Below are 222,154 nucleotides of genomic sequence, written 5' to 3'. Positions count from 1 at the left end.
CCCGAGTACTTCCAGGCCGCCAAGAACTTCTTCGGCATGCTCGTGCCGCACCGCAGGTACGCACACGGTGGTTTGGGCGGCAACTACCCCGGCTCCAACAACAACACCGAGTTGTTCCAGAACCGGGACAACATCGCGAACTCGATCGCCCAGGGCGGTGCGGAAACCTGCAGCGCGTACAACCTGCTCAAGCTGGCCCGCAATCTGTTCCTGCACGAGCACGACCCGGCGTACATGGACCACTACGAGCGGGGGCTGTTCAACCAGATCGCCGGCTCGCGGGCCGACACGACCAGCGTCAACAACCCACAGGTCACCTACTTCCAGCCGTTGACCCCGGGCATCAGCCGTAGCTACGGCAACACCGGGACCTGCTGCGGCGGGACGGGCCTGGAGAACCACACCAAGTACCAGGAAACGATCTACTTCAAGTCCGCCGACGGCACGACGCTGTGGGTCAACCTGTACGTACCGTCGACCCTCACCTGGGCCGAGAAGGGCTTCGCCGTCACTCAGGAGACCAACTACCCGCGCGAGGACCACACCAGGCTGACCGTCAACGGCAGCGGGCCGCTCGACATCAAGCTGCGGGTGCCTGGCTGGGTGGAGAAGGGCTTCCACGTCACCATCAACGGCGTCAGCCAGGACGTCGACGCGAAACCCGCAAGCTACCTGACGTTGAGCCGTACCTGGGCGCCGGGCGACACCATCGAGATCCGGATGCCGTTCAGCATCCGGATCGAACGGGCGATCGACCGTCCCGACACACAGTCGATCTTCTGGGGGCCCCTCCTCATGCAGATCCTCGGCAACCCCGGCAGCGGCAACTACCGCGAACTCTCCCTCTACCGGCACCTCAAGCGCGACGGCGACTACGCCCGCGCGGCGATCACCCAGGCCAGCACCACGGCGGGGGGTGACCTGCTCTTCACCACCCACGGCTTCAACCTGCGGCCGTACCACATCGGCGACGCCCAGGCCGCCTCGACGTACTTCCGACGGGTCGAGCCGACGATCGTGTTCGGCTCGGTCGACAGCGGGGTGCCCAACCGAAAGCGGAACGACGGGCTGCCGAACTACGACGTACCCGTGGCGGGCGTTCCGTCGCCCGGCAGTGACGGCCCGACCTTCCTCGACCTGGTCTGGGATCAGGCGCCCTTCAAGAACCACGGCCAGTTCGTGTCGACCGTCAACCACGTCGCGCAGGCGTTCGTCGAGGCGGGACTGCTCAGCCAGGAGGAGAGGTCGACCGTCGTGACGACCGCCGCCCGATCGAACAAGGAGCTCGCTCCGTAGGCGTCGCCTGCTGCCGTCCTCCGCGTGCTGGACGGCCGTGGCCCGGTCGAGTCGACCGGGCCACGGCCGTTCGGTGGCTTTCCCTGCCGCCGTCGAGCGAGGGCATTCGGTCGAGGTTTCGAGAGGTTTTCGGGACGGGTGTCCCTGCCTGTGACAGGGCGGCGAGCTCCCCGTGTAGTGTTCCGCCCAGGTAGGGGTTCCGCGCGTGCTGCGGGGGCCGCACCCGCGCCGCAACATCTCCGAAAAGGTTTTAGGATGTGCTTCCGCTGGCTGATCGACAAGACACCCGGCGACGGCCTCACCGACGCGCAGCGCACCTGTGTCGGTCGCTGAGAGGGAGCATCGCATGACCACCGAGCCCGAGATCCCCGCCTACCGCCCGCCCACGCTCACCGATGTGGCCAAGCTCGCCGGGGTGTCGGTCGCCACCGCGTCCAAGGCCATCAACGGTCGCGGCGAGGTGCGGTCGTCCACGAGAGTCCGGGTGCTCGAGGCGGCGGAGCTGCTGTCCTTCGCGCCGAACGCCCTGGCCCGCGGGTTGCTCAGTGGCCGGACCGGCACCGTCGGCCTGCTGACGAGCGACCTGGAGGGGCGCTTCTCGATCCCCATCCTGATGGGCGCCGAGGACGCGTCGGGGGCCGGCCAGGTCTCGGTCTTCCTGTGCGACGCGCGCGGCGACGCGATCCGGGAGAAGCATCACGTGCAGGCGCTGCTGTCCCGGCGGGTGGACGGCCTGATCGTCGTGGGCTCCCGCACCGACCCCCGCCCGCCGCTGGCCGGCACCATCCCCGTGCCGGTCGTCTACGTCTACGCACCCTCCGCCGATCCGGCGGACATCTCGATCACGGTCGACAACGTGGGTGGTGGGCGGCTCGCCATCGAGCATCTGCTGGCGTGCGGCCGGCGCTCCATCGCCCACATCACCGGGGAGGCCGGGTTCCAGGCGGCGAGGGACCGTGCCGAGGGCGCGGCCGCCGCCCTCGCCGACGCCGGCCTGGGAATGGTCGGCGACCGGCCCTACTTCGGGTCGTGGGACGAGTCCTGGGGCAGAGCCGCCGCACACATGGTCGTCGAGCAACACCCCGAGGTCGACGCGATCTTCTGCGGCAGCGACCAGATCGCACGTGGTGTCCTGGAGACGCTGCGTGACTTCGGACGTGACGTGCCGCGCAGCATCTCGGTCATCGGGTTCGACAACTGGGAGGCTGTCGCCGCCGACTCCCGTCCGCGGCTGACCAGCATCGACATGAACCTGAAGCACCTCGGCGAGGTGGCCGGCCAGCGGCTCTTCGCGGCGATCGACGGTGCCGCGCCCAGTTCGGAGGAGTTCCCCGGCCGCGTGGTGATGCGCGAGTCGACCCTGCCCGTCGGCTGAGTCCGGCGGCCGTGCTGTACGCCCGCGCGGCCGTGGGGTTCAGTGGTGCAGCACCGGGCCGGTCGACTCGCGGACCACGAGGCGGCCGGGCTGCCGGATGACCCCGGAGCCGGCGTTGCCGTCCATCGCGGCGAAGAGATGGTTGACCGCGGCGGCCCCGAGCTGTTCGAGGTTGAGGTCCACGGTGGTCAGGGGCGGTCGGCAGTCGGCCGCGAAGAACTCCCAGTTGTCGTATCCGACGATCGCCACGTCGTCGGGGATCCGCCGACCGAGGTCGCGCAGGGTGTCGGCGGCGCCGGCGGCGACCTGGTCGTTGCCGCAGAAGATCGCGTCCACGTCCGGCCGGGCGGCCAGCAGCAACCGGGCGGCGTGCCGGCCCCATCGTTGCGACCACTCGCCGTAGAGCGGGTCGCCGGCCGGGGTGAGCCCGGCCTCGGCGAGCACCGTTCGTAGTCCGGTGGCGCGATCACGGGCCGCTCGGTAGGTGTCCGGCCCGGTGATGTGTCCGATCCTGCGGCGGCCGTGCGACACCAGGTGTTCGGCGGCGAGCCGGGCGCCACCCTCGTCGTCGGCGACGATCGACAGGTCGTTCGGATCGGTCGACTCGGCGTAGGCGTAGACCACCGGGACCGGGATGTCCTGTGTCAACGACGAGCGCAGGTCGTTGCTGTCGCCGACCACGATGAACCCGTCGACCTGGCGGGCGAGCAGGGTGCGGATGTAGTGCTGCCGTCGGATCGCGTCGCCACGGGCGTCGCAGAGCAGCACGGACATCTGTCCGTTGCCGAGGGCGTTCTCGGCGCCGAGCAGGATGGGTATGGCGAACCGGCCACCGAGTTCGTCGGTGAGCAGCCCGACGGTGCGGGTGCGCCCGGAGATCAGACCGCGGGCCAGCACGTTCGGCTGGAACGACAGCTCGGCGGCGGCCCGCAGGACCCGTTCCCGGGTTTCCGGCGCGACCTCGGCGCGGCTGTTGAGTGCCTTGGACGCGGTGGCCACGGAGGTGCCGGCGCGGTTCGCCACGTCGCTCAACGTCACTGACTGGGATCGTCGTCGGCCCACCGAAAGCCTTTCGCAAACATTTCAGGGGTGAATGGCGGGTGCCTGCTGCCCGTGCTCCCCGCAAGCGTAGTGCGCACGCTGGCTCCGGGGAAGGTGGCGAAGCTGTCGAGGGCGGTAGATCGTCACGCCCGCGACGACGAGCCGAAACGGTTTTCGGAGCGGATGCGACCACAGGTTGTTTCGCTCTGGTGAACCCATTGACACGGCCGTGATCCACCCGGAACCATCAGCGACAGTCCACTGCTCCTGCGTCGTCGTCGTGAGTTCTCATGACAACGATGTCAGGCGGCTCCGAGGAATCCACCACGATGGACCGCAGCCACGGTCCACTCTGCCCAGACGTTCGACGTACTCGACCCGGTTCGAGGCGAAAGGCCCTGCCCCTATGTCGCAACCCCCCATCGCGCGCCTCCTGTCCCCCCGACTGATCGCCGCGACAACCGCGGTCCTGCTGCCGGTGGGCCTGCTCGTCGGCGCGCCCCTGGCCAGCGCCGCGCCGACCACCGCGCCGCCCGGCACCTTCAGCTCCTCGTTCGAGTCGGCCGACCCGCAACCCTCCGCGAGCACCGTCGAGGTCGACCAGAGTGGAAAGCCGGTCCAGGCGAACCTGAGCGGATCGAGCCGCAGGGTACTGCCCGGCAGCCTGCTCGGTCAGGTCCAGGCGGTGACCGCGAGCGCCGAGAACCCGCCGAACGAGACCGCCGCGAAGCTCACCGACGGCGATCCGTCGACCAAGTGGCTGGCGCGCAACCGGACCGGCTGGGTGACCTACCAGCTGACCAAGCCGACGGCCGTGGTGCGGTACGCGCTGACCTCCGGGGACGACGCTCCGACCCGTGACCCCAGGGACTTCACCGTGCAGGGGTCCACCGACGGCAGCACCTGGGTCGACCTGAACAGGCAGACCGAGCAGAGCTTCCCTCGGCGGTTCGCCACGAAGACCTACAGCCTCACCAACACGACCGCCTACGGCTACTACCGGCTGAACATCACCGCGAACTCCGGTGACCCCCTCGTGCAGCTCGCCGGCTGGGACATCAGCGACGGCTCCAACGTCCGACCGCCGGCCGCTCCCATGGTCAGCGTCGTCGGCACCGGTCCGTCCGGCGGCTACACCACGAAGCCGGGGGCCGGCTTCACCGGACTGACTTCGCTCCGGTACGCGGGCGGCGCCGAGGACGATGGCCGTTCGTACGCGACCAACCGGCTGTTCGACGTCAACATCCCGGTCGGGCCGAAGACCCGGCTCTCCTACAAGATCTTCCCGGAGTACACCGGCGAGGACCCGCAGTATCCGTCCACCTTCGCGGCAGTCGACCTGCACTTCACCGACGGCAGCTACCTGAGCGGCCTCTCGCCCGTCGACCAGCACGGCTACGCGCTCACCCCGGACGGGCAGGGTGCGTCGAAGGTGCTCTACGCCGACCAGTGGAACGCGGTGCAGGCCGACATCGGCGCGGTCGCACGCGGCAGGACGATCGACCGCATCCTGCTCGCCTACGACAACCCGCAGGCGACGGCGGACACCCGGTTCCAGGGCTGGCTCGACGACGTCGCGGTGACCGCCTCGCCGGCGTCCATCGACGGTTCGCGGCTCACCAACTACGTCGACACCCGGCGCGGGACCAACTCGACCGGTGGGTTCTCGCGCGGCAACAACCTGCCGATCACCTCGGTGCCGAACGGCTTCAACTTCTTCACCCCGGTGACCGACGCGACGTCCGACTCGTGGGAGTACCAGTACCACCGGGTCAACAACGCCGCCAACCTGCCCACCCTGCAGGGCCTCGCGATCTCGCACGAGCCGAGCCCGTGGATGGGTGACCGCAACCAGATGTCGGTCATGCCGGTGGCGGGCGACGGCCCCCTCACCGGGCCGCCCAGCAGCCGGGCGCTCGCCTTCAACCACGACGACGAGACGGCCCAGCCGGACCTCTACCGGGTCGCGCTGCAGAACGGCCTCACCGCCGAGATGTCGCCCACCGACCATGCCGGGATCATGCGGTTCACCTTCCCGTCCGGGCCGGCGACCGGAAGCCTGGTCTTCTACAACGGCACGTTCACCATCGGCGCCGACGGCACGTTCACCGGCTGGGTCGATAACGGAAGTGGCCTGTCGGCCGGTCGTAGCCGGATGTTCGTGTCCGGCACGTTCGACCGGGCGCCCACGGCGTCCTCCGCGACGGCCGCCACCTTCGACATCTCCGCGAACCGCCAGGTGACGATGCGCATCGCGACCTCGTTCCTATCGGTCGACCAGGCGCACCGGAACCTCGACCTGGAGGTCACCGGGAAGAGCTTCGACCAGGTCCGCGCCGCCGCCACCGCCGCGTGGAAAGACCGGCTCGGCCGGGTCGAGGTGCGGGGGGCGGCCGAGACGCAGCTGGTGACGATGTACTCGAACCTGTACCGGCTGAACCTGTACCCGAACTCGCAGTCGGAGAACACCGGCAGCGCCGCCGCGCCGCGCTGGCAGTACGCGAGCCCGGTGTCGGCGCCGACCGGCACGTCGTCCGCCACCCACACCGGCGCGAAGATCGTGGACGGCCAGATCTACGTCAACAACGGCTTCTGGGACACCTACCGCACCGTGTGGCCCGCCTACGCGCTGCTGTACCCGGACGTCGCGGCCAGGATCTCCGACGGGTTCGTCCAGCACTACCGCGACGGCGGCTGGATCGCCCGCTGGTCGTCTCCGGGTTACGCCGACCTGATGACCGGCACCAGCGCGAACGTGGCACTGGCCCAGGCGTACCTCACCGGCGTCAAGCTGCCCGACCCGCTCGCGGCGTACGACGCGGCGGTCAAGGACGCGACCGTCGCCTCCGGGCGCAGCGCGGTGGGCCGCAAGGGCATCGAGACCTCGCTGTTCCTCGGCTACACGCCGACGTCCACCGGAGAGTCGGTGTCGTGGGCGCTGGAAGGCTTCATCAACGACTACGGCATCGGCAACATGGGCGCGGCCCTGGCCAAGGACCCGGCCACGCCGAAGTCGGAGCGCCAGCGGCTCAAGGACGAGTCACGGTACTTCCTGGAGCGCGCCCGCAACTACGTCCACCTCTTCGACCCGAAGACGAAGCTCTTCCAGGGCCGGGACGCGTCCGGCAACTTCCTCGCCGGTGACCCGCTGGACTGGGGCGGCGTCTACACCGAGACCAACGGGTGGAACTTCGCGTTCACCGCCCAGCAGGACGGCCAGGGACTGGCCAACCTGCACGGCGGGCAGAAGGCGCTGCGCGACAAGCTCGACCAGTTCTTCGCCACCCCGGAGAACGCCGACCGACCCGGCGGGTACGGCGGCACGATCCACGAGATGCTCGAGGCGCGCGCGGTGCGGATGGGACAGCTCGGCATGAGCAACCAGCCGTCGCACCACATCCCGTACATGTACAACTTCGCCGGCGCGCCGGCGAAGACGCAGGCGGCGGTACGGGAGATCCTGCAGCGCCTCTACGTCGGCAGCGAGATCGGCCAGGGCTACCTGGGCGACGAGGACAACGGCGAGATGTCGTCCTGGTACATCCTCAGCTCGCTGGGCATCTACCCGCTGCAGGCCGGATCGTCCCACTGGGCCATCGGCTCGCCGCAGTTCACAAAGATGACCGTCCACCGCACGAGCGGCGACATCGTCGTCAACGCGCCGGACAACAGCACCAAGAACGTCTACGTGCAGGGCGTCACGGTCAACGGGAAGAAGCAGCGCGAGCTGTCCGTCGACGTGAGCGCGTTCGCCAAGGGCGGCACGATCGACTTCCAGATGGGCCCCAAGCCGTCGTCCTGGGGCAGCGGCAAGAACGACGCGCCGCCGTCGCTGACCAGGGGCGACAAGGCGCCCAAGCCGCTGCAGGACGTCACCGGCCCCGGTCTCGGCACCGCCAACGCGACGGGCGGCCAGGACGCGTCGAAGCTGTTCGACGACTCGTCGACCACGCAGCTGACGTTCACCACCGCGACGCCGCAGGTCAGCTGGGCCTCCCGTGGCGCCAGGCAGAAGCCGAGCCACTACACCCTCACCTCCGGTGCCAGTGCGGGCGATCCGGCGGACTGGCGGTTGCAGGGCTCCAATGACGGCATCACCTGGAGCACCGTCGACTCCCGCAAGGGCGAGGCGTTCCGGTGGCGCAACCAGACCCGTCCGTTCACCATCGACAGGCCGGGACGGTACGCCCAGTTCCGTCTCGTCGTCAGCAGGACCGCCGGCGCCGCGCAGGCCAACCTCGCCGAGATCGAGTTGCTCGCCGGAGGCGACTTCGAGATTGGTGGCGGCGACATCACGGTGACCGCCGCGGGCAGCGTGCACGCGACGTCCGGCGCACCCGTCTCGGTGCCACTGGCCTCCGTCACCGGGGGTACCGCCAGCGGCTACCGGGCCACGATCGACTGGGGTGACGGCTCACCGACCACCGAGGGCACCCTGACGTTGAGCTCGCGGGCCGTCTACAGCGTCAGCGGCTCGCACACGTACGCCACGCCGGGTCACCACCAGGCGAGCGTCACGGTGACCGACGGCACCGGCCAGGGCTCGGTCACGGTCGGCGTCGACGTGGCCTACGCGCCGAGCTCCGGCCTCACCGCGGCGTTCGACACCGTCTGCATCGGTGACGAGGGCGCCCTCGCGGCGAACTGCGACGCCAAGTCGTGGGCGTACTCGCGGGCCGCCCTGACGGCGGCCGGCGTGACCCAGGGCCAGCGGCACCAGGTGCCCGGAACGGACCTGCAGTTCACCTTGCCGGTGGTCCCGGCGGGGCAGCCGGACAACACCACCGGCAACGGCAGGACGGTCGTTCTCGACCTGCCGACCGACGCCCGGAGCATCTCGTTCATCGGCGCCGGCACGCAGGGCAATCAGAACAGCACCGGCACGGCGACGTTCAGCGACGGCAGCACGGCCAGCATCCCGATCCAGATGAGTGACTGGACGCTGGGCGGCAACGCCAACGGCACTCCGTCGTACGGCAACATCGTCGTCGCCAAGGCCGCGTACCGGTTGAGCGGCACGAGCCGGGACGGCGCGCAGCCGTTCCTGTTCGCCACCGCGCCGTACCAGATCCCGGCGGGCAAGACGCTCGTCTCGGTGACCCTGCCGACGCAGACCGGCGACCCCGGCTCGGCGGGCCGGATCCACGTGTTCGCCGTCGCGAACGACGGCACTCCGGCCGCCGCGCTGGTGACCACCGCCCCGAGCGACCAGACGGCCGACGCCGGGCAGGTCCTCGCGGCCACGCTCGGCTCGGTGAGCGGCGGCGTTCCCGGCACGACGGGCTTCCACGCCCGGGTGCAGTGGGGCGACGGCACGGTTCCGGACGACGTCACGGTCGGCCCGGACGGCGCGCTGAGCGGACGGCACACCTATGCGCAGGAGGGCACCTACACGGTGCACGTCACCGCGTGGGACACGTCGTCGAGCAGCACCGCGACCTTCACGGTGACCGTGGCGCGGGGCGGACTCCAGCCGGCGATCGCGGTGTCGACGTCGGCCACCGTGACAACCGGTGACGCGGTCACCGTCAACGGCAGCGGGTTCGCGGCCGGTGAGCAGGTGACCGTGACTCTCGGCACCAGTCCGGCGCGGACCGTCAAGGTCGCGGCGTCCGCGGCGGGAGCGGTACGCGCCTCCGTCGCGACGTCCGGTGACGCCGAGCCCGGCCGGTACTCCGTCACCGCCACCGGCGCGTCCTCCCGGACGCCGGCGACGGCCACCGTCCAGGTGACCGGTCAGCAGGAGAAGCCGACCTACGATCCGCAGGCGGCGCTGACGACCACCGCGGGACCGCACGGTACGTCGATCACGGTCGACGGCGCCGGGTTCGCTCCGAACGAGGCGGTCACGGTCAGCTTCGGTGACGGCCTCGCGGTCAGCACCGTGCGCGCGAATGGTGACGGTGTCATCGCCGGTGCGACGGTCAGCGTCCCCGGGGCGGCGAAGGCCGGCTCGACCGTGATCACGCTGGCGGGGGCCGAGTCGGTGACGCGGGTCGCGCTGCCCTTCACCGTCACGAACTGAGTCGGCGGTAGCGGTAGCGCGCGGGGCGGGCCGGATCACGGCCCGCCCCGCGCGCTGCTAGCGTCGACCATGACCCCGCCCGGCGGGGGCGTCCGGGCCGGTGACCGTCGTCACTGACTCGACCGCCGACACGCCGATACCCGAGATGTGGGGTGTGACAACGGCGTCGTCCCTATATATGGTGTCGACGCAGCTGGTTCGGCCGCTCGTCTGCAGTGGTCGAGGCAAGAGGGAACCCGGTGGAATTCCGGGACTGCCCCGCAGCGGTGAGTGGGAACGACCGCCGTCATCAGCACTGGGCCGCCAAGCGGCCTGGGAAGCGACGGCCAGTAGGAGACCGGCGAGCCCGGTCGTGCCCACGAGTCCGAAGACCTGCCAGCGCGCCGTGCACCCGCACCCGGGTGGGCGGCGGCCCGACGCCGCGTGGGACGGCCGACGCCCCCTGACCCACGCCCGGCGTGGCGTCCGCCGGTGTCTGTCTCCTCGCGTCCGAGGGCCATCAGGTCTCGAACTCGCGAGGAGTGAGTGGTGACAGTCACCCAGGTGGTCCCGACCGGCGGCGACACCGACCTGCCGGGCCGGCGGCGGACGCAGATGCACGTCCGCAAGCGCGACGGCGCCAGCGAACCGGTGGACGTCAACAAGATCGTCCGCGCGGTCGAGCGGTGGACCGACGACCTGACCGACGTCGACCCGCTGCGGGTGGCGACCCGGACGATCAGCGGCCTCTACGACGGCGCGACCACCGCGGAGCTGGACCGGCTGTCCATCCAGACCGCGGCCGAGATGATCGGCGAGGAGCCGCAGTACTCGCGGCTGGCCGCCCGGCTTCTGGCCGGCTACGTCGACAAGGAGGTGCACCGGCAGGGCATCACCTCGTTCAGCACGGCGATCCGGATGGGCCATGCCGAGGGACTGATCGGAGACGAGACCGCCGCCTTCGTCGCCGCGCACGGCCGGACGCTCGACGACGCCGTCGACCCGGACGGCGACCTGCGGTTCGAGTACTTCGGCCTGCGCACGGTGTACGACCGGTACCTGCTGCGCCACCCGACCAGCCGGCTGGTGCTGGAGACGCCGCAGTACTGGCTGCTGCGGGTGGCCTGCGGGCTGTCCCGTACGCCGGACGAGGCGGTCGACTTCTACCGGCTGATGTCCAGCCTGGCCTACCTGCCCAGTTCGCCGACGCTGTTCAACTCCGGCACCCGGCACACCCAGATGTCCTCCTGCTACCTGGTCGACTCCCCGCGCGACGAGCTGGACTCGATCTACCAGCGGTACGCGCAGGTCGCCAACCTGTCCAAGTTCGCCGGCGGCATCGGCATCGCGTACTCCCGGGTCCGGTCCCGGGGCGCGCTGATCCGCGGCACGAACGGGCAGTCCAATGGGATCGTGCCGTGGCTGCGCACGCTGGACGCGAGCGTCGCCGCGGTCAACCAGGGCGGCCGGCGCAAGGGCGCGGCGTGTGTCTACCTGGAGCCGTGGCACCCGGACATCGAGGAGTTCCTGCAACTGCGGGACAACACCGGCGAGGACGCCCGGCGCACCCACAACCTCAACCTGGCCAACTGGATCCCCGACGAGTTCATGCGCCGGGTCGAGGCCGACGAGGTGTGGTCGCTGTTCGACCCGAACGAGGTGCCGGAACTGCCCGACCTGTGGGGCGAGCGGTTCGACGTCGCGTACCGGGAGGCCGAGGCGCAGGGCCGCTACGTGCGGCAGGTCCCGGCGCGGGAGCTGTACGGGAAGATGATGCGCACCCTGGCGCAGACCGGCAACGGGTGGATGACCTTCAAGGACGCCGCCAACCGGCTGTGCAACCAGACCGCCGAACCGGGCAACGTGGTGCACCTGTCCAACCTCTGCACCGAGATCATCGAGGTGTCCAGCGACGCCGAGACCGCGGTGTGCAACCTCGGCTCGGTGAACCTCGCCGCCCACGTCACCGACGGCGTCATCGACTGGCAGCGACTGCGCGCCACGGTCCGTACCGCGGTCACGTTCCTCGACCGGGTCATCGACATCAACTACTACCCGACCGCGCAGGCGGCGGCGAGCAACCCCCGCTGGCGGCCGGTCGGGCTCGGGCTGATGGGCCTGCAGGACGTGTTCTTCGCGCTGCGGTTGCCGTTCGACTCGCCGGCCGCGCGGGAGTTGTCCACCCGGGTCAGCGAGGAGTTGTACCTGACCGCCCTGGAGACCTCCGCCGATCTGGCGCGGCGCTTCGGCGCGCACCCGGCGTACGGGCAGACGCGGGCGGCGCGGGGGCAGTTGCAGCCCGACCTGTGGGGCGTCCAGGGGACGCAGACCGACCGGTGGACCGCGTTGCGGGAGCGGGTCGAGGCGTACGGGCTGCGCAACTCACTGCTGGTGGCGGTCGCCCCGACCGCGACCATCGCCTCGATCGCCGGTTGTTACGAGTGCGTCGAGCCGCAGGTGTCCAACCTGTTCAAGCGCGAGACCCTGTCGGGGGAGTTTCTCCAGGTCAACACCGCTCTGGTACGCGAGCTGAAGTCCCGTGGCCTGTGGACCGAGCCCGTCCGGTCGGCGATCAAGCGCGCCGAGGGGTCGGTGCAGGACATCGCGGAGCTACCGGCCGCCGTGCGGGAGTTGTTCCGCACCGCGTGGGAGCTGCCGCAGCGGGCGCTGATCGACCTGGCCGCGGCTCGCGCGCCGTTCATCGACCAGTCGCAGTCGCTGAACCTGTTCCTGGCCTCGCCGACCATCGGCAAGCTCTCCTCGATGTACCTGTACGCCTGGAAGGCCGGGCTGAAGACGACCTACTACCTGCGGTCCCGCCCGGCCACCCGGATCCAGCAGGCCACCGTCGCACCCGCCACCGTCGCCCTCGCCGTACCCGTGGCGACCGACCCGGAGGCGCTGGCCTGCTCCCTGGAGAACCCCGAGTCGTGCGAGGCCTGCCAGTGACCGCCGCCGACACCACCACCGACACGAGGACCACGCACATGCTGCTCGACCCCGGGATGGACCTCACCCTCCGCCCGATGCGCTACCCGCACTTCTTCGACCGGTTCCGCGACGCCATCCGCAACACCTGGACGGTCGAGGAGGTCGACCTGCACGCCGACCTCGCCGACCTCGACAAGCTCTCCCCCGCGGAGCGGCACCTGGTCAGCCGGCTGGTCGCGTTCTTCGCCACCGGCGACACCATCGTCGCCAACAACCTCGTGCTCAACCTCTACCAGCACGTCAACAGCCCGGAGGGTCGCCTCTACCTGTCCCGGCAGCTGTTCGAGGAGGCGGTGCACGTCCAGTTCTATCTGAACCTGCTCGACACGTACGTGCCCGACGAGAGCGAGCGGTTCGCCGCCTTCGCCGCCATCGAGAACATCCCCTCGATCCGCCGTAAGGCCGACTTCTGCTTCCGCTGGATCGACTCGCTGAGCGAACTCCGCGAGCTGCGTTCGCGCGAGGACCGGCGGAGGTTCCTGCTCAACCTGATCTGCTTCGCCGCCTGCATCGAAGGACTGTTCTTCTACGGCGCGTTCGCGTACGTCTATTTCCTGCGCTCTCGCGGCCTGCTCCACGGTCTCGCCTCCGGCACCAACTGGGTGTTCCGGGACGAGTCCATGCACATGGCCTTCGCGTTCGACGTCGTCGACACCGTGCGCGGCGAGGAACCCGACCTGTTCGACGGCGACCTCGCCGGGCAGGTCCGCCAGATGCTCACCGAGGCCGTCGAGTGCGAGGTCCAGTTCGCCGAGGACCTGCTCGGCCACGGGGTGCCCGGCCTGACGCTGGCCGACATGCGGGAGTACCTCCAGCACGTCGCCGACCGGCGTCTGGCCCAGCTCGGGATCGCGCCGCACTACGGGTCGGCCAACCCCTTCGCCTTCATGGAGTTGCAGGACGTGCAGGAGCTGTCCAACTTCTTCGAGCGGCGGGTGTCGGCGTACCAGGTCGGGGTCAGCGGCACCGTCGCGTTCGACGACGACTTCTAGAACACCGCCGGGGGCGACGGGGGCCGGTCGTCGCCCCCCGGCGGTGCGTCAGGTCCGGCTGGCGCAGCCGACACACCTGCTCGCTGAGGGGCGGGCGGCGAGTCGTTCGGCGGGAATCGGGCGGGAGCATCGTTCACACACGCCGTAGGTGCCGGCCTCGACCCGTCGCAGAGCGACGTCGAGTTCGGAGAGGCGTCGGCGCGTCGCGTCCAGGACGGCGGTGAGCTGGGCCCGTTCGAACGCAATGGTGCTGCCCTCGGGGTCGTGCTCATCGTCGGCGTTGGACGACCGGGAGGCCTCGAAGAGGCTCCGCAGATCGCTGTCCAACGCTTCGGCCTGGGCCCGGCTCTGGTCTCGTAGGTGGAGCAGTTCCGCGCGGATCGAGCTGAAATCCCTGTTCATGGCCGCTCAACCGTACTGCGGGTGGCCCAGGTCGGCCGGGCGGACGCCTGGGCGGTGGCTGTCCCGCTACATGAAGTTGCGGGTGTGCAGGGCGGAGAGCGCCGCCGCCTCGTCGGGCCGGAAGCCCAGCCGTACCAGCCGGCGCTGCCGGCCCTGATCCATCACGTGCTGCAGCTTCTGCACCCGCTCGAAGCCGGCGGACACGTCGTCTGGGTGCCAGCCACCGGCCGCGAGGACCACCAGCGCGTCGAACACGTCCGCGTTGAGCCCCGCGGTGTCGACGAGCGCGTCGTGGCGGCGGTGGATGGCCGCGCGGAGCCGGTCCCGCAGCAGGGGGTCCACGGTCGCCTGGTGCTCGAGGTGTGCCATGCCGAACACCACGTGCCGTCGCTCGTCCTGCATCGCCAGCCAGCAGACGCGACGGGTCACCGGGTCCGGTGCGTTCTGCTCCAGGAACGAGAGCAGGTCGACGAAGCTGCCCTCCCCGAGTACGGAGAGCAGGAACGAGGCCAACGCGAAGTCGGACTCGGCGACGAGTGTGAAGAGCGACTGCCGACCGCCGGCCGACGACGTGCCCAGCTCGGCGCCCCGGAGCAACGCTCGCCGGCCGAACACCTCCATGTGCCGGGCCTCGTCGGCCATCTGCACCGCGAGGAGCTGCATCACCTCACGGAAGTGCGGATGTATCCGCCCGACGAACCGTGCCGGCACGACGAGCGCGGCCTGCTCGTTCTCGACAAGGTAGGTCATCACCTGCACCACCGCCGCCTCGACGTCGGCCGGCAGCGCGAACGCGTCGTCCCACGGCACCGCGGTCTCCGGGTCCCACTGCCGCGCCGCCGCCTGCGCGTACAGCTTGGGGGCGACGTCGGCCCACACCAGATCGCGGTCGTCCAGGTCGAACCGGGCCTCGGGGCCGCCGGATTCCAGCAGCGCACCGCGGGCGCCGAGCCCCCACCGTGGCGGCGGGTGCCTGCTGAGCGCCGAGGGCAGGGCGGGCCCGGCCCGCTCCGCGCCGAACCAGCGGGCGTCGTCCGCCGTGCCGCGGACGACCACCGCGACCAGTTCGCTCCGGTCGGCCGGATCCGGCCATTCGAGCCGGTGACCCCGGCTCCGGCACCAGGCGGGCAGGTGCACCGGCAGGGCGGGGTCGAGGCCGGAGACCGCCAGCCGGCCGCCGGGCGGTAGCGAGGCGAGTGCGCGTTGCACCAGCAGGTGCGCGCCCCGGTCGAAGCCCAGACCCCCGAGGTGGATCTCGGCGTCGGCCGCCGGCGCGCCGCTCACGGCCGGTAGTCCGCGGCGGTCACCCGCCCGTCGGCCGCGTAGAACCCGCTGGCGTCGACCGCCCGGGCGAGGGCGTCGTACCCCGTGGTGCGGCCGTCCTCCCAGGCGGTCAGCCCTTCGAGGTCGAGCAACGGGCGTACCTCCGGGTCGGCGTAGGACATGCCACGCAGCAGCGTGCCGAAGAGCCGGACCCCGGCGGACTCCGGATCGCGCACCGTCATGTTGCAGTGGTCGTATCGTGCGGTCTGCGCGACGATCCGGGTGCCATCGGGCGGGAGCGTGCCCTCCCGGACGAACGCCAGATGGTTGGCGTCGATCATGCAGGCGGCGTCCACCTCCTTGGCCACGAGGGCCCGGGCGGCGTCGCGCTCACCGCCGATGTGATCGCCGTGCAACCCGACGCCGACGTCGAACCGGCGCACGTCGACCTCGACCCCGGCGGCCGCGAGGTGCCCGAGCGGGATCAGCGTCGCCTGTGGACTGTCCATCGCGCCGACGGCGACGAGCGAGCCGGACAGGTCCTCGACCTGTCGGACGGGTGAGTCGGCGCGCACCACCACGACCGAGGTGAGGTCCCGGTCGGTGTCGCGCATGGTGAGGGCGCTCACCGTGCCGCCGCTGGCCGCCGCCAACCGTTCGGCCCGCAGCCAGGCGAGCGGTGAGTTCCACGCCGCGTCGATCCGCCCGGCTACGAGATCGTCGACCTGCCGCTCGTAGTGCGAGTAGAGGACGAAGTCGAAGTCCAGGCCACGCCCTCGCAACCAGGCGCGGAAGCCCTCCCAGATGGTCACCACCTTGGGGTCGTACGCGACCGCGCCCATCAGGACAGTGGGTGCCGCCATCAGCGGTTGACCTCGTCGAGCAGCGGCAGCCCGGTGGCGACTCGGCCGACGAAGTCGTGCAGGGCGTCGGTGGTGGGTGCCATCGCCCGGGCCGCGCGGGAGTCGCGGAATCGGCGTTCGAGGCCCAACTCCTTGCGGAAGGCGCTGCCGCCGCAGAGCTGCATCGCGCCGTCGGTCACCTCGGCGGCCGTCTCGCCGGCGAGCGCCTTGACCTGCAACACCCGCAGCGTCGCGTCCTCCCGGCCGGTCTCCAGCGCGGTCAGGGTGTCGCCGAGGAAGGCGCGCAGGGCGTCGGTGCGGATCTTCAGCTGGGCGTAGCCGCGCCGGGTGACCGGTGCGTCGCGAAGGGCCGCGCCGGTGTGCGCGAGGGTGGTGCCCGTGAGATGCCGGCCCGCTTCGGCGACGGCGCTGTCCGCGAGGCCGAGGCAGAACGCGGCGTTCAGCACCAGGAACCAGGGGAGGACCGCGCCGAGCGCGGTGTCGAGGCCGGCGCCGTCGGCGGCCAGCATCGCGCTGGCGGGGACGCGGACCCCGTCGGCGGTCATCGGCCGGGAGCCGTTGCCGCGCAGGCCGAGCCCATCGAAGTCGCCGGCGATGCTGAGGCCGGCGCTGCCGGCGGGAACGAGCCACAGCGTCATCGGACCCGCTCCCGCAGCGAGCGGGAGGCTCGACCAGACGTAGCTGTCCGCCTCACCCGCCGAGGTGACCCAGCTCTTGCGGGCGTCGAGCCGGACCGCGCCGTCGTCCGTCGTCGCGGTGCCGGTCGGCGACCAGAAGTGGCTGCGCGAGCCGAACTCGGAGAACGCCAGGGAGGTCAGGTGTTGACCCGCGCCGATGGCCGCACGGACGTCACGCGGGCCGTGCGCTTCGATGACGGCGGTCGCCGCGTAGTGCATGAGGACGACCATCGCCGTGGAGCCGCACTCGGCGGCCAGTCGTTCGATGACCTCCGCGACGGTGCGCAGACCCTGGCCGCCGCCACCGACCTCGGTCGAGGAGGCCAGGCCGAGCAGGCCAGCCGCGGCGAGGGCGTCCACGCTCTGTCGAGGGAAGGTGCCGTCCCGGTCGACGAGCGCGGCCTGAGGGCGGATCACGTCGTCAATGAGCGTGCCGAGCGTCGTCAGGTGGTCGGTGTTGGGGCGGGCTTTGTCGACACTGGCTGTCATGGGAATGTCCCCTTCGGCCGGACCGATGGCACCGCCGTCGAGGCTATCCCAGTCGAGCATCGCGAGGCGAGGGCGTCGGATGGCCGACATGGGCGCGAACCGCTCGCGTGGTCCTGTCGGCGAGGATGACCGGCGTCGGGCGGCCGCTCACCGTCCGGCGCGGGCGTCCTCGCGGTGCGGCCGGCCGTGCCCGTCATCCCGGTCGATCCGCAGCTCCCGTTCCAACTCGGCGATCACCGCGCGCAGATCGTCGAGCCGTTGGCTGATCGCGATGCGGTCCACCTCGTCCGGTACGCCGTCGCCGTCCTCGTCGTACCCCGGGGCCAGGCGTTCGGTCATCTCCAGCCGGCGTGCCTCCTCCATCGAGTTGACGATCACCGCGATGAGGATGTTGAGCAGCAGGTTGACCGTGATGACCACGTAGCTGACGTAGTAGAGCAGCGTCCACGGCGAAATCGTCATGCCCTGCTGGATGAGGTCCGGCAACGTCTCCAGGGAGAGCAGCACGAACAACGTCAGCAGGGACCGGCCGATGTCGCCGTACTGGTCGGGAAATCTGCTTCCGAAGATCAGCCAACCGGCCATGCCGTACACGTAGAGCGTCACCACGGCCAGCGCGAGGAAACCACCGACGCCCGGCAGGCTGCGCCACAGGGCGGAGACGATGGTACGAAGGCCCGGGGAGAAACGCACCAACCTGACCATCCGGGCGACCCGCACCACCCGCAGCAGCGCCGGATCGCCGTGCAGGCCCGGAATGAAGATCGCCGCGATCACGGCGAAGTCGAAGACGTTCCAGCCGTGCCGGAAGAAGTCCTGCGGGCGACGGCCGTAGGCGGCCAGCCGAATGCCGATCTCGACGACGAAGACGGCTCGGAAGAGCAACTCCAGCCAGTGCAGCACGGTGCCCGCCACGGTCAGGCCCCGGTACGTCTCCAGGCCGAGGACGATCCCGTTGGCGAGGATGACGGCGACGATGCCGATCTCGAAGGGGCGCGACCGGGCGAGCCGACCGCAGGCGTCGACCAGTCTGGACCGGCCGGGCGCGGGCGCCGCCGGCTCACCCCGCGGGACGGGTACGCGTGCGCCACTCACCAGTAGCCCGGCCCGATGGTGCGTGCGGAGGCCGCCGGTCGGGCCCACCTCCGGCCGGCGTCGTGGCGGTGCGGGCGGCGTGCGGGCATGTCCATCACCCTAACCAAGCGCCCGACCCGTGACCGACGGTCTCCCGCTCGGCCGCGGGTGGGGTGACCGCGCGGCGCGTCAATGGTGGCCGGTCCGTTCCGGAGTGACCGGGGCTCCGAAGAACGTGGCGAACGGATCCACGAACCTCGGATGGGCCCGGTTCACGGCGTCGTGGCCGCTGCGGGGAATCACCAGGGTCCGGGCTCGGGGCAACACGCTGGCCAGGGCCTCGTTGAGGTCGACGTAGTAGGGCGGGCTGTCGGCGCCGCAGGCGAGCAGCACCTCGGCGGTGACGCCTTCCCATCGGCTGGCCGGGCCGTCGTGCGCCCGGATCAGGGCTGACTCGTCCAGGGTCATCGGCAGCAGGTCGGCCATCGTCCGCCCGATCGGCGTACGCACGAACGCGCGGACGATGGCCAGCCGTACGCCGAACGGGAGTTTCGCCGCCGCCATCTGCGGATTGATGCCGGCGGCCGTGATGGCGAGGCTCCGGGCGATGTCGCCGGACCGCAGCGCCTCCTGTGCGGGGTCGAGCCACGCGGTGGGGAAGCCGCCGTCGATGGAGACCGCGGCGTCGTAGACGGCGAGCCGGTCGATCGGCAGTCGGAGCGCCGCCTGGAGCGCGATGAAGCCGCCGGAGCTGTGGCCGATGACGTTTCCGGACCCGGTGTGCTCCAGCACCACGGCGAGGTCGTCGATGTCCTGCTCGAAGGTGTATGGCGTCGACCTGGGCGGGGCGTCCGCCCGCCCCCGCCGGTTGTAGAGGTGCACGGTGAACCGGTCGGCGAGCGCCGTGGCGAGCCGTCGGTACATGTCGATGGTGATCCCGCCGCCGTGCACCACGATGATCCCGGGCCCGTTGCCCGTCGAGTGCAGCACGATGTTCGCGCCGTCCCGTGCCGTGATCCGCTCCATCGCCAGCCCACCTCCCGTGATTGAACTGCGAACGACGTTTGCAGTTTACAGTAGATCCGTGAGCGACGCACCCACGAGAGCCGGCGACGGCGGTTCCGACCGGCAGCCGATCTGGGCCAGACCCGAACGCGGCAGCCGCGGTCCCGCCCCGGCACACAGTCGCGACGCCATCGTCGCGGCCGCCATCGCATTGGCGGACAAGGAAGGACTCGCGGCGGTGTCGATGCGGGCCGTCGCCACCGCGCTGGGCACCGGGGCCGGGTCGCTCTACCGGTACCTGTCGTCCCGGGACGACTTGCTGGACCTGATGACCGATCGGGTGGTGGGGGAGTTGCGGCCGTACCCGCGGGCGGAGGGCGCCTGGCTGGACGGGATGCTGCTGCTGGCCCGCCGGCAGTTGGCGCTGCACCGCCGCCACCCGTGGCTGACCGACGTGATTCACCGACCGTCCGGCATCGGCCCCGAGAGCCTGGCCTGGTTCGACACCTGCCTCCGGATCCTGGAGCCCGTCGGCTGCGCCGTCACCTCAAAGTTCGAGGCGATCGCGATGGTGACCGGCGTGGTGAGCCTCTTCGCGCGCAGCGAGGCCACGGCCGGGTCCTTCACCTTCGCCGGCACCGACCTCGCGGCGTACCCGCACCTGGTCGCGGCGTTCGGTCAGCCCTCGCCACCAGCGCCCCGGACAGACCTTTTCGAGCGGGCCCTGCGCGGCCTGCTGACCGGTCTGCTCCTCGCCGAGCCCGCTGCGTAATCGACCACGCCCTGCCGTCCGGTGTGGGCGGAGCGCGCCGGCGGGCGGCGGGTACGGACACCCGTCGCCCGCCCGGCTTGCCGGTCGGCTCGGCCGACGGTCAGGCCTGCGCGGCCCGGATCGCGTCGTGCAGCGGGGTGCTCGGCCTTCCGATCAGCCGGCTGAGATCGTCGCTGTCGGTCACCAGCTCACCGATGGCGATCGAGCGGTCGAGCGCGGCGACGAACCCGGCGGTGCCGGCGTCGAGCCCGACGTTCTCCAGGGCCGAGGCCAGCTCGGTGGCCGACAGGTCCTGGTGTCAGCGGCCTTCTCCGGGGTGCGGACGATGGCGGCGATCTCGGCGGCGGATACGCCGGTGTCGAGCAGCTGCTGGATCACCAGGCGGCCCAGGCGGCCGGTGGCGCCGGTGACGGCATAGGTGGGCATGACAACCTCCGGTAGGGTGATGCAAACCTGTAAGCACTTACGAATCTACAGCACATGCTAAGTCGTAACTGTGGGGTAGGCTGGTGAGGTGAGCGACATGCCGGCCCGGGACCCGGCGGGGCCTACCCAGGAACTCGTCAGCGATGTCTTCGCGCGGGGCTGCACCTCCCGCGCGGCCTTCGAGGACGTCACCTCGAAGTGGGCGTCGCTGGCCCTGCTCGCGCTCGGTGAAGGTCGCTACCGGTTCAACGCGCTGCGCCGCCGCATCGACGGGGTCAGCGAGCGGATGCTCTCCCAGACCCTGCAGACCCTGGAACGCGACGGCATGCTCACCCGCGAGGTCCTCACGGCGATCCCGCCGCGTGTCGAATACTCGCTGACGCCCCTCGGCAGCCGGGTCGCGGAGCAGCTTCGCGGCCTCGCCAACCTGCTGGAGGCCTCGGTGCCCGAGCTGCAGACCGCGCGCGACGCCCACGAGCGCGACCGGGGCTAGCGCTTCCGCGGCACACCTGCCGCGTTGATCATCCTGCGGCGGCCGGGTTGTAGCCTCAGCCCTCATGAGCTGGCTGCCTGACGAGTTCGTCCACCCCGTCCACGTGCCCGTGCCCGGCACCGCGCTGCACCTGCGGCCGATCCGCGAGGCGGACACCCCGCTCGACTACCCCGCCGTGATGGGCTCCCAAGAGCGCCTGTGGGAGATCTTCGGCCCGGCCTGGGCCTGGCCCCCGGCGACGATGACCTATGAAGAGGACCGCATCGATCTGCTGCGGCACGAGAAGGAGATAGCCGCGCACGAGTCGTTCAACTACGCGCTGCTGGACGAGGAGGAGACGGCGATCCTGGGCTGCGTCTACATCGACCCGCCCGAGCGCGCCGGCTCCGACGGCGAGGTCTCCTGGTGGGTGGTGGACGATCTTGTCGGCGGCGAGGAGGAGCGCGCGCTCGACGCGCTGGTGCCGCGGTGGATCGCGGCCGACTGGCCCTTCCGTCAGCCCCGCTATTTGGGCCGCGACATCACCTGGCAGGAGTGGCTCGCGCTGCCACGCGCCTCGTGAGCCGTCCGTGACGGTGCCCGCCTGGCCGTCAGGCGTTGAGCGTCTCGCGGGGCGGTACTCCGTAACTGGCGTGGTACCGGGCGGTGAACCTGCTGTGGTTTGCGAACCCCCACCGGCTCGCGATCGCCGACACGGTGTCCCGGCGAGGGTCGGCCAGGAGCAGGTCGTGGTGGGCCCGATCGAGCCGGACCTGCCGCAGGTACGCCATCGGGGTGGTGTCGAGATGACGGCGGAAGGCGAGTTGCACCGCCCGGAGGGAGACCGCCGCGGCGTCCGCGATGTCGGCCGCCGTGATGTCCCGGTCGGCGTGCTCGTCCATGAAGGCGATGGCCCGGCGCAACGTTGCGGTGTTGGCGTCGCGTCGGTCCTGAACGGTCGGATCGGTGACCGCGGTGTTGGGAAAGACGGTGAGCGCCGACGCGGCGAGCATTCGCGCGGCGTTGCCGATCACCAGCGGCTGCGCGCTGGCGATCGGGTTGTTCAGGACGACGTCGCTGACGTAGCTGGTGGTGTTGCGCCACTGTCGGGCGAGGGTCGCCGAGGCCGGGCCGATGTCGGTGAACCGGATCTGACCGGGTCGCCGGCCCGGCGCGGCGGTGGCGACCTGCGAGAGCACCGCGAGGTCCAGCACACAGATCTCCACCTCGCCGGGGTGCCAGCGCACGCTGTATGGCAGGTCGGGCCGGGTGGCGAGAAAGACGTCGCCGGGAGCGAACCGGTGGGCCGTGCCATCACAGGTACGGTCGACCCGGGCGGTGTGGGCGCGGCAGATCACCAATCCGTCGATGGCGCCCACCTCGATGTCGAGGTACGCCGTCTGCCCGGTGGTCGCGACGGCGAACGGCCCGGCGTCGACACGTTTGTGGACGAGCCGGATTCCGTCGTCCCCGCCGCGCATTCGTAGTTCCGTGTTGTACGTCCTGGCCAGGAAGTGGTGGATGGCCGACGGATCTCGGCTGTCGAACCCTCGGGTCTGCACTGGTGACGTCATCCGCTGTCTCCGTCCGGAATGGTGCCGCCGAATGGCGAACCAGGGCCGGCGGCGAGGTCGGGACGTGCCTGCGCGGAGGCGCGTCCCGGCACGCTGCTGCCGGCGGAGCCGTTGCGGTGCCAGTGCCCGCCCGCGCCGTCCAGTTCGGACGGGTGGCGGGACCTGGCGGCGGGGGTGTTCGGGTTGGGAGATCTCGGGGTGAATGGAGCGTTGTGAGCGGGACGGCGGCGGTCGGTCGAGCCAGTGTGGATCGGAGCTGATCTTTTGATTCCCGCTATCGGAATAGCCAATGACGGGAACTCAATCCCTACGATAATCCGCCCGTGTTCCGCTCGCGCTCGTCCGATCCGTTGAGTCGACTTCGCTTTCCGGCTACCGCGTCCGGGGTTCCTGCGTCTACTGGCCTAGCCATGCAGGTTGCACCGGCGGAATTCTTTTCATGATTCCCCGGGGGTCGTAGGGGATGCCGGGCGACTGGCCACGTAGGGGGAGACCATTGGACAGTACCGAATCTGACCGGGTCGTTCGGTTCGCCGTGGCCGAGACGCTCGCGCGGGTGGCGGGCGAGGACAGTCTGGCACTGGGCGAGACGGACGCGTTGCAGAGCCTCGGGAGTGCGCTGCGCGAGGTGCTGCGCCGGGCGCTCGACGACCGGGTGCCGCTCACGACGCCCCAGTTCGTCGACCTGTGCCGCGACCTGCGCCTGAACCGCGACTCCATGGACCTGCTGGGGCACCACCTGCTGACGGCGCTGCTGACCCACCAGGTGGGGCCGGACGCGCTGGTCCGCGTCGGCGCACTCCTCGGCACCGTCCGGCGCTACCTGCCCGCCGGCCGGCAGCCCACGCACCGCAACGGCGGCCCGGTGCCCGGGCGACGCGACGTACGCTCCGACAACAACGTCGTGGGCCGGTACCGGCCGAAGCTGCCGGAACACCTGCCCAGCCCGCCGACCTGGACCTGCACCGGTTGTGGTCGCGACTGGCCCTGTGCCACCAAGCAGAGTCAACTCCTCGCCGAGTTCGGTGGGGCGCGCGCCGCCCTCGCCGTGTACCTCGGCTCCTGCCTCGTCGCCGCCGCGCAGGACCTGCCCACGCTGCCGTTGCCCGGGGCCCGGCTGCGCTTCCTGGGCTGGCTGCCCCGAGCCCGGATTAGAAACGCGCCCTAGGCAAGACCGGTATCGATGCGATGGAATGTCATCCACGCGCCGCATCCCGGGGCTGGCGACCATCGTGCCGATCTCCGCGATCTTCAGCTGGTACGACTACATGCGCTACCAGGGGGTGCTGCGGTCCGCCGACTATCCCGGCTACCTGCACTTTTACGTCAACGGCCGCACCGACGGGGTCTGCGCGGACGTGCTGGCCCGGCTGTGCGCCGACAGCGCCGAGGAAACCGGTGACCACAACCGCTTCTGGGCGCAACGCGACTACCGGCCCGCCGCGGGCCGCGTCCGGACCAGCGTGTTCGTGGCGCACGGCGTCAACGACCTGAACGTCACGACCAACCAGTTCGCCCGCTGGTGGCAGGAATTGGCCGAGCAGGGCGTGCCCCGCAAGCTCTGGCTCTACCAGGCCGGCCACGAGGACCCGTTCGACGTCCGACGCGCCGAGTGGGTCGACTCCCTGCACCGCTGGTTCGACTACTGGTTGCAGGGGCTGCACAACGGGGTCATGGACGAGCCGCGGGTCGACCTGGAGACCGCGCCCGGAACGTGGACGACGCAGCGGGACTGGCCGGCGCCCGGCACCCGGTCGGTCCGGGTCGCCCTCGGCGCCGGGGACGGCGTGACCGGCACCCTCGGCGGGCGCGGCGCCCGGCCGGGCCGCGAGCAGGCGTACGTCGACGAGTCGCTGACCGAGGCCGAGCTGGTCGCCGAGCCGAACACCGCGACGTCCGGGCGGTTGGTCTTCCTCTCCGGAGCGCTCGCGGCGCCGGTACGGATCTCCGGCAGCCCTTCGGTGCGGCTGCGGGTCCGGGTGGACCGGCCGACCACCGAGCTGACCGCCCGGCTGGTCGACTACGGCACCGCCGAGCGGATCCGTTACGACAGCTCGGAGGGCGTGCGGACGCTGAGCACCGAGTCCTGCTGGGGAGCCTCCACGACCGCCGACGACGCCTGCTACCGGGACACCGAGGAGATCACCGGGGTCTCCGACCACGCGGTGCTGACCCGGGGCTGGCTCGACGCCGCCCACCACCGTTCACTGCGGTTCCGCACCCCGCTGCTGCCGGACCGCTGGTACACCGTGACCGTGCCGCTGAACGCGTACGACGCGGTGCTGCCCGCCGGCCACGTGCTCGGGCTGGTGCTCGGCCAGAGCGACCCGGAGTTCACCGAGACCGACGACCGGGACGCCACCGTCCGGGTCGACCTGGGCCGCAGCGAGCTGATCCTCCCGCTCGCCGGTCGGGCCGGGTTGCCCACGGTCGACGTCGCGCCACGGGTGGTCACCGCGCCGGCCGACCCGTCGGCGGCCCGGACCACGCGGGACACCCGGCAGGTGCCCTGACCGGCCGGCCCGTTTCCGGCACCCCACGCTGTCATCGGGTGACCGACCGCAGCGTCGCGCCGCTGACGGCAGCGCCTTCAGTGGGTTTGGGCAGGGTGTTCATCGTGGACCCGTATCCCGTACAACCGCCGTTAACGGCCCTCTCCGAGGCTTCTTGATCAAAGAGTATTCGCTTGATCGAGGAGAGGCTCGCACGTGAGGGACAAGCAACCCGAAGAGGTCGAGCGCGCGCAGCTGTCGCGGCGCAAGCTGGTCAAGTACGCGGGCATCGGCGCGACGCTGGCCGCGGCCAGCCCGTTGGTGGGCGGCGGTGCGGCCTGGGCCGACGAGGAGCGGCGGCCCGGCGACGACAAGAACGACCGGGGTGACTCGAAGGCCCGGGCGTGGCGCGCCGGTGACCACCACGTCCACTCGGAGTACAGCGGTGAGTTCGACACCACGAAGTCGCCGATCGTCTTCCACAAGGGCGCGGACGCGGTCTACCCGATCGTCACCAACGCCATCATGGCCAAGAACTTCGGTCTGACCTGGGCGATGTGCACCGATCACGGTGGACCGACGCACTCGAAGGTGAACATCGAACAGGCGTACCCCGACCTGCTGCGCTCGCGCAAGCTGGTCCCCGAGGTGCTCCAGTTCTGGGGCATGGAGTTCGACGCGCCCTCGCTGGACCATCACACGCTGATGATCCCGCGCCACGACGACGAGGCGAAGCAGCTCTTCGAGCTGGAGAGCCGGTTCGCCAAGTACGACGCGTTCCCCACCGACCCGGCCCGGGACACCGAGGCCAAGATGGTGGAGTTCCTCAAGGTCGCGCGGGGCATGCCGCACAAGCCGCTGGTGATCGCCCACCACGCGTCCCGCTCGGCGCCCGGTCTCGGCGTCTACGGCCAGGACACCCCGCGCGAGTTCCGCAACGGCAACAACGCCGCGCCGGACGTCTACATTGGCTTCGAGGGCGCACCCGGTCACCAGGCCGGTCCGCTCAACGGTGGCGCGCGGGGCGGGTACGGCAACCACCCCACCTACGGCGGCTTCGACCAGATGACCGCGCGGGTCGGCGGGCTGTGGGACTCGCTGCTCGGTGAGGGCCGACGCTGGTGGATCACCGCGACCTCGGACTCGCACGTGCACTGGACGCGCGGCGGCTCGGACTTCTGGCCGGGCGAGTACAGCAAGACCTACGTGCACGCCCGCCAGGACTACGGCGACATCATGGACGGCCTGCGCAACGGCCGGATCTGGGTCACCACCGGCGATCTGATCCGCAGCCTCGACGTCACCGCCAAGTCCCAGGGCAAGACCGCCGAGGTGGGCGAGACCATCACGGTCAGCCGTCGCAACCGCACCGACGTCGACATCGAGATCAAGTTCCGTCCGCTGAACGGCGAGAACGCCAACGGTGACCGGCCCGAGGTCCGCCGGGTCGACCTGATCGTCGGCCAGATCACCGGGCCGAGCGCCAGCCTGGACGCCGACACCAACCCCACCACCAAGGTGGTGGCCCGTTTCGGCCCGCGCGACTGGCGCCGGCAGGGAGCGGACTACGTCATCCGGCACACCCTGCGCAACGTCGAGACCGACACCTACGCGCGGGTCCGCGGCACCAGTACTGACGAGGCCGAGCCGCTCGCCGACGGGCTGGAGAGCCCGTGGGACGACCTGTGGTTCTACTCGAACCCGGTGTTCGTGCACGTGCGCTGACCAGCGCGACAGCGGATCGCGGGTCCGCCGGTACGGCTCGACGCACGACGGTCGGGCGGTGCTGGCGGACCCGCGCCGCTTTCAGCGGCTGGCGGGCGACTCGCCCGGATGTCAGGCGGTGCCGCGGCGGCGGGCCCGGGCGGCGGGTGCCCGACTGCCCGGCTCGGGCGCTGCCCCCGACCGGTTCGGGCCAGGGGCGGCCGGGTCGGGCCGCACCTGCGCGACCACCTCGCATAGGTCGCGCAGCGGGTCGACCGCCTGGGCCGAGCAGGCGACCCGCTGGAGCAGGGCCCGCAGCGTCGCCGACTCGGCCGGCGTGAGCGCCCCCAGAAGGTGCGACTCGACCTGCCGCAGCGCCCGACGCCGCTGCTCCCACGCCGCGCGGCCGGCGGCGGTGACGTCCACCAGCCGGCTGCGCCGGTCGGCCGGGTCCGCCCGACGGGCCACGATCCCGGGGCGTTCCAGGTCGTCGATCAGGTAGGTGAGCACGGTGCGGTCGATGCCGAGTTCCTCAGCGATCGCACCCTGGTTCCGGGCCGGTCCGTTGATCGCGGCGGTGAGCACCTGGTAACCGCGCGGGCCGCCGGGGAAGTCGGCGAGCGCGTGCTCGGCCGCCCGGACGTAGCCACGGAAGACGATCCCGAGCATCCAGCCCAGGTCGTCGTCGAGCGGATCGGGCCGGTCCCGCGTGTCACTGGCACCCGTCATGCGTCGACAATAGCGCAGCACCGCAGACCTTGTTGGCAACAGATGTTCTGTATGGCATAAGGTTGAGGTCATGACGCGTCGTACCGAGGCGTCGCGCGAAACGGAGGCTCCGCAGATGGGCGACTACGGCCACGACCTGGTGTTCGGATCGTTCACCACGCCGGGCAGCGACGATCCGGACCGCACCGTCGGCCTCGCAGTCCTGGCCGAGCAGGTCGGGCTGGACCTGGTCACCTTCCAGGACCACCCGTACCAGCCGAGGTTCCTCGACACCTGGACGCTGCTGAGCTACGTGGCCGCGCGGACCAGTCGGGTGCACCTGTCGGCGAACGTCACCAACCTGCCGCTACGCCCGCCGGCCGTGCTCGCCCGCAGCGTCGCCAGCCTGGACCTGCTCAGCGGCGGCCGGGTCGAGCTCGGCCTCGGCGCGGGCGCGTTCTGGGAGGCCATCGAGGCGATGGGCGGCCGACGGCTGACCCCCGGGCAGGGAGTGCGGGCCCTCGAGGAGGCCATCGACGTCATCCGCCAGCTCTGGGACGCCGAGGCGCGGGGAGGAGTGCGGGTCGACGGCGAGTTCCATCGGGTCGTCGGCGCCAAGCGGGGCCCGGCCCCCGCGCACGCGGTGCCGATCTGGCTGGGCGCGTACAAGCCGCGCATGCTCGAGCTCACCGGCCGCCGGGCCGATGGGTGGCTGCCGTCGCTGGGCTACCTCCAGCCCGGTGATCTGGCCAAGGGCAACGAGATCATCGACGACGCCGCGCGGCAGGCCGGCCGCTCGCCCGGGGACGTCCGCCGGTTGCTCAACATCTCCGGCCAGTTCGCCTCCGCCGGGCGCGGCACGCTGCACGGGCCCACCGAGCAGTGGGCGCGGGAGCTGGCCGAGCTCGCGCTAAGCGACGGCATCAGCGCCTTCATCCTCGGCAGCGACGACCCCGACGACCTGCGCCGGTTCGCCGGTGAGGTGGCGCCCGCCGTCCGCGAGCTGGTCGCCGCCGAGCGCGACCGTGGCTCCGCGCCGGCGCGTTCCCCGGTCACCGAGCCGGCGGCCGTCGTCGAGCCCCCGGCGCGGCCGCGCGTGACAGGCGGCGCGTTCGCCGTCGTGCCGACCCCCGACGACGGGCGGCGGCTCAGCGACCAGCGCGTCTGGGACGAGTCGGCCCGGCCGAGCGGGCCCGCGCCCGACCCGACGCGCACCTACACCGCACAGGAGCAGGCGACCGGCCAGCACCTGGTGCAGGTGCACGACGGCCTGCGTGGCGAGCTGGCCCAGATCCACGATCTGATCGAGCAGGTCGCCGCCGGTGAGATCGACGCCGGCATGGCCCGGTCGCACATCAACACGATGACGATGCGACAGAACCGGTGGACGCTCGGCGCCTACTGCGAGTCCTACTGCCGCATCGTCACCACCCACCACACCATCGAGGACCAGGCGCTCTTTCCGCGGCTGCGGCAGGCCGACGCCCGGCTCCGCCCGGTCATCGACCGGCTGGAGCAGGAACACCACGTCATCCACGACGTCCTGGAGGGCGTGGACCGGGCCCTGGTCGCGTACGTCGGGGCGCCGGACGGGTTGGCCGAGCTGCGTGCGGCGGTCAACCTGCTGACCGACGCCCTGCTGTCCCACCTCAGCTACGAGGAGCGCGAGCTGGTCGAGCCGCTGGCCCGGCTGGGGGTGAGCTGACCGCGGCGATCCGGCTGGGCCGGGGGTTGCCCCGACCAATCTGAGAGACTACTTTCGAAACATGTCTCTCAAGAATCCGTTCGGGGATTTCGAGGTCACCGAGCCGCAGGCGCTGCGCGCGCTGGCCCACCCGGTCCGGCTGGCCATCCTCGACCGCCTCCAGCGGCACGGCCCCGCGACCGCCACCGGGCTCTCGCCGCACGTCGGCGCGACGCCGTCGGTGGTCAGCTGGCACCTCCGGCATCTCGCGACGTTCGGCCTGGTCACCGACTGGGAGGGCGCCACCAGCAAGCGGGAGCGCTGGTGGCAGGCGGCCGCCCGGGGCTTCCGCTTCACGCTGCCCGACGACGCCGAGGGGCAGGCCGCCGGCCGTCAACTGCGCGGCGAGATGTTCGCCCGGGCAGCCGACGCGCCGCAGCAGTGGCTGCTGCACGACGAGCCCCGGTTGGACGCCGAGTGGCGCGGGCTGGCCGGGGTGGCCGACACCCGGTTCGTGGCAACCCCCGACGAGCTGCGGCAGCTGGAGGACGCGATCGAGCAGCTGCTCGCCCCGTACGTACGGCGCAAGGACGAGCAGGAGTCACCGGCCGGCGCGCAGGTCGTCCGGATGCTGCGCTACCTGCTGCCCGAGCCCGGCGACGACCCGGCGACGTCGTGACCACCGTCGACACCGCGCCACCGCCGGCCCTGCACCGCGACCGGCGGTTCCGCACCTTCTGGATCGGCGAGACGATCTCCCAGTTCGGTGACCGGATCAGCGAGCTGGCGCTGCCGCTGATCGCCGTCTCCCTGCTCGCCGCGACCCCTGCGCAGGTCAGTGTCCTCACCGCGCTGATCTGGCTGCCCAACCTGCTGGGCCTGTTCCTGGGCGCGTGGGTGGACCAGCGCACCCGCAAGCGCCGGCTCCTGATCATCGCCGACCTGGTCCGCGCGGCGGTGCTGCTCAGCCTGCCGGTGGCCTACCTCTTCGACGCGGTCACCCTCACCCAGCTCTACCTGGTGGCGCTGCTGACCGGCGCCGGGGCGGTGCTGTTCGCCATGGCGCGCCAGGCGTTCTTCGTCGCGTTGGTGCCGCCGTCGGCCTACGTCGACGCGACCAGCAAACTGAGCATGAGCCGCGCCGTGTCCTTCATGGCCGGCCCTGCCGTCGGCGGTGGACTGGTCCAGGCGCTGAGCGCGCCGGTCGCCGTCATCGTCGACGCGGTGTCGTTCCTCGGGTCCGCGCTGCTGATCGGCCGCATCCCGGTGACCGAGGCGCCTCCGCCGCCACGGCGGTCGTCCACTCTCGGCCTCGTCCGCGAAGGTCTCGTGCTGGTGCTGCGCCACCCGGTGCTGCGCGCCGCGCTCGGCTGCACCAGCACCGTCAATTTCTTCTCCTTCATCGCCACCGCGTTGCTGGTGCTGTACGCGAATCGCGAACTCGACCTGTCCGCCGGCGCCATCGGCATCGCGTTCGGCGCCGGCGCGATCGGCGGGCTCGCGGGCGCGGCACTGGCGCCCCGGGTCTCCCGCGCCATCGGATTGGGCCGTACCGCGATGATCGGCGCGGTGCTCTTTCCCGCGCCGCTGGCGCTGACCGCGCTGGTGACCGGGCCGACCTGGGCGAAGGTGGCCACGCTGGCGGCCATCGAGCTGGTCTCCAGCGTCGGGGTGATGCTCATGGACGTCAACCTGAACGCCCTCATCACCGCGGTCACGCCCGACGACGCACGGGGCCGCCGGGCCGGCGCGTACGGCGCGGTCAACTACGGGATCCGGCCGCTCGGCGCGCTGGTCGGTGGCGCGCTGGGCACGACCATCGGGCTGCGGCCGACGCTCGTCGTCGCCGGCCTGGGCGGCGCGCTCGCCGTTTTCTGGCTGCTCGCGTCGCCGGTGCGCCACATCGCCAGCCTCGATACGGCGACCTGACCCCTCCGGCAGACCACCGGCCGTGCGGCGGGCGCCGCACCGCCGGTGGGGAGCGCCCGACGCCCAGGGGCCGCCATCGCCTGAGCGGCCCCGGGCAGCTCAGCCTGCGGGGGCCAGCAGCAACCGGGCCAACTCCGCGGGCTGGGAGACCATCGGCCAGTGGCCGGTGGCCATCGTGACCAGTCGCCAGTGCTCGCTGGTCAGCAGTTCGGCCACGGTGTCGTTGGGCTCGGGCCCGTCGAGCAGGCACTTGACGTACGTGGTCGGCAGCTCGCCGAGCGGGCGGGTCAGCACGGCCGGCTCGGTCAGCGTGGCGGCGGGGTGCGGGGTGAAGCCCTTGGTCAACCGGGCGACCTGCTCGTCGGTGAGCCCCTGGCCGTCGAGCTCGGCCGCGCTCAGCGGCGGCCAGTAGCCGCCGTTGTCGGCGAGCAACGACTCCAGCGCCGCCGGGCCCTGCCACCAGCCGGACGCGAACGACCCGCCGTCGACCGGCACCTCCGAGTCGACGAAGACCACCCGGCTCAGCCGGTCGCCGATCCGCCCGGCGGCCTGACCCACCGGGATGCCCGAGTAGCTGTGCCCGACCAGCACCACGTCGCGCAGGTCGCGCCGCTCGATCTCACCGACGATGTCCTGCACGTGGGTCTGCTGCCCGGCCGGCACACCCTGCTTCTCGGCGAGGCCGGAGAGGGTCAGCGGATGGGTGCCGTGGCCGGCCGCGCGCAGCGGCGGCAGCACCTCGTCCCACGCCCACGACCCCAACCACGCCCCTGCCACCAGTACGAATTCAGCCATGGACCGGACCCTAGCCGGGCCCTCCGACATCGCCGCCGCACCCGCCGAGCGTTCGTTCGTTCAGCAGTGGTCCAGTGCGGGCGGGCCGGCGTCGACCGGCATCCGGTAGATCCGGACCGGGTAGTCGACGGCGGCGCGCCCGCCGTTGAGCCCGGCGGTCAGGTGCAACTGGGCGGCCGGCAGCCAGAGCTGGGCGTCGGCGTCGATCCACATGGCGTCCACCCAGGCGAGCCGGGAGTCGGCGACGAGTGTGCGCACGGTGCGGTCCGGCGCCAGGGCGAGGATGCGCCGTCGTTCCACATCGCTGAGGTAGATGGTGCCGGCGGCGTCGATCGCCGTACCGCCGGTGCTCGGGGTGTCGAACCACCGTTCGACCCGCCGGCCCAGTTCGTCCGCGGACACCGACGGGTCGTCCAACCACCGGGTGCCGATGCGGGACATCCCGCCGGAGGCCGGTTGGTAGTACAGCCACCGGCCGTCGGGGGACACCTCCACCTGGTCGGCGTGCACGTGGACCTCGCCGCCGTCGGGGTCGCGCAGGGGACGGCCGTCCGCCACCAGGCGCCCGCCCACGGTGCTCGGATGTCCGTCCAGAACCCGCCTGGCCCGCCCCGAGTCGAGGTCGAGCACGATCAGGCCCGGCGAACCGGCGTCGGTCAGGTAACCGACGCCGTCGTGGAACCGGACGTCGTCGACGTAGCTGGTGGGGTGCACCGCCGACTCCAGGTGGTAGATCCGGTCGACCCGGTCGCTGTCCGGGTCGACCACGATCAGCCGGGCCCCGCCCGGGACCTGCCGGGTGCCGATCCCCGGCGCGCCCGCGTCGATGATCCACAGCCGGCCGTCCGGGCCGGCACGCAGCCCGTTGACGGTGACGAACGCGGCGTCCGGTGGCTGATCGGCCTGATTCCACGCGGCATCCGGGTACGGGTCGCGCCGGCCGTCCGGCAGTGCCTCGGCGACCCGCACGCCCGGCCCGTCCGCCGACGGGTAGCTCAGAAAGATGCGCCCCCGCAGGGTCGTCACGCCCGTGCACACCCGGTCCTCGGCGAGCACCGGCGTCAGTCGAGGGTCCTCCTCGGTGGGCAGCGTGGACACGGGACCGCTCCTCACTCGCCCGACGGCGTCGTGGGCTCCAACCGGTGGCCGGGGGAGCCGACCACCCGGCGCGCGGTATCCCCGGGTCGTGCCGCCCGAAAGCGGCGGCCCGTGGGTCGCCGCCGACCGCCACCCGCCCGGCGGGGCGCTCAGCCGGGTGGCGGGGCCGGTCGGTCCACCAGGGCCGCGAGACGCTTCGGGGCGAGCAGGCAGTAGCTCTCGGTCAGCAGCTCGGCGACCTCGTCCCAGCCGGTGTCGTCGTCCACGACCATGCCGAGCACGGTCGGGCCCCACTCCGGCTTGTAGAAGGGATGCCCGCTGGCCACCAGCCCGGCGATCTCGTCGGGCGGTGAGCGGAAGATCAGCAGGCAGGTCGGGCGGTCCACGTCCGCGGCGCCCGCATGGGCGGCCTGGTGGTCGGGATCGACGGTGAGCACGTGGGCGAAGGTCCGCTTGCGGATCCGCCAGCGGGTGCCCACCCACGCCGGCTCCTCGTACGTCTCCGGCAGCCCGAGGCAGATCGGCCGCAGCCGGTCGAGGACCTCGGGTGGGACGTCTCCAGGTTCGGTCACGGTCCGCGACCCTAGCCGGGCGGTACGACAGGTCACCGTCTCGCACGGCGGTACGGGCGTACGGGACGTGTGTCGACGGACTAGCGAGTGAGCAGGGCAGACGTCAATAGACCTACGTGCATGAAATTGAGAGCGATCGGCATCCCGGGTCATCGGTGTCGGCTGATGGCCGTGACACCTACAGCGATGCCAGGATTGCTCGTGGTAACAAGTTCTGCCACACCGTTACGCGCCGTCGCCGTCGCGTCGACCGGGAGCCGATGTCGTGATCCGACCCAGCGGACAACTGTGACCGCCGTTCCGAACGCCGGCCCGGACCGTCCGACCAGTGTTCCCGCCGAGGTGCTGCGCCGGGCCGCCGCGTACCCCGAACGACCTGCGGTCGTCGACCGGCACGGCACCCTGCGGTACCGCGATCTGGTGACCGAGGCGACCGTCCTGGCCGGGGCTCTCGCCCGCGAGCTGCCCCCGCCGGCGACCGGACACCCGGACCCGGTCGTGGCGGTGCTGCAACCACGCACCGCCGCCGCGGTCGTCGGCCCGCTCGCCGCCATGTTCTGCGGCGCCGCCTTCCTGCCGCTGGACCCGTCGTCGCCGCCGGCCCGGATCGCCCAGATCCTGGCCGACGCGCGGTGCCGGGTCGCGGTCGCCGCCGAGGAGCTCGTCGAGCGACTGCCCGCCGGTGTCACCGTCGTCCGGGCCGGTCAGGAGGAGCACCTGCGGCTGTCCGAACCGGACGACCTGGCGTACCTGATCTCCACCTCGGGGTCGACCGGCCGTCCGAAGCAGGTCGAGGTCACCCACCGGAGCCTGTGGACCGTGCTGGACTGGTACGCGCGGTTCTTCCGGCTCGGCCCGGGGGTGCGCACCGCGGCCTTCGCCGGCCTGGCCTTCGACGCCGCCCTGCTGGACATCTGGGCGCCGCTGATCCGTGGCGCGACGGTGGTGCTCGCCGACGAGGAGGTGGCGCGGGACCCGGAGGGGATCGCCGAGGCCCTGCGCGGGGTGGAGCACTGCTTTCTCAGCACCCCGCTGGCCGAGCAGCTGCTGCGCTCCGACGTGGACACCGGCCGGCTGCGCACCCTGGCCACCGGAGGCGACCGGCTGCGGCTCTGGCCACCCACCGGCTTCGGCGCGGCGGTGCACAACCTTTACGGGCCCACCGAGGCGACCATCCTGGTCACCGCCACCGATGACCTGCGCCGCTACGCCGACCGGGGCGGGCCGCCGCCGATCGGCCGAGCGGTCGCGGGCGCCCTGCTGACCCTGGACGGCGAGGTCGAGGGGGAGCTGGTGATCGGCGGGCCGGTGCTGGCCCAGGGTTACCGGGCGGGCACCGAAACCGCCACGGCGTTCGGGACCGGCCCCGACGGCGTCTCGCGGCACTACCGGACCGGGGACGTCTGCCGCCGGGACGCCGCCGGTGAGCTGCACTTCGTCGGCCGCGTCGACGGCCAGGTCAAGATCCGTGGTCAGCGCATCGAGCTGCGCGAGGTGGAGAGCGCCCTGCTGGAGCTGCCCGGGGTCGGTCAGGCGGCCGCCGAGCCCGTGCACCGCGCCGGGGCGGCGCTGCTGGTGGCCTGGGTGACCGGTCCGGTCACACCCGAGGCGGTACGCGCCGGGCTGCGCGACCGGCTGCCCGCGGCGATGGTGCCGCACACGGTGGACGTCCGGGACGCTCTGCCGCTGACCCCGAACGGCAAGCTGGACCGGGCCGCGTTGCGTGCCGACACCGAGCGGTGCTGGTCGGCCGAGGACGCCGCCACACCGCCCTCGGCCGAAACGACGGTGACCGATCCGGCCGGGGCCGCGGTGGCCGAGGCGTGGCGGGCCGTCCTCGGCGCGCCCCCACGTCCGGAGGACGACTTCTTCCTGTCCGGCGGGGACTCGCTGCTCGCGGTGCGGCTCACCGCCCAGCTCCGGCAGGGGCTGCGGATCGAGGTACGGGCGGCGCTGCTCTACCAGCACCGCCGCTACGCCGACTACCTCGCCGCGGTACGGGCACTGGGCGCGGACGAGGCCGGTGCGACGCGGTGACCGGCACCCTGCTCACCCGCCTGCTCACCGCCGGCCGGCGGCGCCCCGAGGCGATCGCCGTGCACGCCGACGACGGCCGGGTCAGCTGGGGACGGCTGCTCGACCTGGCCGGTCGGTACGCCGCCAGCTACCGGGCGTACGGCGTCGGCCCGGGCCACCGGGTCGGAGTACTGCTCGAACCGGGGCCCCACGCGGTGGCCGCCGCGGTCGGCGCGTTCGCGGTGCGGGCGGCGTACGTGCCGCTGGACCCGGCCCAGCCGCCGGCCCGGATCGGCACGCTGGTCGACGTGGCCGACCCCCTGCTGGTGGTGGCCGAGTCCGCCGTGCCGGGGCGGCCGGTGCTCCGCCCGGCCGCCGTCGTCGGCCGACCGGGCTTGCCGCTCGCGGACATCGGGGCACCGTCCGACGTGGCGTACGTCGTGCACACGTCCGGCTCGACCGGCGTCCCGAAGGCGGTGCAGGTCGAGCACGCCAACCTGACCAACCTGCTCGTCGACCTGGACGAGCGGGCCCCGGTGCCGGCCGGGCACACCGGCACCTGGTGGACCCGGCCCTCGTTCGACGTGGCGATCTGGGAGTGCCTCGCGCCGCTGAGCCGCGGCGGGACCGTGCGGGTGGTCCCGGCCGCGGCCCGCCACGACGGTGCCGCGCTCGCCGCGTTCCTGGACGTGTGCGGGGCGCAGAGCGCCTACGTGCCGCCGGCGTTCCTGCCGGAGCTGCACGCGCTGCTGCGCGCCGAGTCGGGCGCGCTGTCCGGCCTGCGCCGGCTGCTGGTCGGGGTGGAGCCCATTCCCCGCTCACTACTGGAGGCGATCGCCCGCAGCCGGCCCAACCTCACCGTGGTCAACGGGTACGGGCCGGCCGAGACCACCGTCTGCTGCACCCTGTACGTGCTGCCCCACCACGGCGCGACGCCCGGCGAACGCACCCCGATCGGCACCCCGGTCCGGGGCACCACGCTGCTGCTGCGCCACGCCGACGGGTCGTACCACCGCACCGGCACCGGGGAGCTGGTCGTCGCGGGCGCGGCGGTTGCCCGAGGCTACCTGCGTGCGCCGGCCGGAGCCCCCGCGTTCATCGCGGACCCGACGCAGCTCGACCGTCGCGCCTACCGCACCGGCGACCTGGTACGCACGCTGCCCGACGGCAACCTGCTCTTCCTCGGCCGCGCCGACCGGCAGGTCAAGATCCGTGGGTTCCGGATCGAGCCGGCGGAGGTGGAGGCGGTGCTGCGCGGCCTGCCCGGGGTGCGGGACGTGGTGGTCGCCGCCCGGCGGCTCTCCGGAGCCGGTGACGTGCTGGTGGCGTACCTGGCGGTGGAGCCGGGCAGCGGGATCACCGAGCGCGCCGCGCGCGGGTACGCGGCCGAGCGGCTGCCGGCGTACGCGGTGCCGGCCGCGGTGCTGCTGCTGTCCCGGCTGCCGCTCACCCCGCACGGCAAGTACGACCATGACCAGCTCGCCGCCCAGCCACTGCCCGCTGGGGTGCCCGGCCCCGGCGCTCCCGCGAATCTGTCGGACGACCCGCTCGACACCGGGCGGCGGTCCGGGTCGCTGGAGCTGGTGCTGGCCACCTGGCGTCGGTTGCTGCCGGTGCGCGACGTCCGCGCCGGGGACAGCTTCGTCGCGCTGGGCGGCACCTCGCTGGCCGCCGCCCGCGCGGCGGCCTGGCTCAGCGAGCGCACCGGTGTCCCGGTGAGCGCCGGCGACGTGCTGCGGGCCGACGACGCCGCCACGCTCGCCCAACGGCTCGCCGGTCCGGCCGGACCCGATCCGGTCCCCGTCGGCGGAGCGGGCCCGGTCACCGCTGGCGGACGCGGCCCGGTCGGGGCGCGGCAGGCGCCACTGACCCCCGAGCAGCTCGGTGTCTGGCTGCACGACGAGCTCCACCCCGGCAGCACCCTCTACAGCGAGCCGGTCCGCTTCGGCACCGACGCGCCGGTGGACCTGCCCCGGTTGGTCGACGCGTTGCGCCGGGCGCTGGCCGGGCATCCCGCGTTCGGCGCCGGACTGCGGCTCGTCGACGGGCTGCCCGAGCTGGTGCTCGACCGGCACCGGCCGGAGGTGCGGGTGCGCCGGTTCGCCGACCCGGCCGAGCTCGACGCCGCCGTGCGGGCCCACGCCGAACGGCCCTTCGACACCACCGCCGAACCGCTGCTGCGCTGCGCGGTGCTCACCACCGGGCGGCGTACCGAGGTGCTGCTGGTCTGGCACCACCTGGTGGTGGACGCCTGGTCGCTGCGGCTGCTCCTGGCCGACGTCACCCGCTGCCACGCCGACCCGGCCTGGTCGCCTCCGGTGTCCGCCACCACGGTGTGCGACCTGGGGCTGCGCCGGTCGGCGTGGGTGGCGGGCGAAGCGGGCCAGGCAGCCGTCGCGGCGGCCGTGGCCCGGGTCCGCGACGTGCCGGAGCCGGCGCCCGCCGCCCACGCCGGGCGGACCGTGCTGACCCGGCCGGTGCGGGCGTCGGCCGCCGCGCTGTCCCGTCCCGGCGGCGGCACCGCCACCGAACTGGTCGCCGCCGCGTACGCCCGCGCCCTGGGCGGGCTGCTGGACCGGGACACCGTGCTGATCGGCTGCGCGAGCGACACCCGCCGGGCCGCCGACGAGTTCGACGTCGCCGGGTACGCGGTGAACACCGTCCTGCTGCGCTGCGACGACGTGCGAGCCGGTGACTGGGCCGACCTCGTCGACCGGGTCGGCGGGCACCTGCGGCGGGTGGCGGCCGAGCAGGCCCCGTTCGCCGGGGTGGCGCGGGAGGTACGGCGCGGCACCGGAGCGCCGCCGGGGACCTACCCGACGTGCTACCTCGACTCGGTGGAGGAACCGGAGCTGGTCACCGGCGCGGTTCGCTGGCAGCGGCGGGAGCTGCACCGCGCCGCGAACCGCTTCCCACTCTGCCTCACCCTGCGCCACGCGGCGTCCGGCGCGCTGTCGATCCTCGTCGAGGCCGATGGCGGGCTGCTCGACCGGCCCGCCGTCACAGCGCTCGCCACCGCCGTCACCGATCAGCTCGAGGCGTACGCACAAGGAGATCCTGATGGCACGGACGATCGCGTTGCAGCAGGTCGCCGACGGACGGGCCGGGTGCCTGCTGACGATTGAGTTCCCCGGCGACTCCACCGGGGCCGGCCTGGCCGCGGCGCTCGCCACGGCCGAGACGGACGCCTCGCGCGGCCACCGGCCAGCCGGTATCGACCGGCACCAGGTGTGGCGGCTGGACCCGGTGACCAGTGTGGAGCTGGACGGCGGGCTGCCCGACCACGCCACCCTGGCCAACGCCGCCTCGGCCGAGTTCCTGCGCCGCCGGCCAACCGGCTCGGGCCCGCTCACCGTGGTCGGCTACTGCAGCGCGGCGATCTTCGCCGGGCACCTGACCCGAGCCCTGGTCGAGGCCGGGTCGCCACCGGACGCGCTGGCCCTGGTGGCGGCAACCGTGCCCGACGAGCGGGCCGCCTGGCGGGAGTACGCCACGCTGCACCGCAAGCTGACCGGCGAGGCCGCGCCGCCGCCCGTCCCGGCCGAGCCGCACGTGGTCGTCGCGCGCTGGCGGGCCGAGCTGGGCGGGCACGCCCGCGCGTTCGTCGCCGCGCAGGGCTTCCCGCCGGCCGAGGCGGAGACCGCCGCGCAGGAGATCACCGGCCGCTACCTGGCCTGGCTGTGGTTCCTGCTGGACGCCGCCCGGGCCGGCGAGGCACGGGTGCCCTGCCCGGTCACCGTGCTGGCCGACGACGCGCAGGCTCTCGACCGGCTGGCGTACCGGCCGGCCGTCGCGGCCTCTCGCCCGGCGACGGGCCACACGACATCACCAGACCACAGCGGCGCCGGCGTGGGAGCCGGCGCGGACGACGGGGGAACAGCATGACGACGAACGGACAACCGGTACGGGCCGACGCACTCGGACGGGTCGTCGCGGACGCCTGGGGAGCGGCGTTGGGCGTGGACGGGCTCACCGGACAGGACCACTTCTTCGAGCGCGGCGGCGACTCGCTCGCCGCCGCCCGGATGGCCGTGCGGCTGCGTACCGCGCTGGACGTGCGGGTGCCCCTCAACGCGGTCTTCGAGCACCCCAGCCTGGGTGGGTTCACCACGGCGCTGCGCGCCGAGCACGGACCGGCGGTGGACGAGGCCGCCGCTCTGTACCTGAGCGTGCTCGCCTGCTCGGACGCGGACGCCGAGGCGCTGATCGGACGCCTCGATGACTGACCTGCTCTCGCCGCGCAAGGCCGCGCTGCTGGCGGCGCTGCGCGCCCGCCGGGCCGCCGAGACCACCGAGGCATCCGCCACCCCGGACGGCACCGGGCACGGGCCGGCGGGTTCCCGGGTGGTCTCCGCCGGTCAGCGGCAGATGTGGTATCTCGACCAGGCGACGCCGGGCGACCCCGCGTACCTGGCGCCGGTGGCGTACCGGCTGCGCGGGCCCCTGAACGTGCCGGCCCTCGCCGTGGCCGTGGACGCCCTGGTGGCCCGGCACGAGCCGTTGCGCACCACGCTGCGCCTCGACGACGGCGACCTGGTGCCGGTGCTGCGGCCGCCCGGCACCGGGTTGCTGCGGCTCGCCGACCTGACCGGCCTGCCCGGGGCGGCCCGGGAGGCCGAGCTGAACGCCCGGCTGGCCGCCGAGGCCGCCACCCCGCTCGACCTGACCGACGGCCCGGTGCTGCGGGCCACCCTGTTCCGGCTCACCGACACCGAGCACGTGCTGGCGCTGACCGTCCACCACGTCGCGGTCGACGAGTGGTCGCTGCGGATCGCGGCAGCCGAGCTCGCCGAGGGGTACGCCGCACACCAGGCCGGACGGCCACCCGAGGTGCCCGACCTGCCGATGTCCTACCAGGACTGGGCCGGGCGTCAGCGGCGCTGGTTGGCCGGCCCGCAGGCCGCCGCGCAGCGGGACTGGTGGCGGGAGCGACTGGCCGGCGCGCCCCCGGTGCCCGAGCTGCCCGGCGGCCTCGCCCGGTCGACCGCGCCCATCAACGCGGGCGCTACCCTGGTCGTGCCGCTGGACGTACCGACGGAGACGCTGCGGGCGGCCTGCCGCCGGCTCACCGTCACCCCGTACCTGCTGCTGTTCGCCGCGTTCCAGGTGCTGCTGGCCCGCTGGACCGGCAGCGACGACGTGCCGGTCGGCACCCCGGTCGGCAACCGCCGCGACCCGGACACCGAGCCGCTGGTCGGCCTGCTCGTCAACACCCTGGTGATCCGCGCCGACCTGACCGGCGACCCCAGCTTCGCGGAGCTGACCACCCGGGTCCGCGCCGCCGTGCTCGCCGCGCAGGAGCGCCAGGAGCTGCCGTTCGAGGAGCTGGTCGCCGTCGCCCGCCCGGCCCGCCGCGCCGGGCACGACCCGCTGTTCCAGGTGATGTTCCTGTACGCGGACGCCACCGCGCCGCCGCCGCTGCCCGGCATCGAGGTGAGCCCGATCGAGGTCCCGACGGCCACCGCCAAGTTCGACCTGACCGTGGCGGTACGGCCCGGCCCCGGCGGGCTGGAGGCCGCGCTGGAGTACCGCACCGACGTGTTCGACGCCGCCACGATGGACCGGTTCGCCGCGGCCTTCCGTACCCTGCTCGCCGACCTGCTCGCCGACCCGGACGCTCCGGTGCGCGCCGCCCGGCTGCTCACCGACGCCGACCGCGAGCTGATCCTGCACACCTGGAACGACACCGCCACCGACGCACCCGAGGTCGGCTCGGTGCACGCCCTGATCGAGCGGCAGGCCCGCCGCCACCCCGACGCGGTGGCGGTCACCGACGGGGCGCGGACGTTGACCTACCGCGAGGTGGACGTCCGGGCCGACGCGCTCGCCGCGACCCTGCGCGAGCGCGGCGTCGGCGTCGGCGACCTGGTGGGCATCCTGCTCGACCGCACCGGCGCGCTGCCGGTGGCGATCCTCGCGGCGCTCAAGGCCGGCGCCGGGTACGTGCCGCTGGATCCGGCGCACCCGCCCGCCCGGCTGCGCTGGGTGCTCGACGACACCGCCGCGCGGGTGGTGCTCACCTCGGCCGCGCTGCGCTCCCGGCTGCCGGCCGGCCCGGCCGAGCCGGTCGAGGTGGACCTGAGCGCGCCGGTCACGCCACCCGACAGCGTGCCCCCGGTGCCGGTCGGCCCCGACGACCTGGCGTACGTCATCCACACCTCCGGGTCCACCGGGCGCCCCAAGGGCGTGCTGGTCACCCACGAAGGCGTGGTCAACTACCTGCGCTGGGCCGCCGCGGCGTACCGGATCGGGCCGGGCGACGAGGTGCCGGTGCACTCCTCGGTCGGCTTCGACCTCACGGTGACCAGCCTGCTGGTGCCGCTGGCCGCCGGCGGCACCGTGCACCTGCTCGACGACGACGCGGGCCGGGCCGGCCTCGGCGCGGCGCTGCTCGACCGGACCAGCCCGTACGGCCTGGTCAAGCTCACCCCGGCCCAGTTGGAGATCGTCAACCGGCAGGTCACGGAGGCCGGGGCGCCCGGCCGGACCCGGCTGTTCGTGATCGGCGGGGAGAACCTGCGCGCCGACCAGGTCGCGCTCTGGCGGGCGCACGCCCCGGGCACCCGGCTGATCAACGAGTACGGCCCGACCGAGACGGTGGTCGGCTGCGCCGTGTACGAGGTCGGCCCGGACACCCCGCAGCACGGCTCGGTGCCGATCGGCCGGCCGATCGCGAACACCCAGCTGTACGTGCTGGACGACCGACTCGACCCGGTCCCGGCCGGCCTGCCCGGCGAGTTGTACGTCGGCGGGGCCGGCGTGGCCCGCGGCTACCTCAACCGGCCCGGCCTGACCGCCGACCGGTTCGTGCCAGACCCGTTCGGGGGCGGCGGACGGCGGCTCTACCGCACCGGTGACCTGGCGCGGTACCGCCCGGACGGCACGCTGGAGTTCCTGGGCCGCGCCGACCGGCAGATCAAGCTGCGCGGCCACCGCATCGAGCCCGGCGAGGTGGAGGCGGCGCTGCGCCGGCTGCACCCCGCTGCTGACGTCGCTGTCGTGCTGCGGCACGACGACCCGGACGACCCTCGGCTGGTCGCCTACCTCACCGGCGACCCGGATCGGGCCGCGCTGCGCGCCGGTCTGCGCGCGGAGCTGCCGGAGCACCTGGTGCCGGCCGCCTTCGTGGGCGTACCCGCCCTGCCGCTGACCGGCAACGGCAAGCTCGACGCGTCCGCCCTCCCCGCACCGGCGGCGGACGGCACCGACAGCGGGCGCCCGCCGACCAGTGCCCCGACCGATGCCAGCGGGACCGTGGGTGCTCCCGACGACGAGCGGCGTCGGCCGGCGGTGGGCGCGGGGGCGTCGGCCGGCGACCGGGCGGAGGCCCGGAGGTTGGTGGCCGAGGTGTGGCGCGAGGTGCTCGGCGTGCCCCGGGTCGGCGAGCGGGACAACTTCTTCGACCTCGGTGGACACTCGCTGCGGCTGCTGGCCGTCCACCGGCTGCTGGTCGACCGGCTCGGGCCGGTGGTGACGGTCACCGACCTGTTCCGGCACACCACCGTCGAGGCGCTGGCCGACGTGCTGGCCAACGCCGCGTCAACCGTCCTGGCTGACCCCGCCGCGGAACGTGCCCGGGTGGCGCCCCGGCCGGTACCGGCGCCCACCCGGACCGCGCCGCCGGCCGACGCGATCGCCGTGGTCGGGATGGCCTGCCGCTTCCCCGGGGCCCGGACGCCCGAGGAGTTCTGGCGGATCATCCGCGACGGCGTCGACACGGTCCGCGAGTTCAGCACCGTGGAACTGCTCGCCGACGGAGCCGACCCCGCACTCGTCGACGACCCGGCGTACGTGCGCCGGGGCAGCGAGCTGGCCGACATCGACCGCTTCGACGCGGCCTTCTTCGGTTTCACGCCCCGGGAGGCGCAACTGCTCGACCCGCAGCACCGGTTGCTGCTGGAGTGCGCCTGGGAGGCGTTGGAACGCGCCGGGCACGACCCGGAGGCGTACCCGGGGCAGGTGGGGCTGTTCGCCGGCTCCGGGCGTAGCACCTACCTGCTGGAACACCTGCTCACCGACCCGGACCTCGTGGACGCGGTGGGCGGCTACCAGCTCGCGCTGAGCAACGACAAGGACTTCCTGACCAGCCGGGCGTCGTACAAGCTGAACCTCACCGGGCCGAGCGTCAGCGTCAGCACCGCCTGCTCCAGTTCGCTGGTCGCCGTGCACCTGGCCCGTCAGAGCCTGCTCACCGGCGAGTCCGACCTGGCGGTCGCCGGCGGTGTGAGCGTCGTCCCGGCGCAGCGGCGGGGCTACCTGCACCACGATGGCGGCCTGTTCTCACCGGACGGGCACTGCCGGCCGTTCGACGCCGATGCCCGGGGCGCCATCGCGGCCAGCGGCATCGGGCTGGTCGTCCTGCGCCGACTCACCGACGCGATCGCCGACGGCGACCTGATCCACGCCGTCATCCGCGGCTCGGCGGTGAACAACGACGGCGCCCGGCGGGCCGGCTACTCCGCCCCCGGTGTCGCCGGGCAGGTCGAGGTGGTCAGCCGGGCGCTGGCCACCGCCGGCGTGAGCCCGCGCGACATCGGCTACCTGGAAGCGCACGGCACCGGCACCCTGTTCGGCGACCCCATCGAGGTCAACGCGCTCACCGAGGCGTTCCGGCGCGGCACCGCCGACCGGCAGTTCTGCGCGCTCGGTTCGGTCAAGGCCAGCATCGGGCACACCGACGCCGCCGCCGGGGTGGCCGGGCTGATCAAGGCCGTGCTGGCGTTGCGACACCGCACGCTGCCGCCGGCGGTGAACGTCCGGCGGCCCAACCCGGCGATCAACCTGGCGGACAGCCCCTTCGATCTGCCGGCGCAGGCCCGGCCCTGGCGGGCCGACGGTCAGCCCCGCCGGGCAGCCGTCAGCTCATTCGGAATGGGCGGCACCAACGCGCACCTCGTGCTGGAGGAGGCGCCCGAACCGGCCACCCCGCCCGCCCCGACACCGGTCGGGCCGGAGCTGCTGGTGCTCTCCGCGCGGACGTCCGCCGCGCTGGAGCGGGCCACCGACGCGCTGCGGGGACATCTCGACGCGTACCCCGGGCTGGGGTTGCCGGAGGTGGCGGCGGCGTTGGGCCGGCGGCAGTCGATGGCGTACCGGCGGGCCGTGGTCTGCGGCGACCGCGCTGACGCGGTCGACGCGCTGGCCACGCCGGAGCGGCTGCTCAGCGCCGCGTCGGACCGGACCGACGCGGGGCTGGCCTTCGCCTTCCCGGGCCACGGCACGCAGCATCCCGGGATGGGGGCCGGGCTGTACCGGGCCGAGCCCGGCTACCGGGCCGTGGTGGACGAGTGCGCGGACCTGCTGCGCGGGCCGCTCGGGCTGGATCTGCGCCGGGTGCTCGTCCCGGAATCGGACGACCTCGACGTCGCGTCGCGACTGCTGGCCGAACCCCGGATCATCCAACCCGCGCTCTTCGTCACCGAGTACGCGCTCGCCCGGCTGCTCCTCGACCGGGGGCTGCGGCCCGAGCTGCTGGTCGGGCACAGCCTCGGCGAGTACGTGGCCGCCTGCCTCGCCGGGGTCTTCGACCTCGCCGACGCGCTGCGGCTGATCTGCGCCCGCAGCCGACTGTCCCAGTCCACCGAGCCGGGGGCGATGCTGGCCGTCGCCCTGCCCGAGGCGGGCATCGCCGCGCTGCTCGGCCCGGAAATCTCACTCGCGGCGGTCAACGCGCCCGAGTTGTGTGTGTTGTCCGGCCGCCCGGCGGCACTGGACGCGTTGGCCGCTCGACTGCGCGCCGAGAAGGTCGAGTACCAGCCGCTGCCGGCCGACCGGGGCTTCCACTCCGCGCTGCTCGACCCGGTGCTCGACGAGTTCCGGGCCGAGGCCCGCCAGGTCACCTACCGGGCGCCCCGGCTGCCGTTCCTGTCCAATGTGACCGGAGCAGAGGCCACCGCCGAGCAGGTCACCGACCCGGAGTACTGGGTGCGGCACCTGCGCGGCACGGTTCGCTTCGCCGACTGCGCCGCGCTGCTGGCCCGAACCGAACTGATGGTCGCCGAGGTCGGCCCGGGGCACACCCTCGGCGGGCTGGTCGGCCAGGCCGGCGTCGCACCACACCGGGTGGTGCCGGTGATGCGCCACCCCCGCGGCGACGGCGACGACCAACGGATCGCGCTGACGGCGGTGGGTCGGCTGTGGCTGGCCGGGGTGCCAGTCGACTGGTCCGCCTTCCACGGCGGACCGCGGCGCCGGGTGGAGCTGCCGACCTACCCGTTCGAGCGGCAACGGCACTGGATCGAGCGCGGCGCACGGACGCAGCTGGCCAGCGGCGTCGCCGCCACGGCCGAGCCGGAGCCGACGGACCTGGCGACCGGCAACCGGCCGGCGCTGCCGAACGCCTTCGTGGCACCCCGCGGCCCGGCCGAGCGGGCCGTGGCGGCGATCTGGACGGAGCTGCTGGGCATCGCACCGGTCGGTGCGCACGACGACTTCTTCGCGCTGGGCGGGCACTCGTTGCTCGCCACTCAGCTCGTCGTACGGGTGCACGCCCGGCTCGGGGTGGCGCTGCCGATCGAGACGGTCTTCGCGACGCCGACCGTCGCCGGCATCGCCGCCGCGTTGCCCACCACCGTCGAGCCGGCGGCGGGCGACGCCGAGGCCCCGCCAGCCCCTGCCGTGGGCGTCGAGCCCCCGCCCCAGCCGTCCGAGCGCATCCCGCGTGGCCCGGCCGGCCCCGCGCCGGTCTCCTCCGGCCAGCGCCGGCTCTGGTTCCTCGAACAGGTCCACGACCAGGTGGCGTACGTGGCGTTCAGTGCCCTGCGCCTGCACGGCGACCTGCGCGTGGACGTGCTGGGCGCCGCGCTCACCGAACTGGTCCGCCGTCACGACGTGCTGCGGACGGTGTTCGAGCCGGGGCCGGACGGCGGCGACCCGGTGCAGGTGGTCCGCCCCGCCGAACCGGTGCCGCTGGCCGTGCGGGAGCTGCCCGCCGGCCCGCCCGAGGCGGACGGCGACCTCGCCGAGCGGGAACGCGTCGCGCTCGTCGCGGTGGCCCGCGAGCCGTACGACCTGGCCACCGGCCCGCTGTTCCGCCCGGTGCTGTTCCGCAGCGCCCCCGACCGGCACGTGCTGGCGCTCGGCATGCACCACATCGTCTCCGACGGCTGGTCGCTCGGGGTGATCCGGGCCGAACTCGGCGCCCTCTACGACGCGTACCTGGCCGGCGCGCCATCGCCGCTGCCCGAGCTGCCGGTGCGCTACGCCGACTACGCCCGCTGGCAGCGGACCCGCGCCGACGCCGATGACGGCCTCGCCTACTGGACGCGGCAGCTCGCCGGCGCGCCCACCGCCGTGGAGCTGCCCACCGACCGGCCCCGACCGCCGGTGCAGTCCTTCGACGGGGCGGTGGCCCGACGTACCCTCCCGGCGGAGCTGATCGAGCAGGTCCGGGAGCTGGGGCGGCGGCACGGGGCCACGCTCTACATGACGGTGCTCGCCGCCGTGCAGACGCTGCTGTACCGCTACACCGGCCAACGCGACGTCTGCGTCGGTTCGCCGGTGGCCGGCCGGGTCCGCGCCGAGCTGGAGCCGCTGGTCGGCTTCTTCCTCAACAGCCTCGTGCTGCGGACCACGCTCGAGGACGGGTGGGGCTTCGGACGGCTGCTCGAGGACGTCCGCCGCACCGCGCTGGCCGCGTACGACCATCAGGAGGTGCCCTTCGAGCGGGTGGTGGACGCCCTCGACGTGCCTCGCGGCCTGAGCCGCAACGCGCTGTTCCAGGTGATGGTGAACCTGCTCAACCTGCCGGACGAGCCGTTGACGATGGGCGGGCTGCGCGCCGAGCCGCTCAGCGTGGAGAACGGCACCGCCCAGGTCGACCTCACCCTCTATGCGTACGACCGGCCGGAGGGGCTGCTCTGCTGCCTGGAGTACACGACCGCGCTCTACGACGAGGCCACCGCCCAGCGGATGCTGGCACACCTGGAGCAGCTGCTGCGCGGGGTGGTCGCCGAGCCGGAACGGCCCCTGACCGAGGTGGAGATCCTCACCCCGGCCGAGCGGGAGCGACAGCTCGTCGCCTGGAACGACACCGACCGGCCGGTGCCACCGGTGACGCTGACCGCGCTGGTGCAGGAGCAGGTGGCCCGCACCCCGGAGCGGCCGGCGGTCACCTTCGGGTCGACGACCCTGACGTACGCCCAGCTCAACGTGCGCGCCAACCGGCTCGCCCGGCGGCTGCGCCGCGTCGGGGTGGGGCGGGACACCACCGTGGCGGTGTCGCTGGAACGCTCCGCCGACCTGCTGGTCGCGCTGCTCGCCGTGCTCAAGGCCGGCGGCGCGTACGTGCCGCTGGACCCGTCGTACCCGCTGGACCGGCAGCGCTGGGTGCTCACCCACAGCCAGGCCGTCGCGCTGGTCACCGAGGCCGGGCCGGCGGAGTCCTTCGCCGACTTCCCCGGCCCGGTGCTGCGGGTCGACGCCCCCGGCGACGCCGTCGAGTCCTGCCATGACCTGGAGCCGGTGACCACACCGGACGACCTGGCGTACGTGCTCTACACCTCGGGGTCGACCGGGCGGCCGAAGGGAGTGCGGGTCAGTCACGCCTCGGTGGTGAACCTGCTGACCGCGATGGCGGACGCCCCCGGGCTGAACGCCGACGACACCCTGGTCGCGCTGACCACGTTCGCCTTCGACATCTCGGTGCTGGAGCTGTTCCTGCCGCTCGTGGTGGGTGCCCGGGTGGTCGTCGCCGGTCGGGACGTCGGCTACGACGCGGGGGCGCTGGCCGAGCTGCTGCGCGCCGAGGAGGCCACCGTGCTCCAGGCCACCCCGGCGACGTGGCGGCTGCTGCTGGCCGCCGGCTGGACCGGGCAGCCGGGCCTGCGGGCGCTCTGCGGCGGGGAGGCGCTGCCCGCCCCACTGGCCCGCGACCTGGCCCCCCGGGTCGCCGAGCTGTGGAACATGTACGGCCCGACCGAGGCGACCATCTGGTCCACCGTGGCCCGGATCGACGCCGACGCCGACGTCACCATCGGCCGTCCCATCGCCAACACCCGGGCGTACGTCCTCGACGGGGCCCTTCGGCCGGTGCCGGTGGGGGTGGTCGGCGAGCTGTACCTCGGCGGCGCCGGGGTGGCGCGGGACTACCTCGACCAGCCGGCGCTGACCGCGGACCGGTTCCTGCCCGACCCGTTCGACGCCCGGCCCGGCGCCCGGCTCTACCGCACCGGCGACCTGGCCCGGTACCGCCCGGACGGCCGGCTGGAGTGTCTGGGCCGCAACGACTCGCAGGTCAAGGTGCGCGGCTTCCGGATCGAGCTGGGTGAGATCGAGGCGGCCCTGCATCGGCACTCCGCCGTGCGGGAGAGCGCCGTCGTGGTCCGCGACCTGGACTCCGAGCCGGCCCTGGTCGGCTACCTGGCGTTGAACGCCGGCGCGGACGACCCGGGTGCCGGCGGCTGGCGGGCGTTCCTGCGCGACTGGCTGCCCGACCACATGGTGCCGGCGGTGTTCGTGCGCCTCGACGCGCTGCCGCTGACCGCGAACGGCAAGCTCGACCGGGCCGCGCTGCCGGCGCCGGAGCGCGGCGGCGCTCGTACCGGAGTCGAGCTGGCCGCGCCGGCCACGCCGGTGCAGGCGGCGCTCGCCGAACGCTGGGCGCTGGTGCTCGGCTACGACCGGGTGGGCATCGACGACGACTTCTTCGACCTGGGTGGGGACTCGTTCACCGCGATCCGGGCGCTGGCCGGCAGCGAGCCGCCGATCAGCGTGCTGGACCTGTTCCGCCACCCCACCATCCGGGGACTCACCGCGCACCTCGACGCGGACGCCGGCGCGCCGGCGCGGCTGTGGCACGAGCTGACCCCGTCGCGGAACGCCGCGCCGGCGGTGACCGTGCTCTGCGTACCGTTCGCCGGCGCCGGCGCGGTCATCTTCCAACCGCTGGCCTCGGCCATGCCGGACCAGGTGGCCCTGCTCGCGCTGCAACGACCGGGGCACGACCTGAACCGGCCGGACGAGCCGGGGCTGGAGATGGACGAGCTGGTCGACGCGTGTGTGGCGGAGGTGACCGCGGGCGTCAGCGGGCCGGTGATCATCTACGGGCACTGCATGGGTGGCGCCACGGCCGTGGAGTTGGGCCGACGGCTGGAACTGGCCGGCGTCGACCTGCGTCGGGTGGTGATCGGCGGGCACTTCCCGGCACCCCGACTGCCGGGCCGGCTCGCCGGTTGGTTCCGGCGGATCTTCCCGCTCGAGCGGTGGACCTCGAAGCGGCACGCGCTGGACTTCCTGCGCGCCATGGGGTTCTTCACCGACGTGCTCGACGAGCGGGAGAAGGACTTCCTGATGACGGTCTTCCTGACCGACAGCCGGATGGGGGAGGAGTACTACACCGGCGCGTACGCCACCGGGCCGGAAAGCCGGCTCGCCACGCCGCTGGTCTGTGTGATCGGCACGAAGGACCGGGCCACCGAGCTGTACGAGGAACGCTATCTGGAGTGGACCTACTTCGCCGACACGGTGTCCCTGCGCACGATCGAGGGCGCCGGCCACTACTTCCAGAAACACCAGGCGCCCGAACTCGCCGACATCATCCTGGCCGAGCCCGCTGAGCCGACCGAGCCCGCTGAGCCGACCGAGCGTGTGTCGGCGGGTGTTCCCGAGCCGGGCGCCCGGCTCGCCGGCCGGGCCGACGCCGGGCTCGGGGTGTTCTTCGCCGTCGCGTTCGGGCAGCTCGTGTCGCTGATCGGCACCGGGCTGACCGGTTTCGCGCTGGCGCTCTGGGTCTACCAGCGCACCGGCTCCATCTCCTGGTTCGCGGTGGCGTCGGTGCTGGCCCTGCTGCCCGCCGTGGTGCTGTCCCCGATCGCCGGCGCGGTGGCCGACCGGTGGAACCGCCGGCTCATCATGATCGCCGCGGACACGTTCGCGGCCTGCGGCACGGTCACCCTGGCGGTGCTGCTCTGGTTCGGCCGGGCGCAGCTCTGGCACGTGTTCGCCGCGCTCACCGTCAGCGCGATCGCCACCGCGTTCCAACAACCCGCGTACCTGGCCGCCGTGACGCAGTTGGTGCCCAAGCGCTACTACGGCCGGGCCAACGGCATCATCTCGCTGGGCGCGGCGACCAGCACGGTGGTCGCCCCGCTCGCCGGTGGTGCGCTGGTGGTCGCGATCGGGCTGCGCGGCATCGTCCTGCTCGACCTGGCCACCTTCGCCGTGGCGGTCGGCATCAACCTGGCCGTGCGCTTCCCCGACCGGCTGTTCAAGCGGCGCGAGGAGTCGTTCGGCCAGGAGGTGCTGGGCGGCTGGCGGTTCATCGCCCGCCGGCACGGGCTGCTCGCGATGATCATGCTCACCGCCGCGCTCAACTTCTTCTTCGCCATGGTCGAGGTGCTGGCAACCCCGCTCACCCTGTCCTTCGGGGACCCCTCGATGCTCGGCGTGGTGCTCGCCTCCGGCGGCGCCGGGCTGCTGCTCGGCAGCATCGCGATGGGCGTCTGGGGCGGCACGACCCGGCGGATGACCGGCATCCTGTCCAGCGTGCTGCTGCTCGCGGTCGCCATGGTCACCGTCGGCCTGCGGCCGGAACCGATCTTCCCGGCGCTCGGCCTGTTCGGTCTGGGGTTGACCTCGGCGCTGGTCAACAGCCACTGGTTGGCGATCGTCCAGGCCAAGGTGGGGCTGGAGTTGCAGGGCCGGGTCCTGGCCACCACGCTGATGCTCTCCTGGCTGATGGTGCCCGCCGGGTTCCTCTGCGCCGCCCCGCTGGCCGAGCGGGTGTTCACCCCGCTGGCGTCCGCCGACGGCGTCACCGGTCAGGTGCTGGGTGTCCTGATCGGCCACGGGCCGGGTCGGGGCATCGCCCTGACCGCCGTGGCGGCCGGCCTGTGCACGCTCGCGCTGGCCGTGGTCGGGTGGGCGTACCGGCCGATCCGGCGCCTGGAGGACGAACTGCCGGACGCTGACCCGGGCACCGTCGTGCTCAGCGACAAGGACCGGATCCAGGAGCTGGCCGACCGCCAGCTCGCCGAGCTGGCCGGGCGCCGTTGACCCCGCCGCCGGTGGTGTACGCCCGGTCGATCGGTCAGGATGGGCCGGGGCGTCGCCGGGCTGGCGCCCCGCACCGAGTGACCGCCGTGCCCGTTGAGGAGTGCCGTGCCGTCCACCCTGCTCTCCCGCCGCGACCTGGACTTCCTGCTGCACGACTGGCTGCGGGTGTCCGAGCTGGTCGAGCGCCCCCGCTACGCCGAGCACTCCCGGGAGACCTTCGACGACGCCCTCGACCTCGCCGAGCGGGTCGCGACCGAGCAGTTCGCACCGCACAACCGGGCCGCCGACCTCGCCGAGCCGACCTTCGACGGGCAGCGGGTACGGCTGATCCCGGAGGTCCGCGCGGCGCTGGACAGCTTCGCCGACACCGGCCTGCTCACCGCCGGGCTGGACGCCTCGGTCGGCGGCCTGCAACTGCCGCACGCCGTCGCGGCGGCCTGCTTCACCTGGTTCCAGGCCGCCAACGTCGCCACCTCGGCGTACCCGTTCCTCACCCTGGGCAACGCGAACCTCCTGCTGGCGCACGGCAGCGCGGAGCAGGTCGACACCTACGTACGACCCATGCTGGAAGGCCGGTTCTTCGGCACCATGTGCCTGTCCGAGCCGCACGCCGGCAGCTCGCTCGCCGACATCACCACCCGCGCCGAGCGGCAGCCGGACGGCACGTACCGGCTCTTCGGCACCAAGATGTGGATCTCCGGCGGAGATCACGAGCTGGCCGAGAACATCGTCCACCTGGTGCTGGCACGGATCCCCGGCGGCCCGCCTGGGGTGAAGGGCATCTCGCTGTTCATCGTGCCGAAGGTGCTGGTCGGGCCGGACGGCTCGCTCGGCGACCGCAACGACGTGGCGCTGGTCGGGCTCAACCACAAGATGGGCTTCCGGGGCACCACCAACACCCTGCTCAGCTTCGGTGACGGCGGCCACGCCCCCGCCGGTCGCCCCGGCGCGGTCGGTCATCTGGTCGGGCCGCCGCACCAGGGGCTGGCCCAGATGTTCCACATGATGAACGAGGCGCGCATCGGGGTGGGCGCCGGTGCCACCGCGCTCGGCTACACCGGCTACCTCAAGAGCCTGGCGTACGCCCGCGAACGGCCGCAGGGCCGGCCGGTCGGCGCCAAGGACCCGGGCACGCCGCAGGTGCCGATCATCGACCACCCCGACGTACGACGGATGCTGCTGGCTCAGAAGAGCTATGTGGAGGGGGCGCTGGCCCTGGTCCTCTATTGCGCGCGGCTGCTCGACGAGGAGAAGACCGCCCCGGCCGAGGCCGACCGCGAGCGGGCGCACCTGCTGTTGGACGTCCTCACCCCGATCACCAAGAGCTGGCCGTCACAGTGGTGCCTGACCGCGAACGACCTGGCGATCCAGGTGCTCGGAGGGGCCGGTTACACCCGCGATCACGATGTGGAGCAGCACTACCGGGACAACCGGCTCAACCCGATCCACGAGGGCACCCACGGCATCCAGGCGCTGGACCTGCTGGGGCGCAAGATGACGATGCACGGCGGCGCTGGGCTGACCCTGCTGATCTCGACGATCCGCGCGACCGTCGACCGGGCCGGACAGGCCGGGGGTGAGGCCGCCGAGCTCGCCGACCGGCTGGCCGACGCGGTGGATCGGGTCGTCTCGGTGACCCGCCGACTGTGGGCCGACGGTGACCCGGTGCTCGCGCTGGCCAACGCCAGCGTCTACCTGGAGGCGGTCGGGCACGTCGTGGTCGCGTGGATGTGGCTGGAGCAGGTGCTGGCCCTGCCGCCGGAGGGGTCCGGTGACGCGTTCCACGCCGGCAAGCGGCAGGCTGCGCGGTACTTCTTCACGGTCGAGCTGCCCCGCACCGGTCCACAGTTCGACCTGCTGGACAGCCGGGACCGCACCACGCTGGACATGCGCGCGGACTGGTTCTGAGCGGCCCCGCCCTCACCGTCGGCGGGTCTGGTGGTGCATCGCCTGCCGCCCCTTGACCATACCCAGGATGATCACGATGACCAGCGCGATCAACCCGATGATGATCAGCCAGCGGACCGCCTCCAGGATCAGCCCGAGCAGGATCAGCACGCCGGCGACCACGCCGACAACCCAGAGCAGCGCGCGCATGTCCACCTCCGGTAACCGGTCGCGCCGGCGGCGGCGACCTCCCGGTCACCTTCCCGATCCGGCCGAGATCATGCCGGAGCGCCGCGCCGGCTCAGCCGGCGGTGCGGGCTGGGCCGGGCTGGGCTGGCTCAGCCCGCGCTGCGCGCGACGTAGACGGTGTTGGCGGACTGGCCGCCGGTCAACGGGTTGGCGAACGGCACGACGTGTGCCCGCGCGGTCGCGAACACCTCGGTGAGTGCCGCCGTGAACTCGGCGTCCGGCGGGTCGTCCGACCAGAGCGCGAAGATCCCGTCCGGGCGTAGCAGGGCGGCCAGGCGCCGCAGCCCGTCCGGTGCGTAGAAAGCGGCGTGGCTGGGGTGCAGGACGTTGCGCGGAGAATGGTCGACGTCGAGCAGTACGGCATCGAACCGTCGCCCCGGCGCCTCCGCGTCGAACCCGGTGTCGCCGGCCACGGCGGCGAAGAAGTCGGCCTGGACGAACCGGGTCCGCGGGTCTTCGGCGAGCCCCGCCGCGAACGGCAGCAGACCGCGACGGTGCCAGTCGATCACGTCCTCGATCGCCTCCACCACCAGCAGCGACCGCACCCGCGGGTCGTCCAGCGCGGCGCGGGCGGTGTAGCCCAGACCGAGGCCGCCGACCACCACGTCGAGCGCGTCACCGGCCAGCTCGGCCAGGCCCAGCCGGGCAAGCTCGATCTCCGCGACCGGGAAGAGGCTGGACATCAGGTACTCGTCGTCGAGCTTGACCTCGTACACCTCGACCTGGAGCGCCGGGTCGCGGCGCCGACGCAGGCTGATCGCGCCGATCGGGGTTTCCCGCCAGGCCAGCTCCTCGAAACGCGTGCCCACGGGTGCCCTCTCGCCGCCGGATTTCGTCCCCGGATGGTACCGGCCCGACCGGCGCCGGCCACGCAGGGTCCACGGGACATCGACGCAGCGCATATCCTGTGCCGGCCGATACAGCGGGAAGGGATCTCATGCCGTCGCGGCAGGACCAGCTGCACTCCTACCAGTTCAGCGTCCAGCGGGCGGTCGCCGCCCTGGTGATGCGCGAGACCGATCCGGCCCAGTCGCCGTTCCGACGGCTGGCCGGCGCCGCGCTGGCCAGCGTCCTGGTCGCGGCGATCGGGCTGGGCGGCTCGGCGCTCTACGGCCTGTTCGCCGGCGGCGGCAGCGGCTGGCGCGACCCGGGCGCGGTGATTGTCGAGAAGGAGTCCGGCGCCCGCTTCGTCTACCGCGAGCAGAAGCTGCACCCGGTGCTCAACTACGCGTCGGCGCTGCTGATCGTCGGCGCGGACCGGTCCAAGACCGTGCTGGTCTCCCGGCGGTCCATCGACGGCGTGCCGCGCGGGCTGCCGCTGGGCATCGCCGACGCGCCGGATTCGCTGCCCGCCCCGGGCCGGTTGGCCACGGCCGCGTGGACGGTCTGCTCGACGATCTCGTCCGGCGCGGCCGGCGAGGCGCCCCGCTCCGCTTTGCTGATCAGCGCCGAGCCTGGCGGTGGCCGGCCACTCGGAGAGGACGCGCTGCTGCTGCGCCACCCGGACGGCGGGCTGCACCTGGTCTGGCACCAGCGGCGCTACCTGATCCGCGACCCCAGCCGGGTGCTGGCGGCGCTGGCCACCACCCGGGCCCGGGCGGTCCCGGTGGCTCCCGCCCTGCTCAACTCGCTGCCCGCCGGCGTCGACCTGGCCCCGCTCGCCCTGCCCGATCTGGGCGGACGCGCCTCCGGGGTGCCGGGCGCCACGATCGGTCAGGTGTACCTGGTGCGCAACTCCGGCGGCGGTCGGCAGTACGCGGTGGCACTCGACGCCGGGCTGGCCGGGATCACCGAGTTGCAGGCCGGGCTGTTGCTGGCCCGCACCGGGCAGGGTGAGCCGGAGCCGATGACGCTGGGCCGGTTCGCCGCGCTGCCCACGGCGCCTGACCTTGCCCCGAACGGTCCGACCGCCCCGCCGCCGGCCCCACCCCGGCTCGCGGCCGGCGACGACGGGGCGCTCTGCGCCCGGGTCGGCGACGACGGCGGTACCGGGGAGGTGCGCTGGGGCGTACCGCTGCCGGACCTCGCCGCCGTGCCGCGGACCGCGCCGACCGGCAGTGCCGTGCTGGCCGACCACGTGGTGGTGGAGCCGGGGCGCGGCGCGGTGGTCGAGGCCGCCGCGGCACCCGGCGCGTCCGGCGGCGCGGTCTCCGTGGTCACTGACCTGGGCCGGCGGTACGTGCTGGCCGACCGGGACGTGCTCGCGATGCTCGGCTACCGCGACGTGCGCCCGCTGCGCCTGCCGGCGGGTCTGGTCAGCCTGGTGCCGGCCGGCGCGACCCTCGACCCGGCCGCCGCGAAGGCGGTCGCCGCCCCCGCCTGACGTGGCCCGGCTGGTCTCGGGTCAGGCCGCCGGGCGGCGCAGGATGCTGACCGCGAAGGGTGCGTCGTCGCGCCACGGGCGCAGATCCCAGGTGGCGAAGCGGTGCTCCAGGCGCAGCCCGGCGGCGACCGCGTCCGCGTCGAACGCGGTCAGCGGGTAACCGCGCTCGGTGCCGAAGCCCACCGCCAGCACGCCGTCCGGGCGCAGGTGCCCGGCGAGCCGGCGCAGCACCTCCGGCTCGGTGCCGGCGGCGACGAAGGCGAGTACGTTGCCGGCCAGCACCGCGGCGTCGAACGGCTCGGCCTCACCGAGCGCGGGCAGGTCCAGCTCGGCCAGGTCGGCGACCAGCCAGTGCGGGCCCGGGTAGTCGGTGCGGGCGGCGGCCACCAGCGCGGGGTCGGCGTCCACCCCCACGACGGTGTGCCCCCGCTGAGCCAGCGCCGCGCCCACCCGGCCGGTGCCACTGCCGGCGTCGAGGATCCGGCAGCCCGGCGGGACCAGGGCGTCCACCAGCCGGGCCTCGCCGGCCAGGTCCGCACCCTCGGACGTGAGCTTCCGGAACCGGTCGATGTACCACTGCGAGTGCTCGGGTCCGGTGTCGGTCGCCCAACGGGTCGGCTTGGCCATGTGGCCACCGTAACCGGGCCGGCGGGGACGCGACGGGCGACCCGGGGGAGCGGGACCCGGGTCACCCGCGTCATCGGCCGGCGTTCCCGCCGGCCAATGACGCCGGGCTTGCTCAGCCCTTCTCCGCGCCGGTGGTCAGCCCCTCGGTGAGGAGCCGTTCGCTGGAGAAGAAGAGGATCACGATGGGCAGGGTGAGGACGACCGACCCGGCCATCAGCACCGTCTTGGGCACCTCCACCCCATCGGCGAGCAGGGACAGGCCGAGCGATACCGTCCACCGGTCCGGCTTGTCGACCAGGAACAGCAGCGCGAAGAGGAACTCGTTCCAGGCGATCATGAAGTCGTAGAGCGCGACCGCCATGATCGACGGCATGGCCAGGGGCAGGCTGACCCGGCGGATGATGCCGAGCCGGCCGGCGCCGTCGATCGCGGCGGACTCCTCCAGGCTGACCGGGATGGTCTCGAAGTAGTTCTTCAGCATGTAGACCGAGACCGGCAACGTCTGCGAGATGTAGACGAGCACCAGGCCGAACAGTGAGCCGCGTAGCCCGGCCCGGGTGAAGACCACGAACAGCGGGATCGCGATGACGATCGACGGGAACAGGTAGACCGCCAGGAACAGGAAGTCGACCTGTCGCCGGCCGAAGAACCGAAGCCGGGCCACGGCGTACGCCCCGGGGATCGCCACCAGCAGCGTGAGCAGGGTCGCCGCGACGGCGACCAGGCCACTGTTGCGGATGAAGGTGAGGAATCCCTGGCCGCCGTCGTCGGTGGCCTTGAGCACCTCGGCGTACGTGGCGACGGTCAGCTCACCGAAGCCGACCACCAGTGAGCCGGGGTCGAGCAGCAGCCGCTCGATGGGGCGTACCGAGAGCATCAGCATGTAGTAGAAGGGGAAGACGGTGATCACCAGGAACGCGGCGATCACCAGGCGGCGCAGCCAGCGCAGGCTGACCGTCTCGACGAGGTCGCGGTCCATCAGCCGACCCTCCGTCCGAAGAAGCGCAGGTAGATCAGCACGAACACGATCAGCACCACGGCCAGTACGACCGCCTGCGCGGCGGCGGCGCCGATGTCGGTGCGCGCGGTGAGGAACTCGTACACCCGCACGCTGACCACCTCGGTGCCGGCCGCCCCACCGGTGAGCAGGTAGACGTCGTCGAACTTGTTGAACGTCATGATGAAGCGCAGCACGCCCAGCAGGGCGATCACCGGCAGCAGCTGCGGCAGGAGGATGTACCGGAACCGCTGGGTGGGGGTGGCGCCGTCGACCCGGGCGGCCTCCTCCAGCTCGCCGGGCACCGCCTGGAGCCGGGCCAGCAGGAACAGGAACGCGAACGGGAAGTACCGCCACGCCTCGAACACGATCACCGTGGCCAGCGCGGTCGACTCCTGGGAAAGAAACGGCACCGGGGCGTCCCAGCCGAGCAGTCGCCGGCCCCAGTCGTTGACGATGCCGAGCTGCGGGTCGAGCATCACCTGCCAGACGAAGGTCACCGCGACCACCGGCGCCACGTACGGCAGCAGCATGGACGCCCGCACCAGGGTGCGACCGCGGAACGGCCGGCGGACCACCAGGGCGGCGACCAGGCCCAGCAGGATCGACCCGACGGTGCCGCCGAGGCTGTAGACCAGCGTGGTCCACAGGGTGCTGGCGAAGCCGGGGGTGTGCAGCACCCGGTCGACGTTGTCCATGGTGAACTCGCCGAACAGGCCGGTCTTGCGCAGCGTGGCGAGCCGAACCCGCTGGAAGGCGAGCACCACGGTCCAGACGATCGGGATGCCGATGACGGTGATGGTGACGAGCAGGGTCGGGGCGACCAGCGCGAGCCCGGCGCGGGACTCCCGACGGCGCAGGGTCAGCGGTCGGCGGCGGGCCGGCGCCGGTCGCTCACGGGTGTGCGAGCGACCGGGGCCGGGTGCGGTGGTGGTCAATTGACGCCCGCCTTGATGGCGTCGACGTCCTTCTTGGCTCGCGCTGCGGCGGCCGCCGCGTCGGACTTGCCGGAGATGACGTCGTTCAACGCCTTGGGCACCGGCAGCTCGCCGAGCATGGCGCCGACCAGCTTGCCCTGCCCCTGGCCGAGCCCCCAGCGTTGGAAGGTGTCCGGGCTGCGGCGCAGGGTGGCAAGCACTTCGTCGCCGTACACGTCCGCGAGGGGCTTCTTCGCGTCCACGCCGGCCTGGCTGGTGTTCCAGGCGGCGAGGTACGCCTCGGGCTCGGCCGGGGTGCCCTTGCGTACCGGGAAGCGGCCTTCGGGCGACATGCCGAACCAGCGCGGGTAGCCGTCGCCGAGCATGTACTCCACGAAGGACTTCGCCGAGTCGGTCGCGGCGCCGTCGAGCACCGCCCACGAGCTGATTTCGCCGTACTGGGCCGGTTCGGTGCCGTTCGGGCCCTTGATCGCGGTGACGAATCCGCTGTTCTTCGCCAGGAACGACGGGTCGGCCTGGCACTGCGGGCAGGTCGGCTTGGCGTCGTTGCGCAGCCCGGCCAGCTCGTCGAGGATGAACGGCGACCAGACCACCATGGCCGCCTTCCCGGCGAAGTAGGTGGCGCGGGTGGTGTCCACGTCCTGCGCGCCCTTGATCGAGCTGGTCCGGATCAGGTCGCCGTAGAAGCGGAACGCCTCGACGCACTGCGGCGAGTCCAGGGCGACCTTGCCGGCGTCGTCGGTGAGCTGGCAGCCGTTGGCCAGCGCCAGGTGCTCGAAGGTCTGTTGGGTGAACACGTCGCTGGGGGCGGTCGCCGCGGTGATCCCGGCGACGCCGCCGGTGTTGAGCCTTGCCGCGGCGGCGGTGATCCGCTCGTACGTGTCGGGGGCGGGCAGGCCGGCGGCGTCGAAGAGATCCTTGCGGTAGACGAGCAGTTGCCCCCAGCCGTCGCTGGGCACGGAGAGCTGTTTGCCGTCGTCGGAGGTGAGCTCCAGCGCGCGGGGGGAGAAGGTCTGCCGGCCGAGCGTGTCGACGATCTCGGTGTTGGCCGAGGCGTGCAGCAGTTGGTTGCCGGCGAGCGTACGGATGCCGGCCAGGGAGACGGAGCCGACCACGTCGGGGAGGTCGCCGGCGGCCGCGTTGGCGGCGATCAGGGAGGGGAACTGGTCCTCGTTGACGGTCACGAGGTCAACCTGGACCCCGGTCTTCGCGGTGAAGTCGGCGATGATCGCCTTGGTGGCGGTGACCCGGTCGGCCACGTCCTCCAGGCTCCACACGGTGATCTTTTTGCTGTCGCTGTCCGGTTCGTCGTCGCCGCAGGCCAGCAAGGTGGATGCGGTAAGTGCCATGATCAGGGTGGTGGCGAGTATCCGCCTCGGAGGTGTTGACATCGGTGGCACTCCTCTCGAAGGGTACATGAAGGATTCAACGCCTTCGATTGATCAATAACAAGACATATAACGATTTTTTGCCTATCCTGGAGCCCAGTGCTACCGGGATGTGACTCATGGTCAACTGGGTTGTCTCTCTCGCGGGGCCTCGACGGATCAGCCTCGAGCCCTGCCCGCCGGATCCGCTCGGCCCCGGCCAGGTCCGGGTGCGCACCTGCTACTCCGGCATCTCGGCCGGCACCGAGCTCACTCTCTACCGGGGCAGCAATCCACGACTCAGCAAGGACTGGGACGACGCCGCGCGGATGTTCGTGCCCCGGCAGACCCCGGTGCCGTACCCGCTGATCGGCTTCGGCTACGAGGAGGTCGGCGAGGTCGTCGAGGTGGCCCCGGACGTCGCCGACCGGCACCCGGGGCAGCTGGTCTGGGGCATCTGGGGGCACCGCGCCGAGGCCGTGCTGGCCGCCGGGGCGGTCCGCCCGTTGCCCGCCGGCCTGGACCCGCTCGCCGCGGTCTTCGCCCGGCCGGGCGCCATCGCGCTGACCGCCGTGCTCGCCGGCGACCTGCACCTCGGCGACTGGGTCGGTGTCTTCGGGCAGGGCGTCATCGGGTTGCTCGCGACCCGGCTCGCGGTGCTCTCCGGCGCGCGGGTGGTGGCGGTCGACCGGATGCCCGGCCGGCTGGAGCACGCCGCCCGCTACGGCGCCCGGTCGACGGTGGTAGCCGGCGCGGAGTCCGCCGCCGCCGTGCTGCGGCAGGCCACCGACGGCCGGGGCGCGGACGTCTGCCTGGAGCTGTCCGGGGCGTACCCCGCGCTGCACGAGGCGATCCGCTCCACCGCGCACGCCGGCCGGGTCGTGGCCGCCGGCTTCTACCAGGGCCAGGCCGACGGACTCGGCCTCGGCGAGGAGTTCCACCACAACCGCATCCAGTTGGTGGCCGCCCAGGTCTCCGGCCCGACCCCCGCGCCGAGCATGGCCGGCCGGTGGACCGGTGACCGGGTGGCACAGACCTTCATGGAGCTGGTGGCTGAGCACAGCGTCGACCCGTTGCCGCTGGTCAGTCACATCGTCGACGCCAGCGCCGTCGCCGACGCCCTCGCGCTGCTCGACCGCGGCGCCGGTGACGTCCTTCAAGTGGTGCTGAGGTTCTGATGACCACCATCGCGCTGGCCTGCCAGGAACAGCTCCTGCCGGGCACCGACCTGATCCAGAAGTACGCCCTCGCCACCGCCCTCGGCTACCAGGGCATCGAGCTGCGCGGGCGCGGCGACCTCGCGTTCGCCCGCCGGCTGCCCGAGCTGCGCCGGGCCCGCGCCGCCGGGGTGGTGATGCCCACCGTCTGCGTCGAGATGGACCACTTCATCGGCGACTTCGACCCGGCACGGTCCGCCGACGCGGTGCGCAACCTGTGCTCCCAGCTCTCGGTGATCGCCGAGTTGGGCGGCGTCGGGGCGATGACGCCGGCGTCGTGGGGGATGTTCTCCCGGCGGCTGCCGCCGTTCGAGCCGCCGCGCCCACCGACCGGCGACCGGCAGGTGCTCCTGGACGCCCTCGGCGAGCTGGGCGAGCACGCCCGGGCCGAGGGGGTCACCCTCTTCCTGGAACCCCTCAACCGGTACGAGGACCACATGGTCAACCGGCTCGACGAGGCGGTCGCGCTCTGCGCGGCGGTCGGGCTGCCGTCGGTGCGGGTGGTCGCCGACACCTTCCACATGAACATCGAGGAGGACGACGTGCACCGGGCGTTGCGTGCCGCCGCGCCGTACCTCGGGCACGTGCAGGTCAGCGACTCCAACCGGTACCAACCCGGCGCCGGGCACCTCAACTGGCCGGCGCTGGTGCGGACCCTGCTGGAGCTGGACTACCGGGGCTGGCTGGCGCTGGAGTGTCGGCTGCGCGGCGACCCGGTCCGCGCCCTCCAGCAGGCCGCCACGGTGCTGCGGCACGCGCTGCCCCGGCGGGCCGCGGCATGACCGCCGACGCCCTGGCCCGCACCGGCGCGCCGTCCGACCTCGCCGGGCTGCGCCGACTCGCGGTCGCCACCCTCGACGCCAACTGGGAGCACGACCACACGGTGCCCTCACGCACCCTCTACCCGCACCAGTGGAGCTGGGACTCCGCGTTCATCGCCATCGGGCTGGCCCAGGTCCGTCCCGAGCGGGCCTGGCGGGAGCTGGCGAGCCTGTTCCGGGCGCAGTGGGCCGACGGGCGGGTTCCGCACATCGTGTTCAACCCGGCGCTGCGGGTCGGCGCGTACTTCCCGGGGCCGGAGCTGTGGCGCTCGGCGACCGCCGAGGGGGCTCCGGCCATCGACACCTCCGGCCTGGTCCAGCCGCCGGTGCATGCGCTCGCCGCGTGGCTGGCGTACCGGCGGGCGCCCGACCCGGCCGGCCTGGCCGCACTGCGCCGTCTCTATCCGGCGTTGGTGGCCCAGCAGCGCTACCTGGCCGAGCGGCGGGACCTGACCGGCGGCGGGTTGGCCTGCATCGTGCACCCGTGGGAGTCCGGCCTGGACAACAGCCCGGCCTGGGACGAGCCGATGGCCGCGGTGCCGGCCGAGGCGACGGTGATGCGCGCGTACCGCCGGCACGACACCGCGCACGCCGACGCCGCGCACCGCCCCACGGACCTGGACTACGCGCGCTACCTGGCGATCGTCGCCTCGTACCGGGATCGCGCCTACTCCGACCAGCATCTGGCCGACGAGCACCCGTTCCTGGTGGAGTGCCCGCTGTTCAACGCGGCGTTCGGTGCGGCCGAGCACGCGCTGGCCGAGATCGCCGCGCTGGTCGGCGCCGACCCGGGGCCGCACCGGGCCCGTGCGGCCCGGATCACCGAGGCCCTGGTGCGCCGGCTGTACGACCCGGCCACCGGAACGTTCGCCCCCCGCGACCTGCGCACCGCCCGGCTGGTCCCGGCACGCACCGTGCTGGGCCTGGCGCCGCTGATCCTGCCCGGTCTGCCGACCCGCCAGGCGGACGCGCTGATCGTGGAGGCCCGGTCGGCGCGCTTCGGGGTGGCTCGGCGGATGGACCGGCCGCTGCCCAGCCACGACCGGACCGCTCCGGACTTCGAACCGTTGCGCTACTGGCGCGGGCCGAGCTGGCTGAACGTCGGCTGGCTGGTGCGGCGCGGGCTGCTCACGCACGGGCACCCGGAGCTGGCGGCCGGGCTGCGCCGGTCCATGATCGGGCTGGTCGCCGGCGCCGGCTGCCACGAGTACTTCCATCCGGACACCGGCGCCGGGCTGGGCTCGCCGGCGTTCAGTTGGACCGCGGCGCTGCTGCTCGACCTGCTGGCCGAGGACGCCGGGACCACGCCGCACTGAGCACGTCGGTGCGTCGGCGTACGGTGTCCTCGTCCCACGACGCGAAGGAGCACGGTGCCCGAGATCGACAAGGTGGCCTGGATCCTCATCGAGGACGGGCGGGTGCTGAGCACACGCTCCCGGGGCAAGGATGTCTGGTACCTGCCGGGCGGCAAGCGTGAGCCGGGGGAGAGCGACCTGGACACGCTGCGCCGGGAGGTCGCCGAGGAGTTGAGCGTCGCGGTGGACGTCGCCGGCGCCGTGCACGTCGGCACGTTCACCGCCCAGGCGCATGGCCACGCCGCCGGCACGACGGTCCGCATGACCTGCTACCGCGCCGCGCACGACGGCGAGCTGAGGCCGGCCAGCGAGATCGCCGAGCTGGCCTGGCTCGGGTACGCCGACCGGCACCGCACCTCCCCGGTCGACCAGGTCATCTTCGATCATCTGCTGGCGGCTGACCTGCTGCGCTGACGGCGCAGTTTGTCGGCACCGGCCGGGGGTAAGCGCCGGGGCGTGACCGACAGGGCGGGCGGCGGGCAGTTCCCACACTTCATCGACGCGGTGTCCCGGCGGTCCGGCCTGCCGGCCGAGCAGGCCGCCGCCATCGCCCGCGCCGTGCTCCAGACGATGGCCGAACGGGTGAGCGGTGGGCCGCCCGACCCCCTCGCCGGGCACCTCCCGGACGACCTCGACGGCTACCTGAGCGACCCGGCCCCGCCGACCGTGACCGCCGGCCCGGACAGCGGCGTGGCCGGGCTGGACACCGGCCTGGACATCGGCGGCACGGCTGCGGCCCCGCCGGCGCCGGACGCCGGGCCGGTGGAGTTCCTCCGCCGGGTGGGTCAGCGCGCCGGGGTCGACCCGGCCACCGCCCGGACCGGCACGGGCGCGGTCTTCGCGACCCTGCGGGAGGCGGTGACCGTGCGGGAGTTCCGGGAGATGGTGGCGCGGTTGCCGCGCGATGGCGACGGCGATGTCACGCCGGTCCCGCCCGATCCGTATGGGGCCTAACCCGCCGCACAGGTGTGTTTTCGGTGAGACCCACTCCAGATCGTAGAAATTGCGGTATGCCTGACATTCGTAGCCCCGCGAACCGGTGTCGATCATCCGACGAATGGGCCGTCGAGCACACGACTCCATTGTGTTGAGCGGGAAATTCCACCACGCAAGAAACAATGTGCCGAAAAATTGGCCGCTGGCAGACGTGTTAGGCGAAAATTCACCGTTGCGCCAGGGGGATGATCGGACGATATTCGTCGTCCCTCGTCCGAGCCCGAGTCGACCCTTTGGCTTGACTCTAATCGATGATCTTTCCCGGCAGCCATCGAACCCTATGCTCGTTCCATTGTGACGTCCTGGGGGGGATCATGATCAAGACTGTTGATTGCCGCGCGCCCGTCTGTTGTGGACCGGTGCACGCGTCCTGAAATGGGAACCTCGACGCTGATCCATCGCTTCGGTGATGCCGCTGCCGCTCGTCCCGACCATCCCGCCGTACTCGGCGACACCGGCCCGCTCGACTACGCCGCCCTCGCCGGCCTGGCCGGGGGGCACGCCGGCCTGCTGGCCGCGGCCGGCGTTCGGCCCGGTGACCGGGTCGGCCTGCTGACCGCGCACGGCGCCGGCACCATCGCCGCCATCCTCGGCACGCTCGCCGCGGGCGCCGCCTACGTGCCGCTCGACCCCGGCTTCCCGGAGCAGCGGCTGCGCCACCTGCTCGACGGCGCCGACGTCACCGTCCTGCTCTGCGGCGGCGAGCACACCGAGCTGGCCCGTCGGCTCGCCGCCGACCGGCCCGGCCTGCGGGTCGTTCCGGCCGTGGACGTGCGGCCCGCGCCGCTGCGGCCGGTGCCGGTGGCCTCGGACGCGCTCGCGTACGTGCTGTTCACCTCCGGCTCCACCGGGCGGCCCAAGGCGGTCGGGCAGAGCCACCGCAACCTGACGCACGTGGTGGACAACCAGATCGCCCTCCTCGCCGTGCGGCCGGACGACCGGCTGAGCCTGCTCGCCTCGTTCAGCTTTGACGCGGCAATCCCCGACCTGTACCCGGCGCTGCTCACCGGCGCCACCGTCGTTCCGGTCGACCTGCGCCGGCACGGGCTGGCGTACGCCGTCGGCCAGCTGGCCCGGCACGGCGTCACCGTTTACCACTCCACCCCGACCGTCTACCGGCACCTGTTGGACACCCCGGGCGTCGAGCGGCTGGACCGGGTCCGGGTGGTGCTGCTCGGCGGCGAGCAGGCCACCTACGCCGACGCGGCCCGCGCCCGTGGTCGCTTCGCCCCGGGCTGCGTCCTGGTCAACGGCTACGGGGCCACCGAGATGACCTTCGTCGCCCGGCACACGCTGCCGCTGGCCGACGTCGATCCGGCGGCAACCGGCCCGCTGCCGATCGGCACCGCCCTGCCCGGGTACGCGCTGCGGCTGGCGCCGGACGGCGAGATCGTCGTGCGCAGCCGGCACCTCGCCCCCGGCTACCTCGGCCTGGCCAGCGACCGGTTCGGCCACGACCCCGACGGCGTGCCGGTGTACCGCACCGGCGACCTGGGCGAGCTGCTGCCCACCGGCGAGCTGCGCTGCCTCGGCCGGCTGGACCGGCAGGTCAAGGTGCGCGGGTTCCGGATCGAGCTGACCGAGATCGAGTCGGTGCTCGCCGCCGAGCCGGGCATCGCCGAGGTGCGCGCCATCGTCCGCGACGGCGAGGTGCTGGCGTACGTCCGGCCGGTCGGGCCGCCGGTGGACCCGGCGGCGCTGCGGGCCGCCCTGGCCCGGCAACTGCCCGAGTACGCGTTGCCCCGCGCGGTCGTACCGGTCGCCGAGTTCCCCCTGACCACCAGCGGGAAGGTCGACGAGCGGGCGCTACCGGACCCGGCCCGGGCGGTGCCGCCCGGGGACCGGCCAGCCACCCCGACCGAGCGGGTCGTGCACGACATCTGGTGCGCCGTGCTCGGCCGGGACGCGGTCGGTCGCACCGACAGCTTCTTCGACGTCGGCGGGCAGTCCCTGCTGCTCGGCCAGGTGCAGCAGCGGCTGGCCGAACGGTTCGGTGTGGCGGTGCCGCTGCTGCGGCTGTTCGACCACCCGACCGTCGCCGCCCAGGCCCGGTTGGTCGACCCGCAGGCACCGACCACGCCGCCGACGCCGACGCCGGTTGCCACGGCGTCGACCCTGCCCGCCGTGCCGCCGATTGCCGCCGGCCCGCCCGCCGCGCCGGTCGGCGCGCGGGAGTACACCGGCGACGAGATCGCCGTGGTCGGTCTCGCCGGCCGGTTCCCCGGGGCGCCGGACGTGGCCACCTTCTGGTGGAACCTGTGCGCCGGGGTGGACGCCATCCACGACCACAGCGACGAGGAGCTGGCCGCGCTCGGCGTCGGCCCGGGGCTGCGCGCCGACCCCCGGCACGTCAAGGCCACCGGCCGGCTCGACGGGGTCGCCGACTTCGACGCGGAGTTCTTCGCCTTCGGCGACCGGGAGGCGGCCCGCACCGACCCACAGCACCGGCTCTTCCTGGAGACGGCCTGGGAGGCGCTGGAGGACGCTGGTCACGATCCGGACCGGTTCCCCGGCCTGATCGGGGTCTACTCGGCCACCTCGGTCAACCGCTACTTCCTGTTCCACCTCATGGACAACCCGGCCGTGGTCGGCGACGTCGACCCGGACGACTGGGAGGCCCGGCTGGTCGGTCGGCAGCTCACCGACCACCTGCCCGGCCAGGTCGCGTACCGGTTGGGGCTGACCGGGCCGGCGGTGGCCGTGCAGAGTGCCTGCTCCAGCTCACTGGTGGCGGTCTGCCTCGCCGCGCAGAGCCTGGCCGACTACCAGTGCGACATCGCGCTTGCCGGCGGGGTGAGCGTCACCTGGCCGCGGCACCGGCACACCCCCGGTGGCCTGGCCTCCCCGGACGGCCGCTGCCGGGCGTTCGACGAGGCCGCCCAGGGGGCCGGCTTCGGCTCCGGTGTGGGGGCGGTGGCGCTGCGCCGGCTCGCCGACGCGCAGGCCGACGGCGACCGGATCTACGCGGTCCTGCCGGGCTGGGCGGTCACCAACGACGGCGGGGACCGCGCCGGCTACGCCGTTCCCGGGCCCGCCGGCCAGGCCGCCGCGGTGGCCGGCGCGCTCGCGGCCGCCGAGGTCGCCCCCGGCGAGGTCCGCTTCATCGAGGCGCACGGCAGCGGCACGCCGCTCGGCGACGCCATCGAGGTGGCCGCGCTGCACGAGGTGTACGAGGGCGCCGCGCCCGCCGAGACCTGCGCGCTCGGCTCGGTGAAGACCACCATCGGCCACCTGGACGCCGCCGCCGGCATCGCCGGGCTGATCAAGGCGGTGCTCGCCGTGCAGCACGGCATCATCCCACCGAACCTGCACTTCACCCGCCCGCACCCGGAGATCGACCTGTCCGCCGGCCCGTTCTACGTGCCGACCAAGGTGCGCGACTGGCCGGACACGCCGCGCCGGGTCGCCGGGGTCAGCTCGTTCGGGCTGGGCGGCACCAACGCGCACGTCGTGGTCGAGCAGGCCCCGCCGGCCGAGCCGGTCGACCCGCCGCCGGCCGGGGCGCACCTGCTGCCGGTGTCGGCGCGTACCCCGGTGGCGCTGCGGGCGGCGTTGACCCGGCTGCGGCGGCACCTCGCCGGCACCACCCCGGCGCTGGCCGAGGCGGCCGCGACGCTGGCGCTGGGCCGGCGCGCGTTCCGCCACCGGGCCGCCGTGGTGGCCACCGACCCGGCCGGCGCGCTCACCGCCCTCGACGAGTTGCTGGCCACCGACGCGCGGGTGGCCGGCGCACCCGGGCCGCTACGCGAGCTGGCCGCCGCCTGGGTGGCCGGGCGCGACGTCGACCTCACCACCCTGCATCCCGCCGGCACCATCCGGCGAACCTCGCTGCCCACCTACCCCTTCCAGCGGCAGCGGTACTGGATCGACCCCCCTCAGAAAGGCGTGCGGTGAACTGGTTCATCTCCGCCGGCAGCCGCGACCCGGCACCGGTGCAGTTGTTCTGCCTGCCCTACGCCGGTGCCGGCGCCAGCGCGTTCCGACACTGGCCCGACCGGCTCGGCCCCGACGTCGAGGTGCTGCCCGTGCAGCTCCCCGGCCGCGAGAACCGGATCAGCGAGGACCCGCGATTCCAGATCGCCGACGTGGCCCGGGCCATCGCCGGGCGGGCCGACCGGCCGTACGCCATCTACGGGCACTCGATGGGCGGCCGGGTCGGCTTCGAGGTGGTCCGCGAGCTGCGCCGCACCGGCCGGCCGCTGCCACTGCGCCTCTACGTCGGCGGCGCCCGCGCACCGCACGTCAGCGAGCCGAGCGTCTTCGACGGACTGTCCCGGGTGGACGACGCCGAGCTGCTGCGCCGCCTGGATGCCGGCGGCGGGCTCCCCGCCGGGCTGCTGGAGCACCCCGAACTCGTCGAGCTGCTGATGCCGCTGCTGCGCGCCGACTTCGACCGGGTGGACGGCTACCGCTACCGGCCCGAGGCGCCGCTGCCGGTGCCGATCGTGGCGTTCAGCGGCCGCACCGACCGTGCGGTGACCCGGGAACAGAGCGCCGCCTGGCGGGAGCACACCGCCGCCGGCTTCACCCTGCACGAGCTGGACGCCGGGCACTTCTTCCTGCACGACGCGCTGCCCGCGCTGGCCGCCACCATCCGCGCCGACCTGCGCGCGGCCGTCGCCGGGAGCGCCCCGGAGGCCGGCGGGCACCGCGTGCCGCTGGGCGACACCGGCTGGTCGGTGTGGCGCGACGCCCTGCTGCGCAGCACCGGGTTCCCGGCCGACGGGCTGACTCTGCTGGCCGCACCGCAGGCCGCCGCGGCCGCCGACGAGCTGCTGGTCACCGGCGCCGGCGTCGAGCAGTTCGACAAGGAATTCGACGAGGCCCTGCTCGCCAGCGCCGGTCGGCTGACCGACCTGGCCGCGGACCCGCTGCTGCGGGAGGCGATCACCTGGCAGAACCGGGGTGCGTTGCCCGCCCTGGACGGGCTGGTCCGCGGTGGCGCCGAGGCCACCCGCAACGTGCGCCGGCGGGAGCGGGAACGCGCGCTGCTGAAGTACTGGCAGCGATACTGCGGCAAGAACGAGACCATCGGCTTCTTCGGGCCGAGCTGCTGGGTCACCATCGACCCTGACCTGCCGACCGCCGCCGAGGTGCGCCCGGGCGCGGCACTGACCCGCCGCCGCTGGGTGTGGTTCGAGTCGTGGGCGCTGGCCTCGTACGCCGAGCGGATCGGCGCGGACCCGGCGGTGCGCCGGTGGTGGGCACCCCGGCTCGCCCCGCACCTGAGCCTCGCCGGCCGCGAGGTGCTTCGTCCGGCCCGGCCGCCGGTGCCGCTGTCCCCGGTCGAGGCGGCGCTGCTGGCCGCCGTCGACGGCCGCCGCCCGGCCCGCGACGTGATCGCCGACGCGTCCATCGGGCTGCGTCGACCCGAGGACGGGTACGAGCTGCTGGACCGACTGGTGCAGCGGGAGCTGGTCACCTGGGACGCCGCGCTGCCGGTGACCCCGCACGCCGAGAAGGTGCTGCGCCAGCGGATCGCGGCGATCGGCGACGCCCCGGCCCGGGCCGCCGCCCAGGTCGGCCTCGACCGGCTGTGCGCCGCCCGGGACGCGGTCGCCGCGGCGGCCGATGACCCGGACCGGCTGCGGGCCGCCCTGGACGCGCTCGACGAGACGTTCACCGAGCTGACCGGGCAGCCGCCGCGACGGCGGGCCGGGCAGATGTACGCCGGCCGCACACTCTGCTATGAGGACACCAGCCGGGACCTGGACGTGGTCTTCGGCGCGCCGCTGCTGGACGAGCTGGCGGCGCCGCTGGCCGTGCTGCTGCGGGCCGCCCGCTGGCTGGCCGGCGCGCTGGAGGAGGCGTACGGCGCGGTCTTCCGCGAGCTGTACGACGAGTTGCGCGCCGAGGCGGGCGACGGTCCGGTCGCCCTGTCCGACCTGTGGTTCCTGGTGCAGGGCCTTTTCTGGGGCACCGGGGAGCGCCCGGTGGACGCCGTCGCCGCGCAGTTCGCCGCCCGCTGGGCCGACCTGTTCGGCCTGGCCGAGCAGCCGTCGGGCGCCACCGAGGTCCGGCTGGACGTGGCAGACCTGGCCGCCCGGGTCGACGAGGCGTTCCCGCCGCCGGCGGCACACTGGTCCAACGCCCGGTTGCACAGCCCCGACCTGCAGATCTGCGCCACCGACGCGGACGCGCTGGCCCGCGGCGAGTACACCGTGGTGCTCGGTGAGCTGCACGCCGCCTGGCCGTCGTTCGACACCTACGCGGTGACCCCGTCGCACCCCGACGTGGAGCGGCTGCGCGCCGGGCTGGCGGCCGACCTCGGCCCACGTCGGATCCGACTGCTCTACCCGACCGACTGGCCGCGGCGCACCAGCCGGGTCGCCGAGTCGCTGGCCGGCCCGACCGACCGGCAGTTGGCCTTCGCGGCGGCGCCCGGCGCCGAGGAGGAGCGGGTGCTGCCCACCGTCACGCTCACCGTGCACGACGAGGCCGGCCGACTGGTCGTCACGGCCGCCGACGGGCAGCGCTGGCCGCTGACCGAGGTCTGCGCGGCCCTGCTCAGCACCCACGCCGTCGACGGGTTCAAGCTGGTCGCCGCCGCGCCGTACACGCCCCGGATCACGCTGGACCGACTGGTGGTGGCCCGGCAGACATGGCGTACCACCGTGGGGGAGAGTGGCCTGGCCACGGTGACCGGCGACCGGGCCCGCTACCTGGCGGTGCGCGACTGGCGGCGAGGGCTCGGCCTGCCCGAGCAGGTGTACGTCAAGCTCGGCACCGAGACCAAGCCGTGCTTCGTCGACCTGAGCAGCCCCGCATTCGCCAGCCTGGTCTGCTCGATGGTCCGGGCGGCCCGCCGCGACGGCGGCGACGACGTCACCCTGGTGGTCAGCGAGATGCTGCCCACCCCCGAGGACGCCTGGGTGCCCGACGCCGCCGGCCGGCGCTACTTCAGTGAGCTGCGGCTGCACATCGTGGACGCCGCCGAGCCGGAGCCGGCCCGATGAGCCACCGGCTGCCGCTCGGTGAGACCGGCTGGTCGGTGTCGCGCGACGTGGTGCTGCGCACCGCCGGGTTCCCGGCGGCCGGGCTGGACGCCTTCGCCGCCCCGGACGCCGCCGACGCCGCCGACGCGCTGCTGGCCGGGGACGTCGCCGCCGAGGTGTTCGACAAGGCGTTCGCCGAGGCGCTCGCCGACGGGTCGGCCGCCGCCGGCCGGATCGCCGCCGACCCGCTGCTACGCGAGGCGGTCACCTGGCAGAACGCGGAGATGCTGATCGCCCTGGACGGGCTGCTGCACACCGACCCCACGGTGCGCAACGTCCGGCGGCGCAAGCGTGAGCTGAGTCTGTTGCGCTACTGGCAGCGCTACTGCGGCAAGGCCGAGACGATCGGCTTCTTCGGCCCGGTGTGCTGGGGCACCTTCGACGGCACCGACCCGTCCACTCGGCTGCGGCCGGGGCCGACGTCACTGTCGAGGCGGGAGGTGCACTTCGAGGCGTGGGCGCTCATCGCGTACGCCGACCGGCTCGCCGACGACCCGGCCGTGCGCCGCTGGTGGGCGCCGGCGTTGCCGCCGCACCTGAGCGTGGTGGGCCGCCTGCTGCACCGGCCGCTGCACCCGCCGGTGGAGATGTCCGTTCTGGAGGCGCGGTTGCTGGCCCGCTGCGACGGGCGCACCCCGGCGGTGCGGCTGGCCGAGCAGGTGCACGCCGACGGCGATGCCGGCCTGCGCACTGTCGACGACGCGTTCCTGCAGCTCGATCGGCTGGTCGAGCGTGGCCTGCTGACCTGGGACGCCGGCCTGCCGATCAGCCCTCGGGCCGAGCAGGTCCTACGCGATCGGCTGGCCGCGATCGGCGACCGGACGCTGCGCGCCGAGGTGAGCGCCGGCTTCGACCGGCTCTGCGCGGCCCGCGACGAGGTCGCCGCGGCGGCCGGCGACGCGGACCGGCTGGGCGCCGCGCTGGCCGCGCTGAACGAGGAATTCACCGCGGTCACCGGCCGGCCCGCCACCCGGCAGGCCGGTCAGATGTACGCCGGCCGCACCGTCGTCTACGAGGAGACCGCCCGCGACCTCCAGGTCACCGTCGGCGCGGCGGTGCTCGACGCCCTCGCCGCGCCGCTGGCCGTGCTGCTCCAGGCCGCCCGGTGGCTGACCGCCGAGATCGGCGCCGCCTGCGAGCGGCTCCTCGCCGAGCTCTACGAGGAGCTGCGCGCCGACGGGCCGGTGCGGCTGGCCGACATCTGGTCACTGGCCCAGGGGCTGCTGGTCGCCCCGGACGGGCCGCTGGCCGCCGCGGGGGCCGGCTTCACCGCCCGCTGGGCCGAGCTGTTCGACCTGGCCGCGCTGCCGACCGGGCAGCCCGAGCTGCGGCTGCGCGGCACGGAGCTGGCCGAGCGGGCCCGGCGGGTGTTCCCGGCGGACGCGCCAGGCTGGCCGTCGGCCCGGATCCACAGCCCGGACGTGCAGATCAGCGCCGTCGACCTGGCCGCGCTGAACCGTGGCGAGTTCCTGCTCGTGCTCGGTGAGCTGCACCCGGCCAACGCCACCTTCGACAGCGCGGTCTTCGTGCCGTTCCACCCGGACGCGGCGGCGCTGCGCGCCGGGCTGGACGCCGACCTGGGCCCGGCCCGGGTGCGGGTGCTCTATCCGGAGGGCTTCCCCCGGGTCACCACCCGCACCACGTACGGGCTGACCGGCCCGGCTGACCGGCAGCTCGGCATCGACACCGCTCGCGGCGGTGAGGTGGACCGGCTGGTCCCGGCGACCGAGGTGCGGGTGGTGCCGGCCGGCGACCGGCTGACGGCGGTGCTGCCCGACGGCAGCCGGTGGCCGCTGGTGGAAGTGTTCGCCAACCTGCTCGGCTCGCTGCTGGTGGACGCCTTCAAGCTGCTCGACCCGGCGCCGCACACGCCCAGGATCACCATCGATCGGCTGGTCGTGGCCCGGCGGACCTGGCGGACCACCGTCGCGGACAGCGGCCTGGTCGGGGTGACCGGAGAGGCCGAGCGGTTCCTCGCGGTGCGCCGGTGGCGGGCCCGGCTCGGCCTGCCCGAGCGGGTGTTCGTGAAGGTCGGCACCGAGGTCAAGCCCTGCTACGTCGATTTCACCGGGCCGCTGCACGCCCAGTCGCTGTGCGCGATGGTCGACGCCGCCGCCCGCACCGGGCTGGACGTCGCGGTCGTCGTCACCGAGCTGTTGCCGGCACCTGACGAGAGCTGGGTGACCGATGTGCACGGCCGCGGAACCGTCAGCGAGCTGCGTCTGCAAGTCATCGATCCGAGCAGCTACCCCGGGGGGAACGGGTGACCGACATCCTGTCCATCAGCGCCGTGACCGGTGAGCCGCTGTCCTGGCCGGACGCGACGCTCGCCGAGCTGGTGATCGCGCAGGCCGCCCGCACCCCGGACGCGGTGGCGGTGCGCCAGTGGGACAGCCGGCTCACCTACGCCGAGCTGGTGGCCCGGGCTGCCGGGGTGGCCGCCGCGCTGCGCGTCCGGGGCGTCGACCGGCAGAGCCGGGTGGGGGTGTGCGGCACCCGCCGTCCGGAACTGGTCGCCACCGTTCTGGGGGTGTTGCTGGCTGGCGGTTGCTACGTGCCGCTGGAGCCGGGCGGCCCGCGTCGGCGGCTGCGCGGGATCGCCGCCGACGCGGGCCTGTCCCTGGTGGTCGGTGACGCCGCCGAGGCGGAGTTCGGCGACGTGCCGGGCGTCGACACGCTCGCACTGCCCGGCCCGGCCCCGCTCGCGCCCTGCCCGGCCCGCCCCGGCGATCCGGCCTACGTGCTGTTCACCTCGGGTTCCACCGGTCGACCCAAGGGCGTGCTCACCAGCCACCGCAACGTGGTCGAGTTCCTCACCGGCGTGGTCGCGCTCACCGGCGCGGACGCCGGCGTCCGTAGCCTCGGCATCGCGTCGCTCGGCTTCGACGCGGCCACCATGGACCTGTTCGTGCCGCTGCTGCTCGGCGGCACGGTGCAACTGCTCGGCGTCGAGGACCGCGCCGACCCGGTTCGGCTGACCCGGTTCATGGCCGCGCACGAGGTCAACTGGGGCTTCATCACGCCCACCCTGCTGGCCATGCTCGACCCGGCCGAGCTGCCCGCCTGGCGCACGGTGCTGTGCGGCGGCGAGGCCGTGCCGGCCCCGCTAGCCACCCGCTGGGCGCCCGGCCGTCGATTCTTCAACGGCTACGGCCCCACCGAGACGACGGTGCTCGCGGTCAGCGGCCCGTTGAGCGCCACCGAGACCGAGCCGGTGCCGATCGGCCGGCCACTGCCCAACCACCGGGCGTACGTGGTGGACGTGACGCTGGACCCGGTGCCGCCGGGGGAGATCGGTGAGCTGCTGATCGGCGGGACGGGGCTGGCCGACGGCTATCTGGGCCGGCCCGCGTTGACCGCCGAGCGCTTCGTTCCGGACCCGTTCTCCGGGCTGCCCGGCGAGCGGTTGTACCGCACCGGCGACCTGGTCCGGCTCGACCCGGACGGGAGGATCGCCTACCTCGGCCGGGCCGACCGGCAGGTCAAGATCCGTGGCCAGCGCATCGAGCTGGGCGAGGTGGAGGCCGTGCTGGCCGAGTTGCCCGGTGTGACCGGGGTCGCGGTCGAGGCGGTGCCCGGCCCCGCCGGCGTCGAGCTGGTCGCGTTCCTCACCCCTGCGGACGCGCTCGACGACGCCCGGCTGCGGGCGTACGCCGGCAGCCGGCTGACCGCGGCGATGCTGCCGGCCCGGGTGCTGCGTCGCGCCGCCCTGCCGATCAGCACGGTCAGCGGAAAGCTGGACCGGCCGGCGCTGCGCGCGCTGGCCGCCGCCGCGCTCCTCCCCTCCGCCCCCGCCGACACCGCCACCACCGCCGCCGGTCCGGCCACGCCGGACGGTTCCGTGGCGGCGGCGGTGGCCGGCATCTGGACCAGGTTGCTCGGCGCGGCACCTGAGCCGGCGACGGACTTCCTCGCCGCCGGTGGCAACTCCATCGCGGCGATGCGCCTGGTCGCCGCGCTCCGCGCCGAGCTGGGCCGGCAGCTCGACACTCGTGCGGTGTTCACCGAGCGCACCTTCGGGCGGCTGGTCGAGCGGGTGGCCGCCGCGCCGAGCGGCGGGGACGGGCTGCGCACCGGCAACCCGCCCACCCTCTCCCCACCGCAGCGCCGGCTCTGGTTCGTCGACCAGCTCGCGCCGTCCAGCGCGCCGTACAACATCGCGGTGGCGCACCGGCTGCGTGGCCCGCTGGACACCGCCGCGCTCGGGGCGGCGCTGCGGGCCGTCGCCGAGCGGCACGACGTGCTGCGCTGGCGGATCCCGCAGACCGCCGGCGTGCCGTACGCCGTCTGCGCCGAGCCGACCGACGTGGCCGTGCCCGTGGTCGACCTGACCGGCGGCGCCGAGCCGGAGGCCGAGCTGACCCGGATGCTCGCGGCCGGCGCCGCGCACCCCTTCGACCTGGCCACCGGGCCGCCCTGGCAGGTGACCGTCTACCGGCTCGGCCCGGCCGAGCACGTGCTGGCCGCCACCTGGCACCACGCCGTCTTCGACGGCTGGTCCGAACGGGTCTGCTACGACGACCTCGCGGCCGGGTACGCCCAGGCGGTGGCCGGCCAACCGCCGGCGCTGCCGGAGCTGCCCGCCCGCTACGCCGACTACGCGGTCTGGCGGGCCGAACGGGACCGGCTGCGCGGCGCGGCGGACCTGGCCTGGTGGACGGCGCACCTGGACGGCGTCCCGACGGTGCTGGACCTGCCCCGGGACCGACCCCGACCCGCCGTGCAGACCTACGCCGGTGCGGAGGCGGCCGTCCGGCTGCCCGCCGACACCGACCGCGCGGTCCGCGAGCTGGCCGACCGGCGCGGCACGACCGTGGCGGCGGTGCTGCTCGCCGCGTTCGGTGAGCTGATCGCGCGGCTCACCGGCGGCGACGACCACGTGCTCGGCGCGATCGTCGCCGACCGGCGGCTGGCCGCCTTCGACGACGTGATCGGCTTCTTCATCGACACCGTGCCGGTGCGGGTCCGCACCGGCGGGGCGAGTTTCGCCGAGCTGGTCGACCGGTGCTCCGGGGAGCTGCACGAGGCCACCGCGCATCCCGGGGCGCCACTGGAACGGATCGTCGAGGCGCTCGGCGTCGGCCGGGACACCGCCCGCGCGCCGCTGGTGCAGGTGCTGTTCAACGTGCTCAACTTCGCGCCACCACGGCTGACGCTGACCGGGCAGACCGCTGAGGCGGTGCCGGTGCCCAAACCGGGCTCGCCGTTCGACATCACCGTCTACGTGGTGCAGCCCGACGGCGGCACCGGCGTCGAGGTGGTCTACAACCCGGACCTGTTCGACGCCACTCGTATCGACGACCTGCTCGCCGACCTGGCCGAGCTGGTGGGTGCGCTGGCCGGCGCACCGGACACGCCGGCCCGCGAGGTGGCCGCCGCGCTGCCCCGGCCGACCGTGCGGGTGCCGCAACTCGGCGCGATGACGGTGGCCGGCGGCGACCCGCCGGCGCTGGTGCCCGCCGGCCCGGACGGACTCACCGAGACCGAGGAGCTGGTCGCGGGGATCTGGCGGGAGGTGCTGGAGCGCGACCGGGTGGGGGTGACCGACAACTTCTTCGACATCGGTGGGCACTCCCTCGCGCTCGCCGCCGTCCACGCCCGACTGACCACCGCAACCGGCCGGTCCATCAAGATGCTCGACCTGTTCCGCCACCCCACCATCCGGGCGTTCGCCGCCAGCCTCGACGGAGCCGCCGACCGCCCGGAGCTGGCGCGGGCCGCTCTGCGCGCCGCCGCCCGCCGCGGCCGTACCCGCCGTATCCCTCCCCGCCGCCCCGGCGGCACCGCGTGACGAAGGACGACCTGATGAGCAACCCGACCGCAGCCGACCTGCCCGACGAGGGCATCGAACCGATCGCGATCGTCGGTCTGGCCGCGCGCCTGCCCGGCGCGGCCGACGTGCGCGAGTTCTGGCGCAACCTCATCGACGGGGTGGAGTCGGTCACCGAGCTGACCCGGGAGGAGCAGCTGGCCCGGGGCGCGAGCGTGGAGGAGGTCGACGACCCGGGCTGGGTCAGTCGCGCTCCGCTGGTCGACGGCTACGACGAGTTCGACGCCACGCTGTTCGGGATGACCGGCCGGGAGGCGGAGCTGACCGACCCGCAGCACCGCCTGTTCCTGGAGTCCTGCCACACGGCGCTGGAGGACGCCGGCTACGACCCGACCCGCTACGACGGCGCGATCGGCGTGTACGCCGGCACCGGCGGCAACATCTACCTGAACCGGCACGTGCTGCGGAACCGGCGGGTCGGCGGCAACCCGCACTCCGCGGTCTCCATCGCCACCGGCAACTCGCCGAACTATGTGGCCACCAACGTGTCGTACCGGCTGGACCTGCGCGGGCCGAGCCTGACCGTGCACACCGCCTGCTCCACGTCGCTGGTCGCGTTCCACCTGGCCTGCGAGGCGCTGCGCAACGGCGAGTGCGACATGGCGCTCGCCGGTGGTGTGAACATCGAGCTGCCGCACGTCGGCTACCTCGGCATGGACGGCTTCACCTCACCCGACGGCCGCTGCCGCCCGTTCGACGCCGCCGCCAACGGCACGGTGTGGGGCAGCGGCGCCGGGGTGACCCTGCTCAAGCGGCTCTCCGACGCGATCGCCGACGGGGACGCCATCCGCGCGGTCGTGCTCGGCAACGCGATCAACAACGACGGCGCCGCCAAGGTCGGCTTCACCGCGCCCAGCATCGACGGGCAGGCGGCGGCCATCGCCCAGGCCGTGGCCATGGCCGACGTCGACCCGCGCACCATCAGCTACGTCGAGGCGCACGGCACCGGCACCGCGATGGGTGATCCGATCGAGGTGGCGGCGCTGTCCGCCGTGTACGCCCGGGACACCGACGAGCGGGGCTGGTGCGGCATCGGCTCGGTGAAGTCGAACATCGGCCACCTCAGCCAACCCTCCGGCATCGTCAGCGTGATCAAGACGGTGCTCGCCATGGAGCACGGGCTGATCCCGCCGACGATCAACTTCGAGACGCCGAATCCGGCCGTCGAGTTCGCCGACACCCCGTTCTACGTGGCGAACACCCTCACCAAGTGGGACACCGACGGCGGGCCCCGCCGGGCCGGGGTCAGCTCGTTCGGCATCGGCGGCACCAACGCCCACGTGGTGCTGGAGGAGGCGCCGGCGGCGTACCGCACGGACCGTCGGGTGCGCCCGGCGTACCTGCTCCAGGTCAGCGCGGCCACCCCGAGCGCCCTGGACGGGGCGGTGCAACGCCTCGCCACGCACCTGGACGGCGCCGCCGACGCCGGGCCCGCGTACCTCGCCGACGTCGCGCACACCCTGTTCGTCGGCCGCCGCGCACACCCGCACCGCCGCGCCGTCGTCGCCACCGACCTCCCCACGGCAGCAGCCGCCCTCCGTGCCCCTCTCCGCGGACCGAAACCATCGACCGACCGTCCAGCCCCGACAGTGGCATTCCTGTTCTCCGGTCAGGGCGCCCAGTACGCGGGGATGGGCGCGCAGCTCTACGCCGAGCAGCCCCGCTTCGCCGCGGTCGTCGACGAGTGCGCCGAGCTGCTCCGCCCCGACCTGGGTCTGGACCTGCGCGACCTGATCCTCGGCCGGGATCCGGCGGCGGGGGAGAAGCTCACCCAGACCCGCTACACCCAGCCCGCGCTGTTCACCGTCGAGTACGCCCTGGCCGCGCTCTGGCAGGCCGCCGGGGTCCGACCGGCCGCGATGATCGGCCACTCCATCGGCGAGTACGTCGCGGCCACCGTGGCCGGCGTGCTGAGCCTGCCGGACGCGCTGCGGGTGGTCGCCGCCCGGGGCCGGCTGATGCAGTCGTTGCCCGCCGGCTCGATGCTCGCCGTCGCGCTGGACGAGTCGGTCGTCGCCGACCTGCTGCCCGACGGCCTCTCGGTGGCCACGGTCAACGGCCCGGGCACCTGTGTGGTGGCCGGCGAGACCGCCGCCGTCGAGGCGTTCGCCGCGACGCTGAAGGGCAAGTCGAAGGCGTTGCGCACGTCGCACGCGTTCCACTCGCCGATGGTGGAGCCGATTCTCGCCGAGTTCACCGCGCTGATGGGCACGGTCCCGCTGCGCCCGCCGACGGTGCCGTTCCTGTCCAACGTCACCGGCACCTGGATCACCGCTGAGCAGGCGATCGACCCGGCGTACTGGGCGACGCACCTGCGTCAGCCGGTCCGCTTCGGCGACTGCGTGGCCACCCTGCTGGCCGCCGGCACGTGGCAGCTGGTCGAGTGCGGTCCCGGCCGGCAGTTGGCCAGCCTGGCCCGGATGCAGGTCGCGAAGGCCGCGCCGGAGCAGCGCTCGCTCACCCCGCTGGCCAGCCTGCCCGCCGCCGGGGAGAGCACCGGTGATCTGGCCGCCCTGCTCGCCACCGCCGGCGCGCTGTGGTGCGCCGGGCTTCCGGTGCGCGTCGACGCCGACCCGACGGCCCGCCGGGTGCCGCTGCCCACGTACCCGTTCGAGCGCCGCCGCTACTGGATCGAGCCGGACCCGGAACAGCCCGTCGCCGCCGCGCCGGTGGAGACCGGGCCGCGACCGCTGGCCGGGTGGTTTGCGGTGCCGGTCTGGCGGCAGGCCGCGCCGCTGCCGCCGTCCGGGTCGTTGGGCCGCTGCCTGGTCCTCACGGCGGGTCCGCGCGGTGACGCGCTGGTCGCCGGCCTGCGGGCCGCCGGTGCCGACCCGGTGCCGGTACGCCCCGGCGACGCCTTCGCCGCCGCCGACGGTGGTTACCGGCTGCGCCCGGGTGTACGCGCCGACCACGACGCGTTGGTCGCCGCGCTCACCGCCGACGCCGCACCGCCGATCCGGCTGGTGCACGCGTTCACCCTGGACGCCGCGCCGACTGGCACCGACATCGCGGCCACCTGGGCCGCCCAGGACCTGGGCTTCTTCAGCGCCCTGCACCTGGTGCAGGCGCTCGCCGGCGCCGGGCTGACCGGCGAGGAGCACGGCCTCGCCCTGGACCTGCTCACCGCCGGCACCGGCGACGTGCGCGGCGACGACCTGCGCCGCCCGGAGCACGCCACCCTCGCCGGGTTGGCCCGGGTGCTCCCGGCCGAGCTGCCCGGGCTGGCGGTCCGGCTCATCGACGCGGACCCGACCGACGACGACGCCGGCCCGCTGGTCGCCGAGCTGCGCCGTCCCCGGGAGCCCGAGGTGGCCCTGCGTGGCGGCCGCCGCTGGGTGGCCGACGTCGAGCAGGTGACGATCGACGCCGAGGGGGAGCCGGGCGCGCTCCGCGACGGCGGCCGGTACGTGATCACCGGCGGCCTCGGCGGCATCGGCATCACCCTGGCCGAGGACTTCGCCACCCGGGCGCGCGCGAAGCTGGTGCTGCTGGCCCGCTCCGGGCTGCCCGAGCGCGAGCGGTGGGACGACCACCTCGCCGTGCGCGGCGATGATCGGGCCGGACGGGCCATCGCGGCGATCCGCCGGATAGAGGCCGCCGGCGCCGAGGTGCTCGTGCTCGCCGCCGACGTCACCGACCCGGCCGACCTGCGCCGGGTCCGCGACGCCGCGACGGCCGCGTACGGCGGCGTCGACGGCATCGTCCACGCGGCCGGTCTGCCCGGCGGTGGGATGGCCGAGGTCAAGGAGCGGGCCGAGGCGGAACGGGTGCTCGCCCCGAAGCTCGCCGGCACCCTCGCCCTCGCCCAGGTCTTCGGCGACCTGCCGCTGGACTTCGTGGTGCTCTGCTCGTCCATCACCGCGGTGGTCGGCGGCTTCGGGCAGGTCGACTACTGCGCCGCGAACGCCTTCCTGGACGCGCACGCCCGCTCCGGCGCGGGCTGGCGGGCCCCGGTGCTGTCGCAGAACTGGGGTGGCTGGGCCGAGGTGGGCATGGCCGTGGAGACCGCCGCGCCGGCCGGGTTCCGGGCGGCCGGCCGCGACACGGTGACGAGCCCGGTCGACCACCCGGTGCTCACCACGAAGGTCACCGGGCCGGCGGAGACGGTGCTGCACGGTCTGGTCTCCGCCAGCACCCACTGGCTGCTCGACGAGCACCGGATCGGCGGGGTTCCGGTGGTGCCGGGCACCGCCCACCTGGAGTCGGTGCGGGCCGCGGTGGCGTCCGCGCTGCCCGCCCCCGGCCCGGGAGCGGCCGTGGAGCTGCGCGACGTGGTCTTCCTGGAGCCGTTCGCGGTGCCCGACGGCACCGTCGCCCAGTACCGGGTGGAGCTGACGCGGGCCGACGACGGCGGCACGGACTTCGCGGTCCGGAGCCTGGCCGGTGGCCGACTGCGCACCCATGTGCGGGGCGCGGCCGGCTGGACCGACGAGCCGGCCCCACCGGCTGTCCCGGCCGTTCCGGCCGGCCGTCGGGTGGACGACGACGCCTCCTTCGGCCGGGGCAGGACCAGCATGCTCACCTTCGGGCCGCGCTGGGCGGCGCTGGGCGAGCATCACCTGGCCGACGGCTCCGAACTGGCGGTGGTCGAGGCACCCGCTCCGGCCGTCGGCGACCTGCCCGACTGGGGCCTGCACCCCGCGCTGCTGGACGTGGCGACCGCGTTCGGCCGGGGTCAGGGCAGCGGCACGTACCTGCCGATGTCGTACGGCCGGATCGTGGTGCGGGGGCCGCTGCCGGCCCGGTTCACCAGCGAGCTGCGGCACCGGGCCGGCGACACCGACGAGGTCGTCGCCGCCGATCTGTCGCTGCGCGACCCGGGCGGCCGGGAGCTGGTCGCGATCAGCGACTTCGTGCTGCGCCGGGTCGACCAGGGCGCGGTCACCGGCGGCCTGACCGGACCGTCCGACGCTGACGGAGGCTCTGCCGCGCCGACCTCGACCGAGGACATCCGGCCGGTGGACGGCGCGGAGGCGTTCCGTCGCAGCCTCACCGCCGGCCTCGGCGCCCAGGTGGTCATCGCCACCCGGACGGTGGACGACATCCGCCGCCGAGCCGGGCGGGTCACCACCGGCAACCTCACCGGCGACGACGTGGTCGCCGATCCGGTCCAGCCCGGCGTCGGGGACGGCAGCGCCGCACCGGGCACCGAGCTGGAGAGCACCATCGCCCGGGTGTGGCAGGACGCGCTCGGGGTGACCCGGGTCGGCCTCGACGACGACTTCTTCGCCCTGGGCGGCAACTCTTTGGTCGCGGTGCAGCTCATCGCGGCGATGCGCAGGGCGACCGGGGTGAAGCTGCCGATGCGCAGCCTCTTCGAGATCCCCACCGTGGCCGGGCTGGCCGCCCGGATCGAGGAGTTGCGCGGCACGACCACCGACGAGCCGGCCAGCCCGGCACCGATCCCCGCCATTCCGCGACTGCCCCGCGCGTGACGAGAAATCAGGACTGGAGAGCCATGAGCGACACGATCGCCACGCTGCCCGTGGTCGTCGAATCCGACGGCCGGGCACTGACCGAGCTGATTACCGAGCGCCGCGCCGAGCTGCGGACCACCCTCGCCGAGCAGGGTGGTCTGCTGTTCCGCGGCTTCGACGTGGACGGGGTGGACGGCTTCGACCAGGTGGTCCGGGCGCTGTCCGGTGAGCCGCTGACCTACACCGAGCGGTCCTCGCCGCGGCACGCCATCAAGGGCCAGGTGTACACCTCGACCGACTACCCGCCGGACGAAGAGATCTTCCTGCACAACGAGAACTCGTACCAGGCGCGCTGGCCGTTGACCCTGTTCTTCTACTGCATCACCGCGCCGGAGACGCTGGGCGCCACACCCCTGGCCGACATCCGCCAGGTCTACCGGGAGATCGACCCCGCGGTACGCGAGGAGTTCGTCCGCCGCCGCTGGATGCTGATGCGCAACTTCCACGAGGACTTCGGCGCCAGCTGGCAGCACGTGTTCGGCACCGACGACCGGGCCGAGGTCGAGGCGTACGCGGCCGCCAACCGGATCAGTCTGGAGTGGACCGGCCGCGACGGGCTGCGTACCCGGGCGGTCCGCGACGCCGTGCACCACCGGCCCGGCTCGGACACCCCCCGCTGGTTCAACCACGCCACCTTCTTCCACGTGAGCAGCCTGGCCAAGGACATCCAGGAAGGCCTGCTGGCCATGTTCGGCGCCGACGGGTTGCCGTCGAACACCTACTACGGCGACGGCGGTGAGATCCCCGCCGACGTCATGGACCACCTGCGCGCCGCGTACCGGGCCGCCAGCGTCCGATTCGACTACCAGCGCGACGACGTGCTGGTGGTCGACAACATGACCGCCGCGCACGGGCGGGAGCCGTTCACCGGCGCCCGGAGGATCGCCGTCGCGATGGCCGAACCGCACACCCCCGACACCGTTGGAGAGCAGTGATGGCCGAAACCCGATTCCTGGTCGTACGCAACGACGAGGAGCAGTACTCCATCTGGTCGGCCGAGCGGGACCTCCCGGCGGGGTGGCACGACGCCGGCTTCGCCGGCACCCGCGAGGAGTGCCTGGCGCACATCGACACCGTCTGGACCGACATGCGCCCCCGCTCGGTACGCGAGGCGAGCCGGTGAGCGCGAGGAGCACAGCGCAGCGGAGCCCCGCAGTCGCGAACGGAAGGCGGCACCGGTGAGCGCGAGGAGTGCAGCGAAGCGGAGCCCCGCAGTCGCGAACGGAAGGTGGCACCGATGACCAGGGAGTGGACCTTCCCGGCCTCCTTCGCCCAGGAGCGGGTGTGGACCGCCAACCAACTCGACCCGGGTTCGCCGGTCTACAACGTCTCGGCGCCGTGGCGGTTCCCGGCCGGCGTCACCGCGGCGCAGGCCGTCGAGGTGCTCGCCCAGGTGGTCGCCCGGCACGAGTCGCTCCGTACCCACCTGCGGATGGTCGACGGCGCGCTGGTGCAGGTGGTCCGTGCCGCCGAGCCGCTGGAGCTGCCCGAGCTGGACCTGACCGGCCTGCCCGCCGACGAGCAGGAGCGCCGGTACGCCGAGACGATGACCGAGCTTGCCCGCACCCCGATCCCGTTGGACGCCCCGCCACCGTGGCGGGCCCGGCTGGCCCGCTTCGACGACCGGCTCCGGTTGCAGTTCGTGGTGCACCACGCGGTCTTCGACAGCCACTCCGCGGTGCTCTTCGACGCCGAGTTGGCCGCGTTCAGCCGGGCCGCGCTGACCGGCGCGCCCGCCGACGTGCCCGAGCTGCCCATCCAGTACGCCGACTTCGCCGTCTGGCAGCGTGACCAGCTCTCCGGTGACGAGCTGACACGCCAGCTCGCCTTCTGGCGCGAGCAGTTGGCCGGCGCGCCGGCGGTGACCGGCCTGCCGTTGGACCGGCCACGCCCCACCCAGCTCGGCTTCGCCGGCGACGAGGTGCGTTTCGACCTTCCCGAAGGGCTGCTGGACCGCGTCGGGCAGCTCGCCGCCGACGCCTCGGCCACCCCGTACATGGTGCTGCTGGCCACCTTCGCGGCGCTGCTGTCCCGGATCTCCGGCGATCCCGAGGTGGTGGTCGGGGTCTCCACCGCCGGGCGGGACACGGCCGAGCTGACCCCGCTGATCGGCATGTTCGTCAACCCGGTCGCGCTGCGGTGCGACCTGGCCGGCGACCCGAGCGTCGCCGAGCTGCTCGGCCGGATCCGTGCCGGCCTGGTGGACGCGATGGAGCACGGGCAGACGCCGTTCCAGCGGATCGTCGAGGTGGTCACACCGCACCGTGACCCGTCGGTGCAGCCGGTGTTCCAGACCGCGCTGAACTTCATCCCGGACTCCGGCCTGGACCCGGTGCCGCTGGGCACCACCAAGGACGACCTGGCCTTCGACATCACCGGCGGCACCAGTCGGCTGGTCTACCGCACCGACCTGTTCGACCGGGCCACCGCCGAGTCGGTCGTCGCCCGCTACCTGCGGCTGCTCGCCGCCGCCGTCGCCGACCCGGCGACGCGGCTGTCCGCGCTGCCCCTGCTCGACGACGCCGAACGCGACGTGCTGCTCACCTGGACCGGCACCGGTGGTGAGGTCGCCCCGGCCACCCTGGTCGCCGAGGTCGAGCGGCAGGCCGCCGCCACCCCGGCCGCGGTCGCGCTGGTCTGCGACGGCATGCACCTGAGCTACGCCGAGCTGGCCGCCCGGGCCAACCGGCTGGCCCGGCTCCTGGTCGAGCGCGGCGCCGGCCCGGAGACCAGGGTCGCGCTGCTGCTGCCCCGCTCGGTGGAGCTGGTGGTGGCCATCCTCGCGGTGCTCAAGTCCGGCGCGGCGTACCTGCCGGTGGACACCGACTACCCGGCGAACCGGATCGGCTACCTGCTGGCCGACGCCGAGCCGGCGCTGGTGCTGGCCACCCCGCGGACGGCCGAGCTGGCCCCGACCGACGCGCTGGTGCTCGGTCCGACGACCGCCGCCGACCTGGACGGCGCCGACCTGACCGACGACGACCGGCGGTCGCCGCTGCACCCGGAGCACCCCGCGTACCTGCTCTACACCTCCGGCTCCACCGGCCGGCCCAAGGGCGTGCTGATCGAGCACCGCGCGGTCACCGCGTACCTGGCCTGGGCCCAGGACACCTACCCCGGGCTGGCCGGCACCGCGCTGCTGCACTCGCCGGTCTCGTTCGACCTGACCGTGACCGGGCTGCTCGGCCCGCTCACCGCCGGCGGCACGGTCCGGTTGGCCGGCATCGACACGCCGGCGGCCCGCGCCGGCGGCCCGCCCACCTTCCTCAAGGTCACCCCCAGCCACCTGCCGCTGCTCGACGACGCGCTGTCGCCCACCACCGACCTGGTGATCGGCGGCGAGGCGCTGGCCGGTGAGCAACTGGCCGGCTGGCGGGGGGCCCACCCCGAGGTGGCCGTGATCAACGAGTACGGCCCCACCGAGGCGACCGTCGGCTGCGTCGCGGCCCGGATCGCCCCCGGGCAGCCGGTGCCCGCCGGTCCGGTGCCGATCGGCCAACCCACCTGGACGACCCGGGTCCACCTGCTCGACGCCGCGCTGACCCCGGTACCGCCGGGCGTGGTCGGCGAGCTGTACGTCGCCGGGTCGCAACTGGCCCGGGGCTACCTGCGCCGGCCGGCGCTCACCGCCGAGCGCTTCCTGCCCTGCCCGTACGGGCCGGCGGGGGAGCGGATGTACCGCACCGGTGACCTGGCCCGCTGGCGGGCCGACGGGACGCTGGAGTACGTGGGCCGCCGGGACAACCAGGTCAAGGTCCGGGGCATGCGGATCGAGCTGGGCGAGATCGAGTCGGTGCTGCGTGCCCGGCCGGACGTGGACGAGGCCGTGGTCGTGGTCCGCGCCGACAGCGGCGAGCCGACACTGGTCGGCTACCTGGTCGGCCGGGTCGACGAGGCGGCGCTCGCCGCCGACCTGGCCCTTGAGCTGCCCGCGCACCTGGTGCCGAGCGCTCTCGTCCGGCTGGACGCGCTGCCGCTGACCCCGAACGGCAAGCTGGACACCGCCGCGCTGCCGGCCCCGGCCGCCGCCACCTCCGGCGGCTTCGTCGCCCCGCGCACCGACGCCGAGGCCCTGGTCGCCGAGATCTACGCCGAGATCCTCCAGTTGGAGAAGGTCGGTGCGCTCGACGACTTCTTCGCCCTGGGTGGCAACTCGTTACGCGGCATGCGGGCGATGGCGCGCATCCGCGCCGAGGTGGACGTGGAGTTGCCGATGCGGGCGCTGTTCAGCAGCCCGGTGGTCGCCGACCTGGCCGCCCAGATCGAGCAGCGGATCGCCGCCGAGCTCGACGAGCTCTCCGACACCGAGGTCGCCGCGCTGCTCGCGGCGGAGAAGGACACCCCGACATGACCGACGTGAAGGACCCGGCCCGCGACGCCGCCCGACAGGCGCTGATCACCCAACGGCTGCGCCGCCGGTCGGGCGGCACCCCCGCCGCGCGGATCACCCCCCGCCCGCCGGACGCCGAGGTGCCGCTGTCGTACGCCCAGGAGCGGGTCTGGTTCATGGATCAGCTCGCCCCCGGCGAGGCGGCGTACCACATCGCGGTGCCGCTGCGGGTGCGTGGCCCGCTCGACGTCGCGGCCCTGCGCCGGGCGCTGGCCGACCTGACCCGGCGGCACGAGTCGCTGCGCACCCGGTTCCCGGCCGACTCCGACGGGCGGCCCACCGCGGTGCTCGACGACGCGGTCGAGGTGCCGCTGACCGTGGTCGACGCCGCCGACGAGGCCGCCGCGCGGGCGCTGGTCGACCAGGCGGCGGCCGAGCCGTTCGACCTGGCCAACGGGCCGCTGCTGCGGGCCCTGCTGATCCGCCTGGCGCCGACCGAGCACGTGTTCTTCCTCGGCCAGCACCACATCGTCGGCGACGGCTGGTCGGTAGACGTGCTGTTGCGCGACCTGATCACCCGCTACCGCGACAGGGAGCTGCTTGCCCTGCCGGTGCAGTACGGCGACTTCGCCGTCTGGGAGGCGCGGGAGCTGACCGGGCCGAGTGCCCGCCGGCACCTGGACTGGTGGAAGGGACGGCTGGCCGGGATCACGCCCCTGGAGCTGCCGCTGGACCTGCCCCGGCCGGCGACCCAGACCTACCGGGGCGACTTCGTCGAGTTCACCCTGGACGCTGCCGCCACCGAGGGGCTGGCCGCGCTGACCCGCTCCTACGGCGGCACGCTGTTCATGACCCTGCTCGCTGCGTACCAGGTGTTCCTGGCCCGGCACGCCGGCCAAGACGACTTCGCGGTGGGCGCCTCGGTGGCCGGCCGGTCCGCGCCGGAGCTGGAGAACGTGGTCGGCATGTTCGTCAACATGCTGCCGCTGCGCGCCGAGCTGGCCGGCGACCCGACCTTCACCGAGCTGCTGGGGCGGACCCGCCGCGCGGTGCTGGACGGGTTGGAGCACGCCGAGGTGCCGTTCGCCCGGGTGGTGCACGAGCTGGGCCTGCCACGCGATGTCAGCCGCTCGCCGGTGTTCCAGGCGATGTTCGTGTTGCAGAACTACGAGATGGGCCGGTTCGACGGTGTCGCCGACGACGGCGGGGTCGGCTTCGAGTGGCATCCGATGGAGCTGCGCGCCACCCGCTTCGACTTCGAGCTGCACGCCGTCGAGACCAGCGACGGGCTCTGGGGCAAGCTGGTCTTCAACACCGACCTGTTCACCCGGGCCACCGTCGAGCGGATGGCGCACCGGCTGACCACCCTGCTGCGCGCCGTGGTCGCCGCACCGGACCTGCCGGTCTCCGCGCTGGACCTGCTCGCCCCGGCCGAGCGGGAGCTGTTGACCGGATGGAACGACACCGCCGGCGACTTCCCCCGGCAGCAGACGCTGCACGCCCCGATCGAGGAGCGGGCCGCCCGTACCCCGGACGCGGTGGCGCTGCGGTTCTCCGGCCGCTCGGTGACGTACGCCGAGCTGAACGCGGCGGCGAACCGGGTGGCGCACCGCCTGCGCGGCGCCGGGGTGGGCCCGGAGACCCTGGTCGGGGTCTGCGCGGAACGTTCGGTGGAGCTGGTCGCCGGCCTGCTCGGCGTGCTCAAGGCCGGCGGCGCCTACCTTCCGCTGGACCCGGAGTACCCGCCGGACCGGCTGGCCTTCATGGTCACCGACGCCGCGGCGCCGGTGGTGCTGGTGCAGGAACACCTACGCGACGTGCTGCCGGCGACCGACGCGAGCGTGCTCGCCCTGGACGACGAGTCGACCTGGGCCGACCAGCCGGTGACCGACCCGACTCCGGCGGCGGACCCGGCCAACCTCGCGTACGTCATCTACACCTCCGGCTCCACCGGCCGGCCCAAGGGCGTGCCGAACACCCACCGGGGCATCGTCAACCGCCTCGACTGGATGCAGCGCACCTATCGGCTCGGCGCCGACGACGCGGTGTTGCAGAAGACCCCGGCCAGCTTCGACGTCTCGGTCTGGGAGTTCTTCTGGCCCCTGCGCGAGGGCGCCCGACTGGTGCTGGCCGAGCCGGGCGGTCACAAGGACGCCGGCTACCTGCGCGACCTGCTGATCTCCGAGCGGGTCACCACCGCCCACTTCGTACCGTCCATGCTCACCGTCTTCCTCGCCGAGGACGGCGTCGAGGCGGCCACCGCGCTGCGTCGGGTGATCTGTAGCGGCGAGGAGCTGCCGCTCGCCGCGGCCCGGGACTTCACCGCCGGGTTGCCCGGCTGCGGCCTGCACAACCTGTACGGCCCCACCGAGGCGGCGATCGACGTCAGCGCCTGGACGTGCGACCCGGCGCTGCTGGCGGAGCTGACCAGCGTGCCGATCGGCGCGCCGATCAGCAACCTGAGGCTGCACGTGCTGGACGCCCGGGGCAACCCGTGCCCGGTCGGCGTCGCCGGTGAGCTGCACATCGGCGGCGTCGGGCTGGCCCGGGGCTACCACCGCCGGCCGGCGCTGACCGCCGAACGGTTCGTGCCGGACCCGTTCGCCGCCGAGCCGGGCGCCCGGCTCTACCGCACCGGCGACCTGGCCCGCTGGCGCGTCGCGCCCGGCGTGGCGGACGGCGGGGTGCTCGAGTTTCTCGGGCGGATCGACCACCAGGTCAAGCTGCGCGGGCTGCGCATCGAGCTGGGCGAGATCGAGAGTGCGCTGCGCGCCCAGCCCGGGGTGACCGAGGCGGTGGTGCTGGTCCGCGAGGACACCCCCAGCGACAAGCGGCTCACCGGGTACCTGGTCGGCGCGGCCGAGCACGACGCGGTCAAGGCGGCGTTGAAGGAGACCCTGCCCGAGTACATGGTGCCCGCCGCGTTCGTCACCCTGGACGCCCTGCCGCTGAGCCCGAACGGCAAGCTGGACCGCAGGGCGCTGCCCGCGCCGGTGGTCACCCGCGCCGCGTCGGTGGCGCTGGTCGAGCCGCGCGACGACACCGAGCGGTTGCTCGCCGGCATCTGGTCGGACGTGCTCGGGGTGGCGACCCTCGGCATCGACGACGACTTCTTCGATCTGGGTGGGCATTCGATGCTCGCCACCCAGGTGGTGGCCCGGATCCGCAAGGCCGAGCACGGGGGACGGCCGGTCGGCGTGATGGACCTGTTCCAGCAGCGGACCATCCGCGACCTGGCCACGTTCATGTCCGGCGACGGTGAGAGCGACGGGCCGCGCCGGCTGCTCTACGAGCTGACCAAGCCGATCCCGGTGGCGCAGCGGGTGATCACCTACGTCTGTGTGCCGTACGGCGGCGGCAGCGCGATCGTCTACCAGCCCCTCGCGGACGCGCTGCCGGCCGGGCACGCGCTCTGGTCGCTGGCCATCCCGGGTCACGACGTGGGGCTCACCGAGGACGCGCTGCCCTTCGACGAGCTGACCTCCCGGGTCGCCGAGGAGATCCTGGAGCGCGTCGAGGGCCCGCTCGCCCTGTACGGGCACTGCGGCGTCGGCAGTGCGATCGTCGCCGAGGTGGCCCGCAAGGTGGAAGCCGCCGGCCGGGAGTTGACCGCCCTCTACATCGGCGCGATGTTCCCGTTCGCCCGTCCGAAGGGACTTTTCGCGGCGGTCCGCACCCGGCTGGAGAAGCTGCGCAGCAACAAGCACTACGCGAGCTGGCTCAAGTCGATGGGGGTGGACACCGACGAGCTGGACCCGGAGCAGGCCGACCGGATCATCAGCAACATGCGCGCCGACTCCCGGGCCTCGGAGGAGTACTTCACGGACCTGCTCGACCGGCGCGCGGAGAAGCTGCGCGCCCCGATCATCTCGGTGGTCGGCTCGGAGGACCCGGTCACCGACTACCACACCGAGCGGTACGCCGAGTGGCAGTTCCTCAGCGACCGGCTGGGGCTGGTCGTCCTCGACCAGGCCGGGCACTTCTTCCTCAAGTACCGGGCCGAGGAGCTGGCCGAGATCGTCACCCGGGTGCACCCGGCGCTCGTCGCCGGCGACGTCGCCGCGCTGACCCCGCAGGCACGCGGCGAGGACGCCGGCTGGGCGGTGGCCGACACCACGGGCGTCGACGCCCGCACCGGCCCGGAACAGCCGGTGGTCCGGCCGAGCATGGCCCGGTTCGTGGCGGTCACCGCCGGTCAGTTGGTCTCCACCACCGGCTCCGCGCTGACCGCGTTCGCCCTGCCGATCTGGCTGTTCACCCGCACCGGCTCGGTGGCCAACCTGGGCCTGCTCTGGGCCCTCGCGCTGGTCTGCGGCGTGCTGATGCTGCCGGTCGCGGGCGCGATCACCGACCGGGTCAGCCGGCGAAAGATCATGATGATCGCCAGTTGCAGCGCCGGCTCGATCCAGCTGATCCTCGCCGCGCTGCTCTGGACCGACAACCTGGCGCTCTGGCACATCTACGCCCTGGTGGCGCTGAGTCAGGTCGCCGGATCGTTCCAGCGGATCGCGTTCCAGTCGGCCGTGCCGCAGCTGGTGCCCAAGCGCTACCTGGGCCACGCCATGGGCATCACCCAGCTCTCCAACGGCTTCGGCATGCTGCTCATGCCGGTCTTCGCCGCGGGTCTGCTGGCCGCCATCGACCTCAAGGGCATCCTGCTGCTGGACGTGGTCAGCTACCTTGTCGCGGTGGTGACCCTGTCGGTGGTCCGCTTCCCCGACCTGCTCGGCTGGCGGCCCAGGGAGCGGCTGCTGGTGGCGATCGCGAACGGCCTGCGCTACTCGTGGCGCCACCGCGGCTTCCGCCTGATGCTGGGCTACTTCGCGCTGGGCAACATCTTCCTGGCCCCCGCGCTGGTGCTCACCACACCGCTGGTGCTCTCCTTCGGCAGCGCCACGCAGGTGGCCCAGGTGGCTCTAGCCGAGGCCCTCGGCGCGGTCGCCGGTGGCGTACTCATGTCGCTGTGGGGCGGGCCCCGACACCGACGCATGATCGGCGTGCTGATCGGCAACATCGGCACGGCGGTCGGCTGCGTCCTGGTCGGCCTGGACGCGTCCGTCGCGATGATCTGCGTCGGCGCCTTCTGGCTGGCCATGTCGATGACCACCGCGCAGTCCATCTACGCCACCATCGTCCAGGTCAAGGTGCCGCAGCGCTTCCACGGCCGGGTGTTCAGCCTCAACCAGACCATCACCTGGTCGACGCTGCCGATCGGCTTCGCGCTGCTCGCCCCGGCCGCCACCGGTCTGTTCGAGCCGATGCTCGCCCCGGACGGGGCGCTCGCCGGGTCGGTGGGCGCGGTGATCGGCACCGGTCCGGGCCGGGGCATCGGCTTCGCGTACGTCTGCTTCGGCGCGGCGCTGGTCCTGATCAGCCTGGGCGGCTTCGCGATCCGGCTGCTGCGCCGTTTCGACCTGGAGGTGCCGGACTCGCTGCCCGACGACCTGATCGGCGCGCAGGAGCGGGAACGCCGACTGGCCGCCCGCGCCACGGAACGCGAGGAGGAGCGGGTGCCGGTCGGGGTGTGACGGGTGCGGGTGCCACCGCCGTGCCGCACGGCACCGCGGTGGCACCCACCGCGTACGAGATCATCTTCGGGATTGGCCGGACCTCCCGAGCTGCGCCGTGGTACGAGTGCTCGGTGAATCCTGATGGCCGCAGCCGGCCTGCGGGCAGCCCGCCACCGCGCGACCGGCTGGTGGCACGCGCGAAAGCAACTGCCGCTCGGGTTCGGGGCCGAGGTGGCCGGGCGGGACGACTGCGGCTCAGTCAACTGGAAGTCGCCCTGGTCATCTCGGTACAGGCAGGACTCGCCGCGGCTCTGGCCTGGTCGATAGGGCACGATCTGCTGGGCAACCCCGCGCCGATCTTCGCCCCCTCCGCTGCGGTGGGCACGATCGTCGCCTCACTCGGGCAGCGCGCCCACCGCACGGTCGAACTGCTGCTCGGAGTCGGGCTCGGCATCGCCACCACCGACTTCCTGCTGTCCTTTCTGGGCACCGGGTTCTGGCAGACCGGATTCGTCGTCGGGTGCGCCATCCTCGCCACGCTGGTGCTCTTCGGACGCAGCGGGGCGGCCGTCGGCCAGGCCGGCGGCACGGCGGTGCTGCTCGCGACCCTGGCGCCGGCCCAGAAGGACCTGGAATGGCCGCGCATCGTTGAGGCGATGGTCGGCGGAGCGGTGGGCCTCGTGGTGGTCGCCTTGCTGATACCGCTGAACCCGATGCGGATCCTCGACCGTGACGCGGCCCCCATCTTCCACTGCCTCGCCCGTCAGTTACGGGAGGTCTCCAAAGCGCTGACGACGAGCGATCAGCAGCGGGCGGTTCGCGCGTTGGACGCCCTACGCGCCATGGGACCGGACCTCGACCGGATGCACCAGGCACTCAGCGGCGCCGAGGAGGTCGTCAGCCTCGCGCCGGCCCGTTGGCTGCGCCGGCAGGATGTGGAGCGGTTCGCGCGTGCGAGCCAGCAGATGGAACGGGTCATCGAGCACAGTCGGGGAGTGGCCCGCAGGTCAGCGCTGGCCTTGCAGTACAACGAACGGGTTCCTCCCGACCTGCCCGCGAGTGTCGGACAACTCGCCGACGCCGTCGAGTTGCTGCGCCGTGAGCACCGCGCCGGGCGCCCCACCGAGAAGACCCGGTACGCGGTACGCGCCGCCGTCTTCCAGGCTGGCCGAGCCCGAGCCCAGAGGGTCGACGAATTCGGCGACGCGGTGGTGACCCAGGTGCGTACCGCCGCCAGCGACCTCCTTCGCGCCACCGGGTGCGACGCGACAACGGCGAATGAGGAGGTACGCGACGCGGTGCAGCGGGGCGAGGAGTCCGTTCGAGCGGGTGGTACGCCGGAATGAGTCACCGGGTCGACGCCCACCCGGTGAAACGCTCGACCAGGTCAGCCGGCGGTCGGTCAGGGTGACGCGCACGCACCAATCCGGTGTGCCACGATTGAACGGACCTCGGGATGGCGCTGTGTCCCGGGTCGAGACAGTCGCCGCGTATCCGGATCTGCCGGGGGAGTGATGTTCGGAACCCCGTAAGGTGCGGCCAGTGGGGTGGGAGGCACTGGGGCAGTGGGGTGAAGACGCCGCTCGCATCGAACCGCTCGCTGGCGGAGTAGCCAACGACGTGTGGAGCGTGCGCGTCAACGGGCGCCTCGCGGTCGGTCGTCTCGGCACCAGGAGCGACGCTGATCTCGCATGGGAGACCGGTCTCCTGCAACACCTCGACCGTGCGGGTCTGACCGTGCCGGTGCCGATCCCGACTACGGACGGCCGGCTGTTCGCCGACGGTCTGGTGGTGATGACCTACCTGGATGGCGGACCGCCCGAGACGCAGGCCGACTGGCGTCGCGTGGCCGGCACGCTGCGCGAGCTGCATCGGTTGACGCAGGGCTGGCCGCAGCGCCCAGGCTGGCGATCGTCGACCGACCTCCTGCACGCCGAGACCGGGACGAAGATCGACCTCGGCGCGATGCCCCCGGAGGGGGTTGCTCGATGCCGGGCAGCGTGGGCGCGGCTGATCGGACGTCGGACATGCGTCGTCCACGGCGACCTCAACCCTGGCAACGTCCGGATGACCGAGAATCAGGTCGCGCTGATCGACTGGGACGAGTCGCACGTCGATGTCCCCGACCTCGACCTCGTGCTGCCCGACAATGCCGCTGGCCTCGACGACGGCGCGTACGACATCGCCGCGCAGGCGTCGGCCGCATGGGAGGCCGCGGTCTGCTGGGACGACGAGTACGCAGTCAAGCGGCTCGCCGAAGTCCGAGCGGTCTGAGAACGCGTTCGAGGAGCGGGGTTGTTGGCGGTCGAGTCCGCATACGCCGACCACGAGCACACGGTGCACGAGGGCCTGCGCTTCATGCTGCTGACACCACCCGGCTCGGCCTGCTCCACTGCGTGGAGGTCGCGGACAACCTGCCCGGCGTCGTCCTGGTCCGCCACACGAAGAACCGCGACGGCGGCACCCGGGTCTTCGGCCCGACGGCGTGGCGGGCGTTCGTCGGCCAGGTCACCGAGCGGCCGTAACCGCACCAGGGCGTACCCGAAGTCGCTGTCGGTCAGGGTGACGCGGTGGGAAGCTTGGCCAATTCGTTGCTCGCTTGTTGGAGGCGGCCGTCCGGCACGCACTCGGCGCGGCGGGTGCGGGTCCGGTCCGTAGCAGCGTGTGAAGGGTATATATGGCTTGCGCAGGCGCCGGGCTGAGAGTTTGACTGCTCGCCATGCCTTTCCCCGCACCGATTCTCGTTGGGGGTACGGGTCGTTCGGGAACGTCACGGATCGCCGACATCATCGGCGAACATCCGCTGATCCATCGGATTCCCATGGAGACCCGGTTCCTCATCGACCCGGGTGGCCTGCGGGACCTGGCCGACGCGCTCACCGATCGATACGACCCCACCGTCGGTGAAGACGCCCTGCACCGGCTGAGCGATTTCCTCACCGTACGAGTGCCCGGCCGGCGCGACGATCGCGGTAAAACCGTTCCCGAACTGGTCGGCGAGCGGCGCTACCGGGACGCGGTGCAACAGCTCTGGCCGCAGTTGATCGCGTACACATACGACGAACCTGCGCCCGCGGAAGGCTTCGGGAACGCTGACCGGCCTGCCGGGCCGTTCGAGCCGCTGAGCCGCCGGCGGGTACTTCCCAGGTATTTCAGCGACCGGGGCGAACTGCTCGGAATCTTGCGGGGCCTGATCGACACCGTGTTCGGCGGAGCAGCCGCCGACGCGGGCAAGCCGACCTGGTGCGAGAAGACACCGTTCAACCTGCTGTGCATGGAGTTCCTCTGGGAACTGGTCCCCGAAGCGACCATCGTGCACATCAAGCGTCACCCGGTCTCAGTGCTCGCATCCCACCTGGCCCAGCCATGGGCACCGCCCACCGTCGACGGCGCGCTCGCCTACCTCAAGCCGGTCTACCACCGATGGCTCACCTGGAAGAACACGGTCGACCTGACGGGCAGGCGATACATCGAGGTGAAAGCAGAAGATCTCGCAGCCGACTGGCCCGGGCAGCGCTGCGCCCTGTTCGAACGGCTCGACGTCGACGACTTCGCCACCCCTTCAACGTTTCAGTCGCACAAGCTGACAAACCGCAACGACCAATTCGACGACGAAACCCGCGAGTTCATCCAAGAAGCGCTCGGCGAGGTCATCCCGGCCATGGGATATGAGTGACGGCTCTGGCTGTCCACTTTGGCGACGCCGCGTCGCGCCACTCGACCGTTTTTTGGCCCGCGCTCATGGGCGGGTGCACGCTTCTGCCGCCGATAGCGTGGGCGGCAGCCAGTCGGGTGGGCACACGTCCTGCTACTCGAGGATTGAGCGCTTCACCGCGGTGATGATGTCTTGTCCTTGGCTGATCGCCGACGGTCTCTGCTGCCGGGCGATGGCGCCCGTGGGTGAGCTCCCGTCAGGGGGCGGCTGGTCGGTGGGCGGGCTGGAAGAGTTCGACGAGATTGCCCGAGGGGTCGGTGAGCAGGATCTGGCGTCCGCCGGGGCCGGCGATGACGTCGCTACGGAACGACAACCCGGCGCTGCGGAGTCGGTCGATCTCGGCATCCAGGTCGTCAACCGTGAGGTGGATGCGGTTGCGTCCGGCGGTGGTGGCGTCGTCGGGGGTGGCGCGGGCGCCTGAACTGGCTGGGCCGGACACCAGCAGCCGCAGCGGGCCGCGTACCACGTCCGCGAAGGCTGGCCCGGCACTGGTGTTCAGGGCAAAGCCGAGATGGGTGGTGTAGAAGTCGACGGCCGCCTGAACGTCGTCGACGATGTAGCGGACGCTGGCGTACTGATCGGACGCTGTCACAGCTGGTCTCCTTCAGGATCGCATGCGCTGAGGACGGGCAGCAGGTGCCTGACGCGGGTCTCGATGTCAGCCGCGATGCGCCGGAAGGCGAGGTAGCCAGCCCGATCGGTGCCGCCGGTGGCGGCGGGATCGGGAATGCTCCAGTGCATTCGCCGAGGCTGACCCGGGAAGTCGGGGCACGCCTCACGGGCTTTGTCGCATAGGCTGATGACGTAGTCGAACCGTCGACCGGACAGGGTGTCCCAGTGCCGGGGGCTCTGGCCGGTGATGTCGATGTCGAACTCCTCGCGGAGCACCCGAACGGCGTTGACGTCCAGGTGCGGCTTGGGCCGGCTACCGGCACTCATCGGCTCGACCTGGCCGTCAGTGGAGTGGCGGAGCATGGCCTCGGCGATCGGTGAGCGGGCGCTGTTGCCCGTGCACAGGAACAGCACGCCGACGCCGGGCGAGCGTTTCAGATCAGCTGGGGACACACCTGGCGCGACGTGCTCCCGGGTCAGCGCCGGGTGCAGGGCCGCCCCGGTGTCGGCGAGTGCGTTCGCGCAGCGGTCCAGATCCAGGTGGTAGTAGCTGTCGCGGCCGTCGAAGCTGCTTCGGGCGGCCGTGACCAGCCCGCCGTCGCGCAGCAGCCGCAGGTGGTACGAGACCAGGTTCTGCGGCTCGCCCACCAGCGTCACCAACTCTCGGACCCGATAATCGCTGGCTGCGAGCTCGGTCAGCAGCCGCCAGCGCAGCGGATGGGCGGCCAGGCGTACAAACGCCGGGGCACCCTGACTCGACAGCGTCACGACTGTACGTTACATCAAACGGGTGTGATGCATCAAGCAACTCTGATGAGGTGACGTGGATGGAGGAGGTGGGATGGCCTCCGAAAGCCATCTCCTACCCGGATAGGGCAGCGAGTGAGTCCACGTAGATCAGCGCCAACGCCGGGTGAGAGATGGCACGAGCGATGCGAGGCAGTAGCGGGCCGGCGCCGCTGTGCCCGACGAGCACGACATGCGTTTCGGTCTTGAGGCACGCCAGCACGGTGGCCACCGCGTCTGCGACGCCCCGATGGTGGCAAGGCCTGCCAGTGACGGCAGGGGTCAGATCTGGAATCGTGACGTCGCCACCGGCCGGCGCCACATGCGCCGCGACTCCCCGCCAGGTGGGCGTCCGAGAAGTACGGGAGCAACTTTGGTCACCCACCGATCGCTCGATCTCATTGCTTATGCGACACGACTCACCTTGCATGTGCGGTGGCCACCCGCTGGTGGCATCCCGTTCTGCCGCAGATGGTGCGGTGAGTCCGAAGGTCGTACCCACGTCCTACGGTGGGCCAATGGACTGGAAGATTGAACTCATCCCGGTTCCGGTGATCGACGTCGACCGGGCCAAGGCGTTCTACCAGAAGGTGGGCTTCAACGCCGACCAGGATCACAGGGTGCACGAGGGCCTGCGGTTCGTCCAGCTGACACCACCTGGCTCAGCCTGCTCCATCGTGATCGGCGAGGGCATCACCGACAAGATTCCCGGCACACAGGAAATCCAGGTTGTGGTCGCCGACGCCGAGGCAGCGCGTCGGCAACTGCTAGACGCCGGCGTCGAGGCCAGCGAGGTCGAGGTGCAGCCATGGGGCAGCTTCGTCTACTTCGACGATCCTGACGGCAACAGGTGGTCGCTGCAGGCGATCGAGTCACGCCCCAACGGCTGATCGGCGGTCATAACAGTCCTGGTAGCGCATTGATTTGTAGCCGCTGAGCGGGCGTCGGGGGCCGCACCTGCGAGACTGATAAGTCAGCCGGCCGCTCGTCGTTCAGGTAGTCGATGAGCCTGCTGCTGCTCGATCCGGCGGCTGCCACGCCGTCGACTCTGTTGGATGTCGTCGTTGTGCTGCCCGCTGATAGGACTGACGGAGCAGCGGGGTGAATTGAGGGTAGCCAGGACGGTGTCGCCGGCGGTCAGGCAGCGTGGCGGGCGCGGCGGCGGGCTCGGATGAAGGCTGTATCGCGCACGCGGCCCCACCAGGACCACGGAACGCTGGTCATGTACCGGCCGATCGACGCGAAGACCTGCGCGGCGTCGGCGTCGCGGCCAGTGCGCGCCAGCCCGTACGCCAAGAAGTTCGCGTCTTGCCACGACCAGGTCGCCTTGTCGCCGTGCAGGTCTCGGTCGTAATGGCTCAGGCAGGCGTGCACCATGGCCCACTCAAATGCCAGCGCCCAGTCCGAAAGAGACCTGCGGCTGCATCCGGATCTGCCGCTCTGGGCGGGCACACGGGGCATTCCGGCGGTGAGATCCTGGGCGGCATGACAGACCTCGACGCCAAGGCGAATCTCCATCGGTACCTACGGGAGGCACGCGAGGCGCTGCTCGGGAAGCTCGACGGGCTATCGGAGTACGACGTACGGCGCCCGCTCGTGCCGACCGGTACGAACCTGCTCGGGCTGGTCAAGCACGTGGCCTCGGTGACCGCCGGGTATTTCGGCGAGGCGTTCGACCGACCCTTTCCCGAGCTCGTCGCGGGTCTGAACGAGGACGCCGAGCCGAACGTGGACATGTGGGCCACAGCCGACGAGTCCCGCGACGACGTCATCGGCCTGTGGCACCGAGTCTGGGCACACGCAGACGCGACGATCGAGGCGCTCCCGATCGACGCGCCCGGCTCGGTACGGTGGTGGGGCCAGACGCCGGTGACGCTGCACCTCATCCTCGTGCACGTACTCGCCGAGCTGAACCGGCACGCCGGGCACGCCGACATCGTGCGGGAACTGGTCGACGGCCAAGTCGGCTGGCGGCGGCCCGGCGACAACGTGGTCGAGGGCGACGAGGCATGGTGGGCCGCCTACCGCGAGAGGCTGGAATCCACCGCCCGCGAGTTCGCCTGAGGACGCGAGCCTCGCGCTGTCAGCGACCGCAATCACGTGAGCACCGCAGAGCCGGGCGTTGGACGAGCCGCCGCCGAGCCCTGGCCGTCGTCCTCGACTCGGCAGGCATTCCAGCAGACTATGCGGGCGGCGGATTCCGCGGCCAGGCGTCGACGAATCGCCTCAGGAGAACAGCGAGGCTGTGTGACTCCTCGGCGGTGAAGCCGGCGAGCGCCTCGGCGACGCTTTGTCGCCGACTCTCGTTCATTTCGGCGACAAGCTTCCGGCCTCGGGCGGTGAGCCGGATCAGGGCGTACCGCGAGTCGTCCGGAGCAGACTCCCGCTGGATGTACCCCTCATCGAGCAGCTCCGTTGTCAGCCGGCTAGCGCGCGGCCGGTCCACTCCGATCATGTCGGCGATCTGAGATATCGACAAACCCGCACGGGGACTGCTGAGCGCGTCAAGGTAGCGGAAGCGTGCGGCGTTCGTGCGCATCCGCCCCAGCCGGCAGCCCGACGAGTCGGGTTAGTCTGCAGTCATGGCGAACGCGGAGCTGGACGAGTTGATCGTCGCGGACGCCGACGCGCTGCGCGTGTGGATGTCGGCCAACCACACCACGTCGCCCGGCGTCTGGCTCGCCCTGACCAAGAAGGGCGGCACAGTCACGACCCTGACCTGGCAGCAGGCGGTCGACGAGGCCCTGTGTTTCGGCTGGATCGACGGGCAGGCCCGTAAACGGGACCAGGAAACCTCCTGGATCCGGTTCACCCCTCGCAGGCCCCGCAGCTCCTGGTCACAACGCAACGTCGCCCACGTGACCCGGCTGGAAGCGCAGGGACGAATGCTGCCCCCGGGCCACGCAGCGATAGAAGCCGCGAAAGCGGACGGACGATGGGCGGCCGCCTACGCCCCACCGTCGGAAGCCGAAGTGCCGGCCGACCTACTCGCCGCCATCGCCGCCGACCCCGCCGCCCACGCCATGTTCGACGTACTCACCAAAACCAACCGGTTCGCTCTCATCTACCGACTCAACGCCGTCAAACGGGCGCAGACCCGCGAGCGAAAGATCGGCGACTTCGTTGCCATGCTGGCCCGTCACGAGACGATCTACCCACAGAAGGCCAAGCCTCCGAACTCGCCGTAACCACTATCGTTCTGGCATGGTGACCAAACCATCCGTTGCCGTCGCTGCGGCCTTCCTCGCGGACGGGCCTGCAGATGGCGCCGACCTCAGCCTGTTTGGACAGTTCGCCGGATCGTGGGCGCTGGACTGTACCGAGTACAACCCCGACGGGTCCTGGGCTGATCGTCGAGGCGAGTGGCACTTCGGGTATGCGTTGGGCGGGTGGGCAACCACCGATGTCTGGATCCTGCCCGGCGTCGAACATGGCGTCAGCGTGCGATTTCCCGATCCAGCAGCCGGTGCGGGTGTCTGGCGCTCGACGTGGGTGGGACCGGGCCGGCGTCGGACACACACCTTCCTGGCATCTCGCATCGGCGAGGAGATCGTGCTCGACGGCGACGATCTGCGCTGGACCTTCTCCCACATCGAAACCGACGAGTTCCGCTGGCGGAACGAGGCACAGCAGCCCGATGGCACGTGGCGGCTTCAACAGACGTTCCGAGTTTGGCGGCAGGCCTGACTTCTCGCTCGCCGTCGCGAAGAATGACGCCTCAGGCCTGCGTGTCTGGCCCGGTGGCCCGCAGTGCCCCGGCGAGTGGCCCGCCGCGGGCTTCGACGGCCGCGAGTACCTCCCGGCAGGTCCAGTCGAGGGTGCCGGCGAGGACGGACCAAATCGAGGGCCACCAGCGGCCCAAGGGTCTCGATCATCGCCCGTACGGCCTGCGGCTCTATTGGCGCACCCGGAAGCGCCCGGCCTTACGGGCGCAGGGAACGCCCTGGCTCAGACATCGGCCTCCGGCAGTTCCTCCGGCTCGGCGACCCACCCGGAGAAGACCGGCACTCCGTGCCACGGCCCTGTCGCGCCGTCGGCCCGCCTGTCGGTGGCGACCGCGACCACCGCGTACGGGTGGCCGAACCGCAGCTCGGCGGTGCGGGCGACGCCCTCCGGCGGCATGCTGGTCAGCTCGAACATGCCGGTGACCGCCGCCGCCTCGAAACCGTACCGGCCGAACCGGGCCATCGCCGCCTGCCGGGCCTCGAAGTCCTGCACCGGCAGGGCCAGCGCCGTCGCCAGTGCCGCCGACGCGGCCGGGAAGCCGAGTGCCGGCGCGCTCAGGTCGTGTTCGCTCCGGGCCGACCAGCAGGGGAGCACCGCCAGGTGCCGCTCCTCGCGGCCGTCGCGGGCCCGGGTCCGTACCCGTTCCTCACGCAGCGTCCACAGCGGAGCGTCGCCGAGTGGCAGCTCGAACAGCGAGCGACGGCCGGCCGGCTCGGCGCCGTCGGCGGCACCGGCGCTGAGCTGGTACGCGGCGGCCAGCACATCGGCCGGCGGCACGTGCGGCGCCGCGGCCACCGAGAGGACCACCAGCCCCGCGCCGTCGGCCACCTGAGCGGGCGCGGCGTGCACGATCACGTCACCGGCCCGCCCGGTCGAGAGAATGGCGCCCCGGTGACCGCGGCGCGGGCTGCGCAGCACCCGGCGCAGCCGGCCCGCCCAGGCACTGCCCGGGCCGAGCGCGCCGGCGTCGGCGACCTCGAACGGATCCGCCCAGGAGATCCGGGTGGCCAGCGCGCTGGCCAGGGCCAGCACCACGTCCGGCCCGACCCGCAGCGGGAACCTCTCGATCAGGCCGAGGGTGTGCTCACGCGCCCAGGCGTCCAACCCGGCCTGGTCGGGCAGCGGGCCGACCTCGGTCGTCGCGGGCAGTGCCGCCCGCCAGTCGGCCGACCCACCGCCGCCCTGACCCGGCCGGTGCCAGAGCGCGGTGGCGGACGCGACCAGCGGATGCGGCGCGTCCAGCAGCGCGCGGGCGACCTCGGCCGCGCTGGTCAGGTCGGTGCCCAGGGCTTCCGCCAGCCCGTCGGCCGCTGGACGGTTCGCCGGGCCGGGGTTGGTCGTGGTCGTGGCACAGAGCGCGAGCAGGAGCCAGGCGCCGAGCGGTGAGGCGACGTGGTGCTCGGTGCCGATCTCCGCGTGCAGGTTGTCGGCGTACCGGGACAGCGGGCCGTGCAGGTCGCTCGTCATGCCTCCACTCTGCCCCAACCGCCGCGCCGGGGCATGGGGCCGAGTCGGCCACCTGCTGCACCTCGGTCACGAGAACAGCTCGAACGGCTCGTCGATCTCCTCGCCGGCCAGGAAGGGCGTGATCAGGCGGGGGAGCTGTCCCGGGTAGAAGCGCGCGGAGCTGGCCACCACCTCGGGCAGCGGCCACCAGCGGAAGCCGAAGTAGTCCTCCAGCTCGTAATCGAGGCGCTCTGTCTCGTCCACGTCCGGACCCGGGCCATCCAGCCGTACCGTGACGACCACCTCGTCCTGGACGTGGCGCAACTGCCGGTGCCGGAAGCTCGCCCGCCGACGCCAGGCGGGCGCGCCCACCTGCTCGGCGGTGACCGCGATGCCGGTCTCCTCGCGCAGCTCCCGCACCGCTGTGTCGCGGTACGTCTCCCCGGGGTCCATGCCGCCGCCGGGCAGCTCCCACCAGGTGCCCAGCCGGGGGTGGTCCGGGTCGCGGGTGTGGAACAGCAACACCCGGTCGGTGTCGTCGAGGACCACCACCCGCACGGCACGCCGTTCGAGGATCGGCAGGTCGCGCGGCAGCTCAATCACCGGTTCCCCGCACTCCGGCGCCGGCGACCTCGGTGCGACCCAGGCGTACCGGGGTGCCACCGCGCAGGGAGTTGGGGATCTCGGCGATCGCGTCCACCCGCTCAACCAGAGCGCGGAGCACCTCCGGCGGGGCGTCGCCCTCGACCCGGACGTCGTACCGGACCTCGCCGGACACCGCCGGCTCGCCGGTGAAGTCGCCGCGCACCGTCACCTCGACCCGGTGCAGGTCGAGGCCGGCCGCCCGCGCCTCGCGGAACAGGTCGTTCGAGACGCAGCCGGCGACCGCGAGGTAGAGCAGTTGACCCCCGTTGAACCCGAGCCCGCCGCCGCCGGCGTCCGCCGGACGATCCACCACCAGGGTGTACGCCCCGGCGGACCCGAGCGCCGTCGCGGTCCCGGGGAGAGTGCTGGTACGCACCTCAATGGTCACTGGCAACACCTCCGCGTCGTCCCGCTGCCGGGCACCAGTCTGCCGCAGCGCCGCCCGCTCCGGCGGCCGGCGCGGGGACCGGTAGGCTGCCCGCCGTGGCTGGTCTGTTGAGGAACGTGGCGGCGCGCATCTCTCGGGTGGGCGCGGTGATCCCCTCACCGCGACGTCCCGGGCCGGCCCCGGCGCAGGTGGCTCGCCGTCGTCAGGTGAGCGCGTTGCAGCGGCGCGAGCTGACCTACGCCCCGGAGCGGGACGGCCAGGCCGACCCCGGGGAGATCGTCTGGACGTGGGTGCCGTACGAGGACGACCCCCGCCAGGGCAAGGACCGTCCGGTGCTGGTCGTCGGACGGCACAGCCGGACGCTGTTCGGGTTGATGTTGTCCAGCCAGAGCGAGCGGGACGGCCAGCGGCACTGGTTCGCCCTCGGGCCCGGTGACTGGGACCGGGACAACCGGCCGAGCTGGGTCCGGTTGGACCGGGTGCTCACCATGCGCGAGGACAGCATCCGCCGCGAGGGCGCCGTGCTGGACCGGCCCCGGTTCGACCGGGTCGGGCAGGCACTGCGCGCGGGCTACGGCTGGCGCTGACCGCACGCGAGTTTCCGTCGAAGGGTGTTGACGCAGCTACGCTGGGCTGTATATTCAACCTAGCGGTTTACAAGCCAAATGGTTGAGAGCGACACCTGATGACAGATCCCACCAGCGCCGTGTTCGCCGCCCTCGCCGATCCGACCCGTCGGGCCATCCTGGCCCGGCTGGCGACCGGCGAGGCGACGGTCAACGAGTTGGCCGAGCCGTTTCCGATCAGCGTTCAGGCGATCTCGAAGCACCTCAACGTGCTGGAGCGCGCCGGATTGATCGTGCGGACCCGCGAGGCGCAGTGGCGTCGCTGCCGGCTCGACCCGGCCCCGCTGCGCACGCTGGCCGAATGGGTCGAGCAGTACCGCCGGCTCTGGGACGACCGCTACGACACATTGGACGACTACCTGCGCGACCTGAAGGAGGCCAGCCGTGACCAAGCCCCGTGACCTCGCCATCGACATGCCGTCCGACCGGGAGATCACCCTCACCCGTTCCTTCGACGCCCCGCGCGAGCTGGTCTACGCCGCGCACACCCAGGCCGAGCACCTGAAGCACTGGTGGGGGGCGGGGCAACCCGCTGGACGTCGAGATCGACTTCCGGGAGGGCGGCAGCTACCGCTTCGTCGAACACGCCACGGACGGCAACGCCTACGGCTTCCGCGGTGATTTCCGGGAGATCGTCGTGCCGGAACGGATCGTGCAGACCTTCGAGTACGAGGGCATGCCCGGTCAGGTGGCGGTGGAGACGCTGGTCTTCACCGAGACCGACGGACGCACCACCGCCACCGGCACCACCCGGTTCGACACCACCGAGCAGCGCGACGGCATGGCCGAGTCCGGCATGGCTCAGGGCGCCGCTGAGTCGTACGCCGCACTGGACCGGTACCTCGCCACCCTGCGCTGACCCGGGCCGGTTTTCGGGTGGGCCGGGCCGCCCGGCAGGTGGCATGGTGTGCCGGTGATCGAGGACGCGACGCGGCGGGTGGCCCGGTGGGTCCGTACGGACTTCGGCCTCGACCTGACCCGCATTGACGAGGTGACCCACGGCGCCGACCAGCGCGCCCGGCTGTGGCTGGCGCACGCCGCCGACGGCACCCGGTACGCGGTCAAGCTGAGCGGCGGCGGCACTCCGGCCGGCCTGGTCGTGACGGCGCACCTGGCCGGCCAGAAAGTGCCGGGCATCCCCGAGCCACTGCGCACCCGCGACGAGCGTCTGTACGGCGACCACGGCGGCCACCGCCTCTCGGTGGTGCCGTGGGTCTCCGACCAACGGGCGCTCGACGGTCCGATGACCGACGCGCACTGGCGCGGGTACGGCGAACTGCTGGCCGCGGTGCACGCGGTGCCGGTGACCGACGAGCTGATGCGGCTGCTGCCGCCCGGCGGCGCGGCGTACCCGGGGATCGTGGCCGCGACCCGCGCGACGGTCGAGCGGTTGCGCGAACCTGGCCCGGCCTGCCCGGCCGATCCGCCGGTCGCTGAGTTGGCGGCCGTCTGGGCGGCGGTGGCCGACCGGGTGTCCAGACTGGTCGGTGTGGTCGAGCGCCTCGCCGCCGGCCGGCCCGACCGGCCGGTGGTGGTCTGCCACGGCGACCCGCACCTCGGCAACCTGCTGCTCGGGCCGGATGGCCAGGTCTGGCTAATCGACTGGGACGACGCGGTGCTCGCCCCGCCCGAGTGCGACCTGATGTTCGTCACCGACGGGGTGCTCGCCTTCGCGCCGGTCACCGCCGACCAACGCGCGGCCGTCCTCGCCGGCTACGGAAGGGGTGACATCGACCCGGTCGGCCTGGCCTGGTTCCTCGCGGTCCGTGCGCTCGACGACCTCACCGACTGGACCCGCCAGGCGTTGGATCCGGATGCGGACGCGGCCGACCGCGCGATGGCGGCCCGGATCGTGCGCGGACTGGTGTCGCCGGTCGGTCTGGTCACCCTCGCCGACGCGGCGCTGCGTGACCTCGGCCGGCCGAGTTGAGCGCGGCACCCGCCCGGACGGACGTGGCCGCGGACGCCGGAGCGGTCAGCACTCGGCGAGGCGGACGCTGTCCACGAGCTGGCGGGGCGACCGGTTGCCGCCCAGGCTCTTCGCCTGGTACATGGCCGCGTCGGCGCGGCTGAGCGCGTCGGTGAGCTGGGCCGGGCCGGTCACCGGGGCGAGCCCGACGGAGGCGGTCACCTGAACGCTGACCCCGCTCAGGCGGATCGGGGCGGCGACGGTCTCGGCGAGCCGCCGGGTGGCGTGCTCGATCCAGCGCCGGTCGATGGTCGGGCTGGCCAGCAGCCCGGCGAACTCGTCCCCGCCGAGGCGGGCGACGAGGTTGTCCCCGGCGAAACCGGCCAGCCGCTCGGCCACGCTGATCAGCACCTGGTCGCCGGCCGCGTGCCCGTACCGGTCGTTGATCTGCTTGAAGTCGTCCAGGTCGAGCACGATGGCGATCAACGGCTGCCCGGCCGCGTCGGTGAGCAGGGCGGCCGCGAGGCGGTAGAAGGCACGCCGGTTGGGTAGCCCGGTGAGCGGGTCGTGGCTGGCGGCGTGCCGCTCGGCGGCGAGTTCGGCCTGGAGGTGCCCGATCTCGGCCTCGGCGCGCAGCGCCCGCCGCCGTAGTTGCCACGAGGAGAGCAGTGCGCCAGCAGCGCAGATGCCGGAGGCGACACTCATCGGATCCGGCACGAACCCTCCCATCGCCGCGATCGCCTCCAGCCGTCGGCCGGCACGACGCGCGCCGCGTCGGGCCCGGTTTTCCCTCATCGATGCCCATGCAGATAACTCAACGTGCGCGAATACGCACCGATCTTGTGCGTTATCATGCTCGCCGTCCGGTGCAGATGCAATAGCAGATGCACGTGCAGCACCGTCCGATGTCGATACCGCACCCCTCGCCGTCACCGCTCCTCCCACGGCCACCGGCGGGCTCGTGAGCAGAAAGACGCCCTCATGCAGCAGCCACCGAACGGCGTTCCGATCCATCAGTTGCCACCGCTGAGCTGGAAGAAAAGTCGCCGCAGCAACCCCAGCGGCAACTGCGTGGAGCTCGCTGAGCTGCCCGGCGGAGCCGGCATCGCGCTCCGCAACTCCCGACATCCGGAGGGGCCGGCGCTGATCTACACGGTGGATGAGATCGCCGCCTTCGTGCTCGGCGCGCGTGACGGCGACTTCGACCATCTGATCAACTGAGCGACCCTCGGTGGACAATCCCGGGGACGGGACTGATCTACCGGTCCGGAGGAGTTCACCTCACTGTCGGTCCATGGCATGCTTACACGTCGGCCGGGCCGGGGCGCCCGACCACGCTGGTCGGTGTCCGGAGGTCCGCACGTGACGAAGGTTCCCGCCGAGGGCGGCCCGACAACCGGGCCGACCGTGCTGCGCATGCTGCTCGGTGCCCAACTGCGCCGGCTGCGGGAGTCCAGCGGCGTGACGCGGGAAGGCGCCGGCTGGGAGATCCGGGCCTCCGAATCCAAGATCAGTCGGATGGAGCTGGGCCGGGTCGGCTTCAAGGAACGCGACGTGGCGGACCTGCTCACGCTCTACGGCGTCAGTGACGAGCAGGAGCGCGACGCGCTGCTCAAGCTCGCTCGGGACGCCAACAGCCCCGGTTGGTGGCACCGCTACGGCGACGTCCTGCCCACCTGGTTCCAGTCCTACCTGGGCCTGGAGGCGGCGGCGGCGCTGATCCGCACCTACGAGGTGCAGTTCGTGCCCGGCCTGCTGCAGACCCGTGAGTACGCCCGAGCCGTCGTGCTGCTCGGGCACAGCGCGGCCGGTCCGGCCGAGCTGGACCGGCGGGTCGCCCTGCGGATGCAGCGCCAGCAGTTGCTCCACAGGGAGCGCCCGCCGCAGCTCTGGGCGGTGGTGGACGAGGCGGCGCTGCGCCGACCGATCGGCGGTGCCGACGTGATGCGCGGTCAGCTCACCGCGCTCATCGAGGCGACCAAGTCGCCGAATGTCCGCCTCCAGGTCATCCCGTTCGCCGCCGGTGGTCACGCGGCCGCCGGCGGTGCGTTCACCATCCTCCGCTTCGGCGACCAGGAGCTGCCCGACATCGTCTACATCGAACAGCTCACCAGCGCCATCTACCTGGACAAGCGCGACGACCTGGATTATTACGCGGTGGCCATGGAGCGGCTCTGCGTCGAGGCCGAGCCGCCGGAGCGCACCCCGGAGATCCTCGGCCGCCTGCTGGAGGACCTCTACCCAGCCTGACCGCCGGTCGGGGCAGCGCCTGAGGGCGTTCCGGCCCCGGTCGGTGCGCTTCTTCTGGTTCCTCCCCGCCACCGGACGGGTCCGATCCGACACTTGGTATTGACCGCCGCCGACTCGTCCGGCTAGTCTCTGTATCGATACAGACTGGATCGATACAGAGGGGTGCCGGTGAAGCCAACCCTGCAAGCCGTGGCGGACGCCGTCGGCGTCTCCCGCAGCACGGTGTCCAACGCCTACAGCCGCCCCGACCAGCTCTCCGCGGCGCTGCGCGAGCGGATCCTGAACGCCGCACGGCAGCTCGGCTACCCGGGCCCCAACCCCACCGCCCGCTCCCTGCGCCGCGGGTTCGTCGGCTCGATCGGGGTGCTGTTCACCTCGCAACTGTCGTACGCCTTCACCGACCCGTTCGCCGTCCGCTTTCTCGCCGGGGTGGGCGAGGCCGCCGAGCGACACGGCACCAGCATGCTGCTGGTGCCACTGGCCCGGGCGGAGCTCGACGCCCGTCGCGCGGTGGAGAACGCCGCGGTCGACGGCTTCTGCGTCTACTGCGTCGCCGACGAGGAGTGGGCCCTGGATGTGATCCGGGCCCGCGGGTTGCCGTTCGTCAGCACGGCCGCTCGCGACGACGCCAGCCCCGACGAGCGGTTCGTCGGCATCGACGAGCGGGCCGCGGCCCGCAGCGTTGCCGCGCACGTGGCCGGCCTCGGCCACCGTCGGGTGGCCCTGCTCGCCGACGGCGTGCTGTCCGACGCGCCGGCAGGCCCGCTCACCCTGTCCGGGGTGAACGAGGTCGCGCACCCGACCACCCGCGGTCGGCTCGCCGGGTTCGCCGACGCGTTCGCCGAGGTCGGCGTCGACTGGGCCGAGCTGATCCTGATCAACGCCCCGGGCAACAGCCGCCAGGCCGGGGCCGAGGCCGTCGCCGGGCTGTTCGACCGGCCGACACCGCCGACCGCCGTGCTGGCCGGCTCCGACGTGCTCGCCCTCGGCGTGCTGGACGCCCTGGCCCAGCGGCCGGCCGGCGAGCGCTCGCCGGTGTCGGTGACCGGCTTCGATGACATCCCCGAGGCCGCCGCTGCCGGCCTCACCACCGTCCGGCAGCCGGCCGAGGAGAAGGGCCGGATCGCCGCCGAACTACTGCTCGACCCGCCCGCGGACACCGCGGCCGGCCACGTGCTGCTGCCCACCGCACTCGTCGTCCGGGCCTCAACCGGACCTGTCCCGAGGAGTTGACCATGGAACACTCGACCGGCTACATCACCGCCCTCGACGCGATGAACCGACACGTCAACTCGGCCCGCCCGGATGCTCCGGTCCAGGTCGAGCGAGTCCGGCCGCCGTTGCTCGCGCCGTCCCGGCGGGCCACCGCCGTCGTCCTGCGCCGGCTCGCCGACCGGATCCAGCCGCGACCGCTGCCCACCGCAACCCCCTGCTCCTAGCCGACCCGCCGGCCCGGGCCGGTCCGCCGTCACCCGCGCACCGGCCCATTTCGGTACGTAGGTGAGGAGTGGGCCGGTACCGGGCGCGGCGGGTGGTCGAGGGGGACGCGGCCAGGCAGACTGGTGAGGCCATGTCGCCGTTCACGCCCACTCTCCGTCTCCACGACCGCTACGTACTGCACGAGCGGATCGGCCTCGGTGGCATGTCCGAGGTCTGGCGGGCCGACGACGAGGTCCTCGGCAGGCCGGTCGCCGTCAAGGTGCTCGCCGGGCAGCTCGCAGCCGACCCGCAACTGCGGGCCACCATCCAGCGCGAGGCCCGCGCGGCCGCCCGGCTCACCCACCCGCACGTGACCCAGGTGTACGACTACGCCGAGGCGACCCTGGCCGGCGGCGCCGTGGTGCCGTATCTGGTGATGGAGCTGGTCGAGGGGCACAACCTGGCCGACCGGCTGCGGACCGGGCCACTGCCCTGGCCGGAGGCAGTGCGGGTGGCCGGGCAGATCGCCGCCGCGCTGGCCGCTGCGCACCGGATCGGCGTGGTGCACCGCGACGTCAAGCCGGGCAACGTCATGCTCACCGACACCGGCGCCAAGGTGCTCGACTTCGGCATCGCCGCGCTCGGTGGCCCGCAGCACACGCTCGGCGGCCAGGCGGGCGAGCCGCTGATGGGCACACCGGCCTACTTCGCCCCGGAGCGGCTGACCGCCGGCCCACCCGACCCGGCCAGCGACGTGTACGCCCTCGGCGCGCTGCTCTACCGCACCCTCACCGGTCAGGCGCCGCTGCCCGTCCAGAGCTGGGAGGACGCGCTGGAGGTGCACCGGCGGGGCACCCCGGTGCCGCCGTTGCGGGTGCCCGGCCTGCCGGCCGACATCGCCGAGCTGACCGTCGCCTGCCTGGCTGCCGACCCGGCCCGCCGACCCACCGCCGCGCAACTGGCCACCCGGTTCGGCGCCGGCCAGCCGGTCGAGCCGCCCACCGAGCTGCTGCGCATCCTGCCGGCTGCCCACTCGGCCCACCCGCCCACCCTGATCGATCGCTCGGGGGCCCGCCCCCAACCCGCGCCGACCGGTGCCGCGCCGCGCCAGCGCGGGTCACGGCGGCCCCTCGCCGTGCTGACCGCGGCTGGCCTCGCCGCGCTGATCGGCGTCGGCGCGCTGCTTGCCCAGGGCCTCGGCTCGCCCGACTCGCCCGGCTCGGCGCAGGGCGTCAACCCACCGGCGAGCACCGCACCGACGACCGCACCCGGCGACTCGACGCCGACGCCGACGACACCGTCCTCGCCGTCGCCGTCCGCCACCAGCGCGGTGCCCTCGACCGTCGGCCAGCAGATGCCGATCAGCATGCGGGAGGTCAGCGCCGAGTTCGCGGCGGTGCTCGCCCAGGCGCAGGCCCGTGGTGACATCGACCGGAAGTCCGCCGAGGACCTGCGCGACGACCTGGCCGACCTGAACCGGCGGTCCAAGGACCGCGCCAGGCACGTCGCCGACCTACGGGAACGGATCGCCGAGCTGGTGGACCGGGAACGGCTGCCGGCGCGGACGGGAGCCCAACTCGACGCCCTGCTCACCCAAGCCTGGGTTCTCTCCGCCGGCCGCTCCGACGACTGACGCATCTATCAGCGCCGCTGGCATGATGGTCTGATGCGGACGCGGCTCATCTTCGTACGTCATGGCGAGTCGGTCCACCAGGTCATGGGGATCGTGGGCGGCCCGCACGGTTGCCGGGGTCTGACCGAGCTCGGCCGGGACCAGGCACGCACACTGGCCAGGCGGCTCGCCAGCGACTGCGCCGCCGACCGACCGGCGGCGGTGTACTCGTCGGTGCTGCGCCGTGCCGTCGAGACCGCGCAGCCGATCGCCGACGCGTTCGGCGTCCGCCCGACCGCGGACTGCGGGCTGTGCACCTGGCACACGCCGCCGTACGCCGACGGGATGCCGACGATCCGCTTCCACGCCGACCACGCGGCGGAGGGTGGGGGCCTGTTCCGGCCCTTCCAGACGGGCAACGAGAGCTGGGCCGAGATGGTGGCCCGAGTCAGCCGCGCGATCATGGAAATCGCACACCGGCACCGGGGCACGACGGTGATCCTGGTCGGGCGCACCGAGACCGTCGAAAGCGCGTTCCACGCGCTCGCCGCCCAGCCGCTCCATCGGGCGTTCGACCTGGACGTTGCCCCGGCCTCGATCACCGAATGGACCACCGGGGACGACGCCGCCCGCTGGCCGCCGGCCCGCTGGACGCTCCGTCGCTTCGGCGACACCGGCTGACGCGCCGGCGGCTTAGAACCGGCTGCGACCCGCACACAGAGCGCCCCGATCCGGTGCCGGCGGCCGTAGTCTCACCGGCATGACAACGCAGACACACACCCTCGCCGTACCCGGCGTCGACCTGGTCTACGACGTCCGCGGCCCGCTACCCCCGTCCGGCGGGCGCCCCGCGCTGCTCATGATCGGCCAGCCGATGACGGCGGAGGGCTTCAACGCGCTCGCCGCACACTTCACCGACCGGACGGTCGTCACCTACGACCCGCGCGGCCTGGGCCGCAGCACCCGCAAGGACGGCCGGTCCGACCACACGCCGCAGCAGCAGGCAGCCGACCTGCACCTGCTGATCGATGCGCTCGACGCCGGCCCGGTCGACGTGCTCGCCAGCAGCGGCGGTGCGGTGACCGCACTCGAACTGGTCGCGACCCACCCCGGCGACGTCGTCACGCTGGTGGCGCACGAGCCGCCGATCAACGCGGTGCTCCCCGACGCCACGGCCGCCGAGCGCGCCCGGGCGGCCTTCTACGACGCGTACCACGCGAAGGGCACCGGCGCGGGCATGGCCGCGTTCATCGCGATGACGTCCTGGCAGGGTGAGTTCACGGACGCCTACTTCGCCCAGCCCGCCCCTGACCCGGCGATGTTCGGCATGTCGACCGACGACGACGGCACCCGCGACGACCCGCTGCTGTCGAAGAACTCGTGGGCGGTCACCGACTACCGCCCCGACGCGGACCTGCTCACCGCCGCACCGACCCGGATCGTGATCGCCGTCGGTGAGGAGTCGGCGGGGACGTACACCGCCCGTACGGCCCTGGGCACCGCGGCCCTGCTCGGCCAGGAGGCCGTGGTGTTCCCGAGCCACCACGGTGGCTTCCTCGGTGGCGAGTTCGGTTACGCGGGCAAGCCCGAGGAGTTCGCGGCGAGGCTACGCGAGGTGCTGGACGCCAGCTGACCGTCGGGACAGGACTCAGCCGAAGGAGATGAGGGCGCCGCGCTCGTCGAAGCGGGCCGTGCCCGCCCAGGCGATCTCCCAGCGGTTGCCCTCGGGGTCGGCGATGTAGGCCGAGCGCCCACCCCAGGACCGGTCGGTCGGCGCAGCCACCACCGTCGCGCCGGCCGCGACGGCCGCGGCGAAGGCAGTGTCGACGTCCGCGCGGCTGTCGACGTTGCAGGCCAGGGTGACGCCGGACCAGCCGCCGGCCGGATCGGCCAGGCCGGGCGCCGCCTCGGCCGCCAGGTCCGGCAGCGGATAGAGCGCGAACAGGACGCCACCCAGGAGGAAGGCGGACCAGCTGTCGTCACTGGACGGCAGCTCGGGCCAGCCCAACGATCGGTAGAACAAGCGCAGCACGCGGATGTCGCGCGCGGCCAGGGTCACGACGGACAGTCGAGCGGGGAGTGGGCCCATGCGGCCGATTCTGCCCGAGCCGTACGACATGCCCCTGACCAAAGCGATCCGTCCCGCTGTTCGTCGGGCAGCGGTCAGGTCAGCTCGGCGCCCGGGGCCGGGACGGCCTTCTCCGCTCCACGGCTCACCTCTTCCCAGGCGGCCCAGGTTTCCATGCGTCGCTGGGAGATGTCGAAGGCGAGGTCGTACACCATGCTGCCCAGCAGTAGCCGTAGCGGCGGGTCGTCGCTGGCGACCAGCGTCATCAGCGCCTCGGCGGCCAGCCGTGGTTCGCTGTCGATCGACCCGTCCGCCCACTGCTTCTCCAGCTCGGCGCGCAGCGAGTCGTAGGCGGGGTTCGGGGTGGTCGCCGTGCTGCTGGTGTAGAGGTCCGTCCAGTAGCCGCCCGGCTGGACGATGGTGACCTTGACGCCGAACCCGGCGGCCTCGGCGGCGAGGGCCTCGCTCATGCCCTCCAGCGCGAACTTGCTCGCGCTGTAGAGGCCGGTACTGGGGAAACCGCCGAGCGCACCGATGCTGGAGATCTGCACGATGTGTCCGCGGCCCTGGGCCCCCATCGTCCGCAGGGCGGCCTGGCTCACCCAGAGCGCGCCGAAGAAGTTGAGGTCCAGTTGAGCCCGCGCCTCGGCTTCGGTGAACTCCTCGACCATGCCGGCGAAGAGCGCCCCGGCGTTGTTCACGACGATGTCGAGCCGGCCGAAGTGCTGGACCGCCTGGCCGACAACGTCGAAGACCGCCGAGCGGTCCGTGACATCCAGACGAAGCGTCAGCAGGCGGTCGGGGTGGCGGGCGGCGAGGTCGTCGAGCGGCGAGACATCGCGGGCGGCGCCGACAACCCGGTCACCGGCGGCGAGCGCGGCCGCGGTGAAGGCGCGGCCGAGGCCACGGCTCGCCCCCGTGATGAACCAGACCCGGGATGCGGCAGTGCCTGAGGTTTCCATGAGGTTCCTTCCGCCATACGAGACGAACCGTCCCGTCTCGTTGCTGCCTGACCCTACCTGCTTGGGCCCCCCTGTCAAGACGGACCGTCTCGTCTCTTCTTTGCTAGATTGGCCACGTGCCCAAGCAGGTTGCCCCCGACTCGAGCCGCCGCAGCCAGACCGCGCGGCGAGCCATCCTCGCCGCCGCCTTCGACCTCGTTGGCGAGGTGGGATACGCCAAGCTCAGCATCGAGGGCATCGCCGCCGCCGCCGGCGTCGGGAAACAGACGATCTACCGCTGGTGGCCATCGAAGGGCGCGCTGCTGTTCGACGCCTTCCTCGCCCTCACCACCGAAGGGGAGGACGGCCAGACCGGCGCCCTGCCGGACACTGGCGACCTGGCAGCCGACCTGAAGCTGGTCCTGCGGGCCACCGTCGTCGAGCTGAATGATCCGCGCTACGACCAGCCCATGCGCGCGCTGCACACCGAGATCGTCCACGATCCCGCCCTGGCCGCCGACTACGCGAAGCGGTTGGACGAGCCGATGCGGGAGCTGAAGAAGGACCGTCTGCGGGCCGCACAACGCGCGGGGCAGTTGGCCGGGGACATCGACCTCGACGTGGCCGTTGACATGCTGTTCGGCCCGGTCCTCAATCGGTGGCTCCAGCGCTCCGGTCCGCTGAATCCCGAGTACGCCGACCAGGTGGTCGACACGGCACTGCGTGGTCTCCGACCGCGCGAGCCGTAGCGATGGTGGTGGAGACCAGCTCTCCCGGCTCCGTACCCGCCTGGGCGTACACCTCGCCCTCCGGCGTCCAGACGGCGGAACCGCCGGCCGCCTCGGTGTAGCCGCCGCCGGTCGAGCCGGCGAAGCTCGCCACCGCCACCCAGACCCGGTGCGCGATGGCGATGCGGTGGGCACGCCGGCCGGGCACGGCGGCGTCGCTCGCCGACTCCAGCACGGCCGCCGCGTAGACGTCGATCCCGAGCGCCGCGGTCCGGGCCGCGTGCGCGACGACGCCGGTGTCCTTGCAGATCGCCAGGCCCAACCGCCACCCGTCCACATCGAGCACGGCCGGCGCGTCGCCCGGCAGGAACCGGCGGGCCTCCGCGTCGCCCAGCCACACCTTCCGGTACGCCACGGTCGCGCCGGCGCCGGTCACGGCCAGCATCGCGATGTGGTCACCGGCGACCGGCGCGCCGGCCAGGGCCACCGCGCCCGTCTCGGCGCACGCCTCGACCAGTGGCCCCAACCGGGGGTCGTCGACCGGCACGACCGGGGCGTCCAACTCGTACCCCGTTAGCGACAGCTCCGGAAAGAGCACGACCCGGGCGCGCGCCGCGCGGACCGCGGCGGCGTGCGCCCGCGCGTTCGCCGCGACGTCCTGGGGTACGCACGGCGGCTGCGCCACCGCGAGCCGCAGCGGGGTGCGGTTTTCCGCGGTCTCGCCGCTGTGGTCGACCCGCGCGGCCGGGCGGTCCACCTCATGGTCGACTCTCAGGATCACTTCGTAGCGTGGGGGCATGATTCGAACGTCCCACGCCTTGCTCGTCACCGGAACCCCCACCGCCGCGGCCGAACCGCCTCAGGATGGAATGGTCGGCTACGTCAGTGACCTGGTGGAACGACTCGGTGGGCCGGGCGCCGGCCTGGCGGTGGCACTGGAGAACCTGTTCCCGCCGATCCCCAGCGAGGTGATCCTGCCGCTGGCCGGGTTCGTCGCCGCGCAGGGCCGGATCAGCCTGATCGGTGCGATCTTCTGGACCACGCTGGGTTCGGTGCTGGGCGCGCTGGCGCTCTACCTGATCGGCGCGTCGCTCGGCCGGGACCGGATGCGTGCCATCGTGGCCCGGCTGCCGCTGGTGAAGCTCAGCGACGTGGACCGGACCGAGGCGTGGTTCCTTCGGCACGGCGTGAAGGCGGTCTTCTTCGGCCGGATGATTCCGATCTTCCGAAGCCTGATCTCCATCCCGGCGGGGGTGGAGCGGATGCCGGTCAGCACCTTCCTGCTCTACACCACGCTGGGCAGCCTGATCTGGAACACCACGTTCGTGCTCGCCGGTTACCTGCTCGGCGACAACTGGCACCTCGTCGAGGGGTACGTCGGGGTGCTCCAGAACGTGGTGATCGTGGCCTGCGTGGCGGCCGTCGCCTGGTTCGTCGGGTCCCGCGTGTTGCGGGCCCGCCGCGCCGCGCGCAACCCCGAGCCGGCCGGCCTCGATGGCGTCGATGGCCTCGACCAGCGCGGCGTCCCCGATCCGGCCGGTCGCGGCACCCTCTACCGTGGCGGCTCATGGGCCTCGGACGAGCGCTAGGCCGGCGGGCTCGGGGCGGAGGGACGTCAGATGGTGGTGGGGGAGCGTCGGACCGGCCGGCGGTGGGACGGACTCCGGCTACCGGTCGGCGTCGCCGCCGGGACCGCGACCGCCGCCGTCGAGCTGGTCTTCCTGGCCGTCGCGGCGGTCGCGCTCGCCGGGTCCGCGCTCGCGCCGCCGACCGCCCGGCGGGTCGCTGACCTGACGAGACGGTACGCCGTACAGCTCGTGCGCGTGGAACGCCGCCGGTTGACCCGGCTGCTCGCCGCGGCTGAGCTGCCCGCGCCGAACGCCGCGTCGACCCGGCGGCAGGTCGGCTACCTGGCGGCCCGGCTGCTGCCCGGCGCGCTCGGCCTGTTGGCGTACGCCCTGCTGGGCGTCGGCGTGGTGCTGGCCGGGATCGTGCTGCGCGCGGCGGTACGCGGCGAGCTGACCCTCCTCGACGCGCTGGCCCAGGTCGCCGTCGGGGCGGTGCTGCTGTTGCTCAACGTCCAGGCCCTCGTCAGCGTCGCCGCGCTCGACGTCCGGCTGGCCCGGCGGCTGCTCGGCCCGGGGAGTCGGGCGGAGCTGACGGAGCGGGTCCGCGAGCTGACCACCAGCCGGGCCGGGGTCATCGCCGCGGTCGACGCCGAACGGCAGCGCATCGAACGCGACCTGCACGACGGCCTCCAGCAGCGGCTGGTCGCCCTCGGCATGCTGCTCGGCCGGGCCCGGCGCGCCCGTGACGCCGACCGCACAACCGCCCTGCTCGCCCAGGCACACGAGGATGTGCAGCGGGCCGTGGAGGAGCTGCGCGAGGTGGCGTGGCGGGTCTATCCGTCCGCGCTGGACAGCAGCGACCTCGGTGAGGTGCTCGCCATGGTCGCCCACCGCTCCGAGGTGCCGGTGCGGATCCGCTGCGAGCTGCCGGTCCGCCCCGAGCGGCAGATCGAGACGGTGCTGTACTTCGTAGCCTGCGAAGCACTCACCAACGCCGCCAAACACGCCGCCGCTACCCTGCTCACCGTAGAAATCGGGGTACGGGAGGGGTGGGTCCGCATGCGCGTGCACGACGACGGCGTCGGTGGCGCGGACCCCACCGGGCGAGGCCTGTCGGGGCTGGCCCGACGGGTCGCCGCACTGGACGGCCACCTCCGGGTGACCAGCCCGGCCGGCGGCCCGACCACCGTGTTGGCGGAGCTGCCGTGCGGCTAGTCCTCGCCGAAGACTCGACGCTGCTCCGGGAGGGCCTGGCACGGTTGCTCGCCGAGGAGGACCACGAGGTGCTCGCGGCGGTCGGCACCGCCGACGAACTGGTGGAGGCGGTCGGGCGTTCCCGTCCCGACGTGGTCGTCACCGACGTCCGGATGCCGCCCACGCACACCGACGACGGGCTGCGCGCCGCCCTGGAGATCCGCCGGCGCTGGCCCACCACGGGGGTCCTGGTGCTCTCCCAGTACGTGGAGCGACGGTACGCCGGCCGGCTGCTCGCGGACCGTCCCGAAGGGGTCGGCTACCTACTCAAGGACCGGGTGGCCCAGGTCGACGACTTCCTCGACGCACTGGACCGGGTGGCCGCCGGCGGCACCGCGCTCGATCCGGAAGTGGTCCGTCAGGTGGTCGCCGGCTCCGACCGGCCGGACCCGTTCGGTCGGCTGACCCCGCGCGAACGGGACGTGCTGCACGAGATCTCCCAGGGGCACACGAACGCCGCCATCGCCCAGCGGCTGCACGTGTCGCAGAGTGCGGTGGAGAAGCACGTCAACGCCATCTTCGACAAGCTCGACCTCGCGCACGTCACCGGCTACAGCCGCCGGATCCTCGCCGTGCTGCGCTACCTGGGCACCTGACGCGCCAAGCGCTTTGATCCTGCGCTCGCGAGAGTCGCTGGTCGCTGGTCGCCGGTCCGTTTCGGTCCCTGCGGTGGGCGCGGTCCGGCCATCTCCTTCGGCGGTCGGTGTTGTGAGCGGTATACCTGTGAGGCATAAATATGCCTCACAGGTATATCGCTCGTTGACCACCTCGCCCCGGGTTCGCTTCATCCCCGTTCGCGGTGGTCGGCGATGTCGGCGATGTCGGGGATTTCGAGGACGTCGGCGATTTCGGGGATGTCGCGGTGTCCCGGGCGGCCGGATGGCCCGATATCGGTGATACCGAGTCGATCAACCCCAGCCGGTCGAGCTGAGCCCGCGACAGCCGGCAATCTCCGCGTCGAATGTCCGGTATCGGGTGACTCCGGCCTGTGACCGGGTGCACTCGTGGGGTGGAATCGTGGCGGGCCGGGGGTCGTTACACACCCTGACGATCGCAGCACCACCGGTCCGGCACCCCGCCCCGCAGGGTTGGGATGGCGGCCGGGCCCGGGTTGGAATGCCCGCAGGTAGCCGGTCGTTGCAGACCCCGCGACCGCACCAGCACCCCCTCACCCGGGGGCCGCTGGAACGGAGCCCCCGCTCACCGGGGTGCCGATGGATGGGCCACCCCCGGAATGCCCCCGGCCCGGCGGTCGTTACACACAGACCCGGCGCCACGAGCCGCCCGCCCGTCGGCCGCCGAACTCCAAGACTTCCCCCCCCGTGTTGAAAGCGCCGGACGAGGTGCTCGCACCCTTGCGCCGTCCCCCTCGGGCGTGTGGGTGTCTACCCCCTGAAGGAGCTGACCCCTCATGAACACGATCATTCGTAAGAGCATGCTGTCTGTTGCTGGTCTCGCGTTCGCCGGTGGCGTCTTCGCCGGTCCGATCGCCGCGCACGCCGCCACCCCCGCCGAGGGCAAGCCGGTCGCGGTCGCGGTGCAGACGGCCAAGGCGCAGGGCGCGCAGTCGCACATCGACCTCAACGACGAGCAGACCGCGAATGTGAAGGCGATCATCGCCGCGACGAAGAAGGCTGGTCTGCCTGAGCGGGCCGCGGTCATCTCGATTGCCACGAGTCTGCAGGAGTCGAAGCTGGAGAACCTGGGTCACCTCGGCGACGCCAATGACCATGACTCGCTGGGTCTGTTCCAGCAGCGCCCGACCTCGGGTTGGGGCACCCCGGAGCAGATCACCAACCCCGAGTACTCCACCACCGCGTTCCTCAAGGGTTTGAAGCAGGTCGACGGGTGGCAGGACATGGCCCTGACCGACGCCGCGCAGACCGTGCAGGTCTCGGCCTACCCCGACGCCTACGCCCAGTGGGAGCAGCAGGCCACCGACCTGGTCGCCCAGCACTGGAACAGCTGACCCACCGCGCACTGACCGCTGGCCGGCACCCCCACCCGGGGTGCCGGCCAGCGGCATACCCACGACCAGATCTTGGACAGTTCCCGTCACCCGCGAACGGAAACTGTCCAAGATTCGCAGGTCACGGCGGGGCACCGGGTGGGGGAACAAGGTCGGGCCGCGGCTGGTTGTGGACGGTGTCGGTGTGATCCAGTGTCCCCGGGCCTCACCCAATATCGCCCTCGCGGAATACCGTTCGGCTGGAACCGCGTCGCGCCACTCGCCGAGAGGCGACCTGCACACCGACACCAACGCCGCCCCCAGCCCACCAGCCAGGGGCGGCGCTGTCTGTGCCCCGTCCCCTCGGGCGACCGGCGGGTGCGCTGTCTGTGCCCGTCCACTGGTGACGGGCGGGGACGATGGCCAGACCCCGTTGGCGGCACAATGCTGAGGTGACTGTCGCTCAGCCCTGGTCCGAGCAGTCGGGTGTGCTCGTCCTGCCCAGCGGGGCGACGGTGCGCGGACGGCGCATCGCCGCCGAGGTCGCCTCACCCGCCGACTTCGCCCTGCTGTTGGCCCCCGGCCCGGAACCGGCGTGGCCACACCGGCGGATCCGGTGGCCCGACTTCTGGATACCGCTCGATCGGGCGGACGCGCTCGACGCCCTGCGGGCGACGCTGCGACGCGCCCACGACGGTGAGCGCGTCGAGGTGGCCTGTCGGGGCGGGGTGGGGCGCACCGGTACGGCGTTGGCCGCGCTGGCGATCCTCGACGGGCTCCCGGCCGACCGGGCGGTGCCGTGGGTACGGGCGGGCTACCACCCGAAGGCGGTGGAGACCCCGTGGCAGCGGCGCTGGCTGCGCCGCATCGCCTGATCACCACCGCCCCGAGCGCCACCCGCCAAGCGCCCACCGGCCACGCGCCCACCGGCCCCGAGCGCCAGCCGCCACGCGCCCACCGGCCACGCGCCCACCGGCCCCGAGCGCTAGCCGCCACGCGCCCACCCGACCAACGCTGGCGCCGCCGGAGGTGGCACGTGCACCTATCCCTGGGCGATCACCGCCGGCTCAGTGACGTACTCGCGTAGGTGGTCGGCGGTGAGCGTGTCGCCCCGGGCGACCAGTTCGGCGGGCGTGCCGGTGAAGACGATGCGTCCGCCGTCGTGCCCGGCGCCCGGTCCCAGGTCGATGAGCCAGTCCGCGTGCGCCATGACCGCCTGGTGGTGCTCGATGACGATCACCGTGTTGCCGGCGTCGACCATCCGATCCAGCAGGGCCAGCAGTTGGTCCACGTCGGCCAGGTGCAGGCCGGTAGTCGGCTCGTCCAGCACGTACGTGCTGGTCTTCTCCGCAAGGTGGATGGCGAGCTTGAGCCGCTGCCGCTCCCCGCCGGAGAGGGTGGTCAGCGGCTGGCCGAGGCTGAGGTAGCCCAGCCCGACGTCCACAAGCCGGCCGAGGATGAGGTGCGCCGGCCCGCTGGGAAAGAACGCGTGCGCCTCGGTGACCGACATGGCCAGCACCTCGCTGATGTTCTTGCCGCGCAGCGTGTACGTGAGCACCTCGTCGGTGAACCGCCGGCCCTCGCACCGCTCGCAGACGCTCGCCACGCCGGCCATCATCGCCAGGTCCGTGTAGATCAGCCCGATCCCTTTGCAGGCCGGGCAGGCACCCTCGGAGTTGGCGCTGAACAGCGCCGCCTTGACCCCGTTGGCCTTGGCGAAGGCGGCGCGGATCGGGTCGAGCAGCCCGCTGTAGGTGGCCGGGTTGCTGCGTCGCGACCCGCGGATCGGGGACTGGTCCACGATCACCACCCCGGTCCGGCCGCGCAACGACCCGTGGATCAGTGAGCTCTTGCCGGAGCCCGCCACGCCGGTGATGACGGTGAGGACTCCGAGCGGGATGTCCACGTCCACGTCGCGCAGGTTGTGCAGGTCGGCGTGGCGGATGGCGAGCTGCCCGGCCGGTGGGCGTACCTCGTCGCGCAGGGTCACCCGGTGGTCCAGGTGCCGTCCGGTGAGCGTGGCGGAGCGGCGCAGGCCGGGGACGTCGCCGGTGAAGCAGATCCGCCCACCGTCGGCGCCGGCGCCGGGGCCGAGGTCGACGACGTGGTCGGCGATGGCGATGGTCTCCGGCTTGTGCTCCACGACCAGCACCGTGTTGCCCTTGTCCCGCAGTCGCAGCAGCAGGTCGTTCATGCGGGCGATGTCGTGCGGGTGCAGGCCGACGGTCGGTTCGTCGAAGACGTACGTGACGTCGGAGAGGCTGGAGCCGAGGTGGCGGACCATCTTCACCCGCTGCGCCTCACCGCCGGAAAGGGTGGCCGACTCCCGGTCCAGGCTGAGGTAGCCCAGCCCGATCTCGACCAGCGAATCCAGCAGGTCCCGCAGGTTGGCGATCAGCGGCGCCACCGCCGGGTCGTCGACGGCCCGGACGAACTCGGCCAGGTCGCTGATCTGCATGGCCGAGCAGTCCGCGATGTTGCGGCCGGCGATCCGCGAGGACAGGGCCGCCGCGTTGAGCCGGGTGCCGCCGCAGGCCGCGCAGGTGGTGAAGGTGACCGCCCGGTCGACGAAGGCCCGGATGTGCCCCTGCATCGACTCGCGGTCCTTGGCGAGGTAGAGCCGCTTGACCTTGACCGCCAGACCCTCGTACGTCCAGTTGTTGCTGCCCATCTTGATTTTCGTGGCCGGCTTGTAGAGCAGGTCCTGCCACTGCTCGGGGGTGTAGTCCTGGAGCTTGGCGTCCGGGTCGAACAGGCCGGAGGAGACGATGGTCTGCCAGTACCAGGAGTCGACCGCGAAGTTCGGCACCGTGATCGCGCCGCCGTTGAGTGAGCGCTCGACGTCCACCAGCTCGTTCACGTCGAGGTCGGAGACCCGGCCCAGCCCCTCGCAGGTCGGGCACATCCCCTCGGCCAGGTTGAAGCTGAACGCGCCCGCGCCGCCCACGGACGGTTGGCCGAGCCGGCTGAAGACGATCCGCAGCATCGCGTACGCGTCGGTGGCGGTGCCCACGGTGGAGCGGGAGTTGACCCCCATCCGCTCCTGGTCGACCACGATGGCGGCGCCGAGGTTGCGCAGCGAGTCGACGTCCGGCCGGTTGAGGTTGGGCATGAACGACTGGAGGAAGGCGCTGTAGGTCTCGTTGATCAGGCGCTGGGACTCGGCGGCGATGGTGCCGAAGACGAGCGACGACTTGCCCGAGCCGGAGACACCGGTGAAGACGGTCAACCGGCGCTTGGGGATGTCGACCGAGACGCTGGCGAGGTTGTTCTCCCGCGCTCCGCGTACCTCGATGATGTCGTGGCCGTCGGCGACGGACCATGCTGGCTGCGACATGCGAACCCTTCACGAGATCGTGGCAGGGAAGGCCCCGCCGGGCTGACGGATTACATTGTCTCATTCACAACCTCATAGAGGCTTCTGCCGAGATTCAGCCGGGAGGCGCGGCGGAACGCCCTGCAAAGTCTCAAATCACGTGACAACCGGTACGGTGGCCGGCGTGGACAGCGCGCCGAAGGACCGCCTGCGTGCCGTGGACCTGGCTGCGACCGTCGGGATCTCGGTGCAGCAGGTGCGCAACTACGTCGAGGTGGGCGTGCTGCCGCCGGTGCGGCGCACCGCGAGCGGCTATCGGATCTTCACGCCCGAGCACGCCCGGGCGCTGACCGTGGCGCGGCGGCTGGCCGAGGGACATGGCTGGAGCCGTACCCGGGAGATCATGGCGGCGGTGCACCGGGGTGACCTGCCGGCGGCCCTGGCGGCGCTCGACGGCGGCCATGCCGAACTGGACCGGGAGCGCGCCGAGATCCGCCGGGTGCTCGGCGCCTTCGAGACGGTGCTGGGCAGCCCGCCGGCGGTCCGACCGGCGCCACGCCGTGGCGCCCGCATCGGCGAGGTCGCTGCCCTGGTCGGGGTCCGCACCTCGCAGCTACGGCTGTGGGAGGAGCGCGGCCTGCTCCGGCCGGGCCGCACGCCGGGCACGAAGTACCGGGTGTACGACGAGGCCGAGCTGCGGGCCGCGCAGGTCGTGGCGCTGCTGCGCCGGGGCGCCTACCCGTTCGAGATCATTGAGGCGGTGCTGGGCGAGCTGCGCACCACCGGCAGTGCGCAGCGGGTCCGCGCCGAGCTGGGCCGCCGTGAGCAGGAGCTGCACGCCCGCAGCCTGCGTCGGCTTCGGGGGAGTGCCGCGCTGCACGACTACCTGAGCGATCGTGGCGCGGCCAGATGGTCGGCAGGCCAACCGGACCCACCGAGCGATCTTGTTGGCTAGGGTCGGGCCTATGAGAGCTGCGCTGCTGGCGGTCACGGCGTCCGCCGTCCTGCTCGCTCCGGCGCCGGTCACCGCCGCCACGGGCGCCCCCACCGCGACGGCCGTGCGGTGCCCCACGGTGCCGGCCCCTGCGGTGTCCCGGCCGCCCCGGCCCTCGCCCCCGCCCGCCGTGCCCGAGCAGCGGGTGGTCGGCGGCGCCGGGCTGGACACCAGCGGCCTGGTCGTGCCGGCCGGCGTCGGCGCGCCACCGGCGGTCACCGCCACCTCGTGGCTGGTCGCCGACCTGGACACCGGCCAGGTGCTCGGTGGCTGCGGACCGCACGAGTACGGCACCCCGGCCAGCGTGCAGAAGCTGCTGCTGGCGGCCACGATGCTGCCCCGGCTGGATCCGAAGCAGACGGTCACCGTCACCGCGGCGGACATGGACATCGAGCCCGGATCCTCCGCCGTCGGTCTGGTCGAAGGGGGCCGGTACAGCGTCGAGACGGTCTGGCTGGGGCTGCTGCTCAACTCGGGCAACGAGGCGGCGAACGTGCTGGCCCGGCTGGGCGGCGGGGCGGACGGCGCGGTCGGCGGGGTACGCGCCATGAACGAGCAGGCGCACCGGCTCGGCGCGCTCCAGACGCACGCGGTCACCCCCTCCGGGCTGGACGGCAAGGGGCAGTTCACCAGTGCGTACGACCTGGCGCTGATCGCCCGGGCCTGCTTCGCCGAGCCGACCTTCCGCCGGTACGCGCTCACCGAGCAGACGCAGATCCCGGCCCAGCCGAAGCAGCGCACCAAGGGTTTCCAGATCCAGAACGAGAACCAGCTCATCTACCGGTACCCGGGTGCGCTCGGCGGCAAGACGGGCTTCACCGATCTGGCCCGGCACACCTATGTCGGGGCGGCGCAGCGTGACGGGCGGCGGCTGGTGGTGACCCTGCTGGGCGCCGAGCCGGCGCCGATGCGCGGCTGGGAGCAGGGCGCGGCCCTGATGGACTGGGGCTTCACGCTGCCCCGCGACGCCGCCGTCGGCCGGCTGGTCGAGCCGGGCGAGCTGATGGCGACGCCGTCGGCCGCGCCGTCTGAGTTGGCCGCGCCCGGCGCGCCCCGGCCGGCGGCGGCCAGCGGTCCGGTGCGCTCCGGGTCGGGGTGGCTCTGGTCGGTTACGGCGCTGGGCGGCGCGGGCGTGCTGCTGCTGGGCGGGCTGCTGTGGCGCCGCCGTCGCCGGCTGCCCTGACGGATCGACAACCGGCCCCGACATCCATAGACTCCGGTCTTTCTGGCACCACGAGTCCAGGAGGATCCCTTGTCGAGTGAACTCGAACCGCGGTCCGGCGTGGCGGCACCCCGCCGGCCGGTGCGCGTACTGAACCGCCTCGCGGGGGTGACGGTGCTCGCCGGCGCGCTCGTCGCCGGCGCGTCCGCCACCGCCGTCGCCGCGCCGCGCGCGACGGCGGACGCGGTGACCGCGTCCGCCGCCGATGCCGCCACCCGCCCACCGCGCACGACGCACGGGCCGTGCGCGTACGCCGAGACGCCCGACGAGCCGGCTGCCCGGCCGGTGCCCCTGCCGCCCGACCCGCGGCGTACGCCGGACCGGGGCACCGTCCGGGTCACCCTCTCCACGAACCACGGGCCGATCGGGTTGACCCTGGACCGGGAGGCCGCACCGTGCACGGTGCAGAGCTTCCTGCACCTGGTTCGCAAGCGCTTCTACGACCGCACGTCGTGCCATCGGCTCACCGCGTACCCCACGCTGAGTGTGCTGCAGTGCGGTGACCCGTCCGGCACCGGCGAGGGCGGTCCGGGTTACCGGTACCGCGACGAACTGCCGACCGACCTGCCGCCCGCGCCCACCGACCCGACCGGGGAACGCCGGGTCTACGAACGAGGCGTGCTGGCCATGGCCAATGCCGGGCCGGACACCAACGGCAGCCAGTTCTTCCTGGTCTACGCCAACTCCGCGCTGCGCCCCAACTACACGATCTTCGGCGAGGTGGACGCGGCCGGGATGGCCACCCTCGACCGGATCGCCGCCGGGGGAGTGGCGCCGACCGCCGAGGACCCGGCGCCGGTCGACGGCGCACCGGCGCTGCCGGTGGACATCCGCCGGGCCGTCCGCTCGCACCACCACCACTGACCGTTCGGCGCGGTGGGCGGCCCCGGGTCGCTCACCGCGCCAGCGTGTCGTGCCCGAACCGCCGGGGGTACCCGTCGGCAGTTCGCCGTCGCTGGCCCGCAAACAGTCGCCGGAAACCGGAACTTTCGGGAGCCGAACCGGAACCGGCGAAACCGGTGTCCGACACGATTCCGACCGTCACGACCGGCCGGGTGACCCGGTCGGCGGGGCGGCGGTGCTGTCCCGGACGACCAACTCGGTGGCGAGTTCCACCCGGGGGGAGTCGATGGCCTCGCCCTGGGCGAGCCGCAGGACGGTCCGCGCGGCCAGCCGACCCATCTCGACCAGCGGTTGCCGCACAGTGGTCAGCGGCGGTGACGCCCACCGCGCCTCGGGCAGGTCGTCGAAGCCGACCACGCTGACGTCGCCCGGGACCAGCAGGCCCCGTTGCCGGATCGCCTCGTAGACGCCGAACGCCATCTGGTCGCTCGCCGCGAAAATCGCCGTCGGCGGCTCGTCGAGGTCCAGCAGCGAGGACCCGGCGGCGAAGCCGGACGCGTGGTAGAAGTCGCCGGGTCGGAGCAGGTGTTCCTCCAGCGGCAGGCCCACGGCCTCCAGCCCGGCCCGGTAGCCGTCCAGCCGGGCTCGGCTGCACAGCAGGTGCGTCGGCCCGGCCACGAACCCGATCCGCCGGTGCCCGAGCGAGAGCAGGTGCTCGGTCGCGGCGAGCCCGCCGGCCCAGTTGGTGGCTCCTATGGTGGGCACGTCGGTGGCGGGCACGCCGGCCGGGTCGACCACCACCACGGGCACGTTGAGCCGCCGCAACTGGGCGTAGAGCGGCGGGCTGACGTGCGAGGTCACGAAGATGACGCCGTCGGTGGCCCGGGCGCGCAGGTTCTGCAGCCACTGCCGGGCGGCGGTGGACTGTCGGTGTATCGCGGAGACCACGGTGCCCACGCCGGCGGCGTGCCCGACGTCCTCGACCCCGCGGATGATCTCCACGGCCCAGGGGCTGTCCAGGTCGTTGAAGACCAGGTCGACCAGGCCGGCGCGCTGGACCGTGCGGCTGGCGCGACGCCGGTAGCCGTGGTGGCGCAGCAACTCCTCGACCCGTTCCCGGGTGCCGGGGGCCACGTCCGAGCGGCCGTTGAGCACCCGGGACACGGTCGGCACCGAGACTCCGGCCTCTCGCGCGATGGCGCTGATGGTGACCCTGCGTCCGTCGTCCGCGTCCACCCGCGTCTCCTTTGTTCTTTCGGGGGCGGGCCGGACGCCGACGCCGGGATGCCCAGGAGCAGCGTGCCCGTCCCATCGGTCATCTTGCCGCACGGACCGGGGGCTGGCGACAGGGCGCATCGCCGCCGTGTGCCGGGAAGTTGCGGAGAAATCCCGGAAGTCCGGCTGGTCGGCACGGGCCGGCGCGTCGCCGGGCCCGGCGCGGCACCCGTGACCTCGCCGCTCAGCCGCTCAGCCGCTCGCCGTACCGGCGGCCGACGGCGGCCGATCGGGCCCGGGGGAGGGCGTGCACGGGGCGCAGGAGGACCGGACGACCAGTTCGGTCGGCAGCCGGACGTGCGGGTCGCGTTCGATGCCGCCGACGAGGTCCATGAGCAGCCGCATCGCCTCGGCGCCCATGCGCTGCAGGGGTTGCGCGATCGTGGTGAGCTGCGGGGTGACCAGCGCCGACTCAGGGATGTTGTCGAAGCCGATCACGGACAGGTCATCGGGCACCGTCAGGCCCATGGACCGGGCGACGTCCATCGTGGAGATCGCGGAGAGGTCGTTGCCGGCGAAGACGGCGGTCGGCCGGTCGGGCAGTGCCAGCAGTTCGGCGGCCGTGGCGGCGGCGCTCTCGACCCGGAAACCGCCGACGCGGACGAGTCGTTCGTCGACCACGACGCCCGCGTCGGTCATGGCCCGGCGGAAGCCGGCCTCGCGAAGGCGCGCCGACTCGAGGTCGGGGCGACCGCTGATGTGGCCGATGCGGCGGTGACCGAGCGACAGCAGGTAGTTGGTCGCGAGCACCGCGCCGGCGAAGTTGTCGGAGTCGACGGTGGGCAGCCCCGACGGGCCGGTGTGGGGGTCGACGGCCACGACATGGAAGCCCTGCTGGGTCTCGACCACCGTCGGCGTGACGATCACGGCCCCGTCGATGAGCGTCCCGGACAGGCGGGCCAGCGAGCGCCGCTCCCAGCCGACGGCCGTGCCGTCGCCGTCGCCGCCGGAGTAGGCCAGCAGCTGGTAGCCGGTGCCGGCGACCTCCTTCGACGCGCCCTTGAGCAGCTCGGTCGAGAACGGCTCGAACTCGGCGACCAGGATGCCCAGGACGTTCGTCCGGTGGCTGCGCAGGCTCTGCGCTCCCAGGCTGGCCTCGTAGCCGAGCTGGTGGATGACCTCCCGGACGCGCTCCACGGTCGCCTGCGCCACGCCGTAGCGACCGTTGACGACCTTCGACACGGTCGCCACCGAGACGCCGGCCGTACGGGCCACGTCCGACATCTTGACACGCTCGGGGAAGGTCACGCCGACGATGATAGAGGGCCACCTGGGAGGCGTCGCAAGGGAATCGAAAACGTTATCGACAACGGTTGACACCCCGTTGCGGGGACTGCAAAACTCGCCGCACCTAATTACCGCCACTGCTAGTCGAGGAGACGTGTCGATGGCGATGAAGCACCGCGCGGGCGCCACCCTGGCGCTGTTGATGACCACCGCACTGCTCGTCGCCGGGTGTAACGGCGGCGACAGCGACGCACCCGCCGAGAACGAGCTCTACAAGAACCCGGTGACCCTGACCTGGTGGCACAACGCCTCCCAGGACGGGCCTGGCAAGACGTACTGGGAGAAGGTCGCGAAGGACTTCTCCGCACTGCACTCGACCGTCACGATCCAGATCGAGGCGATCGAGACCAACCAACTCCAGCGCACCCGGCTCCCCGCCGCGCTGCTGACCAGCGACCCGCCGGACATCTTCCAGGCGTGGGGTGGCGGCGAGATGCGTGAGCAGGTGGAGGCCGACTACCTCAAGGACATCACCGGTCAGGTCAAGGACGAGGTCGCCAACATCGGCAGCGCGACCGAGATCTGGCAGGTGGACGGCAAGCAGTACGGCCTGCCGTACCGGATGGGGATCGAGGGCATCTGGTACAACAAGGAAATGTTCGCGAAAGCGGGCATCACCGCTCCTCCGACCACTTTCGAGGAGCTCAACCAGGCGGTCACCAAGCTCAAGGCCATCAAGGTCATCCCGATCGCGTTGGGCGCCGGTGACAAGTGGCCCGCCGCGCACTGGTGGTACAACTTCGCGCTGCGTGCCTGCTCGGTCGACACGCTCAAGAAGGCGTCCGTCGACCTGGTCTTCGACGACCCGTGCTTCGTCAAGGCGGGCCAGGACCTGAAGACCTTCATCGGCACCAACCCGTTCCAGCCGAACTTCATCGCGACGCCGGGCCAGAACGACCCGACCAGCGCCAATGGGCTGGTCGCCAACGGCAAGGCCGCGATGGAGCTGATGGGCGACTGGAACAGGGGCACCCTGGAGACCGTCGCGGAGGACCCGCAAGCCCTCACGAAGTTCCTCGGCTGGTTCCCCGTACCGGCGATCACCGGCTCCGCCGGTGACCCGAAGGCGGCTCTCGGCGGCGGCGACGGGTTCGCCTGCGCCAAGAGCGCCCCGGCCGAGTGCGTCGAGTTCCTCAAGTACATCGTGAGCCCCGAGGTGCAGAAGGGCTTCGCCGCGACCGGCACCGGCCTGCCCGTAGCCAAGGGTGCGGAGGCCGGCGTGGCCGACCCGTCCCTGAAGTCCATCCTGGAGGCCACCTCCGGTGCGACGTATGTGCAGCTCTGGCTGGACACGGCCTTCGGCAGCACCGTCGGCAACGCGATGAACGACGCGGTCATCGCCATTTTCGCCGGCAACGGCTCCCCGGAGAAGGTCGTCGACGCGATGAAGGCGGCCGCGAAGAAGTGACCTCCACCAACCCGACCCTCAGCCCCGCCGGCGGCGCGTCCGCGCCGCCGGCGGGCCCCCCGGCCGCCCGACGCCCGTCGTCCCGCGCTGCCGAGACCAGACGCAAGTGGTACGAGATCATCGGGCTCACCACACCGGCGGTCGCCGTCTACGTGATGTTCGTGCTGGTGCCGATGGGCTTCGCGGTCTACTACAGCCTCTTCCGCTGGCGCGGGGTCGGGCCGCCCACCGAGTTCGTCGGAATCAACAACTACATCCTCGCCTTTCAGGACCCGATCTTCCTGGACGCGCTGCGCAACAACGCCATCATCGTGTTCGGCTCGCTGCTGCTCCAGGGCCCCATCGCCCTGGCCGTGGCCCTGCTGCTCAACCGTCGCTTCCGCGGCCGCACCGTGTTCCGGCTCCTGGTGTTCGTGCCGTACGTCCTCGCCGAAGTCACCGTCGGCATCATGTGGAAGTTGATCCTCACCGGCGGCGGAACCATCGACGTGCTGCTGCGGCAGATCGGTCTGGGCAGCCTGGTGCAGGCGTGGCTCGCCGACCTCGACATCGTCATCTGGACGCTGCTGGTCGTCCTCACCTGGAAGTACGTCGGCTTCGCGATCATTCTCCTGCTCGCCGGGCTGTCGAACGTGCCGCCCGAGCTGACCGAGGCCGCCGCGATCGACGGCGCGAGCTGGTGGCAGACCCAGCGCCACGTCACGCTCCCGCTGCTGGGCCCGACGATCCGGATCTGGATGTTCCTGTCGATGATCGGCTCGTTGCAGGTCTTCGACGTGATCTGGGTGACCTCGGTGCCCGCGGTCCGGTCGCTCGGAGCCTCGGCCACGATGGCCACCTACATGGTGGACAACGGCTTCTTCGCCCGGCTCTGGGGCTACGGCAACGCGGTGGCCGTGATCCTGTTCGTCATCTCGTTCATCGCGGCGCTGCTGTTCCAGCGCTTTCTCCTCCGTCGCGACATCGAGGGCGCCGTCACCGGAAGGAGGAACTGACCGTGGCCGAGAACGCGCTGACGTCCCCCTCGTCGCCGCACCGCCGTCCGTTCTCGTGGGGCAATCCGCTGACCTACGGGCTGGCCCTCGCGATCGCCGCCGTCTCCATCGCCCCGGTGGTCTACGTGATCGTCGGCGGCTTCCGCACCACCCCGCAGATCATCGCGGACCCGGCCGGGCTGCCCGATCCCTGGGTGTGGGACAACTACGCCAGGGTGCTGACGCGGAGCGACTTCTGGCAGCAGGCGTTCAACAGCGCGGTGATCTCCCTGGGTACGACGCTCGGCGTCGTGCTGCTCGGCGTCTGCGCCGCGTTCGTGCTCGCCCGCTACAGCTTCCGCGGCCGGGAGGCGCTCTACACCTTCTTCACCCTCGGTCTGCTCTTCCCGGCCGGGGCGGCGATCCTGCCGCTCTATCTGATGCTGCGTGACCTCAACCTGATCAACTCCTACTACGCGGTGATGCTCCCGCAGATCGCCTTCTCGCTGCCGCTCACGATCGTGATCCTGCGTCCCTTCCTGGCCGCCGTACCCCGTGAGTTGGAGGACGCCGCAGCGATCGACGGCGCGGGCCGGCTCGGTTTCCTCTGGCGCGTCATGCTGCCGCTGTCCCGGCCCGCGCTGGTCACCGTCGGGGTTCTCGCGTTCGTGGCGAGCTGGAACGCCTTCCTCCTGCCACTGCTCGTGCTCGGCGACGCCGACCTGCACACCCTGCCGCTGGGCGTGCAGAACTTCTCCAGCCAGTACACCTCCGACACCGCCGGAATCCTCGCGTTCACCTCGCTGGCGATGCTGCCGGCACTTCTCTTCTTCACCTTCGCCGAGAAGCAGATCGTCGGCGGCCTGCAGGGCGCGGTGAAGGGCTGAGCGGCACCGGTACGCGCAGAGAGTCGAAACACCGCATAACCGTCTACCTGTTCGCCCGGCGGCCCCTCGTACGGGGGCCGATGGGCGTCGGAGGAAAGTGACCGACAACGTGACGCTGGACATCGAACAAAGCACCGCGACCTGGAACGACCCGACGCAGGCGTTGACCACCCGTGTCGACGCCCTGGTCGCCGCCATGACCCTGGCGGAGAAGATTTCGCAGCTCTACGGCGTGTGGGTCGGGGCCTCCGCCGACGGCGGTGAGGTGGCTCCCTACCAGCACGAGATGGAGGAGGCGGTCGACCTCGACGCGCTGCTGGAGACCGGGCTCGGCCAGCTGACCCGGCCGTTCGGCACCGCACCGGTCGACCCGGCGCTCGGCGCGCTGTCGTTGCTGCGGAGCCAGCAACGGATCACCGCCGCCAACCGCTTCGGCATCCCCGCGCTCGCCCATGAGGAATGCCTGGCCGGCTTCGCGACCTGGGGCGCCACCGCGTACCCGGTGCCGCTGTCCTGGGGAGCCACCTTCGACCCCACCGTGATCCGGCGGATGGCCGCCATGATCGGCTCCGACATGCGCCGCCTCGGCGTGCACCAGGGGCTCGCGCCGGTGCTCGACGTGGTCCGCGACGCTCGCTGGGGACGGGTCGAGGAGACCGTCGGCGAGGACCCGTACCTGGTGGGGACGGTTGCCACCGCGTACATCCAGGGGCTGGAGTCCGCGGGCGTGGTGGCCACCCTGAAGCACTTCGTCGGCTACTCCGCCTCCCGGGCCGGGCGCAACCTCGCACCGGTCGGCATGGGCCCACGGGAGCGGGCGGACGTGATGCTGCTGCCGTTCGAGATGGCGGTCCGCGAGAGCGGCGCGCGATCGGTGATGCACGCCTACACCGACACCGACGGGATGCCGTCGGCGGCCGACGAGGAGCTTCTCACCGGCCTGCTCCGGGAGACCTGGGGGTTCACCGGCACGGTGGTCGCCGACTACTTCGGCATCGCCTTCCTGCACACCCTGCACGGCGTGGCCGGCGGCTGGGGCGAGGCGGCCGGGGCCGCGCTCGCCGCCGGGGTGGACATCGAGCTGCCCACGGTGAAGACGTTCGGTCAGCCGCTGCGGGACGCGATCGCCGCCGGGCAGGTGCCCGAGGCGCTGGTGGACCGGGCGGTGCGCCGCGTGCTGCTGCAGAAGGCGCAGCTCGGGCTCCTCGACCCGGACTGGAACCCGGTGCCGCCGGCGCTCGACGGCGTCGACGTCTCCGACCCCGACGCCGTGCGTGGCACCGTCGACCTGGACTCGCCGGCGAACCGGGCGCTCGCCCGGGAGGTGGCCGAGCAGGCCATCGTGCTGCTGCGCAACGACGGCACCCTGCCGCTCGCCGGGCCGGCGCGGATCGCGGTGATCGGCCCACAGGCCGGGAGTCCGGCGGCGGCGCTGGGCTGCTACTCGTTCCCGGTGCACGTCGGGTCCCGCCACCCGGAGCTGCCGGCCGGCATCGAGCTGCCGACGCTGGCACAGGCGTTGGCCGGCGAGTTCCCGGCGAGCGAGATGGTCGTCGAGGTCGGCGTGGGCATCGACGACCCGGACACCGGCGGTGTCGCCGCGGCCGTCGAGGCGGCCCGGAGCGCCGATGTGGTGATCGTGGCGCTCGGTGACCGGGCCGGGCTGTTCGGTCAGGGCACCAGCGGCGAGGGCTGCGACGCCGAGTCGCTGGCCCTGCCGGGGGCGCAGCAGCACCTGCTGGACGCGCTGCTGGACACCGGCACGCCGGTGGTGGTCGCCCTGATCGCCGGCCGGCCGTACGCGCTGGGCCGGGCGGTCGACGAGGCGGCGGCCATCGTGCAGTCCTTCTTCCCCGGCGAGGAGGGGCCCACGGCGATCGCCGGGCTGCTCAGCGGGCGGGTCGAGCCGCAGGGGCGCCTGCCGGTCAGTGTGCCCCGCAGCCCCGGCGGCCAGCCCACCACCTACCTCGCCGCCCGGCTGGGGCATGCCACCGACGTCTCCAACCTGGACCCCACCCCGGCGTACGGGTTCGGGCACGGGCTCAGCTACACCCGGTTCGACTGGTCGGAGCTGGCGGTCGAACAGGCGGTGGCGGAGACCGATGGCGAGCTGCGGCTGGCCTTCACGCTGCGCAACAGCGGCGACCGGTGGGGCAGCGAGGTGGTGCAGCTCTACGCGCACGACCCGGTGGCCTCGGTGGTGCAGCCGGTGCAGCGGTTGATCGGCTACCTGCGGGTGCCGCTGGACGCCGGCGCGGGCTGCCGGATCCAGGTGAGCGTGCCGGCCGATCTGTTCTCGTTCACCGGGCGGAACGGTCGACGGGTGATCGAGCCGGGGGCGTTGGAGCTGCGCCTCGGCTCGTCCAGCACGCAACCCCGGCTGGTGGCGGCGGTCGCGCTGACCGGCCCGGCACGGCAGCTGGACCACACCCGACGGATGCATCCGCTGTTCACCGTCCACCCGACCGTCTGAGCGTCGTGTACACCGACCTGCCCGAGGAGCAGCTGCGCGGCTACCGCAGCGCGGTGCGGGAGCCCGCGGACTTCGACCAGTTCTGGGCCGGCACCCTGGCGGAGGCCCGGGACGCCGGTTGGCCGGTACGGGCCGAGCCGGTGGCGAGCGGGCTGGCCGGCATCGACGTGCTCGACGTGACCTTCGCGGGCTTCGCCGGCCAGCCGGTGCGGGCCTGGCTGCGGGTGCCCCGTGGGGCCGGCACGGCGCTGCCGACCCTGGTCCAGTACGCCGGTTACGGCGGCGGGCGGGGGCACCCGCTGGAGAACCTGCTCTGGGCGTCGGCCGGGTTCGCGCACCTGCAGATGGACACCCGGGGGCAGGGGTCGGGCTGGAGTCGGGGCGACACCCCGGACCCAGGCGCCGCCGGCCCGGAGGCGCCCGGGGTGGCCACCCGGGGCATCGCCGACCCGCGCACGTACTACTACCGGCGGCTGATCACCGACGCGGTCCGGGCGGTGGACGCCGTCCGGACCCTGCCGGTGGTCGACCCGACCCGCGTGGCGGTGCTCGGGCACAGCCAGGGCGGCGGGTTGGCGCTCGCGGCCGGAGCGCTGGCACCCGGCCTGCGGGCGGTGGTGGCCTTCGTGCCGTTCCTCTGTGACATCCCGCGTGCGGTGGTCGCCACCGACGCCCGCCCGTACCGGGAGATCCGCGACTACCTGGCGATCCACCGGGACGCCGAGGAGCGGGTGCTGACCACCCTCGCGTACGTCGACGGGGTGAACTTCGCCCGGCGCTGCCGCCGGCCGGCGCGCTACTCGGTGGCGTTGATGGACGACATCGTGCCGCCGTCGACGGTCTACGCCGCCGTCAACGCCCACGCCGGCCCGACCGAGCTGTCGGTGTGGCGGTACAACGGCCACGAGGCCGGCGGCATCGACGACGACGAGGCGGCGCTGCGCTTCCTCGGCGAGCACCTGGGCGAGGGCGAGGGCGAGGGCCCGCTCGGCCGGCGGCCGGACGCTGATCCGGCGCGGAGCCCCGGCCGGGCCTGATAGACAGGACGGGTGCGCAGGTCAGGACGGGTGGGCGGCGCCGTCGTACTGGCGCTCGTCACGCTGCTCGGCGGCTGCTCGCGGCCGGAGCCCCGCCCGGAGCCCACGGTCGCGGTGCCGGCGTCGTCGAGCCCCGTCCCGTCGAGCCCTGCCCGGTCCGCCGCCGCCCGGCTGCCGGGGTTCGTGGTGCTGACCGACCTCGACCCCCGCATCCACGCCGACATCCGGTACGCCGGCGCGCACAACTTCGTCGGCCGGCCGATCAGCGGCTACCCCGAGCCGCTGTGCCTGCTCACCCACCAGGCCGCCGAGGCGCTGCGCCGGGTCCAGAACGCCGCGCTGGCCGGTGGGCACAGCCTCAAGGTGTACGACTGCTACCGGCCGCAGCCTGCGGTGGACGACTTCGTGGCCTGGGCGAAGCGCCCCGGCGAGCAGCAGACCAAGGCCGAGTTCTATCCGGACGTGGCCAAGAGCCGCCTCTTCGCCGACGGCTACATCGGGGCGCCCACCGCGCACAGCCGGGGCAGCACCCTGGACCTGACCCTGGTCGACGAGCCCGCCGCCAGCCAGCCCCCGTACGATCCCGGACGGCCGCTGGTCGCCTGCACCGCGCCGCGCGGGCAGCGCTTCGCCGACAACAGCATCGACATGGGCACCGGTTTCGACTGCTTCGACGCCCGGGCGCACACCGCCGACCCCCGGATCACCGGCACGGCCCGGGACAACCGGCGACTGTTGCAGCGGTTGATGACCGACGGCGGGTTCGTCAACTACGACCGCGAATGGTGGCACTACCGTTTCCGCGACGAGCCGTACCCGGACACCTACTTCGCCGCGCCCGTCGCCCGATCCTCGGTCGGCTGACGCCCGGGCGGCTCACGTCCAGTAGAGGATCCGGCACGCCGGCACCCGCGCGGCCAGTTCGGCGACGAACCAGCCGCGCAGCTCGCCCATCGTGTCCCGTGGATAGACGTACTTGACCGCGCCGAACTTGCCGTGTTTCCGGCTGCGCGACTCCTCGTCCATCTCCAGCCGGGTCCGCGGGTACCAGCCGAGCAGCACCTCCTTGCTGCCCGGCGTGAACCGGTGGGTGATCAGCTCGGCGGTCAGGTCCAGCTCGGGCACCCCGTCGACCGCCGCGGCGACCTGGTTAAGCAGCTCGCCGTAGCGTTCCCGCCAGTCCGGCAGCGGCATGATCGGCGCGATGGTCAGCCCGACCGGGTAGCCCGCCAGAGCGAGCCGGCGCAGCGCGGCGAGCCGGTCCGGCAGCCGGGCGGTGCCGCCCTCGAACCGCTCGCTGACCGGGGCGCAGTTGACGCTGAACCGGACCCGGGTCCGGCCGGCGTGCGGCAGACCGACGAAGCTGTCCACGTCGGCGTACTTGGTGGTCCAGCGCAGTTGCACCGGCGCGTCCCAGCCCGCGAAGTGCTGCACCGCCCGGAGCCAACTGCCGGTCAGGTGCTCCAGGGCGAGGGGACCGGTGTAGCAGGACGCCTCGAAGGTGGTGCCCTCGTCGGCGCGCCGCGCGTTGCGGCTGGTCACCGTCCCGCTCCCGGCGTACGCGGCCAGCCCGGCCAGGATGTCGTCGAGGTCGGCGTACACGCGGGTCACCGGTGGGCCGGAGAGTGACCCGGCGAGGTAGCAGTACTGGCAGTGCGCCGGGCAGCCCTCCGCCAAGTCGACGCGCCAGTCGGCGCTGGGCGCGATGGGTTGCAGGACGCGTCGCGAGGGCGGGCTCACCACGATCGCCATGGTCGACCTCGCTCGCGCGTACGTCTCGCGGTCGGTGCGCCCGCGTACGCCGCTCAGCCGGTTGGACCGCAGCCGCTCCACCTCGATGCCCAGCGCCCGCACCCGCTCGGTGATCCGTTGTCCGTGCGGGTGCTCCAGCGCGGCCGGGGTGACCACCACCCGGTTCGGGGTCCAGCGGCGCGCCGGCCGGGCCGCCGGCGCGAGCCCGGTCAGGTCGCGGGTCGGCACCCGCTCGCCGCTGGCGTCGTGCGGCGCGGCGGGCACGTCCGCGGCGAGCGGCTGGTCGACGTTCACCGCGTCCGGGCTGGTCACCGGATCGGGGTACCCGTTGCCGGAGGAACCCCACCCGATCCACCGCCGCGCGATTGACGCCACCCGGGCCCAGCGAATAACCTTTCGTCTATCTGTAAACCTTGTGAACAAATGGTTTCCAGCGACGCGGCGGCGCGCGTCCCCAGGCCACCGACCGAAGGGACGATCAGGTGATCGCAGAACTCTCCACCCGTGCCAGACGGATCATCTCGCTGCTGGTCGCCCTGATCGTCACGGTGACCGCCGGCATCGCCGTCAACGCCTCGCGCGCCGCACAGGCCGCTCCGACGTTCAAGGTCCTGGCCTTCTACAACGGCACCTGGGACGCGGCGCACATCGACTTCGTCCGGGACGCCCGCGCCTGGTTCCCACAGGCGGCCGCCCAGTACGGCTTCTCCTGGGAGGCGACCACCAACTGGGGCCTGCTGAACACCGCGAACCTGGCCCAGTACCAGGTCGTCATGTTCCTCGACGACGCGCCGCCCGCCGCACAGCGTCCCGCGTTCGAGCAGTACATGCGCAACGGCGGGGCGTGGCTGGGCTTCCACGTCAGCGCGTTCACCCAGAACCCGTCGAGCTGGAGTTGGTACTACAACACCTTCCTCGGCAGCGGCTCGTTCCAGACGAACACCTGGGGACCCACCCGGGTGACCCTGCGCGCCGACAACCGTACCCACGCCGCCACCCGGAACCTCCCGGCGACGTTCTCGTCGTCGATCAGCGAGTGGTACTCCTGGAGCAACGACCTGCGGCAGAACCCCAACATCGACATTCTCGCCTCGGTCGACCCGTCCAGCTTCCCGGTCGGCACCGACCCCAACCAGTCCTGGTACGGCGGCTACTACCCGTTGGTCTGGAGCAACCGGCAGTACAAGATGCTCTACGCGAACTTCGGGCACAACGCCATGAACTACAGCACCAACACCGGGCTGTCGTCCACCTTCGACAGCGCCCAGCAGAACCGGTTGTTGATCGACGGGCTGCACTGGCTCGCCGGCGCCGGCACCGTCCCCCCGACGACGCCCCCGCCGACCGACGGCATCTCGCCGACCGCCTGGCACACCGTGGTCAACCGGGGCAGCGGCAAGTGTGTCGACGCACGGGCCGCCGCCAGCGCGAACGGCACCGCCGTCCAGCAGTACGCCTGCAACGGCAGCACCGCGCAGCAGTACCAGTTCCCGCCGACCAGCGGCGGCTACCTGCGGATCAACAACCGCAACAACAGCGCCCAGGTGCTCGACGTGACCAACGTGTCGACCGCCAACTCGGCGCCCATCCAGCTCTGGTCCTACAGCGGCGGAAACAACCAGCAGTGGCGGGCCGAGCCGGAGGGCGGCGGCTACTACCGGTTGGTCAACCGCAACAGCGGCAAGTGCCTCGACGTGCCGGGAGCGTCCACGGCCGACAGCGTCCAGCTCGTCCAGTACACCTGCAACGGCACCGCGGCGCAGTCGTTCCGGCTGGTCCCGCAGCCGTAGACCCGTCGCCGGAACCTCCCGTCGTCACGACACCTGACCGGCGCGACCGAATCGAGCGGCGACGCCCCGCAGCACGGCGCGCAGCTCCGGTGGGTCGAGCACGTCGAAGTCCACCTCCAGGGTGCCGAGGAAGGCGGCCAGGTTGGCCAGCGACTCCCCGCCGGTGTGCAGCAGGCAGGTCTGCTCGTCGATCGCCTCGAGCAGGCCTGCCGTGGAGGGGATCCGCTGCGCCATCCGGTCGGCCGGCGCGTGCAGGCGTACCCGGGCGGGGTGCGGCCAGGCTGTGGAGCCGACGCCGCGCAGCACGTGCGCGACCGCGTCGCCACCGGGCGGCTCGCGGGGTGCGAAACGCGGACCGGTCGGCACCCGGGGCCGGATGCGGTCGGCGCGGAAGGTCCGCCAGTCGGCCCGGTCGGTGTCCCAGCCCAGCAGGTACCAGCGCCGGCCGGTGTAGACCAGCCGGTACGGCTCGACGTCGCGCACGGTGGTGGTGCCGTCGTGCCCGGCGTAGTCGAAGCGCAGCCGCTCGCGGCGATGCACGGCCGTGGAGACGGCGGTGAGCGTCTCGGCGTCGACGGTCGGGCCACCGGCCGCGGCGGAGACCGTGGCCGTGCGCAACGCGTCCACCCGGTGCCGCAGCCGAGACGGCAGCGACTGCTCCAGCTTGGCCAACGCCCGCAGCGACGTCTCCTCGATGCAGCGCACCGAGCCGGACGCCGCCGCCCGCAGGCCGACGGCCACCGCCACCGCTTCGTCGTCGTCGAGCAGCAGCGGCGGCAGGGCGGACCCCGCGCCGAGCCGATAACCGCCGGCGACCCCGGGCCGGGACTCGATCCGGTAGCCGAGCACCCGCAGCCGTTCGACGTCGGCGCGCACCGTGCGGGCGGTGACCGCCAACCGGTCGGCCAGCTCCGCGCCGGACCAGTCACGGTGGCCCTGCAGGAGGGCGAGCAGCCGCAGCAGTCGCACGGAGGTCTCCACCATGCTGGGCAGTCTGCCGGAGACCAGCACCGGCCCGCGCCCGCGAGGCGGCAGTCGGGCCCGGCGGGCAGCACCCGGTCGAGCGCCATACCTGTGAGTCATGAACATGACTCACAGGTATAGGGCCCACGAGTGGGTGGATGCCCCGGTTAATCGGTTGCTCGCCGCACGCCGGCCTGTTGAGCTACCTGAAACGACCACCGATCTCAGGGAGTAGTAATGCGCGCTGCGTCGATGTCCGGCCAGAAGGGACCTGTCACCTACCTGAAGGACACGACGCTTCGTGAAGACCCTCAACCTCGGCATCCTGGCGCACGTCGATGCCGGTAAGACCAGCCTGACCGAGCGACTGCTGTTCGCCGTCGGCGTGACCGACCGGCTCGGCAGCGTCGACGCGGGCAGCACCCGCACCGACTCCCTGGCACTGGAGCGGCAACGCGGGATCACCATCCGCTCGGCCGTCGTCTCCTTCGTGCTGGACGACGTGACCGTCAACCTGATCGACACGCCCGGTCACCCGGATTTCATCGCCGAGGTCGAGCGGGTGCTCGGCGTCCTCGACGGTGCGGTGCTGGTGATCTCCGCGGTCGAGGGCGTCCAGCCGCAGACCCGGGTGCTGATGCGTACGCTGCGCCGGCTGCGCATCCCCACGCTCATCCTCGTGAACAAGGTCGACCGGGCGGGGGCGGACCCCGAGCGGGTGGTGCGGGCCGTCGCGGAGAAGCTGACCCCGTCCGTGGTGGCCATGGGGTCGGTCGCGGGGCCCGGTACCCGGGACGCCCGCTGCACGTCGTACGGCCCGGCCGACGTCGGCTTCACCGACCGGCTGATCGACCTGCTCGCCGGTCAGGACGACGCGTTGCTCGCCGACTGGGTGGCGGACCCCGCGACGCTGCCGTACCCCCGGCTGCGCCGGGCGCTGGCCGACCGGACCGGCCGGTCGCTGGTCCAGCCGGTGTTCGCCGGCTCGGCCATCACCGGCGCCGGAGTGGACGCGCTGATCGCCGGGATCACCGAACTGCTGCCCACGGCCCAGGGCGACGCCGAGGCCCCGGTCTCCGGCACCGTGTTCGCCATCGAGCGCGGCCCGGCGGGGGAGAAGATCGCGCTGGTCCGGCTCTTCACCGGCACCATCCGGGTCCGGGACCGGATCCGGGTCGGTGCGACCGGCGCTTCGCTGGTCACCGGGGTGCGCGTCGTCGCCGACGGGGCCGACATCGCGGCGTCGTCGGTCGGCGCGGGCCACATCGCCCGGCTGTGGGGCCTCACCCAGGCGCGGATCGGTGACCCGGTCGGCGTACCCCCGAAGCGCGCCGGCGCGGACCGCCAGTTCGCGCCGCCCACCCTGGAGACCGTCGTGGTCCCGGCCCGCGCCGCGGACCGGGTCACGATGCACGCCGCCCTGAGCCAGCTCGCCGAGCAGGATCCGCTGATCAACCTCCGGCAGGACGACCGGCAGCACGAGATCAGCGTCTCGCTCTACGGCGAGGTGCAGAAGGAGGTCATCCAGGCCACCCTGGCCGACGACTTCGGGGTCGCCGTGACCTTCAGGGAGACCAGCACGGTGCACGTGGAGCGGGTCAGCGGCGTCGGCGAGGCGGTCGAGGTGATCGCCGTGGCGCCCAACCCGTTCCTGGCCACCGTCGGGCTGCGGGTGGCCCCGGCGTCGGTCGGCGCGGGCGTGAGTTTCCGGCTCGGCGTCGAGCTGGGATCGATGCCACCGGCGTTCTTCGCCGCCGTCGAGGAGACCGTGCACCGGACGCTGCGCCAGGGGCCGCACGGCTGGCAGATCCCGGACTGCGAGGTGACGATGACCCACGCCGGCTACTGGGCCCGGCAGAGCCACTCCCATGGCACCTTCGACAAGAGCATGTCCAGCACCGCCGGGGACTTCCGCAACCTCACCCCGCTGGTGCTGATGACCGCGCTGACCCGGGCCGGCACCCGGGTGCACGAGCCGGTGCACCGGTTCCGGCTGGAGGTGCCGGGCGACGTCCTCGGCACCCTGCTGCCGGCGCTCGCCCGGCTCGACGCGGTGCCGACCGACACCACCGGGCAGGGCACGTCGTACCTGGTGGAGGGGGACATCCCGGCGGGCCGGGTGCACGCGCTGGAGCGCCGCCTGCCGTCGCTGACCCGGGGCGAGGGCGTGCTCGAAACCGCATTCGACCGGTACCGGCCGGGGCGGGGCCCGGCCCCCACCCGAGCACGCTGGGACCACAACCCCCTGGACCGCAAGGAGTACCTGCTGGCGGTGGCCCGCCGGGTCGTCGGCGGCCGGTAGCCGGCGCGGGCCTGGTCGAGGTGCGCCGCCCGATCAATCTGGTCACCAACCACGTTAGGTCTTAGGGTTGGAGATCGTCTCGACTATGCGTTTCCGCCGCCGTTGCGAGGAGTTGCGTTATCGCGGATGGGAGTTGCTCGTGGCTTCGTCTTCGGAGATGGCTCTATCTCCGGCGATGGTTTTGCTCATGCTTCCTTCTATGGCGACAAGGATGACGCCGTCCTCCCCTACTTCGACAACGTCGACCGGTTGGCCACCTACTACTACGTGTATCGCCCCGATCTTCCGAGTCGGAAGCTCCATGTACCGTCGCGCGAGGTGACCGAAGAGCGTTTAGCCGGTGGCGAGGTGAAGCGTTACCGGAGGTTGGGCGGGCTTCCGCGAGAATGGAAGCGGGAGTAGCCGCCAATAGAGGGAAATGCGGACGTGATTTATGGGTGGCTCGCCGGATATTTCGCCGCGGATGGCGATGTCGGAAGTACGGGCCGGCCATCGATCTGGTCTGCGGATCGGCAGAACTTGGAGTTTGTCAAGACTGCATGCGACGCGATCGGAATTTGGACTCTCCCCCCATCAGAAGTCGGATGCGTCGCGGGTACGGGTCAGTTGACACTGCGATCTATGTCATGGGAATCTCTCGAGCGGACCTCGGCCCAGAATTCTTTCTCCTGCACGAGCATCGCAAACGTTGGTCGGCAAACCGAAAAGCTGTCGAGCGGCGAGGATGGACTCTGCGGGAGGTCCGGAGGACCCAAGCGATCGAAGAGGTTTACTGCGCCGTCGTGGAAGGAGGCCATTCCTTCGCCTTGGAAGGGAACATCCTCACGGAGGCCCCTTCCCGTGAGCGGTATGGTCGAGGGCTGTTGTAAACCTCGGATCCTCGCGAAGGTGGTCGTGCACCTTCGCCAAGTGGTGTTTCTGAGGAGCAAACGTGATCGATGCGCCGCGCGGCCGGGACGGTGCCGTCACCGGCCGCGCGGTGGTCGAGCGGCTGCGTTGCGGAGCGCTCGATGTATCCCACGCCGGGTCGGGACCGCTGATGGTGGAGGACCCGGCGCCTTGGTAGGGATCAGAAGCCGGCGAAGACCCGCCGCAGGTCGTCCAGGCTCACCGGGCCGGTCACCCGCACACCGTCCGGGGTGTGCTGGGGGCCGAGCCGCCCGGTGGCCAGGCGCAGCCACGCCTCGGCCGGGGCGGTCAGCTCGCCGTCCGGCTGCTCCGGCGTGTCGGTCAGCTCGATGTGCTCGCCCAGCCGCAGCCCGTACGTCTGCTCGGGCTCGTGCAGCCGTACCAGCAGGGCGGTTTCCCGGCCGGCCAGCTCCTGCGGCCGGCTGGTCCACGCCAGCATGCCGCCGATCTGGTCGAGCAGCAGCGGCACCGCCCCCGGCGTCACCGCCGCGAACGGGTTGAACGCGACCTCGACGTCCCACTGGTGCAGCGCGAACTCGCTGAGCCGGAACCGGCCCGCGGTGGCCACGTCGACCGGGTCCGGCAGGAAGCCGAGGTCGATCCGCAGCGAGGCCCGGCTCTCGGCGTCCAACGCCTCGTATGTCTCGATGAGCCGCTGGTTGGCCTCGAGGAACCCGGCGGCGTGCTCGGCCGGGGGCATCGCGTCCCAGCGCTGCCAGACGCCGCGGTTGAAGTCGCCATCCGGGCCGGGCGCGCCGGTGCGGGCGGCGGTCAGCGTCGCGAGGTTGATCTCCGCGCCGCTGCCCAGGTGGCTGAGCACCTGGGACACCTGCCACTCACTGGCCCCCGACGGCAGAAGGAGGTCGTCCTCCTTGAGGTCCCGGACGAGCGCGGCGAGCTCCTCGTGGCCCGCGCGCAGCGCGCTGATGATCTGATCGGCAGCCGTGGACATATGTCTCCTCAACGGGATTTTCGACGGTGGTCGGGACGTTACCGGACGCGGCCGCCGGCCGGCCCACGCCCGCGTGGGGAGCGGACCGGCCGGCGGACGCGTCGGTCGGCTCAGCCCATGTGCACGGCGTTACCGGCCGGGATGTCCTCCTTGCGCACCTTGATCAGGAGCAGGGTGGCCAGCCCGGCGAGCACGATCAGGGCCGCGCCCCAGGCGAACGCCACGCTGTAGCCGTGCACCAGCGCCTCGATCTGGTTGGCCGGGCTCGGCACGTGCGAGACCAGGTAGGTGGCGACCGCGCTGGTGTACATGGTGTTCAGCAATGCGGTGCCCAACGAGCCGCCGATCTGCTGGGTGGCGTTCAGCGTCGCGCTGGCCGCGCCCGCATCGTGCTCCGGCACCCCGACCAGGGCGAGACTGGACAGCGGCACGAAGGTGAAGCCGAGACCCATGCCGAGGATGACCTGGGCCGGCAGCAGGTGGGTGAGGAACGACGTGTCCACGTCGATCTGAGTCAGCAGCAGCATGGCCACGGCGGCGAGCACGGCGCCGCCGACCATCAGCGGCTTGGCGCCCAACCGTGGCATCAACTGGCTGGCGCCACCCGCCGCGATCAGCACGCCGGCGGTGACCGGCAGCGAGGCGAGACCGGCCTCCAGCGGCTTGTACTGCAGCACCACCTGGAAGTAGAAGGTCAGGAAGAGGAACGCGCCGAACAGGCCGGCGCCGATCAGCGTCGAGGCGAGGTACGCCCCGCCCCGGTTCCGGTCCAGGATGATCCGCATCGGCAGCAGCGGGTGGTTGGAGCGCAGTTCGATCACCACGAAGGCGGCGAGCAGCACCACACCGGCGGCGATGAAACCGAGCGTCGCGGCGGCGTCCCAACCGTCCTCGGCGGCCTTGGTGAAGCCGTACACCAGGGAGACCAGACCGGCGGTGACGACGACCGCGCCGGGGACGTCGTAGCGGGTGTTGCCGTGCGCCCGGCTCTCCGGCACCAGCGGCAGGGCGAAGGCGATCGCGACCGCGGCGACCGGGATGTTGACCAGCAGGCACCAGCGCCAGTCGGCGTACTCGGTGAGCACCCCGCCGAGCAGCAGGCCGACCGCGGACCCGCCGCCGGCGATCGCGCCGTAGACGGCGAACGCCTTGGCCCGCTCGGTGGCCTCGGTGAACAGGACGGTGAGCAGCGCCAGCGCGGCCGGGGCGAGCAGCGCGCCGAAGGCGCCCTGCAACGCGCGGGCGGCGAAGAGCATCCCGCCGGTGGTGGCCAGACCGCCGAGCGCGGAGGCCAGCGCGAAGCCGGTCATGCCGACCAGGAAGGTGCGCTTGCGGCCCCAGTAGTCGGCGATCCGGCCGCCGAGCAGCAGCAGGCCACCGAAGGCCAGCGTGTAGGCGGTGATCACCCACTGCCGGTTCGCGTCGGTGATTCCCAGGTCGGACTGGGCCTGGGGGAGGGCGATGTTCACGATCGTGGCGTCCAGGACCACCATGAGCTGTGAGACCGCGATGACCGCCAGCGCGATCCAGCGCCGCGGGTGCGGCGCGTTCGTCGACGTCCCGGCGCCGGGCGCGCCGGGAGCGGTCGAGGTAGTTCCGGGCATGGTGAAGCCTTCCGTGTGTCTGTAGATCAGGAGCGGAGCCGGTCGAGTCAGGGCCGAGACGGGCGGTCGGGCTGGTAGCGGAGCACCGGAATCAGCACCTGGTCGACGACCTGGGTGAGGAACGCGTCATCGGCCGGTAGGCCGTGCGCGACGATGCGGGACATGGTGAGGGCGGGCGCCAGGTCGTGGAACAGGTCCCGTTCGCCGGCCTCGGGCGGGATCTCGCCTCGGGCGGCGGCGCGGACCAGGATGGCCGTGCTGGCCACCCGCCCGGCTGGCAGCACCTGGTGGCGCACCAGTCGTTCCAGCTCTGGGTTGGTCCGCATGGCGAAGGTCAACGCCTGCATCAGGTCACCGTCGGCCCTGCAGATGGCGGCCGTGGCACGCAGCAACTCGATCAGGTCGCCGCGCAGGGAGCCGGTGTCCCGCGGGTTGTGCACGTCCACGTGCCGGTCGCGCAGCGCGGCGACGACCAGCTCGGCCTTTCCGTCCCAGCGCCGGTAGATGGTGGCCTTGCTGACGTGCGCCCGGGCGGCGATGGCGTCGATCGTCGTCCGGTCGTAGCCGACCTCGCGCAGCAGGTCGATGACCACGGCGAACAGGTCGGTGTCGGTGCACCGGGCACCCCGGGCAGCCGGCACCCCGGCAGCCGTGCCCACCTGCTGACCACCCAGCATCCCGACCCCCCCGAAACGATGTCGTACTGAACCTAGTTCGCGATCTGGAGATCGTGCAGGGTTTTATGAGTTGCGTCGCACCGGGTGGACGAAACGATTACGTTTCTGGCCGGTGTCCGGCAGGTGAACCGGGTACTCAGCCTCCCGCGGAGGGGGCGAGGAGCACCGGGACGGCCACCGTGTTGATCCGGGAACCGTCACGGGCGGACACCTCGTACACCTCGATGGTCCCGCGCTGCTCGCGGACGGTGCGCCAGCCGACCACCACCCGGTACCCGCCCCGGCAGCCGCTCCCGCAGCTCGCCGTGCCGAAGCCGGTGGCCACCTCCCGGCCGGCGGTGTCCAGGACCCGGACGCTCACCGTGGCCTCGAACACGTCGGCGGTGCCGGTGACGGTGAGCGGGGCGGTGACGCGTTCGCCGACACCGGGGCCGGTGACCACGATCGGCGGCAGCAGGTCCGCGTAGTCGGCCCGGCCGACCGGGGCGCCACCGCCGAAGCGGACCTGCCGCACGGTGGGGAACTGGGTGAGCGTCCACACCACCTGTGCCTCGCGCAGCCGCCGGCGCTCCGCCGGGTCGTCGGCGGAGGGGACCGCCCCGAGCGTCGCCACGCCGTCGGCGATCCGGGTGACCTCGACGCCGGCCGGCAGCAGAGTGGCCAGCCCGGTCGCGGCCTCCGCCGACGTGGGCCCGGCGGCCAGCTCGGTCAACGCCAGCCGGGACGTCGCCACGGTGGCCGGCCGGGTCCGGTGGGTCGGGACGAGCCGGCCGGAACGGACGTACCACAGCTCGATGGTCACCGTGTCCGGCCGGGGGCGCGTACCGGTGGCGGACGGTGCCGGCGTCCGGGCCGCGGTGCCGGTGGGCGACGGTGGCGGTTCCGCGGACGGGGTGGGGGTCGGGTCGGGGCGCCCGGTGGACGCGGGTGTGCTCGACGGCGCGGCGGTGGGCGCCGGGCCGAGGACGCCGGAGCGTGGGGTGCCGCACCCGCCGACGAACACCGCGGCGATGAGCACCGGCGCGGCCAGCCGGGCCGCACCGCGCGGGCTCACCCCGCACCACCCGACGGCGCTGTGCGGGCCGTGCGCCCGCCTCCGGGCGGCCGCGCCGGGGCGCGGTCGTCGGGATGTTCGACCGGGCGCGGCGTGCCGTCGTGCGGCTGGGCGGGGCCGGGGGCGGGCAGCACCAAGCGGAACCGGCTGCCCGCGCCCGGCTCGCTGTGCGCGGTCAGCACCCCACCGAGCAGGGCGGCGTGTTCCCGGGCGATGGCGAGCCCGAGCCCGCTGCCCGGCGCCGAACGGGACGGGTCGACCTTGTGGAACCGGTCGAACAGGCGCGGCAGGTGCTCGGGCGGGATGCCCGGCCCCTGGTCGGTGACCTCGAAGACGACCAGCGGGCCGTGCCCGGTCACGGTGGCCCGGATCTCGCCGCCGCCGTGCTCGACCGCGTTCGCGACCAGGTTGGCCAGCACCCGTTCCAGCCGGCGCGGGTCGGTGCGCAGCGCGAGCGGTTCACCGGTGACCAGCACCCGCTCCGACCAGCCGCGCGCCGCGACGATCCCGCGCAGGAGTGTTGGCGCGTCGACCGGCTCGACGCTGAGCCGCTCCCGGCCGGCGTCCAGCCGGGAGATTTCCATCAGGTCCTCGACCAGCCGGCGAAGCCGGACCACGTCACCGACCAGCAGCCGCGCGGCCGGTCGGGCGTCGCCGGGCAGCTGGTCCAGGTGCTCGCGCAGCAACGAGGCCGCGGCCACCAGGGCGGTGACCGGGGTACGCAGCTCGTGCGCGACGTCGGCGGTGAACCGCCGCTCCCGCGCCTGCGCCGCGGAGAGCGCCGCGATCTTCGACTCCAGCGCCTCGGCCATCTCGTTGAACGACGCCGCCCAGACGCTGAACTCGTCCCGCCCGCGTACCGGCAGTCGGGTGGCGAGCAGGCCCTCGGTGAGCGACCGGGCGGCCCGGCTGGCCCGGCCCACCGGCTCCAGCGTGCGGCGGGCCAGCAGGTGTCCCACCCCGGCGGCGAGCAGCACCACCAGCACCCAGCCGGCCAGCAGCGCGGTGCGCAGCTGACCCAGGTCGGCGGCGATGTCGTCCTCGACGGTGATCACGTACAGCTCGGCGGTCGAGCCGGGGATACGGCCGCCGACCACCAGCAGCCGTGGGCGCTCCGCCGGCGCGGACCGCTGGTAGCCGAGCTGCCCGTCCGCGACCGTGGCCCGCAGTTGGGAGCCGAGCGTCGGGGCGTACGACGGGTGCGAGGGGCGGGCCGGACCGTCGACGAGCACCACGTGCCGGCCGCTGCCCTCGAAACTGGTGAGCAGCTCGGTGCTGCGCTGGTCGGTCAACGGCAGGAACTGTCCGGCGAGGACGAGTTGGTAGCGGGCGTCGGCGGCGGCCTGGTGCAGTGAGGCGTCCAACCAGGACTGCCGCAGCAGCAGCCCGGTGCCCCCGGCGAGCAGTCCGGCGGAAACCCCGGCGACCAGCACGAACGCGATCGTCAGCCGTCGCCGCAGGCGGCCCGGGGGCACTGCGCGTCCGGCCATCGCCGACCTCCTGTCAGCCCGTGGACAGCTTGTAGCCGGCGCCGCGTACGGTGCGTACCAGCCGAGGGTGCGCCGGGTCGTCCTCGACCTTGGCGCGCAGCCGTTGCACCGCCACGTCGACCAGCCGCGAGTCGCCCAGAAAGCTGTGGTTCCAGACCAGGTCCAGCAGCAGCTCCCGGGTGAAGACCTGCCCGGGTCGGCGGGCCAGCTCCAGCAGCAGGCGAAACTCGGTGGCGGTCAGCGCCACCTCCCGGCCGTCCCGGCGGACCACGAAGCTACCCGGGTCGATCTCCAGGCCGCCGACCTCGATGGTGCTCGACGTGACCGGCGCGCTCGCCCGGCGCAACACCGAGCGAACCCGGGCCACCAGTTCGGGCAGGTCGAACGGCTTGCGCAGGTAATCGTCCGCTCCGCACTCCAGCCCGACCACCACGTCGAGCGTGTCGGTGCGCGCGGTCAGCATCAGGATCGGCACCTGGCTGCTGCGCCGGATCTCCCGGCAGACCTCCAGGCCGTCCAGGCCGGGCAGCATGACGTCGAGCACGATCAGATCGACCGGACGGGCCCGCCACGCCGCCAGGGCCTGCCGCCCGTCGGCGGCGGTGTCGACCCGGAAGCCGGCGCGGCGCAGACCGAGGGCGGTGACCTCCCGGATGGAGGCATCGTCCTCGACCACCAGCAGGCGGCCCTCCATGACCTGAGGGTAGACCCGCCGCGACGGTGCGCAGCCCTGGCGAAACGGTCGGTGTCGGTGGCCCGCCCGGACCCGGAAGGAAGGGCCCCTTCTTATCGCCAGGCGATAAGAAGGGGCCCTTCCTTCGGTCACCACTGGTGGGCTACGTCGAGGACGATCCGGCTGTGCCCGCCGGGGCCGGCCAGCACGAACGTGCGGAACGGCAGCCGGGCCCGCACGCCGACCGCGAAGGTGGTGTAGCCCTCGAAGCTGCCGCCGAAGACGACGTCGCGCAGCGTCTGGTAACGCAGCAGGTTCGCGGCGTGCTCACCGACCCGGTACGGAACGGTGCCCAGGCGGGAGTCGTCGTACGCGGGGGCCCGCAGGGAGACCCGCAGCAGCGCGCCCCCGGCGGTGTACGGCGACAGCGCCAACCCCTCGCCCTCAGTCCACGTCTCGCCGTAGCCGACCGCGTACCCGTCCACCGACCCGGCGAACTCGAATACCACCCGGTCGTAGCAGTCGTGCCGACCGGTCCGCACGTCGACCAGCGGGGCGGTGCTCAGGGCGCCGGCCGACTTCTCCGCGCTGCCCCAGGTGATACCGCAGTACGGGGCCATGGTCGTCGCCGTGGTGGTGCCGGCCGCGGCGCCGTTGCCCGCGCTGGCGACCAGCCCGGCGAGTACGACCGCCAGCGCCGTCAGTGCGCTTCTGATCCTCATCGTGGTGCCTCCGTCCGATGCTCGGGGCCACGCCGCGGCGGCGTTGCCGGTGACCCTCTGCCGCGACGGTCGTCCCGCCCCGGCACGGCCACTTCGCCGTGGCGTAACAGCCGCGTAACGGCGGTCGACGGGGGTGCCGTGGACGCTTCCGGCCCCCTTCGCCGAGGGCGTTGGCACGGTCGCCGGTATGACGGTTCCGCTATGCCGGTCCTCGACCGCCGTCACATTAACATTCACCTATATCGATGACCGGCGGCCGGTGGTCGCCGGACGACCGCAGGGGAGTGCGTGATGTTCCGACGACAATTGCTGCGTGCGGCGCAGGCCGTACTGGTGGCCGTGCTGGCGGCGGCCGGGGTGCAGCTCGCCACCGGCGCTCCGGCCGCCGCCGTACGGACCGTCTACTACGACGCGAGCCGGACCGGCGGGTTCCGCACCAACTTCGACCAGGCGGCGCAGATCTGGAACAGCCGGGTCAGCACCGTCCGGCTGCAACCCGGCACCCCGGCCAGCATCACCATCTACGTCGACGACGGCTGGCCCCGGGCGCAACCGACCGGGCTCGGCTCGGGCCGCATCTGGATGGGCCGCACGGCCGTCAACCAGGGCTACGACCGCAACCGGATCGCCGCCCACGAGCTCGGCCACATCCTGGGCCTGCCCGACCGGCGCACCGGCCTCTGCTCCGACCTGATGTCCGGCAGCAGCGCCCCGGTCTCCTGCCGCAACGCGAACCCCAGCTCGGCCGAGGCGTCCCGGGTGACCTCGCTGTTCGCCGGCACGCTCGCCGCGCCGGTCACCGGCGCCACGTACACCTGGGACGGCGCCGGGGACATCGGGCCGACGGTGGTCGGCGGCCGGCCGGCCTCCGAGAACTACCCGTTCATGGTGTACGTCTCCGGCTGCACCGGCACGCTGATCAAGGCCAACTGGGCGGTCACCGCCAAGCACTGCTCCACGCCGTCCTCGGTCCGGGTGGGCAGCGTCAACCGCACCAGCGGCGGCACCGTGGTCCGGGTGACCCGCGCGGTCAACCACCCGAGCGTCGACGTCAAGCTGCTGCAACTGGCCAGTTCGGTCAGCTACGCCCCGGCCCCGATTCCGACGACCTCCGGCGCGGTCGGCACCGCCACGCGGATCATCGGCTGGGGCCAGACCTGCCCCCGCCCGGGCTGCGGCTCGGCCCCCGCGGTGGCCAACGAGCTGGACACGTCCATCGTGGCCGACAGCCGGTGCTCCGGCATCAACGGCCCGTACGAGATCTGCACCAACAACACCAACGGCACCGCCGGCGCCTGCTACGGCGACTCGGGTGGCCCGCAGGTGCGCCGAGTCAACGGGTTGTGGAACCTGATCGGCGCGACAAGCCGGGCCGGCAACAACAACTCCACCTGCGCCACCGGCCCGTCGATCTACGTCGATCTGCCGTCCATCCGGTCCTGGATCTCCACCCAGGTCGGTGGTCTGCCCGTCTGATCACTTCGGACACCCGTGGCGGGCACTCGGACACGCGTGCCCGCCTCGCGCAGCCGGGTCGCCCAGGCGTCGCTCGCTGGGGTAGCGTGCCTGGCACATCGTCCCATCCGAGGTGGTCTCATGTCTGCCGTCGTCGCACTCGTGCTGACCCTCGCACTGTCGCCCGCGCCGTCGCCGTCGGCCCCCTCGGGCCCGGTCGGCGGCCTGCTCGGCGGCGCCGGCCAGATCGTCGACGATCTGCTCGGTGGCGGTGGCACCCCGAGTGTTTCCCCGAACCCGGACCCGACCCCGGCCGCGACCCCGAGCCAGACTTCGCCGCCGTTCGCCGGGCCGTCGGCCCCGGTGACGCCTGCGCCGATGCTGCCGGCACCGACCCCCACGCCCGCCGGATCGTCGACCGGTCCCCGGCAACCGGCGGCGCCCGCCGCGCCCGACCGCACGGCCGGCGGTCGGGCCCCCCGTGAGGCGGCCGTGCCGCTGCCGAACGGTGGCGATCCGGTCGCCCCGCCGACGCTCGCGGCCCCGGACCGGGGCGGCTGGCCGCTGCTGCCGGCGTACTACCTGCTGGTCGCCGGTGCCCTCGCGCTGCTGGCGTTGCTGCTCCTGGGTCCTCGCAGGGCGGCCCGCGCCGCCAGCGCTGCCGGTGCCCCCGCGCCGGCGCCGACCCCTGCGCCGGATCCCGGCCCGACGCCGGGCAATGTCAGCCGACTTCCGACCAACCTCAATGCCATCTACGAGCTGGGCCGGCTGGACGAGCGGCTCGAACAGGAGCGTCGCCACCGGTCCTGACGAGTGGCGTCCGGCCGCCGGCCTCAGCGAGCCGGCCGAGCGCCCTCGCGCGGTGGGATCTCGTCGTGGTACGCCCCGATCGGCCCGCGGTAGCGAACCCCGTCCGGGTACGGCCAGGCGTTCGCGGTGCACCCGTGCAGGCCCAGCGTCTGCTGCTGCATCACCGGCGCCGGCCGGCCCCGCCCCGGGCACCGCTCGTGACCCAGGCCGAGCCGGTGCCCGACCTCGTGGTTGACCATGTACTGCCGGTACGTGGCCAGGCCGACGCCGTATCCCGGCACCGCCTTGACCCAGCGGGCCACGTTCAGCACCACCCGCTGGCCGTTGCGGCACGAGGTGTAGCCGTCCGGAACGTCCTGGCACAGTTCGTCACGGGTGCCGGGGGTCGCCAGGTAGATGGTGAAGTCGGCCGGTGTGCCGGCGCCCACCCTGCGCAGCCGCCAGGTGCCGCCGGCCGTCCACCCGCGCGGGTCGTTGAGTGTCGCGGAGACCGCCGCGGCGACGTCGGCCACCGGCAGGCCGCGGATGTCGCGCTCCACGGAGACCCGGTACCGCAGCAGCCGCCCGCTGTCGCCGTGCCCGGACGACTTCTCGGCGGCGGCCGTCGACCAGCGGTCGCCGCCGGTCGCGGGGTAGCTGATCGGGGCGGCCGGGGAGGGCGTGACACCGGCGGCTCCCGCCGGTCGGCCGGTCGTGGCGCGCCCCGCCGCGGGTTGCCCGACGCGTTCCGGCCCGGTCGTGGGCGGGCCGGTGGCGGGCTGCCCGGCCGCCGGCAGGCCGCAGCCGGTGAGCAGCGCCACCACCAGCAGCAAGGTCGCGGAGGCGGCCTGGCCTCGACGGGTAGCCTTCGTCGACATGTCTCTCCCCTCGCGCGCCGGTCTGCGGCGCCGCAGGGGAGGAGACGGGTGACCTCGCCAAAAAGTTGATCTCAGGGAGACTCAACCTTTCGCGGTCCTCGCCCGTCCGTAACTGTGTGGCACGGGGGAGGGTTCGGCGTGGCGCGGGGTGACGCGGAGTTCGTCGAGTTCGCGCGGGCCGCGTCCGCGCGGCTGGTCCACGCCGCGTTCCTGCTGACCGGGGATCATCACGCGGCCGAGGATGCCGCGCAGACCGCCCTGGCCCGCACCTACGCGTCCTGGTCCCGGATCCGCGACGACGACGCCTACGGCTACGCCCGCCGCATCCTGGTCAACCACCTGGTGGACGGATGGCGGCGCCCGATCCGGGAGTATCCGACCGAGGAGGTCCCGGAGCAACGGCCTGCCGACGTGGCCGACGAGGTGGCCACCCGGCGCTGGTTGACCGCGATCCTCGGCGCGCTCAGCCCTCGCGAGCGGGCCATCGTCGTGCTGCGCTACTACTTCGACCTCCCGGAGGCGCAGGTGGCCCGGGAACTCGCCATCTCGGTGGGCACGGTCAAGAGCACCAGTTCACGGGCGCTGGAGAAGCTGCGCGCCACCGGACCGAGCGCGGTCGACAGTCAGGAGGCGTGCCGATGAGCGAGCTGGACCGGCTCCGCCACGCCATGCGGGCCACCGAGCGACCCGAGGCCACCCTCGACCTGGCGGCCGTCATGCGCGACGGGCGGCGGTTGCGGAGTCGCCGCCGGGTCGCCGGAGCCGGGGCGACGACGCTGGCGATCGGGCTGGTCGCCGCCGTCGTCGCGGTGGTGGTCGGCGCGCTACCGGGCGATCCGCGTACGGTCGATCGTCCGTCGCAGGTCGCCGTCGCCCCCACGCCGCCGGTCGGCGTCTCCCCGACGCCAGGTACGCCCGGACCCACGGCGGCGACCACGATCGGCCGTGCGGAGCCGCCGCCCTCGCCACTGGGCCAGGTCGTCGACAGCGGGATCCGGCACGGCGGCGACCAGCGGGTGTACTACGTCGTGCCGGTGGCGGTGCCCAGTCAGCCCCGGGTGAAGATCGGGCTGGCCGCCGGCCGCCGCGCCCCGGACGGCACATTGACCACGGATCTGCTGGTCAACGACGTCGAGGGGGCGGACCGCAGCCCCGGGTTCCACCAGATCGGCTACGACAGCGGGGGAGCCGCGGCGCCGGTGCCCACGTTCGGCTACTTCGTCGGCCCGGCGCACCGGATCACCGGCACTGTGGACGGCCGTCAGGTCGCCGCCCGGCTGGCCCGGTGGAGCGCCGACAAGCAGGTGGTGATCTTCTGGTTCGACCCGGCCGAGCTGGTGCCGGGGGATCGGCTGGACGGCATCATCGCCCGCGACGCCGGCAACCGTCGGCTGTGACGCGCCGGCCGTCGCGCGGACGGCCGACGGCTCAGGCCAGCCGACCCTCGATGGTCACCGTCGTCCCCTCGCTGGTGGAGACCAGCCGCACGTCGCCGTAGGCGTTCATCAGCAGCGCGCCCCGTCCCCGGTCCATCGCCGGCCGGCGGTCCCGCCAGGTGCCGAAGTCGCGTACCGAGATCCGGACCAGGCCGCCGCCAGCCTGGAGCCGGACCCGCACCTCCGGACGGCTGGGTCGCTGGGCGTGCTCGACGGCGTTGTTCACCGCCTCGGACGCGGCGAGCAGCAGGTCCTCCTGCACGTCCGGGTCGACGTCCAGGCCGCTCAGCGCCAGCCGGACGTCGCGGCGCATCGCCGCCGCCGACGCGGGCGCGGAGGGGTACGTCCATCCGATGTCGAGGGCGTCGCCGACCGCTTCCGCGATGGCGCTCCGGGTGGGAGTGTCGGCCGGGTGGCCCGGCGGGTCCGCGGCCGGCTCCACGGCCGTCGGAATCGGCGCGACGGTGGTGGCCGGGGCAGGTCGTGCCGCCGCCGGATTGGCGTCGAATGCCGGTGGGATGTCGTCGGACCAGGCCGGCGCCGCGTCGGGCCGGGGCGCCGCGCTGGCGCGGGACCGGCGGATGACGGCCCGGATCCGCGCGATCAGCTCGGCTGCGGCGAACGGCTTCACCAGGTAGTCGTCGGCGCCCAGGCTCAGGCCCGCCACGCTGGCGTCCCCTCCGGCGCGGGCGGAGAGCACCAGCACCGGCAACGCCCGGGTCGCCGGGTCCGCGCGCAGCCGGCGGACCAGCTCGAAGCCGTCCAGCACCGGCATCATCACGTCGGTGAGGACCAGGTCCGGTGGGTCGCGGTGGACCGCGTCGAGGGCCTGCCGACCGTCGGTGACGGTCCGCACCCGCCAGCCCTGCCCGGTGAGCAGCCGGCTCAGGTACGCCCGCATGTCGCTGTTGTCGTCAACCACCAGGATCCGGGCCCCGGTCAGCTCGTCCCCGGTGGAGCCGGACGCCGGAACGGGCTCCGAGACGCCATCGCCCGGGTCGGCCAGCCAGGTCACCGCCTCCTGGACGGCGGCACGGGCCGCGTCGCCCCGCCCGGTGGGCGGTGATCCGGTCGGCACGGCGGGGCGCGCCGACGTCCACGGCAGCGCGACGGTGAAGGTGCTGCCGACGCCGACCCGGCTGGTCACCCGGACCTCGCCACCCTCGAGGCGGGCCAGCTCGTGCACCAGGGCCAGGCCGATGCCGGTGCCCTCGTGACTGCGCGAGAGGGCGCTGCGCACCCGGTGGAAGCGTTCGAAGAGCTTCGGCACTTCCTGCTCGGCGATGCCGATGCCGGTGTCCGTGACGGTGAGCCGCACCTCCTCGCCGTCGGCCTCCAGGGCGACCCGGATCCGGCCGATGAACGTGTACTTCAGGGCGTTGGACAGCAGGTTGGTGACGATGCGTTCCCAGTTGACCGGGTCCACCGTGACCGGCCGGGGCAGCGGCGGGCAGTCGACCTCCAGGGTCAGCCCGGCCCGCTCGATGGCGGCCCGGAAGACGCCGGCCAGCTCGGCGGTGAGGGTGGCGAGATCGACCGGGTGGGCATCGCTGCGGGCCTGTCCGGCCTCCAGGCTGGAGAAGGTGAGCAGGCTGTTGACCAGGGTCAGCAGGCGGGTGGCGTTGCGCCAGGCGGTCTCCACCCGCTCTCGCTGCACCGGTGCCAGTGGCGCGGTGGCGTCGGTGAGCGCGTCGGCCAACGGACCGAGCATGAGGGTGAGGGGGGTGCGGAACTCGTGGCTGACGTTGGTGAAGAAGCCGGTCTTCACGCGGTCCAGTTCGGCCAGCGCCTCGGCCCGGCGTCGCTCCTCCTCGTACGCCCGCGCGTTGCGCAGCGCCACCGAGACCTGCTGGGTCAGTAGGTGGTAGAAGGAGCGGTACGCCTCGTCCAGCCCGCGGCTGGGGCTGACCCCGACCAGCAGGACGCCGAGCGGCTGGGCCTCGGCGGCCGAGGGCAGCGGCAGCGCCAGCGCGGTGTCGACCGGGTCCTTCCACGGGCCGGCCGGCAGTGGCAGCCGATCGCCGACGTCGGTCACCTCGGTCGGTCGGCCCTCGGCGGCGGCCGGCAGACCCCAGGCGCGGGCGGCCGTGCTCGGGTCGGTCAGCTCGGTGACCTCCGGCAGCGCCCTCGCCACGGTGGCGTCACCCGGGGCGCCGCCGGCCCAGGCGACCCGGCGCAGCAGGGTGCCGTCGCGCAGGTAGATCGCGGCGAACGGCACGTCCAGTGGGTGGGCCTCGATCGCGTCGATCAGCCGCGCGCCGGTGGCGTCCACGTCGACGGTGCGTCCGTCGCCGCGTACCGCCAGGTCACGCAGCAGTCGTAGCCGCCGTTCGCCGACCACCTGCTGGGTGACCTCGCTGCACACGGTCAGTACGCCGACGGTGCGGCCCTCGTCGTCGCGGGCCGGGGCGTGCGAGACGCTGAAGTACGCCTCCTCGCGGTAGCCGGCCCGCTCCAGCAGCAGTCGCAGGGCGGGCGCCCAGCTGGCCACCCCGGTCGCCATGGCCTGCTGGATCAGCGGGGCGAGCACGTCCCAGCCTTCGGCGAGGGTCACCCGCACGTCATCGCCGAGCGCGCCCGGGTGCTTGTCACCGATCAGCGCGGAGTAGGCGTCGTTGTAGAGCTGGGAGAAGCGGTCACCCCACAGCAGCAGCATGGGGTAGCGGGAGCTGAGCACCATCCGTACGGCGGCGCGCAGGCTCTGCGGCCAGCCGGTCACCGGGCCGAGCGGGCTGGCGGTCCAGTCCAGCTCCGCCATCAACCGGCCGGTGTCACCGCCGTCGGTGAACAGGTCCGTGCTGGGTCGTATCACGCTCGACCCGGCCCCATCGCAAGCCCCCGTTCCGGGCCCGAGACCCCTGCTGGCGTTACCTACCCATCCTGACACCTTCACTCACCTGTGCCGACGCCGGCACCCGCTGATCCGGCCGCCCGGGTCGACGTGCGCTCGGCGTCCGGAGCGGCGGCGGCGGAACGAACCGTCTCGTCCCCGTCGTGCCAGTTTGGGGCTACTCGCTGGGCAGTGCGGCGGTGGCCACCGAACCGTGGGCGTTCCGGACGAACGACCGATGCCCAAGACATTGATATCTGTAAGTGTCTCGGTTATCTCTCCAACCCCCGAGGAGCCCCCCATGAGAGGCAGAACGCTGAGCGCGGGCATCGCGCTCGCCGTGTTCACCGGGATGACGGTGACGCTGGCCGCCCAGCCGGTGACCGCGTCACCCATCGCCGGAACGGCAGTGGCCCGGCCGATCGCCGCACCCGCCGCCGTCCTGGCGGCGCCGGACATCTCCGTCAGCAACGTCCAGGCGCACCTGACCCAGTTCAACTCCATCGCCAGCAGCAACGGCGGCAACCGACGGGCCGGCTCGGCCGGCTACACCGCCTCGCTCACCTACGTCAAGACCAGGCTCCAGTCGGCCGGCTACACGGTCAGCGAGCAGTACTGCTCAAGCTGCACGTACCCCTCGAACAACCTGATCGCGGAGTGGCCGGGCGGTCCGGCCGACCAGGTGGTCATGTTCGGCGCCCACCTCGACGGCGTCTCGGCCGGGCCGGGCATCAACGACAACGCCACGGGTTCGGCGACCCTGCTGGAGAACGCGCTGGTGCTGGCGGCGCAGAGCCCGACCATGACCAAGCGGGTCCGGTTCGCCTGGTGGACCGACGAGGAGCAGGGGCTCAACGGCTCCCGCTTCTACGTCAACTCGCTCAACGCCACCCAGCGTGGCTACATCAAGGGCTACTACAACTTCGACATGGTCGGCTCGACCAACGGTGGCTACTTCATCAACCGGGTCACCTCCACCACGGCGGCGCCGCTGAAGGCGTACTGGGACTCGTTGGGCCTGCAACCGGAGGAGAACGTCGAGGGTCAGGGCCGCTCCGACGACTACTACTTCCAGCAGGCCGGCATCCCCACCTCCGGCTACGCCGCGGGCGCCAGCGCCCGCAAGACCAGCGCGCAGGCGGCCAAGTGGGGCGGCACCGCCAACTCCGCCTACGACCCTTGCTACCACCGGGCCTGCGACACCACCGCCAACGTCAGCGCCACGGTGCTGAACCGGGCCGCGGACGGCGTCGCGTACGCGCTGTGGCAGCTCGCCGTGGGCGGTGGCACCCCGACCAACGACTTCTCCGTGGCCGTCAACCCCACCGCGCGCTCGGTCGCACGGGGTGCCAGCACCACCGCCACGGTTGTCACCGCCACCACCGCCGGCTCGGCGCAGTCGGTCAGCCTCTCGGCCTCCGGTGCGCCCAGTGGGGTGAGCGTCTCCTTCAGCCCGTCCTCGGTGACCTCGGGGGGCTCGGCCACGATGACGCTGACCGCGTCGGCCAGCGCGGCGACCGGCACCTTCACCATCACGGTCACCGGCACCGGCTCGGTCACCCGCAGCGCCAGCCTCACGCTCACGGTGACCGGCACCGGAGGCTGCGCGGGCGGCCAGGTGATCGGCAACGGTGGCTTCGAGAGCGGCAGCACGCCGTGGACCGCGTCCTCCGGTGTGATCACCAGCTCCAGCGGTCAGCCGGCGCGGACCGGGTCGTACAAGGCGTGGCTCGACGGGTACGGCAGCACCCACACCGACACCCTGACCCAGTCGGTGACCGTGCCGGCCGGCTGCGCCAGCTACACGCTGTCGTTCTGGCTGCACATCGACACCGCGGAGACCACCGGTTCCACGGCGTACGACAGGCTCACCGTGCAGGTGGGCTCGACCACGCTGGCGACGTACTCGAATCTCAACGCCGCCGCGGGCTACGTCCAGCGCACCTTCAACGTCGCCGCGTACGCCGGGCAGACGGTGACGCTGAGGTTCACCGGCACCGAGGACTCTTCGTTGCAGACCAGCTTCGTGATCGACGACGTGACGCTGCAGGCGAGCTGACGTGGGTCGCCGGGTGGAGGCGGGCGACCGCCTCCACCCGGCATCTAGTCATGCTCGTCTATCTCTGGTAGAAATCCTTCAAGGCCGGCCCCTGGTTCGCAAAAATTCCACCCCTCACGCGAACGGGAGTGCCATGTCCACCACCCGATCCACCCTGCGCCGCCGCGTGCTCACACTGCTGGTGGCCACCCTCGCCGCGGTCGGTGCCGCGCTCGGTCTCGCCGCCCCGGCCTTCGCCATCAGCCACTCCAGTGCCACCTCGCAGCTGAGCGCCGCCAACATCTCCTGGACCTCCAGTGGCAACTGCAGCAACCGCAACATCGCCACCTGCACCTCGTTCGACGGGGTCCGGCAGGCGACGATCAGCGGCATCATCACCTTCAAGCGGGCCAGCGGCTGCGCGGTCACCATCACCGCCGGCACCGAGGTCGGGCATGCCGGCGGGACGTACAGCCACTGGAACGGCTACAAGCTGGACATCGCGCTGAGCACCTGCATCCAGAACTACATCTCCGCGAACTACACGTACGTCGGCTACATCGCCGGCTTCGGCTACCAGTACCGGGCCCCCTCCGGCAACCTCTACACCAAGGAGGGCAGTCACTGGGACATCCTCTTCTACAGCTGTGGCGGTTGCTGACCGGCAGCTGAGGCGGGTGCGCGGACGGAGCTGACCGCGTACCCGAGGACGGGCCGCCGCCGGGAAGCCGGCGGCGGCCCGATCACGGCCGTGGTGCGGCAGCTCAGGGCAGCTGCGGGTAGAGCGCGGCGACGCCGCCGGCGAGCCCGGCCTGGACCTGCCGGCTGATGTCGTCGGCCACGATCTCGTAGGCGTCGGCCTCGATGCCGTCCACGCCGAGCCGCGCGATGACCGCCGGGTCGGACTTCGGGGCGGTGACCGCGGCGGTCATGTCGGTGTCCATGTAGCCGACGTGCAGGCCGGCGACCCGGACCCCCCGGTCGGCGAGCTGGGCGCGCAACGCGTTGGTCATCGACCACTCGGCCGACTTCGCGGCGCTGTACGCCCCGACGCTCGGGAAGGTCACCCAGGACAGCACGGAGAGCACGTTGAGGACAGTCCCGCCTCCGTTGCCCGCGATGATCGGAGCGAACGCCCGGACCATCGACAGGGTGCCGAGGTAGTGGGTCTCCAGCTCGAGCCGGACGAGGTCCAGGTCGCCTTCGAGCAGGTCCGATCCGGTGTCGATGCCGGCGTTGTTGATCAGCAGGTTCACGTCTCCGGTCAGCGCGGCGGCGGCGGCCACCGAGGCGGGGTCGGTGATGTCCAGCCGGACCGGCGTCACGCCGGGCAGGTCGACGCTGTCCGGGTTGCGGGCGCCGGCGTAGACGGTCGCGCCGCGGGAGAGGAGTTCGGCGGCCAGGTGCCGGCCGAAGCCGCGGTTGGCGCCGGTGACGAGGGCGGTGCTTCCAGCGATCTTCATGGTCTGCTCCAGGGGTCGCGCGCCGCTGCTCGGGCGGAACGGTGGGTCGTCAGGCTCGTGCGGCCTCTTGCTCACCGAGACGCTATCGGGCTGACTTACGTTAGGCAAAGTCAGCTATCTCACGAAGCGGCATCGCCGGATCGGGAATACGACCCGGACGCGGGCACGACCCAGTCGGTGAAGGCTCGTATCCTGTCCGCGAACCTCCGCACGAGCCGACATGGGAGACGGTGTGAGCAACCAGGCCGAGACGTTGGAGTTCCAGGCCGAGGCGCGTCAGCTCCTCCAGTTGGTCGTCCACTCGATCTATTCGAACAAGGACGTCTTCCTGCGGGAACTCATCTCGAACGCGTCCGACGCGCTGGACAAGCTGCGGCTGGCGACTCTGGTCGACAAGGACCTCGTCGCCGACACCGACGACCTGCACGTCGCCATCGAGGTCGACCGGGACGCCCGCACCCTGACCGTGCGGGACAACGGCATCGGAATGACCCGCGACGAGGTCGTCGGGCTGATCGGCACGATCGCCAAGTCGGGCACCGCCGAGCTGCTGCGCCAGCTGCGCGAATCCGCCGACGCCCGCGCCTCGCAGGACCTGATCGGCCAGTTCGGCGTCGGCTTCTACGCCGCGTTCATGGTCGCCGACCGGGTCACCCTGCTGACCCGAAAGGCCGGCGAGACCGGCGGCACCCGCTGGGAGTCCGCCGGCGAGGGCACGTACTCGATCGAGACCGTCGACGAGGCGCCACAGGGCACCACGGTGACCCTGCACCTCAAGCCGGCCGACACCGAGGACAACCTGCACGACTACACCGCCCAGTGGACCATCCGGGAGATCGTCAAGCGATACTCCGACTTCATCGCCTGGCCGATCCGGATGCGCGTCGAGCGCTCGGGCGCCGACGGCGAGGCGCCCACCAGCGAGGTGCAGACGCTCAACTCGATGAAGGCGCTCTGGGCGCGGCCCCGCGACGAGGTCGACGCCACCGAGTACCACGAGTTCTACAAGCACGTCAGCCACGACTGGGCCGACCCGCTCGAGGTCGTGCACATGAAGGGCGAGGGCACCTTCGAGTACGAGGCGCTGCTGTTCCTGCCCAGCCACGCCCCGCTGGACATGTTCGCCCCACAGGGCCGCCGTGGCGTCCAGCTCTACGTCAAGCGCGTGTTCATCATGGACGACTGCGAGGCGCTGGTCCCCACCTACCTGCGCTTCGTCAAGGGCGTGGTCGACGCGCACGACCTGTCGCTGAACATCTCCCGGGAGATCCTCCAGCAGGACCGGCAGATCCAGATCGTTCGCCGTCGGCTGGTCCGTAAGGTCCTCGCCACGGTCCGGGACCTCAAGGCCAACCACCCCGAGCGCTACCGCACGTTCTGGACCGAGTTCGGCGCGGTGGTCAAGGAAGGGTTGATCGACGACACCGACAACCGCGACACCCTGCTGGAGATCCTGTCGGTGGCCTCCACCCACGACCCGGCCGAGCCCACCGACCTGGCCGGCTACGTGGCACGGATGAAGGACGGCCAGAGCGACATCTGGTACGCCACCGGCGACTCCCGGGCCGCCATCGAGAACTCCCCGCACCTGGAGGCGTTCCAGGCCAAGGGCCACGAGGTGCTGCTGCTCACCGACCCGGTCGACGAGGTGTGGGTCGAGCGGGTCGGCGAGTACGACGGCCGTCCGCTGCGGTCGATCGCCAAGGGTGAGGTCGACCTGGACACCGACGAGGAGAAGCAGCAGGCCGAGGCCGAGCGTGAGCAGCAGCGACAGGAGTTCGCCGGGCTGCTCGACTGGCTCGGCACCACCCTTGCGGACAGCGTCCGGGAGGTCCGCCTGTCGTCGCGGCTGACCACTTCACCGGCCTGCGTCGTCGGCGACGCGCACGATCTCACCCCGACCCTGGAGAAGATGTACCGGGCGATGGGGCACGAGGTCCCGTCGACGAAGCGGATCCTGGAGATCAATCCCGGGCACCCGCTCGTTGCCGGGTTGCGCAAGGCCCACGAGCAGAGCGGGAGCTCCGAGGCCCTGACCGAGACGGCCGAGCTGCTGTACGGGCTGGCGGTGCTCGCCGAGGGTGGCGAGCTGGCCGACCCGGCCCGATTCACCCGGGCCCTCGCTGACCGGCTGGCCCGCACCCTGTAGCCGGAGGGGGACTGATCCTTTCGTCGGATGGGGCGGCGTCGCTTTCTGGATCATGCAGCGTCTGCAGGTAGCCACAAGCTTCACTACTCCGATGGCTGCGCCGAGCCCACCCGACGCCGCTGATCCAGATCACGGCGCTGTCCGAGGAGCAGACGGACAACGTCTACGACGCGTCGAGGTCGGCGGAGTACGCGCATCCGGCGGGCCGCCGCCCGGCTGCGGGTGACGTTACCGAGGCGGCCGGCACCCCGTACGGCGATTACGGGCCTCGGCCGTTACGGAAGGGTTGGGAAAAGTGCGGCGATAGTCGTTGGTGATTCGCAAATAGCGCTGACCTCTTCGATTGTGTTACATCGTGGAATCCGGGCAGCGCTATTTCATGCTGCGCGTATTCGCGCTAACGAGACAGATTGGCCAGTTTGGAGCGCTCCGCACCCGGCAGGGCTCCCGGAAAATTGCGACGGCAATATGCTCCCCGACAGGCCCCTTCCACTGTCAATAGACACAAGCAAATATCTCATTCTCCATTCCGATCGACGTGCGAAGCGGGGTTCAGGAATGGGCTGCCGCAGAGTGCGGATGCGCCACCATTGGGGGACACATGGCCGTCGTCGTAGTGCTAGATATCGATGAAACTCTGCGCGAGCAGCACAGCCTGACGATCGAAGTCCGCTCGGACGACGCCGGTGTGCCCGTCGCGGTGGCCGCGCTCCGGCAGGCTCTGCTCCGACTCGAAGCGACGGGAGCCGGCGGGGAGCGGGTGGGCCCGGCCGTCGTCTCGTCACCGATCGCCTTGCCCGGCGCGCAGCTCCTCGTGATCGACTTCGGCCCGATCCCCGCCGAGCATGTCCTCGCCATACCGGAGCTGCTGGCCCGGCAACTGCGCGATGCCGGTGTGCGCGACGCTCTGGTCTCGGTGGCCCGGCGCGGCCCGAGCCACGACATCGAGGAGTTCGGCGTGTCCGCCCGGGCTTACCTGCGCGGGCCACTCGGCGCGCCGTTCGGCGACGCCCCGTGCCAACTGCCCCCGCCCCTGCTGAACGTGGCGCTCGACTGGTTGCACGCCGAGCGCGGACCCGCGGACGAGCTGAGCGCTGTCGTGCTCGGCGTGCGGGTTCCGCTCACCGCCGAGGCGGCCGGCTCGGCCACCGCCACCGTATTGTCTACTCTGCCCACAGCCATCACGGTGACCCTGCTCGCCGGCGACCTCACCAACCGGCTGGTGGCCGCGACCGTCGGCGGCTACCACGACGTGCTACCGGCGGCGGCGCTCTCCGTCGCGCAGCCGCGCGCCGACCCCGCCGACGCTGGCGACCTGGCCGGGCCGATGCACCGGTTGCGCGACAAGCTGCACGCGCACAGCGGATTGCTGGTCTGGGCCGGAGTGGACGCCGAGCCGGACAGCCGTCGGGTGAGCACGCCACAGTGGTCGCAGCGGCTCCCGAGCGACGGAAAGCCGGTGACCCGGCGGCCCGGGGTGGAGATGCTCGCCGACGCGCTCATCCCCGACGCCATGTGGTACCAGATCCTCTCCGCCGGGCACCTCGACCGGCTCGGTGGCCTGCCACCCGGGGCGACGCCGCTGCCCGGCCGGCGGGCCGAGTTGACTGTCGGGGACGCCGAACAGTGGCTGCCGGGCCACCCCGACGCCCTCGCGGTTCTCGCCCGGGGCCGCGAGCTGCTCGCCGGCTGCCTGGTCGACGAGGCGCAGGCGTGGCAGATGACGGCCGCCCGGATTCGCCGTGCCACGCCGCCCGGCGGCCGTTGACCGCACCGGGCGGGACGGTCGGCGTACCAGGGGATGCGGCAAGCGGTGCGAAGTCGCCTGGTCGCCGCGACCAGCCACCGCTCGTCTGGGCACGAACCGTCGGGACCAGCCAGATCGTCTACAGCGCCCTCGGTCACGACGTCCGGTCGTACGAGTCGCCGGGACACGTCGAACTGCTCGCCGGATCGTGGCCTGGCTCCGGCACGAGACCTGAAACGCCGGCCTGATCGGAAACGGTCCATGGTGGTCACTGCACACACTTCGATTGCCCGCAACCGCTACGCGGCTCGCCCCGCGCGGCCCGGTGAAGAAGTTCACAGGGGGTGGGCGACCGTCACCGACCGTGCCTAACGTCGGTCGGGTTCGCCAATGCGGACACCGCGACCGGCAACGCCAAATCCTGCCCCCGGTCGTCGGAACCCAGTCACCCGGGCAGGAGCGGGGGACCCAACGTTCCTCGGTGCACGTCACCTCGGGGTGAAGCCGCCACCGCGCGGCCGGGCTCCTCGGCCCGAACCCGACAGCTCACCTCGCCGGCGTGGAGGAAGCCTCACATGTCATCTGCACACACGCCCCGTCATCGACGGGTCACCACCCGCCGCGTCGCCGTCGGCACCCTGGCCGTCGGCGCTGTCACCGGCGCCGTCGCCCTCTTCGGCCCGGCCGCCCCGGCGCAGGCCGGGGTCAACTGGGACGCGATCGCCCAGTGCGAGTCCAGCGGCAACTGGCACATCAACACCGGCAACGGCTACTACGGCGGGTTGCAGTTCTCGCAGAGCACCTGGGCCGGCTACGGCGGCAAGAAGTACGCCGCCCGCGCCGACCTGGCCAGCCGCGGCGCGCAGATCGCGATCGCCGAGAAGGTGCTCGACGGGCAGGGCATCGGCGCCTGGCCGACCTGCGGCAAGAAGGGCGGCTCGTCGGGCGGCTCCGCCGCGAAGTCCGCGACGAAGAAGTCCGAGTCGACGTCCAAGCCCCGGGAGCGGTCGTCGCGCGGCGAGCAGCCGGCGACCCGCAACCACAAGCGCACCGCGCCTTCCACGGACGGCAGGACGTACCTGGTCAAGCCGGGCGACACCCTGTCCGAGATCGCCCAGGCCCATCAGGTGGCCGGCGGCTGGCAGGCCCTGTACGAGCGCAACCGTCAGGTGGTCGGCGGCGACCCCGGTCTGATCTTCCCGGGTCAGCGGCTCGCCCTCTGACACACGACGCGCGGGCGCTCGACCGGACTCCGGCCGGGCGCCCGCGGGCGTGTCGAGAAGGGGTGGGCGTCAGGCGGCCGACACGGCGGCTTCGGGACGCGCCGACCAGGCCCGGCGCGCGGTCGGAACGCCCTCAGCGGGCCGGTCAGCGGATGCGGTTGTTTCCTCGCCCCGCGTCGGAGCGACTGTGGACGGTGTGCCGGCCGCACCACGGGCCAGCCGGAGCGCCTGTTCAGCGGAGCTGCGGGCCGCGCACGGCCACGGCTGGCCGGCGCAGAGCAGGTTGCGGCAGGCGCCGTCCTCGTCCGGCTCATGTGCACTGAGCACGTCGATCGCGAGCTGCCAGAGCAGCGGGTCGGTCACGTCGCCGGGACGCTGCTCGCGCCGGCTCGGACGGTTGCTGGTGTCGTCGGACATGGTGGTCCCCCCTGGTCAGACTGATCTTCACTACGTGACCCGCTGCGGCCGTCGCCAAACCCCTCGCCGCTGTGATGTCCGGCGCTTTCGCCCCGCCGCCACCTGGTGCGGTCAGTCCGGCAGCAGCGGCACCTCGACGCCCGGATCACGGCCGAGCAGCACCGCGCGGGTGAGCGCCGCCGATCCGAACCGGTCGCGGACCGCGTCCACCGCGGCGTCCAGCTCGGCTCCCGGATTGTGGTGGAACGGCAGCTCCGGCTGGACCGGGTTGTCGTCCAGGTTGCCGACCGAGACGCCGATCAGCGTGACGCCCCGCCGGTCGATCTCGGGCAGGGCGGCCCCCAGCAGCGCCCGCGCGGCGGCGAGCAGCGGCGTGGTGTCCGCGGTCGCCTTGCGGACGGTGTGCGAGCGGGTGGCCCGGGTGTAGTCGCCGAAGCGCAGCCGCAGCATCACCGTGCGCCCGGACCGTCCGGCCGCCCGCATCCGCCGGGTGACCCGGTCGACCAGGCCGGCCAGGACGGCGTCCAGTTCCGCCGGCGCGTGTGGCGTACGGCTCAGCGCGTGCTGCGCGCCCATCGAGCCGCGTCGGCGGCCGACCAGCACGGCCCGCGGGTCGCGGTTGTGCGCCAGGGCGTGCAGGTGCCGGCCAGCGCCCGCGCCGAGTATTGACACCAGCGCCGCCTCGCCGAGCCGGGCCACCTCGCCGACGGTGCGGATCCTCCGTTCCCGCAGCTTGGCGGCGGTGACCGGGCCGACGCCCCACAGCCGCTCCACCGGCAGCGGGTGCAGGAACGCCAGCTCCGCGTCGGGCGAGACGACCAGCAGCCCGTCCGGCTTCGCCACCCCGCTGGCCACCTTCGCCAGGAACTTCGTCCGGGCCACGCCCACGGTGATCGGCAGGTGGACCCGTTCGCGGACCTCCCGGCGCAGCCGCTCGGCGATGTCGGCCGGCGGCCCGACCAGCCGGCGCAGACCGCCCACGTCCAGGAACGCCTCGTCGATGGAAAGCCCCTCGACCAGCGGGGTGGTCTGCCGGAAGATCTCGAACACCGCCCGGCTGGCCGCCGTGTACGCCGACATCCGGGGCGGCACGACGATCGCGTCCGGGCAGAGCCGCCGCGCCTGCTGGCCGCCCATCGCGCTGCGTACGCCCCGCGCCTTCGCCTCGTAGCTGGCCGCCAGCACCACGCCGCCGCCGACGATCACCGGCCGCCCCCGCAGGCGCGGGTCGTCGCGCTGCTCGACCGACGCGTAGAAGGCGTCCAGGTCGGCGTGCAGGATGCTGGCCCCGGGCGACACGTACATATGTTCGCATGGCGTTCGCGATCACCACAGTGAGCTGCGCTAACAGGGCCGCCGGTCGCTGATTTCCCCGCCCGTTGGCAGCGTGTAGTGATGAAGTGACACGGCGCTTCCGTCCGGGGCGGTCCACTGCGCCGTGCTGGTGCCGGTGCACCGCCACCCGGTGCGCTCGTAGAGGGCGGTGGCCGCGGTGTCGCTGACAGCCACGTCGAGCAGCAGGTCCGTCCCGCGCTCGGCCGCCCACCGCCGTGCCCGGGTCAGCAGAGCAGCGCCCAGCCCGGTCCCGCGGGCGGTCGGCGACACGAAGAGGCGAGTCACCTCGGCGGTCGGCCGGGCGAGCGACCCGTCCGCCGGGTCGGGCAGCCGTTGCACCGCCACGTGCCCGACGATCGCCGAGTCGGCGTCGACGGCGACCCACGCGCGCGCCGGACGGGGCTCGCGTAGCCACTGGTGCGGGTCGGCGGGCCAGTTCAGCGGGTACCGGTCGGCCCCATGGACGAGGGCGAGCGCCGCCACGCATCCGTCGAGGTCGGTGGCGCGCCGCCGCCGGATCTGCGGTGCGGTCACAGCTCGTCGAACGGGCCGGCGTACCGGAACTCGCCCCGGATCGACTCCCGCCACGCGCTCAACGGGCGGGCCTGGAAGTACTGCGGGCCCCACGGCTGCGGCGGGGTGACGCCCAGCTCGACGGCCGGTCGAAACCCGAATCGCGGGTAGTAGTCGGGGTGGCCGAGCAGCACCACCAGCGGCTCGTCCCGGGCGTCGGCCGCGCCGAGCACCGCGTGCATCAGCGCCGAGCCGACCCCGCGCCGTTGCCGGTCGGGAAGCACGCCGAGCGGCCCCACGCCGAGGGCGACCGGTTGGCCGGCCACCTGGGCGCGGGTGGCCACCACGTGCCCCACCACCTGCCCGTCCGGGTCGGTCGCCACCAGGGAGTACGCGGGCAGCCAGCCCTCGTCGGCGCGCAGCGCGTCGACCAGGGTCGCCTCGACCGGTACGCCACCGTCCGGCGCGGTGAAGGCGGCGGCGTGCACCGCGCGGATGGCGTCGACATCGGCGGGCGTCTCGCGTCTGATCAGCACCGCGCCACGATACGGGGCCCCCGGCGTCCGCCTCCAGGGGTTATCGGCGAGCGCCGGTCAGCCGACGGCGGTGGGGGAGGGCGTCGCGCTGCCGCCCTGCGGCGCCTCGGGTGCCATCAGCCGGACGATCTCCGCCCGGTCGGCCGGCGAGGGCAGGCCCCACTCCGGCCGGTAGCCGTACACCTCGTGCAGGGGAGTGGAGCCGGTGCGGCCGTCCAGGATCTCCACCGCGTCGGTGCCGATCAGGCCGGGGTGCTCCACGCCGCACGCCTCGGCGACCTTCACCAGGTCCCGGCGCAGCGTCCGCAGGTAGTTGGCCGCGCGCACCGACTTCAGCGTCGGGTCCAGCCCCCGGGCCAGCCAGGCGTTCTGGGTCGCCACGCCGGTGGGGCAGGTGTCGGTGTGGCACTTCTGCGCCTGGATGCAGCCGATCGACAGCATCGCCTCCCGACCCACGTTGACCAGGTCGCAGCCGAGCGCGAAGGCCACGATGGCGTTGTCCGGCAGGCCGAGCTTGCCGCCGCCGACGAAGACCACCTGCTCGTGCAGGTCGTGTTTGGCGAAGACCTTGTACACCCGGGAGAAGCCCTGCTGGAACGGGAGCGACACCGAGTCCGTGAAGATCAGCGGCGCGGCGCCGGTGCCACCCTCGCCGCCGTCGATCGTCACGAAGTCGACGCCCCGGCCGGTGTCCCGCATCAGGGTGGCCAGCTCCTGCCAGAAGCCCAGGTCGCCGACCGCCGACTTGATGCCGACCGGCAGGCCCGTCTCGGCGGCCAGCAGCTCCACCCAGTCGAGCAGGCTGTCGCAGTCGGAGAACTCGGCGTGTCGGGAGGGGCTGACGCAGTCCTGACCGGCCGCAATGCCCCGGGTGGCGGCGATCTCGGCGGACACCTTCGCGCCGGGGAGCAGCCCGCCGAGGCTGGGCTTTGCGCCCTGGCTCAGCTTGATCTCCAGCGCTTTCACCGGCGCGCTGGCGACCAGATCCTTCAACCGGTCCAGGCTGAACCGGCCGTGCACGTCCCGGCAGCCGAAATACGCCGTACCGAGCTGGAAGACCAGCTCACCACCGTGGCGGTGGTACGGCGACAGGCCACCCTCGCCGGTGTTCTGAAGGCAGCCGGCGAGTGCGGCACCCCTGTTCAGCGCCGCGACGGCGTTGCCGGAGAGCGAGCCGAAGCTCATCCCGGAGATGTTGACCACCGACTCCGGTCGGAACGCGCGGGCCCGCCCCCGGGCCGCGCCGAGCACCTTGGCGCAGGGCAGTCGCACGTCCTGCCCGGCGGCCGGCGTCGACGGCGGCACGGCCCGGCCGAAGGTACGGTGCTTGATGATCGGATAGCCGGGGGTGTACTCGATGTCGTTGTCCGTGCCGAAGCCGAAGTAGTTGTTCTGCTGCTTCGCCGACGCGTACACCCAGCGGCGCTGGTCCCGGGTGAACGGCCGCTCCTCGTTGTTGCCGGCCACGATGTACTGCCGAAGCTCCGGCCCGACCGCCTCCAACAGGTATCGGGCCCGCCCGAGCACCGGGAAGTTGCGCAGCAGCGCGTGGTCGCGCTGGATCAGGTCCCGCGCGGCGAGCGCGGCGACGGCAGCGGCGACGGCGGGTACGGCTCGACGGGCCCATCTCATGCCCGCCACTTTTTCCCACCGCGCTGTCGGCCAAACCGGCTGACCGGCGACGGTGCGCTGGTCAGGCCTGCGGTTGGGTGATGTTGACCATCCAGTGGATGCCGTACGGGTCGACGCACTGGCCGTACTCGTCGCCCCACATCTGCTTCTCCAGCGGGATGGTCACCGACCCGCTCGAGGAGAGCTGAGCCCAGTAGCCGCGCAGTTCGTCGGCGTTGTCGCCGCCGAGGCTGATCGCGATGTTGGTGCCGGGCACATGGTTCATCCCGGGCGCGGTGTCCGACGCCATCAGGGTGAACCCGTTGGGTGACTCCAGCCGCGCGTGCATGATCTGGTCGGACAGGCCCGGCTCCGTGCTGCCGAACTCGCCGAAGGTGTTCATCGTCAGGTCGCCGCCGAACACGCGGTGGTAGAACTCCATCGCCGCGCGGGCGGTGCCGGGGAAGTTCAGGTACGGATTGAGTCGTGTCTGCACAGCGCCCTCCTTGGTCCTGGTCAGCGTCATCGTCGCAGGCCGGGGGAGGGCGACCAACGAGGCGCGCCCACGTTTGCGCTGGTTGCCGGGCCCGGCGGCGGCACGGGTTCGCGCCCGCGCCGCCGCCGGTGCTCCGGAGGATCAGCGGTGCCGGAACGACTGGCGGACATTTCCGCCGACGATCGTGCACCACGTGCTCGTGCTGAGCTTGCCGTTGCGCGGCAGCCCGTGCAGCGCCTGCAGGTCCTTCACGGCGTCCCGGGTCGCGTGGTCGTACGCGCCGGTGACGGTGACGGCGTACCCCTTGGTGAAGAGCATCTCCTGCACCGCGGTCACCGGCAGGCCGCTGGCGTGCTGGTCCAGTTCGGGCACCAGGGTCTCCCAGGTCGGCGTGGTGAGCGTGGCATCCACGTCAACCGGGATGCCGTTGCGGGCCTGCCAGTCCTGCACGGCGGTCACGGTCGCGGCGTCGAAGGTGCCGCTGACGGTCACCGGGTAGCCGCGGAAGGCGAGCAGGTACTGCACCACCCGGACCGACGGGGAGTTGACGAAGCGCCACAGGTCGGGCCAGCGGCGCGCCGGAACGTCGGCCAGATCGGTGCCGAGGGCGGCGAACACCCGCCGGCGCAGCGCCGGGAACTCGCGGTAGAAGGCGGCGCCGGGGCACTGCGTGGTGCGGAAGTCCCAGTGGCCGAAGATGTCGTGCGCGTGCAGCCCGTACTGCCGGCAGACGGCGACGCAGAGCTTGACCAGCGAGTCGGTCAGCGCCTTCGGCGGCGTCTCGGTGACGTAGGTGCCCTCGTTCTCGATCCCGATGGCCCGGCCGTTCTCGCCCGGGCAGTGCGCCGAGATCATCTGCCGGTCGCCGGCTTCGAGGCGTTCCAGGCTGCCCCGCCGACCCTCCAGCACGTAGCCACCCCGGCTCACCGTGAAGTGCTGGCCGGTGTCGGACCAGCCGTTGCCGTCCATGTGCAGGTCCTGGCAGTCGTGGGCCAGCTTGACCGCCTGCTCCTGGGAGTAGTCGGTGACGTTCGGGAACGCCATGTGGTGCACGATGATCTTGTTGGTGGCGATGGCGCTGACCGACAGCGGGTCCTTCGGCGGGCGAGCCGCCCACTCGTCGCAGCTGATGATCCAGTCCAGGTCGGTGCCGGGGGCGGCCTGCGCGGCGCCCGGGAAGGCGAGTTCGCTCCCGACCACGGCGACCGTGGCCGCGCCGAGACCGGCCCGCAGCAGCGTCCGGCGGTCCACTTCGGAAGGGTCGACGTGCATGTTGTCTCCTCCTGCGGCCGGCGGTGAATGAAAAGTAGCTCCAATGGCCGCACGTTCTCCGGAGGATATTGCCAAAACTCGTCCGCGCGCTAGAGGTTCACCACCCCACGTCATCGCTCGGACCAACCCACTCGTGATGCGCACACCGGTGCGGCTCAGTTCTCGCCGGCGGTGATCAGGCCGGTCTCATAGGCGCAGATCACCGCCTGGGCACGGTCGCGCAGGCCGAGCTTGGTCAGCACGTTGCTGACGTGGGTCTTCACGGTGTGCTCGCTCACCATCAGGGTCTGGGCGATCGTCGCGTTGGACAGACCTCGGCCCAGCAGGTGCAGGGTCTCCCGTTCGCGGGTGGTGAGCACGTTGAGGCGGGCGTCGGGCGCGTCGGCCAGCCGGGTCGCACCGGGCCGGTGGCGGGCGGTGATGTCGGCGATGATCTGCCGAGTCACCGAGGGGGCCAGCAGCGAATCGCCGGAGGCCACGACCCGGACGGCGTGGACGAGGTCGTCGCGGCGCACGTCCTTGAGCAGGAAGCCGCTGGCACCGGCATAGAGCGCTTCGTAGATGTAATCGTCCTGGTCGAATGTGGTCAGCATGATCACTCGGCTGCCGGTGTCCGCGCAGATGCGACGGGCGGCCTCGATACCGTCCATCGTCGGCATTCGGATGTCCAGGAGTGCCACATCCGGCCGGTACTCCTGAACGGCGGTCACGGCCGCCTCGCCGTCACCGGCTTCGGCGACGACGGTAATGTCCGGCTGGGCGTCAAGGATCATGGCGAACCCGCTGCGCACAAGCTCCTGGTCGTCCGCGATCACCACCCGAATCGTCACGCCGGGAACGGTAGCCGAACCCCGACTGTGAACCCACGTCCACCTGCGTCCGGCCCGATTCTCGCCGTACCGCCGCAGGCGGTCGCGCGTTCCCGGATGCCGATGAGGCCGTGTCCGCCGCCCGGGCCGCCGGTTCCGGCACCGTCGTCGGTCACGGTGATCGTGAGGGCCTCGGGCGACCAGCCGAGGTGTACGTCGACCCTGCTGGCCGCCGCGTGCTTGACGGCATTGGTCAGGGCCTCCTGCACGATGCGGTACGCGGCCAGCTCCACGTCGGCCGACACCGGGCGCGGCTCGCCGGTCACCCGCAGGCTGGCCACCGGGACACCGTCGATCAGTGGCGGCAGCTGGGCCAGGGTGGGCTGCGGGCCGCGGGGTCCGGCCTCCGAGCGCAGCAGGCCGAGCATGCCGCGCAGCTGCACCATGGCGTCGCGGCCGGCGGCGGCGATCGCGTCGAACGCGGCCTCGGCCCGGTGCGGGGCCGTGCGCACCGCAACCGGCCCGGCCTCGGCCTGCACGATCATGAGGCTCACCGCGTGGGACAGCACGTCGTGCATCTCCCGGGCGATTCGGGCCCGCTCGCGCGCGGCGGCCCGATCGGCCTCGAACTCGCGCTCGCGCTCGGCCCGAAGTGCCCGGTCCTCCAGGGCGGTCGCGCGCTCCTGGCGGGCGTGGCTGAGCCGACCCAGGACGTACGCGGTGAAGAAGACCAGGAACGTGTAGAAGTACTCGCTCACGCGGTTCGTGTTGAACGCCACTCCTGCCGCCACACCGGGGAAGGTCGCGGCGAGTGCGCCCCAGCGCTGCCGGCGACCGCCGATTGCGGCGACCGTGTAGAGCGCGACCAACCCGCCGTACGCGAGGGGCTGCCCTGGCGCGTCCACCGCCTTGCCCGCGATCGTGGCCAGCGCGACCACCACCAACACGGTGAACGGCACCCGTCTGCGCCAGATCAGCGGGATCGCCGTACCCGCGGTGAGCAGGTACGCCAGCAGCCCCGGTGTGCCACCCGGCCGGGGAAGCACGAACGGCAGTGACACCGCGACGAGGACGAACACGGTGATCGCCGCATCCACCACGTACGGATTGGTGGTGCGTACGAAGCGGGCGAGCGACATCGCGACAGTATGCATAACCGCCGACCCCCTCCCCAGGTGCAACCGATCCCCCCGCGGCCGGGGGGATCGGTTCCGGACTCTCCGCTCAGGCGAGAGCGGGCACCGGGTTCGCCGGGGTGGCGGCGGTGGTGCCGCGGGCCAGCGGGAGGAAGGAGACCAGCAACAGGACCGCGCCCAGCGGAATCAGGTCCTTGTCGATGAACGGCGTAGCGAGGTCGGCCAGCACCAGGCCCGTCGTCCACAGCTTGACCCGGCGCTGCACGGCGAGCAGGACGACCAGCACGAGCTGGCCGAGGTAGAAGGCGTAGGGCCCGAAGTCGTAGGCCAGCTGCGAGACACCCGGCAGAGTGCGTACCTGGTGGACGATCATGCTCATGCCGTAGTTGTCGGTGGCCAGAAAGCCGGCTGCGATGTCGATCGAGAACTGGGTGATCAGCGCGAGCGCGCCGAGGGTGCCGGCCGTGGCGCTCAGCGTCGCCAGGACCCGGCCGCCAGCCATGCGACGCATCTGCCAGAACGCGGAGATGAACGCGATGAGTGCGCCGATGAATGCGAGGTGCCCGATGGTCCAGGCCGGGCCGGGACCACGAATGCCGTCCAGGCCGTCGACGAGACGGATGATCCCGTAGCCCATGACCAGGACCGGCGCGGCGATGAAAGCAGGGCGGCGGAACTTCATTGTGGTGTCTCCTCGGGGTGTTTGCGCCGTGTGTTCAACGTGATCGAGCCTGCCGTTTCGCCGCCCCGATGGGATCGCTCCGCCGGGCGATCTTGCCCGCACCCGGCACCTCCCTCGCACGCATGAGCGCCTCCCCCGCGCGGGCGAGACGCCGGGCTCCGCGCGGCACGCGTTCGCGAGCACTTCACCCACGATCCCGCTCGCCGCGTGTTGCGATCGGGGCCGCATGGCGGGGAGCGGAACGGGTACCCGGCGCTCCGGGAGGTGGGCGCCTCCGGGGAGCGGGATGTCATGGGAGCCGCCGTCGTTGGCCTGGTCATCGTCGTCGTGGTCGTGCTGCTGGCGTTGGCACTCAGCCTCCGTCAGGTGCAGCAGTACCAACGCGGCATCGTGTTCCGGTTCGGTCGGGTGCTGGAACGGGTCCGTCAGCCGGGCCTGCAACTGATCGTCCCGATCGCCGACCGGATGGCGCGGGTCAGCCTGCAGACCACCGTGATCGGCGTACCGGCACAGGGCGCGATAACCCGGGACAACGTCACGCTCACCGTCGACGCGGTCGTCTACTACCGGGTGGTGGACCCGGTGAAGGCGCTGGTGAACGTGCACGACTATCCCTCGGCGGTGCTCCAGGTCGCGCAGACCGCGCTGCGTTCGGTGATCGGCCGGGCCGACCTGGACACCGTGCTGGGAGACCGGGAGCGGGTCAACGCCGAGCTGAAGTCCGTCATCGACGCGCCCACGGAGAAGCCGTGGGGGCTGCTCATCGAGCGGGTGGAGGTCAAGGACGTCTCGCTGCCCGAAGGGATGAAACGGTCGATGTCCCGGCAGGCCGAGGCGGAACGGGAACGCCGGGCCCGGGTGATCGCCGCGGACGGCGAGTTCCAGGCGTCGCGGCGCCTGGCCGACGCGTCCCGGGCGATGGAGGCCACACCCGGCGCGTACCAGCTACGCCTGTTGCAGACCGTGGTGGACGTGGCGGCCGAGAAGAACAGCACCCTGGTCATGCCGTTCCCGGTCGAGCTGCTGCGCTTCTTCGACCAGATGGCACCACACGCAGCGGGGCCGGGCCAGCCGGTGACACCCGCGACGCCGGATCTGGGGCCGGTGACGGAGGGGGTTGCCGCCGCCGCCGAGGAGGGCGACGACCACCCCGGGACGCCGCAGCGCTGAGCGGCCGGCGTTTCCGCGCGCGTCGGCGGGGGTAGGTCGGGGGCCGACCGTCCCGGCTGCCCCGCGTGGAGGAAAACCCGATGAGTGACAACGTCAGCGACGCGGTGGGCGACGCCCTCCGTTCGGTGATGCTCTTCCTGCCCAAGGCCGTCGCCTTCCTGGCGATCCTGGTGGCGGGATGGCTGATCGCCAAGGCCGTGCTGAAGATCGTCGAGAAGGTGCTGGAACGGGTGGGCTTCGACCGCGCAGTCGAGCGCGGCGGCGTCCGCCGGGCACTGAGCCGCTCCCGGTACGACGCCAGCGACATCGTGGCGAAGCTCGTCTACTACGCGGTGCTGCTGCTCACCCTTCAACTCGCTTTCGGCATCTGGGGCCCGAACCCGATCTCCGACCTGATCGCCGCGGTGGTGTCCTGGTTGCCCCGCGCCTTCGTCGCGATCGTCATCGTCGTGGTCGCCGCCGCCATCGCCAACGCCGTCAAGGACATCATCAGTGGCGCGCTCGGCGGGTTGTCGTACGGTCGGGTGCTGGCCGGCATCGCCTCGGTGTTCATCCTCGGCCTCGGTGTCATCGCCGCGCTGAACCAGGTCGGCGTGGCCACCGCGGTCACCACTCCCGTGCTGATCGCCGTGCTGGCCACCGTCGGCGGCATCCTCGTCGTCGGGGTCGGTGGCGGCCTGATCCGTCCCATGCAGAGCCGCTGGGAGTCGTGGCTGAGCCGCGCGGAGCAGGAGTCGCAGCTGATCGCCACGCACGCCCGCGCCTACCGGGCCGGCCGCCGGGACGCCGAGGCCGAACTGGCCTGGCAGGCGACCCCCAGCACCGACCCGGAGGCCACCCAGGTGGTCGCCCGCCCGGTCGACCCGGACGCCACCCAGGTGGTGCGTCCCGCAGCCGACCCGGAGGCCACCCAGGTGGTGAGCGCCGGCGCCGATCGCGTGGTGCCCGACCAGCGCGCCAGCGACGACAGCGAGGCGACCACGGTCATTCCGCCGGTCGACCCGAACCGTCGCTGACGCGGTACCGGACGGCGGGGCGGGGTCCGCGAGGTCCCGCCCCGCCTCGCGTCGTCCGGCGTGCCGAAAGCGCTGGCCGGCGCCGCGAGGCGGGTCTAGCATCTCCGACATGACCTGACGACATTGATCCAACGCTGTAGGCCGATCCCGTGGGCCACCACGGGCACCGCACGTCCGGTGTCCGTCTCCACTCCCACGGGAAGGCCTCATGACCCGCATCGCCGCACGCGTGCCCGACCCGCCGGTCCGCCGGCTGACGACCACCCTCTACGGGTACGCGTTCCTCAGCGACCTCGTCCTGCTCTACCCGGTGTACGCGCTGCTCTTCGCCGACACCGGGCTGTCGGTGGGACAGATCTCCTCGCTCTTCGTCATCTGGTCGGCCGCCGGCATCCTGTTCGAGGTGCCCTCCGGCGCCTGGGCCGACACGGTGTCCCGCCGGCTGCTGCTGCGCCTCGCTCCGCTGGTCACCGCCGCCGCGTACGCCCTCTGGGTCCTGGTCCCGTCGTACCCGGCGTTCGCGGTCGGGTTCCTGCTCTGGGGCGCCGGTGGCGCGCTGGTCTCCGGCGCCCTGGAGGCGCTGGTCTGGACCGAACTGGACCGGCTCGGCGCGGTCGGCCGGTATCCCCGGGTGCTCGGTCGTGCCCGGACGGCGGGTGTGCTGGGCGTGCTGGTCTCCGGGGTGCTCGCCGGCCCGGTGCTCGCCGTCGGCGGCTACCCGGCGGTCGGTGTGGGCAGCGTGCTCGCCTGTCTGCTCGCCGCCGCTGTCGCCGGCCGCTTCCCGGAGCACCGCACACCGCCGACCGCGCCCGCCGTGGCCGGGGAGGCCGACCCGGAATCACCGTCGGGTGTGCACGACAGCGATCCGGGTTGGTGGGACACGCTGCGGGCGGGGGTGACACAGGTCCGTACGCATCCGCCGGTGCGGGCCGCCGTGCTGCTGGTCGCGGTGGTGGCCGCCGACTGGGGCGCCCTCGACGAGTACACCCCGTTGCTGGCCCTGGACACCGGCGTCGGGGCGCAGGTCGTGCCGCTGCTGCTCCTGCTGCTCTGGGCCGGGGTGACCACCGGCGGACTGCTCGCTCCGGCGGGGGAGCGGCTGGGCGCGCTCGGTTACGCCGCACTGCTGGTCGTCGTCGCCGGTGCGCTGGCCGGGGGAGCGCTCATCGCGCACCCGGCCGGGTTCGTGCTGCTCGCGGTGGCGTTCGGGGCCGCGCAACTGGCCACCGTGTTGGCCGACGCGCGGCTCCAGGCGCGGATCACCGGGAACAGCCGCGCCACCGTCACCTCGCTGGCCGGGATGGCCACCGACGTGCTGGTCATCGTGACCTACGTCGGCTATGGCCTCGTCGCCACGGCGGCGGGCAACGCGGTGGCGTTCGCGGTGGCGGCCGGGCCGTACCTCATCGTGGCGCTGGTGCTGGTGGCCCACCGTCGGCGTCGCGCGGCCAGCGTGGGCGCGCGCGGCGGCGTCGCGGCGGTCGGCGCACCCGGCCCGGAGTGACCGGGGCGACGTGCGGCACGAGCCCGGCGGCGGTCGCGCCGATCGCCGTCGGACCCGGGTTCAACCCTGCATGTGCAGGAACGACCACTGGTGGCCGTCGAGGTCCCGAAAGCCGCGCATGTACAGCCCGCCATTGGTGGTCCCCGGCCCGAGCGACTCCCCGCCTGCCACCGCCGCCCGGTCGACAAGCTCGTCGACCTGCTCCCGACTCTCGGTCGTCACCCCCACGATGACCTCACGGCTGCTCTCCGTGTCCGTCACGGTGAGCCCCGTGTACTCCTCGAAGGCCGAGCGGAGGTGCAGCATCAGCCGGGTGCCGTCGGAGATGGTGAACGACTGGCTGTCCCCATCCAGCTCGGCCTGCTCGCTGGTGAAGCCGAGCGACCGATAGAACTCGGCGGCGGTGGTCAGGTCACGCACCGGCAGATTGATGAAGGTCATGGTCATCCGTGGTCTCCGTCCGACTCCAGCGGAGCCGCCGCCACGTCGCTGACCGGGCCCCGTACACCGCGCGGACCTGCTCGTACGGTGAGGTGCGGCGCAGAACCAGGGCCACCATCATCCTACGACCGAACCGGCCGTCCGGGCGGTCGTCAGGACTGTTCGCCGTCGAGGTAGACCCACCGGCCGTCCTCGCGGACGAACCGGCTGCGTTCGGTCAGCGTGCCCGGGCGCCCCGCCGCCCGGTGGTGGGCGTGGAAGGTCACCGTGCCGGCGGTGTCGAGCAGGCCGCCCCGCTCGGTCTCGACGACCTCCAGCCGGGTCCACCGCTGCCCCGGGTCCAGCTCCAGCCGCTCCGGGCGGGTCGAGGAGTGCCAGCTCCGCAGCAGGTAGCCGCTGTCGCCGACGGCGAAGGCGCTGAACCGGGAGCGCATCAACGCCTCGGCGGTCGGCGCCTGCGCCACACCCCGGTGTAGCGGCGCGCAGCAGTCGGCGTACGCCTGACCGGAGCCGCACGGGCAGGCCCGTCCCGTCGTCGCGTCCGCCCGCCGGCGCCCCGCACCCTTGCCCACGTCGCCATCCTGCCGCACCACCTGCCGGCCCCGGGCACCGCCCGTCGTCAATCCAGCGACACCGGCAGCGGCACCGGCCGCTTCGCGACCCGGTCGTCGCCCGAGGACCGGCCGCGCAGGTGCCGGGCCAGCCAGGGCAGCAGGTGCCGTCGGCTCCACGCCAGCTCCGCGCCGAACACCTCGCCCCGCCGACGCCGTGGCGGCGGCGGCAACGGCCGCGTCCAGGAGTCGTCGAACCCGGGCAGACCCGCCGTGTACGCCAGCGCGGCGGCGATCCGTTCATGCCCGGCGCTGTTGGCGTGCAGCCGGTCGTCGCTCCACAGCCGGGGATCGGAGGAGACCGGGTGGGCGCCCAGGTCGAGCAGGGTGGCGCCGGTCCGCGCGGTGGCGGCCCGCAGCGCCTCGTTGAGGGCCAGCATCCGACCCCGCAGCGGCCGGGCCAGCGGCATCACCGGCGCCGGGTCCGGCATCGTGAACGTCAGCACGGTGGCACCCTGCCCGACCAGCGCCCGCTGCATCGCCGCGACATCCTCAGCGACCTGGTCGGCGTCGAACGAGGGGCGCAGCACGTCGTTCATGCCGGCGACCACGGTGGCCAGGTCGGGGGCCAGATCGAGGGCGGGCTGGAGCTGCTCGGCGCGGATCCGCGCGGTGGTCCGGCCACGGATCGCCAGGTTCGCGTACTCCAGGCCGCCCTGGGCGCGGGCCACCGCCAGGGCGAACCGGTCGGCCCAGCCCCGGTAGCCGCCAGCGCCGTCCGGGTCGTCGAGCCCCTCGGTGGTGCTGTCGCCGATCGCCACGTACCGCTGCCACATCACCGCGCGAGGTTAGCCGACGGCGGTGGACGGGGAGTTCACAGCCAGCCCGAGCGCCGGAACAGCCGGTACAGGGCGAGGGCGGCCACCGCCATCAGGGCGAGCGCGCCCGCGTAGCCGTAGCGCCAGGCCAGCTCCGGCATGTGGTCGAAGTTCATGCCGTACACGCCGGCGATGCCGGTCTGGGTGGCCGCGATGGCCGCCCACGCGGCGATCTTGCGCATGTCGTTGTTCTGCTCCACGGCGAGCTGCGCCAGCCGGGACTGGACGATCGAGGTGAGCAGGTCGTCGTACGCGGCCACCCGGTCCACCGCCCGGCCCAACCGGCCGTCCACGTCGACGAACCAGCGGTGCAGGGCGCGCGGCGGCCCGTCCGGGCCCGGGTCGAGCAGCGAACGCAGGGGTGCCTGCAACGGCAGCACCGCCCGCTTGAACTCCACCACCTCCCGCTTGAGCTGGTAGATGTGCTGGATGTTGGCGGAGCGGTCACGGGCGAACACCGACTCCTCGACGCGTTCCAGGTCCCGCTCCACGTGCCCGGCCACCTCCAGGTAGGAGTCGACCATCCGAGCGCAGACCGCGTACGCCACCGCCCACGGTCCCGCGGCCAGCAGCGCCGGCCGGCGCTCGATGTCGGCACGGACGCTGCGCAGCGCCCCGGCGGCGCCGTGCCGCACCGTGAGGGCGAACCGGTCCCCCAGCAGCACCATCACGTCCCCGGTGTCGATCACCTCGGAGGTGTCGGTCAGCTCGTCGTGCTCCACGTACCCGGCGGTGCGCAGCACCAGCAGGGTGACCGGCCCGTGGCGCTGCACGGTGGGCCGGTGCCCGTCGGCGAGCGCCTGCTCGACGGTCAGCTCGTCGAGCCCGAAGGTCCGGCCCACCGCGGCGAGCACCGCCGGCCCGGGCTCGTGCAGCCCCAGCCAGACGAAGGCGTCGCGGCCGCGCCGGGCGTGGGCGTACGCGTCGGCGTAGTGCGGGCGGCCGGGCTCGCGCCGGCCGTTGACGTAGACGGCGCAGTCGACCACGGCGTCCGGGTTGGACCGGCGCGGAGCGGGCGACCGGCCCTCGACCCGACCGAGGAGCCGACGGGTCAGGGCGCGTACGCCTCGGCCGGCCCGGTCCCGTACGGAATGCTGATCCACCGCGTGCCTCCCCGTCGCCGGCGCACCGCTCCACGATGCCCGCAGGGGACGGTGCCACCGCATTCTGCCGAGCGGGGTCCGGCTCCCGACAGCCGGGCGGCCGGGCTCAGGCCGTGCGGGTGGCGAAGACGACGATGTTGTCCACGTAGTTGCCGGTCCCGGTGTCGAACCGGCCGCCGCAGGTGATCAGGCGCAGCCCGGCGATGTCCGCCGGACCGTAGACCAGCGTGGTGGGGAAGTGCTCCTTGGGATACGACCGCACACTGTCCACGGTGTACGTCGTGACGCGCGCGTCGGCGCGGGTGATCTGGATCTCCTGGCCGGCGCGTAGGCGGCCGAGATCGAAGAAGACCGTCGGCCCGGCCGGGGAGTCGACGTGTCCCACCAGGACGGCGTTGCCGGTCTCACCCGGGCTGACCCCGTGCCGGTACCAGCCGGCGAGGGCGGGCCGGTCCAGTGGCGGCACCTCCAGCACCCCGGCGGCGTCCGCGCCGACGGGGACGACCTCGGCGCGTACGCCGATGGCCGGGATCTGCACCCGGACGGGCGCGGCGCGGGGCAGCGGCGCCAGGTCCGGTGCGGCGTGGGTGCGGGTCGGCGCGTCGGCCGGCGGCCGGGGCGGCCGCGGCGGGTCGGCGGTGACGCCGACGGTGATCAGCCCCAGCCCGCTCACGGCGAGCAGGGCGACCACGGCCGGTAGGGTCCGCCGTCTCCACACGTGCCGACCTCCGTACGGGATCGTCGGGGTGCCCGCGCCGGTGACACCGGTGCGGGCACCCGTCCTCAGGGATGGAGCGGGTCGCCGATCAGGCGACGGCGGACACCGGACGGCGCCGGCGGAACAGGATCACCGCGCCGGCGAGGGCGGTGCCGAGCAGCGTGCCGCCGGCGGCGAGGGCACCGTTGTCGCGGTTGCCGCCGCCGGATCCGGCGGGCGCGCCGCCGATCGGGGTCACGGTGAACGTGGCGCTGCCGGCCGAGCTGCCGTCGCCGCAGGTGGCCGCCACGGTGTACGTACCGAGGGTGAACCCGGCGGTGAAGAGTTCGGCGCTGAGTCCGCCGCCGGCCGCGGCGGTGGTGGACCGGACGTTCTGGTCGCGGTTGGGGCCGGTGACGCGGAAGATGGCGTCGCCCGATTTCGGGTTGCAGGTCGTCGCGGTGAGCACGACGGTCCCACCGACCGGGGTGGTGGCTGGTGACACGGTGGTGTCGGCCAGTGCGGCGCCCGGCAGCAGGAGCGTGCCGAGGCCCACGCCGAGCGCTGCCGAACAGAGTGCTGTTGAGACCTTCATACGCGTCTTCCCTCACTTTTCGTCCGCTGACTGCGTGGGACGTCGTTCGGGTGGCCAACTCCGTGACTAGCACCGGTGTGCCCAACACTAGGTGCGTTGGGACCTCGATCCGGTGAAAATGAGAAATCCTCGTTGCCGTCACGTGTCCACCCGAAGGCGGGGAGAGCTGCGGAAAGGCCCGCACGGCCGGACCGGCACCGCTGATCCGGTCGATGTCCGTCCGGCCGGGCTGTCACGGGTGGGCCGATGGCGAGGTATTGCCGGCGACGGCGGTAATGCACCACCCGGTCGGCGGCTCAGCCGGCCGGCTCCGCCGGGGCCGGCTCGCTGGTAGGTTCCGTGCCCGTGGCAAGGGACAGGGACGCCGGACTCGGCACGCGGTTCGCCCGGCTGTGGGCGGCCAGCACCCTCTCCGCCCTGGGCAGCGGCCTGGCCACCGTCGCCGCGCCGCTCTTCGTCGCCTCGCGGACGACCGACCCGCTCGTGGTGGCTGCGGCGTCCGCCGTGGCCTGGCTGCCCTGGTTGCTCTTCGCGCTGCCCGGCGGGGTGCTGGTGGACCGGATGGACCGGCGCCGCCTGATGATCGTCATCGACCTGGTGCGAGTGGTAGCGCTGGCCGTGCTGGCCGCGGCGATCATGACCGGGACAGCCGGCGTGGCGCTGCTGTACGTGGTGCTGTTCGTCGTCAACACCGGTGAGATCGTGTTCCGTGCGGCCGGCCAGGCCGTGCTGCCGAGCGTGGTGCCCCGGCACCGCCTGGAGCGGGCCAACGGCTGGCTCGGCGGCGGCACCACCCTCATGCACGGCATGCTCGCCGGACCGCTGGGCGGTCTCCTGTTCGTGCTCGCGGCGAGCAGCCCGTTCCTGGTCAACGCCGTCACGTACGCCCTCAGCGCGGTGCTGGTGGCGCTCATCGGAGGCGATTTCCGGGCCGCCGCCACCGACGTGAGCGCACGCCGTACCCGCTCGATGCGGGGGGAGATCGTCGAAGGGCTGCGCTGGCTGGCCCATCAGCGGCTGCTCCGGACGATGGCCGTGCTGATCGGCCTGCTCAACGTGACCCTGACCGCCGCGCTGGCGGTGCTGGTGCTGCTCGCCGACGAGCGACTGCGGCTCGGGTCCGTCGGCTACGGGCTGCTGTTCACCTGCATGGCCTTCGGCGGGGTGCTCGGCGCGCTCCTCGGCGATCGGCTCATCGCCTGGTCCGGCGCCACCTGGACGATCCGGATCGGCCTGCTGATCGAGGCGGGGCTGCACCTGGCGCTGGCGGCCTCCCGCAGCACGGTCGTGGTCGGGTTCGCGCTCTTCGCCTTCGGCGTACACAGCGCACTGTGGAACATCGTGGCGAACTCGCTGCGCCAACGGCTCACCCCGCCGGAGTTGCAGGGCCGGGTGGCCAGCACCACGCTCTTCGTGGCGGCGGGTGGCAACTGCGTGGGCGCCCTGCTCGGTGGTCTGCTCGCCGCCCGGTTCGGCATCACCGCGCCCTACTGGGTCGGCCTGGCGGTGGCGATCGGCGTCTCCGCCGCCACCTGGCGGGTCTTCACCCGCGCGACGGTGGCCCGCGCCTACGCCGACCCGCCCCCGGCCGTACCCGATCCCGCCCGGGTGGGCTGAGGACGCGCCGCGTCGGTGGCGGCGGGTGGTGGGGCAGAGCGGTGTGGCAGCGTGGGGCGGGTGACCGGATCCGCGCCGCTGGACGTCGACCTCGCGCTGCTCGGCGGCGGCGGCGCCGCGTCGCTGCTGCTCGCCGCGCTGGACCGGCACGGCGTCCGCGACCTGCGGATCGCGGTCGTCGACCCGGTGCGCCGGCGCGGCCAGGACCGCACCTGGGCGTTCTGGGGCCACCCGGACGATGACCTGGACCCGCTGCTCAGCGCGAGCTGGCAGCAGGTCGACGTGGTCACGCCGGCGCGGCGTCGGGTGCTCGACCTGGCCCCGCTGCGGTACGCCATGCTCCGCTCCGGCCCGGTCTACGACCGGGCTGCCGAGGCCGAGCGCCGCCTCGGCGCCACCCGGATCGTCGTGCCCGCCGGGACGGTCGTCGACGACGGCACCCGGGTGGTGGTGCGCACCGGCGGCGAGCCCACCGTACGGGCCGGCTGGGTGCTCGACTCCCGTCCCCGCCCACCGGCCCGACCCGGGCGCACCACCTGGTTGCAGCACTTCCGGGGGTGGTGGCTCGAAGCCGACCGGCCGGTGTTCGACCCGGCGCGGGCGGTGCTGATGGACTTCCGCACCCCGCAGCCAACCCGGGGCGTCTCGTTCGGGTACATGCTCCCGGTGAGCGACCGTTACGCCCTGGTCGAGTACACCGAGTTCTCGCCGGAACTGCTCACCGATTCCGGGTACGACACGGCGCTGGCCGGCTACCGGGACCTGCTCGGGCTCGATCCGGCCGGGCTGCGGGTGCGTGAGGTGGAGAACGGGGTGATCCCGATGACCGACGCGCCGTTCCCGGCCCGGCCCTCACCCCGGGTGGTCCGCCTCGGCACGGCCGGCGGCGCGACCCGCCCCTCCACCGGCTTCACGTTCTCCGCGATGTACCGCCAGGCCGACCAGGTGGCCCGTGCCCTCGCAGCCGGGCGGCCGCCGGTGCCCGCGCCGGCGTACCCGCGCCGGCACCGCTGGATGGACGCGGTCGCGCTGCGCGCGCTGGACCGGGGCGGGGTCGGTGGCCCGGACTTCTTCGACCGGCTCTTCGACCGCAACCCGGCCGAGCGGGTGCTGCGCTTCCTCGACGGCGTGACCACCCCCGCCGAGGAGGTCGCCGTGATGAACTCCACCCGGCTGCTGCCGATGATCGCGGCCACCGCCGGCGACGCGGTGGACCGCGTCCGCGACCGGCTGCGCCCGACCCGACCCGCCCCGGCCATCCCGGCGGCCGTGGTGGGCGTCCCGCCCGCCGGCGGAGCCAGCGATGCCGGGCCGGACGGCGTCGGGTCGGAGCCCGGCGCGCCGCCCCGCTGACCGGGCGAATCAGCGCTCGGCGGTCACCGCGTCACGGATCAGGACCCGCAGGTCCTCCATCGGGTCACCGTCGCCGGCCCCGAGCAGCGTCTTCGTCGCCGCGACCGTCAGCCCCAGTTCCGGATAGGCGTACGCCAGGCTGCCACCGCTGCCGGCCGCGCCGAACGACCCGTCGGAGTCCACCGCGTACCCGAGGCCCCAGGTCGCCTCCTGCCCGAACACCCACTCCCGGCCCGGACCGGCGGGCGTGGTGGCGGCACGCAGCCGCGCCGGTGAGATCAGCCGGACGCCGTCCACCTCGCCGATCAGCGCGGCGAGCATCCGGGCCGCCGCGCGGGCGGTCATGGTGCCGGTGGCCGGCACGTCCGCGGTGAGGACGTCGGCGCGGCTGCCGATCTCCGCGCCGGGCCGGACGCCGGGCGGGGCGACCCGGTCGAAGTTCGGCAGGTTGGCGCTGGCGTAGTCGAACAGCGCCGACAGGTTACGGTCCTCGACCCGGGCCAGCCGACCCAGCTCGGCCGCGGGCACCCCGAGGTACAGCTCGCCCGGCACCCCGAGCGGGCCGGCCACGTCCTCGGCGAGGACCTGCGAGACGCGCCGGCCGGTCACCCGGCGGACCACCTCGCCGACCAGCCAGCCGAAGGTCCACGCGTGGTACGCCTTCAGCTCGCCGGGCGGGGCGATCGGCTCGGCGTCGGCGACCATCTGACACATCCGGTCCCAGTCGGTGAAGTCCTCCGGAATCACGTCCGCCGGCAGGGCGGGTACGCCAGCGGTGTGGGTTAGGGCGTGCCGCAGGGTGACCCCGTCCTTGCCGTGCCGGGCGAACTCCGGCCACACCTCGGCGATCCGCAGGTCGTAGTCCAATTCACCGCGCTCGGCCAGCACGTGCACCACCGTCGCGGTGAGCGCCTTGCCCGTGGACACGCTCCAGACGGGGGTGTCGGCGGTCAGCGGCCGGCCGGTTGCCCGGTCGGCGGCACCGGCGTGCACCTCCAGGATCGGCTCGCCGTCGAGGTACGCGGCGACCTGCACGCCCGCTTCCCGCCCGGCGGCGATCAGTTCGTCGATCCGCTGCCGCACGTCGGCCCGCAGGCCGTCCCAGTTTCCGCCCATGGTGATCGACTCTGGCAGACCGGGCCGGGGCGACGCGCGGGATTTTCGACCGGCGACACCCGGCGTGGCGGCCACCCGAGCGCGGGTCGCGGCGTCGCAGCCCGGTAGGTTGCTCGCCATGGTGGACGCGGCGGCCGGCAGAGGTGTGCAGATCTGGACCGACGGGGCGTGCAGCGGAAACCCCGGACCGGGCGGCTGGGGCGCCCTGCTGCGCTACGGCGACCACGAGCGGGAGCTGTGCGGCGGCGAGGCCAGTCCGACCACCAACAACCGGATGGAGCTGATGGCGGCCATCCAGGCTTTGGAGAGCCTGAACCGGCCGGTAACCGTCGAGCTGCACACCGACAGCACGTACGTGCGCAACGGCATCACCAGCTGGCTGGCGTCCTGGAAGCGCAACGGCTGGCTGACCGCCGCGAAGCAGCCGGTGAAGAACGCCGACCTGTGGCAGCGGCTGGAGGCCGCCTGCGAGCGGCACCAGGTCACCTGGCTGTGGGTCAAGGGGCACAACGGTCACCCGGAGAACGAGCGGGCCGACGGGCTGGCCAACAAGGGCATGACCGAGGCGCGGGCGGCCGCGCTGGCCAGCCGCTGACTCCGCGCTGAGCCCGCGTCAGCGGGTCGCGTCCGGGTGCCCGGGCATGCTGGACCCACCGCCGCTGCTGCCGGAGGAGCCCCCGGCGACACCCGAGTTGTCGTCCTCGGTCACGATGTCCGGCCGTACGTCGGTGCCGTCCGGCGGCGGGACCTCGGTGTCCGCCTCGACCTGCACCAACCGGGCCTGGCCGGCCTCGTCCTCGCTGTGCTGCGGGTCGCTCGGCAGCTCACCGTCGCGCTTTCGGAAACCCACGCCGTGCCCCCCGTCGGTGCCGTTCCGCGTCGGCGGTGGCTACCCGGCGTCGTCGCCGACGAAACCTCGCCCGCTGGCGCTGACCGCCGGTGTGATCGTCTCGGCCGGCGGCGGGGCGGACGGCAGCCGCAGCGTCCCGCGGCGGCTGACCGCCACGACCAGGGCCAGCGCCAGCGCGCCGCTGCCCGCAGTGCTCGGTCCACGCTGGCTTCCGCGAGTTGACCGGAGGCTGACCGCGACGCGCACCCGATCGGGCTGGCGTCGCCTATCGGCGCCGGCCGCGGCGGGCGGGCGCCGCGGCCTGGTGCGGTCGGCGGACCGGCGTCAGCGACAGCGCCGTCCAGTGCGCCGGCCGGGTGAGCGTCGCCGGCAGCCCGGTGCGCGCGTCACCGCGAGCGGCGTCCAGCTGGGCCTGGTGCAGGAAGAGGGTGGCCCGCAGGTCCGCGCCGCGTAGGTCGGCGCCGCGCAGGTCGGCGCCCGTGACGTCGGCCAGGCCCAGGTCGACACCGCGCAGGTCGGCGCCGATCAGCAACGCCCCGCGCAGGTTGGCCCGGCGCAGGTCCATTCCGCGCAGATCCGCCCCCAGCAGCTGCGCGCCACGGCGGTCGAGGCCTGGGGCGCCGCCCCGGGATCGGGCCGCTTCCCCGGCCCGCGAGAGCAACGGGTTGACCCGGTCTCGGTGCGCGGCCACATCCACCGCGCGCAGCTGCGCCGGCTCGCCCCCGATGAGCGCCGACATCTCGGCGCGGGCGCGCTCCAGCTCGACGCGCAGCTCGGCCGGCGGGCGCAGCGCCAACGCCTCGGTCAGGTACCAGAGCAGCTCGTGCAGCGGACGCAGCACGGTGAACGCCGCAGCCATCTCCGGCAGCATCTGCGGCGCGTCCCGCCAGTCCCGCCCACCGAAGGTCACCTGGGCGACCTGCTGGCCGGCGCCGAAGCAGTCGAACACCGTGCAGCCGGGAAACCCGCGCTCCCGCAGCTCGGTGTGGATGCCGCAGCGGTGGTCGGGACGCAGGTTGGCGCAGGGTTGACCGGCCGGCTTGTCGACGGCGAAATCCGCCGAGGCGGCGAAGGCGGGCACCACGCAGCACAGCCCGAAGCAGCGCCCACAGTCGGCGCGCAGCTGCGTCGGCCCGGGCGGGGGAGCGGGGCTGGGCGACACGCGGACGGTCCTCCTGGCGATCGGGCACGGCAGCCACCATTGTCCCGCGCGCCGTCCCGACCGGCCGGGTGGGGTCACCGTCCGTGCGTGTCACCGGTCGCCGCGGAGCGGGGCGCGGGGGTGCGCGGACCGGCCGGCTGCTGCGGCGCCAACCGGCGGATCGCCCGCTCCCCGTTGCCGGGCCCGTACTTCTGGTCGAACTGCCGGACCACGGTGGCGACCGGCGTACGGTCTCCGTCGGCTGGCTCGGCCAGGGTGAACACCTCCGGCGCCGCCCCGGGTGCCCGTGGCGGCAGCGCGGCCCGCACGGTCAGCGGCCGGGCCAGCCGGAACGCGTGGCAGTCGACGTAGTGCTGCCCGTCCACCGTCACGTAGGGCACCTGCACCTCGACCACGTCCGAGTCGTCGTGGCGCAGAGTGACCGTCACCGACCAGTACCGCTCCAAATCCAAGGTCGCCTGCTCGTGCTCCCACAGCTCCTCGAACCGGGCGTGCACGAATCCGCCCCACGGGCTGTCCATGTCCACCTCGAGCTGGGGCACGTTGAACGACAGCTTCCCGATCGGGAAGAACGAGATCAGCGCGCGACCGTCCCACTGGTAGAGCTGGATCGACGGGGAGGCGTCGTAGAGCCGGACCTGTAACCGGTGCCGCAGCCGGGGCTCGAGGGCGTCCGAGAAGGCGGCCAGGTGGCGCAGGTTGGTGCGGATCTGCCGCGGCACGTTTACCCGCTGCCGCTCCAGTTCCTCGGAGCGCTGCTGGGCGGCGGTGCAGTCCGGGTCGAGCAGGAGCAGCTGCACCTGGGAGCCGTTGGCCAGCGCCGCGCGTACCGCCGCCAAGGTCTCCTCCCGGTGCCGCTGCTCCAGCAGGATGGTCCAGGTGTCGAGGATCCGTACCCGGCGGCCGGCGCGGTGCAGCCGCGCCACGAAAGCCTGCTGGTCGAAGCTCAGGTGCTCCTGTACCCGCGCCTTGCGGGCCTCCTCGAACAGCGGATCGAAGATGACATACGAGATGGCCGCGAGCACCACGCTGGCGCCCAGGTTGAGCAGGAGGTCGCTGAGGAAGCCGGTGCTGCGCCAGGCGGCCAGCAGCATCAGGGCGGCGATCCCGAGCAGCGCCCCACCGACGACGAAGGCGCGTCGTTGCCGGCCGCCCCGACCAGCCCACTCGGGCATCCGGTCCCCCTCCGTCGTCGACCGGCTTCACCGCCGCCGCTGATCACCGGAAGGGGGAAGGATACGTGCCCGGTTTGCCGCTCGCTGTCCCGTTCGCGACCGGCGGTGTTTTCCGCTGGGGGTCAGACCGAGCGCCAGTCGTTCGACGTCAGGCTGTTGGCCTGCGGGCCCATCAGCAGCATGCCCCCGTCGACCGGCCAGGACGCCCCGGTGACGTAGCTGGCGGCGGGGGAAGCGAGCAGTGCGACCACTGCGGCGACCTCCCGGGCGTCGCCCGGCCGCCCCACCGGTACGCCGGGCCGCTCCTGGGTGAACGGGTCGACGTCCTCCTGACCGGTCATCGGCGTGGCGATCTCACCCGGGGCGACCGCGTTGACGGTGATTCCATCGGCGGCCAACTCCTGTGCCATCACCCCGGTCAACAGCCCCAGCCCACCCTTCGCGGCACAGTACGCGGCAGAGCCGACCCGGGGCGCATGCTCGTGCACGCTGGTGATGTTGATGATCCGCCCGCCGTTCCCGGCGGCCCGCATCCGCCGGGCGGCGCGCTGCCCGCACAGGAAGGGCGCCTCCAGGTCGACCGACAGCACCTCCCGCCACTGTTCCCAGGAGGTGTCGACGAACGGGGTCGAGGCGCCGGTGCCCGCGTTGTTGACCAGAACCCCGATGCCGCCCAGCCGGTCGGCCAGCTCGTCCACGACCGCCGCCGCCTCCGGCAGCCGGGTCAGGTCGACCTCGGCGACCTCGCAGCGCCGCCCGATGGCCCGGACCTCGGTGGCGGTCCGCTCGGCGCCGTCGGGGTCGCCGTACCAGGTGATACCGATCTCGAAGCCGGCCTCGGCCAGGGCGACCGCGCAGGCCTTGCCGATGCCGGAGTCCGCGCCGGTGACGACCGCGATTCTCGGGTAGTTCTCGTACCGCTGGGGCATGCTCCCGCACTACCCGGACCGGACGGGCGCCAACCGGGTGTACGAGTGCGCGTGGCGGGTAGCCGTCCGGGCATGGAGCTGGTCCAGGAGTCGCCGTACCGGTTCCGGATCGACCGCGAGGCGCCGATGCGGGTGCCCGGGGTCGTGTTCGCCATGCCGGAGCTGCTGCCCGACGTCGGTGCCGACCGGTCGCTGGACCAGGTGGCGAACGTGGCCACCCTGCCTGGCATTGTCGACGCGTCGTACGCCATGCCGGACGTGCACTGGGGTTACGGCTTCCCGATCGGTGGCGTCGCGGCCACCGACGTCGCCGCGGGCGGTGTGGTCTCGCCCGGCGGGGTGGGTTTCGACATCTCCTGCGGGGTCCGGCTGCTCACCGCCGAGCTGGACCGGGCGGAGCTACCCCGGATCATCGACGCGCTGATGAACGGTCTGGACCCGGCCATCCCGCGTGGCATGGGCCGGGGCTCGGTCTGGCAGCTCGCGGACCGCGCCGAGCTGGACGCGGTGCTGCGCGGTGGCTCCCGGTACGCCGTCGAGCAGGGGCACGGGGTGCCCCGGGACCTGGCCCGCTGTGAGGACGGCGGCGCGGTGACCGACGCCGATCCGGCGCAGGTCGGCGAGCGGGCCGTGCAGCGCGGGCAGGGCCAGGTCGGCAGCCTCGGCTCCGGCAACCACTTCCTTGAGGTGCAGGCCGTCGAGGAGGTGTACGACGAGCCGGTCGCCGCGGCGTTCGGGCTGCGCCAGGGGCAGGTCTGCGTGATGATCCACTGTGGCTCGCGCGGGCTGGGCCACCAGATCTGCACCGACTACGTACGGATCATGGAGGGGGTGATGCCCCGGCACGGCATCGAGGTGCCGGACCGGCAGCTGGCCTGCGCGCCGGTCGATTCGCCGGAGGGACGGGCCTACCTGGGCGCGATGGCCGCAGCGGCGAACTACGCGCGGGCCAACCGGCAACTGCTCACCGAGGCGGCCCGCCGGGTCTTCAGCCGGGTCGCCGGGACCGACCTGGACCTGGTCTACGACGTGTCGCACAACCTCGCCAAGATCGAGGATCACGAGCGGGACGGCGGCACCCGGCAGCTCTGCGTGCACCGCAAGGGCGCCACCCGCGCGCTGCCGCCCGGCCACCCGGACCTCCCTGCCGACCTGCGCGACGCGGGACAGCCGGTGCTGATTCCCGGCTCGATGGGCACCTCGTCGTACGTGCTCACCGGCGTCGCCGGCAACCCGGCCTTCGCGTCCACCTGTCACGGCGCCGGCCGTACCCGCAGCCGTGGCGAGGCCACCCGCGCCGCCCGGGGCCAGGACGTGCGGCGCGACCTGGCGGCGCGGGGCGTGGCCGTACGCGGCGCGTCCTGGAAGGGGCTGGCCGAGGAGATGCCGGAGGCGTACAAGGACGTGTCGGCGGTGGTGGAAGCGGCCCGGGGCGCGGGCCTGTGCCGGCTTGTCGCCCGGCTCACGCCGCTCGGCGTGGTCAAGGGCTGACCGGGCCGGGCTGACCCGCGGCTGCGCGCCCGCCGACGCTCACACGTCCAGGGTCACCGCGCACGACCAGCCGGCGTCGTCCGGGCCGACGCGCAGCGCGTGCAGCGACACCGCCTTCGGCACCGCGCCGACCAGCTCCACCGCGTCGGTGCTGGTCGACCGCCAGCGGGCCAGCAGGCCACCGGCCCCGGTCGACCGCACGTCGCAGTCCAGCGGCAGGGTGCCCTCGGTGTCCAGCCGGAAGATCACCTCGTCCAGCAGGCCGACCAGCAGGTCCTCATCGTCACCGGGCGGCAGCTCGAACTCGGTGTCCGCCTCCGCCCGGGCGCCGCTGATGTCCGCGAACGTCTCGACCAGCGCGGCGACCGCCTCGGCCAGGCACCCCTCCCGGTCCGGCGCCCACGCCTCGATCCGTACGTCGGCGGTGTGCGGGACGCTCCGGTGCCCCCGCTGCGTCGAGCGCTGCATGCCTCCGATCATGCCGGCCCGTCGACACGTCCGCCCCAGATCCGCCCCGGTCCCATGGGACCGTGACCTACCGGCCGGCGGCGTACCGTCGTCGGATGCGGATCACCCGGTTCACCCACTCCTGCGTCCGGATCGAGCACGACGGCGGCGTGTTGGTCGTCGACCCCGGCACGTGGAGCGAACCGCGCGCCCTGGTCGGCGCGGACGCCGTCCTGGTCACCCACGAGCACACCGACCACGTGGACGTGCTGCGGCTGGCCGGCCTGGGCGTCCCGGTCTACGCCCCGGAGGGCGCACAACTGCCCGACCTCGCCCCGCTGCCGGTCACCCGGGTCCACGCCGGGCAACGCTTCACCGCGGCCGGCATTCCGGTCACCGCCCACGGCGGCCGGCACGCCGCCATCCACGACGGTCAACCGGACTGTCCCAACCTCGGCTACCTGATCGGCGACGGGCTCTACCACCCGGGCGACTCGGTGCACGTGCCGGACGAGCCGGTCCGCACGCTGCTGGTTCCGGCGCAGGGGTCCTGGCTGCGCCTCGACGAGGCGATCCGGTTCGCCCGGGAGGTGGGCGCCGAACGGGCGTACCCGATCCACGACGCGCAGCTCAACGAGCGCGGCCTGGCCAGCGTCGCCGGCTGGTTCGCCGAGACGATCCCCGGCTACCGCCACCTCGTCCCCGGCGACACCGCCTGACCTGCCGCTTTACCGGCGGCCATCGTGTCGAACCGGGGTGCGGCGCCGGTGAGCACGGAGGCACCCGTCGGTGCCGACCACCCCTCGGTCAGTTCCGCCACCAGTGCGCCGACCAACCGGGTCACGTCCGCCTCGGCGTCGGGGTGCAACGCCTCGGCGACGATCAGCACCGACGAGGTGCCCTCCCGCACGGCCGACCAGCCGCTCTGCCGGTTCGTCCAGCGCCGGGCGTGCGCCCGGCCGGCGGCGTCCACGAAGGTCACCTCGCCCGGGTCGGGGTGCTCGGTCTCGCCGGCGAAGCTCAGGTACTCCTCGTCGCCGTGGGCAGGGCGGACCACCAGATCGCCGTCGACCCGGTCCAGGTCGAGCACCGCGACCGGGATCGCGTACGCGGCCGAGACGGCGTTGCAGAGGTCGACCAGGGGGTGCAGCCGGGGCAGGTCGCCGTCCAGCCGCAACCGGCGCAGCAGCGCCTCCGCCGCGCACCGGTACCGGGTGGGGCGCAGCCCCATCGCGGCGTACGCCCGCCGCCACGCCTGGATCTCCGGGAACCCGCTCTCGGCCCCGCCGGCCAACCGTTCACGGGCGACGGCGGTGTACACGGCGGTCCGCTGCGCCACGTCCGCCGTGGGGGTGATGCCGGTGGCCAGGACCACGCCGGCCACCAGGTCCGGGTACGCGGCGCGGAGCGCTGCGGAATGCTGGAACTGCACGGGACTCCTATCGTTCGGTGAGAGCGAGCGTCACGCCGAGCGCGACGAACGTGCCGGCGACCGACCGGCGCAACCAGTCGGTGACCCTCGGCCGGGTGAGCACCCGGTCGCGCAGCCGGGCCGCGAAGATGCCGTAGCCGCTGAATACCACGAAGGTGAGCAGCATGAACACGGCCCCGCACGCGAGCATCGACCGTGTCGAGCCTGGGGCGGTGGTGTCCACGAACTGCGGCAGGAACGCGACGAAGAACAGCGTCGGCTTCGGGTTGAGCAGGTTGACCAGCACCCCGGAGATGATCACCCGGGCCGCCGAGCGGGGTGGCGTACCGGGAGTCGCCGCGAAGGCGCTGCGGTCCCGCACGGTCGACCAGGCCAGGTAGAGCAGGTACCCGACGCCGAGGTACCGGACCACCTCGAACGCCGCCGCGCTCGCCTGCAGCAGCGCGGCGAGACCGGTCATCGCCGCCAGCAGGTGCGGCACCACCCCCAGCGTGCAGGCGAAGGCGGCCAGCACGCCGGCCCGGGCGCCCCGGGACAGCCCGGCGGAGAGGGTGAAGAACACCCCGGTGCCCGGAGTGATCACCACGATCAGCGTGGTGATCAGGAACGGGATCGTCACGGTCGTCCTCCGGTGGGCTCGGCGGGGCTGTCTGAACTCCCACTCTGCTGCCAGGATGGTCCGGTGAGCAGGGCCAAACCGAGAGCATCCGAGAGGTCCATAACGGCCGGGTCGGACTTCCTGCACCTGACCATCACCGACGCTCCGCCCGGTGGGCGGGCCGACTGGCTGGCCGGCCGGCTGCGCCAGGCCATCGCCGACGGGCGGGTGCCGGTCGGCGGGCGGCTCCCCGCCACCCGGGTGCTCGCCGCCGACCTCGGCGTCTCCCGGGGCGTGGTCACTGAGGCGTACCAGCGGCTCACCGAGGAGGGGCACGTCACCGGTCGAGGCCGTGCCGGGACGGTGGTCGTCGCCGCCCCGGCCGCGCCCGCCACGTCGGCGCCCGCCCCGGCCGCCGCGCCGGCGCCGGACGCGCTCTTCCCGCCCGCTCCGGGCAGCGACATCTTCGACGCGGTACGCGCGGCGAGCGCCACGATCGACCTGACGCCCGGCGTACCCGATCTGGCCGCCTTTCCCCGCGCGGACTGGCTGCGCGCCGAACGTGTCGTGCTGCGCGATCTCGCCGCGGCCGACCTGGGCTACGGCGACCCGTGCGGCGCGGCCGCGCTGCGCCGGGCCGTGGCCGCCTGGCTCGCCCGCAGCCGGGGCATCGCCGTCGACCCCGGCGAGGTGATCATCGTGGCGGGGGTGTCCCAGGCGCTCGGGCTGCTCGCCCAGGCGCTCGGCATCGACCGGATCGCGGTCGAGGACCCCGGGTCGTTGGGCGTACGCCAGCACCTGAACAACTGGGGGATCCACACCCCGCCGATCGCGGTGGACGGCGCCGGGCTGCGCGTCGACGAGTTGGCCGCCAGCGGCGTGGCCGCGGTGATGCTCACACCCGCGCACCAGTTCCCGACCGGCGTGGTGCTCGACGGCGACCGCCGCCGTCAGCTCCTCGACTGGGCCCGGTCCGGCGGTTTGATCATCGAGGACGACTACGACGCCGAGCACCGCTACGACCGGCCCCCGGTGCCGGCGCTGCGCGGCCTGCTACCCGAGCAGGTCTGCTACGCCGGCAGCGTGTCCAAACTGCTCGCCCCGGCGCTGCGGGTCGGCTGGCTGCTCGTGCCGCCCCGCCACCGGGAGGCGGTGGTGGCCGCCAAGCGCAGCGCCGACCTGGGCAACGCGGTGCTGCCGCAACTGGTGCTGGCGGAGCTGATGACCTCCGGCGCGCTGGAGCGACAGCTGCGGCTGCTGCGCCGCCGACACATCCGTCGCCGCGACGCGATGATCGCCGCGCTGACCCGGCACCTGCCCGGCGCGACCGTGCACGGCGCGGCGGCCGGCCTGCACCTGACCATCACACTCGACAACGGGCTGGCCGACACCGAGCTGGCGGCGGCGACACTGGCCCGCGGTGTGAAGGTGCAACCGCTGTCCTGGCACTGCCAGCGGCCGCACCGGCCAGGCCTGGTGCTCGGCTACGCCGCGAACACCGCGTCGGACATCGAGGAGGGCGTCGCGACGATCGCGTCCGTCCTCCGGCAGCTGTAGAAGCAGTGATGGGCGAGGCGGACACAGCGGTGTCCTCGGACGTGTCGGTTGCGCTCATATCTGGTGTGGTCTACGTCACGATAGCGTCGGCGCACGCCGACGCCCCCGCCGGCGCTCGCAAGGAGAGCGTCCATGACGACACCGCTGAAAGCCGCCACCGCCCTCGCCGCCGTCCTCCTGCTGATCCTGACCACCGCGGCGCCCGCCCAGGCCGCCAACCCGGCCACCAAGCCCCCGGTCTCCGGCTCGTTGGGCACCTACAACGTCTCCGGCGTCTACGTCACGGGCGTCTCCTCCGGTGGCTACCTCGCCACGCAACTGCACGTCGCCTACTCGTCCCGGATCCGCGGCGCGGCCGTCTTCGCCGCCGGGCCGTACTACTGCGCCCAGAACAACGTCGCCCAGGCGCTCTACGGCTGCGGCGACAACCAGTACCCGACCAACCTGTCGGCCCTGCAGGCGTACACCCGGACCTGGGCGTCCTACGGCTGGGTCGACCCGGTCGGCAACCTGTCCGGTGACCCGGTGTACGTCTTCCACGGCGGCAACGACACCACCGTCAAGAAGTCCGTCACCGACGACCTGGTCCGGTACTACCAGCACTTCGGGGCCAGCGTGCAGTACGACAGCGGCTCCGCGGCCGGCCACTCCTGGGTCACCCCGTACGGAACGCGGGGCTGCACCGCGACCGCGTCGCCGTTCCTCAACGACTGCGGCGTCGACCCGCAGAACGCCCTGCTCCGCAAACTGCTCGGTGGAGTGAACGCGCCCAACACCGGCCCGCTCGGTGGCACGCTCATCCGGTTCAGCCAGAACACCTTCGCGGTCAACGGCTGGGCCAACGGGTTGAGCATGGACGCCAACGGCTTCGCGTACGTCCCGTCGGCCTGCGCGGCCGGCCAGTCGTGCCGGCTGCTGGTGGCCCTGCACGGCTGCCTCCAGGGGTACGGCTCGGTGGGCACCGCCTTCGTCGACCGGGCGAACCTGAACCAGTACGCCGACACCAACAACCTGATCGTCCTCTACCCCCAGGCGAGCACCGCCGGCACCAACCCGAACGGCTGCTGGGACTGGTGGGGCTACCTCGGCGCGACCAACTACCCGATCAAGGGCGGCGCCCAGCTGGAGACCGTCATGAACATGGTCCGGCGTCTGGACGGCTGAACGTCCTGGGTTGACCGGGCGGGCCCGCCCGGTCAACCCAGCAGCAGGCGGACCAGGACGAGCACGGCGAGCAGCGCCGGCCCGCGCGCGCCCTGGCGCAGCAGGTCGACCGGGATCATCCCGAACGGCGTGTTCGCCGTCGCACCGCCGTAGTCGATGGCCGGTCGGGTGGCGGCCCGCCAAGCGGCGGCCACCACCCCGAGTGCCAGCGTCGGCGCCAGCCACGCCGGCCCACCGTCGACGGTCGGCAGGGTCGACAGCCACCACAGGCCGGCGCCGACCGCCGGCACGACCAAATGGATCCCGCGCAGCGCCGCATCACTGCCACCGAGCGCCCGACGCAACCCGGGTGACCGGCTGATCGACCGCAGGCCGCCGGTCAACCGGTCGGCGGCGAGGTAGCCGAACACCACCTGCGCGGCACCGGCCAGCCCGGGCAGGGCGAGCGCGGCCGCGTACTGGACTCCGATCAGCGCCGCCCAGATCAGCAGGGCGCTGGGGTGGCGTCCAAGCCGGCGCACATCGGCCTGGAGCAGCGCCCACCAGGCGGGGCCGGGCAGGAACCGGCGGCTGCGCACCCGGCCGATCCGGCGCCAGCGGCGGCTCTCCACCAGGCCGGCGAGCAGGCTCGGGTCGAGCAGGATCGTGGCCGTGGCGGCGGCGTTGGCGAACTGCGCGCCGGTGGTCAGCGTGGCCCGATCCACCCGCGGCAGCGCGCGGACCGCCAGAACGGCGGCGACGACCGCGAGGGGCACCCCGACGGCGACCAGCGCGGCGGCCGGCGTCGCCGACGGCCGAGGCAGCCCGTCGCCGAGACGACCGACGAGCACCACCAGCCCCGTGATGATGGCGGCCGCCAGCATCGGGACCGCCCCCGCCACGGCCGGCCACCGCCGGCCCGTCCGGCTGCCCTGGGCGACGACACTCAGCGCCAGCGCTGCGGCGCCCCAACCCGCGCCGGCCGCCGCCGCCCAGCCCAGCGCGGTCGGGTCGCTGACGCCGCCCAGCGCCGCCACGGCCACCCCGAGCAGCGCGGTGCCGGCCGCCGCGCCCGCCAGCAGGACGCCGAGGCGCGGCACCAGCCAGGCCCGCCGGTCGATCGGCGCGCTGGCCACCCAGCTCTGCGTCGCCGGGGTCACCAGCAGCGGACCGAGGGCACGCAGGCCGCGCCAGGCGAGCCCGGCCCCGGCCAGCAGCGCGGCGACCGCCAGCCACCAGCGCACCCCCGGATCGGCCTGGCCGACGGTGGGGGAGTTCAGCATGTCGCGGCTGGCGCTGATCGCGAACCAGCCGTACATGCCCACGAAGAGGACCATGACGTACGCATCGCCCAGCACGTCACCGAGGGAGTGGTCGTGATGCCCGCGGCGGGCCCGGCGCAGATGCGTACGCACCTGCCGGGCGGTGGGCACGCCGGTCGGCGCCTCGGCGACGGTTGCCGGCGGGGCGGTCACCGGCCGATCTCGATGCGCTCGTCGACCACCGCGTCGATCAGCTCCGGGTCGTGCGACGCCAGCAGAACAGCGGTGCCCGCGTCCCGCTCCCGGCGCAGCCGGTCGGCCAGCCACTGGCGGCCGCGGACGTCCAGGCGCTGCTCCGGCTCGTCCAGGATCAGCACCCGGCGGGGGCGTACGAAGCAGGACGCCAGCGCCAGCCGGCGGCGCTGCCCGCTGGACAGGGTCACCGGCAGCTGGTCGCGGGCCGGTTCCAGACCCAGCTCGGCGAGCACCTCCTCAACCGGCTCGGCGTTGCCGCCGTGCGCGTACGCGACCAGCTCCAGGTGCTCGACCACGGACAGGTCGGGGAAGAAGTCGATGTCGTCCAGGGCGGCCGCCACCAGCGCCCGCACCTGGGGATCGGTCTCGTCGGCCCGGCGACCCTGCACCAGCACCTCGCCCGCGTCCGGCCGGTCGGCGCCGACCACGCAGCGCAGCAGGGTGGTCTTTCCGCTGCCGTTGGGGCCCAGCACCACCGCGATCCGGCCCGCCTGGAGCGTGAAGCTCACGTCGTCGAGCACGACCAGGTTGCCGAAGTTGCGGCTCAGTCCCCGCACCGAGAGCGTATCCACGATCACACACTCTCCCAGACCCGTTCAACCGGCCAACCTGAGCGACCGACATCACGCGGGCGCCCCTGCCGCGCAGGTCGGGACGCGGATCACGCGCCGGCCACCGGCAGCTCCCCGTCGTCCTCCAGCCGGCTGTCCGCGGCGGCCTGCCCGTCGGCGTCGCCGACCTCCTCGGCCACCGCCGCCGCGTCCGCCCAGTGTCGCCGCGCCTCAGCCCGGTCGCCCAGCGCCGCGGCGGCGTCACCCAGGTACAGCAGGGTGCGTGCCAGCCCCGCGGTGGGCCGGCTCTCCTCGCGCAGCCGCCGACCCTCGGCCAGCAGCTCGTACGCCGCCCGCGCCTGCCCGGGCGTGGCGGTCAGCAGCGTCGCCCCGGCGTTGAGCAGCGCCGCCGACCGGCTCGTCGGGTCGCTGACCGACTCGTACTCGCGCAGCGCGGCCCGCCACGCCTGCGCGGCATCCAGGTGCTCGCCGAGGGCGGCGTGCACCAGCACCAGGTTGGTCAGCGCCGCCGCGTAGCCACGGGCGTCACCCACCGACCGGAACGTGTTCGCCGCCCGCACCAGATGGTGGTGCGCGATCTCCAGCTCGCCCCGGGCCAACTGCGCGGCGCCCAGGCCCAGATCGGTCAGGGCGTGCCCGGCCCGGTCCGCGCCCGAGCGGTGCCGGCGGGACAGCTCCAGGTGCTCCACCGCGTCGTCGAGCTGCCCCAGGTCGATCAGGGCCAGGCCGAGGTTCATCCGGGCCTGGGCGGTGCCCCGCCGGCCGCGCTCGGCGACCGCGAGGGTGAGTGCGGCGGCGGCACCCTGCGGGTCGTGCCGGCGCCGGCGCAGCACCCCCAGCTCGTTGTGCGCCCACCCGGCGATCTCCGGTCGGTCGTCGGCCGTCGGGGTGGCCAGCACGGTACGGCAGACCTGCTCCCACTCGTTGAGCCGCTCGACGTGCGCCAGCCATCCGCACAGCGCCACGGCCAGCCGGAACCACCACCGGCGCACCCGGCGCGGCAGCGTCTCGGCCGCGCCGGCCGGCACCCGGACCACCGCCAGCAGCAGCTCCTGGTGCAGGTCGAACCAGCCGTACGGGTCGTCGTCCAGCGGCAGTGACCACTCCCGGTCCGGTGGAGAGCCCAGCACGGCCAGGTTGGCCGCGTGCCGTTCGGCCCGTCGGGCCAGGTGCCGGGTCAGCCGGGCCTGCGCGGCGACCCGGGCCCGGGCCGGATCGGCGTCGCGCAGGTGCAGCCGTGCGTTGCCGGCGAGCAGGGGGCGGATCTCGTACCGGTCGCCGGGCGCGCCGACGACGAACGCCGCGGCGGCCAGTTGGTCGAGCAGCGCGGTCACCCGTTCCGGGTGTCGACCGGCCAGCGCGGCGATGGCGGGCCGGTCCACCGGGGCGGGCGCCAGCGACATCAGCCTGTAGAGCCGTCGGGCCTCACGGGTCAACGCCCGGTACGCGGTGTCCCGTTCGGTGACCAGCCGGGCCGCCGGCGAGACGGTGACCCGCTGGTGCGGCGGCGTCTGCACCGCGCGGCGCAGCGCGTCCAGCACGTCGGCGTGCCGCCAGCCGTGCTGGGCGGTGCGGTAGCCGAGTGCCCGGACGGTGCGCGGCTGCCGCCCGCACAGCTCGACGATGTCGCCGACCGCCGGGTCGGTGCGCGGGTCGGCGCGGCGGATCCGGGCGGCCGGCGCGGCCACGCCCGCTGCGGCGAACAGCTCGACCGCCTCGGCCGGGCCCGGCTCGGCGATCCAGTGCGCGACCACGCCCTGCAGCCCACTCAACGCCGGGCCGCCGGCGAGCAGCAGCCGGCAGGTCCGCGCGGTCGGCGGCAGCAGCGGCAGGACCTGCTCGGGCCGGTCGACGTTGTCCAGCACCAGCAGGATCTTGCGGCCGTCGAGCTGGCCACGCACGGCGTCGGCGGCGACCGCGAGGGCGTCCGGCCGGCCCGAGACGGGCGCGGCGGTGCCCAGCACCCCGGCCAGCGCGGTGAGCACCTGCCGGGCGGACCGGGGTCGACCGCCGCGGCGCAGGTCGAGGTAGTACTGCCCGTCCGGGAAGTCCTCCCGGCACAGGTTCGCGGCCTGTACGGCGCAGGCGGAGGTGCCCACCGCCCGCCGGCCCAGCACGGCCACCGCGTGCTCCCGGGCGAGCAGCGCGAGCACCGCCTGGACGTGCTCGTCGCGGCCGGTGAAGCCGGCCGGGTACGGCAGCGTCGGCGCGCCGGTGGCCGGTGCGGCGACGACCTCGGTGGGTTCCGGGCTCACCTCCCGACCGGTTCGGCGCCGGCGCATCTCGAACACCACGAAACCGACCCCGCCGCTGACCACCAGCGCGATGCTCGCCGGCCCGAGCACGCTGGCCGCCAGCTCGGAGAGCATGTTGCTGGCCAGGTTGCCGAGCACCCCGCTGACCAGCGTGCCGACCGCGATCAGCACCGGCCAGCGCGGCCCGCGGCCGGTGCCGGTGGGGCCGGTCACCGGACGCCCCCGGAGACCAGCCCGGCGACGAGCTGCCGGCGGGCGAGCACCACCAGCAGCACCGGCAGCACCGAGGCGAACACCGAGGCGGCGGCCAGCGCCCCGCTGTTGGACACGAAGCCACGGGACTGCCCGGCCAGGAACAGCCCCAGCGGTGTCGCCTCCGGCCCGCTGAACAGCAGGCCCACCACCAGGTCGTTCCAGACCTGGACGAACTCCAGCACGGAGACCGCGACCACCGCGGGCAGGTTGTGCCGGGCCAGCCGGCGCAGCGTGCCCCACCAGCGGCGCCCACCCAGCCGGGCGCCGCGCACCTGCTCGGCGGGCAGGTCGGCGAACGCGTTGCGCAGCACCAGGACCGCGAACGGCACGCCCAGCGCCACGTGCACCAGGGCCAGGCCGCGGGCGGTGCCGGAGGAGAGCACCAGGCCGAGCACCTCGTTGAGCGGCCCGGCGATGACCTGTACCGGTACGACGCTGGCGGCCAGCAGCAGCAGCCCGGTGGCCTGGGCGGCCGGTCCGGTCAACCAGGCCAGCGGGTACGCGGCCAGCAGCGCGACCACCAGCACCGTGGCGGTCACGACGGTGGCCAGCAGCAGCGTGAAGGCCAGCGTTCGCCACAGCTCGGCCCCGGTGACCAGGTCGCGGTAGGAGCCAACCCCCGGCGGCGTCGACCACCAGCCGCGCGCCGCCGCATCCACCTGACCGTGCAGGGAGGTGGCGACCAGCACCACCAGCGGCACCAGCCAGGCCACCGCGGCGCCCGCCGCGAGCAGTCGGAACACCCGCCGGGGCGGTGCCACCCGGTCCGGGTCCGGCGGCATCTCGGCCCGCGGCGGCGGCCACGCCTGCCGGACGAACAGCGCCGCCACCAGGATCCCGCCGATGACCGCCACCAGCCACACCACACCGAGTGCGGCGCCCTCGCCGGTGGTGGTGCCACCCGAGGTCTGCCAGACCCGCAGCGCCAGCACGGCGGCCTCGTCCCGGACCGAGCCGGGGGTCATCACCAGGATCAGGTCGAAGGTGCGGCTGGTGCCCACCGCGACCAGCGCGAAGACCACCGCCACGGTACGCAGCAGCAGCGGTCGCCACTGCGCGTCCCACAGCACGTGCCGGCGACCGCCGCCGTAGGCGCGTACCGCGTCGGCCAGGTTCGGGGGCACCGCGTCCAGCGCGGCCCGGAAGACCAGCACGGCCAGGCCGACCCAGGCCCAGACGAACGCCGACATCAGCGCCACCGTGACCAGGCCCGGCCCGAGCAGTTGCGGGGCCTCTGCGGCGGACCGGCCGGTCAGTCGCGCCGCGACCAGCGTGGCCAGGCCCCGGCTCGGGTCGGGGTCGTACATCAGCCGGAACGTCACTCCGGTGACGACCAGCGGCAACGCCACCGGCACCAGCAGGATCAGGCGGACCAGCCCACCCTCCTGCGAGCGGCGCGACGCGGCGGCGAGCAGGTAGCCCAGCGCCGTGACCACCGCCGGCACCAGCACCGCCCAGAGGACCGTGCGGCCCACCACCGCGCCGGTGTCCGGCGCGTCGAGCGCGGTGCGGAAGTGCTCGGCGCCGACCCAGTGACCGTCCGTGGTGACGCTGGCGTGCACCGTTCGCAGCACCGGCCACAGCACCAGCCCGCCGAGCAGCAGGATCGCCGGCAACAGCAGCGCGGAGGTCGCGCCGGCCGCCGGGTACGCCCGGCCGCGCCGGGGCGGCCCCACATCGTCGAGCACGGCCAGCTCGCCGAGCACCCGGATCCGGCTCACCGCCCGCCTCCCGCGCTGCGGGCCGCAGCGGCGAGCTGCCCGGTGGCCCGGCGGACCGCCTCGGCGGCGGGTACGCCGTCGGTGACGTCGGAGAAGAAGTCCTGCATGATCCGCCAGATGCCCACCCCGTCGGAGCCGGTGAAGGGCCCGGGCAGCTGGTCGGAGAGGTCGAAGCGCAGGGTGCCGGGAGCGCGCATCTCGCCGGCGAGCTGGCGGCGGACCGGATCGGCGTAGCTGTCCAGCGCGACCGTGGTGTTCGGCGACAGGTAGCCGCCGGCGTCCAACCAGGGCTGGAACGCGCCGGCCTGACTGAGCCACTCGATCAGCTCCACCCCGCCCCGGGCGTCGGCGAACGCCACCGCCGCGTCTCCGCCGACGATCAGCGGGCCACCGCCGCCCGCCCGCGCGCTCGGGAACCGAAAGGTCTTCGGCTGCTCCGGGCCGCGCCGGAACGTGCCGGCCACCTCGGCCGTGAAGTCGGCCTCGAAGACCATCACCGCCCGCCCGGAGCGCACCACCTGGATCACCGACTCCTCGTACTGGGTGAGCAGGGCACGGCGGCCGCCGCCGGGGAACGCGCCGCCGATGCTCCACAGCTCGGCGAGCCGGTCCAGGGTGTCGCGCACCGGTCGGCCCTGCCAGTCGGCGTCCGGGCCGGCGAGGGCGTCGTACGCGTCGGGGGCCAGGTCGGCCAGCACGTTCTCGAACCAGTCGGTGAGCACCCAGCCGTCCGCCGCGCCGATCGCCAGGGGCGCCGGGCCGGACCCGCGCCGGGCGAGCGCGCCGAGGGTGCGGGTCACGGTGACCAGCTCGTCCCAGGTGGCCGGCGGCCGGGGCAGCACCGACGGCAGATGCCAGATCAGCGACTTGTGCGCCGCCTTCACCCAGACGCCGTAACGCCGCCCGCGGGTCATCAGCAGGTCGCTCAGCCCGGTGGGCACCGCGTACTCGTTCGACGGGCGCACCGGGCTCAGCCAGCCCCGCAGGGCGTAGTCGGTGACCAGGCCGGGGCGCGGCAGGATCGCCACGTCCGGGCTGGTGCCAGCGAGGTGCCGGGCGCGCAGGAACGCGTCGATGTCGTTGCCGGCGCTGACCACGTGCACCGGGGCCGGGTAGCCGGCGACGACCCGCCGGAACCGGTCCAGCTCGCTTCCGCTCCAGACCACCGCCACCTGCACGGACCGGGTGCCGCCGGCGCAGCCGGCCGCGGTCACCGCGGCGCCGGCCGCGGCGGCGCGCAGCAGGGTACGGCGGGTCGCCCGCCCGGCCGGCGTCACCGGACCGTCCCCTCGGGTTCGGTGACCAGCTCGTGCCGGCGCGGGATCTCGGCCAGGGTGGCCGGATCGGCGGTGCACACCAGCACGGCCACCCCCGGTGCGTCCGGTGGGGACAGCCGGGGCAGCAGGTCGCCGAGGCGGCCGCCGCCGGCCGGATCGACGGGCAGGTCGACGACGAGGACCTCGGGCAGGCAGACCGCGGCCCGGGCCAGCGCCACCCGGAACCGCTGGGCGTCGGAGAGCAGGTGCGGCAGCAGGGCCAGCGTCGGGGCCAGCTCCAGCCGGTCCACCACGGTGGCTGTCCAGTCGTCGGCCACCTCGTGCACCCGTTCGCGACGGCGTTGGCCGTACTCGATGTTGCGGCGCACGGTGAGCTGTGGCAGCAGTGCGCCGCCGGCGGGCACGTAGCCGATCTGCCGGCGTGGCGGCGGCAGGGCGGTGACGTCCCGGTCGCCGACGATGACCCGCCCGGTGACCGGGGCGGCGAGCCCGGCCAGCACCCGGGCCACGGCCGTGCCGACCCGGGGTGGCGTCACCAGGGCGGCGGTCGTGCCGGCCGGAACGTCGAGGGTCACCGGCCCAGTGCCGGGGACGGCGACCAGTGCGCGTAGCCGTAACGTGAGCCTCACCTCCGGTGACCGCTGGTGACCGTCCCAGGGTGGCACACCGCGCCGACAGTCGATGCCCCGTGGATCTTCCATTGTGGAAGAAGTGGCGCGTGCCGTTACCGTGCCGGCTGCTCGCTGCGGGCGTAGAGGGCGGCCAGTCCGGCCGCCGTGGCGGCGAGTCGCTCGCGCAGCGCGACCGGGGTCAGCACCTCCACGTCGGCGCCGAGACGGAGCAGGTCACCGTGTGCGTGGGTGAGCGACTCGATCGGCAGCGCCGCGGTCACCCAGCCCTGGGCGTCCGGTGGCCCGGCGCTGGCGTCCACCGCTGCCACCACCGGATCGCTGCCGATCTCCCGCAGCCGTTCCCGGCCGCCCGGGGAGAGCCGCACGGTGGCCTCGTCCTGGTGCAGCCGGGCCCGGAACTGCACCACGTGCGCGCGCCACCAGGCCGGCAGGTCGAAGTCGGGCGGGCGGTCGAACTCCTCGGCGAGGGGGGTCAGTGCGAGGATCTGGTTGACCCGGTAGGTCGCCGGGGCGCCCCGGCCGGGCCGGTCGGCCACCACGTACCACCGGCCGCCCTTGAGCACCAGGCCGTACGGCTCCAACACCCGGGTCACCTCGCCGTTCCAGCTGCGGTAGCGCACCTCGACGCGGTGTTGCCGCCAGACCGCCTCGGCGGTGCGGGCCAGCTCGGGGGACGCGTCGCCGTCGGCGTACCAGCCGGGTGTGTCAAGGTGGAAGCGCTGTTGGAGCTGGGTGGCCCGGTCGCGCAGTGGGGCGGGCAGCGCGGCGTGCAGCTTGAGTTGCAGCGCGGCCACCACGTCGCCGTAGCCCAGCTCGTCGGCCGGCCCAGGCAGCCCGGCCAGGAAGAGCCGGTCGGCCTCTTCGGCGGTCAGGCCGGTCAACCGCGTCCGCCACCCGTCGACCAGTTGGTAGCCGCCGGCGTGCCCGGCCTCCCCGTAGAGCGGGATGCCGGCGGCGTGCAGCGACTCCACATCCCGGTAGATCGTCCGCGGTGAGACGGCCAACCGCTCGGCGAGCTGCGCGGCGGTGAGCCGGCCGTGCGACTGGAGCAGCAGCAGGAGGGAGAGAAGTCGACTGGCCCGCACTTCACTGACACTAGCTGTCAGGGGAGTCGTTCTACCGTCCCGGCATGGCTTTTCGCGACAAGGATCTACGAACGCCGGGACCGGTCATGGTGGACGGCCGACAGCTCAAGCGCTACCACATCGACCAGCCGGAACGGCCGATCGAGCCGGAGGTGGAGAAGGCCGCGTACGACCTGCTGCCCGCGCTGCTCGCCGACGTGCCGGATGACGGCACCCCGGCCGCCGGCTGGGTGGTGCTGCATCGGGGCGCGGACACCGGCGCCTACCTGCTGGCGTACACCTGGGTGTGGGACAACGCGTTGGAGGTGCGCACCGCGGCGGCCGGGCAGCCTGCACTGGACTGCCCTGACGATGATCCGGCACACTTCGTCGAGCTGCGCCGCCCCGCGGTGGGCTGCGTCTGGGAGTTGGCGGTGCTGGAGCACGAGCGGGCCGCCTGGGTCCGGCACATGCTGGTGCCGGAGAGCCCCGATCTGACCGGTTATCTGCACGACACGCGAGCGGAAGGGCCGGTGGGCCGCTGATGGGCGACTTCGACTTCTTTGTGGGCACCTGGAACGTGGTGAACCGGCGGCTGCGCAAGCGGCTGGTCGGCTCGGACGAGTGGGAGGAGTTTCCGGGGGTGTCGGTCGCGCACGGCTTCTTCGGCGGCGGCGGCCACTTCGACGAGATCGTTTTTCCGACCAAGGGCTTCTCCGGCGCCACGATCCGGCTCTTCGACCCGGCGACCGAGCAGTGGTCGATCTACTGGATGAACAGCGGTCGCGGCGAGTTGGAGCAGCCGCCGATGGTGGGCCGCTTCGTCGACGGTGTCGGCCGTCTCTACGCCGACGACCAGCACGAGGGACGTCCGGTGCGGTGCCGGTTCATCTGGTCGGAGATCACCGCGACCACCGCGCGCTGGGAGCAGGCGTTCTCCGTCGACGGCGAGCGCACCTGGGAGACCAACTGGATCATGACGTTCACCAAGGCGGCGGAGTAGCTCAGGTCGACGGCGGGGGAGTCGTGTCGCGGTAGATGCCGACCAGCCAGAGGTCGAGCAGCACGTCCACCACGTCCCGCTCGTCGACCGCCGGCCCGTCGCCGGCGAAGGTGGCGTACCAGACGCGTTCGTTCATCGAGTTGAGCGCGATGGCGAGGTCCCGGGCGGGCAACCCGTCCGGGGCCGCGCCGCGTCGCCGCTCCGCCTCGATGGCCGCCGCGATCGCCTGCACCCAGCGCTCCAGCACCGCCGCCCAGAGCCGGCGTACCTCGGCGTTGGTGCCACGGACCTGCGCACAGGCGAGCACCAGCGCGCGGTGCGCGCCGAACGTCTCGTGGAACCGCTGGATCAGCTCCCGCCACCGGGCCCGCGGGTCCTCGGCGAGCCGGACCAGGACGTCTCCGGCGGCCGCGTCGGCCTCCTCGGTGACCCGGTCCAGCAGGGTCAGCAGCACGGCGTCCTTGGACGGGAAGTAGAAGTAGAACGTCGGCCGGGAGATGCCCGCACCCCGGGCCAGGTCGTCGATCGAGATGTCGCCGAACGCCTTGTGCTCCAGCAGCCGCTCGGCGGTGGCCAGGATCGCCGTCTCCCGGTCGTCGCCGGTGGAACGGGCGGCGCGGCGACCGCGCGGGCTCGCCCTCCCGGTACGCGCGGTCGTCATGGCCGGTGATGCTACCCGAACTCGACACCCTGTCGACGGCACTCGACAGGGTGTTGACTGCTGTCGACGGCGGTGGATAGTGTCCGTCCACTGCCCCGGATGGAGGGAACGCCATGACCTCCGACCACGTCGACGTGCTCATCGTCGGAGCCGGCCTGTCCGGCATCGGCGGCGCCTGCCACCTGCGCCGCGACTGCCCCGACAAGACGTACGCGGTGCTCGAGGCACGCGACGCCATCGGCGGCACCTGGGACCTGTTCCGCTACCCGGGCGTCCGGTCCGACTCGGACATGTTCACCCTCGGCTACTCCTTCAAGCCGTGGACCGACCCGAAGGCCATCGCCGACGGCGCGGCCATTCGCGAGTATGTCCGGGAGACCGCCCGGGAGTACGACGTGCAGCGGCACATCCGCTTCGGGCACCGGGTGCTGCGTGCCGAGTGGGACAGCGACACCGCCCGCTGGACGGTGCACGCACAGCGCGTCGACACCGCCGAGACGACCGTGCTGACCTGCTCGTTCCTGTTCGCCTGCGCCGGCTACTACCGCTACGACGAGGGATACACCCCGCAGTTGCCCGGCGTCGGGGAGTACGCCGGGCGGCTGGTGCACCCGCAGCACTGGCCGGACGACCTCGACCACACCGGCAAGCGGGTGGTGGTGATCGGCAGCGGCGCCACCGCGGTCACCCTGGTGCCGGCGATGGCCGAGCGGGCCGCCCACGTGACCATGCTCCAGCGCTCACCGACGTACGTCATCGCGCTGCCCTCGCGCGACGTCCTGGCCGACGCGCTGCGGCGCGGGCTGCCGGCGAAGGCCGCGTACCCCGTGGTGCGCTGGAAGAACGTGCTGCTGTCCACCATCAACTTCCAGCTCAGCCGGCGCGCGCCCGGGCTGGTCAAGCGGCTGCTGCGCAGGGGCGCGAAGGGCCGGCTGCCGGTCGGGTACGACATCGACCGGCACTTCTCCCCCCGCTACGACCCGTGGGACCAGCGGCTCTGCGTGGTGCCCGACGGCGACCTGTTCACCGCCCTGCGGCAGGGTAGGGCGTCGGTGGTCACCGACACCGTCGACACCTTCACGGCGGACGGCGTCCGACTGGCCTCCGGTGACGAGTTGCCCGCCGACATCGTGGTCACCGCCACCGGGCTCAACCTGCTCGCCCTCGGTGGCCTGACACTCAGCGTGGACGGCGCCGAGGTCGACCTGGCCGGCACCGTCGCCTACAAGGGCATGATGCTCTCCGGCGTGCCGAACTTCGCGTTCACCATCGGCTACACCAACGCCTCGTGGACGCTCAAGGCCGACCTGGTCGCCGGCTACGTCTGCCGGCTGCTGCGCCACCTGGACCGCACCGGCCAGCACGTCGTCACCCCGCTCCCGCCGCCCGACGACGAGCGGGTGCCGCTCATCGACCTGCGCTCCGGGTACGTGTTGCGCAGCGTCGACGCGCTGCCCAAGCAGGGCGCCACCGCACCGTGGCGGCTGTATCAGAACTACGCCCGCGACGTGCTGCTGATGCGGCACGGCCGGCTCACCGACGAGGGTGTGCGGTTCTCCCGCTCGGGGGCCGCCAGGAGAGGAGCACCGGTCGTGCAGAGATTCGACTTCGTCGGCGGGACGGCCGTGGTCACCGGCGCGGCCAGCGGCATCGGCGCCGCGCTGGCGCACGCGCTCGCCCGCCGGGGCAGCGACCTGGTCCTGCTGGACCGCGACGCCGAGCGGCTGGACGCGGTCGCCGCCGCCATCCGGGCCGACCACCCCGACCGTCAGCTGCACACCTACCTGGTGGACCTCGCCGACGCGGCGGCCACCGCCCGGGTGGCCGTCGAGATCGGTCAACGGCACCCGCGGGTCCGGCTGCTGGTGAACAACGCCGGTGTCGGCCTCGGTGGCCGGTTCGACCAGGTGACGTTCGACGAGTTCAGCTGGGTGATCGACATCAACTTCCGGGCCGTGGCGCAGTTGACACACGCGCTGCTGCCCACCCTCAAGGCGGAGCCGGGCGCCCACCTGGTCAACGTCTCCAGCCTGTTCGGGCTGATCGCGCCGGCCGGGCAGACCGCCTACTCGGCGAGCAAGTTCGCGGTGCGCGGCTTCACCGAGGCGCTGCGCCACGAGTTGGTCGAGGACGGCATCGGGGTGACCTCGGTGCACCCGGGCGGGATCCGCACCCGGATCACCGAGAACGCCCGCGTCGGCAGCGGCGTCTCGATCGAGGAGTACGCGGCCGGCCGGGCGCAGTTCGAGAAGCTGCTCACCATCGCGCCGGAACGGGCCGCCGAGGTGATCCTGCGGGGCGTCGAGCGCCGCCGGGGCCGGGTGCTGATCGGCTGGTCGGCGAAGCTGCCCGATCTGCTGGCCCGGGTCCTGCCGGCCTCGTACAACCGGCTGCTGGTCACCGGCCTGAACCGCGGCGTCGTCCGCCCCGCACCGCCGACCAGCACGGTGCCGGCCGCCGACGCCCGCCGCGGCTGACGTCGCTGATCTCGCGGTGACTCAGGCCGGGTCGGCGTCGGCCGGCGCCGAGGTCGGCAGGACGTCACGCCGGCGCAGCACCACCGTCAGCGCCACCAGGGCGAAGAGCAGGAGCGCGAGCACGTGCACCGGAAGCGGACCCAGTGGCGCGAGCAGCGCCAGCAGCGCGACGACCGGAAAGGCGACGACCACCGCGCCGTGCTGCCTCCGGCGGACGTGCAGCACCCAGACGGTGAGCAGGTAGACGGCGATCGGTACGGCGACCGCGTACCCGGCGGCGGATCCGGAGATGTGCCCGATGTGCCGCTGGTGGTCCACCGCCACGACCAGGCCCGCGCCGACCGCCGCGACCGCCGCGAAGATCAGATAGTGGCCGTAGCCCCAGACCAGCGAGTACGGCAGCCGGTCGGGCGCCTCGATCGGCTGGTCGAAGTAGAGCCACCAGAGCGCATACACGATGACCGCCCCGGCCGCCGCGAGCGACCAGAGGTCGCGTCCACCGCTGTCCAGTTCGGTCTGGATCGCCACCGACACCGACAGCACCACCTCGCCGAGCACGATGAGGGTGAACAGCCCGTACCGCTCGGTGATGTGCCGGGGATGCCACGGGGTCATTCCGGGCCGCTCGGCCACCGCCGGCACCAGCAGGTCGGCCAGCCCCAGCAGCACGAACGACGCGATGCCCCACTCGTCGGGCAGCGCCAGCCGCAGCAACCAGCCGACCTGCACCACGGTCACGCCGATCGCGTAGCGGCGTGCCGCCGCGCGGTGCGCCCGGTCGCCGGCGGCCGCTCGGCTCCACTGCACGACGGCGGCCAACCGCATCACCACGTACCCGTACGTGATGACGGTGAAGTCGCCGTCGGCGAAGGCGCGCGGCACCCCGGCCGCCAGGATCAACGCTCCGGTGATCTGCACCAGTGCGGTGATCCGGTAGACGTCGTCGTCGGTGTCGTAGGCCGAGGCGAACCAGGTGAAGTTCATCCACGACCACCAGATCGCGAAGAACACCATCGCGTAGCTGACCGCCGCGTGACCGAAGTGACCCTCGGAGACGTCGTGGTGCAGGCTGCCGGCGGCCTGCGCCACGGCCACCACGAAGCACAGGTCGAAGAAGAGCTCCAGCGGGGTGGCCGAGCGGTGCGGCTCATCCCGGTGACGGGGCCTCATCGGCCGGTAGAACGGCCGCACCGATGGCGAACGGGTCAACGCGGCTCCTCAGTGGCGTCTCCGGCCGTGGGTGAGGCCCTCCAGCACCAGGGTCAGCCCGGCGCCGAGCAGCCAGACGTCCTTGGCCAGCGCGGTGCCCTGCTGGGTCGGGCGTACGCTACCCGCCTCGCGCAACCCCGGCGTCTGCAGGTACAGCTGCACCAGGCCCGCGCCGAACGCGGTCAGGCCGAGCCCGGCCAGGGTGGTCGGCACGAACGGGGCCAGCAACGCGGCCCCCAGGGCAATCTCCGAGTACGACAGCAGCTTGGCGAAGCGCGCCGGCTCCAACTGGCCGAGCTGCGGAATGGCCCCGACCGCCATCCCGTGCAGGCCCTGCGCGGCGTCGCCCTCGAGCGTCCGCTTGCTCAGACCAGAGTTGAGGAAGAACGCGCCGATGCTGACCCGCAGCGGCAGATGCGCCAGTTTCATGATCACTCCCGGTGGCCGTGGTCCGAATGCGGCCCGCGTACCCGCCGCGGCCCGCGATAACCCGTTGAGCCGACTGGGCCGGCCGTGGTGATCGCGGTAGGTTCGCGAGGGGCTCACCGCCAGGCCCGGCCACCCGCCAGCCCGGCACCCGACCCCGCCGCAGATCACCAGCAGGAGGCGAAGTGAGCCAGGAAGTCCGGGGAGTCATCTCCCGCAGCAAGGGCGCGCCGGTTGAGGTCACCACCATCGTGGTGCCCGATCCCGGTCCCGGTGAGGCGATCGTCCGGATCCAGTCCTGCGGGGTCTGCCACACCGACCTGCACTACCGCGAGGGTGGCATCAACGACGACTACCCCTTCCTGCTCGGCCACGAGGCGGCGGGCATCGTCGAGCAGGTGGGCGAGGGCGTCACCGACGTCGCCCCGGGCGACTTCGTGGTGCTCAACTGGCGGGCGGTCTGCGGGGTCTGCCGGGCCTGCCGCCGTGGGCGCCCCTGGTACTGCTTCAACACCCACAACGCCAGCCAGCGGTTGACCCTCACCGACGGCACCGAGCTCGCACCGGCCCTGGGCATCGGCGCGTTCGCTGAGAAGACCCTGGTACACGCCGGACAGTGCACGAAGGTGGACCCGGCCGCCCGACCGGCCGCGGTGGGGCTGCTCGGCTGCGGGGTGATGGCCGGCCTGGGTGCGGCCATGAACACCGGCAACGTCACCCGCGGCGACTCGGTCGCCGTGATCGGCTGCGGTGGCGTCGGCGACGCGGCGGTCGCCGGAGCGGCCCTCGCCGGCGCCACGACGATCGTCGCCGTGGACACCGACTCCCGCAAGCTGGACTGGGCTCGCCGGTTCGGCGCCACGCACACCGTGAACGCCTCGGAGACCGACCCGGTCGAGGCGATCCGCGCCGCCACCGGCGGCTTCGGCGCCGACGTGGTGATCGACGCGGTCGGTCGACCGGAGACGTGGAAGCAGGCGTTCTACGCGCGGGACCTGGCCGGCACCGTCGTGCTGGTGGGCGTGCCGACGCCGCAGATGAAGATCGAGCTGCCGCTGCTGGACGTCTTCGGTCGCGGCGGCGCCCTCAAGTCCAGTTGGTACGGGGACTGCCTGCCCAGCCGGGACTTCCCGATGTTGACTGAGCTGTACCTCCAGGGTCGGCTCGACCTGGACGCGTTCGTCACGGAGGAGATCGCGCTGGACCAGGTCGAGAACGCGTTCGACCGGATGCACAACGGCGACGTGCTCCGTTCGGTGGTGGTGTTCCCGTGAGCGCCCGCGTCGGGCACGCGGTCACCACCGGCACGTTCTCCCTCGACGGGCAGACGTTCGACGTGGACAACAACGTCTGGGTGCTGGGCGACGACAGCGAGTGCGTCGTCCTCGACGCGCCGCACGACGTGGCCGCGATCCTCGCCGTGGTGGGTGACCGGCGGGTCCGGGCGATCCTGGCCACCCACGCGCACGACGACCACGTCCGCGTGGCACCCGAGCTGGCCATGGCCACCGGCGCGCCAGTGCTGTTGCACACCGCCGACCGGGTGCTCTGGGACATGGTCCACCCCCAGCTGCCGCCCAACGGCGAGCTGCACGACGGCCAGGAGATCGATGTGGCCGGCACCGCGTTGCGGGTGCTGCACACTCCCGGGCACAGCCCCGGCGCGTGCAGCTTCCACGCGCCGGAACTGGGCGTGGTGTTCACCGGCGACACGCTCTTCGCTGGCGGCCCGGGTGCCACCGGCCGCTCGTACAGCGACTTCGACACCATCGTCCGATCGATCCGCACCCGGCTGCTCACCCTGCCCCCGGAGACGGTCGTGCACACCGGGCACGGCGACGACACCACGATCGGCGCGGAGGCGCCGCACCTCGAGGAGTGGCTGGCCCGAGGCCACTGAGCACGGTCGGCTGGCCGGGCCGGGCCGGCGCGTCAGCGCTCGTCGGCCGCGCCCAGCACCGGCTTGACGTCGAGCACCGGCGTGCCGTCCAGCGCCTCCAGGTCGGCCACCCGGACGCGCAGCCCGTCCACCGCCAGCACCCGGACGCGGTGCAGCCCGATCGGGTTGGGTCGGTGTGGGGAGCGGGTGCTGAAGACGCCGGTCTCCGGCCGTGTCTCGTCCCCGCGCGGGTGCACCGTGAGGATGTCCCGTCGGGCCCGGTCCAACCAGGTCAGCACCAGCAGCTCCGCGTCGACGCGTACGTCGTCCAGTGCGCGCTCCACCTGCGGGTCGAAGACCAGCCAGGCGTCCGGCGCGCCCTCATCGCCCTGCCTCGGCGCACTCGCCGCGTCGGTCAGAGGCGACGAGACCCGGCCGACCGGGCGCAGCAGGTACGCGTCGTCGCTCTGGCCTTCGACCATGTCGCTCCCTTCGGGACGGTCCCAATCTAGCGCCGCCGGCCGGCGCTAGGATCCCGCTCATGGCCGCCGAGCAACCCGCACCCGTTGTCCGTCAGCTGCGACTCGTGGTGGAGGCGGCCGACCACGACGCCGCCGTGGCGTTCTTCCGCGACGCGCTCGGCCTGCCCGAGGAGGCGGCGTTCAGCGGCGACGGAGATGCCCGGGTGGTGATCCTGGACGCCGGCCGCGCCACCCTGGAGATCGCGAACCCGGCGCAGAAGCGCATGATCGACGAGGTCGAGGTGGGCCGGCAGGTCGCGCCGCGCATCCGGGTGGCCTTCGAGGTGGACGACACCGAGGCGACCACCGCCCGGCTTGTCGCCGCCGGTGCGACCGAGATCGCGCCGCCCACCCGTACCCCTTGGGACTCCCTCAACGCCCGCCTCGACGCACCGGCCGACCTCCAGATCACCATCTTTCAGGAGCTGCGTACGCCGGACGGCGACGACTGAGCTCGGGACGGCAACGACTGAGCTCAGGGCTCGAAATCACCCTGCGTGAGATGTTGGGCCGATCACGCACCGTTAGCCGTGACCCACGCGCCACCCTCACCCGCCGCCCTGCACGCCACCGGTGTCGGGCCCTTTGCTCTGCTTCAACGGACGCAACACGTCCCTTGAGCTGCCCAAAGGCGATTTCGGGCCTCTTCGGGAGTGTCTAACCGTCAGCACGGTCCGTGACTGTTGCGTCTGTTGAAGCAGAGCAAAGGCTGCTGGGTGGGTGTGGCGCGTGACTGCGAAGACCACCCTCTGTCACCCGGTGCGGGGCCTCGGAGGCGAAAGGTCGACCTGTCCGATTCCGGGGGTGACCCGGACCGCAGCCGCGCGGGGCCCTGGCATTTCCGGAATGCCCGACACGTGGACCTGGTTGTGTCCCCCGTACCGCCGGAGCCCAAACCCTTTCCGCGGTCATCTCCCGAGGAGTGTTCACCCCGGAGCGCTCCGCACGATCGAAAGGGCAACCATCGTGAAGGCCGACTTCACTCGATGGCTCCCCGCCATCGCTAAGGACTCGTACCGCAAGACCGCGCTGAGCATTGTGGGTGTGGCCGCCCTCGGTGGCCTGGCACTCGCGCCGACAGCGGCCGCCGCCCCGGTCACCTCCGGGCCGCACCAGGGCGCCGTGGCCGCCATCGACCTCGCCACCGGCAAGGCCGCCACCACGGCCCGCCAGGCCGACCAGCCCGTCGAATCGGGGCTGACCACCGGCTCCGCCACCGGCAAGCCGCCGGCTGGCAAGCCGAGCCGCGAGGAGCTCATTCCGCACGGCATCGAAGGCGCCCAGTCGCGCATCCCGCTCGACGACGCGCAGCTGGCCAACGCCCGGGCCATCGTCGACACGGCCAAGAAGACCGGTGTCGGAGACCGGGGCGCGGTGATCGGCGTCGCCACCTCGTTGCAGGAGTCGAAGCTGTACAACCTCGGCCACCTCGGCGCGTACAACGACCACGACTCGCAGGGCCTGTTCCAGCAGCGCCCGTCGTCCGGTTGGGGTACGCCCGAGCAGATCACCGACCCGGAGTACTCCGCCACGGCGTTCTTCAGCGCGCTGAAGAACGTGGGCGGCTGGCAGGAGCTGCCGCTGACCACCGCGGCGCAGACCGTCCAGGTCTCCGCGTTCCCGTACGCGTACGCGCAGTGGGAGGAGCAGGCGGCGGACATCGTCCAGCAGCTCTGGTGACACCCGCGCACACGACGCCGGCCGGTTCCCGAACAGGGGGCCGGCCGGCGTCGTCGTGTCCAGGTACCTCAGCAGGCGGCGTAGAGGCGCCGGGTGCCGACCCCGGCGGCGTACGCGGCCCGATCGCTGAACCGGCAGCCGTAGTCGGGACGGGCCACCACCGTCGGGTCGGTCACGGTGTCGCCGGCCGGGCGCTCGCCGGTGCGTACCCAGGACACCAGATCATCCCAGGCGGCGCCGGCCTCGGCCGGAGTGAACTCGCAGTGCTGCGTGGCCCGGATGGCCCGCTGCACCACCAGCCGGCTGCGTCCGTGCCGTGCCACGTCGGTGGCGTACGCCTGCTCCATGCTGAACGGTACGAACAGGTCACCGAGGCCGTGCAGGGTGAGCACCGGCGCGGTGGAGCGGCCGGCGATGCGGGGCACCTCGGTCAGCGTCGGAAGGAGCCGCTGCCAGACGTTCTCCGGGGCGACCCGCGGCACCGTGGCGTTGACGTTGACCGGGCTGTTCGGGCTGTAGCGGGTGAGCAGGTTGGTGGAGAGCTGACCGGGCCGCTGGGCGGGGGAGTCGCCGCCACTGGTGACGCTGATCGAGAAGAGGAAGTCCTTCCAGACCGCGAACGCGGCGTCGGCGCCGGGGCGCGGCCCGCCGGAACGGTTCACCGTGATCGCGCGCAACTGCTTGCCCCGGTCGGTAGTGGTGTCCGGCCCGGTGGGGGTGAGCCCCGCCAGTCCGAGGGCCACCTGGATGCGGGGCACCGCGTTGGTCAGGTAGTCGGTCGGCGTGGGATAGGCCGACACCCCGGCGAGAGACTGAGCGACCAGGTTGTAGTCCAGGTAGAAGTCGAGCAGTGTCTGGTCGCCGAGTACGCCGCACATGGGCAACGCGCCGTCGTAGTAGCCGGGGTACTGCTCCAGCGAGCGGCCGATGACGTACCCGCCCATCGACACTCCCGCCAGGTAGGTGTGGTGCGGCCGGCGGACCGTCCGTCCGAAGTGGTCGGCGAGGTCCTTGGTGCCCAGCACCCCGGAGCGGATGTCGAAGCCGTTACGGTCGTACGAGGACGACGCCCAGGCGTACCCCTGCTCGAGCAGCCGCTGACGCAGCCCGAAGCCGGGCGGCTCCGGTGAGAGCACCGTGCCCTGGCCGCGATAGCCGTGGGCCCACAGCACCAGGTCACCGTTCCACCGGGCGGGGACCTCGATGACGTACCCGGCGTGGCGGTGCACGCCCTGACGTACCGTCGTCGGCTTGCCGGCCACGACGAGCGGCGCCAGCGGTGGGTTCTCGATGGTGTACCCGGGCAGCGGCTGGCCGCCGCCCGGGTCGCGGTCGGCGGTGGCGCTGGCCGGCGCGGCGCCGGCCAGCCCGACCGCCAGGGTCAGGGTCGCGGTGGCGGCGAGCAGGCGGCGGAGGGTGCGAACGGGTGAGGACAGCATCGATGCTCCCCATCGGACGGATGTCGCCCGCGGGCGACCAGGCGGGACGGTTGCCTACCGGCCGGTAGCGTCCTGAACCTAGGACCGCCGTCGACCAGAGTCAATGGCTGCGCTGACCGGCCGGTCAGGCTCGACTGTCCGGCCGCTCAGACCAGGCCGTGCGCCAACATCGCTTCGGCCACCCGGCGGAACCCGTTGATGTTCGCCCCGGCCACGTAGTCGCCGGGCAGCCCGTACTCCTGGGCCGTGCTCCAGCAGCGGGCGTGGATGTCCCGCATGGTCTCCCGCAGCCGCTGCTCCGACTGGGCGAACGTCCACGAGTCCCGGCTGGCGTTCTGTTGCATCTCCAGCGCGCTCACCGCCACGCCGCCGGCGTTGGCCGCCTTGCCCGGGGCGAACCGCACGCCGGCCCGGCCGAGGATCCGCACCGCCTCCGGCGTCGTCGGCATGTTCGCCCCCTCGACCACCGCGACGCAGCCGCCGGCCACCAGCGCCGCGGCCTCCGCGCCGCCGATCTCGTTCTGCGTCGCGCACGGCAGGGCCAGGTCGCAGGGCACCTCCCAGACGGTACGGTCGGCCACGGCCACCGCGTGCGGCACGTGCCGCAGGTAGTCGTCGAGCCGGCCGCGGCGCTCCTCCTTCAGCTCGCGCAGCAACTCCAGGTCGATGCCCTTCTCGTCGAGCAGGTACCCGTCGGAGTCCGAGCACGCCACCACCGTCCCACCGAGCTGGTGCACCTTCTCGATCGCGTAGATCGCCACGTTGCCCGAGCCGGAAACGACGACCCGCTTGCCCTCCAGGCTGTCGCCGCTCTCCCGCAACATCTCCTCGGCGAAGAACACCGCCCCGTACCCGGTCGCCTCCCGGCGCGCCTGCGCACCCCCGTACGCCAGCCCCTTGCCGGTGAGGACGCCGGACTCGTAGCGGTTGGTGATCCGCTTGTACTGGCCGAACAGGTAGCCGATCTCCCGGCTGCCCACCCCGATGTCCCCGGCCGGCACGTCGGTCTGCGCGCCGATGTGTCGGTGCAGCTCCGTCATGAAACTCTGGCAGAAGCGCATCACCTCACGGTCCGAGCGCCCCTTCGGGTCGAAGTCCGCGCCACCCTTGCCGCCGCCGCCGATCGGCAGGCCGGTCAACGCGTTCTTGAAGATCTGCTCGAAGCCGAGGAACTTCACGATTCCCAGGTAGACCGACGGATGAAAGCGCAGGCCACCCTTGAACGGGCCGAGCGCGCTGTTGAACTCCACCCGGAAGCCGCGGTTGATTTGTACCCGGCCACGATCGTCCTCCCACGGCACCCGGAAGATCACCTGTCGTTCCGGTTCGCAGATCCGCTCGATGATCCGCGCCTCGGCGTACTCGGGGTGCCGGGCCAGCGCCGGGCCGATGCTCTCCAGCACCTCCCGCACGGCCTGGTGGAACTCCGGCTCGCCCGGATTGCGGGCAACCACACTGGCGAACACCGTCTCGACGGCCTCCGGCATGACCGGCACGTCCCTTCCGTATCGGCGGCATCGTCGCCGCCACTGTGCCGGCGCGACCCACCGGCCGCCCCGGAGTACGGCCCGCCGCCCCCGTCCGGTTCACCGCTCGCCCGCCCGTCCTTGCCCCGGCGCCTCCATCCCGGCGTTCGCCCTGGCCGCGCGCGTGCCGGCCTCACCTGGCTCGCCCACCGATCGGCTGTGCGGCCCGGCTGTGCGGCCCGGCTGTGAGGCCCGGTGGGCGGGTCGGGTTGACTGGTCGCCGTGGACGAGTCGATCTGGGAGGCGGCCCGGGCGTCGCGCAGCTGGTTGGACACGGCGAACGGCACCGGGCAGACGGAACTGACCTGTCGCATCCTCAAGCTGACCGAGGAGGCGGGGGAGGCGTCGGCGGCCTGGATCGGTCTGCTCGGGCAGAACCCGCGCAAGGGCGTCACGCACACCCGCGAGGATGTGGCAGCGGAACTGGCTGACGTCGCCTTCACGGCGCTGGTGGCGATCGAGAGCCTGGGGCTGGATGCCCGGTCGGTGTTGGACTCCTGCGCCGCCAAGGTCCGCTCCCGCCTCGCTGACTGACCGGGTACCCGGCATGCCAAATTCCGACTTTGGCCGGTGTGCCGGATTCGTCGGGTATGGGGTAGGGCCCGCCGTGCGGTGACTCCCATCCCGGCGGCGACCGTCGTCCGGTCCTTGTTCCTGCGGACGGTCCAGCACTTCCCTGCAGTGGGCTGCATCCCGCTGGTGCTCGCCGCCCCCGCTCAGTCCTGCCGTGGATGCGGCCCCGCCGCCCTCCCGGGCGGTCGCTGTTGTGAGCGATATACCTGTGAGGCATAAATATGCCTCTGAGGTATAGCGCTCGTTGACCACCTCGCCCGGGCTCGCCTCGTTCGGCGTGATCGACTTGCGGTCAGCGATGTCAGCGATGTCGTGGTGTCCCGGGCGACCGGATCGCCCGATATCGGTGATACCGAGTCGATCAACCCCAAGCGGTCGAACGGGCGCCCGAGACCGTCGGCGATCCCGCGCCGAATGTCCGGTATAAGGGTTTCTGGCCTGTGGCCCGGTGCATCCGTGGGGTGGAATCGTGGCGGGCCGGGGGTCGTTACACACCCTGACGATCGCAGCACCGCGGCCCGGCACCCCGCCCCCTACAGGGTTGGGATGGCAGCCGGGCCCGGGTTGGAATGCCCGCGGGTGGCCGGTCGTTGCAGACCCCTGACCGACCGCACCAGCACCCCCTCACCCGGGGCCGCTGGAACGGAGCCCCCGCTCACCGGGGTGCCGATGGATGGGCCACCCCCGGAATGCCCGCGGTCTGGCGGTCGTTACACACAGACCCGGCGCCACGAGCCCCCCGCGCGTAGGCCGCCGACCGATGACTTTCCCCCGTGTTGTTGAAAGCGCCGGACGAGGTGCTCGCACCTTTGCGCCGTTCCCCTCGGGCGTGTGGGTGTCTACCCCCCTGAAGGAGCTGATCTCTCATGAACACGATCATTCGTAAGAGCATGCTGTCTGTTGCTGGTCTCGCGTTCGCCGGTGGCGTGTTCGCCGGTCCGATCGCCGCGCACGCC

The 222,154-nt window shown here is 73.0% G+C and carries 183 protein-coding genes, 3 pseudogenes and 2 riboswitches; of the genes and pseudogenes, 103 read left to right on the top strand and 83 right to left on the bottom strand.

Annotation, left to right across the window (positions count from 1 at the left end; translation table 11 throughout):
* On the top strand, positions 1-1,296 hold a 1,296-nt coding region (locus ABZU69_RS24935), incomplete at its 5' end, for a beta-L-arabinofuranosidase domain-containing protein (protein ID WP_354966752.1).
* A 346-nt stretch (positions 1,297-1,642) separates the two neighbouring features.
* Complete coding sequence (locus tag ABZU69_RS24930) at positions 1,643-2,671, top strand: LacI family DNA-binding transcriptional regulator (RefSeq protein WP_354966751.1); 1,029 nt, start codon at positions 1,643-1,645, stop codon at positions 2,669-2,671.
* A gap of 39 nt (positions 2,672-2,710) precedes the next feature.
* Here the strand turns inward: ABZU69_RS24930 and ABZU69_RS24925 are convergent, their stop codons facing one another.
* Positions 2,711-3,733: a LacI family DNA-binding transcriptional regulator gene (locus ABZU69_RS24925; RefSeq protein WP_354966750.1), complete on the bottom strand. Its 1,023-nt coding sequence runs from the start codon at positions 3,731-3,733 to the stop codon at positions 2,711-2,713.
* Between the two features lie 385 nt (positions 3,734-4,118).
* On the opposite strand from ABZU69_RS24925, the gene ABZU69_RS24920 reads away from it, so the two are divergent.
* The 3 genes from ABZU69_RS24920 (at position 4,119) to ABZU69_RS24910 (ending at position 13,699) form a co-directional block, all read left to right on the top strand.
* Positions 4,119-9,737 (top strand): GH92 family glycosyl hydrolase, encoded by a 5,619-nt coding sequence (locus ABZU69_RS24920; protein WP_354966749.1) that lies wholly within the window; start codon positions 4,119-4,121, stop codon positions 9,735-9,737.
* Positions 9,738-9,914: 177 nt separating this feature from the next.
* Positions 9,915-10,132, top strand: a riboswitch (cobalamin riboswitch).
* A gap of 199 nt (positions 10,133-10,331) precedes the next feature.
* Positions 10,332-12,665: a ribonucleoside-diphosphate reductase subunit alpha gene (locus ABZU69_RS24915; protein WP_354966761.1), complete on the top strand. Its 2,334-nt coding sequence runs from the start codon at positions 10,332-10,334 to the stop codon at positions 12,663-12,665.
* Positions 12,666-12,703: 38 nt separating this feature from the next.
* Positions 12,704-13,699, top strand: coding sequence for a ribonucleotide-diphosphate reductase subunit beta (locus ABZU69_RS24910; protein ID WP_354966760.1), 996 nt, complete (start codon positions 12,704-12,706; stop codon positions 13,697-13,699).
* A 48-nt stretch (positions 13,700-13,747) separates the two neighbouring features.
* Here ABZU69_RS24910 and ABZU69_RS24905 read toward each other — a convergent pair whose 3' ends face one another.
* From ABZU69_RS24905 to ABZU69_RS24880, 6 genes are all read right to left on the bottom strand, one after another.
* The gene (locus ABZU69_RS24905; protein ID WP_354966748.1) at positions 13,748-14,101 is read right to left on the bottom strand and encodes a TraR/DksA C4-type zinc finger protein; all 354 of its coding nucleotides are present in this window, start codon (positions 14,099-14,101) and stop codon (positions 13,748-13,750) included.
* Between the two features lie 66 nt (positions 14,102-14,167).
* Positions 14,168-15,385 (bottom strand): ferritin-like domain-containing protein, encoded by a 1,218-nt coding sequence (locus tag ABZU69_RS24900; protein ID WP_354966747.1) that lies wholly within the window; start codon positions 15,383-15,385, stop codon positions 14,168-14,170.
* A complete protein-coding gene (locus ABZU69_RS24895) occupies positions 15,382-16,227 on the bottom strand; it encodes a PhnD/SsuA/transferrin family substrate-binding protein (protein ID WP_354966746.1) in 846 nt (281 codons plus the stop codon). The genes ABZU69_RS24900 and ABZU69_RS24895 overlap by 4 nt, the downstream gene beginning before the upstream one ends.
* Positions 16,227-17,393: an acyl-CoA dehydrogenase family protein gene (locus ABZU69_RS24890; RefSeq protein WP_354966745.1), complete on the bottom strand. Its 1,167-nt coding sequence runs from the start codon at positions 17,391-17,393 to the stop codon at positions 16,227-16,229. Before ABZU69_RS24890 ends, ABZU69_RS24895 begins: the two co-directional genes overlap by 1 nt.
* 147 nt (positions 17,394-17,540) lie before the next feature.
* Complete coding sequence (locus ABZU69_RS24885) at positions 17,541-18,488, bottom strand: ion transporter (protein ID WP_354966744.1); 948 nt, start codon at positions 18,486-18,488, stop codon at positions 17,541-17,543.
* Between the two features lie 168 nt (positions 18,489-18,656).
* The gene (locus ABZU69_RS24880; protein ID WP_354966743.1) at positions 18,657-19,493 is read right to left on the bottom strand and encodes an alpha/beta fold hydrolase; all 837 of its coding nucleotides are present in this window, start codon (positions 19,491-19,493) and stop codon (positions 18,657-18,659) included.
* Positions 19,494-19,551: 58 nt separating this feature from the next.
* Here ABZU69_RS24880 and ABZU69_RS24875 point away from each other — a divergent pair, with 58 nt between their 5' ends.
* Positions 19,552-20,244, top strand: a complete 693-nt coding sequence (locus tag ABZU69_RS24875; RefSeq protein ID WP_354966742.1) for a helix-turn-helix domain-containing protein — start codon at positions 19,552-19,554, stop codon at positions 20,242-20,244.
* Between the two features lie 180 nt (positions 20,245-20,424).
* On the opposite strand, the gene ABZU69_RS24870 is transcribed toward ABZU69_RS24875, so the two are convergent.
* Positions 20,425-20,670 (bottom strand): SDR family oxidoreductase, encoded by a 246-nt coding sequence (locus tag ABZU69_RS24870; protein ID WP_354966741.1) that lies wholly within the window; start codon positions 20,668-20,670, stop codon positions 20,425-20,427.
* A gap of 97 nt (positions 20,671-20,767) precedes the next feature.
* Between ABZU69_RS24870 and ABZU69_RS24865 the strand changes: the two genes are divergently transcribed.
* A complete protein-coding gene (locus ABZU69_RS24865) occupies positions 20,768-21,163 on the top strand; it encodes a helix-turn-helix domain-containing protein (RefSeq protein ID WP_354966759.1) in 396 nt (131 codons plus the stop codon).
* 64 nt (positions 21,164-21,227) lie between these two features.
* Positions 21,228-21,725: an N-acetyltransferase gene (locus ABZU69_RS24860; protein WP_354966740.1), complete on the top strand. Its 498-nt coding sequence runs from the start codon at positions 21,228-21,230 to the stop codon at positions 21,723-21,725.
* Between the two features lie 28 nt (positions 21,726-21,753).
* Here the strand turns inward: ABZU69_RS24860 and ABZU69_RS24855 are convergent, their stop codons facing one another.
* Complete coding sequence (locus tag ABZU69_RS24855; RefSeq protein WP_354966739.1) at positions 21,754-22,716, bottom strand: helix-turn-helix domain-containing protein; 963 nt, start codon at positions 22,714-22,716, stop codon at positions 21,754-21,756.
* 496 nt (positions 22,717-23,212) lie between these two features.
* Between ABZU69_RS24855 and ABZU69_RS24850 the strand changes: the two genes are divergently transcribed.
* From ABZU69_RS24850 to ABZU69_RS24840, 3 genes are all read left to right on the top strand, one after another.
* Entirely contained in the window at positions 23,213-23,884 is a 672-nt protein-coding gene (locus tag ABZU69_RS24850) for a hypothetical protein (RefSeq protein ID WP_354966738.1), read from the top strand.
* Positions 23,885-23,909: 25 nt separating this feature from the next.
* Entirely contained in the window at positions 23,910-25,229 is a 1,320-nt protein-coding gene (locus ABZU69_RS24845) for a CocE/NonD family hydrolase C-terminal non-catalytic domain-containing protein (RefSeq protein ID WP_354966737.1), read from the top strand.
* A gap of 195 nt (positions 25,230-25,424) precedes the next feature.
* Complete coding sequence (locus ABZU69_RS24840) at positions 25,425-26,933, top strand: phosphoesterase (protein WP_354966736.1); 1,509 nt, start codon at positions 25,425-25,427, stop codon at positions 26,931-26,933.
* Between the two features lie 111 nt (positions 26,934-27,044).
* On the opposite strand, the gene ABZU69_RS24835 is transcribed toward ABZU69_RS24840, so the two are convergent.
* Positions 27,045-27,641, bottom strand: coding sequence for a MarR family winged helix-turn-helix transcriptional regulator (locus tag ABZU69_RS24835; RefSeq protein ID WP_354966735.1), 597 nt, complete (start codon positions 27,639-27,641; stop codon positions 27,045-27,047).
* Positions 27,642-27,711: 70 nt separating this feature from the next.
* On the opposite strand from ABZU69_RS24835, the gene ABZU69_RS24830 reads away from it, so the two are divergent.
* The 3 genes from ABZU69_RS24830 to ABZU69_RS24820 all read left to right on the top strand — a co-directional run bounded on the left by ABZU69_RS24830 (position 27,712) and on the right by ABZU69_RS24820 (position 31,233).
* Positions 27,712-29,325 carry an LLM class flavin-dependent oxidoreductase gene (locus tag ABZU69_RS24830; RefSeq protein ID WP_354966734.1) on the top strand — a complete coding sequence of 538 codons (1,614 nt, stop codon included), beginning with the start codon at positions 27,712-27,714 and terminating at the stop codon, positions 29,323-29,325.
* Positions 29,326-29,386: 61 nt separating this feature from the next.
* Entirely contained in the window at positions 29,387-29,983 is a 597-nt protein-coding gene (locus ABZU69_RS24825) for a helix-turn-helix domain-containing protein (RefSeq protein ID WP_354966733.1), read from the top strand.
* The gene (locus tag ABZU69_RS24820; protein WP_354966732.1) at positions 29,980-31,233 is read left to right on the top strand and encodes an MFS transporter; all 1,254 of its coding nucleotides are present in this window, start codon (positions 29,980-29,982) and stop codon (positions 31,231-31,233) included. Before ABZU69_RS24825 ends, ABZU69_RS24820 begins: the two co-directional genes overlap by 4 nt.
* Positions 31,234-31,332: 99 nt before the next feature.
* On the opposite strand, the gene ABZU69_RS24815 is transcribed toward ABZU69_RS24820, so the two are convergent.
* The 3 genes from ABZU69_RS24815 to ABZU69_RS24805 all read right to left on the bottom strand — a co-directional run bounded on the left by ABZU69_RS24815 (position 31,333) and on the right by ABZU69_RS24805 (position 33,698).
* Positions 31,333-32,028, bottom strand: coding sequence for an alpha/beta hydrolase (locus ABZU69_RS24815; RefSeq protein ID WP_354966731.1), 696 nt, complete (start codon positions 32,026-32,028; stop codon positions 31,333-31,335).
* A gap of 60 nt (positions 32,029-32,088) precedes the next feature.
* Positions 32,089-33,126: an L-dopachrome tautomerase-related protein gene (locus ABZU69_RS24810; protein WP_354966730.1), complete on the bottom strand. Its 1,038-nt coding sequence runs from the start codon at positions 33,124-33,126 to the stop codon at positions 32,089-32,091.
* A 149-nt stretch (positions 33,127-33,275) separates the two neighbouring features.
* The gene (locus tag ABZU69_RS24805) at positions 33,276-33,698 is read right to left on the bottom strand and encodes an MmcQ/YjbR family DNA-binding protein (RefSeq protein WP_354966729.1); all 423 of its coding nucleotides are present in this window, start codon (positions 33,696-33,698) and stop codon (positions 33,276-33,278) included.
* 288 nt (positions 33,699-33,986) lie between these two features.
* Between ABZU69_RS24805 and ABZU69_RS24800 the strand changes: the two genes are divergently transcribed.
* From ABZU69_RS24800 to ABZU69_RS24775, 6 genes are all read left to right on the top strand, one after another.
* Entirely contained in the window at positions 33,987-35,735 is a 1,749-nt protein-coding gene (locus ABZU69_RS24800; RefSeq protein WP_354966728.1) for a non-ribosomal peptide synthetase, read from the top strand.
* On the top strand, positions 35,732-38,839 hold the full coding sequence (locus ABZU69_RS24795; RefSeq protein ID WP_354966727.1) for an AMP-binding protein: 3,108 nt from the start codon (positions 35,732-35,734) through the stop codon (positions 38,837-38,839). Before ABZU69_RS24800 ends, ABZU69_RS24795 begins: the two co-directional genes overlap by 4 nt.
* Positions 38,775-39,599, top strand: coding sequence for a hypothetical protein (locus ABZU69_RS24790; protein WP_354966726.1), 825 nt, complete (start codon positions 38,775-38,777; stop codon positions 39,597-39,599). Before ABZU69_RS24795 ends, ABZU69_RS24790 begins: the two co-directional genes overlap by 65 nt.
* Positions 39,596-39,940 (top strand): phosphopantetheine-binding protein, encoded by a 345-nt coding sequence (locus ABZU69_RS24785; RefSeq protein ID WP_354966725.1) that lies wholly within the window; start codon positions 39,596-39,598, stop codon positions 39,938-39,940. Before ABZU69_RS24790 ends, ABZU69_RS24785 begins: the two co-directional genes overlap by 4 nt.
* Complete coding sequence (locus ABZU69_RS24780) at positions 39,933-51,707, top strand: amino acid adenylation domain-containing protein (protein ID WP_354966724.1); 11,775 nt, start codon at positions 39,933-39,935, stop codon at positions 51,705-51,707. Before ABZU69_RS24785 ends, ABZU69_RS24780 begins: the two co-directional genes overlap by 8 nt.
* 105 nt (positions 51,708-51,812) lie before the next feature.
* Positions 51,813-53,615: an acyl-CoA dehydrogenase gene (locus ABZU69_RS24775; protein ID WP_354966723.1), complete on the top strand. Its 1,803-nt coding sequence runs from the start codon at positions 51,813-51,815 to the stop codon at positions 53,613-53,615.
* Between the two features lie 12 nt (positions 53,616-53,627).
* On the opposite strand, the gene ABZU69_RS24770 is transcribed toward ABZU69_RS24775, so the two are convergent.
* The gene (locus ABZU69_RS24770; protein ID WP_354966722.1) at positions 53,628-53,804 is read right to left on the bottom strand and encodes a hypothetical protein; all 177 of its coding nucleotides are present in this window, start codon (positions 53,802-53,804) and stop codon (positions 53,628-53,630) included.
* A gap of 128 nt (positions 53,805-53,932) precedes the next feature.
* On the bottom strand, positions 53,933-54,652 hold the full coding sequence (locus ABZU69_RS24765; RefSeq protein WP_354966721.1) for a spermidine synthase: 720 nt from the start codon (positions 54,650-54,652) through the stop codon (positions 53,933-53,935).
* A 128-nt stretch (positions 54,653-54,780) separates the two neighbouring features.
* Between ABZU69_RS24765 and eccB the strand changes: the two genes are divergently transcribed.
* Positions 54,781-56,166 (top strand): type VII secretion protein EccB, encoded by a 1,386-nt coding sequence (gene eccB / locus ABZU69_RS24760; protein ID WP_354966720.1) that lies wholly within the window; start codon positions 54,781-54,783, stop codon positions 56,164-56,166.
* A 21-nt stretch (positions 56,167-56,187) separates the two neighbouring features.
* Here the strand turns inward: eccB and ABZU69_RS24755 are convergent, their stop codons facing one another.
* The 4 genes from ABZU69_RS24755 to ABZU69_RS24740 all read right to left on the bottom strand — a co-directional run bounded on the left by ABZU69_RS24755 (position 56,188) and on the right by ABZU69_RS24740 (position 60,119).
* Complete coding sequence (locus ABZU69_RS24755; RefSeq protein ID WP_354966719.1) at positions 56,188-56,793, bottom strand: class I SAM-dependent methyltransferase; 606 nt, start codon at positions 56,791-56,793, stop codon at positions 56,188-56,190.
* A gap of 112 nt (positions 56,794-56,905) precedes the next feature.
* Positions 56,906-57,772 (bottom strand): carbohydrate ABC transporter permease, encoded by an 867-nt coding sequence (locus tag ABZU69_RS24750; protein ID WP_089021366.1) that lies wholly within the window; start codon positions 57,770-57,772, stop codon positions 56,906-56,908.
* A complete protein-coding gene (locus ABZU69_RS24745; protein ID WP_354966718.1) occupies positions 57,772-58,728 on the bottom strand; it encodes a sugar ABC transporter permease in 957 nt (318 codons plus the stop codon). The genes ABZU69_RS24750 and ABZU69_RS24745 overlap by 1 nt, the downstream gene beginning before the upstream one ends.
* Entirely contained in the window at positions 58,725-60,119 is a 1,395-nt protein-coding gene (locus ABZU69_RS24740; RefSeq protein ID WP_354966717.1) for an extracellular solute-binding protein, read from the bottom strand. The genes ABZU69_RS24745 and ABZU69_RS24740 overlap by 4 nt, the downstream gene beginning before the upstream one ends.
* Positions 60,120-60,235: 116 nt before the next feature.
* Here ABZU69_RS24740 and ABZU69_RS24735 point away from each other — a divergent pair, with 116 nt between their 5' ends.
* The 18 genes from ABZU69_RS24735 to ABZU69_RS24650 all read left to right on the top strand — a co-directional run bounded on the left by ABZU69_RS24735 (position 60,236) and on the right by ABZU69_RS24650 (position 96,302).
* Complete coding sequence (locus tag ABZU69_RS24735; RefSeq protein ID WP_354966716.1) at positions 60,236-61,273, top strand: zinc-binding alcohol dehydrogenase; 1,038 nt, start codon at positions 60,236-60,238, stop codon at positions 61,271-61,273.
* The gene (locus tag ABZU69_RS24730; RefSeq protein ID WP_354966715.1) at positions 61,273-62,094 is read left to right on the top strand and encodes a sugar phosphate isomerase/epimerase family protein; all 822 of its coding nucleotides are present in this window, start codon (positions 61,273-61,275) and stop codon (positions 62,092-62,094) included. Before ABZU69_RS24735 ends, ABZU69_RS24730 begins: the two co-directional genes overlap by 1 nt.
* Positions 62,091-63,449 (top strand): hypothetical protein, encoded by a 1,359-nt coding sequence (locus tag ABZU69_RS24725; protein WP_354966714.1) that lies wholly within the window; start codon positions 62,091-62,093, stop codon positions 63,447-63,449. Before ABZU69_RS24730 ends, ABZU69_RS24725 begins: the two co-directional genes overlap by 4 nt.
* Before the next feature lie 54 nt (positions 63,450-63,503).
* A complete protein-coding gene (locus tag ABZU69_RS24720) occupies positions 63,504-63,902 on the top strand; it encodes an NUDIX domain-containing protein (RefSeq protein ID WP_354966713.1) in 399 nt (132 codons plus the stop codon).
* Positions 63,903-63,944: 42 nt separating this feature from the next.
* Positions 63,945-64,442, top strand: coding sequence for a DUF2267 domain-containing protein (locus tag ABZU69_RS24715; protein ID WP_354966712.1), 498 nt, complete (start codon positions 63,945-63,947; stop codon positions 64,440-64,442).
* 417 nt (positions 64,443-64,859) lie between these two features.
* Positions 64,860-68,378, top strand: a complete 3,519-nt coding sequence (locus tag ABZU69_RS24710; RefSeq protein WP_354966711.1) for an AMP-binding protein — start codon at positions 64,860-64,862, stop codon at positions 68,376-68,378.
* The gene (locus ABZU69_RS24705; protein WP_354966710.1) at positions 68,375-71,440 is read left to right on the top strand and encodes a thioesterase domain-containing protein; all 3,066 of its coding nucleotides are present in this window, start codon (positions 68,375-68,377) and stop codon (positions 71,438-71,440) included. Before ABZU69_RS24710 ends, ABZU69_RS24705 begins: the two co-directional genes overlap by 4 nt.
* Positions 71,437-73,746 (top strand): lantibiotic dehydratase, encoded by a 2,310-nt coding sequence (locus tag ABZU69_RS24700; protein WP_354966709.1) that lies wholly within the window; start codon positions 71,437-71,439, stop codon positions 73,744-73,746. The genes ABZU69_RS24705 and ABZU69_RS24700 overlap by 4 nt, the downstream gene beginning before the upstream one ends.
* A complete protein-coding gene (locus ABZU69_RS24695) occupies positions 73,743-77,270 on the top strand; it encodes an amino acid adenylation domain-containing protein (protein ID WP_354966708.1) in 3,528 nt (1,175 codons plus the stop codon). The genes ABZU69_RS24700 and ABZU69_RS24695 overlap by 4 nt, the downstream gene beginning before the upstream one ends.
* A gap of 14 nt (positions 77,271-77,284) precedes the next feature.
* Positions 77,285-82,744, top strand: a complete 5,460-nt coding sequence (locus ABZU69_RS24690) for an SDR family NAD(P)-dependent oxidoreductase (RefSeq protein ID WP_354966707.1) — start codon at positions 77,285-77,287, stop codon at positions 82,742-82,744.
* A gap of 23 nt (positions 82,745-82,767) precedes the next feature.
* Complete coding sequence (locus tag ABZU69_RS24685; RefSeq protein ID WP_354966706.1) at positions 82,768-83,721, top strand: TauD/TfdA family dioxygenase; 954 nt, start codon at positions 82,768-82,770, stop codon at positions 83,719-83,721.
* Entirely contained in the window at positions 83,721-83,909 is a 189-nt protein-coding gene (locus ABZU69_RS24680) for an MbtH family protein (RefSeq protein ID WP_354966705.1), read from the top strand. The genes ABZU69_RS24685 and ABZU69_RS24680 overlap by 1 nt, the downstream gene beginning before the upstream one ends.
* A 114-nt stretch (positions 83,910-84,023) precedes the next feature.
* Complete coding sequence (locus tag ABZU69_RS24675) at positions 84,024-87,137, top strand: amino acid adenylation domain-containing protein (protein ID WP_354966704.1); 3,114 nt, start codon at positions 84,024-84,026, stop codon at positions 87,135-87,137.
* Complete coding sequence (locus ABZU69_RS24670) at positions 87,134-92,644, top strand: amino acid adenylation domain-containing protein (protein WP_354966703.1); 5,511 nt, start codon at positions 87,134-87,136, stop codon at positions 92,642-92,644. Before ABZU69_RS24675 ends, ABZU69_RS24670 begins: the two co-directional genes overlap by 4 nt.
* Entirely contained in the window at positions 92,641-93,972 is a 1,332-nt protein-coding gene (locus tag ABZU69_RS24665; protein ID WP_354966702.1) for an FUSC family protein, read from the top strand. Before ABZU69_RS24670 ends, ABZU69_RS24665 begins: the two co-directional genes overlap by 4 nt.
* 187 nt (positions 93,973-94,159) lie before the next feature.
* A complete protein-coding gene (locus tag ABZU69_RS24660) occupies positions 94,160-94,900 on the top strand; it encodes a phosphotransferase (protein WP_354966701.1) in 741 nt (246 codons plus the stop codon).
* 110 nt (positions 94,901-95,010) lie between these two features.
* Positions 95,011-95,151 (top strand): DUF397 domain-containing protein, encoded by a 141-nt coding sequence (locus ABZU69_RS24655; protein ID WP_354966758.1) that lies wholly within the window; start codon positions 95,011-95,013, stop codon positions 95,149-95,151.
* 194 nt (positions 95,152-95,345) lie between these two features.
* A complete protein-coding gene (locus ABZU69_RS24650; protein WP_354966700.1) occupies positions 95,346-96,302 on the top strand; it encodes a sulfotransferase in 957 nt (318 codons plus the stop codon).
* Between the two features lie 235 nt (positions 96,303-96,537).
* Here ABZU69_RS24650 and ABZU69_RS24645 read toward each other — a convergent pair whose 3' ends face one another.
* Both ABZU69_RS24645 and ABZU69_RS24640 read right to left on the bottom strand, forming a co-directional pair.
* The gene (locus ABZU69_RS24645; RefSeq protein ID WP_354966699.1) at positions 96,538-96,933 is read right to left on the bottom strand and encodes a VOC family protein; all 396 of its coding nucleotides are present in this window, start codon (positions 96,931-96,933) and stop codon (positions 96,538-96,540) included.
* Positions 96,930-97,721 (bottom strand): ArsR family transcriptional regulator, encoded by a 792-nt coding sequence (locus ABZU69_RS24640; protein ID WP_354966698.1) that lies wholly within the window; start codon positions 97,719-97,721, stop codon positions 96,930-96,932. The genes ABZU69_RS24645 and ABZU69_RS24640 overlap by 4 nt, the downstream gene beginning before the upstream one ends.
* Before the next feature lie 536 nt (positions 97,722-98,257).
* On the opposite strand from ABZU69_RS24640, the gene ABZU69_RS24635 reads away from it, so the two are divergent.
* On the top strand, positions 98,258-98,629 hold the full coding sequence (locus ABZU69_RS24635; RefSeq protein WP_354966697.1) for a VOC family protein: 372 nt from the start codon (positions 98,258-98,260) through the stop codon (positions 98,627-98,629).
* Between the two features lie 418 nt (positions 98,630-99,047).
* Here the strand turns inward: ABZU69_RS24635 and ABZU69_RS24630 are convergent.
* Positions 99,048-99,128 (bottom strand): annotated as a pseudogene (locus tag ABZU69_RS24630) (DUF4291 domain-containing protein); the annotation flags it as partial.
* A 96-nt stretch (positions 99,129-99,224) separates the two neighbouring features.
* On the opposite strand from ABZU69_RS24630, the gene ABZU69_RS24625 reads away from it, so the two are divergent.
* A complete protein-coding gene (locus ABZU69_RS24625; RefSeq protein ID WP_354966696.1) occupies positions 99,225-99,803 on the top strand; it encodes a DinB family protein in 579 nt (192 codons plus the stop codon).
* Positions 99,804-99,921: 118 nt separating this feature from the next.
* On the opposite strand, the gene ABZU69_RS24620 is transcribed toward ABZU69_RS24625, so the two are convergent.
* Positions 99,922-100,278, bottom strand: coding sequence for a MarR family transcriptional regulator (locus tag ABZU69_RS24620; RefSeq protein ID WP_354966695.1), 357 nt, complete (start codon positions 100,276-100,278; stop codon positions 99,922-99,924).
* Between the two features lie 43 nt (positions 100,279-100,321).
* Here ABZU69_RS24620 and ABZU69_RS24615 point away from each other — a divergent pair, with 43 nt between their 5' ends.
* Positions 100,322-100,927 carry a YdeI/OmpD-associated family protein gene (locus ABZU69_RS24615; protein WP_354966694.1) on the top strand — a complete coding sequence of 202 codons (606 nt, stop codon included), beginning with the start codon at positions 100,322-100,324 and terminating at the stop codon, positions 100,925-100,927.
* Between the two features lie 16 nt (positions 100,928-100,943).
* Complete coding sequence (locus ABZU69_RS24610; RefSeq protein ID WP_354966693.1) at positions 100,944-101,426, top strand: hypothetical protein; 483 nt, start codon at positions 100,944-100,946, stop codon at positions 101,424-101,426.
* Positions 101,427-101,687: 261 nt separating this feature from the next.
* Here the strand turns inward: ABZU69_RS24610 and ABZU69_RS24605 are convergent, their stop codons facing one another.
* The 3 genes from ABZU69_RS24605 to ABZU69_RS24595 all read right to left on the bottom strand — a co-directional run bounded on the left by ABZU69_RS24605 (position 101,688) and on the right by ABZU69_RS24595 (position 103,944).
* Positions 101,688-102,932 (bottom strand): hypothetical protein, encoded by a 1,245-nt coding sequence (locus ABZU69_RS24605; protein ID WP_354966692.1) that lies wholly within the window; start codon positions 102,930-102,932, stop codon positions 101,688-101,690.
* A gap of 66 nt (positions 102,933-102,998) precedes the next feature.
* Positions 102,999-103,514 carry an NUDIX domain-containing protein gene (locus ABZU69_RS24600; protein ID WP_354966691.1) on the bottom strand — a complete coding sequence of 172 codons (516 nt, stop codon included), beginning with the start codon at positions 103,512-103,514 and terminating at the stop codon, positions 102,999-103,001.
* On the bottom strand, positions 103,507-103,944 hold the full coding sequence (locus tag ABZU69_RS24595) for an OsmC family protein (protein ID WP_354966690.1): 438 nt from the start codon (positions 103,942-103,944) through the stop codon (positions 103,507-103,509). The genes ABZU69_RS24600 and ABZU69_RS24595 overlap by 8 nt, the downstream gene beginning before the upstream one ends.
* A gap of 95 nt (positions 103,945-104,039) precedes the next feature.
* Here ABZU69_RS24595 and ABZU69_RS24590 point away from each other — a divergent pair, with 95 nt between their 5' ends.
* The 5 genes from ABZU69_RS24590 to ABZU69_RS24570 all read left to right on the top strand — a co-directional run bounded on the left by ABZU69_RS24590 (position 104,040) and on the right by ABZU69_RS24570 (position 106,500).
* A complete protein-coding gene (locus ABZU69_RS24590; RefSeq protein WP_354966689.1) occupies positions 104,040-104,531 on the top strand; it encodes a type II toxin-antitoxin system PemK/MazF family toxin in 492 nt (163 codons plus the stop codon).
* 98 nt (positions 104,532-104,629) lie between these two features.
* Positions 104,630-104,971, top strand: coding sequence for a metalloregulator ArsR/SmtB family transcription factor (locus tag ABZU69_RS24585; protein WP_354966688.1), 342 nt, complete (start codon positions 104,630-104,632; stop codon positions 104,969-104,971).
* Positions 104,955-105,191, top strand: a complete 237-nt coding sequence (locus tag ABZU69_RS24580; protein ID WP_354966687.1) for a hypothetical protein — start codon at positions 104,955-104,957, stop codon at positions 105,189-105,191. The genes ABZU69_RS24585 and ABZU69_RS24580 overlap by 17 nt, the downstream gene beginning before the upstream one ends.
* Positions 105,103-105,429: an SRPBCC domain-containing protein gene (locus ABZU69_RS24575; protein ID WP_354966757.1), complete on the top strand. Its 327-nt coding sequence runs from the start codon at positions 105,103-105,105 to the stop codon at positions 105,427-105,429. Before ABZU69_RS24580 ends, ABZU69_RS24575 begins: the two co-directional genes overlap by 89 nt.
* A 54-nt stretch (positions 105,430-105,483) precedes the next feature.
* On the top strand, positions 105,484-106,500 hold the full coding sequence (locus ABZU69_RS24570) for a phosphotransferase (RefSeq protein ID WP_354966686.1): 1,017 nt from the start codon (positions 105,484-105,486) through the stop codon (positions 106,498-106,500).
* Between the two features lie 45 nt (positions 106,501-106,545).
* Here ABZU69_RS24570 and ABZU69_RS24565 read toward each other — a convergent pair whose 3' ends face one another.
* Positions 106,546-107,196 carry a GGDEF domain-containing protein gene (locus tag ABZU69_RS24565; RefSeq protein WP_354966756.1) on the bottom strand — a complete coding sequence of 217 codons (651 nt, stop codon included), beginning with the start codon at positions 107,194-107,196 and terminating at the stop codon, positions 106,546-106,548.
* A 264-nt stretch (positions 107,197-107,460) separates the two neighbouring features.
* On the opposite strand from ABZU69_RS24565, the gene ABZU69_RS24560 reads away from it, so the two are divergent.
* From ABZU69_RS24560 to ABZU69_RS24530, 7 genes are all read left to right on the top strand, one after another.
* A complete protein-coding gene (locus ABZU69_RS24560; protein ID WP_354966685.1) occupies positions 107,461-107,700 on the top strand; it encodes a DUF397 domain-containing protein in 240 nt (79 codons plus the stop codon).
* 141 nt (positions 107,701-107,841) lie between these two features.
* The gene (locus ABZU69_RS24555) at positions 107,842-108,729 is read left to right on the top strand and encodes a helix-turn-helix transcriptional regulator (RefSeq protein ID WP_354966684.1); all 888 of its coding nucleotides are present in this window, start codon (positions 107,842-107,844) and stop codon (positions 108,727-108,729) included.
* Positions 108,730-108,897: 168 nt separating this feature from the next.
* A complete protein-coding gene (locus ABZU69_RS24550) occupies positions 108,898-109,962 on the top strand; it encodes a LacI family DNA-binding transcriptional regulator (protein ID WP_354966683.1) in 1,065 nt (354 codons plus the stop codon).
* Between the two features lie 2 nt (positions 109,963-109,964).
* Entirely contained in the window at positions 109,965-110,168 is a 204-nt protein-coding gene (locus tag ABZU69_RS24545; RefSeq protein WP_354966682.1) for a hypothetical protein, read from the top strand.
* 131 nt (positions 110,169-110,299) lie between these two features.
* Positions 110,300-111,781, top strand: a complete 1,482-nt coding sequence (locus ABZU69_RS24540; protein ID WP_354966681.1) for a protein kinase — start codon at positions 110,300-110,302, stop codon at positions 111,779-111,781.
* A 33-nt stretch (positions 111,782-111,814) separates the two neighbouring features.
* Positions 111,815-112,441, top strand: a complete 627-nt coding sequence (locus ABZU69_RS24535) for a histidine phosphatase family protein (RefSeq protein WP_354966680.1) — start codon at positions 111,815-111,817, stop codon at positions 112,439-112,441.
* A 79-nt stretch (positions 112,442-112,520) separates the two neighbouring features.
* On the top strand, positions 112,521-113,393 hold the full coding sequence (locus ABZU69_RS24530) for an alpha/beta hydrolase (RefSeq protein WP_354966679.1): 873 nt from the start codon (positions 112,521-112,523) through the stop codon (positions 113,391-113,393).
* Between the two features lie 15 nt (positions 113,394-113,408).
* On the opposite strand, the gene ABZU69_RS24525 is transcribed toward ABZU69_RS24530, so the two are convergent.
* Both ABZU69_RS24525 and ABZU69_RS24520 read right to left on the bottom strand, forming a co-directional pair.
* A complete protein-coding gene (locus tag ABZU69_RS24525) occupies positions 113,409-113,849 on the bottom strand; it encodes a VOC family protein (protein WP_354966678.1) in 441 nt (146 codons plus the stop codon).
* Between the two features lie 74 nt (positions 113,850-113,923).
* Positions 113,924-114,790 (bottom strand): SDR family oxidoreductase, encoded by an 867-nt coding sequence (locus tag ABZU69_RS24520; RefSeq protein ID WP_354966677.1) that lies wholly within the window; start codon positions 114,788-114,790, stop codon positions 113,924-113,926.
* Positions 114,791-114,906: 116 nt separating this feature from the next.
* Here ABZU69_RS24520 and ABZU69_RS24515 point away from each other — a divergent pair, with 116 nt between their 5' ends.
* The gene (locus ABZU69_RS24515) at positions 114,907-115,518 is read left to right on the top strand and encodes a TetR/AcrR family transcriptional regulator (protein ID WP_354966676.1); all 612 of its coding nucleotides are present in this window, start codon (positions 114,907-114,909) and stop codon (positions 115,516-115,518) included.
* Here the strand turns inward: ABZU69_RS24515 and ABZU69_RS24510 are convergent.
* Positions 115,421-116,296, bottom strand: a complete 876-nt coding sequence (locus tag ABZU69_RS24510) for a carbon-nitrogen hydrolase family protein (RefSeq protein WP_354966675.1) — start codon at positions 116,294-116,296, stop codon at positions 115,421-115,423. The two genes, ABZU69_RS24515 and ABZU69_RS24510, sit on opposite strands and share 98 nt — an antisense overlap.
* On the opposite strand from ABZU69_RS24510, the gene ABZU69_RS24505 reads away from it, so the two are divergent.
* The 6 genes from ABZU69_RS24505 to ABZU69_RS24480 all read left to right on the top strand — a co-directional run bounded on the left by ABZU69_RS24505 (position 116,295) and on the right by ABZU69_RS24480 (position 121,142).
* Positions 116,295-117,086 carry a DedA family protein gene (locus ABZU69_RS24505; protein ID WP_354966674.1) on the top strand — a complete coding sequence of 264 codons (792 nt, stop codon included), beginning with the start codon at positions 116,295-116,297 and terminating at the stop codon, positions 117,084-117,086. The genes ABZU69_RS24510 and ABZU69_RS24505 overlap by 2 nt on opposite strands.
* Positions 117,087-117,116: 30 nt before the next feature.
* Positions 117,117-118,280 carry a histidine kinase gene (locus ABZU69_RS24500; protein ID WP_354966673.1) on the top strand — a complete coding sequence of 388 codons (1,164 nt, stop codon included), beginning with the start codon at positions 117,117-117,119 and terminating at the stop codon, positions 118,278-118,280.
* Positions 118,271-118,915 (top strand): response regulator transcription factor, encoded by a 645-nt coding sequence (locus ABZU69_RS24495; RefSeq protein ID WP_354966672.1) that lies wholly within the window; start codon positions 118,271-118,273, stop codon positions 118,913-118,915. The genes ABZU69_RS24500 and ABZU69_RS24495 overlap by 10 nt, the downstream gene beginning before the upstream one ends.
* Before the next feature lie 203 nt (positions 118,916-119,118).
* Positions 119,119-119,250 carry a hypothetical protein gene (locus ABZU69_RS24490; RefSeq protein WP_354966671.1) on the top strand — a complete coding sequence of 44 codons (132 nt, stop codon included), beginning with the start codon at positions 119,119-119,121 and terminating at the stop codon, positions 119,248-119,250.
* Between the two features lie 480 nt (positions 119,251-119,730).
* Positions 119,731-120,288, top strand: a complete 558-nt coding sequence (locus ABZU69_RS24485; RefSeq protein WP_354966670.1) for a hypothetical protein — start codon at positions 119,731-119,733, stop codon at positions 120,286-120,288.
* A gap of 431 nt (positions 120,289-120,719) precedes the next feature.
* Positions 120,720-121,142, top strand: a complete 423-nt coding sequence (locus ABZU69_RS24480) for a protein-tyrosine phosphatase family protein (protein WP_354966669.1) — start codon at positions 120,720-120,722, stop codon at positions 121,140-121,142.
* Between the two features lie 167 nt (positions 121,143-121,309).
* Here ABZU69_RS24480 and ABZU69_RS24475 read toward each other — a convergent pair whose 3' ends face one another.
* Entirely contained in the window at positions 121,310-123,604 is a 2,295-nt protein-coding gene (locus ABZU69_RS24475; RefSeq protein ID WP_354966668.1) for an excinuclease ABC subunit UvrA, read from the bottom strand.
* Between the two features lie 163 nt (positions 123,605-123,767).
* Here ABZU69_RS24475 and ABZU69_RS24470 point away from each other — a divergent pair, with 163 nt between their 5' ends.
* The 3 genes from ABZU69_RS24470 (at position 123,768) to ABZU69_RS24460 (ending at position 126,663) form a co-directional block, all read left to right on the top strand.
* Entirely contained in the window at positions 123,768-124,538 is a 771-nt protein-coding gene (locus ABZU69_RS24470; protein WP_354966667.1) for a MerR family transcriptional regulator, read from the top strand.
* A gap of 10 nt (positions 124,539-124,548) precedes the next feature.
* A complete protein-coding gene (locus ABZU69_RS24465; RefSeq protein ID WP_354966666.1) occupies positions 124,549-125,760 on the top strand; it encodes a D-alanyl-D-alanine carboxypeptidase in 1,212 nt (403 codons plus the stop codon).
* A gap of 69 nt (positions 125,761-125,829) precedes the next feature.
* Positions 125,830-126,663: a peptidylprolyl isomerase gene (locus tag ABZU69_RS24460; RefSeq protein WP_354966665.1), complete on the top strand. Its 834-nt coding sequence runs from the start codon at positions 125,830-125,832 to the stop codon at positions 126,661-126,663.
* A gap of 177 nt (positions 126,664-126,840) precedes the next feature.
* Here the strand turns inward: ABZU69_RS24460 and ABZU69_RS24455 are convergent, their stop codons facing one another.
* Together ABZU69_RS24455 and ABZU69_RS24450 are read right to left on the bottom strand one after the other, a co-directional pair.
* Entirely contained in the window at positions 126,841-127,878 is a 1,038-nt protein-coding gene (locus ABZU69_RS24455; RefSeq protein ID WP_354966664.1) for a LacI family DNA-binding transcriptional regulator, read from the bottom strand.
* Between the two features lie 231 nt (positions 127,879-128,109).
* Positions 128,110-129,165 (bottom strand): LacI family DNA-binding transcriptional regulator, encoded by a 1,056-nt coding sequence (locus tag ABZU69_RS24450; RefSeq protein ID WP_354966663.1) that lies wholly within the window; start codon positions 129,163-129,165, stop codon positions 128,110-128,112.
* 139 nt (positions 129,166-129,304) lie between these two features.
* Here ABZU69_RS24450 and ABZU69_RS24445 point away from each other — a divergent pair, with 139 nt between their 5' ends.
* The 6 genes from ABZU69_RS24445 to ABZU69_RS24420 all read left to right on the top strand — a co-directional run bounded on the left by ABZU69_RS24445 (position 129,305) and on the right by ABZU69_RS24420 (position 136,847).
* Entirely contained in the window at positions 129,305-130,612 is a 1,308-nt protein-coding gene (locus tag ABZU69_RS24445; RefSeq protein ID WP_354966662.1) for an extracellular solute-binding protein, read from the top strand.
* Positions 130,609-131,607: a sugar ABC transporter permease gene (locus ABZU69_RS24440; RefSeq protein WP_354966661.1), complete on the top strand. Its 999-nt coding sequence runs from the start codon at positions 130,609-130,611 to the stop codon at positions 131,605-131,607. The genes ABZU69_RS24445 and ABZU69_RS24440 overlap by 4 nt, the downstream gene beginning before the upstream one ends.
* The gene (locus ABZU69_RS24435) at positions 131,604-132,473 is read left to right on the top strand and encodes a carbohydrate ABC transporter permease (RefSeq protein WP_354966755.1); all 870 of its coding nucleotides are present in this window, start codon (positions 131,604-131,606) and stop codon (positions 132,471-132,473) included. Before ABZU69_RS24440 ends, ABZU69_RS24435 begins: the two co-directional genes overlap by 4 nt.
* Positions 132,474-132,570: 97 nt before the next feature.
* A complete protein-coding gene (locus tag ABZU69_RS24430; RefSeq protein ID WP_354966660.1) occupies positions 132,571-134,946 on the top strand; it encodes a glycoside hydrolase family 3 N-terminal domain-containing protein in 2,376 nt (791 codons plus the stop codon).
* 5 nt (positions 134,947-134,951) lie between these two features.
* Positions 134,952-135,983, top strand: a complete 1,032-nt coding sequence (locus ABZU69_RS24425; protein ID WP_354966659.1) for an acetylxylan esterase — start codon at positions 134,952-134,954, stop codon at positions 135,981-135,983.
* 12 nt (positions 135,984-135,995) lie between these two features.
* Positions 135,996-136,847 carry a M15 family metallopeptidase gene (locus tag ABZU69_RS24420; RefSeq protein ID WP_354966658.1) on the top strand — a complete coding sequence of 284 codons (852 nt, stop codon included), beginning with the start codon at positions 135,996-135,998 and terminating at the stop codon, positions 136,845-136,847.
* A gap of 12 nt (positions 136,848-136,859) precedes the next feature.
* On the opposite strand, the gene ABZU69_RS24415 is transcribed toward ABZU69_RS24420, so the two are convergent.
* Positions 136,860-138,047, bottom strand: a complete 1,188-nt coding sequence (locus ABZU69_RS24415; protein ID WP_354966657.1) for a spore photoproduct lyase family protein — start codon at positions 138,045-138,047, stop codon at positions 136,860-136,862.
* 170 nt (positions 138,048-138,217) lie between these two features.
* On the opposite strand from ABZU69_RS24415, the gene ABZU69_RS24410 reads away from it, so the two are divergent.
* Positions 138,218-139,525, top strand: a complete 1,308-nt coding sequence (locus ABZU69_RS24410; RefSeq protein ID WP_354966656.1) for an RICIN domain-containing protein — start codon at positions 138,218-138,220, stop codon at positions 139,523-139,525.
* 24 nt (positions 139,526-139,549) lie between these two features.
* On the opposite strand, the gene ABZU69_RS24405 is transcribed toward ABZU69_RS24410, so the two are convergent.
* Positions 139,550-140,509 (bottom strand): YafY family protein, encoded by a 960-nt coding sequence (locus tag ABZU69_RS24405; RefSeq protein WP_354966655.1) that lies wholly within the window; start codon positions 140,507-140,509, stop codon positions 139,550-139,552.
* Between the two features lie 280 nt (positions 140,510-140,789).
* Between ABZU69_RS24405 and ABZU69_RS24400 the strand changes: the two genes are divergently transcribed.
* The 3 genes and pseudogenes from ABZU69_RS24400 to ABZU69_RS24390 all read left to right on the top strand — a co-directional run.
* Positions 140,790-142,790 (top strand): translation factor GTPase family protein, encoded by a 2,001-nt coding sequence (locus ABZU69_RS24400; RefSeq protein ID WP_354966654.1) that lies wholly within the window; start codon positions 140,790-140,792, stop codon positions 142,788-142,790.
* Positions 142,791-142,916: 126 nt separating this feature from the next.
* A complete protein-coding gene (locus ABZU69_RS24395; RefSeq protein ID WP_354966653.1) occupies positions 142,917-143,192 on the top strand; it encodes a hypothetical protein in 276 nt (91 codons plus the stop codon).
* Positions 143,193-143,216: 24 nt separating this feature from the next.
* Positions 143,217-143,336 (top strand): annotated as a pseudogene (locus ABZU69_RS24390) (LAGLIDADG family homing endonuclease); the annotation flags it as partial.
* A gap of 523 nt (positions 143,337-143,859) precedes the next feature.
* On the opposite strand, the gene ABZU69_RS24385 reads toward ABZU69_RS24390, so the two are convergent.
* The 7 genes from ABZU69_RS24385 to ABZU69_RS24355 form a co-directional block, all read right to left on the bottom strand.
* Positions 143,860-144,651: a maleylpyruvate isomerase family mycothiol-dependent enzyme gene (locus tag ABZU69_RS24385; protein ID WP_354966652.1), complete on the bottom strand. Its 792-nt coding sequence runs from the start codon at positions 144,649-144,651 to the stop codon at positions 143,860-143,862.
* A gap of 110 nt (positions 144,652-144,761) precedes the next feature.
* A complete protein-coding gene (locus ABZU69_RS24380) occupies positions 144,762-146,255 on the bottom strand; it encodes an MFS transporter (protein ID WP_354966651.1) in 1,494 nt (497 codons plus the stop codon).
* A gap of 47 nt (positions 146,256-146,302) precedes the next feature.
* Positions 146,303-146,932: a TetR/AcrR family transcriptional regulator gene (locus ABZU69_RS24375; RefSeq protein WP_354966650.1), complete on the bottom strand. Its 630-nt coding sequence runs from the start codon at positions 146,930-146,932 to the stop codon at positions 146,303-146,305.
* Between the two features lie 136 nt (positions 146,933-147,068).
* Positions 147,069-147,986 carry a Gmad2 immunoglobulin-like domain-containing protein gene (locus ABZU69_RS24370; protein WP_354966649.1) on the bottom strand — a complete coding sequence of 306 codons (918 nt, stop codon included), beginning with the start codon at positions 147,984-147,986 and terminating at the stop codon, positions 147,069-147,071.
* Entirely contained in the window at positions 147,983-149,476 is a 1,494-nt protein-coding gene (locus ABZU69_RS24365; protein WP_354966648.1) for a HAMP domain-containing sensor histidine kinase, read from the bottom strand. Before ABZU69_RS24365 ends, ABZU69_RS24370 begins: the two co-directional genes overlap by 4 nt.
* A 13-nt stretch (positions 149,477-149,489) precedes the next feature.
* On the bottom strand, positions 149,490-150,170 hold the full coding sequence (locus ABZU69_RS24360; RefSeq protein ID WP_354966647.1) for a response regulator transcription factor: 681 nt from the start codon (positions 150,168-150,170) through the stop codon (positions 149,490-149,492).
* A 128-nt stretch (positions 150,171-150,298) separates the two neighbouring features.
* Positions 150,299-150,871 (bottom strand): hypothetical protein, encoded by a 573-nt coding sequence (locus ABZU69_RS24355; RefSeq protein ID WP_354966646.1) that lies wholly within the window; start codon positions 150,869-150,871, stop codon positions 150,299-150,301.
* 291 nt (positions 150,872-151,162) lie between these two features.
* Here ABZU69_RS24355 and ABZU69_RS24350 point away from each other — a divergent pair, with 291 nt between their 5' ends.
* Positions 151,163-152,347, top strand: coding sequence for a snapalysin family zinc-dependent metalloprotease (locus ABZU69_RS24350; RefSeq protein ID WP_354966645.1), 1,185 nt, complete (start codon positions 151,163-151,165; stop codon positions 152,345-152,347).
* 120 nt (positions 152,348-152,467) lie between these two features.
* On the top strand, positions 152,468-153,136 hold the full coding sequence (locus ABZU69_RS24345) for a hypothetical protein (protein ID WP_354966644.1): 669 nt from the start codon (positions 152,468-152,470) through the stop codon (positions 153,134-153,136).
* Positions 153,137-153,159: 23 nt separating this feature from the next.
* Here the strand turns inward: ABZU69_RS24345 and ABZU69_RS24340 are convergent, their stop codons facing one another.
* Entirely contained in the window at positions 153,160-153,993 is an 834-nt protein-coding gene (locus tag ABZU69_RS24340; RefSeq protein ID WP_354966643.1) for a DUF3152 domain-containing protein, read from the bottom strand.
* A gap of 138 nt (positions 153,994-154,131) precedes the next feature.
* Between ABZU69_RS24340 and ABZU69_RS24335 the strand changes: the two genes are divergently transcribed.
* Together ABZU69_RS24335 and ABZU69_RS24330 are read left to right on the top strand one after the other, a co-directional pair.
* Positions 154,132-154,635: a SigE family RNA polymerase sigma factor gene (locus ABZU69_RS24335; RefSeq protein ID WP_354966642.1), complete on the top strand. Its 504-nt coding sequence runs from the start codon at positions 154,132-154,134 to the stop codon at positions 154,633-154,635.
* Positions 154,632-155,390 (top strand): hypothetical protein, encoded by a 759-nt coding sequence (locus ABZU69_RS24330; RefSeq protein ID WP_354966641.1) that lies wholly within the window; start codon positions 154,632-154,634, stop codon positions 155,388-155,390. The genes ABZU69_RS24335 and ABZU69_RS24330 overlap by 4 nt, the downstream gene beginning before the upstream one ends.
* A 31-nt stretch (positions 155,391-155,421) precedes the next feature.
* Here ABZU69_RS24330 and ABZU69_RS24325 read toward each other — a convergent pair whose 3' ends face one another.
* Positions 155,422-158,241: an ATP-binding protein gene (locus ABZU69_RS24325; protein WP_354966640.1), complete on the bottom strand. Its 2,820-nt coding sequence runs from the start codon at positions 158,239-158,241 to the stop codon at positions 155,422-155,424.
* A gap of 319 nt (positions 158,242-158,560) precedes the next feature.
* On the opposite strand from ABZU69_RS24325, the gene ABZU69_RS24320 reads away from it, so the two are divergent.
* Together ABZU69_RS24320 and ABZU69_RS24315 are read left to right on the top strand one after the other, a co-directional pair.
* Entirely contained in the window at positions 158,561-160,318 is a 1,758-nt protein-coding gene (locus ABZU69_RS24320) for a M28 family peptidase (RefSeq protein WP_354966639.1), read from the top strand.
* A 133-nt stretch (positions 160,319-160,451) separates the two neighbouring features.
* A complete protein-coding gene (locus tag ABZU69_RS24315) occupies positions 160,452-160,958 on the top strand; it encodes a hypothetical protein (RefSeq protein ID WP_354966638.1) in 507 nt (168 codons plus the stop codon).
* Positions 160,959-161,061: 103 nt separating this feature from the next.
* On the opposite strand, the gene ABZU69_RS24310 is transcribed toward ABZU69_RS24315, so the two are convergent.
* Positions 161,062-161,760 (bottom strand): SDR family oxidoreductase, encoded by a 699-nt coding sequence (locus ABZU69_RS24310; protein WP_354966637.1) that lies wholly within the window; start codon positions 161,758-161,760, stop codon positions 161,062-161,064.
* 220 nt (positions 161,761-161,980) lie between these two features.
* Between ABZU69_RS24310 and htpG the strand changes: the two genes are divergently transcribed.
* The 3 genes from htpG (at position 161,981) to ABZU69_RS24295 (ending at position 166,879) form a co-directional block, all read left to right on the top strand.
* Positions 161,981-163,909: a molecular chaperone HtpG gene (htpG, locus tag ABZU69_RS24305; RefSeq protein WP_354966636.1), complete on the top strand. Its 1,929-nt coding sequence runs from the start codon at positions 161,981-161,983 to the stop codon at positions 163,907-163,909.
* 601 nt (positions 163,910-164,510) lie between these two features.
* On the top strand, positions 164,511-165,677 hold the full coding sequence (locus tag ABZU69_RS24300) for a hypothetical protein (RefSeq protein ID WP_354966635.1): 1,167 nt from the start codon (positions 164,511-164,513) through the stop codon (positions 165,675-165,677).
* A gap of 381 nt (positions 165,678-166,058) precedes the next feature.
* Positions 166,059-166,230, top strand: a riboswitch (cyclic di-AMP (ydaO/yuaA leader).
* A gap of 1 nt (position 166,231) precedes the next feature.
* The gene (locus ABZU69_RS24295) at positions 166,232-166,879 is read left to right on the top strand and encodes a transglycosylase family protein (protein ID WP_354966634.1); all 648 of its coding nucleotides are present in this window, start codon (positions 166,232-166,234) and stop codon (positions 166,877-166,879) included.
* A 69-nt stretch (positions 166,880-166,948) separates the two neighbouring features.
* Here the strand turns inward: ABZU69_RS24295 and ABZU69_RS24290 are convergent, their stop codons facing one another.
* The 10 genes from ABZU69_RS24290 to ABZU69_RS24245 form a co-directional block, all read right to left on the bottom strand.
* A complete protein-coding gene (locus ABZU69_RS24290; RefSeq protein WP_354966633.1) occupies positions 166,949-167,296 on the bottom strand; it encodes a hypothetical protein in 348 nt (115 codons plus the stop codon).
* A 111-nt stretch (positions 167,297-167,407) separates the two neighbouring features.
* Entirely contained in the window at positions 167,408-168,595 is a 1,188-nt protein-coding gene (gene dinB, locus ABZU69_RS24285) for a DNA polymerase IV (protein ID WP_354966632.1), read from the bottom strand.
* A 45-nt stretch (positions 168,596-168,640) separates the two neighbouring features.
* Positions 168,641-169,165 carry a GNAT family N-acetyltransferase gene (locus ABZU69_RS24280; protein WP_354966631.1) on the bottom strand — a complete coding sequence of 175 codons (525 nt, stop codon included), beginning with the start codon at positions 169,163-169,165 and terminating at the stop codon, positions 168,641-168,643.
* Complete coding sequence (locus tag ABZU69_RS24275; protein WP_354966630.1) at positions 169,162-169,680, bottom strand: N-acetyltransferase; 519 nt, start codon at positions 169,678-169,680, stop codon at positions 169,162-169,164. The genes ABZU69_RS24280 and ABZU69_RS24275 overlap by 4 nt, the downstream gene beginning before the upstream one ends.
* Before the next feature lie 57 nt (positions 169,681-169,737).
* On the bottom strand, positions 169,738-171,312 hold the full coding sequence (locus ABZU69_RS24270; protein WP_354966629.1) for an FMN-binding glutamate synthase family protein: 1,575 nt from the start codon (positions 171,310-171,312) through the stop codon (positions 169,738-169,740).
* Positions 171,313-171,373: 61 nt separating this feature from the next.
* On the bottom strand, positions 171,374-171,787 hold the full coding sequence (locus ABZU69_RS24265) for a VOC family protein (protein ID WP_354966628.1): 414 nt from the start codon (positions 171,785-171,787) through the stop codon (positions 171,374-171,376).
* A 141-nt stretch (positions 171,788-171,928) separates the two neighbouring features.
* Positions 171,929-173,059, bottom strand: a complete 1,131-nt coding sequence (locus ABZU69_RS24260) for an N-acetylmuramoyl-L-alanine amidase (RefSeq protein ID WP_354966627.1) — start codon at positions 173,057-173,059, stop codon at positions 171,929-171,931.
* 155 nt (positions 173,060-173,214) lie between these two features.
* Positions 173,215-173,889, bottom strand: coding sequence for a response regulator transcription factor (locus ABZU69_RS24255; protein ID WP_354966626.1), 675 nt, complete (start codon positions 173,887-173,889; stop codon positions 173,215-173,217).
* Entirely contained in the window at positions 173,886-175,007 is a 1,122-nt protein-coding gene (locus tag ABZU69_RS24250; RefSeq protein WP_354966625.1) for a histidine kinase, read from the bottom strand. Before ABZU69_RS24250 ends, ABZU69_RS24255 begins: the two co-directional genes overlap by 4 nt.
* An 85-nt stretch (positions 175,008-175,092) precedes the next feature.
* Entirely contained in the window at positions 175,093-175,686 is a 594-nt protein-coding gene (locus ABZU69_RS24245; RefSeq protein WP_354966624.1) for a hypothetical protein, read from the bottom strand.
* Positions 175,687-175,977: 291 nt separating this feature from the next.
* Between ABZU69_RS24245 and ABZU69_RS24240 the strand changes: the two genes are divergently transcribed.
* From ABZU69_RS24240 to ABZU69_RS24230, 3 genes are all read left to right on the top strand, one after another.
* A complete protein-coding gene (locus ABZU69_RS24240) occupies positions 175,978-176,856 on the top strand; it encodes an SPFH domain-containing protein (protein WP_354966623.1) in 879 nt (292 codons plus the stop codon).
* Between the two features lie 80 nt (positions 176,857-176,936).
* Positions 176,937-177,872 (top strand): hypothetical protein, encoded by a 936-nt coding sequence (locus tag ABZU69_RS24235; RefSeq protein WP_354966622.1) that lies wholly within the window; start codon positions 176,937-176,939, stop codon positions 177,870-177,872.
* A gap of 208 nt (positions 177,873-178,080) precedes the next feature.
* Positions 178,081-179,376, top strand: coding sequence for an MFS transporter (locus ABZU69_RS24230; protein WP_354966621.1), 1,296 nt, complete (start codon positions 178,081-178,083; stop codon positions 179,374-179,376).
* 60 nt (positions 179,377-179,436) lie between these two features.
* Here ABZU69_RS24230 and ABZU69_RS24225 read toward each other — a convergent pair whose 3' ends face one another.
* The 6 genes from ABZU69_RS24225 to ABZU69_RS24200 all read right to left on the bottom strand — a co-directional run bounded on the left by ABZU69_RS24225 (position 179,437) and on the right by ABZU69_RS24200 (position 183,641).
* Positions 179,437-179,823, bottom strand: a complete 387-nt coding sequence (locus ABZU69_RS24225; protein ID WP_354966620.1) for a VOC family protein — start codon at positions 179,821-179,823, stop codon at positions 179,437-179,439.
* Between the two features lie 146 nt (positions 179,824-179,969).
* Positions 179,970-180,389, bottom strand: a complete 420-nt coding sequence (locus ABZU69_RS24220) for a YchJ family protein (protein ID WP_354966619.1) — start codon at positions 180,387-180,389, stop codon at positions 179,970-179,972.
* A gap of 47 nt (positions 180,390-180,436) precedes the next feature.
* The gene (locus ABZU69_RS24215) at positions 180,437-181,204 is read right to left on the bottom strand and encodes an SGNH/GDSL hydrolase family protein (protein ID WP_354966754.1); all 768 of its coding nucleotides are present in this window, start codon (positions 181,202-181,204) and stop codon (positions 180,437-180,439) included.
* 38 nt (positions 181,205-181,242) lie between these two features.
* The gene (locus ABZU69_RS24210; RefSeq protein ID WP_354966618.1) at positions 181,243-182,349 is read right to left on the bottom strand and encodes a magnesium and cobalt transport protein CorA; all 1,107 of its coding nucleotides are present in this window, start codon (positions 182,347-182,349) and stop codon (positions 181,243-181,245) included.
* Between the two features lie 106 nt (positions 182,350-182,455).
* The gene (locus tag ABZU69_RS24205) at positions 182,456-183,040 is read right to left on the bottom strand and encodes a class F sortase (RefSeq protein ID WP_354966617.1); all 585 of its coding nucleotides are present in this window, start codon (positions 183,038-183,040) and stop codon (positions 182,456-182,458) included.
* A 115-nt stretch (positions 183,041-183,155) separates the two neighbouring features.
* Positions 183,156-183,641 carry a hypothetical protein gene (locus ABZU69_RS24200; protein ID WP_089021271.1) on the bottom strand — a complete coding sequence of 162 codons (486 nt, stop codon included), beginning with the start codon at positions 183,639-183,641 and terminating at the stop codon, positions 183,156-183,158.
* 345 nt (positions 183,642-183,986) lie between these two features.
* On the opposite strand from ABZU69_RS24200, the gene ABZU69_RS24195 reads away from it, so the two are divergent.
* Together ABZU69_RS24195 and ABZU69_RS24190 are read left to right on the top strand one after the other, a co-directional pair.
* Positions 183,987-185,258: an MFS transporter gene (locus tag ABZU69_RS24195; RefSeq protein WP_354966616.1), complete on the top strand. Its 1,272-nt coding sequence runs from the start codon at positions 183,987-183,989 to the stop codon at positions 185,256-185,258.
* A gap of 60 nt (positions 185,259-185,318) precedes the next feature.
* The gene (locus ABZU69_RS24190; RefSeq protein WP_354966615.1) at positions 185,319-186,611 is read left to right on the top strand and encodes a lycopene cyclase family protein; all 1,293 of its coding nucleotides are present in this window, start codon (positions 185,319-185,321) and stop codon (positions 186,609-186,611) included.
* 9 nt (positions 186,612-186,620) lie between these two features.
* Here the strand turns inward: ABZU69_RS24190 and ABZU69_RS24185 are convergent, their stop codons facing one another.
* On the bottom strand, positions 186,621-187,727 hold the full coding sequence (locus tag ABZU69_RS24185; RefSeq protein ID WP_354966614.1) for a serine hydrolase domain-containing protein: 1,107 nt from the start codon (positions 187,725-187,727) through the stop codon (positions 186,621-186,623).
* 118 nt (positions 187,728-187,845) lie between these two features.
* Between ABZU69_RS24185 and rnhA the strand changes: the two genes are divergently transcribed.
* Positions 187,846-188,322 carry a ribonuclease HI gene (gene rnhA, locus ABZU69_RS24180; protein WP_354966613.1) on the top strand — a complete coding sequence of 159 codons (477 nt, stop codon included), beginning with the start codon at positions 187,846-187,848 and terminating at the stop codon, positions 188,320-188,322.
* Positions 188,323-188,340: 18 nt separating this feature from the next.
* Here the strand turns inward: rnhA and ABZU69_RS24175 are convergent, their stop codons facing one another.
* From ABZU69_RS24175 to ABZU69_RS24155, 5 genes are all read right to left on the bottom strand, one after another.
* Positions 188,341-188,577, bottom strand: coding sequence for a preprotein translocase YidC (locus tag ABZU69_RS24175; protein ID WP_354966612.1), 237 nt, complete (start codon positions 188,575-188,577; stop codon positions 188,341-188,343).
* Between the two features lie 39 nt (positions 188,578-188,616).
* Positions 188,617-188,823: a hypothetical protein gene (locus ABZU69_RS24170; RefSeq protein ID WP_354966611.1), complete on the bottom strand. Its 207-nt coding sequence runs from the start codon at positions 188,821-188,823 to the stop codon at positions 188,617-188,619.
* Positions 188,824-188,842: 19 nt separating this feature from the next.
* On the bottom strand, positions 188,843-189,739 hold the full coding sequence (locus tag ABZU69_RS24165; RefSeq protein WP_354966610.1) for a pentapeptide repeat-containing protein: 897 nt from the start codon (positions 189,737-189,739) through the stop codon (positions 188,843-188,845).
* 74 nt (positions 189,740-189,813) lie between these two features.
* The gene (locus ABZU69_RS24160; RefSeq protein ID WP_354966609.1) at positions 189,814-190,914 is read right to left on the bottom strand and encodes a DUF5919 domain-containing protein; all 1,101 of its coding nucleotides are present in this window, start codon (positions 190,912-190,914) and stop codon (positions 189,814-189,816) included.
* A 122-nt stretch (positions 190,915-191,036) separates the two neighbouring features.
* Positions 191,037-191,843 carry an SDR family oxidoreductase gene (locus ABZU69_RS24155; protein ID WP_354966608.1) on the bottom strand — a complete coding sequence of 269 codons (807 nt, stop codon included), beginning with the start codon at positions 191,841-191,843 and terminating at the stop codon, positions 191,037-191,039.
* A 72-nt stretch (positions 191,844-191,915) separates the two neighbouring features.
* Here ABZU69_RS24155 and ABZU69_RS24150 point away from each other — a divergent pair, with 72 nt between their 5' ends.
* Positions 191,916-193,334, top strand: coding sequence for an RtcB family protein (locus ABZU69_RS24150; RefSeq protein ID WP_354966607.1), 1,419 nt, complete (start codon positions 191,916-191,918; stop codon positions 193,332-193,334).
* 39 nt (positions 193,335-193,373) lie between these two features.
* Here ABZU69_RS24150 and ABZU69_RS24145 read toward each other — a convergent pair whose 3' ends face one another.
* Positions 193,374-193,802 (bottom strand): archease, encoded by a 429-nt coding sequence (locus ABZU69_RS24145; protein ID WP_354966606.1) that lies wholly within the window; start codon positions 193,800-193,802, stop codon positions 193,374-193,376.
* Positions 193,803-193,897: 95 nt separating this feature from the next.
* On the opposite strand from ABZU69_RS24145, the gene ABZU69_RS24140 reads away from it, so the two are divergent.
* A complete protein-coding gene (locus tag ABZU69_RS24140; protein ID WP_354966605.1) occupies positions 193,898-194,500 on the top strand; it encodes an MBL fold metallo-hydrolase in 603 nt (200 codons plus the stop codon).
* Here ABZU69_RS24140 and ABZU69_RS24135 read toward each other — a convergent pair.
* Together ABZU69_RS24135 and ABZU69_RS24130 are read right to left on the bottom strand one after the other, a co-directional pair.
* On the bottom strand, positions 194,467-195,213 hold the full coding sequence (locus ABZU69_RS24135; protein WP_354966604.1) for a phenylalanine--tRNA ligase beta subunit-related protein: 747 nt from the start codon (positions 195,211-195,213) through the stop codon (positions 194,467-194,469). The genes ABZU69_RS24140 and ABZU69_RS24135 overlap by 34 nt on opposite strands.
* A 7-nt stretch (positions 195,214-195,220) precedes the next feature.
* Positions 195,221-195,832 carry a LysE family translocator gene (locus ABZU69_RS24130; RefSeq protein ID WP_354966603.1) on the bottom strand — a complete coding sequence of 204 codons (612 nt, stop codon included), beginning with the start codon at positions 195,830-195,832 and terminating at the stop codon, positions 195,221-195,223.
* A 63-nt stretch (positions 195,833-195,895) separates the two neighbouring features.
* On the opposite strand from ABZU69_RS24130, the gene ABZU69_RS24125 reads away from it, so the two are divergent.
* Both ABZU69_RS24125 and ABZU69_RS24120 read left to right on the top strand, forming a co-directional pair.
* Positions 195,896-197,368: a PLP-dependent aminotransferase family protein gene (locus ABZU69_RS24125; RefSeq protein WP_354966602.1), complete on the top strand. Its 1,473-nt coding sequence runs from the start codon at positions 195,896-195,898 to the stop codon at positions 197,366-197,368.
* Positions 197,369-197,500: 132 nt separating this feature from the next.
* A complete protein-coding gene (locus ABZU69_RS24120; RefSeq protein WP_354966601.1) occupies positions 197,501-198,532 on the top strand; it encodes a PHB depolymerase family esterase in 1,032 nt (343 codons plus the stop codon).
* A 32-nt stretch (positions 198,533-198,564) separates the two neighbouring features.
* On the opposite strand, the gene ABZU69_RS24115 is transcribed toward ABZU69_RS24120, so the two are convergent.
* The 7 genes from ABZU69_RS24115 to ABZU69_RS24085 form a co-directional block, all read right to left on the bottom strand.
* Complete coding sequence (locus ABZU69_RS24115) at positions 198,565-199,986, bottom strand: DUF6297 family protein (protein WP_354966600.1); 1,422 nt, start codon at positions 199,984-199,986, stop codon at positions 198,565-198,567.
* Positions 199,983-200,606: an ABC transporter ATP-binding protein gene (locus tag ABZU69_RS24110; protein ID WP_089021258.1), complete on the bottom strand. Its 624-nt coding sequence runs from the start codon at positions 200,604-200,606 to the stop codon at positions 199,983-199,985. The genes ABZU69_RS24115 and ABZU69_RS24110 overlap by 4 nt, the downstream gene beginning before the upstream one ends.
* Positions 200,607-200,689: 83 nt before the next feature.
* Positions 200,690-203,068, bottom strand: coding sequence for a tetratricopeptide repeat protein (locus tag ABZU69_RS24105; protein WP_354966599.1), 2,379 nt, complete (start codon positions 203,066-203,068; stop codon positions 200,690-200,692).
* The gene (locus tag ABZU69_RS24100) at positions 203,065-204,831 is read right to left on the bottom strand and encodes an ABC transporter permease subunit (RefSeq protein ID WP_354966598.1); all 1,767 of its coding nucleotides are present in this window, start codon (positions 204,829-204,831) and stop codon (positions 203,065-203,067) included. The genes ABZU69_RS24105 and ABZU69_RS24100 overlap by 4 nt, the downstream gene beginning before the upstream one ends.
* On the bottom strand, positions 204,828-206,108 hold the full coding sequence (locus ABZU69_RS24095; protein ID WP_354966597.1) for an extracellular solute-binding protein: 1,281 nt from the start codon (positions 206,106-206,108) through the stop codon (positions 204,828-204,830). The genes ABZU69_RS24100 and ABZU69_RS24095 overlap by 4 nt, the downstream gene beginning before the upstream one ends.
* Entirely contained in the window at positions 206,105-206,737 is a 633-nt protein-coding gene (locus tag ABZU69_RS24090; RefSeq protein ID WP_354966596.1) for an ATP-binding cassette domain-containing protein, read from the bottom strand. Before ABZU69_RS24090 ends, ABZU69_RS24095 begins: the two co-directional genes overlap by 4 nt.
* Before the next feature lie 95 nt (positions 206,738-206,832).
* Entirely contained in the window at positions 206,833-207,825 is a 993-nt protein-coding gene (locus tag ABZU69_RS24085) for a WYL domain-containing protein (RefSeq protein WP_354966595.1), read from the bottom strand.
* 44 nt (positions 207,826-207,869) lie between these two features.
* Between ABZU69_RS24085 and ABZU69_RS24080 the strand changes: the two genes are divergently transcribed.
* Entirely contained in the window at positions 207,870-208,349 is a 480-nt protein-coding gene (locus tag ABZU69_RS24080; protein WP_354966594.1) for a hypothetical protein, read from the top strand.
* Positions 208,349-208,807 carry a hypothetical protein gene (locus ABZU69_RS24075; protein ID WP_354966593.1) on the top strand — a complete coding sequence of 153 codons (459 nt, stop codon included), beginning with the start codon at positions 208,349-208,351 and terminating at the stop codon, positions 208,805-208,807. Before ABZU69_RS24080 ends, ABZU69_RS24075 begins: the two co-directional genes overlap by 1 nt.
* Before the next feature lies 1 nt (position 208,808).
* Here the strand turns inward: ABZU69_RS24075 and ABZU69_RS24070 are convergent, their stop codons facing one another.
* Positions 208,809-209,468 (bottom strand): TetR/AcrR family transcriptional regulator, encoded by a 660-nt coding sequence (locus ABZU69_RS24070; protein ID WP_354966592.1) that lies wholly within the window; start codon positions 209,466-209,468, stop codon positions 208,809-208,811.
* A 113-nt stretch (positions 209,469-209,581) separates the two neighbouring features.
* On the opposite strand from ABZU69_RS24070, the pseudogene ABZU69_RS24065 reads away from it, so the two are divergent.
* Together ABZU69_RS24065 and ABZU69_RS24060 are read left to right on the top strand one after the other, a co-directional pair.
* A pseudogene (locus tag ABZU69_RS24065) lies at positions 209,582-211,036 on the top strand (NAD(P)/FAD-dependent oxidoreductase); the annotation flags it as partial.
* A 24-nt stretch (positions 211,037-211,060) separates the two neighbouring features.
* Positions 211,061-211,945, top strand: a complete 885-nt coding sequence (locus ABZU69_RS24060; protein WP_354966753.1) for an SDR family NAD(P)-dependent oxidoreductase — start codon at positions 211,061-211,063, stop codon at positions 211,943-211,945.
* 21 nt (positions 211,946-211,966) lie between these two features.
* On the opposite strand, the gene ABZU69_RS24055 is transcribed toward ABZU69_RS24060, so the two are convergent.
* Both ABZU69_RS24055 and ABZU69_RS24050 read right to left on the bottom strand, forming a co-directional pair.
* Entirely contained in the window at positions 211,967-213,154 is a 1,188-nt protein-coding gene (locus ABZU69_RS24055; protein ID WP_354966591.1) for a low temperature requirement protein A, read from the bottom strand.
* Positions 213,155-213,163: 9 nt separating this feature from the next.
* The gene (locus tag ABZU69_RS24050; RefSeq protein WP_354966590.1) at positions 213,164-213,583 is read right to left on the bottom strand and encodes a hypothetical protein; all 420 of its coding nucleotides are present in this window, start codon (positions 213,581-213,583) and stop codon (positions 213,164-213,166) included.
* Positions 213,584-213,765: 182 nt separating this feature from the next.
* Between ABZU69_RS24050 and ABZU69_RS24045 the strand changes: the two genes are divergently transcribed.
* Complete coding sequence (locus tag ABZU69_RS24045) at positions 213,766-214,854, top strand: S-(hydroxymethyl)mycothiol dehydrogenase (RefSeq protein WP_354966589.1); 1,089 nt, start codon at positions 213,766-213,768, stop codon at positions 214,852-214,854.
* A complete protein-coding gene (locus ABZU69_RS24040; RefSeq protein ID WP_354966588.1) occupies positions 214,851-215,480 on the top strand; it encodes an MBL fold metallo-hydrolase in 630 nt (209 codons plus the stop codon). The genes ABZU69_RS24045 and ABZU69_RS24040 overlap by 4 nt, the downstream gene beginning before the upstream one ends.
* Before the next feature lie 32 nt (positions 215,481-215,512).
* On the opposite strand, the gene tsaA is transcribed toward ABZU69_RS24040, so the two are convergent.
* Positions 215,513-215,941: a tRNA (N6-threonylcarbamoyladenosine(37)-N6)-methyltransferase TrmO gene (gene tsaA / locus ABZU69_RS24035; protein WP_354966587.1), complete on the bottom strand. Its 429-nt coding sequence runs from the start codon at positions 215,939-215,941 to the stop codon at positions 215,513-215,515.
* 59 nt (positions 215,942-216,000) lie between these two features.
* Between tsaA and ABZU69_RS24030 the strand changes: the two genes are divergently transcribed.
* Both ABZU69_RS24030 and ABZU69_RS24025 read left to right on the top strand, forming a co-directional pair.
* Positions 216,001-216,432, top strand: a complete 432-nt coding sequence (locus tag ABZU69_RS24030; RefSeq protein ID WP_354966586.1) for a VOC family protein — start codon at positions 216,001-216,003, stop codon at positions 216,430-216,432.
* Between the two features lie 514 nt (positions 216,433-216,946).
* Positions 216,947-217,660, top strand: a complete 714-nt coding sequence (locus ABZU69_RS24025; protein ID WP_354966585.1) for a hypothetical protein — start codon at positions 216,947-216,949, stop codon at positions 217,658-217,660.
* Positions 217,661-217,728: 68 nt separating this feature from the next.
* On the opposite strand, the gene ABZU69_RS24020 is transcribed toward ABZU69_RS24025, so the two are convergent.
* Both ABZU69_RS24020 and gdhA read right to left on the bottom strand, forming a co-directional pair.
* Positions 217,729-219,099 carry a hypothetical protein gene (locus ABZU69_RS24020; protein ID WP_354966584.1) on the bottom strand — a complete coding sequence of 457 codons (1,371 nt, stop codon included), beginning with the start codon at positions 219,097-219,099 and terminating at the stop codon, positions 217,729-217,731.
* 146 nt (positions 219,100-219,245) lie between these two features.
* Positions 219,246-220,586 carry an NADP-specific glutamate dehydrogenase gene (gdhA, locus tag ABZU69_RS24015; protein ID WP_354966583.1) on the bottom strand — a complete coding sequence of 447 codons (1,341 nt, stop codon included), beginning with the start codon at positions 220,584-220,586 and terminating at the stop codon, positions 219,246-219,248.
* A gap of 261 nt (positions 220,587-220,847) precedes the next feature.
* Here gdhA and ABZU69_RS24010 point away from each other — a divergent pair, with 261 nt between their 5' ends.
* Positions 220,848-221,159: a MazG-like family protein gene (locus ABZU69_RS24010; RefSeq protein WP_354966582.1), complete on the top strand. Its 312-nt coding sequence runs from the start codon at positions 220,848-220,850 to the stop codon at positions 221,157-221,159.
* The last annotated feature ends 995 nt before the right edge of the window (positions 221,160-222,154 follow it).

This window comes from Micromonospora sp. NPDC005206 (assembly GCF_040608175.1).
GTDB lineage: Bacteria > Actinomycetota > Actinomycetes > Mycobacteriales > Micromonosporaceae > Micromonospora.
This window is presented reverse-complemented; position numbering and strand designations above follow the sequence as displayed.

Coding starts and splice junctions, on each gene's coding strand:
- ABZU69_RS24625 (WP_354966696.1), top strand. CDS start 99,225: ATGACAGACCTCGACGCCAAGGCGAATCTCCATCGGTACCTACGGGAG.
- ABZU69_RS24215 (WP_354966754.1), bottom strand. CDS start 181,204: ATGTGGCAGCGGTACGTGGCGATCGGCGACAGCACCACCGAGGGGCTC.
- ABZU69_RS24260 (WP_354966627.1), bottom strand. CDS start 173,059: ATGCACGTCGACCCTTCCGAAGTGGACCGCCGGACGCTGCTGCGGGCC.
- ABZU69_RS24845 (WP_354966737.1), top strand. CDS start 23,910: ATGTCATCCACGCGCCGCATCCCGGGGCTGGCGACCATCGTGCCGATC.
- ABZU69_RS24405 (WP_354966655.1), bottom strand. CDS start 140,509: ATGGTGGAGACCTCCGTGCGACTGCTGCGGCTGCTCGCCCTCCTGCAG.
- ABZU69_RS24380 (WP_354966651.1), bottom strand. CDS start 146,255: ATGCCCGGAACTACCTCGACCGCTCCCGGCGCGCCCGGCGCCGGGACG.
- ABZU69_RS24815 (WP_354966731.1), bottom strand. CDS start 32,028: ATGGCTGAATTCGTACTGGTGGCAGGGGCGTGGTTGGGGTCGTGGGCG.
- ABZU69_RS24510 (WP_354966675.1), bottom strand. CDS start 116,296: ATGCCCCCACGCTACGAAGTGATCCTGAGAGTCGACCATGAGGTGGAC.
- ABZU69_RS24895 (WP_354966746.1), bottom strand. CDS start 16,227: ATGGCGGCACCCACTGTCCTGATGGGCGCGGTCGCGTACGACCCCAAG.
- ABZU69_RS24615 (WP_354966694.1), top strand. CDS start 100,322: ATGGCGAACGCGGAGCTGGACGAGTTGATCGTCGCGGACGCCGACGCG.
- ABZU69_RS24070 (WP_354966592.1), bottom strand. CDS start 209,468: ATGACGACCGCGCGTACCGGGAGGGCGAGCCCGCGCGGTCGCCGCGCC.
- ABZU69_RS24865 (WP_354966759.1), top strand. CDS start 20,768: ATGCCGGCCCGGGACCCGGCGGGGCCTACCCAGGAACTCGTCAGCGAT.
- ABZU69_RS24300 (WP_354966635.1), top strand. CDS start 164,511: ATGGCCGTCGTCGTAGTGCTAGATATCGATGAAACTCTGCGCGAGCAG.
- ABZU69_RS24475 (WP_354966668.1), bottom strand. CDS start 123,604: ATGTCGCAGCCAGCATGGTCCGTCGCCGACGGCCACGACATCATCGAG.
- ABZU69_RS24780 (WP_354966724.1), top strand. CDS start 39,933: ATGACTGACCTGCTCTCGCCGCGCAAGGCCGCGCTGCTGGCGGCGCTG.
- ABZU69_RS24375 (WP_354966650.1), bottom strand. CDS start 146,932: ATGCTGGGTGGTCAGCAGGTGGGCACGGCTGCCGGGGTGCCGGCTGCC.
- ABZU69_RS24230 (WP_354966621.1), top strand. CDS start 178,081: ATGACCCGCATCGCCGCACGCGTGCCCGACCCGCCGGTCCGCCGGCTG.
- ABZU69_RS24545 (WP_354966682.1), top strand. CDS start 109,965: ATGGAACACTCGACCGGCTACATCACCGCCCTCGACGCGATGAACCGA.
- ABZU69_RS24790 (WP_354966726.1), top strand. CDS start 38,775: ATGGCACGGACGATCGCGTTGCAGCAGGTCGCCGACGGACGGGCCGGG.
- ABZU69_RS24670 (WP_354966703.1), top strand. CDS start 87,134: ATGACCGACGTGAAGGACCCGGCCCGCGACGCCGCCCGACAGGCGCTG.
- ABZU69_RS24345 (WP_354966644.1), top strand. CDS start 152,468: ATGTCTGCCGTCGTCGCACTCGTGCTGACCCTCGCACTGTCGCCCGCG.
- ABZU69_RS24485 (WP_354966670.1), top strand. CDS start 119,731: ATGAACACGATCATTCGTAAGAGCATGCTGTCTGTTGCTGGTCTCGCG.
- ABZU69_RS24610 (WP_354966693.1), top strand. CDS start 100,944: ATGGTGACCAAACCATCCGTTGCCGTCGCTGCGGCCTTCCTCGCGGAC.
- ABZU69_RS24860 (WP_354966740.1), top strand. CDS start 21,228: ATGAGCTGGCTGCCTGACGAGTTCGTCCACCCCGTCCACGTGCCCGTG.
- ABZU69_RS24075 (WP_354966593.1), top strand. CDS start 208,349: ATGGGCGACTTCGACTTCTTTGTGGGCACCTGGAACGTGGTGAACCGG.
- ABZU69_RS24685 (WP_354966706.1), top strand. CDS start 82,768: ATGAGCGACACGATCGCCACGCTGCCCGTGGTCGTCGAATCCGACGGC.
- ABZU69_RS24920 (WP_354966749.1), top strand. CDS start 4,119: ATGTCGCAACCCCCCATCGCGCGCCTCCTGTCCCCCCGACTGATCGCC.
- ABZU69_RS24295 (WP_354966634.1), top strand. CDS start 166,232: ATGTCATCTGCACACACGCCCCGTCATCGACGGGTCACCACCCGCCGC.
- ABZU69_RS24525 (WP_354966678.1), bottom strand. CDS start 113,849: ATGGGCCCACTCCCCGCTCGACTGTCCGTCGTGACCCTGGCCGCGCGC.
- ABZU69_RS24020 (WP_354966584.1), bottom strand. CDS start 219,099: ATGCTGTCCTCACCCGTTCGCACCCTCCGCCGCCTGCTCGCCGCCACC.
- ABZU69_RS24855 (WP_354966739.1), bottom strand. CDS start 22,716: ATGACGTCACCAGTGCAGACCCGAGGGTTCGACAGCCGAGATCCGTCG.
- ABZU69_RS24530 (WP_354966679.1), top strand. CDS start 112,521: ATGACAACGCAGACACACACCCTCGCCGTACCCGGCGTCGACCTGGTC.
- ABZU69_RS24465 (WP_354966666.1), top strand. CDS start 124,549: ATGAGAGCTGCGCTGCTGGCGGTCACGGCGTCCGCCGTCCTGCTCGCT.
- ABZU69_RS24560 (WP_354966685.1), top strand. CDS start 107,461: ATGCAGCAGCCACCGAACGGCGTTCCGATCCATCAGTTGCCACCGCTG.
- ABZU69_RS24500 (WP_354966673.1), top strand. CDS start 117,117: ATGGTGGTGGGGGAGCGTCGGACCGGCCGGCGGTGGGACGGACTCCGG.
- ABZU69_RS24140 (WP_354966605.1), top strand. CDS start 193,898: ATGCGGATCACCCGGTTCACCCACTCCTGCGTCCGGATCGAGCACGAC.
- ABZU69_RS24730 (WP_354966715.1), top strand. CDS start 61,273: ATGACCACCATCGCGCTGGCCTGCCAGGAACAGCTCCTGCCGGGCACC.
- ABZU69_RS24690 (WP_354966707.1), top strand. CDS start 77,285: ATGAGCAACCCGACCGCAGCCGACCTGCCCGACGAGGGCATCGAACCG.
- ABZU69_RS24270 (WP_354966629.1), bottom strand. CDS start 171,312: ATGAGATGGGCCCGTCGAGCCGTACCCGCCGTCGCCGCTGCCGTCGCC.
- ABZU69_RS24725 (WP_354966714.1), top strand. CDS start 62,091: ATGACCGCCGACGCCCTGGCCCGCACCGGCGCGCCGTCCGACCTCGCC.
- ABZU69_RS24785 (WP_354966725.1), top strand. CDS start 39,596: ATGACGACGAACGGACAACCGGTACGGGCCGACGCACTCGGACGGGTC.
- ABZU69_RS24240 (WP_354966623.1), top strand. CDS start 175,978: ATGGGAGCCGCCGTCGTTGGCCTGGTCATCGTCGTCGTGGTCGTGCTG.
- ABZU69_RS24050 (WP_354966590.1), bottom strand. CDS start 213,583: ATGAAACTGGCGCATCTGCCGCTGCGGGTCAGCATCGGCGCGTTCTTC.
- ABZU69_RS24750 (WP_089021366.1), bottom strand. CDS start 57,772: ATGGACCGCGACCTCGTCGAGACGGTCAGCCTGCGCTGGCTGCGCCGC.
- ABZU69_RS24915 (WP_354966761.1), top strand. CDS start 10,332: ATGCACGTCCGCAAGCGCGACGGCGCCAGCGAACCGGTGGACGTCAAC.
- ABZU69_RS24350 (WP_354966645.1), top strand. CDS start 151,163: ATGTTCCGACGACAATTGCTGCGTGCGGCGCAGGCCGTACTGGTGGCC.
- ABZU69_RS24520 (WP_354966677.1), bottom strand. CDS start 114,790: ATGGAAACCTCAGGCACTGCCGCATCCCGGGTCTGGTTCATCACGGGG.
- ABZU69_RS24315 (WP_354966638.1), top strand. CDS start 160,452: ATGTCCACCACCCGATCCACCCTGCGCCGCCGCGTGCTCACACTGCTG.
- ABZU69_RS24030 (WP_354966586.1), top strand. CDS start 216,001: ATGGCCGCCGAGCAACCCGCACCCGTTGTCCGTCAGCTGCGACTCGTG.
- ABZU69_RS24225 (WP_354966620.1), bottom strand. CDS start 179,823: ATGACCATGACCTTCATCAATCTGCCGGTGCGTGACCTGACCACCGCC.
- ABZU69_RS24735 (WP_354966716.1), top strand. CDS start 60,236: ATGGTCAACTGGGTTGTCTCTCTCGCGGGGCCTCGACGGATCAGCCTC.
- ABZU69_RS24320 (WP_354966639.1), top strand. CDS start 158,561: ATGAGAGGCAGAACGCTGAGCGCGGGCATCGCGCTCGCCGTGTTCACC.
- ABZU69_RS24680 (WP_354966705.1), top strand. CDS start 83,721: ATGGCCGAAACCCGATTCCTGGTCGTACGCAACGACGAGGAGCAGTAC.
- ABZU69_RS24160 (WP_354966609.1), bottom strand. CDS start 190,914: ATGCCCGAGTGGGCTGGTCGGGGCGGCCGGCAACGACGCGCCTTCGTC.
- ABZU69_RS24385 (WP_354966652.1), bottom strand. CDS start 144,651: ATGTCCACGGCTGCCGATCAGATCATCAGCGCGCTGCGCGCGGGCCAC.
- htpG (WP_354966636.1), top strand. CDS start 161,981: ATGGGAGACGGTGTGAGCAACCAGGCCGAGACGTTGGAGTTCCAGGCC.
- ABZU69_RS24880 (WP_354966743.1), bottom strand. CDS start 19,493: ATGGAGCGGATCACGGCACGGGACGGCGCGAACATCGTGCTGCACTCG.
- ABZU69_RS24675 (WP_354966704.1), top strand. CDS start 84,024: ATGACCAGGGAGTGGACCTTCCCGGCCTCCTTCGCCCAGGAGCGGGTG.
- ABZU69_RS24830 (WP_354966734.1), top strand. CDS start 27,712: ATGACGCGTCGTACCGAGGCGTCGCGCGAAACGGAGGCTCCGCAGATG.
- ABZU69_RS24650 (WP_354966700.1), top strand. CDS start 95,346: ATGCCTTTCCCCGCACCGATTCTCGTTGGGGGTACGGGTCGTTCGGGA.
- ABZU69_RS24605 (WP_354966692.1), bottom strand. CDS start 102,932: ATGACGAGCGACCTGCACGGCCCGCTGTCCCGGTACGCCGACAACCTG.
- ABZU69_RS24155 (WP_354966608.1), bottom strand. CDS start 191,843: ATGCCCCAGCGGTACGAGAACTACCCGAGAATCGCGGTCGTCACCGGC.
- ABZU69_RS24620 (WP_354966695.1), bottom strand. CDS start 100,278: ATGCGCACGAACGCCGCACGCTTCCGCTACCTTGACGCGCTCAGCAGT.
- ABZU69_RS24150 (WP_354966607.1), top strand. CDS start 191,916: ATGGAGCTGGTCCAGGAGTCGCCGTACCGGTTCCGGATCGACCGCGAG.
- ABZU69_RS24080 (WP_354966594.1), top strand. CDS start 207,870: ATGGCTTTTCGCGACAAGGATCTACGAACGCCGGGACCGGTCATGGTG.
- ABZU69_RS24250 (WP_354966625.1), bottom strand. CDS start 175,007: ATGTCGCTCGCCCGCTTCGTACGCACCACCAATCCGTACGTGGTGGAT.
- ABZU69_RS24770 (WP_354966722.1), bottom strand. CDS start 53,804: ATGCGCGCGCTGCTCTGGGTTGTCGGCGTGGTCGCCGGCGTGCTGATC.
- ABZU69_RS24340 (WP_354966643.1), bottom strand. CDS start 153,993: ATGTCGACGAAGGCTACCCGTCGAGGCCAGGCCGCCTCCGCGACCTTG.
- ABZU69_RS24930 (WP_354966751.1), top strand. CDS start 1,643: ATGACCACCGAGCCCGAGATCCCCGCCTACCGCCCGCCCACGCTCACC.
- ABZU69_RS24700 (WP_354966709.1), top strand. CDS start 71,437: ATGAGCCACCGGCTGCCGCTCGGTGAGACCGGCTGGTCGGTGTCGCGC.
- ABZU69_RS24200 (WP_089021271.1), bottom strand. CDS start 183,641: ATGAAGGTCTCAACAGCACTCTGTTCGGCAGCGCTCGGCGTGGGCCTC.
- tsaA (WP_354966587.1), bottom strand. CDS start 215,941: ATGGTCGAAGGCCAGAGCGACGACGCGTACCTGCTGCGCCCGGTCGGC.
- ABZU69_RS24585 (WP_354966688.1), top strand. CDS start 104,630: ATGACAGATCCCACCAGCGCCGTGTTCGCCGCCCTCGCCGATCCGACC.
- gdhA (WP_354966583.1), bottom strand. CDS start 220,586: ATGCCGGAGGCCGTCGAGACGGTGTTCGCCAGTGTGGTTGCCCGCAAT.
- ABZU69_RS24870 (WP_354966741.1), bottom strand. CDS start 20,670: ATGCCCACCTATGCCGTCACCGGCGCCACCGGCCGCCTGGGCCGCCTG.
- ABZU69_RS24710 (WP_354966711.1), top strand. CDS start 64,860: ATGGGAACCTCGACGCTGATCCATCGCTTCGGTGATGCCGCTGCCGCT.
- ABZU69_RS24310 (WP_354966637.1), bottom strand. CDS start 161,760: ATGAAGATCGCTGGAAGCACCGCCCTCGTCACCGGCGCCAACCGCGGC.
- ABZU69_RS24910 (WP_354966760.1), top strand. CDS start 12,704: ATGCTGCTCGACCCCGGGATGGACCTCACCCTCCGCCCGATGCGCTAC.
- ABZU69_RS24635 (WP_354966697.1), top strand. CDS start 98,258: ATGGACTGGAAGATTGAACTCATCCCGGTTCCGGTGATCGACGTCGAC.
- ABZU69_RS24245 (WP_354966624.1), bottom strand. CDS start 175,686: ATGAAGTTCCGCCGCCCTGCTTTCATCGCCGCGCCGGTCCTGGTCATG.
- ABZU69_RS24290 (WP_354966633.1), bottom strand. CDS start 167,296: ATGTCCGACGACACCAGCAACCGTCCGAGCCGGCGCGAGCAGCGTCCC.
- ABZU69_RS24445 (WP_354966662.1), top strand. CDS start 129,305: ATGGCGATGAAGCACCGCGCGGGCGCCACCCTGGCGCTGTTGATGACC.
- ABZU69_RS24360 (WP_354966647.1), bottom strand. CDS start 150,170: ATGGAGGGCCGCCTGCTGGTGGTCGAGGACGATGCCTCCATCCGGGAG.
- ABZU69_RS24890 (WP_354966745.1), bottom strand. CDS start 17,393: ATGACAGCCAGTGTCGACAAAGCCCGCCCCAACACCGACCACCTGACG.
- ABZU69_RS24825 (WP_354966733.1), top strand. CDS start 29,387: ATGTCTCTCAAGAATCCGTTCGGGGATTTCGAGGTCACCGAGCCGCAG.
- ABZU69_RS24235 (WP_354966622.1), top strand. CDS start 176,937: ATGAGTGACAACGTCAGCGACGCGGTGGGCGACGCCCTCCGTTCGGTG.
- ABZU69_RS24505 (WP_354966674.1), top strand. CDS start 116,295: ATGATTCGAACGTCCCACGCCTTGCTCGTCACCGGAACCCCCACCGCC.
- ABZU69_RS24395 (WP_354966653.1), top strand. CDS start 142,917: ATGGGAGTTGCTCGTGGCTTCGTCTTCGGAGATGGCTCTATCTCCGGC.
- ABZU69_RS24740 (WP_354966717.1), bottom strand. CDS start 60,119: ATGTCAACACCTCCGAGGCGGATACTCGCCACCACCCTGATCATGGCA.
- ABZU69_RS24355 (WP_354966646.1), bottom strand. CDS start 150,871: ATGAGGATCAGAAGCGCACTGACGGCGCTGGCGGTCGTACTCGCCGGG.
- ABZU69_RS24540 (WP_354966681.1), top strand. CDS start 110,300: ATGTCGCCGTTCACGCCCACTCTCCGTCTCCACGACCGCTACGTACTG.
- ABZU69_RS24120 (WP_354966601.1), top strand. CDS start 197,501: ATGACGACACCGCTGAAAGCCGCCACCGCCCTCGCCGCCGTCCTCCTG.
- ABZU69_RS24535 (WP_354966680.1), top strand. CDS start 111,815: ATGCGGACGCGGCTCATCTTCGTACGTCATGGCGAGTCGGTCCACCAG.
- eccB (WP_354966720.1), top strand. CDS start 54,781: ATGCCGTCGCGGCAGGACCAGCTGCACTCCTACCAGTTCAGCGTCCAG.
- ABZU69_RS24755 (WP_354966719.1), bottom strand. CDS start 56,793: ATGGCCAAGCCGACCCGTTGGGCGACCGACACCGGACCCGAGCACTCG.
- ABZU69_RS24330 (WP_354966641.1), top strand. CDS start 154,632: ATGAGCGAGCTGGACCGGCTCCGCCACGCCATGCGGGCCACCGAGCGA.
- ABZU69_RS24185 (WP_354966614.1), bottom strand. CDS start 187,727: ATGGGCGGAAACTGGGACGGCCTGCGGGCCGACGTGCGGCAGCGGATC.
- rnhA (WP_354966613.1), top strand. CDS start 187,846: ATGGTGGACGCGGCGGCCGGCAGAGGTGTGCAGATCTGGACCGACGGG.
- ABZU69_RS24365 (WP_354966648.1), bottom strand. CDS start 149,476: ATGGCCGGACGCGCAGTGCCCCCGGGCCGCCTGCGGCGACGGCTGACG.
- ABZU69_RS24835 (WP_354966735.1), bottom strand. CDS start 27,641: ATGACGGGTGCCAGTGACACGCGGGACCGGCCCGATCCGCTCGACGAC.
- ABZU69_RS24905 (WP_354966748.1), bottom strand. CDS start 14,101: ATGAACAGGGATTTCAGCTCGATCCGCGCGGAACTGCTCCACCTACGA.
- ABZU69_RS24145 (WP_354966606.1), bottom strand. CDS start 193,802: ATGCAGCGCTCGACGCAGCGGGGGCACCGGAGCGTCCCGCACACCGCC.